Source organism: Pseudoduganella sp. UC29_71 (assembly GCF_042693265.1).
GTDB lineage: Bacteria > Pseudomonadota > Gammaproteobacteria > Burkholderiales > Burkholderiaceae_D > Rugamonas.
In genome coordinates this window covers 4,819,819-5,046,343 of record NZ_CP170549.1, presented here as the reverse complement: position 1 = coordinate 5,046,343, position 226,525 = coordinate 4,819,819, and the positions used below count along the sequence as shown (strand labels likewise).

Here is a 226,525-nt window from a genome sequence, read left to right as displayed (position 1 = left end):
GACCGTCACCTTGCCGGGTTTCTTGATAAACGAATTCTTCGGCCAGCACTCGCCCGAGTTCAGCGCGATCGGCACCACCATGGCGCCGGTCTCGATTGCCAGGCGCGTGCCGCCGCTCTTGTACTTGCCGGCCTGGCCGACCGGGATGCGGGTCCCTTCCGGGAACATGATAATCCACAGGCCCGCTTTCAGGCGGCGCTTGCCGTGCGCCACCACCTGCTTGAAGGCGTTCTTGCCCTGCTTGCGGTCGATCGGGATCATGCGCAGCGCGGCGATGCCCCAGCCGAAGAAGGGAATGTACAAGATCTCCTTCTTGAACACGAACACCAGCGGGCGCGGCAGGCTGCACAGCAGGAAGATGGTTTCCCACGCCGACTGGTGCTTCGACAGCACCACGGCCGGCGCGTCCGGGAAGTTTTCCCAGCCCTTGATTTCGTACTCGATGCCGCAAATGACCTTGGCGCACCAGATGATGAACACATTCCAGCGCGAGACGATGTAGTAGCGCTGGGCGTACGGCAGCGGCGTTGCCAGCATGCAGACGACGCACCAGATAATGGTGGCGATCGCCATGACGACGGCGAATATCAAGGAACGCAGAAACAGTACAGGCTTACCCAATGCGATACTCCAGAATCTAATCAGTTGGTTGCGGCGGCTGCGGCGGCTGCAGCGGAAGCAGCGGCGGCGGGGACGGGAGCCTTCAGCAGGTGGTCCACCATGGCCGCCAGGTTGGCAAAGACCATTGTACCGGGTGGCAGGCCGCCCGTGGCATTGGTTTTTTCACCTTTTCCGGTCAACACCAGGTAGGGCACGCAGCCGCTGATGAAACCGGCCTGCAGGTCGCGCAGCGAATCGCCCACCGTCGGCACGCCCTTCAGGTTGACGTTGTAGCGCTTGGAGATCTCGGCGAACATGCCCGGCTTGGGTTTGCGGCAGTCGCAGTTGTCGGCCGCCGCGTGCGGGCAGAAGAAGATCGCTTCGATCTCCGCGCCGACCTGCTGCGCCAGCGTGTGCATCTTCTGGTGGATGGCGTTCAGCACCGTCATGTCGAAGAATTCGCGCGCAATGCCGGACTGGTTCGACGCCACCACCACGCGGTAGCCCGCCTGGTTCAGGCGGGCGATGGCCTCGAGCGATCCCGGCACCGGAATCCATTCGGCGGGCGACTTGATGAAGTCCGGCGAATCGTGGTTGATCACGCCGTCCCGATCAAGGATGATCAGCTTCATCGCGACGCCCATCTTATGCCGCCAGTTTCGAAATGTCGGCCACGCGGTTCATCATGCCGTGCAGGGACGACAGCAGCGCCAGGCGATTGTTGCGCAGGGCGACATCCTCGGCCATCACCATCACGTCGTTGAAGAAGGCGTCCACGTCGTCGCGCAGCTGGGCCAGCGTCTTCAGCGTGCCGGCGAAGTCGCCCTTGGCGAAGGCCGCGTCCACTTCCGGCTGCACGCGCACGATGGCGGCATGCAGGTTTTTCTCGGCCGTGTCCTGCAGCAGGGCGGGGTTCACCCCTGCGCCGCCGGTCTGGGCCAGCGCTTCCTCGTTCTTCTTCAGGATGTTGGTGATGCGCTTGTTGGCGCCGGCCAGCGAGGCCGATTCGGGCAGTGCGGCGAAGGCTTGCACCGCTTCCAGGCGCTGCACGATATCGTCCAGGCGGTCCGGATTCTGCGCCACCACGGCCTCGATCTCGTTCGGCGTGAAGCCGCGCTCGCGCAGGATGCCGCGCAGGCGGTCCAGCATGAACGCTGCCACGTCGGCGCTCGGGTCCTTGAAGCCGGCCACGGAGGAGAACTGCCTGGCGGCGTCGGCCAGCAGGCCGGAGATGGACAGCGGCAGGCGCTTCTCGATCAGCATGCGCAGCACGCCCAGGGCGTGGCGGCGCAGCGCGAACGGGTCCTTGTCGCCGGTCGGCGCCAGGCCGATGGCCCAGATGCCCACCAGCGTTTCCAGCTTGTCGGCCAGGGCCACGGCGGTGCCGGTGGCGGTGGCTGGCAGGGCGTCGCCCGCGAAGCGCGGCTGGTAGTGCTCGGAGGCGGCCAGCGCCACGTCTTCATGCTCGCCGTCGTGGCGCGCGTAGTAGGTGCCCATGATGCCTTGCAGCTCGGGGAACTCGCCCACCATGTCGGTCAGCAGGTCGGCCTTGGACAGGCGCGCGGCGCGTTCGGTCAGCGCGACGTCGGCCTGCAGGCCAGCCGCGTTCAGCTTGCCCGCGATGGCGCCGGCCAGCGCGGTCACGCGCTCGCTGCGCTCGGCTTGCGTGCCCAGCTTGTTGTGGTAGACCACGTTCTTCAGCAGCGGCAGGCGCGATTCCAGCGTCTTCTTCTTGTCCTGCTCGAAGAAGAACTTGGCGTCGGACAGGCGCGGGCGCACCACGCGCTCGTTGCCGCCGATGATGGCTTGCGGCGTATCGGTCGCGATGTTGGAGACAATCAGGAAGCGCGAACGCAGCTTGCCCGCCGCGTCGGTCAGCGCGAAGTATTTCTGGTTGGTCTGCATGGTCAGGATCAGGCATTCCTGCGGCACGGCCAGGAACTCTTCCTCGAAGCGGCACTCGTACACCACAGGCCATTCCACCAGCGCGGTCACTTCGTCCAGCAGCGCTTCGGGCATCAGCACCTGGTCGGCGCCGGCCTTTTCCAGCAGCGAGGCGCGGATCTTTTCCTTGCGCGCGTCCACGCCGGGGATTACCTTGCCCTGTTCGGCCAGGGTGGCGGCGTAGGCGTCGGCCGTGGCGACGGTCACGCTGCGCCCGCCCGGGGCAGTCAGGAAGCGGTGGCCTTCGGTCACGTTGGACGCGGTCAGGCCCAGCAGGGTCAGCGGCAGCACGGTGCCGCCATGCAGCGCGATCAGGCTGTGCGCGGGACGCACGAACTGCACGGTGCTGCCGTCCGGACGCTGGTAGCTCATCACCTTTGGAATCGGCAGCTTGGCCACGGATTCTTCCAGCGCGGCCTGCGCGCCGGCCAGCAGCTGCGAGCCCGGCGCGGTGTAGGTGTAGAAGAAGCTCTCGGCCTTGCCGTCCTGCGCGCGTTCCAGGTCGGCCACGGTCAGGTCGGGGAAGCCCAGCGCGGCCAGCTTCTTGGCCAGCGGCGCGCTCGGGTTGCCGTCCTTGTCCAGCGCCACCGACACCGGCAGCACTTTTTCGCGGATCGATTTGTCCGGCGAGGTGGCGCGCACCTTGGTGATGGAGACGGCCAGGCGGCGCGGCGTGGCGTGGATGGTGGCGGCGCTGTCTTCTTCCAGGAAGTCGCGCGATTTCAGGCCGTTGACGATGCCCGAGGCGAAAGCGGCGCCCAGCTTGGCCAGCGCTTTCGGCGGCAGTTCTTCGGTCAGCAGTTCAATTAACAGGGTCTGGTTCATATTGTTCTTAGTCTCAAGCGGCGGGCAGCATCGGGAAGCCGAGGCGTTCGCGGGAATCGTAGTAAGCCTGCGCCACGAGGCGCGACAGGGCGCGCACGCGGCCGATGTAGGCGGCGCGTTCGGTCACCGAGATGGCGCCGCGCGCGTCCAGCAGGTTGAAGCTGTGCGAGGCCTTCATGATCTGCTCGTAGGCGGGCAGCGTCAGTTGCAGCTCGATCAGGCGCTTGGCTTCCGATTCGTGGTTGTTGAACTGCGCGAACAGCAGCTCGGTGTTCGAGTGCTCGAAGTTGTAAGCCGACTGCTCCACTTCGTTCTGGTGGAACACGTCGCCGTACTTCAGCGTTTTCGTGACCCCGTTCTCTTCCCACTGCGTCCACACCAGGTCGTACATATTCTCCACGCCCTGCAGATACATGGCGAGGCGTTCGATGCCGTAGGTGATCTCGCCCAGCACCGGCTTGCAATCGAGGCCGCCCACTTGCTGGAAGTAGGTGAACTGGGTCACTTCCATGCCGTTCAGCCAGACTTCCCAGCCCAGGCCCCAGGCGCCCAGGGTCGGGCTTTCCCAGTCGTCTTCCACGAAGCGCACGTCGTTCTGCTTCAGGTCCAGGCCCAGCGCTTCCAGCGAACCGAGGTACAGGTCCAGGATGTTTTCCGGGGCCGGCTTCATCACCACCTGGTACTGGTAGTAGTGCTGGCCGCGGTTCGGGTTCTCGCCATAGCGGCCGTCTTTCGGGCGGCGCGAAGGCTGCACGTAGGCCGCGCGCCATGGCTCCGGGCCGATCGCGCGCAGGAAGGTACCGGTGTGGAAAGTGCCGGCGCCGACTTCCATGTCATAGGGCTGGAGCAGGGCGCAGCCTTGCTTGTCCCAGTAGGATTGCAGCGTCAGGATAATCTGTTGAAATGTGAGCATCGTTGTTCTTCTGGATGGCTAGCCTTAAACGGCTAATTTTAGCCGGATTTGGCTACTTATCGGGGTGCTTATTCGCGTTTTTTCGGGACCACAGCCACGCGCCGGCCACGGCCAGCGCGGCCAGGGCGAGGAACAGGCGGTTGCCCAGCACGATGTAGGGCGTGTTGCCCGCCATGCCGCGCAGCGTGGCCTTGAGCACGCCGGCCTGGTAGTAGGGCAGGGCGGCCGTGACCTTGCCGTGGCTGTCGATCACCACGGTGGCGCCGCTGTTGGTGGCGCCCAGCATGGGGCGTCCGGTTTCCAGCGTGCGCATTTGCGAAATCTGCAGGTGGTGCGGGATGGCGATCGATTCGCCGTACCAGGCCAGTTCGGACACGTTCAGCAGCAGGGTGGCCGGGTTCGGATCGTTGGCCAGGTTGGCCGCGATCTCCTCGCCGAACAGGTTTTCATAGCAGATGTTGGGCAGCACGCGCTGCGACTTGACCTGGAACGGCAGCTGCAGCGCCGGCCCCGGGGTCTGGTCGCCCAACGGGATCTGCATCATATTGGTGAACCAGCGGAAGCCGGTCGGGATGAATTCGCCGAACGGCACCAGGTGGTGCTTGTCGTAACGGTAGGTCGGCAGGCCAGAGTCCGGCGGCACGCCGATCACGCTGTTCGAGTATTTGGTCGGGCTGTCCATCAGCGGAATGCCCAGCACCAGGTGGCTGCCCGAACGCTTGGCGAACTGGCCCAGGCTGGGCAGGTAGTCCGGCGGCAACTGGTGCTGGAACAGCATGATGGCCGTTTCCGGCGTGGCGATCAGGTCGGCCGGCTCGGCCGCGATGGTGTCGCGGTAGCGCACCAGCGTGTCCAGCGTGTGGCGCGCGTCGAATTTCTGCTGCAAGGGCGTGTTGCCCTGCAGGAGGCGCACCGAGATCGGCTGCCCCACGGCGTGGGTCCAGTCCACGTAGCGCAGGCCGATGCCGGCCGCCATCACGGCGGCCAGGCCGCCCAGCGCGAACCAGCGCGTGCGGTGCGCCGCCAGCAGCAGGGCGCCGGCGCACAGCGCGGCCAGCCAGCTCACGCCGTATACGCCGACGATGGCGGCATAGCCGCCCAGCGGGCCGTCGTTATGGGCGTAGCCGGCGGCGGCCCAGGGGAAGCCGGTGAACAGCCAGCCGCGCACCCATTCGAACAGCGCCCACATGGCGGGCAGCATCAGGAGGTTGGCGGCGGGCAGCGGCAGCAGCCAGCGCTTGCGCAGCCACAGCGCCGAATACATGGCCATGGCGGCGTAGATGCCCATGGCAGCGGCCAGCAGCGCGATGGCGGCCACCGCCAGCGGCAGCGGCAGCCCGCCGAAGCGGTTCAGCGCCACCACCAGCCAGTGCGTGTTGGCCAGGCACCAGCCGAAGCCGAAAGCCCAGCCCACCAGCGCGCCGGCTTTCGGCGTGGCCGAACGCAGCGCCTGGTAGAACAGCAGGGCCAGGCAAAGGATTTGCAGCGGCCACCAGCCGAAGGGGGCAAAGGAAAATACGCTGGCGGCGCCCGCCAGCGCGGCGATCATCATGCGGCCACGGGTGCTGCGCTGGGGCGCGGGAGGATCGCCGGGTTTGGCGCGGCGCCAGCGCATCAGTCTTGTTCGTCCACGGCCGGCGGCAGCTTCTCCACCAGCAGCACGTGCAGTTGGCGCGCGTCGGCACGCAGCACCTCGAAGCGCAGGTTGCCGATGTCGAAGGTGTCGCCCTTGTGCGGCATGCGCTCAAGGTGCTTGACCGCGAAGCCGCCGATGGTGTCGGCGTCCTCGTCGGACAGGTCGGTGTCGAGTTCCTCGTTGAACTGGCTGATCTCGGTGAGCGCCTTGATGCGCCAGCGCGGGCCGAACTTGCCTTCCTTGATCGAGAGGATGTTGTCCTCTTCCTCGTCGAAGTCGTATTCATCCTCGATGTCGCCGACGATCTGTTCCAGCACGTCCTCGATGGTGATGAGGCCGGCCACGCCGGAATACTCGTCCACCACGATGGCCATGTGGTTGTGGTTGGCGCGGAAATCGCGCAGCAGCACGTTCAGGCGCTTGGACTCGGGAATGAACACGGCCGGGCGCAGCATGTCGCGCACGTCGAAGCTTTCCTCGGCGTAGTAGCGCAGCAGGTCCTTGGCCAGCAGGATGCCGATCACCTTGTCGCGCTCGCCCTCGATGGCGGGGAAGCGCGAGTGGGCCGTCTCCAGCACACTGGGCATCCATTCCTCGATGGGCTTGGAAATGTCGATCACGTCCATTTGCGAGCGCGGCACCATGATGTCGCGCGCGGACAGGTCCGACACCTGGAACACGCCTTCGATCATGGACAGCGCATCGGCGTCGATCAGGTTGCGTTCGTGGGCATCGTGCAGGACTTCGAGCAGTTCCGCGCGGTTCTCGGGCTCGGGGGAAATCAGTGCGGTGAGTCGCTCAAATAGCGACCGGTGGGGTTTGGCGTCAGTCTTGACGCCACTAGGGTGCTCTTGCATAGGAGGCGTGAGCCAGTTGTTTCGAAGTGCTATAGGATACTACAAATGGCGGGAGGGCCTCGTTTTTGCCGAATTTGAGGCTACAATGGCAAGCCTATCCACCCGCGCGGAGTCCGCCATGATCAGCAGCGTTTCATCCTTGAATCCGGCCAGCGGCCTGGTGCCGCAGCGTAAAATCGCCGAGCCGGACGCGCCGCCGGACGTGGACAGCGTGGCGCCGGACCCGCAGTCCATCAGCGCCGTGCCGCCGGCTGAGGCCAGCCCGGAGGCGCCGCCGCCGGAAGCGCCGGTGCCGATGCGTTTTGACACGGACAAGCTGCCGCCGGATACCACTGCCCGCCTGATCGAGAAGACGCCGCTGGACTTGCACCGGGCGCTGCTGGGGACGAGCGGCACGCAGGGCGGCTGAGCCGGCGGCTTACGCGCTGCGCGCTAAGCCGCCCTACGTGATCCGTAAGCGATACGTCAGGCGTATGGGTCGGCGTAGCCCAGGCCGGCCAGGATCTCGGTTTCCAGGCCTTCCATTTCGCTAGCCTCTTCGTCGTCCATGTGGTCGTAGCCCTGGGCGTGCAGCACGCCGTGCACGATCAGGTGCGCCGTGTGCTCTTCCACCGACTTTTTCTGCTCGGCCGCTTCCTGCTGCAGCACGTCGGTGCACAGGATGATGTCGGCGCGGGTCGGCTCGTCCTCGGCGTAGTCTTCGCCCTCGTTGTAGGCGAAGGTCAGCACATTGGTGGCGTAATCCTTCTCGCGGTAGTCGCGGTTCAGTTCACGGCCTTCCCCGGCATCGACAAAGCGTATCGTCAGCTCGGCCGGCGCGAACAGCGCGGCCTTGATCCATTTGCGCACCATGGGGCGGGTGATGCTGTCCTGCAGGCGCGGGTCGGCGTACTGCACCGACAGGGTCAGTTTATTTTTTTCGGACATGTTTGACGGCGGCAGTCTTGGCGGGAGTGAACAAAGGCGAAATCTCGGCGGAAGCGTTGTGCGCGCTCTCGTAGGCGTCCACGATGCGCGCCACCAGCGGATGGCGCACCACGTCGGCGCTGGTGAACTGGGTGAAGGCAATGCCGCGCACGTCGCGCAGCACGTGGCTGGCGTCCACCAGGCCGCTCTTCTGGCTCTTGGGCAGGTCGATCTGGGTGGTGTCGCCGGTCACCACGGCCTTGCTGCCGAAGCCGATGCGGGTCAGGAACATCTTCATCTGTTCCACCGTGGTGTTCTGCGCTTCATCGAGGATGACAAAGGCATGGTTCAGCGTGCGCCCGCGCATATAGGCCAGCGGCGCGATCTCGATCACGCCCTTCTCGAACATCTTCTGCGTGCGGTCGAAGCCCAGCAGGTCGTACAGCGCGTCGTACAGCGGGCGCAGATACGGGTCCACCTTCTGCGCCAGGTCGCCCGGCAGGAAGCCCAGGCGCTCGCCGGCCTCCACTGCGGGGCGGGTCAGGATGATGCGCTTGACGGCGTCGCGCTCGAGCGCGTCCACCGCGCAGGCCACGGCCAGGTAGGTCTTGCCGGTGCCGGCCGGGCCCAGACCGAAGCTGATGTCGTGGTCGAGGATGTTGCGCAGGTACTTGATCTGGTGCGGCGTGCGCCCGCGCAGGTCGGCGCGGCGCGTCTTGAGCACCGGGCTGGTGATGTCCGGCTCGTTGAACGGCGGCTCTTCCTGGTCCGGCTCCAGCGGCGGCGCCAGGCCGGCGCGCTGCTCCACCAGGGCCAGCTGCACTTCCTCCACCGGCACCACTTTCTGCGCCACGTTGTAGAACTGCTCCAGGATCTGCACCGCGCGCTCGGCGTTGGTGCCGTTGACGATGAATTTCTCGCCGCGGCGGAAGATGGTCACGTCCAGCGCGGCCGAAATCTGGCGCAGGTTTTCATCGAGCGGCCCGCACAGATGCGCCAGGCGCGTGTTGTCGAGCGGTTCCGGGATGAAATAGTGCGGCTGGCTGGGAGTCTTGGTTTTCAAAGGGCGGTGCCTGGTTGGGTGTACTGGATGCCGTTAGTTTACCGTATCGTGGCGGCGCCTGCGATTTTCCGGCGTAGTTAATGATTCGTCATTGCTTTCGGCTCAGCTTGCCCTACAGTCGAAGGAACGGTCTTTCTTTCCAACGGAGCAAGCCATGGCAGTCAGTGCGATTCCCAGCGTCAGCAGCAGCGCCGCCCAGCAGACCACCGCCGTGACCGACCAGCGCGCCGAGCAGGCCCGCCAGGCGCGGCGCGAGGAAGCGGCGCGGCGCGAGCAGGAGGCGGCCAGCGCCGGGCAGCAGACCCAGCAAGCCCAGCAGGCGGCGCGCGCCGAGCAGGAACGCCAGACCCAGCAGGCCGACGCCGTGAGGCGGCAGCAACTCGAATCGCAGCAGAGCAGCCAGAACAGCACGTCGCCTTCCGCACGGGGCCAGAACATCAACACGACTGCGTAAATCATCCTCGGCCCGCGTTCCGCGGGCGTTTTCCACGGCCATTCGCGCCCGTAACTATTTCCTTAAAGTTCTTCCGTGCGCCACGGAATATCCCCGTGTGTTGAAATGGCATTGTTGCTAAGAATTCTAGCGGGTGCTTGACCTAACGCAAGCTTCGCTAGTCGCGGCTTGGCCGGAACGGGCTGGTTTGGTATTAGAATTGTTATTGAAATTGCAATGCCATTCCGGGGATAGACGACACACCAGACGAGGAAAAATCATGGCACACCACGCCCTTGCTTCTCAAGAAAGTTACAACCCTAATCATCTGCTGGACATGCTGCTGGGTAAAATGCAGCTGAAGAACGACGCCGCGCTGTCGCGCATGCTGGAAGTGGCGCCGCCCGTCATCAGCAAGATCCGCCACCACCGCTTGCCGGTCGGCGCCTCGCTGCTGATCCGCATGCACGAAGTGACCGGCATGAGCATCCGCGACCTGCGCGACTTGATGGGCGACCGCCGCACCAAGTACCGCCTCTCCGATGCCCAGGGACGTCCAAAGCCAGAGGATCGCCCGGAAAAGCAGCAGGACGCCGGCAGCTACGCGCACTGATGTGCCGCGCGTGGCCAGCGTCGCCGGGGCCGGGACTGCAATGTTCCGGCCTGAACGGGCTTAGCTCAGCAGTCTAGCTCAGCAGCTTAGCTCAGCAGCACCATCGCAATTTCTTCGTATTGCAGTTCCGTTTCGCGGAACAGTTGCAGGTAAATCGCTTCATCGAGGCCCAGCGCAGTCCAGGCCACGGTGGACACCGGCGGCACCAGGCCGTCCGGCATTTGCGCCAGATCGAGCGCATGGGCTATGGCGTCCGCCACATGGATGATGGCCGCCAGAAAGCCCGCACCCGGCGCGTCCGGGTTATGGTGGTGGGCGATCGCCAGCCGCATCGTGTCCGAAAAATTCCAGTGTTCCGCCAGCGCCATGCCGGCATCGACGTGATCGATGCCCAGCACCGCGCGTTCCGCCTCCAGCGGCATGCAGTCATGCGCGTTGCGGTAGGCGATGGCCTGCTCATATTCATTCGGGAAGCAAGCCACCAGCACCAGGCGGCCGATGTCGTGCAGCAGGCCGGCCGTGAAAGCGTAGTCCTGGTTGAAGCGCATCTGGCGCGCCAGTACCTTGGCGCAGGCCGCGCTGGCGATCGAGTGGCGCCAGAACGCCTTGTGGTCGAAGCCGGCGCAGGCGCGCTCGGCGAAGCAGCCGGTAAGGGCCGCCGCCGTGATCAGGTTGCGCGTGGCCTGGAAGCCGAGGAAGGTGATGGCTTGCTGGATGGTGGTCACTTTCACCTGCAGGCCGTACAGCGAAGAGTTGGCCAGGCGCAGCGTCTTGGCCGTCAGTGCCTGGTCGTGCGACACCTTCTTGGCCAGCACGGAAATGTCCACGTCCTCCTGGTCTATGCTGTTGAGCAGTTCCATCACCACCGCGGGCAGCGAGGGCAGGTCGTCCAGATTTTTTACAACGTCGTCGTATGTCAGCATGGTGCTTATTCTTCTGCGGGGGCCAGGCCCAGGCGGTAATCGGTGACGAAGCGGCGCAGCAGCGCCGTGGCCCAGTCGCTGTCGCTGTCCGCATCGTTCTTGCGGAACAGGCGGGCGATGCGCTCCAGCTGCTGTTCCCGGTCCGCCGCCTGCTCGGCCGCGCTGGGCTGCTCGGCGGCGGCGATGGGCAGCGATTCGATGCCGTGGCGCGGCATCAGCGCCAGCATGGACTCGGTCAGCACCGTGCCCTGCGGCAGCAGCACATGGCCGCGCGCGTCCAGCAGCTCGTCCGACAATATCATCCCGGCTTGCACTTGCCCTAACGGCAAATGCTGATAACTGGCAGTCATGGCGGCCTCCGTCATTCTCGTCGCACGATCTTACCATCGGCGCCGCGGCCGAGTCGAAAATCTTGCCAAGATGCTAGGCATACTTTACATTGGGACGTTGCCGTCATATCCATGCCGCGCAGGACTGGGAGGAGCTTGTCGATGTTTGGTATCCAAGGTCGATTGACCTTGCTGTTCGTGGTGATCGTCACCCTGGTGCTCGGCATTTCCGGCACCTATGCGCAGTACAGCTTGAGCCACGAACTGGAAGTGAACAACCAGCGCCTGCGCCAGGGCGTGCTGACGCGCTTGCAGACCAGTTTGCCGTCCGCGCTGTGGGACCTGGACAAGGCCAAGGTGGACAACATCGTGGCGGCCGAAATGCTGCCGCCCGAGCTGGTGGCGATCCGCGTCTACGACACCTCGGTCGGCCTGTTCTCGGGCAAGGTGCGCAAGGAGAACGGCGCCATCAGCCAGATCGAATCGGACACCGCCGTGGACGGCGCGCCGGTGGTGGCCGACCTGGCCTACCGCGACGCCGGCGCGGCCGGCAACGCGCCCAAGCCGGTCATCGTGGGCCGCGTGGTGGTCAACTTCAGCCGCGCGCAGATGGACGCCACCTTGCGCAGCGAAGTGCAGCGCAAGGTGATCGAAGTGCTGCTGCTCGACTCCATCCTGGTGGCGGCGCTGGCGCTCAGCCTGCGCATCGTGTTCGACCCGCTCAAGCAGCTGCGCGACGGCCTGCACGACCTGGCCACGCGCGGCTCGGACGAAGTGGGCGAGCTGCCGGAAAACCGGCGCGACGAACTGGGCGAGGTGATCCGCGGCTTCAACGCCATCCAGCGCCGCGTGAAAGCCATCATCGGCCGCACCCGCGAAGCCGAGGACGAGGCGCGCCGCGCGGCCCAGGAAACGGCCCAGGCGCTGGCCGACCTGCGCCGCACGCAGGAGTCGCTGCTGCAGGCCGAGCGCCTGGCCTCGCTGGGCGGCCTGGTGGCCGGCGTGGCGCACGAGATCAACACCCCGGTGGGCATCGCGCTCACCAGCGCCTCCATCCTGGCCGAGGCGACCGAGAAGGTGCACCAGTCGGTGGCCGAAGGCGCCATCAAGAAATCGGACATCCTGAAGTACCTGGAGACGGCCGGCGAGAGCACCAAGCTCATCATGAACAACGCCTACCGCGCCGCGCACCTGATCCACAGCTTCAAGCAGATCGCGGTGGACCAGGTGAGCGAAGTGCGGCGCCGCTTCGAGCTGAGCGAATACATCGGCGAAGTGGTGTCCAGCCTGCAGCCCAAGCTGAAGAAGACGCACATCCAGGTGGCCATCGACTGCCCGTCCGACATCGTGCTCGACAGCTACCCGGGGGCGCTGGCCCAGGTCATCACCAACCTCACGCTGAACTGCGTGGAGCACGCCTTCGAGCCGGACGCCGAAGGCTGCATCGCCATCAACGTGCGCCCGGACGGCGACTGGGTGGAGATGCAGGTGGTGGACAACGGCAAGGGCATCGCGCCGGACATGCTGGACAAGGTGTTCGACCCCTTCGTCACCACGCGGCGCGGCCAGGGCGGCACCGGCCTGGGGCTGAACATCGTCTTCAACCTGATCGCCAAGCAGTTCGCCGGCACCATCACGGTGTCCAGCGCGCTGGGGCAGGGCGCCAGCTTCGTGCTGCGCATCCCGCGCGTGACGCCGATCGAAGGCCAGGGCAGCGAACCGCACGCGGACGCGCCGCTGCACGCCTGAAACGCCCGCCAGGGAAACGGCAACTGCCGCATACTATGCTTTTGCTGCAAAGGAGACGATGATGGGGACACGCAGGCAGATTGCCCTGCTGCGCGGCATCAACGTGGGGCGCGCCAAGCGCGTGGCCATGGCCGACCTGCGCAAGCTGGTGGCCGACCTGGGCTACGCCGACGTGCGCACCGTGCTCAACAGCGGCAACGTGGTGTACGACTGCCCGGCCGCCGCCGTCGACCCGTGCGAAGCGGCCACCCGCATCGAGGAGGCGCTGGTGCTCAAGCTGGGCGTGGGCGCGCGCGTGACGGTGCTGGACGCCGAACAGCTGGCCCACGTGGTCGAGGACAACAGTCTGCACCCGCTGGCCGACGACCCCTCGCGCCTGCTGGTGGCGGTGCTGAACAATCCGGCCGACCGCGAACGGCTGCTGCCGCTGGCGCACCAGAGCTGGGAACCGGAAGCGTTCGCGCTGGGGCGCTGGGCGGCCTATCTGTGGTGTGCGGACGGCATCCTGGCCAGCCGCGCGGCGGCCGCCATGGGCAAGGTGCTGGGCGACGCCGTCACCACCCGCAACTGGACGACCATCAGCAAGCTGCACGCGCTGGCGTGCGAACGGCAGGGATAAAGGAGAACATCATGGCAGTGGTGGAAGGCGAATTCGACGTCACAATGAGCCCGGAGCACATGTCGGTCGGCGGGTCCGGCTTCGGCCTGCGCCGCATGGTGCTCGACAAGCGCTACCATGGGGCGCTGGAAGCCAGCGGCAACGGCGAAATGCTCAGCTTCATGGGCGCCGCGCAAGGCTCGGCCGGCTACGTGGCCATGGAGCGCGTGGAAGGCACGCTGGACGGCCTGAGCGGCGGCTTCACCCTGCAGCACAACGGCATCATGGACCGCGGCCAGCCCAGCCTGAGCGTGCTGGTGGTGCCGGACTCCGGCAGCGGCGACCTGACCGGCCTGAGCGGCAAGCTGAATATCCGCAACGAAGGCGGCAAGCATTACTATTCATTTGACTACGTGATTGCCGCGCTGCCGTAGTGCTACAATGGCAGCATTATCTTGCCTTGTAGCAATAAAAATGAATAAAGACCTCTACAAAGGTGCGCTCATCATGGGCGGCCTGGTGCTGGCGCTGGTGGTCGGCGCCTTCGCGCTGTCCGACGACGGCGTACGCAAAGCCGGCTGCGTCGGCCGCGCCATCACCAGCGGCATCTCCCTCGGCAACATCGCCTCGGTCTGCGGCCTCGGCCGCTAACCGCCCCCGTCCGCTAGCCAGCCTGAGCCGCATTCGGGGCCTGACCCCGAATGCGGCTCAGTTCGCCTGGAAGCAGGCGGCGAAGGCGTCGCGCGCGGGGTGGTGCAGCACGTCACTGCGCCATACCAGCATGGTGCGCACCAGCGCTGTCGCGGGCGGCAGGGCGTGGCACTGGATGCTGCCGGCCAGCTGGCGCTGCTTGAGCACTTCTTTCGGCATCAGCGCCACCCCCATGCCGGCCGCCACGCAGCCCAGTATCGCTTCGAAAGTGCCGAATTCCGAAATGCGCGTGGTGGCCACCTCCGCCTCGGCGAACCAGCTCTCCAGCCGCCGCCGGTAGGCGCAGCCGGTGCGGAACACCAGCAGCGCGCGGCGCGCCACGTCGCGCGGGCTGTGCACCGGGCCTTGCGCGGCGTCGGTCAGCAGCACCAGTTCCTCTTCGAATACCGCCAGTTGCGACAGCTCCGGCCGCACCACGGGCGCGGCCACCAGCGCCACGTCCAGCTTGTGGTTGAGCACGGCGTGCACCAGCTGGTCGGTGGGCGCCGTTTCCAGCAGCAGGTCCACGTCCGGATGCTTGTTGTGGAAGGCCGCCAGCACCTGCGGCAGGCGCGCGGCGGCCGCCGTTTCCATGGAGCCGATGCGCAGCTGGCCGGACGGCTGCTGGTCGCCGCGCACGCTGGCCTGCGCCTCGTCGGCCAGGGTCAGCAGGCGGTCGGCGTAGGCCAGCAGGCGCTCGCCCTCGGCCGTGATCAGCAGGCGCCGGCCGGCGCGGTGGAACAGCGCCACGCCCAGCGCTTCCTCCAGCTGGCCCAGCCGGGCGGAGACGTTCGATTGCACGCGGTTCAGCCGCGCGGCGGCCTGCGTGACGCTGCCTTCCTCGGCCACGGCCTTGAAGATGCGGAGTGCGGACAGTTCCATGATGATTCTCTGTAAGCGATTGGTTTGATCATTATTATTCATTTTTATGGATATGCAAATCGTTCTATAGTGGGGACATGAAAACCGCCACCACACCCTCGCGCGCTGTATTGCTGGCCTGCAGCTTCGCCTTCATCATCGTCCAGCTCGACGTCACCATCGTCAACGTCGCCTTGCCCCGCATGGGGCAGGAACTCGGCGCCAGCGTGGGTGACCTGCAATGGGTGGTCGATGCCTACACCCTGGGTTTTGCCGTCTTCCTGCTGTCGGCGGGCGTGCTGGGTGACAAGTTCGGCTCCCGCCGCGTGTTCCTGGCCGGCTTCTGGCTGTTCACGCTGGCCTCGCTGGCCTGCGCTGCCGCCACCGGTGCCATGATGCTCAATGTGGCGCGCGCCGTGCAGGGCATAGGCGCGGCGCTGCTGGTGCCCAGTTCACTCGCCATCTTGAACGCCAGCTACGCGCACGACAAGGTGCAGCTGGCCAAGGCGGTGGGCTGGTGGACGGCGGCCGGCGGCGTGTCGATCGCGCTGGGGCCGGTGCTGGGCGCCGTGCTGCTGGAGATGGCGGGCTGGCGCAGCATCTTCTGGGTCAACATTCCGCTGTGCCTGGCCGGCGCCTGGCTGACCATGCGCGCCGTGCCTGCCGCTGCGGGCAAGGACCCGCAGCGCGCCTTCGACATGCCCGGCCAGCTGCTGGCCGTGGTGGCGCTGACCGCCTTCATCGGCGCCGTCATCGAGGTGCACGCCCTGGGCTGGACCCACGCGATGGTGCAGGGCGGCCTGGCGCTGGCGGCGCTGGCCGGGGCGGTGTTCCTGCTGGTGGAGGCGCGCAGCAAGGCGCCCATGCTGCCGCTGGCGCTGTTCCGCAGCGCGGGTTTCTCGGGCGCGGTGGCGTTCGGCGTGTTGGTGAACTGTGCCTACTACGGCGTGATCTTCGTGCTGAGCTTCTACCTGCAGTCGGTGCGCGGCTACACGGCCCTGGAGGCGGGCATGATCTTCCTGCCGCTGACCGGCACCTTCATCTTCTCCAACATCGCCAGCGGGCGCATGTCGGCGCGCACCGGCTTGCGCGCGCCGATGATCGTCGGCGGGCTGATAGGCGCCAGCGGCTACGCCTTGCTGGGCGTGTTCGGCATCTCGGACCACGCGGGATTCTGGGCCATGCTGCCGGGCTTGGCGCTGATCCCGGCCGGCATGGGACTGGCGGTGCCCGCCATGACGACGTCGATTTTATCCAGCGTGCCCGGCGGGCAGGCCGGCACCGCGTCGGCCGTGCTGAACACCGCGCGCCAGGTGGGCGGCGCGCTGGGCGTGGCGGTCTACGGCGCCATGGTCGCCGCCGGCACGCCCGCGATGGCGATGGCCGGCCTGCGCACCGCGCTCGCCGTCTCCGCCGCGCTGCTGCTCACCGCCGCCGCCATCGCCTGGCAATGCGTGGCGGCACCCGGCACCCGCGCCGCGCCGATGGCCGTAGGGCGGGTCAGGCCCAAGGGGCCGTAAGCCGCCGGCGCCGCGCCGACGCTGGCGGCTTACGCCCCTCCGGGGCTAAGCCGCCCTACGTTGCCGGAAGCTGGCCACCTTGTGGCGATTGCCGCAGATCGCCATGCTGCACCAGCGCCGACGATGCGACTTGGTGCGGTCCGCGAACCACATCGAGCAGTCGGGATTCTCGCAGTGCTTCACCAGCGTGAAGTCGCCTGCGATCAGTTCCGCAGCCGACTCGGCCAGCGGCGCCAGCACCTGCCGCGCCGTCCCGTCCGCATAGACCGGCCGCAGCGCCAGCGCGCCATCGCCGGCGGCGGCAAGCACCGTATGCCGCCGGCCATGCGCCAGTGCCGTATTCAATGCGGCCAGGTCCGCCTGATCCATCGCCAGCCCCGCCTTGCGCCGCGCCACCAGCTTGCGCACCAGTTCCCGAAGTTCGCGCGCCGCGTGCAGCAGGTCCGGCAGTTCCGCAACCGGCGCCGCGCCTTGCTGCGCATATCCCGCCCGCGCCAGCCACTCCGCCACGTCCGCGCCGCTCTGCCAGCTGTCCATCGCCACCCCCTGCACCTGTATCACGGTATTGAGCAAGTCCAGTGCCGGGTGATCGCCCAGAAATTCCATCGTCATTCCATTCTCCGAAAGAGTGAATTCCAGTGTAACCATTAAAAATACGTTTTACAAGTTTCAATTTTACGCTAATCTTGTAACCAGTAAAACGAACTTTAACCAGTTTCCACCCAGGAGGTCAGCATGCCGAACCACGCCACTTTCCGCACCGTTTCCGCCGACGGCGTCAACATCTTCTACCGCGAAGCCGGCGCCGCCGACGCGCCCGTGGTGCTGCTGCTGCACGGCTTCCCCAGCTCTTCGCATATGTACCGCGACCTGATCCCGCTGCTGGCCACCAAATATCGTGTGATCGCTCCCGACCTGCCGGGCTTCGGCTTCACCGCCATCCCCGCCGAACGCCGGTATGCCTACACATTCGACAACCTGGCCGCCACCATGGAAGCCTTCGTGCAGGCGCTGGACCTGAAAAAATATGCGCTCTACATATTCGACTACGGCGCCCCGGTGGGCCTGCGCCTGGCCGCCGCCCATCCCGAGCGCGTCACGGCACTGGTCTCGCAGAACGGCAATGCCTACCTGGAAGGGCTGGGCGACGCGTGGGAGCCGACCAGGCAGTACTGGGCCGATCCCGATGCCCACCGCGAAAACATGCGCAACTTCCTCAGCCTGGACGCGACCAAATGGCAGTACACGCACGGCACGCCCAACCCGGACGCCGTGGCGCCTGAGGCCTACCACCTGGACGCCTTGCTGATGCAACGCCCCGGCAATGCGGATATCCAGCTGGCGCTGTTCCTCGACTACGCCAACAATCTGACCCTGTATCCGGTGTTCCAGCAGTTCTTCCGCGATGCGCAAGTGCCCACGCTGGCCATCTGGGGCCGGCACGACCCCTTCTTCATCCCGCCCGGCGCCGAAGCCTACCGCCGCGACAACCCGAACGCGGTAGTGAAACTGCTGGACACCGGCCACTTCGCGCTCGAAACCCACGTGGAGGAAATCGCCGCCGAGATCCACAAGCTGCTGGCGCGCGCGCTGGCTTAAGCGGGAAGGCCGGCTCCCGGTCCGACGCCGGGGGCCGGCTTGCGCTAGACTGGAGCATTCTTCAACCTAAGCAAGGCAACATGAAACGCTCCCTACCCGCGCTGCTGCTGGTCGCCGCCGCCATCGCCGGCTGTGCAGGCAGCAAGAACAAACCGCCAGCCCCAGGCGAGTCCGTCGCCGCCAACCCGCAAGTGCTACTGCTGGGCGAAGTGCACGACAATCCGGACGGCCACAAGCTGCGCTACCAGCAGCTGTTCCGGCGCGTGGAAGCCGGCTGGCGTCCCGCCATCGCCATGGAGCAGTTCGACCGCGAAAACCAGGCCCTGCTCAACAAGGCGCAGAAGGACTGCCGCGACGCGCAGTGCGTCATCCTCGTCATGGCCGGCCCGCGCTGGGACTGGGACCAGTACCGCCCCATCATCGACCTGGCGCTGCGCTACGACCTGCCGCTGGTCGCCGCCAACCTGTCGCGCGCCGATGCGTCGCGCGTGGTGCGCGACGGCGTGGCCTCCAGCTTCGACGAGAAAACCGTGGCCGAGTACCGCCTGAAGGAAGCGCTGCCGGCCGACATCGTCAAGGCGCAGGAAAAGGAAATCATGGCCGGCCATTGCAATATGCTGTCGGACATGATGGTGCCCGGCATGGTGCACGCCCAGGTCGCGCGCGACATCTGGATGGCCAAGCTGCTGCGCGCCCAGCAGCCGCGCGACGTGGTGCTCATCGCCGGCAACGGCCATGTGCGCAAGGACTACGGCGTGCCGCGCTGGCTCAACGCGGTCGAGCCCAAGCTCACCGTGCGCAGCATCGGCTACGTGGAGGACGCCGCCGCGCCCGGCCTGTACGATGCCAGCTATACCGTGCCGAAGAAGCAGCGCCCGGACCCGTGCGCCAGCCTGAAGCCGAAATCGTAGATCATGGAACGCAAGAGGAGGGCACGATAATGGAAACAACCTACAAGGAAAGCGCGCCCACGCGCGCGGAGATCGATGCGCTGGCCGGTCCGGCGGTGCTGGAGTTCGGCACCAACTGGTGCGGTTACTGCCGCGCCGCGCAGCCGCCGCTGGCCGAAGCCTACGCGGACCACGCCCAGGTGCCGCACTACAAGGTGGAGGACGGCCCGGGGCGCCTGCTGGGACGCTCCTTCCGCGTGAAGCTGTGGCCGACGCTGGTGTTCCTGCGCGACGGCAAAGAGGTGGCGCGCGTGGTGCGGCCGGAGGATGCGGACGAGATCCGCGAAGGCTTCGCGCAAATCACGGGAGAGTAGATGCGTGTGATACTCGCCGCCGCAGCCCTGCTGCTGCAACTCCCGGCCATTGCGGTTACTGCGGCCACTGCGGCCAGCCTGCCGCCCGCGCTGGCGGAAACCGAACGGCGCATCGTCTCTGTCGCCGCCTGGGGCGGCACCCCGGCCGACCCGGCGCAGGCGCGCCGCCACAGCATCACCCACATCACGCTGCACCACCAGGGCGAGCCTTTCCCGGCAGGGAAGGATCCGCAGCTTTATTTGCGCAACCTGCAAACCTGGTCGCGCAACACCAAGCACTGGCTGGACATTCCCTACCACTACATCATCGATCTCGACGGCCGCATCTACGAGGGCCGCAGCATCGACTACGCGGGCGACACCAACACCGAATACGACCCCGCCGGCCACGCGCTGATCGAAGTGGTGGGCAATTTCGAGGAAGTGCAGCCCAACCAGCAGCAGCTGGACGCCACCGCCGACCTGATGGCGCTGCTGGCGATGAAATACAATGTAGCCCCGGCCACCATCCATGGCCACAAGGATTACTCGGCGCAAACCGTCTGCCCCGGTGTCAATCTGTACCGCTACCTGGAAAACGGCTACCTCCGCGACCAGGTGACGCAACGTTTGCAATCGTCCCTTACCAAGTAATCCAGGAGCAGTAATGAGTCAGCCTCACCCCGGCGTACAGCAGGCCAGCCAGGCCAATTCCCCCGCCACCGTGCTGTTCGCCAGCCTGATCGGCACCACCATCGAATTCTTCGACTTCTACATTTACGCGACCGCCGCCGTGCTGGTCTTCCCCAAGCTATTCTTCCCGGCCGGCGACGCCGCCGCCGCCACCTTGCAATCGCTGGCCACCTTCGCCATCGCCTTCTTCGCGCGCCCGGTCGGTTCGGCCGTGTTCGGCCACTTCGGCGACCGCATCGGCCGCAAGGCCACGCTGGTGGCGGCGCTGCTCACCATGGGCCTGTCCACCGTGGCCATCGGCCTGCTGCCTACCTATGCCGCCATCGGCACCGCCGCGCCGCTGCTACTGGCGCTGTGCCGCTTCGGCCAGGGCCTGGGCCTGGGCGGCGAGTGGGGCGGCGCGGTGCTGCTGGCCACCGAAAACGCGCCGCCGGGCAAGCGCGCCTGGTACGGCATGTTCCCGCAGCTGGGGGCGCCGATCGGCTTCTTCCTGTCCGGCTCCATCTTCCTGCTGTTGAGCCAGACGCTGACCGACGCGCAGTTCTTCTCCTACGGCTGGCGCATTCCCTTCCTTTCCAGCGCGCTGCTGGTCATCGTCGGCCTGTACGTGCGCCTGAAGATCACCGAAACGCCGGACTTCCAGAAAGTGCTGGACAAGGGCGAGCGCGTGAAGGTGCCGGTGGTGGCGGTACTGCGCGACCATACCCGCATGCTGGTGCTGGGCACCCTGATGGCCATGGCCACCTTCGTGCTGTTCTACCTGATGACGGTGTTCACCCTGAGCTGGGGCACCTCCGCGCTGGGCTATACCCGCAAGGACTTCCTGATCCTGCAGCTGTTCTCGGTGCTGTTCTTCGGCCTGACCATTCCGGTCACCGCGCTGGTGGCGGACCGCTACGGCCGCCGCCTGACCCTGATCGTCGTGTCGGCCTTGATCATGGCCTTCGGCCTGGTGCTGGCTCCCCTGTTCGGCTCCGGCAGCACGATAGAAGTGACCTTGGCCATGTCGATCGGCCTTGGCCTGATGGGCATGACTTACGGCCCGCTGGGCACCATGCTGTCCGAGCTGTTCCCGGCCGAAGTGCGCTACACCGGCGCCTCGCTGACGTTCAACCTGGCCGGCATCCTCGGCGCCTCGCTGGCACCGTACGCCGCCACCTGGCTGGCCACGCACTACGGCTTGAGCTACGTCGGCTACTACCTCTCCACCGCAGCGGGACTGAGCCTGATCGCACTGCTGCTGTGCCGCTCGCGCAACTGATGGCGTGACGCCGCTGCGGGTTACGCGCTCCGCGCTAACCCGCCCTACGTCCACGGTGCGCGGTCGCGCTGCGTGGCCAATGTTTGATCCGCCGCAAACGCCAATTTCCCCCATCCCCTAGCCTCATCCTATGCGCACTGCAAGGATGAGCCATGCCCGACTATCGTCGACTGTACATCCCCGGCGGCAGCTACTTCTTCACCGTCGTCACCGAGCAACGCCGCCCTATCCTGTGCGACGCGCCGATGCGCGCAGCGTTGAGAAACGCCATCACCTCGGTGCGCCGCAAGCATCCATTCCGCATCGAAGGCATGGTCCTGCTTCCCGATCACCTGCACATGATCTGGACCCTGCCCGAAGGCGACAGCAACTACCCGCTGCGCGTACGCCTGGTCAAGACCCACATGACCAAAGGCCTGCGGCGCGTCATGGCAGCACCGCTACTGGGAGTACGCGCTGCGCTCAGAGGAAGACTTCAAACGCCACCTCGACTACCTGCACTGGAACCCGGTCAAGCACGCGCTGGTGCAGCGCGTACGTGACTGGCCCTGGTCGAGTTTCCATCGCCACGTGGCGACCGGAACCTACCCGATCAACTGGTGCGCGGCAGACGCGTAGGGCGGGTTAGCGAAGCGTAACCCGCCAAAGTCCGATCCGCCGAAAACGCGCAACTACGTCAGTTGACGTATGTCGCAGTGATCCCCCACTGGTTAATCTCATGTCAACAACGAACCACAACATGAGAGAGGCCTGGGATGACTATGAAACAGAAACGAGCACTGTTGGCCGCCATGGCGGCGGCGCCTATGCTGGCGCAGGCGGGAGCCACCATCGCGGTGGGCGAGGACAAGTCGGTCAGCGTGGGCTTCGGCATGCGCGGCTCCTACTCCAGCATCGAGGACGGCGCGCCGAACGGCACGTCGCGCTCGAATGACCTGAACCTGGACAGCGCCCGCCTGTTCTTCGGCGCTTCGCTGAACAAGAACATCAAGGGCATGTTCAACACCGAGTGGGACGGCGACAAGATCCGCGTGCTCGACGCGGCCGGCCAGTTCGCCATCTCGCCCGAACTCAATATCTGGGCTGGCCGCCTGCTCTCGCCGAGCGACCGCGCCAACATGGCCGGGCCATACTACTCGCTGGGCGGCGGCTACTGGGCCGGCGTGGCGTCGCGCTACGGCTACAACGGCGGCATCTTCCGCGGCCGCGACGACGGCGTGGTCGTGTGGGGCAATGCGCTCGACGGCGGAAGGCTGGGCTACTCCTTCGGCGCCTTCGAAGGCCACACCTTCGGCATCGGCTCGCTCACGCAGAACCAGGCCAAGGCCGCCGGCGTGAAAACCTCCGATTCACTGATGTACGCGGGCCGCGTGCAGTATGACTTCTGGGACGCCGAACCGGGCTACTACGGCACCGGCAACTACCTCGGCGGCAAGGACATCCTCGCCATCGGCGTGGCGGGGCGCAGCCAGAAGGACGGCGTGCTGACCATCGCCGGCGTGGGCGACTACACCGCGTGGAACGTGGACTTCCTGCTGGAGAAGCGCATCCCCGGCTCGGGCGCCTTCGCCATCGAAGCCGCCTACTACGACTACGACACCGACAACGTCATCAAGTCCGAACAGGGCGAGGCCTGGTCGGCCGGCGCCTCCTACATCTTCGAGCAGGGCCTGGGCGGGGGCAAGCTGCAGCCCTTCGTGCGCTTCCAGAAGTTCACGCCCGACACCCACATCAACACCCGCCAGAGCGACGTCGGCGTGAACTACATCATCGACGGCTACAACGCGCAGGTGAGCGCCGTGTACTCGCGTACCAAGGTCGCGGCCGCGCCGGACCAGAACAAATTCGTCGTCGCGCTGCAACTCCAATATTGATCCCACACTCTACGAGGACCGCCATGCAAACTCGCCGCACATTCATCGCCACCTTCACCCAGATCGCCGCCGGCGCCGCCATGCTGATGGCAGGCGTCTCCGCGCAAGCGGCCGACACCATCAAGGTCGGCATCCTGCATTCCCTGTCCGGCACCATGGCCATCTCCGAAACGTCGCTCAAGGACGTGGCGCTGATGACCATCGACGAAATCAACGCCAACGGCGGCGTGCTGGGCAAGAAGCTGGAAGCCGTGGTGGTGGACCCGGCCTCCAACTGGCCGCTGTTCGCCGAAAAGGCGCGCCAGCTGATCGCCAACGACAAGGTGGCCGCCGTGTTCGGCTGCTGGACTTCCGTGTCGCGCAAGTCCGTGCTGCCGGTGTTTAAGGAACTGAACAGCATCCTGTACTACCCGGTGCAGTACGAAGGCGAGGAGCTGGAGAAGAACGTGTTCTACACCGGCGCCGCGCCCAACCAGCAAGCCATCCCCGCCGTTGAATACCTGATGAGCAAGGACGGCGGCGCCGCCAAGCGCTTCGTCCTGCTGGGCACCGATTACGTCTATCCGCGCACCACCAACAAGATCCTGCGTGCATTCCTGAAGAGCAAAGGCGTGAAGGACAGCGACATCGACGAGGTGTACACCCCGTTTGGCCATTCGGACTACCAGACCATCGTGGCCAACATCAAGAAGTTCTCGGCGGGCGGCAAGACGGCGGTCATCTCCACCATCAACGGCGACTCCAATGTGCCGTTCTACAAGGAGCTGGGCAACGCCGGCCTGAAGGCGACGGACGTGCCGGTGGTGGCGTTCTCGGTGGGCGAAGAGGAACTGCGCGGCGTGGACACCAAGCCGCTGCTGGGCCACCTGGCGGCGTGGAATTACTTCGAGTCTGTGAAGAACCCCGTCAATACGGACTTCATCAAGAAGTGGAAAGCCTACGCCGTCGCCAAGAAGCTGCCCAACGCGAACACCGTGGTGACCAACGACCCGATGGAAGCAACCTATGTCGGCATCCATATGTGGAAGCAGGCGGTGGAGAAGGTCGGCACCACGGACACCGACAAGGTGATCGCGGCGATGGGCGGCCAGACCTTCAAGGCGCCGTCCGGTTTCACGCTGACCATGGACCCGACCAACCACCACCTGCACAAGCCGGTGATGATAGGCGAGATCAAGGGCGACGGCCAGTTCAGCGTGGTGTGGAAAACCAAGGCCCCGCTGCGCGCGCAGCCATGGAGTCCCTTCATCAAGGGCAATGAAGGCAAACAGAAGATGTGATGATGATGACGACCGCGACTCTTAAAGTGGCGCGGCGCGCGGTCGTCGCCGCTGCGCTCTGCCTGCAAGCCCTGGCGGCGCACGCCGCCATCGACCCCGCGCTGCTCCAGCCGCTGGCCGGCGACGACCCGGACGCCCGCATCGAAGCGGTCGGCAAGATCGCCGCGCTGGCCGACGCGGACGCGCTCAGGGTGCTGCAAGCACTGAACGGCGACACGCTGTACGCCACGCCGGACGGCGCCATCCTTGTCGTTGACGGCGACAAGGCCTGGAACCCCGTCACCGGCGCCTCCGGCCCGGTGCCGGACGGCGTGGACGGCGTGGTCGTCAACAACCGCCTGCGCGGCGCGGTGGAAGGCGCCTTGTCCGGCATGGCGCTGCTGTCGCCGGACCGCGCGCAGCGCCTGGCCGCAGCCTTGCAGCTGCAGGCCAAGCCGGCCGACGCCGCGCAAGCCCCGCTGATCCGCAAGGCCCACGCGCTGGAAAAAGACCCGGACATCAAGGCCATCCTGCAAACCCTGGTGGCCACCGCCGACCTGCATTCGCCGGACGCCGCCGTGCGCAAGGCCGCCGTAGCCAGCCTGGCCGACAGCGGCGGCGCCGCGCTGCGCCCCGTGCTGCAAGCCATGCTGGCCAAGGAGGGCGGCAGCTTCGCCGAGCCGGATGCCGCGGTGCGCGACGCCGCCGTGGACGCGCTGAACCGCATCGACAGCCGCATCGCCCGCACCGAGTTCGTCGGCAACCTGTTCTACGGCGTGTCGCTGGGCAGCGTGCTGCTGCTGGCCGCGCTCGGCCTGGCCATCACCTTCGGCCTGATGGGCATCATCAACATGGCGCACGGCGAACTGCTGATGATAGGCGCCTACACCACCTATCTGTGCCAGTCCCTGTTCCGCCACTACTTCCCCGCTGCGCTGGACTGGTACCTGGCCGCCGCGCTGCCGGCCGCCTTCCTGGTGGCGTTCGCGGTCGGCGTGGCGCTGGAGCGCACGGTGATCCGCTGGCTCTACGGCCGGCCGCTGGAAACGCTGCTGGCCACCTGGGGCATCAGCCTGATGCTGATGCAGCTGGTGCGCACCATCTTCGGCGCGCAGAACGTGGAAGTGGCCAACCCCTCGTGGATGTCCGGCGGCGTGACCGTGCTTGGCTCGCTGGTGCTGTCGTATAACCGCATCGCCATCATCGCCTTCGCCGTCATCGTGGTGGCGGCCGTGTGGCTGATCCTGAACAAGACCCGCCTGGGCCTCTTTGTGCGCGCCGTGATGCAGAACCGCCGCATGGCCGACTGCGTGGGCGTGCCCACCGGCCGCATCGACATGATGACCTTCGGTCTCGGCTCCGGCATCGCCGGCCTGGGCGGCGTGGCGCTGTCCCAGCTCGGCAACGTGGGGCCGGACCTGGGCCAGGCCTATATCGTGGACTCCTTCATGGTGGTGGTGCTGGGCGGCGTCGGCCAGCTGGCCGGCACCGTGATCGCCGCGCTGGGGCTGGGCGAGGTGAACAAGTTCCTGGAACCGCTGGCGGGCGCCGTCATGGCGAAAATCTCCATCCTCGTATTCATCATCATCTTCATCCAGCGCCGGCCGCAAGGGCTGTTCGCGCTGAGAGGCAGGAGCGTAGAATGAGGCCCGTACTGTATTCCCCCCGCGCCTGGACCGCCATCTGCGCCGTGGCGGCGCTGGCGGCGCTGCTGCCGCTGCTGAACCTCGTGTTCCCGTCCGGGCACGCGCTGCACGTGTCCAGCTACGCCATGGGCCTGGTCGGCAAATTCATGTGCTACGCGCTGGCCGCGCTGGCGCTGGACCTGGTGTGGGGCTACACCGGCATCCTGTCGCTTGGCCACGGCGTGTTCTTCGCGCTGGGCGCCTATGCGCACGGCATGTATTTGATGCGCGCCATCGGCCGCGACGGCGTCTACCAGAGCAACCTGCCGGACTTCATGGTCTTCCTCGACTGGAAAACCTATCCCTGGTACTGGTCCATGACGGACAACTTCTGGTACTGCATGGCGCTGGTAGTGCTGGTGCCGGGGGTGCTGGCCTTCGTGTTCGGCTACTTCGCCTTCCGCTCGCGCATCAAGGGCGTGTACTTCTCCATCATCACGCAAGCCATGACGTACGCCTTCATGCTGCTGTTCTTCCGCAACGACACCGGCTTCGGCGGCAACAACGGCTTCACGGACTTCAAGCGCATCCTCGGCTTCAGCGTCACCGCGCCGGGCACCAAGGCCGTGCTGTACCTGGTGACGCTGGGCTTCCTGCTGGGCGCGCTGGTGCTGTGCCGCTGGATCGTCACCTCCAAGCTGGGCCGCGTGCTGCAGGCCGTGCGCGATTCGGAGTCGCGCCTCATGTTCATCGGCTACAACCCGCTGTGGTTCAAGCTGTTCGTGTGGACGCTGTCGGCTGTGCTGTGCGGCATAGCAGGCGCGCTGTACGTGCCGCAGGTGGGCATCATCAACCCGTCCGAAATGTCGCCTGCGAACTCCATCGAAATGGTGATCTGGGCGGCGGTGGGCGGGCGCGGCACGCTGGTCGGCCCCATTATCGGCGCGTTCACCGTGAACGGCCTGAAAAGCTGGTTCACGGCCGCCTTCCCGGACCTGTGGCTGTTCGCACTGGGCCTGCTGTTCATCCTCGTCACGCTGTTCATGCAGAAAGGCATATTGGGCCTGATGGAAAAACTGAAACGCAGCGCGCCGGCGCCCGAACCGGCGCCCGGCGCCGTATCCGCACCCGCCGCCACGCCGGCCAAGGAGGTGGCATGACGGTAAAACGCGAAGGCCTGGACACGGAACACGGCGTCATCCTCTACCTGGACGACATCACCGTGTCCTTCGACGGCTTCAAGGCGCTCAATAAACTGAGCCTGAACATTGCGGTGGGCGAGCTGCGCTGCATCATCGGCCCCAACGGCGCCGGCAAGACCACGATGATGGATGTCATCACCGGCAAGACGCGGCCCACCTCCGGCAGCGCCTTCTTCGGGCAGACCTACGACCTGGCGGGCATGACGGAGTACGACATTGCGCACGCCGGCATCGGCCGCAAGTTCCAGCGTCCCACGGTGTTCGAGCAGCACACCGTGTTCGAGAACCTGGAGCTGGCTGCGAAGATGGACAAGCGCGTGCGGCCCACGCTGTTCGCCCGGCTCACCTCCGAGCAGCGCGACAAGATCGCCGAAATCCTGCGCCTGATCCGCCTGAACGGACAGGAGGACAGGCTGGCCGGCCTGCTGTCGCACGGCCAGAAGCAGTGGCTGGAGATCGGCATGCTGCTGATGCAGGAGCCGCAACTCATACTGCTCGATGAACCCGTGGCCGGCATGTCGGACGCGGAAACCGCGCGCACTGCCGAGCTGCTCAACGAATTGCGTGGCAAGCATTCCATCATGGTGGTGGAGCACGACATGGGCTTTGTCGCCGAGATCGCGCAGCAGGGCGACGTGACGGTGCTGCATGAGGGATCGGTGCTGGCGCAGGGCCGCATGGACCAGGTGCAGGCCGATGAACGCGTGATTGAAGTCTATCTGGGACGCTAGGGAGCCATATGCTGCAAGTCGAACAAGTGAACCAGTACTACGGCTCGTCGCACACCTTGCGCGGCGTGTCGCTGTCGGTGGAGAAGGGGGAATGCCTGACGCTGCTGGGCAGGAACGGCGTGGGCAAGACCACGCTGCTCAAGTGCCTGACCGGCGTGCTGCCGGTGGCGCGCGGCAAGGTGACGTTCAATGGACGCGACATCACGCGCTTCAAGCCGCACCAGCGCGCGGCGGCGGGCATCGCCTACGTGCCGCAGGGACGCGAGATTTTTGCGCGGCTCACGGTGGAGGAGAACCTGCTGATGGGCATGGCCACCCTGTCGCGGCGCGAGGCGGCCACCATCAGCGGCGAGGTGTACGAGCTGTTTCCGGTGCTGAAGGAAATGCTGGGGCGGCGCGGCGGGGATCTGTCGGGCGGGCAGCAGCAGCAACTGGCCATTGCGCGCGCGCTGCTGGCCAGGCCCAAGCTGATTATCCTGGACGAGCCGACCGAGGGCATCCAGCCGTCCATCATCAAGGACATCGAGCGCGTGATACGGCTGCTGCGGCAGCGCGGCGATATCGGCATCCTGCTGTGCGAGCAGTATTTCGATTTCGCGCGCGCGCTGGCGGACAAGTTCGTGGTGCTCTCGCGCGGCGAAGTGGTCGCCGCCGGCGCGCCGGACGAGATGGACGGCGATGACGTGCGGCGGCATTTGGCGGTGTGACGGCGCCGGCGGCGGGTTACGGCGCTGCGCGCCTAACCCGCCCTACGTGGGCCGTGCGCGCCCGTGACTCACGCACTGGCCGCCATCGCCCCCGCCTCCGCCGACCCGCGCAGCTTGTTCATGGCCAGCGACGCGGCCGCCGTGCGCGTCTCCACCCCCAGCTTCTCGAACACATGCTCCAGGTGCTTGTTCACCGTGCGCGGGCTGGTGCCGAGGATGTCGCCGATATCGCGGTTGGTCTTCCCCTTGATCACCCAATGCAGCACCTCGGCCTCGCGCATGGTCAGCTTGAACAGCGCCACCAGCGCCTGCACCTGCGCCGCGTCCGACTCCTCGCGCAGCACCACCATCCACTGCTCCTGGTTGTTCACGTCCGCCGCGCTGAATATCAGGCGCTGCGCGCCCTGGATTACGTTCAGCGGCGGATGATCCTGCCCCGCGCGGCGCGCCTCCACCGTGGCCGCCAGCCACGCCGTCAGCTCGGCCGGGGTGTCGGCCAGCTGCCCCGTGCCCGGCAGCGCGAAATAATTCTGCATCAGCTGCCGCGCGAGCGGCGTCTGCCACACGATGCGCCCCGTGCGCGGCCCGATCGCCAGCGTGGCATTGCCAAACGCATCCAGCGCGCTGCGCGCCTGGTTCATCAGCCGCGCCGTCTGCAAATGCGCCGCGATGCGCGCCAGCACCTCGCTCTGCCGCACCGGCTTGCTCACATAGTCCGTGCCGCCCGCGCTGAAGGCCGCCAGCACATGCTCCGTCTCGGTCAGTCCCGTCATGAAGATGACGGGCACGTGCCGCGTGGCGATCTGCGCGCGCAGCTGGCGGCAGGTTTCAAAACCGTCCATGCCCGGCATCACCGCATCGAGCAGGATAATGTCCGGCACCGCCTGCGCGCAGCGCTCCAGTGCAGCCGCGCCGCTGTTGGCCACCAGCACCGTGAAGCCCGACTCGTCCAGCGCGTCGTGCAGCACCGCCAGGTTTTCCGGCACGTCGTCCACGATCAGCACCAGGTGGCCGGGACGGTGTTCAAACTGCTTCGGTATCATGTTTTTCTCCTTGTTCCTTGATTTGTTCCGCGCGTTGTTCCAGCAGCCGCGCCATCGCGTCCAGCTGGAAGCGTGCCGCGTGGCCGCGCATGGCGGCGATGAATGCCGCGTATTCGGGGCCGAGCATGGCGATTTCATCCAGCTGGTGGACGATGCCGCGCACATAGCCGAGCTTGAGCTGTGCGCGCAGTTCCACCAGATGCTCGGCGGGCGGGAAGATGAGCACCGGCTGCGCCGCCGTCTCCTGCGACACGATCTCGCTGCTGATGCCCCGGGTTCCCGCGTGCGAAATCCACTCCAGCTGGAGGCGGCGGCCGATCCAGTCCAGCAGCTCGGCCACGTTCACCGGCTTGACGAAAAAGTCCTCGGCCGGAATCGCGGCCGGGTTCTCCAGGCCCTTGTCATAGGCATTGGCCGACACGATGGCAATCGGCACCGCCGAGCGGTGCACCTGGCGGATGATGTGGCTGGCCTCCCAGCCGTCCATGCCGGGCATGGCCAGGTCCATCAGGATCAGGTCCGGGCCGAACGCGGCGTAGTTGTCCACGCAGTCCGCGCCCGACACGGCCTGCGCCATCTCGAAGCCCAGCGGCGCCAGGATGTTGACGAGCAGCTCGCGGTCCACCCGCTCGTTGTCCACCACCAGCACCCTGCGGCGCCGGCCCGCATAGCCGGTGCGCACCGGCTCGGGCGCGCCGTCCCCGCGCGCTTCCGTGTGCACGCGCGGCAGCATCAGCTTGATCTGGAAAGTGCTGCCGCTGCCCGGCGTGCTGTTGAGCGTGAGCTCGCCGCCCATCAGCTGCGTCAGCATTTTGCTGATCGGCAGGCCCAGGCCGGTGCCTGCGGCGCCCGCATGCTCGCCGGCGCTGCCGCGCGTGAACGGCTCGAAGATGCATTCGCGTTCCTCGTCCAGGATGCCGGGGCCGCTGTCCTCCACCTCGAAGGCCGCCATGTCGCGCGCGTAGCGCAGCCGGAACACCACGCCGCCGCGCTCCGTGAACTTGACTGCGTTGCCTAAGATGTTGATGAGGATCTGCCCGAGCCGCTTGCGGTCCGCGCGCACCACGCGCGGCAGCTCGCCGGTCAGTTCGTAGCGGAAGGACAGTCCCTTGGCGCTGGCCTGCTGCTCGAACATGCGCACGACCTGGCCGATAAAGTCCGGGAACTTCACCTCCTTGATGTCGAAACTGAGCTTGCCGCCTTCGATACGGGCGATGTCCAGCGTGCCTTCGATCAGCGACAGCAAATGCTCGCCGCTGCCGCGTATCACGCGGATGGCCTGCTGGCGGTGTTCCGGGATCGACGGGTCGTTGTCGAGCAGCTGCGCGTAGCCCAGGATGCTGTTCAGCGGGGTGCGGATCTCGTGGCTGATGCCTGCGATATAGCGGCTCTTGGCCTGGTTGGCCTGGTCGGCCTGCTTCTTGGCCTGCTGCAGCTGGGCGTCGGTCTGGCCGTGCAGTTCGATTTCGCGCGTCAGCAGCCCGGTCTGGCGGTTCGATTCCTCCTGCGCCACGCGCCGGCTCTCGCTGGTGAGCACCAGCCACCACGCCACGATACCGCTGGCCAGCAGCAGCGCGCCGAAGATCTTCATGAAGGCCAGCCGCAGCTGCGGCAGCAGGGGCGACCCGGCCTCGATCAGCAGCCGTTCCTCGTGCACATAGATCAGGCCGAGCAGGCCGCCCAGGAACAGCACGGTCACCATCATCAGCAGCAGGTAGTGCCCCAGGCCGCTGGTAATGTAGGGCCACATGGACTTGGGCAGCAGCGCCTTCATGGCGCTGTCCCACTGTTCCGTGAAGCGCGCGTGCGGCTTGCACACGTCGTTGCAGCGCGCGTCCAGGCAGCAGCACAGGGAGCAGATCGGTCCCTGGTAGGCCGGGCAGTGCGCCATGTCGTCCGATTCGTATTCCTTGGAGCAGATGCAGCACACCTTGGAGCGCGCCGAGGAAGGCGCCGGCTGGCGCGCGATATAGTAGCGCCCCCTGGTGGCGATGGCGATCAGCGGCGAGGCGATGAAGGCCGTGCCCAGCGCGATGAAGGCCGAGAAGGCCTGCGCCTGCGCGCCGAACAGCCCCGCGAACGCCGCCACCGACAGCGCGGACGCCAGCACCATGGCGCCCACGCCCACCGGGTTGATGTCGTACAGGTAGGCGCGGCGGAATTCGATGCCCTTCGGGCTCAGGCCCAGCGGCTTGTTCACCACCAGGTCCGCTACTACGGCGGTGATCCACGAAATGGCGATGTTGGAATACAGCCCCAGCATCTGGTCCAGCGCCTGGAACACGTCCAGCTCCATCAGCAGCACGGCGATCAGCGCGTTGAACACCGCCCACACCACGCGACCCGGATGGCTGTGCGTGAGCCGCGCGAAGAAGTTGGACCACGCCAGCGAGCCGGCGTAGGCGTTGGTCATATTGATCTTCACCTGCGAGATGATGACGAAGCAGGCCGTTACCAGCACGGCGGCGGTGGGGCTGGCGAACACCTGCTGGAAGCCCGCCAGGTACATCTGGTTGGGATTGACGGCCTGCGCCAGCGACACGCCGCTGTTGATGGCCAGGACGGCCAGCAGCGCGCCGCCCAGCATCTTGGCAATGCCGAGCAGTATCCAGCCCGGGCCTGCGATCAGCACGCCCAGGTGCCACTGCACGCGGTTTGTCGCGGTCTTCTCGGGCATGAAGCGCAGGAAGTCCACTTGCTCGCCGATCTGGGTGATGAGCGCCACGCCGACGGCGGTCGCGGCGCCGAACATCAGCATGTTGAACTGGCCGTTGCCGGGCGACTGGCCGGCGAAGTGGCCCAGCTGGGACAGCAGCTCCGGCTTCTTCGCGATGATGGCGATGAAGGGCAGCACCAGCAGCACCAGCCATACCGGCTGCGAAATCATCTGGATGCGGCTGATGAGGGTCACGCCGTGCGTCACCAGCGGGATCACCACCAGCGCGCTGACCATGTAGCCAAGGTAGAGCGGCAGGTGGAAGTACAGCTCCAGCGCGTAGGCCATGATGGCCGCTTCCAGCGCGAACAGGATGAAGGTGAAGGAAGCGTAGACGAAGGATGAGATGGTGGAGCCGATGTAGCCGAAGCCGGCGCCGCGCGTGAGCAGGTCCATGTCCACGCCATATTTGGCGGCGTAGTAGCTGATCGGCAGGCCGGTCATGAAAATGATCAGGCCCACCGCCATGATGGCCCAGAAGGCGTTGATGAAGCCGTAGTTGACGGCGATGGTGCCGCCGATGGCTTCCAGCACCAGGAAGGAGATGGCGCCGAAGGCGGTGTTCGATACGCGAAACACCGACCACTTGCGGAAGGAGCGCGGCGTGTAGCGCAGCGCGTAGTCTTCGATGGTCTCGTTGGCCACCCAGGTGTTGTAGTCGCGGCGGATTTTGACGATGCGCTGCGGCGGTTCCTGATCGGCCACGCCCGTTTTTGGTGCAGACACCGGCATTTTGCAGTCCCAGGTAGCGTAGTCGTGGGGTTACTAGCAAGTTTTACGCCTGGTTTGGCGGGTTACGGCTGCGCCTACCCCGCCCTACGGGCCGTAGGGTGGCTTAGCGCGGAGCGCGTAAGCCGCCGAGCGCGCGCTCCCGCGTCACCTCATCCACCATCTCGCGCAGCGCTGCCAGCAGCGGGTGCCGCGCCGTGTGCATGGTGCCGTAGCCCAGGTTGAAAGCGTAATCGAAGTCGGCCGGGTTCATGCCCTGGTTGTGCTGGATCATGGTCTCCAGCTTGTCCAGGCCCTTGACGATGCGCGCCTCGGGCGAAGCCGCGTTGTCGTACTCGTCCCACAGCGACAGCAATTGCGCGCGCAAGCGCTCCGGCAGCGGCGCGGCCAGCGTCTGCAAGTCCTCCCGCTCGCGCGCCGACTTGTCCGGCGCACCGGGCGTCTGGTGGATGGCCGGGATATCGCCGTGGATCGCCTCGCCCAGGTCGTGGATCACGCACATCTTGAGAATGCGCGCGAAGTCCAGCCCGGGCAGCTCGTCTTCCAGCAGCATGGCGAACAGCGCCAGGCGCCAGCTGTGTTCCGCCGTGCTCTCGCGCCGGCCTTCGGAAGTGTGCGCGCTGCGCAGCACGTTTTTGAGCCGCTCGGCCTCCTGCAGGAAGGCGATGCAGCCGGTCAGTTCGGATTTGTCCATCCCGCTACTGTACCAGCAGCCGCTCCAGGATCTTGTCACGGTTGTTCAGCACGAAATCGATGAAGACTGGCTCTTTCACGGTGAGCCGCACCAATCCGGGGAGCAGGGCGTAGGAATAGATGGCCAGCGTGCGCATGGCGGCGTCGTTGCCCAGCAGTGCGCGCGCGTTGCCGCCGGCCTGTCCTCCCAGCATGGGCAGGATCTGCGCGCGGTGCTGGTTCAGTACATTGGCCAGCCACAGGCGCTCCGCGCTGGCGCAAATTGGTGCAAAAAATGTGGCACGGTAGTTGCATCCCGAAAGGAACCCAGCCTTCAACCTTTGAAAGGAACCACCATGCTGCAATCGACCCATACGCAGGACGCGCACATGGCGCTCAGCGCCCGGATAGTCACCGCCAAGGCAATGAAGGATTTGACGTGGGCGCAGCTGGCCGCTGGCACGGGCCTGAGCGTGCCGTATGTGACGGCGGCCCTGCTGGGGCAGCACGCGCTGCCGAAGGACGCCGCGCTGGCGGTGGCCGAGCGGCTAGGCCTGGACGCGGAAGCGGCGGCGCTGCTGCAGACTATCCCGCTGCGCGGCAGCATCCCGGGCGGCGTGCCGACCGACCCCACCATCTACCGCTTCTACGAAATGGTGCAGGTGTACGGCACCACGCTCAAGGCGCTGGTGCACGAGCAGTTTGGCGACGGCATCATCAGCGCCATCAATTTCAAGATGGATATCCAGAAAGTGGACGACCCCGAAGGCGGCTCGCGCGCCATCATCACGCTGGACGGCAAATTCCTGCCTTACAAACCGTTCTGAGTGAGCGCGCGCAGTTCGGCGCGGAGTTTGGCGGCCCGCCCGGCCCCCACGCCGGCTTCATATTCGGCCTGGGCCTGCACCCAGCAGGCGTGGGCCTCCTTGAATTTAGCGTCGCCGGCGGCGGTCAGCGAGAACACCAGCTTGCGGCTATTGTCCGGGTCCGGTGCCTGCTGCACGTAGCCGTCGCGCGCAAGCGGCTTGATGGCGCGCACCAGGCTGGTCCGGTCCATCACCATGCGCTCGGACAGCTGCTGCATACCGATGCCGGGATAGGCGTGGATTACCGCCAGCAGGCTGTATTGCGATGTGGCCAGGCCGGATGGCGCCAGATGGCGGTCATACAGCATGCTCACGTAGCGCGCCGCCTGGCGCAGCGCGAAGCAGTGGCACTGCGGCGTGTCGAGATCGGCTGGCTGGCTGCTCATGCGTGATCCCTTTCGCGGATGTCTGCCACCAGCTCGGCCAGCGAGCGCGTGGCGAGGCGGGCCTCGAAGCCGGCCTGGGCGTCGTCCAGCACGGCGGCCATGCTGTCCTTGATATGGTCGCTGATGGGGCACAGCGGCTGCACCTGGTAGCCGTGGATGGCAAAGGTGGCGGGGGCTTCGCTGGCGCGGTAGATGTCGAGCAGCGAGATGGTTTCCGGCGGGCGCGCCAGCGTGCATGCGCCGTTCTTGCCGCGCGTGGCGTTGACGATGCCGGCCTTGACCAGCTTGGCGATCGAGCGGCGCACGAAGGTGGGTTCTGCGTTGACGCTGCCGGCCACCTTGGCGGAAGTGACCTCTTCGCCGTACTGGTAGCCCAGCACGGCGGCCACGTGGGCGGCGACGGTAAATTGTACGTTCTTCTGTGACATGGTAGAGCTTTCAGCCTGACTTTCAGCGGCAAGTGTACCTTAGGTGGGGGGCGGCGGTGCGGCGGATTACGCGGCGGCTGCGCCGCTAACCCGCCCTACGTCGCTTCCGACTTTTGACCCGCTGCGCCTGCGTATCACCCCCATCCTCCGCCCAGCGCCCGGATCAGCGCCACGGTGGTAACGGCGCGGTTGCCGCGCAGCTGCACCGCCGTGCGCTCCACCGCCGCCAGGTTGCGCTGCGCGTCCAGCAGTTCCAGGTAGCTGGAACGTCCCGCGTCGTACAGCTTCTGCGCCAGCTCGGCCGAGCGGCGCGCCGACACCACGGCGTCCTCGATCTGTCCCGCCTGGCCGTCCAGGATGCGCAGGCCCGCCAGGTTGTCCTCCACCTCGGCAAACGCCACCAGCACGCTTTGCCGGTACGCCGCCACCGCCTCGTCCAGCACCGCTTCGCTGCGCGCCACGTTGGCCTTGTTGCGGCCGCCGTCGATCAGCGGCGCGGACAGCAAGGCACCCAGCAGCCAGGAGCGGCTGCTGATCTTGAACACGTCCGAGAACGCGCCGCCCACGCCGCCGCCCGAGGCGCCGATGTTCAGCGCCGGGAACATGGCGGCGCGCGCCACGCCGATGCGGGCGTTGGACGCTTCCATGGCGCGCTGCGCGGCGGCGATATCCGGCCGCCGCTCCAGCAGCGCGGACGGCAGCCCCGCCGGGATCACCGGCATCAGCGCCGCCTCCAGCAGCGGACTGGCGCCGGCAGTGAAGTCGGCCGCTGGCTTGCCCAGCAGGACCGCCAGCGCGTGCTCGGTGGCGGCGCGCTGGCGCTGCAGGCCGATGGCCTCGGCGCGCGTGGAGGACAGCTCGGTCTTGGCGCGCGCCAGGTCGAACTCGCCGATGTCGCCCAGGTCGAAGCGGCGCTGGTTCACCTTCACGTTTTCTTCCCGCGTCTGCACGGTGCGCGCCAGGGTGTCCAGCTCGGCGTCGGTGGCGCGCAGGCGGAAATAGGTCTGTGCCACGTCGGCCTGCAGGGCCAGCAGCACCGAGCGGTAGGTGGCTTCCGCCGTGGCCGCGTCGTTGTGCGCCGCTGCCACGTTGGAGGACACGCGGCCGAACAGGTCCACCTCGTAGCTGGCTGTCAGCCTGGCGGTGTAGCTGGTTTGCGGCGACATCGGCGTACCCGCCGGCTGGCCGGCCTGCGTGGGCGAGGGCAGGGCGCGCTGCGCGCCCACGTTCACGCCCACTTGTGGCATGCGGTCCGCCTCGGCGATGCCGGCGATGGCGCGCGCCTGCTTCACGCGCGCCGTGGCGCCGGCCAGGCTGGCGTTGTTGCGCGTGGCCTCGGCGATCAGCGCGTTCAGCGCCGGGTCGTTGAAGGCCCGCCACCATTCGCCGCGCGGCTGCTGCTCGGCCGCGCGGGCGGGCCGCCACTGGCTGCCGTCGGCGGCGGTCAGCACGCCTTCCGCCGTGGCTGCCGAGCCAGCCCGTGCTCCCGCCGCCTGCGCGATCGATGGCGCGCCGCGTGCCGCGCCGGCCGGCGCCTCCTTGAATGCCGCCGGCACGGCGATGTCGGGCTGCTTGAACGCGGGCGCGGCGCAGGCACTCAGCAGCAAGGCGGCCAGCGGCGCCAGCACGGGCGCAAATCGCAGCGTTGCGGGTTTGGCTATCGTTTTCATATCAATGTCCTTCCAGGGTAGGGGCCGCGCTGGCGGGCGCAAGGAGCGCATCTTCCGCGTCGCGTTCGGCGATGGCCGTTGCGCGCTTGCTTTCCAGTTTCTTGGCCAGGGTGCGCAACAGCACGTAGAACAGCGGCGTGAGGAACAGGCCGAACAGGGTCACGCCCAGCATGCCGGCGAAGACGGCCACGCCCATCGCGTGGCGCATCTCCGCGCCGGCGCCGTGCGAGAACACCAGCGGCAGCACGCCCATGATGAAGGCGATGGACGTCATCAGGATGGGGCGCAGGCGCAGGCGGCACGCTTCCAGCGCCGCTTGCAGCACGGTGCGGCCGTGGTGCTCCAGTTCCCTGGCAAACTCCACGATCAGGATGGCGTTCTTGGACGCCAGGCCCACCAGCACGAACAGCGCGATCTGCGTGAAGATATTGTTGTCGCCGGCGGTCAGCTTCACGCCGATCAGCGCGCTCATGATGGACATCGGCACGATCAGGATCACCGCCAGCGGCAGCGTCCAGCTCTCGTACTGCGCGGCCAGCACCAGGAACACCAGCAGCACGCACAGCGGGAACACATAGACCAGGGTATTCCCGGCCAGGATGTTCTGGTAGGTCAGTTCGGTCCATTCATACGCCACGCCTTTCGGCAGCGTCTCCTGCGCAATGCGCTCCAGCGCAGCTTGCGCCTGGCCGGAGGAATAGCCCGGCGCCGGGCCTGCGTTCACGTCCGCCGCCGCATAGGCGTTGAAGCGCTGCACGCGGTCCGGGCCGTAGCTGTCGGTGATGCGCATCAGCGAGGACAGCGGAATCATCTCGCCCTTGTCGCTGCGGACCTTCAGTTGCGCCACGTCCTCCACGTGCGAACGGAACTGCGCATCGGCCTGCACGCGCACCTGGTAGGTGCGGCCGAACTGGTTGAAGTCGTTCACGTACAGCGAACCGAGGTTGATCTGCAAGGTCTGGTAGATGGTCGCCAGCGGCACGCCGAGCTGCTTGGCCTTGTCGCGGTCGATGTCCGCGTACAGCTGCGGCACATTGATCTGGTAGCCGGAGAACACGCCCGCCAGCTCGGGTGCCGCGCGCGCCTTTTCCACCAGCTTTTGCGTGGCTTCGTACAGCGCGTCGTAGCCAAGGTTGCCACGGTCTTCCACCATCATCTTGAAGCCGCCGATGGTGCCCAGGCCGTTCACCGGGGGCGGCGGGAACACGCGCACGAACGCATCCTGGATCACGCCGGCGCGCTTGTTGATTTCAGCCGCGATGCCCGGGCCGCTGGTTTCCTTGGTGTTGCGGGTCTCCGGCGCCAGTTCGCCGACGAACACGATGCCGGAGTTGGGCGCGTTGGTCAGGTCGTTGACCGACAGGCCGGGGAAAGCCACGGTGTTGCGCGCGCCCGGCACGCCCAGCGCGATATCGGCGGTGCGGCGGATGACGGCCTCGGTGCGATTCAGCGATGCCGCGTCCGGCAACTGCGCGAAGCCGACCAGGTAGCCCTTGTCCTGCGACGGCACGAAGCCGGCCGGCACCACCTTGAACATCACGGCGGCCAATGCCACCAGCACCAGGTAGAAGCCCACCGACAGCGATTTACGCGCCAGCACGCCTTTCACGCCACCTTCATACTTGTGCGAAGCGCGGCCGAAGAAGCCGTTGAACCAGTTGAAGAAGCGGCCGAAGACCTTGTCCATGCCGCGCGTCAGCGCGTCTTTCGGCGCGTTGTGCGGGCGCAGCAGCGCAGCCGACAGGGCGGGCGCCAGCGTCAGCGAGCTGAATGCCGAGATCACGGTGGAGATGGCGATGGTCAGCGCGAACTGGCGGTAGAACTGGCCGGTGAGGCCGGGCACGAAGGCGATCGGCACGAACACGGCGCACAGCACCAGGGCGATGGCGATGATGGGGCCGCTCACTTCCTTCATCGCCTGCACGGTGGCCGCGCGCGGCGTCAGTCCGTTGGCGATATTGCGCTCCACGTTTTCCACCACCACGATGGCGTCGTCCACCACGATGCCGATGGCGAGCACCAGCCCGAACAGCGTGAGCGTGTTGATGGAGAAGCCGAAGCCCAGCATCACGGCGAAAGTGCCCACCACCGATACCGGCACGGCCAGCAGCGGAATGATGGACGCGCGCCAGGTTTGCAGGAACACGATCACCACCAGCACCACCAGCGCAATCGCCTCGAACAGCGTGTGGATCACGGCCTTGATGGATTCACGCACGAACTGCGTGGGGTCGTAGGCGACGCTGTATTCCACGCCCTGCGGGAATTCCTTGCTCAGCTCCGCCATCTTGGCGCGCACGTCGGCCGACAGTTGCAGGTCGTTCGCGCCAGGCGACGCGAAGATGGCCAGCGCCACCGCCGGCTTGTTGTCCAGCAGCGCGCGCAGCGCGTAGGAGCCGGAACCCAGTTCGATGCGGGCCACGTCGCGCAGGCGCGTCAGCGCGCCGTTTTCATTGGTGCGCACGATGATGTTGCCGAAGTCCTCTTCGCTCTTCAGGCGGCCCTGCGTGTTGAGCGTCAGCTGGAATTCGCTGTCCTTGCTGGGCGAGGCGCCCACCACGCCGGCGGCCACCTGCACGTTCTGCTCGCGGATGGCGTTGGTGACGTCGGTGGCGGTCATGTTGCGCGCGGCGACCTTTTGCGGGTCGAGCCAGATGCGCATGGCGTAGTCGCCCGAGCCGAGGATGTTCACCTGGCCCATGCCGGGGATGCGCGCCAGCTGGTCCTTCACGTTCAGCACCGCGTAGTTGCGCAGGTAGAGTTCATCGTAGCTCTTGTCCGGCGAGACCAGGTGCACCACCATGGTCAGGTTGGGCGAAGTCTTCACCGTGGTCACGCCGATCTGGCGCACCTCCTCCGGCAGGCGCGGCAGCGCGCGCTGCACGCGGTTCTGCACTTCGGTTTCAGCCTGCTGGATGTTGGTGCCGATCTTGAACGTCACGGTCAGCTTGAGCGCGCCGTCGGACGTGTTCTGCGAGGACATGTAGATCATGTGCTCCACGCCGTTGATCTGCTCTTCCAGCGGCGCGGCCACCGTTTCGGCGATCACCTTGGGGTTGGCGCCGGGGTACTGGGCCGTCACCACCACCGAGGGCGGCACCACGTTGGGGTATTCGGAGATGGGCAGCTTGAAGATCGAAATCAGGCCGGCCACGAACACGATAATGGACAGCACCGCTGCGAAGATCGGCTTGTCCACGAAGAAGCGTGAGAAGTTCATGATCAGTTGCCTTTCGCGGCAGCAGTTGCCGGGGCGGACAGCGCTGCGACCTTGGCGCCGGCCTGGCCGTCCACCATGTCCACCAGCTGCGGCGACAGCGGCGCGCCGGGATGCACGCGCTGCAGGCCGTTGACCACGATCTTCTCGCCCGCCTTCAGGCCGGAACGCACGATGCGCAAGCCGTCCACGGTCTGGCCCAGCGTCACCTGGCGGTACTCGGCCTTGCTGTCGGGGGTGACCACGTAGACGAATTTGCGGCTCTGGTCCGTGCCGATGGCTTCTTCCTTGATCAGCACCGTGGCTGCCTTGGACTGCGCCGCGCTGCTGGTTTCCAGCTGCACCTTGGCGAACAGGCCTGGCACCAGCAGGTTGTCGCTGTTGGCGAGGACGGCGCGCATGCGCACGGCGCCGGTGCGCGTGTCCAGCTGGTTGTCGACGAATTCCAGCTTGCCCTCGTGCGGGAAGCCGGTCTCGCTGGCCAGCCCGATGCGCACTTTCACCGGCTGGCCGCCGTGCGCCCGCGCGCCCACGCTCAGGTAGGTCGATTCGTCGCCGTCGAAGCTGGCGTAGATCTTGTCGTCCGAAACCACGGAAGTGAGCACGGCGGAAGGATCGATCAGGTTGCCCACCGTGATCTCGGCCTTGCTCACGCGGCCGTCGATGGGCGCGGTCACCTGCGTGTAGCCCAGATTCAGCCTGGCATTGTCGGCCTGGGCCAGCGCGGCGCGCGCGTTGGCATCCAGTTCCTTCAGGCTGGAGGCGCGCTCGTCGTACTCGCGCTGGGCGATGGCTTTATCGGCCAGCAGCTTCTCGGCGCGCGACAGTTCCAGCCGCGCCAGTTCCGCCTTGGCCTTGGCCGCATGGGCGGCTGCTTCGGCGCGGTTGGCTTCCGCCTGGAAGGGGCGGGTGTCAATCACGAACAGCACCTGGCCTTTTTTCACCTTGCTGCCGGGCTGGAAGTTCACCGCCGTGATGTAGCCGGCCACGCGCGAGCGGATCTGCACCCGCTCGATGGCTTCCAGGCGGCCCGAAAATTCCTGCGTCTCGGTCACCGGTTTTTCCAGCACGACGGCGGCGGTGATGGGCGCGCCCTTGGCGGCGGCATCGCCGGCCGCGGGCTTGCTGTTGGCGTCGCCGCAGCCGCTCAGGACGGCGGCGGCAAGGCCGGCGCTGGCCAGCATGGCGATGGTAGGTCGGAGCATCATGATGTGTTTTCCTTAATGTTGAGGACTATCTCTCGACAAAATGTGCATATGCACACTTCAATTAAATGTGATTATAATCGTCGCATTTAAGAAGTCAACAAAAAAGCCCTGCGCCGTTTCCGGGGCAGGGCTTTTCTGACGTATCCTGGTGGTGATAGATGGACTTGAACCATCGACCCCAGCATTATGAATGCTGTGCTCTAACCAACTGAGCTATATCACCGAACGGTTGGTGGTGATAGATGGACTTGAACCATCGACCCCAGCATTATGAATGCTGTGCTCTAACCAACTGAGCTATATCACCGCAACGGCCAGCATTATCGCGGTTTGGGCGAGGGGCTGTCAAGGAAAGCGCCTAAATATTTTGCTGTTGAGCCGTTTTTGATGTCGCCTGCATAACTTTTTGGATCGCGGCCAGCATGGTGCCGGCCGCGTCCGGCGCCAGGCAATCGATGGCCACGCGGCCGGGCATGGCGCGCAGCCAGGTCAGCTGGCGCTTGGCGAGCTGGCGCGTGGCGATGATGCCGGTCTCGCGCATGGTCTTGAAGTCGATGCTGCCGTCCAGGTACTCCCACGCCTGGCGGTAGCCCACGCAGCGCATGGACGGCAGGCCGGGATGCAGGTCGCCGCGCCGGCGCAGCTGCTCCACTTCGGTGATCAGGCTGCCGTCTTCGGTTTCCTGCAGCATCAGGTCGAAGCGGCGCGCGATGCGCTCGTGCAGCACGGCGCGGTCGGACGGCTCCAGCGCGAACGACAGCAGCTCGAACGGCAGCTCGGTCTTCTCGCGCAGCGCCAGCAGCTCGGACATGGGCTTGCCGCTCAGCGCGATGATTTCCAGCGCGCGCTGGATGCGCTGCGCGTCGTTGGGCGCCAGGCGGGCGGCGGTGGCCGGGTCCTGCTGCGCCAGGCGCGCGTGCATGGCGGGCCAGCCGTCGCGCGCCGCTTCGTCCTCCAGTGCGGCGCGCAGGGCCGGGTCGGCGCCGGGCAGGTCGTCCAGGCCGTCGGCCAGGCCTTTGAAGTACAGCATGGTGCCGCCCACCAGCAAGGGCAGCTTGCCTCGCGCGACGATCTCGTCTACCAGGCGCAGCGTGTCGTTGCGGAACTGGGCCACCGAGTAGGAGTCGAGCGGGTCGATGATGTCGATCAGGTGGTGCGGCGCGGCGGCGCGCTCTGCGCGCGTGGGCTTGGCGGTGCCGATGTCCATGCCGCGGTACACCAGCGCCGAATCGACGGAGATGATTTCGCACGGGATCTGCTGGGCGATGGCCAGCGCGGCGGCGGTCTTGCCGCTGGCGGTGGGGCCCATGATGGCCACGGCCAGCGGTTTCGCTGTTGCCTCGTTGATTGCTTGCGTCATGATGCGTATCTTGATTACTGGCCGCGCAGGAACAGCTTGTCCAGCGCGTTGATTTCCACCTGCACCCAGGTCGGGCGGCCGTGGTTGCACTGGTCGGCGCGTTCGGTGCTTTCCATCTGGCGCAGCAGGGCGTTCATTTCCTGCACCGAGAGGATGCGGTTGGCGCGCACGGCGGTGTGGCAGGCCAGGGTGCCGAGCAGCTCGTTGCGGCGCTCGATCAGCACGCGCGAGCCGCCGAATTCGCGCACGTCGCGCAGCACGTCGCGCGCCAGGGTCTGGGCGTCGGCGTTCTTCAGCAGCGCGGGCACGGTGCGCACCGCCAGCGTGGTCGGGGACAGGGCGGCGATGTCGAAGCCCAGCTGCTGCAGGGTTTCCTGGTGCTCTTGCGCGGTGCCCACTTCCACCGCGTCGGCGTAGAAGGTGACGGGGATCAGCAGCTGCTGCACCTGCATGTCCTGGCCGGACACTTGCGCGTCCAGCGCGTTCTTCAGCTGCTCGTACAGGATGCGCTCGTGCGCGGCGTGCATGTCCACCAGCACCAGGCCCTTGCTGTTCTGCGCCATGATGTAGATGCCGTGCAGCTGCGCCAGCGCGAAGCCGAGCGGGAACTCTTCGGCGGCCATGGCGGCGGAGGAGGCAATATAGGGCGTGGCCTGCGGCACGGCGTAGCCGCTGCCGGACATGCCGCCGCCGATGCCGCCGAAGCCGGGACCGGCGCCATTGACGCCGATGCCGCCGCCCGAGCCGTCGCCGCTTTCGCCGCCGTCCACGCCGTAGCTGGCGCGCGCGCCGAAGGCGCTGCCACCGCTAAACAGCGCGCCGTAGCGCTCCGTGCTCTGGGCGACGCCGCCGGCATCGCCGAACTGGCGCTGCGGCTGGCCGAACGGCGAGGCCGAGAAGGTCGGCTGGTAGTCGGGGTTGAGGATGGAGCCGAACGAGGTCTGCTCTTGCGGACGCCACGGCGTGGTGGCGGTCAGGCCGTCCGCCGCGGGCAGGGGCGAGGGCACGCTGCCGTGCGAGGTGGCCGAGGTCTGCGCCAGCGCGCGCTGCACCGCGTGGAAGACGAACTGGTGCACCGCGCGGCTGTCGCGGAAGCGCACTTCGATCTTGGACGGATGCACGTTCACGTCCACCAGCGCCGGGTCCAGGTCGAGCGCCAGCACATAGGACGGGAAGCGGTCGCCGTGCAGCACGTCCTCGTAGGCCGCGCGCACGGCGTGCATCAGCACCTTGTCGCGCACGAAGCGGCCGTTCACGTAGAAGAACTGGCCGTCGGCGCGCGCCTTGGAGGCGGTGGGCAGGCCGGCGTAGCCGTGGATGCGCAGCGGGCCGGCGCTTTCGTCGATGGGCAGGCGCGCGGTGGCGAAGTTCTCGCCCAGGATCTGCGCGCTGCGCTTGGCCATCTCGCCCACCATCCAGTGGTCCACGGTCTTGCCGTTGTGCGACAGCGAGAACGACACGTCCGGCCGCGCCAGCGCGATGCGGCGCACCACGTCGGCGCAGTGGCCGAATTCGGTCTGCTCGGATTTCAAGAACTTGCGGCGCGCGGGCGTGTTGAAATACAGGTCGCGCACGTCGATGGTGGTGCCGTGCGCGCCGGAGGACGGCGTGACGGTGCCCAGGTGCGAACCGGTGATTTCCCAAGCGTGGGCCGCGTCGGCCGTGCGCGAGGTGAGCGTGACGGCCGCCACCGAGGCGATGGACGCCAGCGCCTCGCCCCGGAAGCCCAGCGTGTGCACGTTTTCCAGGTCGTCCAGCGAGGCGATCTTGGAGGTGGCGTGGCGCGCCAGCGCGAGCGGCATCTGCTCGGGCGCGATGCCGCGGCCGTTGTCGGTGATGGCGATGCGCTTCACGCCGCCTTCCTCCAGCCGCACGGTGATCTGGGTGGAGCCCGCGTCAAGCGCGTTTTCCAGCAATTCCTTGACCACGGCCGACGGCCTTTCCACCACCTCGCCTGCGGCGATCTGGGAAATCAACTGGTCGGGCAGGGCCTGGATGGGACGGAGCGGGGCGGGAGCGTTCATGGCGTGATTATAAACCGGGGGCAAGCCCCGGGGTCAGTCCGGGCGGCCTGACCCCGGCCTGCCCGCTTACTTGCCGATCTCGCGGACGGGAATGGTGACGTTGCACAGCTCGATGTAGCCGGCCGGGACCTTGGTCCATGGGCCGCCCCGGTTGCGCTGGGCTTCGGCCACGGCCTTGAAGCTGGCCGAGTCGGTGCGCATCACTTCGAGCTTGACGCGCTCCGCTTCGGGCACGTCGGCCGCCAGCCGCACGGACTTGATCGGCATCTGCTGCTCGGGCTTCTCGTAGAAGCCGAGCGCGCCGGTGCCGCGCGGCAGCGAGGACAGCAGCGGCATGCCGGACACGACGCGGCCGACCACGGTGATGTTGCGGTCCAGGTGGCGCGGCGCGTGGCCGGTCACCGCGTACAGCGAACTGCCGTTGCCGCTGTCGCTGTCCACGTCGCGCCCCACGCCCACCATGCCGTAGCAGTGCGCCAGCCAGGCGCGCCCGGTTTTCGGGTCGCGCGCGGACGGGAAGCCGTTCGAGTGGCCCACCTGGGCGGCGTAGCCGTCGCGGTCGGGCAGCAGCGTGAATTGTTTGTCGTTGCTCATCGGCACGGTGAACTCGCCGGGCAGCTTGGCCTTGGCGGTCTTGAAGGGGCGCGGGTTTTTCTCGTCCGGGTCGCCCCACTGGGCCACGTAATTGTCGTGCGAACGCAGCATGGCCAGGCCGTCGAAGTAGTGCTCGCGCGCCAGGGCGCGGATGTTGGCGTCGTGCGCCGGCGCGTAGGCGGGCGCCAGCTCGATCACCACGCGGCCGGTGGGCAAGTCCATGTACAGCGTGTGTTCTGGGTCCAGCGGGCGCCATTCCGTGGGATTGGAGGCTTTGATGACGTCGGCGACGGTGGGCTTGGGCGGGTTGGCCGGCTCGGCGGACGCCTGGCTGAACAGCAATGCCAGCGCCGGGATCGCCAGCGCCTTTTTCGTTACGTTGTACGCATGCATCAATTCATCTCCTGATTATGGGTGCGAGAATTGTAATACCGGCAAGCGGCCCCATACTATCCAGGGGCAAAATTTAACCGTGACTACGATCTTGCACTGCTCCGCGTGGTGTATGATTCCGGCGCTACCTCTCAGGATTTTTATGGATTTCATGCAATTACTGGACATGCTGGTGCATGTCGACAAGACCTTGGATACGCTGATTGCCCAGTACGGTATTTGGGTCTATGCAGTGCTGTTCTTCATTATCTTTAGTGAAACAGGCCTGGTCGTGCTGTTTTTCTTCCCGGGAGACACCCTGCTGTTCATCGCCGGCGCGCTGTGCGCCACCGGGCAGATGAACCTGCCGGTGCTGATAGCGCTGCTGATCACGGCGGCCGTCACCGGCAACACGGTCAATTACTGGATAGGCGAGGCCATCGGGCAACGGGTGTTTACGCACGACTACCGCTGGCTGAACAAGGACGCGCTGCACCGCACGCATGAATTCTTTGAAAAGCATGGCGGCAAGACCATCATCCTGGCCCGCTTCGTTCCCGTGGTGCGCACCTTCGCGCCGTTCGTGGCCGGCGTGTCGGACATGACTTTCAGCCGTTTTCAGATGTACAACGTCACCGGCGCCGTCGCGTGGGTGGTGTCGCTGACGGTGGGTGGTTATCTGTTCGGCAACATGCCGGTGGTGCGCGACCACCTGACCACCATCGTCATGGTGGGCGTGTGCGCGGCCATCGTGCCGCTGGCGCTGGGCGGCGTCTGGAAGCTGGGCCGCCGCGTGCTGGGCCGCTAAGCTTATCGATTGCAATAACAGCCGCTGCGCAAGGCGGCGGCTGATTTCGTCCTGCACAGCTCAAGTTTTCCCCCTGTGCAACCGTTAAACCAGGTATGCATTTCTCATCCCTGGACTCCCATGCGTAACCTGATCGCCTTCAGTGCCAGCTGGCTCGCCATTGCGGCGGCGGGCGCCGCCGATCCGCCGCCCTATGCGCCGCCGTTGACCAAACTGGCGCAGGCCAATATCACCAATATCCGTCCGTCCAATCCGCAGCCTATCGGCAGCGGCGGCGGCGCCGCCGGTTCGGCCAGCGGCAGCGCGGGCGCGGCGGCCAAGCCGGGCGCCAAGGCCCCGGCCGCACCCAAGCTGAGCGAGCGCGAACGCGAAGAACAGGCGGAAGCGGAACTGTCGGCCAAGATCGCCGAGCGCCTGGCGCAGATGCGCGCCAACCAGGCCGCGCGCGCGGCCGCCGCCGCCAAGGCCAAGAAGGAAGCCGCCGCCAAGGCCGCGAAAATCGCCGCCACGCCGCCGCCGCGCGCCAACGGCACCCACTGGGCCTACGAGGGCGAATTCGGCCCGGCCAACTGGAGCAAGATCAACGCGGACTGGGCCAAGTGCAGCACCGGCAACCGCCAGTCGCCGATCGACATCCGCGACGGCATGAAGGTGGACCTGGAGCAGATCGGCTTCGATTACCGTCCGTCCGCCTTCAACGTGCAGGACAACGGCAAGACCGTGCAGGTGACCATGGGCGGGGGCAATTTCCTCAACGTGGGCAACCGCATGTACGAGCTGGTGCAGTTCCACTTCCACCGCCCGTCGGAGGAACGCATCAACGGCAAGGGCTACGAAATGGTGATGCACCTGGTGCACAAGGACGGCGAGGGCCGCCTGGCCGTGCTGGCGCTGCTGCTCGAGCGCGGCAAGCCGCAGCCGGCCATCCAGACCGTGTGGAACAACCTGCCGCTGGAGAAGGGCGACGTGACCTCGCCGTCCATCGTGCTCGACCCGAACGACCTGCTGCCGCAGCGGCGCGACTACTTCACCTATATGGGGTCGATCAGTGAGCCGCCCTGCACCGAGAACGTGCTGTGGCTGGTGATGAAGGAACCGGTGCAGGCCTCGCCGGCGCAGATGGCGCTGTTCAGCCGCCTGTATCCCCTCAACGCGCGCCCCGTGCAGCCGGCCTCCGGCCGCATCATCAAAGAATCCCTGTAGGGCGGCTTAGCGGGCGGCGCCCGCGTAAGCCGCCGCCCGGCGCATCACCGCGCCACCGCGATCGTGTGCAAGCCGGTCCATTCAGCGCCCGCCCGCAACACCTGCTTGTCCACGCGCGCAGGTTCGATGCACAGGAACTCGCGCCACTCATGGTCCGCCATGTCGGTCAGCTTGGCCGCGTTGTCCGCGCCCGGATTCCACACCACCCATTCCGTGAAACCCTGCTGCCGCAGCGCGAGCGTGCTGTCGGCCGTGCGCAGCGCCAGTTCCGGGCCTGCCGCATAGATGTTATCCAGCGGCGGGCCGAATTCGATCGGGCCTTGTTCCAGGCCGTGCAGCGAGGTTTTCAGGAAGTCGCCGGCCGCGTAGTAGGTGTGCAGCGCGCTGGCGAAGGTGAAGTCCTGGTCGCCGGTATTGCGCACGTTGAAGCGCATCTGCAGCGTATTGCCTTGCAGCGTGAAGCGCAGGCGCAGCGCGAAGTCGTGCGGCCAGCCTGTGGCCAGCACCGGCGGCACGTCCTCCTGCGTCAGCTCGAATTCGGCGTACACGCCGCCCGTGTCCGTGTTGGTATCAGTGCCATGCTGGCCCAGGCGCCAGTGCGACAGGCGCGCCACGCCGTGGCGCTGGCCGTCGCCGCGCGTGGAAAATTGCGGGAAGATCACCGGCACGCCGCCGCGGATGGCCGCGCTGCCGTCCAGCGGCGAGCATGCGCTCAGGAACAGGCGCTCCTTGCCGTCGGCGGTCTTCCAGGACAGCAGGTGGGCGCCGTACAGCGCCACGGTGGCCTGGGCGCCGTCCGGCGCGGTGATGCGGATAGCCGGCAGGTCGCCGTGGGTCACGTAGCTGATCATGGATTTCCTTGCTTAAGTCATGCGGCTCTTGGCGAGCGGCGGGTTTTTGGCGAAGTACTGGCGGATGCCCTTGACGACGGCGTCGGCCAGCTTGTCCTGGTAGTCGTTGTCCTTGAGGCGGGCTTCTTCCTCCGGGTTGGAGATGAAGGCGGTCTCGATCAGGATGGAGGGGATGTCGGGCGCTTTCAGCACCGCGAAGCCGGCCTGCTCGACCGAACCCTTGTGCAGGCGGTTGATGCCGCCGATTTCGCTCAGCACGGCCTTGCCCAGCTTCAGGCTGTCGTTGATCTGGGCCGTGGTGGACAGGTCGAACAGCACGCTGGCGAGCTGCTTGTCCTGGCCCTGCACGTTCACGCCGCCGATGTTGTCGGCGTCGTTTTCCTTGTTGGCCAGCCAGCGCGCGGCGCTGGAGCTGGCGCCTTTTTCGGACAGCACGAACACCGACGAGCCGCGCGCGGACGGCTGCACGAAGGCGTCGGCGTGGATGGAGACGAACAGGTCGGCCTGCACCTTGCGCGCCTTGTCCACGCGGGTGCCGAGCGGCACGAAGTAGTCGCCGTCGCGGGTGAGCATGACGCGGATGTTAGGGTGCTGTTCCAGCTTGCCTTTCAGGCGCTTGGCGATGGCCAGCACGATGTCCTTTTCGCGCGAACCGCTGGAGCCGATGGCGCCGGGGTCCTCGCCGCCGTGGCCCGGGTCGAGCGCGATGGTGATCATGCGCGCCACCTTCTGGCCGGGCAGGGGCTTGGCTTGCGGCAGCGGATGCTTGTCCTCCGGCTGCGCGGCGGCGATGTCGGTCTTGGGAGCGGCCGCTTCGGCCCTGGCTTCCGCCTTGATCTCGGCGCGCGCCTCGGCTTTGGCCTGCGCCGCTTGCGTGGCCTGGGTAGCCTGCACCCCGGTGCCGGGCGAGCCGGGCACGCCGGGGGCGGGCGGGCTTGCCGGCGCTGCCTGTGCTGCCGGTGTTGCCGGGGCGGTGGCGATGGCCTCGCCCGGCGGCAGCGCGGGCGCGTCGCTCCAGTCGCCTTTTTCTATCATGGCCGCGATGGGATCGACCGCCTTCACCGGATACAGGTCGAAGATCAGGCGGTGCTTGTACTGGCCGGCCGGGGCCAGCGCGAACACCTGCGGCGTGATTTCCTCCTTCAGGTCGAACACCAGCCGCACCACGTTGGGCCGGTTCTGGCCCACGCGCACCTGGCGGATGTACGGATCGTTGGACTGGATCTTGGCGACCAGCGTTTTCAGCGTGGGATTGAGCTCCAGGCCTTCGATGTCCACCACCAGGCGCTCCGGGTCCTTGACGATGAAGTGGGTGGCCTTCAGGTTGGAATCGTTCTCCAGCGTGACGCGGGTGTAGTCGGCGGCGGGCCAGACGCGCACCGCCAGGATCTGCGCGGCGCGTGCGGACAGCGGCGCCATCACGGACAGCAGCAGCGCGCTGCCGGCCCTCAGTACCGTGCGCCGATGGCGGGACTTTACATGTTCGGTGCGAATTTGAGGCGTTGCAGGCATGACAGACCTAAAGCGGAGGACGCTTGCAATTCTACATCACGTCCCTCGCCAGCCACAGCCAAGAATACATGCAGGTCCGGGGGCGGCAGCACGGGGTCGGCTTTCTCCGGCCATTCGACGATGCAGATGTTCTCGCCGTTGAAGTCCTCGCGGAAGCCGGCGTCGAGGAATTCCTCCGGGCTGCTCATGCGGTACAGGTCGAAGTGGATCACGTTCACCGCGCGGCCCTCCAGCTGCACGCTGTACGGCTCGGACAGCGTGTAGGTCGGGCTTTTCACATTGCCCTGGTGCCCGGCCGCATGCAGCAGCGCGCGGGTGAGGGCGGTCTTGCCCGCGCCCAGGTCGCCGTGCAGATAGATCGCCATGCCCGGCAGGATCGCGCGCGACAGGGCCGCGCCCAGGGCGGCGGTGCCGGCTTCGTCGTGGAGGTGGGATTTAAAGTGCTGCATCGAATAAAATGTGGTGTTGTAGACCGTTGCATTGTAAAGCCGATGTCCCCTGCCGACCTGAATTTAGCTGAACTAGTCCATTCCATCAAGGCGTGGGGCACCGAGCTGGGCTTCGCCGAAGTGCGCGTGGCCGACATCGACCTGTCGGCCCAGGAAGCGGGCCTGCAAGCGTGGCTGGACGCCGGCATGCACGGTGAAATGGATTATATGGCAACGCACGGCATGAAGCGCGCACGCCCGGACGAGCTGGTGCCCGGCACGGTGCGCGTGATCACCGCGCGCATGAACTACCTGCCCGCCTCGCTGGACGAGGACTGGCGCGAACGCGAGGCGGCCCGCATCGCCGACCCGTCGGCGGCCGTGATCTCCGTCTACGCGCGGGGGCGCGACTACCACAAGGTGCTGCGCGCACGGCTGCAGCAGCTGGCCGACCGCATCAAGGGCGCCGTGGGCGAGTTCGGCTACCGCGTGTTCACCGATTCGGCGCCGGTGATGGAACTGCCGCTGGCCGAAAAGTCCGGCCTGGGCTGGCGCGGCAAGCACACCTTGCTGCTCAACCGCAGCGCCGGCTCCATGTTCTTCATGGGCGAAATCCTGGTCGACCTGCCGCTGCCGGTGGACGAGCCGACCGGCGCGCACTGCGGCCAGTGCAGCGCCTGCATCACCGCCTGCCCCACGCAAGCCATCCTCGGCCCCGGGCGGCTGGACGCGCGGCGCTGCATCTCCTACCTGACCATCGAGCTCAAGAACGCCATCCCCGAAGCGATGCGGCCGCTGATCGGCAACCGCGTGTACGGCTGCGACGACTGCCAGACCGCCTGCCCCTGGAACAAATTCGCCCAGCGCGCCACGCTGCCGGACTTCGACGAGCGGCACGGCCTGGGCAGCGCCGGCATGGTGGAACTGTTCGCCTGGAGCGAGGACGAGTTCAACCGCAAGATGGAAGGCAGCCCGATCCGGCGCATCGGCCACGAGCGGTGGCTGCGCAATCTCGCGGTCGGCCTGGGCAACGCAGCCGCCGCCGGCGCGCGCGGCGATGCCGCCATCGTGGCCGCGCTGGAGTCGCGCCGCGAGCACCCCTCGGCGCTGGTACGCGAACACGTCGCCTGGGCGCTCGCCCGCCACCGCGCCGCAAACTAGGCCCGCCTCCCGCATCCACCCAGCGCCCCGCGTTCCCAAGCCGGGGTCAGATCCGGCATCGCGCCACGAGCTCGGCTGTATCGGCCGCCTACGGTTGAGGCCGTGGCGTGATGCCGGATCTGACCCCGGGGGGAGTGGGATCTGACCCCGGGGGGAGTGGCGTGATGCCGGATCTGACCCCGGGTGACGGGCTTATTTGAGCAGGCCGGCCAGTTCGACGGCGGTCTTGACTTGCATCTTGTCGAAGATGTGGGCGCGGTGGACTTCGACTGTGCGCATGCTGATGCCGAGCTGGTCGGCCACTACCTTGTTCATCTTGCCGGCCAGGATCAGGTCCAGCACTTCGCGCTCGCGCGTGGACAGCGTGGCCAGGCGCGCGTGCACGGCCGCCGCGGCGCTGGCCTGGCGCGAGTTGGCCAGGCCTTCCTGCACCCGGTCCATCAGCTGGTTGTCGTTGAAGGGCTTTTCGAAGAAGTCGAAGGCGCCGCGCTTGAGCGTGTCCACCGCCATCGGCACGTCGCCGTGGCCGGTCAGGAAGATCACCGGCAGGCGCTGCGTCAGGCCGCGCGCGGCCAGCTGGTCGAACACGGCCACGCCGCTGATGTCGGGCATGCGCACGTCCAGCAGCACGCAGTCGCCCTGTTCGTCGAAGGCGGCGCGCTCGGTCCAGGCCAGGAAATCGGCCGCGCTGGCGTAGGCCGTGGCGGGGATGGCGCGCGACGAGGCCAGCCAGGATAGCGAGTCGCGCACGACGGCTTCATCGTCGACAATATGCAGCATATAAGTCCCCTGTTGTTTTAGTGCGCGCCGGCGGCCGGCAGCGTGAATACGAAAATGGTGCCTCCGGCCGGATTGGCCTTGTGGATCAGCGTGCCGCCATGGAATTCTATCGCGGTGCGGCAAATGCTCAAACCCATGCCCATGCCTTCGGCCTTGGTGGAGAAGAAGGGCGCGAACAGGCGCTCGGCCACGTCGTCCGGGATGCCGTGGCCCTGGTCGATCACTTCCACCGCCACCTGCGCGGCGGCCGCGTCGTGGCTGGCGCGCACGCGCAGCACGCGCCGCTCGGGCGGCACTTGGGCCATCGCTTCGATGCCGTTGCGCGTCAGGTTCAGCAGCACCTGTTCTATCATCACGCGGTCGGCCAGCACCGGCGGCAGCGCGGCCGGGATGTCGGTGTGCAGCGATACATAGCTTTGCCGCGCCTGCAGTTCGATCAGCGCTTCGATGCCTTCGAGCAGCGACTGCACCGCCACTTCGCGCCGCTCCGGTTCGCGCTTCTTGACGAATTCGTGCACGCTGCGGATGATCTGCCCGGCGCGCTGCGCCTGGGCGCCGGCCTGCTGCAGCGCCGGGCGCAGCAGGCCGCAGTCGAGCGGCTGGCCGGCATCCTCGGCGCGCGCCATCACGTTCAGCGCGCCGGTGGTGTAGCTGGAGATGGCCGCCAGCGGCTGGTTCAGCTCGTGCGCCAGCATCGACGCCAGCTCGCCCATGGTGGCCAGGCGCGCGCTGGTCTGCAGCTTTTGCTCCTGCTGCCGGTTCAGCTCTTCGATGCGCTTGCGGTCCGAGATGTCGAGGATGGAGCCCATCCAGCCGGTCTGCTGGCCCTTGTTGTCCACCAGCGGCGCTTCGAAGATGAGCACCGGCACCCGTTCGCCGGTGGAGCGCTGGAAGATGGTTTCGAACTGCGGCGTGACGTTGCCGGCCAGCACGCCGGCAAAGCGGTGCTGGTATTCGGTCATCGCTTCCGGCGCCCAGTAGGGCATGGGCGGCAGCTTGCCGATCAGCTCTTCGGGCGGATAGCCGACGATCTGGCAGAAGGCCGGGTTGACGTAGGTGACGCGGCCTTCCAGGTCGCGCGCGCGCAGGCCGGTGACCAGCGAGTTTTCCATCGCCGTGCGGAAGGTCATCTGCTGGCGCAGCGCGCCTTCGGCGGCCAGGCGGCGCGAGATGTGGCCCCACAGCGCGAGCAAGCTCCACAGCAAGGCCAGCGACAGCGCGATCACCGAGCCCACCAGCAGGTTGGGCAGCAGGCGCGGCTCGCTTTTCACGCTGTCGGTGAGCAGGGTGACGGTGGTGCCGGGCAGGTCCAGCGCGCGCTTGTGGGTGTAGACGCCGTGGCCGGAGCCGGCCGCCGAGCGCCGCGCCAGCACCTTGTCGTCGCGGTCGAGCAGGGTGATCTGGTTGTCCTGGGCGAACCACCACGGCACCAGCTCGTCGAGCACGGTGGCCAGCGAGTAGTGCGCAACCAGCGAGCCCAGGTATTGCTCGCCCTTGTAGATAGGGTAGTGGTAGTCCAGGCCGGGTTTGGTGCCGCCGGGCAGGATCTCGGGCTGGCTGTAGATGGGCTTGCGGGCGCGCCGCGCGTGCTCGGCGGCGGCCAGCGAGTGCGGCCCCAGGCCGGCCTGGGCCTGCGGCGTGCCGCTCCCGTCGCTGGTGGCGGCCACCGTGCCGTCCGGCGTGACCCAGGTGACGCGGCGGATTTCGTGTCCAGTTTGCAACAGTTGTACCAGCCGCGCGTGCAATTGTGCCGGGCTCAGGTGGCCGGCGGCGATCTCGCCGCTCAGGCCGCGCATGGCTTCTTCGTGGCGCCCGAGCTGGAAACGGATGGTCTGCTCCACCCACAAGGTGTCGGCGATCAGCTGCTCCTGGCGCTCGCTGCTTTCCATCTGGCGCGCCTGCCAGGGCAGCCAGATCAGCACGGCCAGGAAGAACAGCACCAGCACCACCGGCAGCAGCCAGCGCACCGGATTGGCAAAGTGCAGGCGCGGCGGACGGTCGGCGGGTTTGGTCATGGGCGGAGCATCAAACTTTCAGGTGTCGCCAGCTATTGTGGTTTTCCACAGTTGCCGTGTATCTTACGACTGTTACAAACTGCTAACGTAAGCATAATAATGTACTTTAACCCCTCGGGAGACCTCACATGAAATTGAAAGCCACCCTGGCCGCGCTGTGCGCCGTCGCCAGCTTCAGCGCCTTCGCCCAAGCCCCTATCGTTATCAAGTTCAGCCACGTGGTGGCGACCGACACGCCGAAGGGCCAGGCTGCCGAACGCTTCAAGCAACTGGCCGAGAAAGCCACCAATGGCCGCGTGAAGGTCGAGCTGTACCCGAACAGCCAGCTGTACAAAGACAAGGAAGAGCTGGAAGCGCTGCAGCTGGGCGCGGTGCAGATGCTGGCGCCGTCGCTGGCCAAGTTCGGCCCGCTGGGCGTGAAGGAATTCGAAGCCTTCGACCTGCCTTACATCTTCCCCACCAAGACCGCGCTGTACAACGTGACCGAAGGTCCGATCGGCAAGGGCTTGCTGAAGAAGCTGGAAAGCAAGGGCATCACCGGCCTGGCGTACTGGGACAACGGCTTCAAGGTGATGTCGGCCAACAAGCCGCTGCGCACCCCGGCCGACTTCAAGGGCCTGAAAATGCGCATCCAGTCGTCCAAGGTGCTGGACGCGCAGATGCGCACGCTGGGCGCCAACCCGCAGGTGCTGGCCTTCTCCGAGGTGTACCAGGCGCTGCAGACCGGCGTGGTGGACGGCACCGAGAATCCGCCGTCGAATATGTACACCCAGAAGATGCATGAAGTGCAGAAGCACGTGACCGTGTCCGACCACGGCTACCTGGGCTATGCCGTCATCGTCAACAAGAAGTTCTGGGACGGCCTGCCGGCCGACATCCGCACCGCGCTGGAAACGGCGATGCGCGACGCCACCACGTTTGAAAAAGCCATCGCCCAGCGCGACAACGACATGGCCATGGACGCCATCAAGAAGGCCGGCAAGACCGAAATCTACAACCTGAGCGCCAAGGAACAAGCCGAATGGCGCAAGGCGCTGCTGCCGGTCCAGAAGGACATGGAAGGCCGCATCGGCAAGGATCTGATCCAGGCCATCAACAAAGAAGCCGCCAAGTAAGCCGGCTGTAGCGGGGCGGCGTCCTGCCGTCCCGCCTCTCCTATTCCTCTTTCTCTGGAAAGATCTCGACCATGAAATTCCTGGACCACCTGGAAGAATGGCTGATCGCGACCCTGATGGGTCTGGCCACCTTCATCATTTTCGTGGCGGTGGTGCACCGCTACCTGGCGGGCCTGCCCATCCCCGGCCTGCAGGACGCCCTGATCCAAATTAACACCAGCTGGGCGCAAGAGCTGTGCATCTACATGTTCGTGTGGATGGCCAAGTTCGGCGCCGCCTACGGCGTGCGCACCGGCATCCACGTCGGCGTGGACGTCATCATCAACCGCATGAGCACGCCATGGCGCAACAAGTTCGTCGTGTTTGGCCTGCTGGCCGGCGCGCTGTTTACCGGCATCGTCGGCACGCTGGGCGCCAGCTTCGTGTGGGAAATCGGCCACACCGAGCAAACCTCGGCCGACCTGGAAATCCCGATGTGGCTGGTGTACCTGGCCGTGCCGCTGGGTTCCTACCTGATGTGCTTCCGCTTCCTGCAAGTGATGGTGGCCTTCGTGCGCACCGGCGAGCTGCCGAAACACGACCACTCGCACGTCGAGGGCCTGGAAGACGAACTGAAGGCTGAAGAAAAAGGAGCCAAAGCATGAACGCCATGATTATTTTCGTGCTGCTGCTGGCGCTGATGCTGACCGGCATGCCGATCTCCATCTCGCTCGGCCTGACAGTACTGACCTTCCTGTTCACCATGACCGACGTGCCGATCGAATCGGTGGCGCTGAAGCTGTTCACCGGCATCGAGAAGTTCGAGATCATGGCCATCCCGTTCTTCATCCTGGCGGGCAACTTCCTCACCCACGGCGGCGTGGCGCGGCGCATGATCAACTTCGCCAGCTCCATGGTGGGCCACTGGCACGGCGGCCTGGCGCTGGCCGGCGTGCTGGCCTGCGCGCTGTTCGCGGCCGTGTCGGGCTCCTCGCCGGCCACCGTGGTGGCAATCGGTTCCATCATCCTGCCGGCCATGGTGCGCCAGGGCTATCCGAAAGGTTTCGGCGCCGGCGTCATCACCACCTCGGGCGCGCTGGGCATCCTGATCCCGCCGTCCATCGTGATGGTGATGTACTCGGTCACCACCAACACCTCGGTGGGCAAGCTGTTCATGGCCGGCGTCATCCCCGGCATCATGCTGGCCTTCTTCCTGGGCCTGACCACCTGGTTCCTGGCCCGCAAGCACAACTACCCGCGCTTGCCGAAAGCCAGCTGGGGCGAGCGCTGGGCCACCTTCCGCAAAAGCGCCTGGGGCCTGCTGCTGATCGTCATCGTGATGGGCGGTATCTACTCCGGCGCGTTCACGCCGACCGAAGCGGCCGCCATGGCAGCCGTGTACGCCTTCGTGATCGCCGTCTTCGTCTACAAAGACTTGAAGCTCAAGCAGGTGGGCAAGGTGCTGCTGGACTCGGCGGCCATGTCGGCCATGCTGCTGTACATCATCACCAACGCGGTGCTGTTCTCCTTCCTGATGACCAGCGAAAACATCCCGCAGGCGATGGCGGAATGGATCACCGGCCAGGGCCTGGGCGTGATCACCTTCCTGCTGGTGGTGAACATCCTGCTGCTGTTGGCTGGCAACGTGATGGAGCCGTCCTCCATCGTGCTGATCATGGCCCCCATCCTGTTCCCGGTGGCCATGAAGCTGGGCATCGATCCGGTGCACTTCGGCATCCTGATCGTTGTCAATATGGAAGTGGGCATGTGCCACCCGCCGGTCGGCCTGAACCTGTATGTGGCGTCCGGAATCACCAAAATGGGGATTACCGAGCTGACCGTGGCAGTGTGGCCGTGGCTGCTCACCATGCTCTGTTTCCTGGTGCTGGTGACTTACGTACCACAAATTTCCCTGTGGTTGCCGAACTTAATTTACTCCTAAACTAAAAAAACTCCGGGCTCAAAAAAATGAGCAAAAAGCGAAGTGGATCAGTTATGATTGCTTCGCTCCAGAGGCAAACAAAACAAATAACGATATGTGGTCTGGTAGCAAGAACACAGAGTTTAGTGGGGAGAGTAAATAAAAACGGCCTTGGATGCCGCATATACATTGAGGAGACACACGGTTCACAGTATGTCGTTGGAAGATCGCCGAAGGCCGCCACAAGTGTGCTACGTCGACGCCAAACGGCCGGTTCCGTGAGAGCAGGATTGAAAGCGCACTCTTATAGTGCGCTTTTTTTTTGCGCCGCCCTATTTTGGTGGTGTAGTATTGCTGCAACAGCGAACGTAACAACTGTGATGAATAAACAACAGAGTAGCAATATGTTTAACGCCATCGTCGCCACGCCGTTCGGCGCCATGGGCATCCGCACCGGCGGCGCGCTGGTGACGGAACTGGTCTACCTGCCGGCCGATTACGCCGAGAAGGATGCGCGGGACGCGGTGGCCGCGCTGGCGGCCGAGCAGATCCTGCGCTACTGCGCCGACGCCGATTTCCCTTTCAGCCTGCCGCTGGCCCGGGTCGGCAGCGAATTCCAGCGCCGCGTGTGGGCCGCCATCTGCAGCATTCCGCGCGGCCAGGTGCGCACCTACGGCGAACTGGCCAAGTTCCTGCAGTCGGCGCCGCGCGCCATCGGCCAGGCTTGCGGCCAGAACTGGTTCCCGCTGGCCGTGCCCTGCCACCGGGTGACCGGGGCCAACGGCCTGGGCGGCTTCGCCCACCACGACGACGCCAACGGCTTCCACCTGAACGTGAAGCGCTGGCTGCTGGCGCACGAGGGACACAGCGAGTACGCATGGCAGCAGACAACCTTGCTCTGATCGACGAGTTCTGCGACGCGCTGTGGCTGGAGGACGGCCTGGCGAAGAATTCGCTGGACGCCTACCGGCGCGACTTGCGCGCCTTCGCGCGCTGGCTGGAGCTGGCGCGGCCCGGCGTGGCCGGCCTGCACGCGGTGGCCACGCACGACATCGACGCCTATTTCAGCGCGCGCCACGAGGACACCAAGGCCAGCACGTCCAACCGCCGCCTGTCGGTGCTGAAACGCTATTACCAGTATGCGCTGCGGCAGAAGCTGGTGGCGGCCGATCCGTGCCTGAAGCTGGCCTCGGCCAAGCAGGCGCAGCGCTTCGTGCACACGCTGAGCGAGGCCCAGGTGGAGGCGCTGCTGGCCGCGCCGGACGTGCGCACGCCGCTGGGCCTGCGCGAGCGCACCATGCTGGAGCTGATGTATGCCAGCGGCTTGCGCGTGTCCGAGCTGGTGGCGCTGAAGACCTTCGAGCTGAGCCTGAACGACGGCGTGCTGCGCATCACCGGCAAGGGCGCCAAGACGCGGCTGGTGCCCTTCGGCGGCCAGGCGCGCCAGTGGATAGAGCGCTACATGAAGGAGGCGCGCTGGGCCATCCTGGACGGCCAGCAGGACGATGCGCTGTTCATCACCGCGCGCGGCGGGCCGATGACGCGCCAGATGTTCTGGGTCATCATCAAGAAACACGCGCACAAGGCCGGCATTACCTCGCCGCTGTCGCCGCACACCCTGCGCCACGCCTTCGCCACCCATTTGCTCAACCATGGCGCCGACCTGCGCGTGGTGCAGTTGCTGCTGGGCCATTCCGACATCTCCACCACGCAGATTTACACCCATGTAGCGCGCGAGCGGCTGAAGCAATTGCATGCGCAACATCATCCCCGGGGCTGAAAAATTTGCGTCGGCCCCATCTGCGTCATAATGTAGCTGAACGAACACCGTTCGCAACATAGAGAGGTGGCAAATGGCTAAGACAAATTTCCAGTATGAAAAGCGCCAACGAGAGCTGGAGAAGAAGAAAAAAGCCGAGGAAAAGGCCAGGCGCAAGCTGGAAGCCAAGAACAAGCCGGAAGGCGAGCAGGGCGAGCACGATGCGGACGAGGCAGGCAGCGACACGCCGGAGGACGAGGCGCCGGCGCAGGACTAAGCTGGGCAGGCTGTTACGTTTGGTCACACTTTATTGCTAAGATTTACACTGGACCGCGTATGGCCGGTACGCGCGCGGTCCTATACTCTCGCTGACCTCATTCCAGCGAAAGTGTTATGAAAAAGTATATGCTCCAGATGTCGGCCTGTGCCATGGCCATCGCGCTGACCGCCTGCGGCGGCGGCGGCGACAGTACCGAAACCGCCACTGCGGACACCGCGCCTGCCATTACCACCCAGCCTGCGGCCTTGACCGTGGTCGCCGGCCAGGATGCCACCTTCAGCGTGGTCGCCACCGGCGGCAAGCTGAGCTACCAGTGGCGCAAGGACGGCCTGGCCGTGCCCGGCCTGACCGCCAGCAAATTCACTTTCGCGCCGGCCTATGCGACGCACGCCGGCAGCTACGACGTGGTGGTGAGCAATAGCCTGGGCAGCGTCACCAGCACCGCTGCCGTGCTGACCGTGGGCATCGTCCCGGCCGTGACCACGCAGCCGGTGTCGCAGACCATCGCCGCTGGCAAGCCGGTGACCTTTACCGTGGCCGCCACCGGCAGCGATACGCTGACTTACCAGTGGCGCAAGGCGTCCACCAACATCGCCGGCGCGACGGCGGCCAGCTACACCATTCCTGCCGTGGCTGCGGCGGATGCGGCCAGCTATGATGTGGTGATCACCAACACCTACGGCAGCGCCACCAGCGCCGCTGCGGTGCTGACCGTCAATTAATTCGCTGGCGGCTCCCGGCGGGTTACGCGGGCCGCTTGCGCGGCCCGCTAACCCGCCCTACGTATCGAAATCGAAAAACCGCCCGCACCGCCGCGATGCTGTTGCTATGTCGCCGGCTCTTCATAGCGCAGTTCTATCAGCGCGTCGTCCGGGTAGGCCTTGTTGCCCAGCGGCGGCGTATAGGACGTGCGTTCGCTGTTCAATTTCAGCGGCACCCGCAGTTCGCCGTGCGTCAGCGTGGCCGTGGCGATGCGCTGCTCGGCCGCCGTGGACAGCTGTATCTTTTCGTGGCTGCACCAGTCGGTGGTCAGCAGCAGGGTGTTGATCATGCTGGTCAGCCAGAAGCCGATTTCCTCCTTGGCCGTGGCCACCAGCACCTTGCATTCCAGCCGCAGGTCGCCCAGGCGCCGCATGCCTTCGGGTACGCCCACGCTATGGATGTCGGGCTGCCAGCGGTAGCCGCCCTTGGGCTTGTTCAGCAGCAGGTCCGCGTTCTCCCTGGCCGCCTGCTCGTTGCGGGGCAGCGAGAAGGTGTGGTCGGCGGCAATCGGCAGCGGGATGGAAATGGTGTCGCCGGCGATGCGCATGGCGAGGCTGTCCATGTCGGTGGATGGCTTGCCGCTGCGCGCGCGCAGCTTGAAGCGCACTTCCGGCGCCGTGGGCGCCAGCGCATGGTAGTCGTCGAAGGCGTCCAGGCCGGCGGCCATCACGCGGTAGGTCTTCAGCTCGGGATTGCGGATGCCGTTGACGACCACGGCGTTCTTGTCCGCAGCCGGCTCGGCCGGCACCGGCGGCTCCGCTGCGGCGGCGGGCGCGGCGAAGGAACACAGCAGCAGGGCGGCGGCCAGCGCGCCGCCTGCGGTTTTCAGTCCAGTCATGCAGCTCCCCATGGTCAGGCGACATCCGCCATTTTTTTCTGTTCCGCCACGGCCGCCACGGTGGCCGCCTTCTGCTTGCCGCCCAGCCAGCGCGCGCAGCGCTTGCCCAGCGTGTCCAGGTAGGTGTAGGCCACCGGCACCACCACCAGCGTGAGCAGGGTGGAGGTGATCACGCCGCCGATCACCGCGCGGCCCATGGGCGCTTGCGTCTCGCCGCCGTCGCCCAGGCCGATGGCCATCGGCAGCATGCCGAAGATCATGGCCAGCGTGGTCATCATGATGGGGCGCAGGCGCACCTGGCCGGCCTGCATGATGGCTTCGCGCTGGCCCAGGCCTTGCTGCTGGCCGTGGTTGGTGAAGTCCACCAGCAGGATGGCGTTCTTGGTCACCAGCCCCATCAGCATGATGAAGCCGATCACCGAGAAGATGTTCAGCGTGCTCCCGGTAATCAGCAGCGCCAGCAGCACGCCGATCAGCGACAGCGGCAGCGACGTCATGATGGCCACCGGCTGCAGGAAGCTGCCGAACTGCGACGCCAGCACCAGGTAGATGAAGATCACCGCCACGCCCAGCGCCGTCATGGCGCCGCCCATGGTTTCGGCCATCTGCTGCGCGTTGCCGGCCACGTCGAAGCGCACGCCGGCCGGCAGCTCGATCGATTTGATGGCCTTCTGCACGTCGGCGTCCACGTCGCCGCCGGGACGGCCTTCCACGCCGGCGTAGATCGCCACGCGGCGCTGCAGGGCCTGGCGCTTGAGCACTTGCGGGCTGGACGAGGGAATGAAGTCCACCACCTGGCGCAGCGGCACCATGCGCGGCGTGCCGTCCGCGTTCAGCTTGCTCGACGCGATCGACAGGTCTGCCAGGTCCACCACGCGCTGGCGGCCCGATTTCGGCAACTGCACGTTCACTTCGTAGTTCTGGCCGTCCGAGGCCAGCCAGTGGCTCACCTTCTCGCCCGCCACGAAAGGCCGCAGCGCCGCGCCGATCTGCTGCACCGACAGGCCCAGGTCGCTGGCCAGCTCCTGGTTGATCTTGATCATGGTGGACGGGTTGGCCCCTTCCTGGCTGTATTCCAGGTCGGCCACGCCCTTGATCTTGCGCATCTTGTCCATCAGCTGGTGCGCCACGGCGTCCAGCTTGCCTTCGTCGGTGCCCAGGATGGCGATGAAGATGGGCTTCTGGCCCACCGACAGCTGGATGCCGGCAATCGGCGCCAGCCGTTCGCGGATGGCTTTTTCCAGCGCCTTCTGCGAGCGGCGGTGGGTCTTCTTCACGTCCGTCAGCTTCAGGTTCACCTCGGCCGAGTTGCGGCCGTCGCGCGTGCCCACGTTGGACAGGATGCTGTCGATCTCCTTGAACGGCGCCAGCGCCGCTTCGACCTGCTTCACCTTGTCGTTGGTGTATTCCAGGCTGGAGCCGACCGGGGTCTTGAAGCGCATATTGACCCAGCCTTCGTCCGTTTCCGGGAACATCTCGCCGCCTATCATGGGCACCAGCATCAGGCTGCCGGCGAAGATGGCGGCGGTGACGGCCAGCGTGGTCTTGCGCCAGTTCAGCGCCACGGCCAGCACCTTGCCGTACACCACGTGCAGCCAGTCCACGCCGCGCTCGACGAAGTCCATGAAGCGGCCCAGCCACGGCAGGTATTTGAAGCGGTTTTCTTCCGGGTCCGGCCACACCGAGGACAGCATCGGGTCCAGCGTGAAGGAGACGAACAGCGACACCAGCACGGCCACCGCCACGGTGATGCCGAACTGCAGGAAGAAGCGGCCGATGATGCCGTCCATGAAGGCCACCGGGATGAACACGGCCACGATGGCGAAGGTGGTGGCCATCACCGCCAGGCCGATCTCGTTGGTGCCGTCCTCGGCCGCCTGGTGGTGGTCCTTGCCCATGCCGAAGTGGCGCACGATGTTCTCGCGCACCACGATGGCGTCGTCGATCAGCAGGCCGATGCACAGCGACAGCGCCATCAGCGTCAGGAAGTTCAGCGTGAAGCCGAAGGCCTGCATGGCGATGAAGCTGGCCATGACGGAAATCGGCAGCGTCAGGCCGGTGATGATGGTCGAGCGCCAGGACTTGAGGAAGAAGAACACGATCACCATGGTCAGCACGGCGCCTTCGATGATGGTGCGCTTCACGTTGTCGAGCTGGCTTTGCACGCGTTCGGACTGCGAATCGAGGATGTGCAGGCGGATGCCTTCGGGCAGCGTCTTCTGCATGTCCTCGGCGGCCTTGCGGATGCCGTCGCCCACCACCACCACGTTGGCGTCCTGCACCTTGGTCACTTCCAGCGAAATGCCGGGCTTGCCGTCGATGCGCGAATACGATTGCGCTTCCTCTTCGCCGTCGACCACGCTGGCCACCTGGTCCAGGTAGACCGGGCCGTTGGCGCGGCGCGCCACGATGATCTTGTTGAACTCGCGCGCATCCTTGATCTTGCCTTCCACCCGCACCAGCTGCTCGGTGACGGACTGGCTGATGTTACCGGCCGGCAGGTTGGCATTGGTGGTCTGGATCGCGCGGATCACCTCGTCCACGCCGATGCCTTGCGCCGTCATCTCGTTGGGCTTCAGGCTGATCAGCACCTGGCGCTTGGTCGTGCCCAGCACGCGCACCTGGCCCACGCCGGCCACGTTCTGGAAGCGCTTGGTGATGATCTGGTCGGTCATGGTGGACAGCTCGCGCAGGCTGTGCTTGTCCGAGCTGAGCGACAAGGTCACCACCGGGCGCTCGTTGTCGCCTTCCTCGCGCGCGATGAAGGGGTCCTTGGCTTCCTTGGGGAAGCGCGGGCGCACCAGCGCCACCTTGTCGCGCAGCTCCTGCATGGCGCGGTCCATATTGGTGGACAGCTGGAATTCCAGGTACACGCCGGCCCGGCCTTCCCAGGAGTTGGCGCGGATGGTCTTCACGCCGCTGACGGTGTTGACGATGTCCTCCACCGGCCGCGTGATGTCGTTCTCCACCGCTTCCGGCGATGCGCCCGGATATTCGATTTCGATGGCGGCAAAGGGGAACTGCACATTGGGCATGCTTTCCACGCCCAGGCGCTTGTAGGCGAACAGGCCCAGCACCATGAGCGCCACCATCACCATGGTGGCGAACACCGGGTTTTTGATACTGACTTTAGTGATCCACATGGCTTAGCTCCGCTGGCCTGGCACGCTGGCCTTGGCGCTGGCCGTGGCCGCCGCCGGCGCCGCGCCGGCCGGCATGGCCAGCTTGACCCTGGCGCCCGGCTTCACGGCGTCCAGCTTGGCCACGATCACTTGCGCGCCGGCCTGCAGGCCTTCGGTCACTTCGGCGTAGCCGCTGTCCTCGTTGCGCAGGCCCAGTGTCACCGGCTGCGCCACCACCTTGCCATTGTCCACCTTGTACACCACCTGGCGGCCGTTGTCGGTGCGCAGCGCGTCCACCGGCACCAGCGGCATCACGGCCGACCGTTCGGTGACGATATTGCCCTTGGCGAACATGCCGCCCAGCAGGGCGCCGTCCTTGTTCTCCACCGAAATGTAGACCAGCATGGCGCGCGAGCCGGGCTCGGCGGTCGGATTGATGCGCGCCACCTTGCCGTGGAATTCGCGCTGCCGGCCATGGGCCGAGAAGCCATCGACCCGGAAGGCCACGTCCTGGCCCGCTTTCACGCGCGGGATCTCGGCGGTCGGCACTTGCGCCTCCAGCGTCAGCTCGGACAGGTTGACAATGGTGTAGACGGGCATGTCAGGCGCGACTTTTTCGCCCGCCTGCACATGACGTTTGGAGACGACGCCGCTCATCGGCGCGCGGATCACGCTGTCGTTCAGCGCGATGCGGGCCAGCTCCACCATGGCGCTGGCCGATTTCACGTTGGCGCGCGCCAGTTCCACGCCGTTGGCGGTAGTGTCGTAGGAAGTCGAGGAAATGTAGTTCTGCTTGAGCAGGGCCTGGCTGTTGGCGTGGTTGCGGCTGGCCAGGGCCAGCTTGGCCTGGGCCTCGTCCAGCATGGCCTGCTGCTGCGTCAGGCGCGCCTGCAGGTCGGCCTGGTCCAGCCGCGCCAGCACCTGGCCCTGGGTCACGGCCATGCCTTCGCGCACGGCCGCTTCGCGCACTTCGCCGGACACCTTGGACTTGATGGTGGCCTGGCTGATGGGCGCCAGCGAGCCGGACAGCGGCAGGCTGAGCGACAGGGCGCGCGCGTCGATGGCGGCCACGTCGGCGGCGGCCAGCTCGTACACCTCGGGACCCTTGGGTTTCTTGTCGGCGGCCGGCGCTGCGCTGGCGGCAGCAGGCGCCTTGCTTTTGGCTTGCATCACGGTCCAGCCGCCGCCGGCCAGGGCCAGCACGACCAGGATTGCTGCCGGCGCGCGCCACCGTGGGGCCGCCTTGTGGGCGGCTGCGGTGGGCTGGGAGGGCAGGGGCAAAGTCTCTATTTTCATTTTTCTGTCCCTATGGGGGCAAGTCGGGGAATTCGGATGCTGCCACTCTAGGGAATTTCAAGCTCCCGCACCACGCCGGTGCGACAAGATGGCGAAAAAGGCAGCTGAACTGCAGAAAGCCGGGATGAAAGGCGCCGCCGGGCCTCGTCACGGGCCGCACCTTTGACGAATCGCAAGGCGGGCGCCCAAGGCAGGGGCGAAGATGGCCGAATCGCCCCCAGCGGGCACAAGCTCGCAGAGAGGCCTTTGTGGACCCGCAACAACCCAACGACGCCCCGCCCCCGCCCCTGCCCGGCGCCGTCCCCGTGCCGGACGCGCTGGACCTGATTTCCCGCTTGATCGATACCGTGGAGCCATCCCAGCTGGTGGCCGTGCACTGCATGGACGAGGCCGGCGACGTGCTGTTCTGGAACAGCAGTTGCGCCGAACTGTACGGCATAGCCTCCGGCGATGCGCTGGGCCGGCCGCTGTCCAGCCTGCTGGCCTACGAACAGGCGGACGAGCATGCGCGCGCGCTGGCGGATGCCTGGCAAAGCGGGCGCGCCAAGCCGGCCCGCGACTGGCAGGTGAGCACGGCCGGCGGGCGCCGGCTGTGGGTCAGTTCGACGCTGTTCCCGGTGGCGCAGGACGGCGTGGTGCGGCAAATATTCTGCGTGGACGCCGACATCACCGCGCGCCGCATGGAGGAGGCGGCGTTGCGCGCGGCCGGCGCCAACTTCCTGCAACTGTATTTACGCTCGAGCGACGCCATCCTGATGCTGCAGGGCGAGCGCATTACGGACCTGAACCCGGCCGCGCTGGCGCTGTTCAAGTGCGCCAGCCGCGAACACATGGTGGGGCGCCGCCTGCGCGACTTTTCCACGCCGCAGCCGCCGGACGGCACCGGCATGCCGCTGCCGCACGGCGCGGACGAGCACGGCCACGGGGACAGCAGCCTGCGCTACGACTGGCGCTTCCTGGACTGCGCCGGCCAGGCGTTCTGGGCCGAAGTGCTGATGACCTCGATCTCGGCCGACCACGGCTACCTGTTCTACGTGGTGGTGCGCGACATCAGCGCCCGCAAGCAGGCCGAGCGCACGCTGCACCTGGCGGCGCAGGTGTTCGAGAATTGCCGCGACGCCATCGTGCTGACCGACCGCGAGCGCCGCATCATTGCCGTCAACCGCTCCTTCACCTTGATGACCGGCTTCCCGGCCGACGACATGCTGGGCCGCCCGCTGCGGCTGCGGCGCAGCGGCGTCCATACGCACGACTTCGAGCGCCAGGTGTGGCAGGAGATGGACGCCACCGGCCACTGGCAGGGCGAGGTCAGCTGCAGTCGCAAGAGCGGCGAGCTGTTTCCCGGCTGGCTGTCGCTGACCACCATCCGCGACAGCAGCGACCGGGTCAGCAACTACATGGGCATGCTGTCCGACATCACCGACCGCAAGCGCAGCGAGGACCACACGCGCCACCTGGCCGAGCACGATTTCCTCACCGACCTGCCGAACCGCGTGCTGCTGCTGGACCGGCTCAGCCTGGCGCTGGCGGCGGCGCGCCGCAACCACACCATGCTGGCCATCCTGTTTATCGACCTGGACCGCTTCAAGGCAGTGAACGACACGCTGGGCCACCAGGTGGGCGACGAGCTGCTCAAGGAGATCGCCGCGCGGCTGGTGAAATGCGTGCGCGGCGCCGACACCGTGAGCCGCCAGGGCGGCGACGAATTCCTCATCATCCTGGCCGACATCGGCGGCGTGGACCAGGCCGCGCACGTGGCGGGTACCGTGCTGGGCGCCATCGGCCAGCCTTTCCAGCTGGGACCGCACGCGCTGCACGTGTCCGGCTCCATCGGCATCAGCATTTATCCGAACGACGGCGACGGCATCGAGCAGCTGATCCACAACGCGGACGTGGCCATGTACCACGCCAAGGAAAGCGGGCGCAACGGCTTCCAGTTCTTCAACGCCGACATGCACGCGCAGATCGCGGAGCGGGTGCAGCTGGAAAACGGCTTGCGGCAGGCGCTGCGCGCGCAGGAGTTCGAGCTGGTCTTCCACGCCGAGCTGGACATCGCCAGCGGCGCGCCGGTGGGCGCCGAAGCGCTGCTGCGCTGGCGCCATCCCGAGCTGGGCCTGCTGCGCCCGGAGCGCTTCATGGCCGCCGCCGAGGACGCGGGCCTGATGGTGCCGATCGGCAACTGGGTGCTGCAGCAGGCTTGCCGCAGCGCGCAGCGCTGGCACGAGGCCGGCTTTCCGCTGGTGGTGGCGGTCAACCTGTCCGGCGCGCAGTTTGCGCAGAAGGGGCTGCTGGCCGGCGTGAGCGAGGCGCTGGCGCTGTCCGGGCTCAAGCCGTGCTGGCTGGAGCTGGAGCTGACCGAGGCCATCATCATGAAGGGCGGCAGCGCCGCGCACGACACGCTGCAGGCGCTGCACGGCCTGGGGGTGCGGCTCACCATAGACGACTTCGGCACGGGCTATTCGCGCCTGGGCTACCTGAAGGACTACCCGGTGGACAAGCTGAAGATAGACCAGTCCTTTGTGCACACGCTGGACGGCAACACGGCGCTCATCAGCGCCATCGTGGCCATGGCGCGCAGCCTGAACATGGTGGCCATTGCGGAAGGGGTGGAAACGCAGGAGCAGCTCAACTTCCTGCACAGCGTGGGCTGCCACCAGTACCAGGGCTACCTGGCCGACGCGCAGGTGCGCGCCACTGCGCTGGGCACGCTGCTGGCGGGTTACGGCTCCGCCTAACCCGCCCCACGGGACATGATACCGAACCTGATACGGCACGCCGCGACCGCGTAGGGCGGCTTAGCCGCGCAGCGGCGTAAGCCGCCGAGCTCAGCGCAGCCGCAACCTCACCAGCACCTGCCCGTGGTCCGACGTCTCCGGCCGCTGCTGGCTCAGGTGGTCGTTCATATACGCCACGTCATACACGGAGCCGATGGCGCGCGGCGAATCCGGGTGAAACTCCTCCGACACCAGCACATGGTCGATGGTGCTGTAATGCCCCTCGTGCACGGTGGTATAGCCCACCTGCCGCAAATGGTCCTGCCGCAGCTGGATCTGCGCGCAGTCGAACATGCGCCCCCTCAACTCCTCGCCCGGCTCGCAGGCCGTGCTCCAGCCCGGATTGGCCCCCAGCACGATGGTGGTGGTGACGGCATCGGCCGTATCATTGAAATCGCCCATGACGATGCAGGGCCGCTTGCCGTCCTTCATCACCTTGCTCAGCAGCACGCGCAGCGCCACCGCCTCGGTGCCGCGCCACACCAGCGAGCGCAGATTGGCCAGCGCGTAGTGCAGCGGGTCTTCGCCGCAATCGTCGCGCCGGTAGTCCGGGCGGCGCGACTTCAGGTGCACCACCACCACGTCCACGATGATCTCGTTGCGCAGCACCACCTGCGCGTGCAGCGGCGCGCGCGCGAAGCGGTCGGAATCGGGATTGCCGGAGTCGGACACCACGCCCTGCGGAAACTCGGCGTACACCTCGGGCGCCGCCGCCAGCGGCAGGCGCGACACCAGCGCCACATTGGGCGTCAGCCGCGTGGCGTCCGGGTCCGGGTCGAAGCCGGCATGGATCGCGTCCTTGTATTTGCGGGTGCGGGACAGCACGTCGCGCAGCGCAGCCTGGGAAAAGATTTCCTGGAAGCCAACCACATCGGCGTCCAGCTGGTCCAGCTGCTGCGCGGTCCACTCGGCCTTCGCTTCGTATTCCTGTTCAGAAAGAGGCGGCAGGTTATCGTACAATTGAACGCCCGGCGGGGCGAGATTGCAGACGTTGAACGTGGCAAAGCGAATTTCTTCCCGCATAACGAAACTCCTATTGAACGGTTAGCGTATCACGGCATGGCCAAAAAAGAGCATATTTCGGAAACCCCGGCGACCCAGATGCTGCGCAAGCACAAGGTGGCGTTCTCCGAACACCCTTACGAATACGAAGAGCACGGCGGCACCACGGTGTCCGCGCGCGAGCTGGGCGTGGACGAGCACGCCGTCGTGAAAACCCTGGTGATGCAGGACGAGGCGGCCAAGCCGCTGATCGTGCTGATGCACGGCGACTGCAAGGTGTCGACCAAGAACCTGGCGCGCGGCATCGGCTGCAAGTCGGTCGAGCCGTGCAAGCCGGAAGTGGCGCAGCGCCATTCCGGCTACATGGTGGGCGGCACGTCGCCGTTCGGCACCAAGAAGGCCATGCCGGTCTACGTGGAGGAGTCCATCCTGGCGCTGGACAAGATCTACATCAACGGCGGACGGCGCGGCTACCTGGTCGGCATCGCGCCGCAGGTGCTGCTGGACTTGATCCAGGCCAAAGCCGTGCATTGCGCGCTGGCCGATTGACGGCCGCCTGTTGTATAGTCGTCAGCCGCCGCAGTGGCCGGCATTAATAAAACAAGAACAGAACAAGATAGAACAAGAAGGGTACGTATGAATACAGCACTGATCACCGTGGCCATGGCCGTGGGCGCCTACCTGCTGGGCTCGATCTCCTTTGCCGTGGTGGCGAGCAAACTGTTCGGCATCGCCGACCCGCGCACCTACGGCTCCAAGAACCCCGGCGCGACCAACGTGTTGCGAAGCGGCAACAAAAAAGCCGCCATCGCCACCCTGATCGGCGACGCCGCCAAGGGCTGGCTGGCCGTGTGGCTGGCGGTGCATTACCAGGAGCGGCTGGGCGTGGAAGACATCGCCATCGCGCTGGTGGCCATTGCCGTGTTCCTGGGCCACCTGTGGCCGATCTTCTTCCGCTTTGTCGGCGGCAAGGGCGTGGCGACCGCGGCCGGCGTGCTGCTGGGCCTGAACGTCTGGCTGGGCCTGGCAACCCTGGCCACCTGGCTGATCGTGGCCTACGCCTTCCGCTACTCCTCGCTGGCCGCGCTGGCCGCCGCGCTGTTCGCGCCGTTCTACTACGGCCTGCTGTTCGGCATCGATTCCATCCTGATCGCCGTGGTGGCGATGAGCATGCTGCTGCTGTTCCGCCACAGCGCCAATATTTCGAACCTGCTGGCCGGCAAGGAAAGCCGCATCGGCAGCAAGAGCGCGGCCGCAGCGAAGAAGAAGTAAGCGTTGAAATAGTCCGTGGCGGCCCCATCTTGCAGGGATTCACTCTGCGAGGCCGCCATGACTACCCCCATCAAAATCGATTTCGTTTCCGACGTTTCCTGCCCCTGGTGCGCCGTGGGCCTGAACGCGCTGGAAACCGCGCTGAAGAACATCGGCGCCGAGGCGGCCCCCGCGCTGCACTTCCAGCCCTTCGAACTGAACCCCAACATGGGGCCGGAGGGGCAGGACATCACCGAACACATCGCCCAGAAATACGGCGCCACACCGGAGCAGCAGGAACAGTCGCGCGCCATGATACGCCAGCGCGGCGCCGACGTCGGCTTCGACTTCGCAATGGGCAAGCGCAGCCGCATCTACAACACCTTCGACGCGCACCGCCTGCTGCACTGGGCCGGCATGCAAGGCGCGGACCTGCAGCGCGCGCTCAAGCACGCCCTGTTCACCGCCTATTTCACCGAGGGTGAAGACCCCAGCTCGCACGCCGTGCTGCAGGCGGCCGCCGTCAAGGCCGGGCTGGACGCGGAAGGCGCCGCCGCCGTGCTGGCCTCGGACCGCTACGCGGCGGAGGTGCGCGCCGCCGAGCAGTTCTACCAGGGCCAGGGCATCAACTCGGTGCCGGCCGTGATCATCAACGACCGCCACCTGATCTCCGGCGGCCAGCCGGCCGAGCTGTTCGAGCGCGCGCTGCGCCAGATCATGGCCGGGGCCTGAAGCGCGCCGATTTGCTGCCAGCCCGGGCTTGCGCTAAACTTGTCTATGTAGCACCGAAGCTTATAGACTAGACAAGCGCAACGACGCTACGAAGGGAAGGTTCATGCTGGCAGCAGAGAATATACATCCGTTGACTTTCGCAATTCCCCCGGACGACAACCGGCGCCTGGCAGCCCTGCAGCGCTACCACGTGCTCGACACTCCCGCCTGTGAAGAATTCACCTTCCTCACCGAGCTGGCCGCGCAGCTGTGCGGCGTGCCGTACGCCTTCATCACCCTGGTGGACGCCGAGCGCGTCTGGGTCAAGGCCTTCACCGGCCTGGCCATGGACACGCTGCCGCGCGAGCAATGCTACTGCTCGCTGGCCGTGCTGGGCCAGCAAGCGACGGAAATCGAAGACCTGAGCGCCGATCCGCGCACCGCCCACATGCCGATGACGGTGTCGGCGCCGCACATGCGCATGTACAGCAGCGTGGCGCTGACCACGGCGGACGGCTACGCCATCGGCACCCTGAGCGTGATGGACAGCCGGCCGGGCCGCCTGGGCCTGGAGCAGGCGCGCGCGCTGCGCCGCCTGGCCGCGCAAGCCATGGCGCTGCTGGAAGGGCGCGCCAGCCGCTACGCGCTGCAGGCCGCGCAGGCCCAGCTGGCCGAACTGGCCACCACCGACGAACTGACCGGCCTGCACAACCGCCGCGCGCTGCTGGGCAAGCTCAGTTTCGAAGTGGCGCGCACGCGCCGCTTCCGCACGCCGCTGTCGGCGCTGATCATCGACCTGGACGGCTTCAAGGCCGTCAACGAACGCCACGGGCACGACGCGGGCGACCTGGTGCTGGCCAACGTCGGCCGCCTGGTGCGCGAGAACGTGCGCGTAATCGACCTGGCCGGCCGCTACGGCGGCCAGGAAATCTGCGTGCTGCTGCCCAACACGCCGAAAGAGGGCGCGCTCAAGCTCGCCGACAACCTGCGCAGCAAGATCGCCGCGCAGATCCACCGCGAAGCCGGGCGCTTGCTGCCGGTCACGGCCAGCATCGGCGTCGGCTCGTTCAACCACATGGACATCAACGACGGCGACAGCCTGCTGCGCCAGGCCGAACAGGCGCTGGCGCGGGCCAAGGCCAACGGGCGCGACCGGGTCGAAAGCTGACGTTCAGCACCATTCAGGAGGCAGCCATGCCGAAAGCAATCTGGAACGGCGAAGTGATCGCCGAAGCGAATGACGACGAAGTGCAGATCGTGGAGAACAACGTCTACTTCCCGATCGACAAGGTGAGCGAAGAGTACCTGCAGGAAAGCGAGCACACCACCATCTGTCCGTGGAAGGGCAAGGCCAACTATTACCACCTGCTGGTGGACGGCAAGGTAAACGAAAACGCCGCCTGGTTCTACCGTCACCCGTCCGAGAAGGCGCAGCACATCAAGGACCACGTCGCCTTCTGGCACGGCGTCGAGGTGCAGCGCTAGTGCGCCGGCTGCCCGGGCCGGACCTTCCGCGCGGCCCTGAACGGCCGTTCGCGGAAGCTTAATGGACAATATCACCCACACCGTCGTCGGCCTGGGCGTCGGCGAACTGGTGCAGCGCAGCCTGCCCGCCGAACCGGACCTGGCAGGCCAGCACACCCGGCACCGCCTGCTGCTCACCGCCTGCGCCGCCGCCAGCAACTTCCCCGACCTCGACCTGTTCCTGAGCCGCCTGCTGCCCGACCCGCTCGGCTACCTGCTGCAGCACCGCGGCCACACCCACACCTTGCTGTACGAAGTGCCGCAGGCGCTGCTGCTGGTGGCGCTGCTCTGGCTGCTGTGGCCGAACGCGCGCGCGCTGCTGCGGCGCAGCCGGCACGCGCGCGTCGGCCTCGGCGCGGCCGTCGTGCTCGGCTTCCTGCTGCACATCGGCATGGACTTCCTGAACTCCTACGGCGTGCATCCCTTCTATCCCTTCGACGGGCGCTGGTTCTATGGCGACATGATCTTCATCATCGAACCCGTGTTCTGGGTGGCGTTCGGCGTGCCTCTGATCATGGCGGTGGGCGTGCCATGGCTGCGCTGGCTGCTGCTGGCCGGGCTGGCGGCCGCGTTATGCTACTTCGCGTCGCGCGGCTACCTGGGCGCCGTGTCGCTGGCGGCGCTGCTGGCGCTGGGCGCCGGGCTGGCCGCGCTGAAGGCCGCGCGGCGCCGCAGCCGGCGCGCGATGGCGCTGGCACTGCTTGCCAGCGTGGCCTTCGTTGCCGCGCAAGGCCTCGCCAGCGCGCTGGCCCGCCAGCGCGTGCAGGCGGCGCTGCAGGCTGCCGACCCGCAGGCGCGCCTGCACGACGTCGCCATGACGGCCTTCCCGGCGCAGCCCTTGTGCTGGTCCTTCGTGTCGATCGAATCCAAGCCAGCGGCAGACAGCTACCGCCTGCGGCGCGGCCTGATCAGCCTGGCGCCCGGCTGGCTGCCGCCGCTGCAATGTCCATCCGGCCTGCTGGACCCGCCGCCGCACAGCGCCGCCGCCAGCGGCATCGAACTGTACGGCCAGGCCAGCGGCAGCCTGGCCGAGCTGCGTCGCCTGGACGCCGGCAACTGCTGGCTCTCCGCCTGGCTGCGCTTCGCGCGCATGCCCCTCATCGCCGATGGCGCCGCCAGCGACATGCGCTTCGCCACCACCCCGCGCGGCAACTTCACCACGCTCGACCTGGCCGCCACGGCCGGCCGCGCCTGTCCCGCCGGCATCCCCGCCTGGATCCCGCCCCGCGCCGACCTGCTCGCCCCCTGACCGCCCCCCAAACCTCGCCCCAGCACAGCAGCCTGAGCCGCATTCGGGGTCAGACCCCGAATGCGGCTCAGCTCCCTGTAGTGTGCATCCGGCGGGGGAGGGGCGCGGTATGATGGCTGCATGACGCCTACTGAATCGCCTTCCCATGCCACGCCGGCGCCGGCCGGTGTCTCGGCCGATCCGCATCAGCGCTACGGCAAGCCGGCCGGCGGCTGGCGCGCCGGCTTGTATGCGGTGATTTTTGAGTCCGATACGCACGCGGGGCGCGTGTTTGACCTGGCCCTGATCGGCGCCATCCTGCTCAGCGTGCTGGTGGTGGTGTTGTCGAGCATGGCGCCGGTGGCGCGCGAGCACGGCACGATGCTGACGGCGGCGGAGTGGTTCTTTACGCTGCTGTTCACGGTGGAGTATGTCGGCCGCCTGTTGTGCGTGCAGCGCCCGCTGCGCTACGCGCGCAGCTTTTTCGGCGTGATCGATTTGCTGGCCGTGTTGCCCAGCTACCTGTCGCTGCTGGTGCCGGGCGCGCATGTGCTGCTCGATATCCGCATCCTGCGCCTGCTGCGCATGTTCCGCATCCTCAAACTGACGCTGTATATCCAGGAGTACAGCATGCTGGGCCGCGCGCTGATGGCGAGCCGGCGCAAGATCCTGGTGTTCCTGTCGGTGGTGATGATGGTGGTGTTCCTGCTCGGTACGGTGATGTACGTGGTGGAGGGGCCGCGCCATGGCTACACCAGCATTCCCACCGCCGTGTATTGGGCCATCAGCACCGTCACCACGGTGGGCTTCGGCGACCTGGTGCCGAAGACGGATCTGGGCCGCACGGTGGCCTCGCTGATGATGCTGCTGGGCTGGGGCATCCTGGCCGTGCCGACCGGGATCATCAGCTCGGAGATCACCTACCAGCGCAGCGCCGGCTACGCGCCGCTGCGCCGCTGCCCGGCATGCCGCTCGGAGGGACACGAGCTGCTGGCGCGCTTCTGCAAGGATTGCGGCGGCGCGCTGCCGCCGGCGCCCGTCGCACCGGTTGTGCCGGGAACGCCGACCGCGCCCGGCAGCACCGGCGGCGACCGGCCGGGAGCCGGTCCCGCTGCCACGCCGCCGCCGGGCCCGCCCCGGCTTTAGGCGGCCTGCTGCAGCACGTCGTCATGGTCGGTGGACAGCGACAGCGCTACCCACTCGCCCAGTTCCTGCTCAACGAAGCGGTTCTTCTCGCGCACCATGCGCACCGTGTCGCTGCCCAGCATCAGGCGCACCGGCGGCTGGGCTGCGTCGGCCAGCTTCAGGATGGCTTGCGACAGCTTGCGCGGGTCGCCCGGCTGCTTCAGGCTGACGCTGGCGGCAAAGGTGCGCATGGCGCCCACCGTGCCGGCGTAGTCGGCCATCTGTTCCCGGGTGGACACCAGCGAATTCCCTTCCAGGAACTCGGTGCGGAAGTAGCCCGGCTCGACCACGGTGACATGGATGCCCAGCGGCCGCACTTCCTCCGCCATCGCCTCGCTGATGCCTTCCACCGCGAACTTGGTGGAGCCGTACACGCCCCAGCCGGCGTGCGCCGTGTAGCCGCCCACGGACGACATATTCATCACGTGGCCGCTGCCCTGCTTGCGCATATAGGGCAGCACGGCGCGGGTGACGTTGAGCAGGCCGAACACGTTGGTGTCGTACTGCGCGCGCACTTCCGCGTCGCTGGCTTCCTCGACCGCGCCCAGCAGGCCGTAGCCGGCGTTGTTGACCAGCACGTCGATGCGGCCGAAACGGTCCACGGCGGCGCGCGCGGCCAGCACGGCGGCCGCTTCCTGCGTCACGTCCAGGCGCAGCGCCAGCAGATTGGGGTGTTCGCCCAAGGCGTCGGTCACGGACTGCGGGTTGCGGGCGGTGGCGACCACGCTGTCGCCGCGCGCCAGCGCATCCTTGGCCATCAGGACGCCGAAACCGCGGGATGCACCGGTAATAAACCATACTTTGGACATGCTGTTCTCCTTGAAAGGTGGTGGGGTGTTGATGGAAGCAAGTTTAGGCCGCCGACCTCTGCTACACTAGATAGCGTAAAGGCGTTTGATTTTCATCTTCTGGTTGTAAATGGATACGAGCCGCGTCATCACCCTATTCATCGCCGTGGTCCGCGCCGGCAGCTTCAGCCAGGCGGCGGCCGAGCTCGGCCTGTCGCCGCAGGCCGTCAGCAAGGCTGTGCGCCAGCTCGAGGGCAACCTCGGCGTGCGCCTGTTCCACCGCACCACGCGCAGCCTGAGCCTGACGGAAGAGGGCACGCGCCTGTTCGAGTTGGCCAATCCTGGCCTGCGCCTGCTGGACGAAGCGCTGGAGCAGGTGCGCAACAGCCGCAGCGACATGGACGGCATGATCCGCGTGGCCGCGCCCACCTCCTTCGGCCGCCACATGCTGATCCCCCTGGTGCGCGACTTCCAGGCTCTGCACCCCGGCGTGCAGTTCGACCTGCTGCTGGAAGACCATTTCACCGACCTGATCGAAGCCAAGATCGACGTCGGCTTCCGGGGCGGCAATCCGCCCGAGCGCAACCTGGTCTCGCGCCGCATCGGCGAGCTGGCGCTGCTGGTGTGCGCGTCGCCGGCCTACATCGCCCGCCACGGCGCGCCGCAGAGCGTGGACGAGCTGCAGGCGCACCGCTGCACCGGCTTCCGCCAGCCCAACACCGGCCGCCTGGTGCCGTGGGAGCTGCACGCCGAAGGCGGCACCATCTACAAGGACATCCCGGCCGTCACCAGTTTCAACACCGCCGAGGCCGAGGCGGAGGCCGTGCTGGCCGGCATGGCGATCGGCCAGCTGGCCGGCTACATGGCGGCCGAGCACATCGCAGCCGGCACGCTGGTGCACCTGCTGCCATCCACCACCGTGACCAGCGGCGCGATCTATATGTACTACCAGCAGCGCACGCAGATGCCGCAGCGCGTGCGCCAGTTCATCGATTTCGCTTCGGAACGCGCCCCCGGCCTGTTCCCGAAGATCAACAGCGGGGTCAGGTCCGGCATCGCGCCACGAGCTCAAGCGGATGAAGGCTGAGCTCGTGGCGCGATGCCGGATCTGACCCCAAGGGGGGGATATGGATCGTTTGCATTTGATGGGGGTGTTTGTCGCCGTGGGCGAGGAGCAGAGTTTCGCGGGTGGGGCGCGCCGGCTGGGGATGTCGCCGCCGGCGGTCACGCGCGCTATCGCCACGCTGGAGGAGCGCCTCGGGGTGCGCTTGCTGGACCGTAGCACGCGCCACGTGCGTGTCACCGAGGCCGGCCAGCGCTACCTGGACGACGCGCGCCGCATCATCGCCGAGGTGGACGAGGCCGACGAGGCGGCCGCCGGCAGCAACGCCGCGCCGCGCGGCCACTTGTCGGTGACGGCGCCGGTGCTGTTCGGCCGCCAGTACGTCATGCCCGGCATCGTGGACTACCTGGGCCGCTATCCGGGCATGGAGGTGCACGCCATGTTTGTCGACCGCGTGACCAATATGATGGAGGAGGGCATCGACGTGGCCGTGCGCATCGGCGAGCTGCCCGACTCCAGCCTGCGCGCCGTCGCCGTGGGCCAGGTGCGGCGCGTGATCTGCGCGGCGCCGGCCTACCTGGCCGAGCACGGCACGCCGGCCACGCCGGAGCAGCTGGCGCAGCACGTCATCGTGGCCTCGTCCGGTTCCAGCACGCCGCCCGACTGGCGCTTCGCCAACGCGGGCCGCAGCCAGTCGCTGCGCTTCACGCCGCGCCTGGTGGTCAACAGCAACGACGCGGCCATCGAGGCGGTGCGGCGCGGCTTCGGCATCACGCGCCTGCTGTCCTACCAGGCCGAGGCGCTGCTGGCCTCCGGCGAGCTGAGTTTGTTATTGGAAGAGTACGCCACGCCCGGCGTGCCGGTGAGCATCGTGCACCGCGATAGCCGCCAGGGCTCGGCCCGTATCCGCAGTTTTGTCGACCTGATGGCCGGGCGCCTGCGGGCGGAGCCCATTTTGGCGCCCTCCGCTTAGCTTGGTGCGCCTGTTTTTGGTGCGGCGCACAATGTCGGTGCTGAAAATACACTTCTTTCCTTTCCCCAGCCCGTAAAGCCCGGCAATTCGGGCTGGCACAGCTATTGCAAAGCTAGTGGCAGGGCAGGCGTCCGCCTGCCGCAGTTCACAAACTAGCATGGGGATAAGATGGACAGCAAAATCAGCCTGACCCGCCGCAGCCTGTTGAAAGCCGGCGCCGCCACCGCACTCTCCGGCCTTGCCACGCAAGGCGTCTGGGCCGCCGGTTCGGACAAGCCTGAAAAAGAAGAAGTCAAAATCGGTTTCATCCCGCTGACGGACTGCGCCTCGGTGGTGATGGCGTCCGTGCTGGGCTTCGACAAGAAGTACGGCATCAAGATCGTGCCCAGCAAGGAATCGTCCTGGCCCAGCGTGCGCGACAAGCTGGTGAACGGCGAGCTGGACGCGGCGCACGTGCTGTACGGCCTGGTCTACGGCGTGCACCTGGGCGCGGGCGGTCCGAAAAAAGACATGGCCGTGCTGATGAACCTGAACCACAACGGCCAGGCCATCACGCTGTCGAAGAAGGTGTCCGACAAGGGCGCGGTGGACGGCGCCTCGCTGGCCGCGCTGATGAAGAAGGACCCGCGCGAATACTCCTTCGCCCAGACCTTCCCCACCGGCACGCACGCCATGTGGCTGTACTACTGGCTGGCCAGCCACGGCATCAATCCCATGAAGGACGCCAAGATGATCACGGTGCCGCCGCCGCAGATGGTGGCCAATATGCGCATCGGCAATATGGACGGCTTCTGCGTGGGCGAACCGTGGAACCACCGCGCCATCGTGGACGGCATCGGCATCACCGCCGCCACCACGCAGGACATCTGGCGCGACCATCCGGAGAAGGTGCTGGGCACCAGCGCCGAATGGGTGAAGAAGTATCCCAACACGGCGCGCGCGCTGACCGCCGCCATCATCGACGCCGGCCGCTGGATCGACGCCTCGCTGTCGAACAAGCTGAAGATGGCCGAAACCATCGCCGACAAATCCTATGTGAACACCTCGGTGGACGTGATCAACCAGCGCATCCTGGGCCGCTACCAGAACGGCCTGGGCAAGACCTGGGACGACCCGAACGCGATGAAGTTCTACAACGACGGCGCGGTCAACTTCCCCTACCTGTCCGACGGCATGTGGTTCCTCACGCAGCAGAAGCGCTGGGGCTTGCTGAAGGCCGAGCCGGACTACCTGGCGGTGGCCACCCAGATCAACCAGATCGACGTCTACAAGGACGCGGCGGCCATGGCCAAGGTGTCGGTGCCGAAGTCGCCGATGCGCACTACCAAGCTGATCGACGGCAGCGTCTGGGACGGCAAGAACCCCAAAGCCTACGCCGATTCATTCAAGATCAAAGCCTGAGGAGCAGCCATGAGCGCAGTTCTGCACAATATCGCCGCCGTACCCGTGGAAGAAGCGGCGCCGCCCAAGCCCGCGCGCAGCGAGCGCATCGCCGCCAAGGGCGTCAGGCTCGAATCGGGCAGCGCCCGCATGCGGCCCTTCGTGATGAAGTATCTGCCGCCCGTGATCGGCCTGGCGCTGCTGGTGCTGGCCTGGCAGATCCTGGCGTCGAAAAACAGCAGCTTCCCCACGCCCTGGGCCACCTGGGAGGAAGCGGTGAAGCTGTTCTCCGACCCGTTCTACCGCAAGGGGCCGAACGACCAGGGCATAGGCTGGAACGTGCTCGCCTCGCTGCAGCGGGTGGCGGTCGGCTTCGGGCTGGCGGCGCTGGTGGGCATCCCGCTCGGCTTCATCATCGGCCGCTTCAAGTTCATGTACGGCATGTTCAGCCCCATCATCAGCCTGCTCAAGCCGGTCTCGCCGCTGGCCTGGCTGCCGATCGGCCTGCTGGTGTTCAAGGCCGCCGATCCGGCCGCCATCTGGTCCATCTTCATCTGCTCGATCTGGCCGATGATCATCAACACCGCCGTCGGCGTGCAGCGCGTGCCGCAGGACTACATGAACGTGGCGCGCGTGCTCAGCCTGTCCGAATGGAAGATCGTCACCAAGATCCTGCTGCCGTCCGTGCTGCCCTACATGCTTACCGGTGTGCGCCTGGCCATTGGCACCGCCTGGCTGGTGATCGTCGCGGCCGAGATGCTGACCGGCGGCGTGGGCATCGGCTTCTGGGTCTGGGACGAATGGAACAACCTGAACGTGCCGCACATCCTGATCGCCATCGGCGTGATCGGCGTGGTCGGCCTGCTGCTGGAATGGGCGCTGGTCTCGCTGGCCAAAGCCTTCACCTACGAACAAGTGGAGAACTGATATGAGCGCGAAATTCATCGACATCGCCCACGCCGACATGGTGTTCAACACCAAGAAGGGCCAGTTCCACGCGCTGGCCGACGTCAGCCTGACGGTGGAGCAGGGCGAGTTCATCACGCTGATCGGCCACTCCGGCTGCGGCAAGTCCACGCTGCTGAATTTGATCGCCGGGCTGACCACGGCCACCGGCGGCATCCTGATCTGCAACGGCCGCGAGATCGCCGGCCCGTCGCCGGAGCGCGCGGTGGTGTTCCAGAACCACTCGTTGCTGCCCTGGCTCACCTGCTACGAAAACGTCTACCTGGCGGTGGAGCGCGTGTTCGGCGCCAGGGAGAACAACAAGCAGCTGCAGGAGCGCACCTGGGCCGCGCTGGCGCTGGTGGGCTTGACGGCGGCGGCCGGCAAGCGTCCGCATGAAATCTCGGGCGGCATGAAGCAGCGCGTCGGCATCGCCCGCGCGCTGGCGATGGAACCGAAGGTGCTGCTGATGGACGAACCCTTCGGCGCGCTGGACGCCCTCACGCGCGCGCACCTGCAGGACGAGCTGCTGCGCATCGTGGCGGCCACCGGATCGACGGTGGTGATGGTGACGCACGACGTGGATGAAGCGGTGCTGCTGTCCGACCGCATCGTGATGATGACGAACGGCCCGGCGGCCACCATAGGCGGCATCGTGCAAGTGCGCCTGGCGCGCCCGCGCGACCGCCTGGCATTGGCGCAGGACCCGCTCTACATCGACTACCGCACCAGCGTGCTGGAGTTCCTGTACCACCGGCAGGGGCGGCCGGCGCAGAAGGCTGCGTGAGCGCTGCGGCGGGTTACGCGCTGCGCGCTAACCCGCCATGCTTAAACGACCCGCAACTCGTCCAGCGGCCAGCGCGGGCGCACGTTGAAGGAATAATCCTTCTGCGCCGCGTCCGGGTTGATCATCAGCCGCATGGCGCCGGCGAAGGCGATCATGGCGCCGTTGTCGGTGCAGAACTCCAGTTCCGGGTAATACACCTTGAACTTCTTCTTGGCCGCCGCCGCGTTCAGCGACGCGCGCAGCTGCGCGTTCGCGCCCACGCCCCCCGCGATCACCAGCCGCTTCAGCCCCGTGTGCTTGAGCGCTGACACGCACTTGGCCGTCAGCACCTCCACGATGGCATCGACGAAGCCGCGCGCGATATCGGCCTTGTCCTGCTCGCAGATATTGGCGATCACCTTCTCCTCGTGGTTCTTCACCACCGTCAGCACCGCCGTTTTCAGGCCGGAGAAGCTGAAATTGAAATCCTTGGTGTGCATCATCGGGCGCGGCAGCTTGTACGCTGTCGGATCGCCGAACTCGGCCAAACGCGAAATCGCCGGCCCGCCCGGGTAGCCCAGGCCCAGCAGCTTGGCCGACTTGTCGAAGGCCTCGCCGGCCGCATCGTCCAGCGTCTCGCCCAGCAGCGTGTACTGGCCCACGCCGTCCACCCGCATCAGCTGCGTATGCCCGCCCGACACCAGCAGCGCGATGAAGGGAAACTCCGGCGGCTGCGAAGCCAGGAGCGGCGACAGCAGATGCCCCTCCAGGTGGTGCACGCCCAGCACCGGCTTGTCCAGCGCCATGCCCAGGCTGCAGGCGATGGACGAGCCGACCAGCAGCGCGCCGGCCAGGCCGGGACCCTGCGTGTAGGCGATGGCGTCGATATCGGCCAGCTGCCTGCCGGCGCCGGCCAGCGTCTGCTCCAGCAGTGGAATGGCGCGCCGGATATGGTCGCGCGAAGCGAGCTCGGGCACCACGCCGCCGTACTCCTCGTGCATCGCAACCTGGGAATACAGGGCATGGGACAGCAGGCCGCGCTCGGTGTCATACAGAGCCAGGCCGGTTTCGTCACAGGAGGATTCAACGCCGAGAACGATCATTGGAACAGTGCAAAGTGAAAGGGGAATCCGCCATTGTAATGGAAAGCCGGTGCAGCCCGCACCAAAGCCGCCCGCGCCGCACCGCCGCAGGGCGCACAACCATAGCAGCCTGAGCCGCATTCGGGGTCTGACCCCGAATGCGGCTCAGGCTGGCTGGGGTGGCACCGGTCTTGCTTCGGAAGAAATATGCAACCGGAGGAGCCTTGCCATGGCTGAGTATTGGAAATTGATCTGCAAGCTGAAGGACATCCCGCCGCAGGGCGTGCGGGTGGTGCCGCGCGGGCTGGCGTGGCAGGAGCTGCCCGGCGTGGCGGTGATCCGTACGCTGGATGACCAGGTCTTCGCCATCCTGGACGGCGGCGCGCGCCATTACGCCGTCAAGCTGGAAGATGGCAGGATTTACCTGGACCTGAATGAACTGAACGCCCCGGCCAGCCGCGCGGAGGCGGCGTTGGCGGGGGCGTTCGGGGTCGCCCCGCATGTCGGGGCCAATTCCTGGACGTAGGCGGGTTGGGCGCTTGCGCCGTCACCCGCCAGCGCATCACGGACGCTTGAGCAGCTCGGCGTGCGCCTTGCGCAGCATGTCGGCCGTGGTGTCCCAGTCGATGCAGCCGTCGGTCACCGAGCAGCCGTATTTCAGCTCGCTCAAGTCGGCCGGGATCTTCTGGTTGCCGGCCACGATGTTCGATTCGATCATCACGCCCACCAGCGACTGGTTGCCGTGCGTGATCTGGTTGACCACGTCCGTCATCACCAGCGGCTGCAGTTCCGGCTTCTTGTAGCTGTTGGCGTGCGAGCAGTCCACCACCACGTTGGCCGGCAGCTTGGCCTTGGCCAGCGCCTGCTCGGCAATCGCCACCGACACCGAGTCGTAGTTCGGACGGCCGTCGCCGCCGCGCAGCACCACGTGGCCGTAGGCGTTGCCGCGCGTGCGCACGATGGAGACGTTGCCTTCGCTGTTAATGCCCAGGAAGGCGTGCGGGTTGGCCGCCGACAGGATCGCGTTGATGGCGATGCCGATGTCGCCGTCGGTGCCGTTCTTGAAGCCGACCGGGGTCGACAGGCCGGACGACATTTCGCGGTGCGTCTGCGATTCGGTGGTGCGCGCGCCGATCGCGGTCCAGGCGATCAGGTCGCCCAGGTATTGCGGCGAGATCGGGTCCAGCGCCTCGGTGGCGGTGGGCAGGCCCAGCTCGCACACGTCCAGCAGGAACTGGCGCGCCTTTTCCATGCCCACGTCCACGCGGAAGGAGTCGTCCATGTCCGGATCGTTGATATAGCCTTTCCAGCCGGTGGTGGTGCGCGGCTTCTCGAAATACACGCGCATTACCAGCAGCATGGTGTCCGCCACTTCGGCCTGCAGCGCCTTCAGGCGGCGCGCGTAGTCCAGGCCGGCCACCGGGTCGTGGATGGAGCAGGGGCCCACCACCACGAACAGGCGCTTGTCCTTGCGGTCCAGGATGGCGCGCAGGTCGGCGCGGCCCTGCATCACGGTGGCCGACGCGGCATCGGTCAGCGGCAGTTTCGCGTGCAGCGCCGTCGGGGTGGGCATGGACGCGAAGTTGGTAACGTTTACGTTTTCGATATCTGGCGAGATCATGATTCGGTGCCTCAACTCTATATTTTGATCAGGGGGACCTGTAAGTGTAGCCGAAATGCAGGATCGCTGCGGCCGGGCGCTGCATTGCAGCATTGCTTGGTGTAAGCTCCCGCTATGAGCACACATCCCAATCCCTACCCAGCCGCCCGTTTCATCAAGGAAATCGGGCGCGGCAAGAAGGGCGCGCGCAGCATGACGCGCGCCGACGCCAACGAACTGTATCAAGCCATCCTGGACGGGCGCGTGTCCGACCTGGAGCTGGGCGGCATCCTGCTGGCCATGCGCATCAAGGGCGAGTCGGTGGAGGAGATCGCCGGTTTCCTGGACGCGGCCGAGGCGTCGTTTACGCCGCTGCAAGCGCCGCCCGGCGCCTGCGCGCCGGTGCTGATCCCCACTTACAACGGCGCCCGCAAGATGGCCAACCTGACGCCGCTGCTGGCCCTGCTGCTGGCGCGCGAGGGCGTGCCGGTGCTGGTGCACGGCGTGGCGCACGACCTGGGCCGCGTGGCCACGGCCGAGGTGTTCGCCGAGCTGGGCATCCACGCCGCGCGCGACCATGCGGAGGCCGAGGCGGCGCTGGCGGCCGGCAAGCTGGCCTTCATCACCATCGACGCGCTGGCGCCCAGGCTGGCGCACATGCTGTCGCTGCGCCGCGTGCTCGGCGTGCGCAATTCGACGCACACGCTGGTGAAGATGATGCAGCCTTTCGCCGGGCCGGCGCTGCGGCTGGTGTCTTATACCCACCCGGAGTACCTGGAGATGCTGGGCGAGTATTTCGAGAAGGAAGCTGTGCCCGCGCGCGGCGACGCCTTCCTGATGCGCGGCACCGAGGGCGAGACCGTGGCCAACGCCAACAAGGGCCAGCGCATAGACTGGTTCCATGCGGGCCAGCGCACCGTGCTGGTGGAAAAGCAGCTGACGGCGGAGCAGGAGGTGGTGCTGCCGGAGGATAAGAGCGCCGCCGCCACGGCGGCGTGGATCGCGGCCGTGCTGCGCGGCGACATCGCCGTGCCGGCCTCGATTGCCGAGCAGGTGGCCCAAGTCGCCAGGGTGGCGCGCAGCCTGTGATGGCATGCGCCGGGGGCGCAGTCCGGCGGGTTACGCGGTACCCGCTAACCCGCCCTACGGAGCAAGCCATTGACGGCCCGTTGTCGGCGGAACCATTGGCGGAACCATGGGTGGACCATGGGTGGGCGGTAGGGCGGATTAGGCGCGCAGCGCCGTAATCCGCCGGGCCGCCGCCCCCGGCAAGGTACAATGCCCGGTTTTGAAGCAGAATCGGAGCAGTGATGGCGAAATTTGATGTGGCAGTAATCGGCGCGGGCGCGGCGGGAATGATGTGCGCGGCCGAAGCCGCCAAGCGCGGGCGCCGCGTGGTGCTGATCGACCATGCCGCCAAGCTGGCCGAGAAAATCCGCATCTCCGGCGGCGGGCGCTGCAATTTCACCAACATCAACGCCGGCCCGGCCAACTTCCTGTCCGAGAACCCGCACTTCTGCAAGAGCGCGCTGTCGCGCTACACGCCGTCGGACTTCCTGGCGCTGGTGAAGAAATACCGCATCGCCTACCACGAGAAGCACCGCGGCCAGCTGTTCTGCGACGACTCGGCCGAGCGCATCATCGACATGCTGAAGGCCGAATGCGCGGCCGGCGACGTGCACTGGCGCATGCCGTCCAAGGTCTCCAGCGTGGAGCAGCTGGACGACGGCAGCTACTTCCTTGTCACCGACACCGGCGACATCGAGTGCGAAAGCGTGGTCGTCGCCTGCGGCGGCCTGTCGATCCCGAAAATCGGTGCCTCCGGCTTCGCCTACCAGATTGCCGAGCAGTTCGGCCTGCGCATGGTGGCGCCGCGCCCGGCCCTGGTGCCGCTCACTTTCGACGCCGAGACCTGGGCGCCGTTCGCGCCGCTGTCCGGCATTTCGCTGGAAGTGGACGTGGAAACCGGCACCCTGAAGGGCCGCAACCCGGACGGCGCGCGCTTCCGCGAAGACTTGCTGTTCACCCACCGCGGCCTGTCCGGCCCGGCCATCCTGCAAATTTCCAGTTTCTGGCAGCCGGGCGCGCCCATCGTGATCAACCTGCTGCCGGAAATGGACGTGGCCAAGGAACTGATCGAGGGCAAGCAGACCGTCAAGAAGCAGCTCGGCAATGTGCTGGCGCAATGGCTGCCGGCGCGCCTGGCCGAAGGCCTGCTGCAGGCGCACGGCTTTGCCGCCGACACCCGCCTGGCCGACATGCAGGACGCCGCGCTGCGCAAGCTCGGCTCGGCCATCAACCAGTGGACCATCACCCCCAACGGTTCCGAGGGCTACCGCAAGGCCGAGGTGACCCGGGGCGGGGTGGACACGCGCGAGCTGTCGCAGCAGACCATGATGGTCAACAAGGTGCCCGGCCTGTACTTCATCGGCGAAGCGGTGGACGTGACCGGGTGGCTGGGAGGCTACAATTTCCAGTGGGCCTGGGCGTCGGGTGTGGCGGCGGGCCAAGCAGTCTGATATCATTGCATTCCCGGCGTGTACTTTCCGCCCGGAGTCAGATGTTGGCAGGACGAAAAGGTTGCTCAAAAACAGACAGTTTCCACGCGAAGCAGTGCTGTCGAGCCGGTTTTACGTCCAAAGGTCTTCCCATTTTGGCCGAATACTGCTAATATCTTTATCTTCCTAAAATCTAACGGTTTGAATTTTTACATGACCACCATCCGCCTTAAAGAAAACGAGCCGTTCGAAGTCGCAATGCGTCGCTTCAAACGCACCATCGAAAAAACCGGCCTGCTGACCGAACTGCGCGCACGCGAGTTCTACGAGAAGCCAACTGCAGAGCGCAAGCGCAAGCTGGCAGCTGCCGTGAAGCGTCACTACAAGCGCATCCGCAGCCAGCAACTGCCTAAGAAACTGTTCTAAGACTGACACTTCAGGATAGCCCGGCAGTACGGCGTCGCGCCGCGGGGTATCCTGTTCAGTCGTATACCCGCTCCGGTTCGCCGCAGCGGGTTTTCGCATTTTTGCGCCACAATATTCCAACAAAGGAACGAGCATGAGCTTGAAACAACAGATTTCCGATGACATGAAAGCCGCCATGCGCGCCAAGGGAGCGGGCAAGCTGGCCACCATCCGCCTGATGCTGGCCGAAATCAAGCGCAAGGAAGTGGACGAGCAGATCGAAGTGACGGACGAGCAGGTGGTGGCCATCGTCGACAAGATGATCAAGCAGCGCAAGGATTCCATCACCCAGTTCGAAGCCGGCAACCGCCAGGACCTGGCCGACATCGAAAAAGCCGAGCTGGAAGTGCTGCTGGCCTACAAGCCGGCCGGCCTGTCGGACGAGGTGGTGGCCGCCGAAGTGGCTGCCGCCGTGGCCGCCTCGGGCGCCGCCGGTCCGCAGGACATGGGCAAGGTCATGGCCATCGTCAAGCCCAAGCTAGCTGGCAAGGCCGACATGGCCATGGTGTCCGCGCTGATCAAGAAGGCGCTGACCCCGGCATAACGCACGGGCCGCTGGCGGCTCCGGCGGGTTACGCGCTTGGCGCTAACCCGCCCTACGTTGCATCGCCGCACCGGTCGGGCTGGGCCGTAGGGCGGATTAGCGCACAGCGCGTAATCCGCCGGGCGCCGCCCGCGCCGCCCCTTTCGCGCCGCCGCTTGATCCGTCTCAAGCCGGACAGCAGCGCGGCAGTATAGCCTCTGATGTAGAACAAGACTGATCGCCGTGATACCTCAATCCTTTATCTCCGATCTATTGAACCGCGTCGACATCGTGGACGTGGTAGGCCGCTATGTGCAGCTCAAGAAGGGCGGCGCCAACTACATGGGCCTGTGCCCATTCCACAACGAAAAATCTCCCAGCTTCACGGTCAGCCCGACCAAGCAGTTCTACCACTGCTTCGGTTGCGGCGCGCACGGCACCTCGATCGGCTTCATGATCGAATACTCCGGCATGGGCTTTGTCGATGCCGTCAAGGAGCTGGCGCAGAACTGCGGCATGGTGGTGCCCGAGCAGGACGACAAGATCCCGCCCGCCCAGCGCGCCCAGATGCAGGCGCAATCGATGGCGCTGTCCGAAGCGATGAGCCGCGCCGCCGACTACTACAAGTCCCAGCTGCGCTCGGCGCCCAACGCCATCGGCTACCTGAAAAGCCGCGGCCTGACCGGCGAGATCGCGGCCCGCTTCGCGCTCGGCTTCGCCCCCAGCGGCTGGGACAACCTGCGCTCCGTGTTCCCCGACTACGAGGCGCTGGCCCTGGTCGAGGCCGGCCTGGTGATCGACCGCGTCGATGAGGAAGGCAACCACCGCAAGCGCTACGACCGTTTCCGCGAGCGCGTGATGTTCCCCATCCGCAATACCAAGGGCCAGGTCATCGCCTTTGGCGGCCGCATCATGGAACAGGGCGAGCCGAAGTACTTGAATTCTCCCGAAACGCCTTTATTTTCAAAGGGTCACGAGCTGTACGGCCTGTTCGAAGCACGCCAGGCCATCCGCGACGCGGGCTATGTGCTGGTGACGGAAGGCTATATGGACGTGGTGGCGCTGGCGCAAATGGGTTTCCCGCAGTCGGTGGCGACCTTGGGCACGGCCTGCACCAGCACCCACGTGCAGAAATTGTTGCGTCAAACAGACACTGTGATCTTCAGTTTCGACGGCGACAAGGCCGGCCGCCGCGCCGCCCAGCGCGCGCTGGAAGCCTGCCTGCCGCACGTGTCGGACAACAAGACCATCAAGTTCCTGTTCCTGCCGGCCGAGCACGACCCGGACAGCTATATCCGCGAATATGGCGCCCCGGCCTTCGAGCAGCAGGTGCACGAGGCGATGCCGCTGTCGCAGTTCCTGCTGCGCGTGGTGTCGGCCGAACATGACTTGAGCGAGCCGGAAGGGCGCGCGCGCGTGCAGTTCGAGGCCAAGCCGCTGTTGCAGGCGATGACGCCCTCGGCGCTGCGCCTGCAGATCGTGCGCGGTCTGGCCACCATGACGCAGAGCAGCCCGGGCGAGATCGAGCAGCTGTATGAATTGAGCAAGCCGGTGGCCGAAGTGCGCAAGGCGCCGCAGCGCAGCAGCCGCCCGCAGCCGGTGGGGCTGGAGCTGCAGATCGTGCGGCACCTGGTGGCGCACCCGCCGCTGGCCTTTACGATAGACGAGGCCGGCCTGGCCGCCTTCGCCAACTTCGGCGAGGAATCGGCCGAGCGGCTGTATCAGCTGATCGCGGCCGCCATCGCGCTGGGGCCGCAGGGCAGCTTCGCCGCGCTGGCGCAGCATTTGAAGGAGCAGGGCAGCGAGTACGATGGCATCATCAGCGAGATCGCCGCCGAGCCGGAGTCGGATTTCGACGCGATCAAGACGTATTTGAGCAGCGCTATCCGCCAGATCAAGACGGATGCGCTGAAGGCGGAGCTGGCACAGTTGTTTGCGTCCGGTTTGTCTTCCAGCGAAATTGGTGTACGCTACCGCGAAATTACGGCTATGCAAGATCAATTGTTAAGGGAGGCCGAAGCGGAGCTTTCAGTTCGCTAGCCAGTGCCGGCTGCGCCCCTCTGGGGCGGGCTGGGCGGCCTCTGGAAATTGTAAAGTGGCGTGCTATAATAAAACGCTAAGTATTGAGTGCTTAGCTTTGGTGTTTCAGTTCGGAATTCTGTTTGTTTTCAGTAAGTTAGGCTCTTGATCGGTGCGCGGATGAGGCACCGGCGGCCGGGGCCGGATTATGGCCGGATGGCGCAACCAGCAACCGCCCAGGCGCGGCGCCTGCCACCGGACATTCGTGGATCTAGCCCCCATGCGCTGTCTACAGTAGAATTTCTGCCGAGTACGGTCCCGGGTTTGGACCGGCGGCGGAGGTTCCCTGTTTGCGCAGGAGCCTGCAGGTATAAGTATTCGTAGCATTGTTGCAAGAACTTTATCCTAACCCGTAAAGCAAGTCGTTGTGTAATCGAAAGCGCCTGTGCCAACAAAGAAACCTGAATCCAAAGCGGCTGTAAAGCCGAGCAAAGTGACCGCCCAGGCCGCCAAAACGGCCGACAAACCGGAGACGCGTGTTACCAACACGCCGCCGGCGGTCAGCCAGACCACGGATGCCGCCGCCTTGGCCGCCATCGATACTTCCGGCTACGTGCTGCCTTCGGTGAAGGTGCCGGGCCGCCGTGGCCGCAAGCCGAAAGAATTCCAGCCCGAGAACGACGAAGTCGCGGCGCTGAATGCGGTGGAGCGCGCCGAGCTGAAGGCGGTGGACAAGGCCAAGGCCAAGGACCGCAAGGCCAAGGAAAAGGCCCTGCTGAAGGACGCTTTCTCGTCCGACACGGAAGCCACCGAGGAAGAGCTCGAGCGCCGCCGCCAGAAACTCAAGACCCTGATCAAGTTCGGCAAGGAACGCGGCTTCCTCACGTACGCCGAGATCAATGACCACCTGCCCGAGAACATCGTCGATCCGGAAGCGATCGAAGGCATCATCGGCACCTTCAACGACATGGGCATCGCCGTCTACGAGCACGCGCCGGACGCCGAGACCCTGCTGCTGTCGGACAACGTGGCCACCATCGCCAGCGACGACGAAGCCGAGGCCGCCGCCGAGGCGGCGCTGTCCACCGTCGATTCCGACTTCGGCCGCACCACCGACCCGGTGCGCATGTATATGCGCGAAATGGGCTCGGTCGAGCTGCTCACGCGCGAAGGCGAAATCGAGATCGCCAAGCGCATCGAAGACGGCCTGAAGGACATGATCCAGGCCATTTCCGCCTGCCCGGTGACGATCGCCGAGATCATCGCCGCCTCCGAGCGCATCCGTAACGACGAGATCAAGATCGACGAGATCGTCGATGGCCTGGTCGACGAGAGCGAAGGCGAGCCGGCCCCGGCCGCCGCTGCCGCCGACGAAGAGGAAGAAGACGAGGAAGCGGAAGAAGAGGAAGAAGAGGAAGAGGAAGAAGCGGCCAGCCCGTCGGGCGCGGCAGGCTACTCGGCCGAACAGCTCGAGCAGATGAAAGTGGCCGCGCTGGAAAAATTCGACATGATCTCGCAGCAGTTCGACAAGATGCGCCGCGCCTTCGAGAAGGACGGCTACAACTCGAAAGCCTACGTCAAGGCGCAGGAAGCGATTTCGTTCGAGCTGCTGGGCATCCGCTTCACCGCCAAGGTGGTGGAAAAACTGTGCGACACCTTGCGCGGCCAGGTGGACGAAGTGCGCCACATCGAGAAGCAGATCCTGGACGTGGCGGTGAACAAGTGCGGCATGCCGCGCGCCCACTTCATCAAGGTGTTCCCGGGCAATGAAACCAATCTGGACTGGGTGGACGGCGAAGTGTCGGCCGGCCATGCCTACAGCGCCATCCTGGGCCGCAACATTCCGACCATCAAGGAATTGCAGCAGCGCCTGATCGACCTGCAGGCGCGCGTGGTGCTGCCGCTGCCGGACCTGCGCAACATCAACCGCCAGATGGCGGCCGGTGAAATGAAGGCGCGCAAGGCCAAGCGCGAAATGACCGAGGCCAACCTGCGCCTGGTGATTTCCATCGCCAAGAAATACACGAATCGCGGCCTGCAGTTCCTGGACCTGATCCAGGAAGGCAACATCGGCCTGATGAAGGCGGTCGACAAGTTCGAATACCGCCGCGGCTACAAGTTCTCGACCTACGCCACGTGGTGGATCAGGCAGGCCATCACGCGCTCGATCGCCGACCAGGCGCGCACCATCCGCATCCCGGTGCACATGATCGAGACCATCAACAAGATGAACCGCATCTCGCGCCAGATCTTGCAGGAAACGGGCGCCGAGCCCGATCCGGCGACCCTGGCGATCAAGATGGAAATGCCGGAAGACAAGATCCGCAAGATCATGAAGATCGCGAAAGAACCGATCTCCATGGAAACGCCGATCGGCGACGACGACGATTCCCATCTGGGCGACTTCATCGAGGACAACAACACCCTGGCCCCGTCCGACGCGGCGCTGCACGCGTCCATGCGCGGCGTGGTCAAGGACGTGCTGGACTCGCTGACCCCGCGCGAAGCGAAGGTGCTGCGCATGCGTTTCGGCATCGAAATGTCCACCGACCACACGCTGGAAGAGGTCGGCAAGCAGTTCGACGTGACGCGCGAGCGCATCCGCCAGATCGAAGCGAAAGCGCTGCGCAAGCTGCGCCACCCGTCGCGCTCCGACAAGCTGAAAAGCTTCCTGGAAGGTAACTAAGACTTGACGACAACCCGCGCAGCACCTATGCTGCCGGGTCGTTGTCCACAAGTTTCGGGCCCTTAGCTCATGCTTGGTTAGAGCAGAGGACTCATAATCCTTTGGTGCGCGGTTCGACTCCGCGAGGGCCTACCAGATAAAAAAAGCCAACCCTGCGGGGTTGGCTTTTTTGTTTTCCGGCCTGGTATGCGCTGGTTGACATCCTAGCAGCATGGGATAGCCTACAAAGGCTAACCAAGAGGAGTGACAACATGCCGAAATACGTGATTGAGCGTGATATTCCCGGCGCGGGCAAGCTCACCAGCGCGGAACTGCAGGGGATTTCAGCCAAGTCCTGCAGCGTCCTGAACGAATTGGGGCCGTCCATCCAGTGGGTCCACAGCTATGTGACCGACGACAAAGTCTATTGCATCTACAACGCCCCCAGCGAAGAGCTGGTGCGCGAGCATGCGCAACGCGGGGGCTTTCCGGCCAACCGGATTTCGCAGGTGCGGGAAATCATCGACCCTGTCACTGCGGAGTAAAACGGCTGCCGCTTAGCGGGCGTTCAGCCTGGCCATGAAGGCGCCGGTGAGCCTGGCGACTTCGTCCAGCCGGGTGTCCATCACGAAGTGGCCGCCGTCCAGGATGTGCACTTCGGCCGCCGGATTGTCGCGGCGGAAGGCGTGCGCGCCGGGGACGGTGAAGGCCAGGTCGTGCTTGCCCCACACCACCAGCGTCGGCAGCTGGCGCTGCTTCAGCCAGGCTTGCCAGGCCGGATAGGCGGCCAGGTTGGTCTGGTAGTCGTAGATCAAATCCGCCTGGATCTTGGCCTGGCCGGGACGGTTCAGGTAGGCGTACTCATCCATCCACAAGTCCGGGTCGTAGGCTTCCACCGCGGGATCGTCGCCGATGTGGCGCGCCCGCGTGGCGGCGAGCGACTGGTGCACCGCGATCACGTCCTTTTCATGGGCGGCGCGGTCGGCCCAGAAGGGCTTGCGCTTGGCCCACGTGGCGCCCAGGCCGTCTTCATACACATTCCCGTTCTGGAAGATCAGCCCCTGGATCGCGGCGGGGCGGGCCATGGCCATGCGCATGCCGACCGGCGCGCCGTAGTCCTGCATCAGCAGCACGTAGCGGGTGGCGCCGACCGCGTCGGTGAATTTCTGCATCACCGCCGCCAGATGGTCGAAGGTGTAGGCGAAGCTGGCCGGGTCGGGCGCCTCGCTGTTGCCGAAGCCGGGGTAGTCGGGCGCGATCAGGTGGTACCGGTCGCCCAGCTGGCGCAGCAGCCCGTCGTACATGCGGGACGAACTGGGCACGCCGTGCAGCAGCACGATGGTCGGCTTGCTGGCATCGCCCGCTTCGCGGTAGGCGATCTGCACGCCTTCCACGGCAACGGTGCGGTAAACCACCGGCGCGGCCTGCGCGGCAGTCATGGTCGAAGCAAGGGCGAGTGCTGCGGCTGCCAGGGCGTTTGCGGCGGTGGGCTTGGTGTGCATGACGGGCTCCAGTCGTAATTGAATGGTGCCAATGTAGCTGCCGCGCCGCGCGGCAAAAAGGAGGCTGGGATCAATAGATTGTTTCGCGCGGCGAAATTGCGGCAAGCAGGCGGTGCTAGTCCGGCTTGTCCAGGTTCTGTTTCACTTGCAGCAGCAGCGCCAGCAGCGCTTGCTGCTGCTCGCCGCTGATGCCGCGCACGGCTTGCGCGTTCAGGATTTCCGCTTCGCGCTGCGCCGCCGCCTGGATGGCGCGGCCGGCGTCGGTGAGGGACAAGCGGGTGTTGCGGCGGTCGGCGGCGTCGGCTTCGCCTTGCAGCAGGCCGCGCTCGCGCAGCGCCGTGATCAGGCGCGCCAGCTGGGCCTTGTCGCGGCCGCTGTGCCGCGACAGGTCGCTCTGGGTGGCGCCCGGATAGTGGCCGAAGTAGCCCAGCACTTTCGCTTCCATATGGGTCAGCTCGTGCTGGCCGTCGCGCAGGGCCTGGAATTGCTGGGGTCTTGTACTGGTGCATGATGGTGTGGATCAGCTCCAATACGGCGTCCTGCCGCTGCTCGCGGCAATGGTTGACATTGTCATTCGATTCGGGGATGATGGGTGACATTGTCAATCAATTGAAAAGTAAAGATATGAGTATAGACTCTCCCGTCAGCCGTGTGCAGCGTGTGCGCCACGAGCTCAAGATCCGCCAGGTGGAGGTGGTGCGCGTGCGCGCCGTCGGCAGCCATTTCCGCGCCATCACCTTCGGCGGCCCGGCGCTGCAGGACTTCCATAGCGCGTCCTTCGACGACCACGTCAAGTTCATCCTCGGCGACGGCCCGGACGCCGCCAGGCGCGACTACACGCCGCGCAGCTTCGATCCGGCGGCCGGCGAACTGGTGATCGAGTTCGCGCTGCATGGCGACGGCCCGTGCGCGGCCTGGGCGGCGCAGGCGGCGCCGGGCCAGCGGGTCGTTATCGGCGGGCCGCGCGGCTCGCTGATCATCCCCGTCGACTACGAATGGCATTTGCTGGTGGGCGACGAAACCGGCTTGCCGGCCATCTCGCGCCGGCTGGAAGAGTTGCCGCGTGGCGCGCGCGCCAGCGTCATCGTGAAAGTGGACGACATGGCGGACCGCCGCGACTTCGCCGGCCAAGCGGAGGCCGACGTGCACTGGGTGGACAGCGATGCCGAACTGCTGGCCGCCGTGCAAGCCTGGCCGCTGCCGGCTGGCGACGGCTACGCGTGGTGCGCAGGCGAAGCGGCCACCATGGTTGCCGTGCGCAACGAACTGGTCAACGTGAAGGGCCTGGGCAAGCACGCCATCCGCGCTGCCGCCTACTGGAAGCGCGGCGGCAGCGCTTATCACGAGAACCTGGAGTAAGCGGTGCAGGCCGGCGCGCTGCGCGGCACGGTGACGGCCCAGAACAGCAGCGCCGCCAGGCTGACCCCGGCGCCCAGCGCGCACACGCCCAGCCAGCCGGCCGCCGCGTACATGCGGGTAGACGCCATTGCGCCCAGGCCGCTGCCCGCCGCGTAGAACATCATATAGCAGCCCACCACGCGGCTGTGCGCGTCGGGATGGCGGCTGAAGATCATGCTCTGGTTGGTGACGTGGATGGCTTGTCCCGCCAGGTCGAGCACGATGATGCCGGCCGCCAGCGCCCACAGCGATTGCCCGGTGAACGCCAGCGGCAGCCAGGCCGCCACCAGCAGGGTCAGCGCCACGCCGCTGGTGCGCTGGCCGAGGCCGCGATCGGCCAGCTGCCCGGTGCGCGCGGCCGCCAGCGCGCCGATCACGCCGATCAGGCCGAACGCGCCGATGGCGCTGTGCGGCAGCGACCAGGGCGGGCTGCTCAGCGGCAGCACCAGCGCGGTCCAGAAGATGCTGAGCGCGCCGAACATCAGCATGGCAATGACGCCGCGCACCTGCAGCGTTCGGTCAGTGAGCAGCATCGTCAGCATGGAGCGCAGCAGCTGCGGATAGCGCAGCGGCGTGGCATGGGGCGTGCCGCCGGGCGCGCCCGCGGCCGCCCCGGTCCCGGCATCCCGGGCAATGCTGGCTGCGCCGGTAGCGCCGGCGCCGCCTTGCAGCGCACGGCGCCCGGGCGCCGGCAGCGCGCGCGACAGGATGGCGCCCAGCACCAGTACCAGCGCGGCGGAAGTCCAGTAGACGGCGCGCCAGCCCGCCAGGTCCGCCAGCAAGCCGGCCACGGTGCGCGCGCTGAGCAGGCCGATCAGCACGCCCGCCTGCGCGGTGCCGACGATGCGTCCGCGCTCGGCGGGCGGCGCGGTGGCGGCGGCATAGGCGATCAAGCCCTGCGTCATCGCCGTGCCCAGCAGGCCCACGGCCAGCATGCCGCATAGCAGCAGCGGCGCAGTCGGCGCAAAGCCGACCGCAAGCAGCGCCGCGCTGAGCAAGCTCAATTGCACCAGCGTCAGCCGGCGACGGTCCAGCAAATCCCCCAGCGGCACCACGAACAGCAATGCCAGTGCGCAGCCCAGCTGCGTGGCGGCAATGACCATGCCGACCGCCGCGTGCGTGATGCCGAAATCGCCCGCCAACGCGTCCAGCAGCGGCTGCGCGTAGTAGACATTGGCGACGCTGATGCCGCAGGAAATAGAAAACAGCAGCGTCATCAGCCGCGAATTTGTGGGTGTCATGGAGTCCTCAATCTGGTTTCAAATTAAAACTAGTTTCGAGTGTAGGCAATCCAGTATTAAAATGCAACTACTTTGGGAGGCGAGCGATGGCGAAACGAAAAACACTGAAGGACGACCTGTGTCCGGTGGCGCGCGGGCTGGACGTGGTAGGCGACCTGTGGTCGCTGCTGATCGTGCGCGACGCGTTCGACGGCGTGCGCCGTTTCAGCGCGTTCCAGAAGAACCTGGGCGTGGCGCGCAACATCCTGTCGGACCGGCTGCACAAGCTCGTCGAGAACGGCATCCTGGCCGTCTCGCCCGCGTCCGACGGCACCGCCTATGGCGAATACGTGCTGACCGCGAAGGGCCAGGCCCTGTTCCCCTTGCTGGTGAGCTTGCGCCAGTGGAGCGAGCAGTTCCTGTACCGCGAGGGCGAGCCGCATTCCACCCTGGTGCTGCAGGATACGGGCGAACCGGTGCCGCCGTTGCGGCTGGTCGATGAAAAGGGGCGCGCGCTGGCGGCGGCCGATACCGTGGTGCGCAAATTGCCGTTGGAGGAGCTGGCATGAAAGTGGTTTCCGTTCTGTGCTGCGCGCTGCTGGCGCAGCCCGCCCTGGCGCTATCGTTCGACTACCGCATCGGCGCCACCGGCTTTACCGAAGACGAACACGGCATCGTGATCCATGCGCACGAACCGCTGAAGCTGGAAGTGCGGCCGGGCGGCCGGGTCTGGCCGCCGCTGGTGGTGGACGATGGCGGCCGCATCTACGCGGGCGGCACCGTGATCGATGCGCTCAGCGGCCGCGTGCTGCAGGCCGGCGGCGGCGGGGCGATTGCCATGCCCTACGGCATCCAGGTGGTGCCCGAGGCGGGCGGCTACCGCTTCCGCAACCGCGCCACGCCGGGCCGCGACTGCCTGCTGCCGCTGAGCAAGCTGAACGCGGGCGGCGGCAAGCCGGCCTTGCAGGCGATGAAGGACGCCAATGTGATGTTCGCCTCGTCGCCGCGCGGCGTGGTGGGGCTGGCGACGCATTTCGGCGCGGACGGCAAGGTGTCCGGCTATACGGCCAGCCTGATCGATACCGTGACGTGCAAGCTGGCGCACAGCACGCCGCTGGGCAACCGGGACTTGCTGGTGGAGCTGGCGGCGTCCAAGGCGGGCGGCTGGTGGATTACCGGCTCGGTGGAGCAGACTTTGCTGCGCTCGGCGGACGGTCGGCGCTGGCGCAAGGTGGCGCTGCCGGCGCAGGTGTCGTCGCTGGTGAGCAGCTATGCGGTCAACGACAAGGAAATCTGGCTGGCCGCCGCGCAGGGCGGGGATGCGGACGACAAGCCCTACATGCTGTCGTACTCGGGCGATGGCGGCGCCAGCTGGGCCAGCTTGCGGCGCGACGACCCCTTGCTGGGCCGGCTGCCGCCCGCGTGGCTGGAAGGCCAGCGGCGCAGGGCTGGCGACGGCGACTAGCAAGCGCCGGTTTTTTTGCCGTTTGAGTAATCTGCTGTTGGGGCGGTTATTTTTCGGGCGGAAAATGGATGATCGGCAGACAGGGCGGGAAGGCGGTGCAGCGGCGCCGGCGGCGAACGCAGAGGCGGATGGCGCGCAGACGGGCCAGCCCGGCATGGAGGCCATGCCGGGCATGGTCGGTCTGGCCGGCGGCGCGGCTGCTGCGCAGCCAGGCAAGCTGCGCGCGCTGGGCACGTGGTGCATGCTGGCTTTGGTGCTTGCCGCGCTGGCCGGCGCTGGCGTGTTGATGTGGCGCAGCCTCCAGGCTGACAAGGCGATAGCGCTGGTGGCCAGGTCGGCCATGCCGGCGCAGGACGCCGCGGCATTGGCGCCAGCCCTGCATGACGTGGCGGGCGCGCCAGCCGCGCAGGAAGCCGCAGCATTAGCGTCGGTCCCGCGCGGCGCGCAGGACGTGCCAGCCGCGTCGGATGTCGCAGGCGTCGCCGCTGCTAGGTCTCCATCGGCAGCGGTGCCGGCCAGCGCTGCACGCGCATCGCCGGATGCCGCAACCGTTGCTGCCACGCCGGCGCCGCATGCCAAGTCGCCGCCGGTGGCATCGGCAGGCCGAGCGGACGCAGTCGCGCCGCAGGCCCGCGCGAAACCGCTTGCGCAAGCGCGCGTCGCCATGGCCAAGCCGGGCCAGCGGGTACTGGCCGCCAAGCGTGCGGCGGCGCGGGCAAAAGGGAGTGTGGCGGGCAAGGCTGCGCCGGTGCGCCGCGTGAAAGCGGCGCCGGCCACGCGCAAGCCGCTGGTGGCCAGCGTGCAGCGCCGGCTGGATGTGTGCAGGGAAAAGGCGGGCGAGGCTGCCGCCGCGTGCTTTGCGCGCGCTTGCCGCAGCTATGCGCGCAACGCGCCCATCTGCGTCAACGACGAGCGCATGCGGCGCCGCTGAGCTGAGGGCGGCGAGCTTAGCGCGCTGCTTCGGCGGCGGTGACGTCGTGCATAGAAACCACGAGGTCGGCTACGGTCAGCATCGGCTTGAGCGGGAAGCCGTCTTCGAGCGCCACCAGCAGGCGGTCCGACGGCTGTTCCGGGCGCGCGGGCAGAAAGGCGAACTGGGGGAAGCGCGTTTCGCCATGGCGGGCGATCTCGTGCAGCGTGCGCGGGGCGGCGCGCAGCAGGCCGTTGCGCACGTGGCGCTGGCGTTCTTCGGTGCGCTCCTTGAGCAGCGTGCTCAAGCGCGTGACTTCCTTGCGCAGGCGCTCCGCTTCGGCCTGCTGGCGCTGCAGTTCTTCGTCGCTGAGCGCTTCTTCCCATTGCGTCAGCTTCAGCAGGCCGCGCTTGTGCAGCGCCTGGCGCTGCAGGTCGATGTCCAGCGAACTCAGATGCTGCTGGTGGCTTTCCAGGTCTTGCGCTTCGCGGGTGTCGCCGTTGGCGCGCAACCACTTGTCGCCGAAGTCGAACACCAGTCCGTCATAGTAGAAGTACATCGGCAGCGGATGCGGCGCGTCGAGCAGCAGCACCTGCTGCGCCGTCATGTTCCAGCGGGCGGCCAGCTCGGCCAGCGTGAGGGTAAGTTGTGGGGCATATGAGGTCATGCGCGCAGTATACGGGCATTTGCGGCGATTCGCCCGGATGCGGGCGCGCAGGTGTGGTAGAGTCCTGTTCGCTTTTTTCGTGCTTATCCCGGAATTCCAAACATATGAAGATGCAGACTACGCCGCGCGTCGAACCGACTTTCGGCGACGCTCCGCCAGCGGCTGCGGCGCCCGACGCCGCCGGCACCGCCTGGCCCGAGGTCGGCGAATTCCATACTGAACCCCATATGGCGCCGCCGTCCTGCGCCGCCGCCACTGCACCCGCCGAGGCGGACGCGTTCAGCATTGATCCGGCCGCAGCGTCGGCTACGCCGGCAGCCGCCCCGGCTTCTGCCGCATCGGCGCCCGCTGGTACCGCTGCTGGCGCTGCTGGTGCCGCCGCATGGCGCGCATTGCCCGTCAAGACGATGGCCCTCGGTGGCGCTGCTGCAGCCGGCCTGATTGCGGCCATTGTGTGGATTGGCAATACGGCGCAGGAGCAGCGCCACCGTCCGCCCGAGCCCAAGGCGCTGGTTGCCCCGGCGGGCATGAGCGCCAAGGCGCTGCCGGCGCCGGAAGTGCAGACTATCGCGCCGCCGCCGGTGGTGCAGTCGGCCCTCGTCGCGCCGTCCGAGCCGCAACACCCCGTTCCCGCGCCACCAGTGCCGCCCGGCGCCACCGCCGCGCCTGTCGCCGCCACAGAGCCCGTCGCCGCGTCCGCCGCGCCCGGTGCCGCCACCGTGCGCGTCGGCAGCGCGCCGGTCGCCGCCACCAGCGCGCAGGCTGCCCCTTCCGGCACCACGGCCAGCGGCACGATTACCGCCGCCGGCATTGCTGCCGCCGGCGCCACCGTTGCCACCGCTGCGCCGTTCCCTGCATCGCCCGCGCGGTTGGCGCCGGGTAGCGCCTCGGCCGCCCGCACGATCGCCCCGGTACAAACGCCGTTGCCCGTGGCGGCCCGCAGCGTCGCTCCCGTTAAGCTGGGCGCGGCTGCGCCCGTTCCTGCCAAACTGAAAACGGCTGCACGCCCGGCGGCAACCAAGGCCGCGACCGCCAAGAAGGCGAAGAAGCCCGTGAAGGCGACCAAGGCCGCCGCCGTACGCGAGCCGCGCAAGCAAGCTGCCGCGCAACCGGCGCGCAAGGTGGCCGCAGCGGCCAAGCCGCGCTGCGAGGCGGCAAACCGCAACACGGCGCGCTGCCGCGCCATCAGCAAGGCCGCGAAGAAGTAACTACCCGCCGCGCCGGGCGAGGCGGCGGCTCTCCAGCCAGTCCGTCCCGCCATTGTCGAGCGCGGCGGCGATCACCTCGGGCGGCAGGCTGTACACCGTGGCCCACGTCGCGCGGCCGTCGGCCGTGTTTGCCGGGAAACTGCTGGACTCGATCGGCCAGTGGTATTTGCGCTTGAGCGCCTTGACGATGGCGGCCAGCGACACGCGGCCCTGCAACGGCTCGGCGCCGGTCTGGTCGCTATTCGACAACAGCACCGCCAGCACGGCTGCCCGCGCACTCAGCGGGCCGGGGAATTTGGGAGTTTTACTTGCCATCGAGGCATTGTAGCCGGAAGTTTACGTCCCACGAAGATCGGGCAAAAAAAGCGGTTTGGCGATATCATGGCGGATTGTGTACGCTGGAGGCGCCATGAAGTTGGCACTGGTTTCGTTCTATCTGTTGGCAATCTTTCACATCCACTTCCGTGGCAAGGTGAGGCTGCCGTTCATGCGTCAACTGTTCGACCACTCGTCGTTCATGGCGCCGATCAACCTGTTCATGCACGTGTTCTCGAAAGTGCCGTCCAAGCCCTACCTGGCGCTGGACCAGTTCAAGGAACTCGAGCCGCTGCAGCAGAACTGGCAAATCATCCGCGCCGAGGCGGAGAACCTGCTGGCGCTGAAAAAGATCAAGGCTGCCGAACAGAACAACGACGCCGGCTTCAATTCCTTCTTCAAGAACGGCTGGAAGCGCTTTTACCTGAAGTGGTACGACGCCAGCCACCCGTCGGCCGAGCAGCTGTGCCCGCAAACCTACGCGCTGCTGAAAGCCATCCCCACCGTGAAAGCGGCCATGTTCGCCGAGCTGCCGCCGGGCGGCAAGCTGAACCCGCACCGCGACCCGTTCGCCGGCTCGCTGCGCTACCACCTGGGCCTGGCCACGCCGAACGACGACCGCTGCTTCATCGACGTGGACGGCGAGCGCCACAGCTGGCGCGACGGCCAGGGTGTGATGTTCGACGAAACCTATATCCACTGGGCCATCAACGGCAGCGAGAGCGACCGCATCATCCTGTTCTGCGACGTGGAGCGTCCGATGCGCTACCGCTGGGCGCAGGCAGTGAACCGCTGGCTGGGCCGCACCATGATGACGGCCGCCGCCTCGCCCAACGAGCAGGGCGACCAGACCGGCCTGGTGAGCAAGCTGTTCAAGGCGTCCTACGTGGCCGGCCAGTACCGCCGCCGCTACAAGGCCTGGAACAAGCACGCCTACAAGGCCACCAAGTTCGGCCTGATCATCGCGCTGGCCGCGGCCATCATCTTCCTGTAGTCAACGCATGCGCTACTTGCCAGCCGGCAATCGCTGGCTGGCCTCCTCCCTGGTCAGTATCCACACGTTCAGGATCTGGCCTTCGCCATCCTCCTGGTAGTTCACCACGAAATTCTCGCCGCGCAGGCTGGCGGGCATTTCTATCATGTTCTCAGCGTTGAAAATGCGCGCCGCCGGCGACAGGGTGCGCGTCTTGCCGTCGATGATGATGGACGGATGCCACGCCGGCGTCATCTTGCCGCGCTTGGCGTTGGGCGGGAAGGGGCGGCCGTCGGCCTGGGCCGGCAGGGGCGCGATGAATGGCAGCAGCAGGAGCAGGGCAAGGTTGCGTCGTTTCCACATGATGCGCGTCGGATTGAGCGAAAGCACTAGCTTACCGCATCGGCGCTGCGCCGGGGACTATACTGGCCGAGAGGACCACGCCAACGGGGAGACGCCATGAGATGGTTTTACAACCTCAGGATTGCAACCAAGCTGATAGTTTCCTTTGGCGCCGTGATGCTGCTGACGCTGATCCTTGGACTCAGCGCCATCACCGCCATGGGCGGGATCAACAAGGCCACGGAAGACCTGGCCCAGGAACGCATGCCCAGTGTGCAGGCCGTGATGGCGATTCGCATCGACATCGGCGACTTCCGCCGCTGGCAGCTGCTGCACATCCTGAGCAGCGAAGACAAGTGGTACGACACCTACGACAAGCGGCTGGGCGAGGCGCAAGCGGCATTCCAGGCCGACAGCGAACGCTATCAGAAACTGATTTCCAGCCCCGAGGAAAAAGCCCGGTACGACGCCTTCCTCGCGCAATGGCAACAATTCGTCGCTGACAATCCCAAGCTGCTGGAGATGTCGCGCAAGGGCCTCAAGGACGAGGCGCGCACCCTCGCCACCGGACCCATGGCGCAGACCGTGACGGCCCTGAACGAGCAACTGAACAAGCTGGTCAAGCTTAACGTGGAAGGCGGCGCGGCCTCCAGTGCAGCCGCGGCGGCCACCTACCACAGCGCGCGCACCACCATCGTGGCGCTGCTGGCGGCCACGGTGGTGCTGGGCATGCTGCTGGCAACGTGGGTGGCGCGCATCGTGGCGCGCCCGCTGCAGGACGCGGTGTCGGTGGCCAGGCAGGTGGCCGGCGGCGACCTGACGCGGCAGATCGAGGTCACGTCGACCTGCGAAACGGGACAGCTGATGGGCGCGCTCAAGGACATGACGGGCAGCCTGCAGGCGCTGGTGGCGCAGGTGCGCAGCGGCACCGACACCATCGCCACCGCGTCCGGCCAGATCGCCTCCGGCAACCAGGACCTGTCGTCGCGCACCGAGCAGCAGGCCAGCTCGCTGGAGGAGACCGCCTCGTCGATGGAGGAACTGACCTCGACCGTGAAGCAGAACGCGGACAATGCGCGCCAGGCCAACCAGCTGGCGCAGTCGGCGTCCGGCATCGCGGTCCGGGGCGGCGACGTGGTGGGGCAGGTGGTGGGCACCATGGCCTCCATCAATGAATCCTCGCGCAAGATCGTGGACATTATTGCGGTGATTGACGGCATCGCGTTCCAGACCAATATCCTGGCGCTCAATGCGGCCGTGGAAGCGGCGCGCGCGGGCGAGCAGGGACGTGGATTCGCGGTGGTGGCCTCGGAGGTGCGCAACCTGGCGCAGCGCTCGGCGGCGGCGGCCAAGGACATCAAGACGCTGATCGGCGACTCGGTGGAGAAGGTGGACGCGGGCTCGCGGCTGGTGGACCAGGCCGGGGCGACGATGGAGGAAATCGTGGCCAGCATCGCGCGCGTGACGGACATCATGTCCGAGATCACTGCGGCCAGCCAGGAGCAGAGCAGCGGCATCGAACAGGTGAACACGGCCATCGTGCAGATGGACCAGGTGACGCAGCAAAACGCGGCGCTGGTGGAGGAGGCCGCGGCGGCGGCGGAGGCGATGATGGATCAGGCGGCGCACTTGAGCCAGGTGGTCAGCGCGTTCAAGCTGAGCGCCACGGCCATGGCCGGCATGGGAGCGCCGCCGGCACGGGCGCGCAAGGCGGCGCCTGCCGCGCCGGCGGCGCCGGCCAAGGCGCTGCCGCAGGCGCGCGCGGCAGCAAAGCCGGCGGCGGACGAGTGGGAGGAGTTCTAGGCGGCGCTGGCGGGTTACGGCGGCTCGCGCCGCCTAACCCGCCCTACGTGCCGTTGTTGCCATTGATGGCGTTGATGCCGCGATGCCGTGATGCCGCGTGCCGTAGGGCGGGTTAGGCGGCACGCCGTAACCCGCCGGCGCCGTCACGGATGCCGCGCCTGCCAGGCTTGCAGGTCGGCGCGGTACTGGTCCAGCGCGTCCTGGTAGATGTCGTCCACGCAGTAGGCGCAGCCGCTGTGGCAGCAGTCGCCCGGCTCGGGGGGCACCGGCGGTTCCGGGCGCGGGTCCGGATCGGGGCTGGCCGCTGCGGCCGGGACTGCTTCGTTGGTCTTGCTGTCGTTCATGATCTGACTTCCTTACTCCGCGCCCAGCGCCAGCAGCGCCTGGTTGCGGCCTTTTTCCTTGGCGCGGTACATGGCCTGGTCGGCCATCCGCACCAGCGTTTCCGCCTCATTGTGCTCGTTCGGCGCCAGCACCGCCACGCCGATGCTGATGGTCACCACGCCGAACGGCGAATCCTCGTGCGGTATGGCCAGCCTGGCCAGCTCGGTGCAGATGTCCTGCGCCACGCCGAACGCGTCGGCCGCATTGGTGGCGGCTGCCAGCAGCGCGAATTCCTCGCCGCCGTAGCGCGCCACCAGGTCGGTGCTGCGCCGCCCGTGCTTGGTGATCAGCTCGGCCACGGTGCGCAAGCAGGTGTCGCCCGCCAGGTGGCCGTAGCGGTCATTGTATTTCTTGAAGTGGTCCACATCCAGCAGCGACAGCGCCACCGTCTGCCCGGTGCGCCCGGCGCGCCGCCATTCGGCCGCCAGCGCCTCGTCGAAGCCGCGCCGGTTGCTCACGCCGGTCAGGCCGTCGGTGGTGCTCAGCGCGGCCAGCTTGCGGTTCGATTCCTCCAGCGCGGCGGTGCGCGCCGTGACCAGCGCGGCCAGCTCGGCCTGGCGCCGTGTCAGGCGCCGGATGCGCCAGCGGTGCGTGGCCAGCAGCCCGGCCAGCACCAGCAGCCCCAGTCCCGCGCGGAACCACCAGCGCTGCCAGAACGGCGGCGTGATGATGATGGTCATTTCAGCCGGCTCCGCGCCCCACAGGCCGCGGTGGTTGGCCGCGCGCACGCGGAAGGTGTAGGTGCCGGGATTGAGGTTGGTGTAGCTGGCGTTGCGGTGGCTGGCGTCCGTCATCACCCAGTCGCGGTCGAAGCCGGCCAGCTGGTAGGCGTAGCGGTTCTGCCCGGGGTCGGTGTAGTGCAGCGCCGCGAATTCAATCGAGAACACCGAGGCTTGCGCCGACAGGGTCAGCACGCGCGGCGCCGTCACCGCGCCCTGCAGCTCGGCGCCTTCGCTGCGCTGGCCGTCGCCCAGCGAGCGGTTGAATACCGTGATGTCGGTCACCGCCACCTGCGGCGCCACCGTGTCGGCCCGCACCGCGCGCGGCGACACCGCCGTCATGCCGTGCACGCCGCCGAAGTACAGCGTGCCGTCGCTGCCGGCGGCCGACGAGTTGGTGGTGTAGCCGTCGGTGAGGCCATCGGCCGGGCTGTAGCGCTCCACCTTGCCGCTGGCCGGGTCCAGCCGGTACAGGCCGGCGATGGTGCTGGCCCAGATCTTTCCGTCCTGGTCGCTGCGGATGGCCAGCACCTTGCCCGAGCCGACCGCGTCCGCGTAGGGCTGCACGCCCAGCGCGCCGTCCGCGCCCACGGTCACCAGGTCCAGGCCCTTGGCCGTGCCGACCCAGATGCGGCCCGCCGCGTCCTCGTGCAGGCTGGAGACGTTGTCGTCCGACAGGCTGGCGACACTGCTGGCGGCGCCGTCGCCGGCATGGCGCAGATGGCGGAACTTGCCGCTGGCCGGGTCCAGCATGTCCAGCCCGCCGCCATTCCATTCCGAGCCGGCCCACACGCGCCCGGCGCGGTCCTCCAGCACTGCCGAGGTGCCGTTCACGCTGCGGCTGGCCGGGTCGGCCGGATCGTTGTAGTAGATGTGAAAGCGGTCCCGCACGCTGTCGTAGCGCACCAGGCTGTTGCCGGTGGCCAGCCACAGCACGCCGCCCTTGCCGGGCGCGATGGCGTTGATGTAGTCGCTGGCCGTGTTGCCGAAGCTGATCACCTTGAAGCGGCCATCCGCGCCCAGGCGGTTCAGGCCGTTGGCGGTGCCGGCCCACAGCGGCCCGGGCTTGCCGCCGGCCGCGACGTCCTGGTACAGGCTGTAGACGATGTCGTGGCTCAGCGTACCCGGCTTGCCGTCCTCGCTGCGGTAGCTTTGCAGCACCGCGCCGCTGGCCGGGTCGTACAGGCTCAGGCCGAGATTGGCCGCCAGCCAGACCTTGCCGTCCGGCGCCGCCGCCAGCGCCAGCAGCGCGTTGGTGGACAGCTTGCCCTGGTCCAGGCGGTGCGGCACGTGACGCCGGAAGCCGCTGCTGTTCAGGTTGGCCAGGCTGATGCCGTCGGTGAAGGAGGCCACCCACAGCATGCCGCCCCGGTCCTGCAGCATGGCGCGCAGGTTGTTGCCGGGCAGCGAATAGGGATCGCTGGACTGGTGCTGGTACTGGTCGAAGCTGGCCGTGTCCGCGTTCCAGCGCAGCAGGCCGGCCGACAAGGTGGTGGCCCACAGGGTCTGCGCGCGGTCCACATAGAAGCTGGTGATGCGGCTGGACGGGCTGGCGGCCGGACGGCGCGGCGCCCACGGCTGGCCGGCCGGCTGGCTCAGCACGCCCGCCTCCGTGCCCAGCCACAAGGTGCCGTCGCGGTCGAACTGCATGGCGCGCACGATGTTGCTGCGGCTGTCCGGATGGGCGGCGCTGTCCACCCGGTAGTGGCGGAATTCGGTGGCGCCCGGCGCCAGATAGTCCACGCCGCCGGGCCAGGTGCCGGCCCACAGGCCGCCGTCCTTGTCCAGCGCCAGCGCGTTCAGGTCGTTGCTGCCCAGGCTGCCCGGCTTGGCCGGGTCGTGCGCATAGACGGTGAACTGGCCGCTGTCCGGGTTGAAGTGCTGCAGGCCGCCCCAGGTGCCCACCCACATGCCGTCCTTGCCGTCGGAAATGATGTTCTTGACGATCAGCCGGTTCGCCGGGCCGGCCGGCGGCGCGAACACGGTGAAATCGTTGCTCTCCGGGTTGTAGCGCGCCAGGCCGTAGGTGGTGCCGGCCCACAGGCGCCCGCGCTGGTCCTCGAAGATGGCGGCCACGCGGTCGTGCGGCAGGCTGCGCGGCTTGTTGCGCGCGTGCGCGAACTTCACCGCGCGGTAGCCGTCGTAGCGGTACAGGCCGTTGCTGTGGGTGCCGATCCAGACGAAGCCCTGCCGGTCCTGCAGCAGCGACAGCATGGACGGCTCGTCATTGTCGAGCGGGCCCAGCTTTTTGAAGCGCAGCGAGGGCGGCGCGGCCAGCGCCGCGCTGCAGAGCAAAGTCAGCAGTAGAGTCAGCAGCCAGTGCGGCAGGAGGGAAGGAGGAGAGGTGGGGGTTGCCATCCTTGCCATTATACATTTCATTGATGTAACAGAATTACCGGAAAGCGACTGTTTCCGTGTACAGTGGCGGAAATTTAGGGTATCGTGTAGGCCGCTGAATTTGTATCCTGTATCCGCTGTATCCGCGCAAGCTGGCCCCGCCTTGCTGTCCTCCCGCCTCGCCGCTTCACGCGGATTTTGTTGTTTATTGAAAAATTTATGTCCGACATCGAGAACATTTCCACGCCAGAAGCCGTCCCGGCTCCCGCTCCTGCCCCTTCCGCTGCCGCCGCTGCCGCCGCGGCACCCGAGGCGCCAGTCGAGCAGGTCCGCTTTGCCGACTTCGGCCTGTCGCCCGACATTCTGCGCGCGCTGACCGCGCAAGGCTACGTCCACCCGACCCCGATCCAGGCCCAGGCCATCCCGGTAGTACTGCAGGGGCGCGACGTGATGGGCGCAGCCCAGACCGGCACCGGCAAGACCGCCGGTTTTTCGCTGCCCATCATCCAGCTGCTGATGGCTACCGCCAACAGCTCCATGTCGCCGGCGCGCCACCCGGTGCGCGCGCTGATCCTGACGCCGACGCGCGAGCTGGCGGTGCAGGTGGCCGAGAACGTGGCCGCCTACTGCAAGTTCACCCCGCTGCGCTCCTGCGTGGTGTTCGGCGGCATGGACATGAAGGGCCAGACCGTGGCCCTGAAGGCCGGCGTCGAGATCGTCATCGCCACCCCGGGCCGCCTGCTGGACCACATCGAGCAGAAGAACATTTCGCTGAGCCAGGTGCAGATGCTGGTGATGGACGAGGCCGACCGCATGCTGGACATGGGCTTCCTGCCGGACCTGCAGCGCATCATCAACCTGCTGCCCAAGCAGCGCCAGAACCTGATGTTCTCGGCCACCTTCTCGGGCGAGATCAAGAAGCTGGCCAACAGCTTCCTGAAAGAGCCGGTGCTGATCGAAGTGGCGCGCAGCAACGCCACCGCCGAGCGTGTCACGCAGGTGGTGTACAAGGTGAGCGAAGAGCACAAGCGCGACGTGGTGGCCCACATCCTGCGCCAGCGCGAGCTCAAGCAGGTGATCGTGTTCTCCAACACCAAGATCGGCGCCTCGCGCCTGGCGCGCGGCCTGGAGCAGGAGGGCATGAAAGCGACCGCCATCCACGGCGACAAGACGCAGCAGGAACGCATGGCCGCGCTGGAGTCGTTCAAGAAGGGCGAGATCGACGTGCTGGTGGCCACCGACGTGGCCGCGCGCGGCCTGGACATCTCGGACCTGCCGTGCGTCATCAACTACGACCTGCCGTACAACGCGGAAGACTATGTGCACCGCATCGGCCGCACCGGCCGCGCCGGCGCCTCGGGCGACGCCATCTCCATCTTCACCGACAAGGACGAGCGCCTTCTGGCCGACATCGAAAAGCTGATCAAGCAGACCATCAAGCGCGGCGAGCTGGAAGGCTTCGCGCCGTCGTCCTCGCGCGCCGAGCGCGACGACCGGCATGGCGAGCGCCGCCACGGCAGCCGCCGTCCGGAAGGCGAAGGCCGTTCCGCCGCGCCGGGCGCCGCCCCGGCCTACGGCGCCGGCAACGGCGGCCGTCCCGAGCGCAGCCGCTCCGGCCCGTCCGCTTCCTCCGGCTACGGCGGCGCGCCGCGCCGCGAGAAGATCGATCCGTGGTTCCTCAAGCCTTACGAGCCGGCCAAGAGCAGCGCCCCGGCCCCGGCCCCGCTGGCGCAGCCGGCCAAGCCCAAGCAGAAAGTGGCGGCGCTGCTGGGCGGCCTGCGCAAGCCCTAAGCGGCCGCACCGCCATGAAAAAAGCAGCCCTCGGGCTAATGCCGTTCAGTTAAGGGCTTTTCTTTAGTACCCTGGCGGCATATTTCCTTGGTCTGCCCTTGACGGCCCGGTCGAATTTCCGACCGGGCCGTTCCTCATTGAGGAGGGTAACCAACCTTTCCCGCAAATGCTTCATCGATGCCGGCAGCTTGCCGTAAGAGCGCGTGGCGCCGGCCCAGTGCAATTCGAACTGGATGAGGTGGAATGCCCTGATGAAGCTCACCTCCGATGGCTCGCACTTGGCGACTAGTGCCGCCTTGGCGATTTCCAGTCGAATCAGATTGTATGCAGTCAGCGTGCCCCATATTTCCTGATACACGCCTTCGACCGTCTTTGATCGCAAGGTGAACGCCGTGCCCAGCATGGTCTGTTTGAGCTCGCGGTAACTGGTTTCGATGCCCCAGCGTCGTTCATAGCAGCCCGCCATGTCGGCAGCGCGATAGCGCCGACGGTCGCGTAGCGAAGTAAGCAGGATCCTCTTGCGCGCCTGTTGGTCAACCACTGTGATGGCGCGCGCTTCCCAGAACTCCGGCAATGCCGGACACTTGACGCGCGCTTGTGGTGATACCCGCATGCGCACGATGGCGTCGTGCTCATCGCCCTCGATCACCTCCCACTTGGTGTTGGATTTGGCGGGGATGAGGAAATGGCGGTTCTCGGCCCCGGTCGTCACAGCGCACAGAATTTCGGCCGCCAGAAAGCCCTTGTCAAATATGGTGAGCGAATCAGCCGGAATATGGGGTATCAGCTCTTTAGCATAGACCATCTCGTTGCTTGCGTAAGGCCCAAACGCGGCGTTGCGAATCAAGTGGGTGGGGAGCGCGGTCAGCGTTACGCCGCGTACTTGCGGATAGCCGGCCACAGTGTCGCCGACATAATTTTGCGCACCGAAATGGACCCTGTTATCCGCTGTGTCGTGGGTGCGCAAGGTCGTGCCGTCCATAGCGAACAACTGGAGCCCCTTGAATACATAGGCCCGGCGATCTTGCTCGCACCCAACCACACCACTTGCTCGGCTGGCAACCGACGCCGGCGGATGCTCACCGCGTGTGTGCAGACAACCGCTTCTTCGATCCAATCATAGGGTAAGTGCTGCCCAAGCCGCCGCCAATCGGGGCACTCTAAACCATCGGCGAGGAAATGAACGGCGTCATCTAGCATTGCGACGCAGGTTAACAGCGATTTGCAATGTTTACAACCACAAAATAAAAATGCCGCTCAGTCTTAACTGAACGGCATTAGCCCTCGGGCTGCTTTTTTTCGTTCCGGGGCGGAAACGCTTACAGCGCTTCCTTCAGCGCCCGCACCACGCGCTCCTGCTCGTCCTCCAGGCCCACCCACAGCGGCAGGCGCAGCAGGCGCTCGGACAGGCCGTCGGTGTGGCCCATGTCGCCGTGCGCGCGGCTGAACTTGCGGCCGGCCGGCGCGCTGTGCAGCGGCACGTAATGGAACACGGAATTGACGCCCTGGCGCTTCAGGTTGGCGATCACCTCGCTGCGCTGCTCCAGCGAGTCGAGCAGGATGTAGTACATGTGCGCATTGTGCACGCAGCCGTCCGGCACCATGGGGCGGCGTAGCTTGCCGGCCGCTTCCAGCGGCGCCAGCGCCGCGTGGTAGTGGTCCCACAGCGCTAGGCGGCGCGCCGTGATGCTGTCGGCCTCTTCCATCTGCGCCCACAGGAAGGCGGCGATCACTTCGCCCGGCAGGTAGGACGAGCCGATGTCGACCCAGGTGTACTTGTCCACCTGGCCGCGGAAGAACTGGCTGCGGTTGGTGCCTTTTTCGCGGATGATTTCGGCGCGTTCGGCAAACACGGGATCGTTCACCAGCAGCGCGCCGCCTTCGCCGGCGATGATGTTCTTGGTTTCGTGGAAGGAGTAGGCGCCCATGTGGCCGATGCTGCCCAGCGCGCGGCCCTTGTAGGTCGACATGATGCCCTGCGCCGCGTCCTCGATGACGATCAGCTTGTGGCGCTTGGCGATGTCCATGATGGTGTCCATCTCGCAGGCCACGCCGGCGTAGTGCACCGGCAGGATGACCTTGGTGCGCGCGGTGATGGCCGCCTCGATCTTGGTCTCGTCAATGTTGAGCGTGTCCGGGCGGATGTCGACGAACACCGGCACCGCGCCGCGCATGACGAAGGCGTTGGCGGTCGACACGAAGGTATAGGACGGCATGATGACTTCGTCCCCTTCCTGCACCTCGGCCAGCAGCGCCGCCATTTCCAGCGCCGCCGTGCACGAGTGGGTCAGCAGCGCGCGCGCCGCGCCAGTGTTCTGTTCCAGCCAGCGGTGGCAGCGCTTGGTGAAGCTGCCGTCGCCGGACAGGTGGCCGTTGGTGTGCGCCTGCGCGATGTACCACAGCTCGCGGCCGGTCATGAAGGGTTTGTTGAATGGAATCGGGTTCATGGTTTTCCTTTTTTATCCTTGCGAGGCAACAACGGTGCCGAGGCAGATCAGGGCCACGCCGATGACGCGGGTCATCGACAGCGGTTCATTGAACAGCCACGCGCCCAGCAGCAGCACGATGACGAAGTTCAGGCTCATGAAGGGGTAGGCGTGGCTCAGCTGGAATTTGGTCATGGCGCCCATCCACGAAATCGAGGCCATGAAGGCCGCCGCGAACGCGCTGATGATCCACGGGTTGAGCAGCAGCTTGATCAGGAACAGCAGCTTGTCGCCGCCGGCGGCCGGCATGGCGCCGGCCTGCGCGACCTGCATCTTGATGGCGATCTGGCCGTAAACGGTGAGCGCGATGGTCAGCGCGATGTACAGGTAATTGCTCAAAGAACTCATGGCACGATCCGGTGGTAAATGTCTTGCGGGTGGTCGAAGGAAAAGCCGAGCGAGGCGTACAGGTTCAGCACGGCCAGGTTGGCGGCCGAAATGGAACTGCGCACCTCGGGCTGGCCGGCCGCGAACAAGGCGCTGGCGGCCTGGTGCCACCAGTGCTTGGCCAGGCCCTGGCCACGGCATTCTGCGGCCACCGCGTGCAGCACCAGCGTGGCGCCATGATAGCCGATGAAGCCCGACAGCGCGCCGTCGCGGTACAAACCGTACACGGTGCCGGCCGCCAGCAGCTGGCGCAGCCAGTTGTCGTAGCGCAGGTCGGCGCCGGCGCGCGGCAGCGCGTAGTCGCGGTGGAAGCGGCCGTGCTCGAAGGCGCCGTGGCAGATGGCCAGCGTGCGCTCGGGGTCCGGCGCCGGCGCAATGTGCAGCGCCGGCAGGCCGGGCCGGGCGGCCGGCGCGCGCAGCTGGGCCGGCGCGGCGCGCGTGCCCAGCAGCGTGTCGCAGTAGTGGAAGCCGTGCTGCGCCAGCAGCGCCTTGTTGGCCAGCGGGTCCAGCTTGATGGTTTGCAGGCCGGGCGTGGCGTCGGCCTGGCGCAGCGCCTCGGGCGTATACGCGGCCAGCTCCCAGGCCGGCAGGCCGAAGGCCGCCGTGTCATAGGGGACCGGCTTGAGCAACTCAGTCATGCAGCGGCCCCGCGTTCGGCGTGGCGCGCCGCACGATGTACAGCGGACGCTTCTTGGCCTCGTCGAAGGACTTGCCGACGTAGATGCCGATGATGCCCAGGATGCCGATGATCAGGCCGCCGATAAAGTACAGCGACACCATCAGGCTGGCCCAGCCGGGAATGGCGGTGCCGTGGAACAGCGCGCGGCCCAGTATCCAGCCGCCGAAGCCGAACGACACGGCGGCCATCGACAGGCCCAGGCCGGCGGCCATGCGCAGCGGCTTGTCGGAGTAGGCGATGATGGTTTCCGAGGCCAGCTTCCACAGCTTGCGGAAGGTGTAGCTGGACGTGCCGTCCAGGCGCTCGGCGTGCTGCACTTGGATGCCGGTGGTGGGGAAGCCCATCCACTGCACATGGCCGCCGAAGAAGCGCAGCTGCTCGCGCATGCGCGAGAAGTTCTTCACCACCTGGCGCGACATGATGCGGAAGTTGCCGCTGTCGCCGTCGAACTTGATGTCGGCCAGGTAGCTGAACAGGCGGTAGAACAGCCACGAGGTGGCGCGCTTGAGCCATGGGTCCTGGCGCGGGCCGCGCAGGGCCAGCACCACGTCGTAGCCTTCCTGGGCCTTGGCGTACAGGCGCGGGATTTCTTCCGGCGCGTCCTGCAGGTCGCAGTCCATCACCACTACCCAGTCGCCCTGGCAGTGGTCCATGCCGGCCGTGATGCCGTAGTGCTGGCCGAAGTTGCGGCTGAACTGCATGCCCACCACGCGCGGGTCGGCCGCAGCTAGGCGCTCGATCACGGACCAGGACTGGTCCGGGCCGCAGTCTTCCACCAGCACGATCTCGAAGTGCGGGGTCACCGTCTCGAGCGCGGCGCGCAGGCGGCGGTACAGTTCGTCGAGCATGGTCTCGGCGCGGTACACCGGGATCACCACTGAAATTAAGGGGTTTGCTGCTTGCATGCGATTCTTCTTTCTTTACCTGGAACTTAACTGTTTGCTGCTATCCATGCCGGGATCACGCCTGAGCTCGACTGCATTGACTTTCAGCAGCCCGCCCTGGTTCTTGATGACGCGCAGTTCCAGCAGCTTAAGGTCATCGCGGGAAGCAAAGCGCAGCGTAATGTTCTGGCGTCCTGCCTGGCTGATGGTTTGCCGCGCCAGGACCTTGTTGCAGCCCTGGATGCATACGTCCACCGCACCGAATTCAGCTTGCTCGCCCAGCGCTTCGATATCGAAGCTGGCCACATAGGCGCCGCTGGTCACGCCCAGCTGCTCGCCGTACAGGAGCGCGCCCGCTTCGGCCGGCTCACCCACCAGCACCGGCGGCCTGTCCTTCTCTTCCACCAGCCTGCCGATGATGTGCGGGCTGGTGGCGTCGATCGGATAGACGCGCGGCCGGCGCAGTTCCAGGTCCCAGGCTGGCAGCTGGGCCAGGTTGTCGCGGAACACATAAATGAACCAGCTGTTCTCAAAGCGCAGCACGTGCATGGGCTCGCCCATCAGCTTGATCAGCTTGGGCAGGTCGAGCTGCCGGGTGTCCTGCACGGCCAGGAAGGTCGGGCCGCCCCACGCTTCGGCGCGGTACCATCGGTTGGACGACAGGATGCGCATCGGCACCGGCATGCCGCTTTCGAAATTCACCTGGCGCACCTTGACGCGCTGCTCTGTCAACACGGTGATCTTGCCCGCGCTCCAGAACTGGGCGTAGCCATATTGCAGCTTGTTGTCCTCCAGGAATTTGCCAAGGCGGAAGTGTTCGTCTTCGCGCCGCATGTCCTCCAGCGAGGCGTGGTATTTCTCGTCGAACGGCTTGATATAGGCCATGGGCGCACTGGTGCCCAGCACGGCAATGGCAAACAGGCCGATGGCGCGCGTGCCGGGCTTGACGAAGCGGCGGTCGATGATGGTGCTGGGCAGCAGCAGCAGCATGCCCAGCATGGTGGGCACCAGGTAGCGCACCGAGGCTTCCGGCGAGCCCATGTTGGCCAGCGATGTCGTCAGGACCACCAGCAGGTTGCCGGACAGGGCGGCCAGCGTGAACACCGCAAAAAACATGCGGCCGCGCGGCTGGGGGCGCAGGGCCTTGAACAGGCACCAGGGCAGCAGCACCAGGGCGGCCAGCGCGGCCAGCAGGCGCAGGACCGAATACGCGCCCCACAGCGAGACCACCTTGATTTCAGGGCGCGGCAAGCCTTCGAACATGTTCAGGAAACCGCGCACCAGGGCCAGGATGTTGGCCACCATGCTCTCGTACGGCAGCCAGTTCATGGTCAGCGCTTCGCTGTTGTTGACGCGGCGCATGACATACAGGTGCAGGACAGTGCCGGCCACCAGGCCCAGCACCAGCACCAGCGTCCAGCGCCACGGGCGCTCGGCAGGCGCAGGCAGGGACGCCGAAGGCGAGGAAGTGGGGGAGGGCGCGGCTTGGCGCGCGCGCAGCCAGTCCAGGCCGTGCAATGCGAAGCTGGCGGCCAGCAGCGGCAGGCCGTAGTACAACAGCGCGCGCTGCGGATTGGCCCAGAACACCAGCGCGGCCAGCACGAACGTGGCGGCGCCCCACTGCCAGGCAGCGCGCCCGCGCGCGTGCGCCAGCTTCCAGTAGCTGTAAACCAGGAAGCAGCCCATATAATACATGGACCCATAGGCGGCCTGGCCATACACGTGCTCGGCGAAAATCAGCGACATGCCGCTGGTGAGCAGTATCATGCTCACCAGGCGCGCGGCGCGGCTTTGCTCCAGCATGCCGGTGATTAGCCAGCTGGCCAGCAGGATCAGCGCAGCCGACACCAGGTCGGAGAACGCGTGCAGCGCGAAGCCGTTGCGGAACCAGCCCAGCAACGGGACGATGAAGGTCTGCGTGTAGAAGACCCATAGATCGTTGTTGACGTAGTTCCAGTCACGGGGGAAATATTGTCGGGTATCCCAGATTTCCTGTGCCAGCAGGTTCTTGACAGCGGAGTCCGAATGGAAGATCAGCTGGTAGTTCAAGGTCAGGAACACCACCAGCAGCAGCAGGTTCACGCACAGCAATGCCGGCAGGACGCGTCTGGTCAGGACGCCATGGGAAGGGAATAGTTCGCGTTGCGGCATGGGAGTGAGGCTAATGGGAAGTCGGACAGTATGACCTGTTGCAAGAAAGAACACGCCGCCGCCGCCGCCGGCTGGGCGGCGGCGCTGCGGGCAGCGCGGCTGCAGGCCTTATGGCAGCAGGGTCGTTGCGGTTTTATACCAATGTTGCTGCATTACAATTCGTAACAAATCAGCGGCGCTGGCGGCCCAGCTCAGGTAGGGCATGCCGGCCGAGGCGGGCGCCCGCCCGGCCGCGCGCAGCGCCAGCCAGTCCTGCAGCGCGGCCGCCAGTTCGGCGCTGCCGCCGCTGAAGTAGGCCGCATGGCTGCCGCACACTTCGCGAAACACGGGAATGTCGCGCACGATCAGCGGCAGGCCGTGGCGGGCCGCTTCCACCAGTGGCAGGCCGAAGCCTTCGCCGCTGGAGGCGGCCAGCAGCGCGCTGCTGTGGCGGTACAGCGCCAGCAGCATGGCGTCGCTGGCGTGGCGCAGCCAGAACAGGCGCTTGCCCTGCTCGTGGTGCTGCGCCAGGCGCTCGGCCAGCTGTTCGGTCATCCAGCCTTGCTTGCCGACGATGACCAGCACCGGAGCCGCAGCGTCCGCTTCGCCGGCGCCGTGCCACAGCAGCTCGAAGGCGTCGAGCGCCTCGGCGTGCATCTTGCGCGGTTCCAGGGTGCCCACCATCAGCAGCGCGGGGCTGCCCTGCAGCTTGTCGAGCAGGGCTTGTTCCTCGCCGGACAGCGGGGCGGTGGCGCCGGGCGCCTCGTCCAGGTCGGCGCCCGGATGGAAATGGCCGATGCGCAGCGGGCCGCGGTTGGTGGCCGGGTGCTGTTCCAGCCAGTCCAGCAGCTGGTCGGCCACGGCGCGCGAAATGCACAGCAGGCCGTCGGCACTGCCGGCCACGGTGTCGAGCCAGCGCGCGAACCACGGGCTGGCGCCTGCGCTGAACATGGTCGGCATGGTCACCGGCAGCAGGTCGTAGACCACGAAATACACCGCCACGCCATGGCGGCGCAGGTCGTCGAATACGGCGCGCTTGCCGGGCACGTGGTCGGGGCACAGGTCAAGGCCGAGGAAGATGTCGCCGGCGCGCACCTGCAGCGGCTGCAATGCGTCCGCGCCAGCGGCGGGGCGCGGCACGCCGCCGTCCTCGCCGCCGCTGGCATAGGCGTAGCAGCTGCCGGCGTCGTACACCGGCACGACGCGGAATCCGGGTGGCGGCGCGGCGCGCAGCGCCTGCAGGATGCGGCGCACCAGGCGCTGCACGCCGGTCTGGTCGTCCTGGTGCACCAGCACCGACAGGTCGACCAGCAGCTGGCGCGGCTGCGCGGCGCGGGCCGCGGCGTCAGGCTGCATGGCCTTGCGCGCCGGCGGCGGCGTTGTCCGGGGCGGTGCCGGTGCCGGCCGCGGCGGAATCGGCCGCGCAATCGGCGGCCGCTGCGGCGCCGGCCACGGCGACCAGCCCGGCGCGGCGGCGCGCCATGGCCGCCAGCAGCGCCGCTTCGGCGTCGGCGGCGGTGGTGGCGGCGCCGAACGGCAGGCGCAGCGCCAGCACGCCGCGGTTGGCCAGAGCGGTGGCGTCGCCGGCTTCTTGCGCCTCAAGGCGCAGCAGGCAGTCGCCTGCCTTGAACTCGAGCGGCGTCTCTTCCAGTACCAGCTCGGGGCGGCCGATCAGCGCCAGCGTGTAGCGCCGCGCGTAGCGGTAGCGTTCCTCCTCGAGCAGTACCGGCTCCACCCGGTAGCCGGGCGGAGCGCTGTCGATCAGGCGGCGCAGCAGCGCCTCCTGGACGGCGGCCGTGTCCGGGCGCTGGGAGCCGGCCAGCGCTGTCACGTCCACCAGCAGCTGCGGCGGGCCGGGGCGGGGCCGGTTGGCGGCGATGCAGGCGGCCGTGGCCAGCAGATCGGCCTCGCCCGGCTCGACAGTGGAACCGATGGCGGCCAGTGTGTCCATCAGCTCGCGGTGGGCGCTGTGCGCGCTGTCGCGCGCGAACGCCTCGATCGCGTCGTGGTAGGCGCCGCCGATGCGGGCCGGATGGTGCAGCGCCTGCATGTAGGCGCCAGCGCGCTGCGACAGATCGCTGCGCAGCCCGGGCTCGCGGCGCAGGCGCAGCAGCGCGGCGGCCAGTTCGGCTTCGGTGAACTGGTCGGGCAGCATGATGGCGGCCTGCGGATCGACCTCGGCGGCCGAACCGTGCGCGTTGATGACGGTGGGCAGGCGGTAGGCCAGGCAGTCCAGCACGGTGGCCGAGGTTTCGCCGCGCGAGCGGGTGCGCAGCTGCACGGCGGCGTCGGCCGCCGCCAGGTACAGGCGGTACATCTCGTGGCTGGCGAAGCCGGTGATGTGCACATTGGCCTTGCCGGCCAGGCGCGCGTCCAGTTCGCGCCCGAAGCCCAGCGTGTCGTTCTCTCCGACGAACACCAGGCGCGCCTGCTGGTCGTGCACCAGCTCGCTGTTCAGCCAGGCGTCGGCGATCTTGTCGTTGCACTTGGTCAGCGCCAGCATGCCGAAGGAGCACACCAGGAACACGTCGTCGGCGATGCCCAGCGCGCGCCGCGCGGCGGCCTTGTCGATCGGACCGGGCAGCACGCGCAGCAGTGGAATCATGCGCCAATCGGCGGCGCTGCCGGCGCCGTACCACTGCTCGGCCAGGGCGCGCGCATGCTGCGAGTGGACGATCACGCCGCTGGCGTGGTCCAGCACGGCGCGGTTGGTCGGGTACTGGTAGATCGACGCCTCGCGGCCTTTGTCGCGCTCGTCGAGCAGCGCGCGGTAGCCGTGCGACAGGTACAGCGCGCGGCAGTAGGCGTTCGGCCACGGGCTGGCGCCGGCGGCGTAGTTGGTGATGCCGCTCATGTAGAAGTCGTGCAGCACCACCACCCCGGGGCGGCGCTCGAGCAGGCCGAACATGTGCTGGTGGTAGGACGAATTGCCGAAGTGGTACAGGATGCGGTCGTACTGGCCGGCGTGCGCGTCGAACCAGGCCACCGAGCGCTGCGGGAAGTTGGCGGCGGCCCACGGGTCGGCCAGCTGCTCCTGCTCCAGCACCAGCTCGACGTCGTAGTAGCGTGCCAGTTCCGGCAGCAGTTCGGCGCTGTAGTCGGCAATGCCGGAGCGTTCCGGCGGCAGCGGCGAGACGAAGGCCAGGCGCGGGCGGCGGCCCGGCAGCGCGGACTGCAGCGCCACGGCGCCGGCGCGGGCCTGCGCCGTGCGTTCGTGCAGCTGTTCGAAGGCGGCCAGCGTCTTTTGCGCGCTGGCGTCCCACGAGAATTGCTTGGCGTGCTGCAGGCCGTGCGCGGCCAGGCTGGCGGCGAAAGCGCGGTCTTCCAGCACCTGCTGCATCTTGGCGCGGATGGCGTCCGGCCGGGTCGGGTCGAACAGCGCGTCGGCGCGCCCGATCACCTCGGGGATGCTGCTCGAATCGGAACCGATCACCGGCACGCCGCACTGCATGGCTTCCAGCGCCGGCAGGCCGAAGCCTTCCTGCAGCGACGGGAACACGAACAGCGCGGTGCCGTTGTAGAGCGACACCAGCTCGTCGTCGGACACGAAGCCGGTCAGCACCAGGTCGCCGGCCGGCAGCTTGAAGCCGGCGGCCAGCTGCTGCAGGCGGTGCCGGTCCACGTCCTGGATGCTGCACACGACGGCCAGCTGGTACTGGCGCCGCAGCGCCTCGGGCAGCATCGCGTAGGCCTCAATCAGGCCTTCGATGTTCTTGCGGTAGTCGACCCCGCCGGTGTACATGATGTAGCCGCGCGTGATGCCGAACTTGGCGTACAGCGCGGCCCTGGCGTCGGCGCTGAGCGTGCGCGGCTGGAAGATGCTGTCGACTGCCGACGAGATATTGACGATGCGCTCGTCGGCCAGCTGCAGCGCGTCCAGGCCTTCGCGCCGCGAGTGGCCGGAAATGGCCAGCAGCAGTTGCGCATTCTTCAGGCTTTGCAGCTTGCGGTAGTACCAGTTGGCCACGTGCGGCTCGGTCAGGTAGACGTTTTTGCGCAGCAGCGGAATCAGGTCGTACAGCGTGACGGCGCTGTCGAAGCGGCCGCTGCCGGGCGGGCAGGACACCACGGCGTCGTCGCTCAGGCCTTCGAACAGGCTGGCCACGTGCACCACGTCCGGCTGCAGGCTGGCCAGGTAGTGCTGGCGCAGTTGCTCGGCCGCGCGCACGCGCCAGGCGTTGCGGTGGTCATACTCGGCCACCGGGCTGGGCAGGTCGTATAGCTTGATGTGCTCGGGCGCGACCAGGCCGTCGAAGGCAGCGCGCACGGCGGCCGCGCCGGCCTCGAAGCGGCTGTTGAGGACGATTTGCAGCTCGTGGCCGTGGGCACGGCGCGCCATTGCCAGCGCCAGCGCCAGCGAATAGCGGCCGATGCCGCGGTGCATGCTGGAGGCTTGGCAGGCTTGCAGGTCGAGAATTATGCGCATGGGGTTCTATCGGTTGCGGGAGTGCTGCAGCGCGCGCTGCAGGTCGTCGTAGATCTGGCGCGCGGCCGGGGCCAGCTGCTCGCGTTCGGCGCAGGCGGGCGCGTCCGGGGTGGCGGGAGCCGGCTGGGCCTGGCTGCGCATGGCCAGCGCGCGCAGCATGCCCACCAGGCGCGGGCTGCGGCCGGCCTGGCGCCGCAGCCAGAACGCCAGCGCCGGGCGCGCCGTGATGTAGCGCAGCGCCGCCTTGACGCCGCGCCGCGCCAGGCCGGCCGGCGCGCGGCGCACGGCGCGCAGCACGCGCGCGCCGCTGTGGCGCGCCTGCCAGGACCAGTGGCGCAGGCGCTGGCGCACGTAGCGCACCGCCTTGACCGCGCCGCGGATCGGGCGCGACAGGCGCCAGGCCCGGCTGGCATAGATGCCGTGCAGTTCGGCGCGCGTGGCCGCCAGCGTTTGCTCGGCCTGCTGCAGCTTGGCGAAGGTGTCGGCCGCCAGCCATTCGTTGTGTTCGGCGCGCCGGGTGGCGCCGTCCAGCGCGGCCAGCGTGGCCGCCTCGGCCTGCTGCGCGCGCTCGGCGTTGGCCAGCTGCTCGGCCAGCACGTTTTCCGTGTGGCGCAGGTCGGCCTGCGCCTGGGCCAGGCGCGCGTCGGCATGCTCGGCCCGCTCGTTCCAGCCGCGCTCGCTGGCCGCCACCCAGTCATTGGCGGCGCGCACGGCGCTCTCGGCTGCCTCGGTGCGGCGCCGCCATTCGTCCAGCGGCCAGGCGTACGGATGGTCCTCGCACAGCGTGTAGCCGTCTGCCGGATGCGGCGGCAGTGCCAGCGCGGCGGCTAGCGCCTGCTGCTGCGGCGCCACGTAATAGCGCTTGTGGCCGTCCTGGTAGGCCAGCGTGTAGCCGGCCCCGGCCAGCCGCTGCCAGGCTTCGGCGCCGGCGCCGGCGTGCACCAGCACGATCCACGGTTGCCAGCGCGCCAGGTCGAAGCCGGCCAGCGCGCCGGCCTCGGCGCCGTTGACGGCCAGGTTGACGAAGTGGATGGGGCCGTCCACGTGCGCAGCGCATACCGCGTCCAGCGTGGTCTGCTGCACTTCGCGGTGCAGCACCGCCACACCGGCGGCGCGGCAGCGCTCGGCCAGCGCCGGCGCAAAGCCGGACTCGCCGCTGGCACCAGCGTCGTAGAAGGACGCGCTGCCGGCGGCGGCCGCCGCCGCGTGCGGCAAGTTGACGTCGGCCGGGCGCGCCGCGGCCAGGCGCGCGTGCAGCGCCGCCGACGGCTCCAGGTTGACGCCGCGCCAGCCGCGCGCGTAGAAGGCCTGCGTGACCGAGCCGATCGCCGGGTCGGCCGCGCCTGCGTCGATGTAAAAGCCGGCCGCCACGTGGCCCAGTGCGCGCTGCAGCAGCACGTCCTCGAAGTTCGGCGCGTAGGATATGAAGGTCATGCTGCTCCCGGGTCAGGTGCGCCGCGCGCGATGGCCAGCGCCGGCGCGAGCCAGTTGCAGCCTTCGAAGTACGGCAGATGCAGGTTCATCACGTTGAACACCAGCGCCAGGTCGCGCCATTCGTAGTTGTCGACCAGGTGGGTGTCGGCGCTGTGCAGGGCGGTGGCCACCGAGTAGCTGCCGGTGCCCAGGTCCAGCGGGAAGGCGAAGTCCACGGTCAGACGGTCGCCGGCCGCCACCGCGCCGATCGGCTGGCCCATGTGGTGGGTGTTGGTGCCGAAGATGTTCTGGCCCAGCCTGTCCTTGATGCGGATGCCCAGTGTCAGGTTGGCGATGGGCGCGTGCACGGCCACCGTGACGCGCAGCACGGCCGGGCTGCCGGCGGCCAGCATTTCGGCACGCTCGCCCTGCTCGTTGAGCATGGCGATGTCGGCCACGGTGGCCTCGCCGGTGCCGGAGATCGTCTGCACCTTGCCGCCGGCCGTGCTTTCCTGGCGCACGGTCTGGTTTTCCTTCTCGGCGATCATGGCGTTGTAGTAGTCCATGATCTCTTCCGGCGGCCCTTCCTTGCTGACGCGGCCGCGGTCGAGCAGGATGGCGCGGTCGCACACGGACTGGATCGCGCTCTTGTCGTGCGACACGATCAGCAAGGTGGTGCCCTGGGCGCGGAAGGCGCGGATGCGCTCGAAGCTCTTGTGCTGGAAATAGGCGTCGCCCACCGACAGCGCTTCGTCGACGATGAGCACGTCGGGTCGCTTGGCGGTGGCCACGGCAAAGGCCAGGCGCATCTGCATGCCGCTTGAATAGACGCGCACCGGCTGGTCGATGTAGTCGCCGATCTCGGCGAAGGCCTCGATCTCCGGCATCAGCGCCGCCAGTTCCTCCACCGTCAGGCCGATCAGCTGGCCGGCCATGAACACGTTCTGGCGGCCGGAGAAGTCGGGGTGGAAGCCCATGCCCAGCTCTAGCATGGCGGCCACGCGGCCGTGCATGGCCACGCTGCCGCTGGAGGGCGCGGCGGTGCCGGTGATCAGCTTGAGCAGGGTGCTCTTGCCGGCGCCGTTGACGCCGATGATGCCCAGCGCCTGGCCCGGTTCGACGGCGAAGCTGATGTCCTGCAGCACGTGCACCAGTTCATGGCGCGGCTTGCTGAACGGCAGCAGCCATTCCAGCAGGCGCGCGCGGTGGCTGCCGTAGCGTTTGTAGGCCTTGCCCAGATTAGAGACGCGGATGCTGCCGTTCACAATTCATCTACCATTTCTCCCGCGCGTTTGCGGAACAGTTGCAAGCCCAGCAGGCACAGCGCCAGCGCCAGCAGCGTCACCGGCAGCAGGCTGCCCCACTGCGGCCACTGGCCGTTGACCAGGATATTCTGGTACGACATGATCAGCGGCGCCATCGGGTTCCACGCCAGCCAGCCGGCCACTTCCTTGGGCAGCGCGGCCACCGGGTACACCACCGGGGTGAACCAGAACCAGAACTGCAGCACGATGGCGAAGAACTGCGCCACGTCGCGGAAGAACACGTTGAGCACGCCGAGGATCAGGCCGAGGCCGACGGCGAACAGGATCTGCACCAGCAGCACCGGGAACATGGCCAGGTAGCTCCAGCCGGGGAAGTTGCCCGAGATGATGAGAAAGCCGGTAAACAGGCCGAAGATGATGCCGAAATTGACCAGCGCGTTGAGCACCACGATGACCGGCAGGCAGATGCGCGGGAAGCTGATTTTCTTGATCAGGCCGGCATGCTCGAGGAACATGGTCTGGGCGCGGCCGGTGATCTCGGCGAACAGGCCCCAGGTCAGCACCCCGGCGCACAGGTAGATGCTGTAGGCGAAGGTGGAGGCCGTGCCGGGCAGGCGCGAGTGCATCACTTGGGCGAACACCACGGTGTAGACCACGATCATGGCCAGCGGGCTGAGCACGGTCCAGGCCGCGCCCAGCAGCGAGTTGCGGTATTTGATCTGGAATTCGCGCTTGACGCTGCCGCCGATGAAGCCGCGGTAGTTGGCGATGTTGTGGAGCAGGGCCAGGGCGCTCATTGGCGTGCCCCCGTGGCGCGCACTGGAAGGTTCATGGTGTCGTCATTCATATCAGGTGATGCGTGGATGGCGTTCCGGGTCCGGGCCGGGAACGGCGCGCATTATACGCTATTGCCAGGGTGGTAAGCCGCGCTCAGGCGCGCGGCGCCTCGCTGCTGCCGTCGACCAGTTTCTGCAGCGCCTCCGAATCGACGATGATGAGGCGGTGGCTGTCTTTCTGGATTATGCCCTGCTGGGTCAGCGTCAGCAGGGCGCGCGTCACCGTTTCGCGGCTGGTATTGATCATATTGGCAATATCCTGGTGGGTCGGCAGGTTCTCCACCACGTCCGGCGCGCCCGGCTGGCTCTTTTTCAGCAGCGCCAGGAAGGCGTAGATGCGGCGCGCCGTGTTGTTAATGCTGAGCAGGCTGCGGAACTCGGAGTCGCGCTGGATCTTCTCGGCCAGGTGGCGCAGCATCATATTGGCCACCGACGGCGAATGCGAGAACATGTGCAGCGCGGTCGGCGCCGGCAGGAAGGCCACCAGCACTTCGCTCATGGCCACCACCGAGGCGGTGCGGGTGGAACTGGTGATGACGGCGATTTCGCCGAAGAAGTCGCCAGGCTTGAGCATGCGCAGGCCGATGGCGCGGCCATCCTCGGTCACGTCGATCACCTGCAGCTGGCCGGTCAGCAGGAACAGCAGGCCGTCGCCGCTGCCGCCCTTTTGCAGCACCACGGCCCGCTTCGGGTATTTGCGGATGCGGAAATCCGGCTTGATGCGCAGGATCTCCTCGTCGCTCAGGTTGGCGAGCAGCGGAATCTGGCGCAGGTGCACCTGCTGCAAGGTTACCGTGTGGGGAGTGTCGTCCGGCGTGGCCGGCGCAGTGGCTTGGTTCTTGGTCACCATGAAATAGTCGGCCGGCTTACCTGCCGTCGCGCCAGCGCCAGCTCAGTTGCAGTACCTGGTTGTCGTATTGGAATATCGAAATATTTTCGTTGTTGTTAATCTTGCGCCACTCCAGCTGCAGCGCGGTGGTGGCCGTCAGCGGGTAACTCAGCGTGGCGCGCGTGGTGCTGCTGTTCTGGCGCCGCACCTGGTCCACCACGCCGGGCGAATAGGCGGTCTGGCCCTGCCACTGCGTGCCGGTCCATTCCAGTTCCCCTTCCAGGCGATAGGGTAGCATGCTGCGCCCCGACAGGCTGGCGCTCCAGCCGCTGCGGTTGCCCCCCGGGCGGTCGGCGATGGCGTGGTCGTTCAGGCGGCCCACACTGGCATACGCCGCGCTGCCCTGGCCGCGGTAGGCCAGCTGCGCCTTCAGTTCCAGCGTGTTGGAGTCGAAATTGGTCAGCGAGCGGTATTTTACATGGCTCATGCCGCTCATGATGCTCAGTTCGGTGTTCTTCGGCAGCGGCAGCGGCGGCGTTACGCGCAGCTGCACCTGGCTCTGCGTCTGGTACAGCTGGCCGCCCAGGCTGAGCATGCCGGCCAGGCCGCTGGCGCGGAACTGCCAGCGCTGCCAGCGCCACGGATGATCCACGCCGGCGAACACCGATGCCGTGTCGTAGCCGGTATGGACGTCGTTGCGGCGCGTATGCAGCTGCACGAAGCCGACGTCGCCGTTTTCGCTCAGGTCGGTGATGTAGTCTGCCGACAGCAGCGAGTAGTGGTCGGCCTTGGGCAGGTAGTCCGGGTCGAGCTGCTGCGGGCCGCCGCTGCCGTCGCCGATCACGTAGTACGCGTTGCTGGCGCCCTGGTTGACGTTGCGGTCGTAGCCGCGCCCCAGGTTCAAGGCCCACTGGTGCTGGCGGCGCCAGCTGGCGCAGCCCTGCGCGCGCTGCTCGGTGATGATTTTCAGGATGCCGGGTGGCGGCGCGTAGCGCGTTTCGATGGCCTGGAACAATTGCTCGGCCTCGTCGGCATGGCCAAGCGCGCATTGCAGCATGGCCAGGTCCAGCCACTCGCCGGCGTGGCGCGGCCCCTTGGCTGCCATGCGCGCCAGCGTGCTGCTGGCGTCGTTCTTGCGGCCTTCCGAGATGGCCTGCATGGCCTCCAGGTAGAGGTCGGGCTCGAGCTGCAGCGGCGTTTCCGGCAGGCCGGGCGGGGTCCGGCTGGGTTGCTCGTCCGGTTCTCCGGATGCGGCGGCGGCGCCGGGCGCCGCCTGCGCGCAGGCGGTCCCGGCCGCGCCGAGCAGCAGGGCCAGCAGGGCGGGGCGCAGCCAGCGCAGGGCGCTGCAGCGCGTCACGCCGCCGCCTCCGCCGCCAGCGCGGCCAGGGTGTACAGCGTGGTGTGGTGTTCTTTTCCGCGCAAGGTGATGTCGCCCAATCTGGTCAAATGATGCCGTTTGCTCTGCGCCGCCGTGCCGGGGCCGACGATCACGTCGTGCGGCAGGTCGCGCGCGGCCGTCTCCAGCCGCGAGGCGACGTTGACGCTGTCGCCGACCGCAGTATAAATGCTGCGCGACGAAGAACCAAAATCGCCCGCCACGGCGATGCCGCTTTCGATGCCGATGCGTACCCGAATCCGCTCCAGGCCGGCGGCGGCGCGCTGGCGGTTGAAATCCTTGACGGCGGCCGCAATGGCCAGCGCGGCGTCCAGCGCCTGGTCGGCGTGGTCGGCCACCGGCAGCGGCGCGCCCCAGAACGCCACCAGGCCGTCGCCCGTGTATTTGTCCAGCGTGCCGCGCTGGGCCAGCACCGGGCCGGTCAGGCAGTTGAGGAAGTCGCGCGTGAGCTGCGCCGCCTGCTCCACCGGCATGCCGGCCACGTGCCGGGTGTAGCCCTCCATGTCCGCGATCAGCGTGGTGACTTCGCCACGGCGGGGCGCCAGCGGGTCTTCCAGGTTGCTTCTCAGTAATTCATCGACCACCGCGTCGGCCACGTACTGGCGCAGGGTGCCAAGCAGCTGGCGTGACTGGCGCTGGCTGCCCTGCCAGGCCAGCGGCACCGCCACCGCCAGCAGGAACAGGTGCACCAGCAACGGGCCGGTGCTGTTGAACAGCGCGTCGTGCGGCACCATCAGCCACGCCAGGCCCAGCCAGGCGGCCGAGGCGGCCGCCAGCAGCGCCATATTGGTCCAGGCCGGCAGGCGGGGGAAGCTGTAGCTGGCCGCGGCGATGGCCAGCACGCTGAAGACGACGGCCAGCGCGCGCCCGGGCCACGGAGCGGGGGCCAGGCCGCCGCGCATGTCGAGCTGGGCGGTCAAGGCGGCCGCGTGCACCAGCAGCCCGCTGGTATTGGGCGAGAGCGGGGTGGCAACGCGGTCGGCCAGGCCGAGCGAGGACGAGCCGACCAGCACCAGCTTGCCGGCGATCAGTTCGGCCGGCCAGCGCTGCTCGAGGATGTGGCCGGCCGGCACCACCGTGTACGCTTCCCAGGCGCGGCTGTAGGGCAGGCGGCGCAGGCCGGGGCCATCCATGCCGCCGGTCGGGCCGCGCGCGCCGGCCGGCGCGGGGGCGCCGCAGCAGTCGAGCAGGGCCAGCGACAGCGTCGGATAGCGCCGCCCTTCAAACCAGGTCTGCATGGGCAGGCGGCGTATCATGCCGTCCTGGTCCGGAATGAAGCCGATGTTGCCGATATGGGCCGCCTGCGCCAGCCCGGCATGGTTGGCGATGTAGCCGCTGGCGCGTACCGCGCCGTCCGCCGCGGCCGCCGGCACGCCGCCGGTAAGCGCGCCCACCCGCAGCGCCAGGCCGCCGTTGAAGTCAAACGCCTGCGGCAGCACCAGCGGGCCGTAGCGCGCCAGCATGCCCAGCCGCACGTCGCCGTCGGCGCCGGCCGCTTCCGGCAGCACCAGGTCCAGTGCCACGCCGCGCGCCTGGTAAAACCCGATCAGCTCCTCCAGCAGGCTGGCGATGCGCTCGCGCGGCCACGGCCACGGGCCGTGCGCCGCCAGGCTGCCTTCGTCGATGTCGATCACCACCATGCGGTGCTCCTTGGTGGTGCTGGCCCGGGCGCGCGTGTAGTGGTCGCGCAGCCATTCGTCGCCCAGGTAGGGGCGCAGCACTGCCGGGCTCCATTGCGCCGCCACCGCCAGCAGCAGCGCGGCCAGCGCCACCAGCGCCCGGGTCAGGGCGGGGCGCGACTTGGCAGGGGGGGAAGCCGGGAAGGTCATGAATCTGGGCGGGGGCCGCCCGAGGGCAGACGGAGCTGTGGATAAAAGGGCATGCCGTGTTGGCTAAAGGCAAAGTCTATATTTATTGCTAACAATAAAGCAAGTGCTGATTTGCCGCTGCTGTCTCCCGGGCGGGCAAATTTAGGTAAGCAAATGTTGCAGATAGGATTTGCCGTGTGGGGCGATGCTATAGTTTACTGGTCCAATCCGCGTTTTGTGATCACCGTCACAGCATTATGAGCCATATCGCGGACAATGGGAACCAGAGGAGTCTTACTATGCCGTTGTCCATAATTTCGCGCCGCGTTGCGCAGCTGTTCCTGATGCTGGGGCTTGCCGCCGCTGGCGGCGCCTACGCAGCCGAAGCGGCGCGCATCGTCTTTGTGTCGGGTGCGGTGCACACCGGCAGCCGCGCACTGGCCGTCAATGACGCGGTGCAGGAAGGCGACGAAATCCAGACCGGCGCGCAAGGCTATGTATATCTGCGCACGGTGGACAACGGTTTGCTGATCCTGCGCCCGGGCAGCCGCGCGCGCATCGTCACTTACCACGTCGACAAGCTCAATCCGGCCAATACGCAAATCAAGTTCGAGCTGCTGTCCGGCGTGGCCCGCAGCGTCTCCGGCGACGCCGTCAAGCTGGCGCGCCAGAATTTCCGTTTCAATACGCCGGTGGCCGCCATCGGCGTGCGCGGCACCGACTTTACCGTGTCCACCGACCAGGAAACCTCGCGCGTGACGGTCATTTCCGGCGCCATCGTGGTCAGCGCCTTTACCGGCAACTGCATGCCGGGCGGCAGCGGCCCATGCGAACACACGGCCAGCCGCGAACTGTCGGCCAGCCAAGTTGGCCAGATGCTGCAGGTCAAGCGCGGTCAGGCCGTGCCGCAGCTGATGTCCAATTCCCAGCAATCGCCGGATGTGGTGGCGCCGCCACGCAACGACGAGCCGATCGGCAAGCCTGGCACGGCATCCGCACCGGCTGCGCCCGACGTGAGCCTGGACCCGAAGAAGGTGGACAATCTGCTGCACCAGGCTGAACTGGTAAAAAATGCCAATGTGGCGCCCGTGGCGCCGCCGCCCATCATGCCGCCGGTGGACCCGGTGGTGACCAATCCGCCTGTAACAACCCAGCCGGAAGTGCCGCCGGTGGTGCCGGAAGCCCAGCTGAGCCAGTTGGTGTGGGGCCGCTGGCAAGCCGTGCTGGACCAGGCGCCGCAGCAAAACAACGTGGCGCTGGCCGCCGCCGGCCATGTCAAAGTGGCGCAGAACAGCTATTACTCGATCTTCCGCACCAAGGGCGATGTGTTCCAGGCGCCACAGCAGGGTTCAGTGGGCTTCTCGCTGCGCCAGAGCGAAGCGTTCGTGCGGGATTCGTCCACCCAGCAGGCTACTGCCGCCACGCTGGAGAATGGCAGCTTGACGGTGGACTTCGGCAAGTCGCGCTTCGCAACCGCGTTTGACCTGGTTAACCAGGGCCAGGTGTCGAAGCTGCACGCCGAAGGTGCGGTCGGCAGTGACGGCCTGTTGTCGGGCGATACGCAGTTCTACAGCAAGATCACTAATATGAACGTCAATGGCGCGCTCAGCAAGTCGAATGGCGGCAGCGCCGCTTATGTATTCGACACGCGGCTCGACGCCAACCGCACCGTCAATGGTGTGACGTACTGGACCAAATAGTAATATATTCATCTTCATGTTAAAAAAGGCGGTCTTGATAGACTGCCTTTTTTTCGTCGGTGGTGGTTTCTGCGGCATGTGCAAGGGGGCTTGTTATTCGGTTGGTAACAGTGTATTGATTTCCCGGAAATCTTCTCCCATAATGCAGCGCGGACAAATTTCTGTGTTTTTTTGTGAAATAAGGTGGGTTTTTATAGCTTCGTGTGACGCACGTCACACAAAACCGTAAATGCCTTCTGCCATGATGGCAACCGTAGCACTGCAAGCATGAACTTCAAACTTTGCAGTTTGAACTTTACTTTTTGAATTAATCTCTTAGGAGTTTTAAATGGCCGTTTCCGCAAACGATATCCAGGGTCTGTACATTGCCTACTTCAACCGTCCGGCTGACTTCCTGGGCCTGCAATTCTGGACCGACGCAGCCAACAAGGCTGGCGGCGACATCAATGCAGTTGCCAACGCATTCGCAGCATCCCCAGAGTACAAACTGAACTTCACCGATCCAGCAACCGGCGCAATGAAGAGCACCGCTGCTATCATCGACACCATCTACATGAACCTGTTCGGCCGTCACGCTGAACTGGACGGCATCAAGTTCTGGGGCTCGGCTCTGGACAACAAAGTCCTGGGCATTGGTAACATCGCTTACCAGATCATGAAAGGTGCTCAAGACACCGAAGGCGGCTTCCAGGACAAGACCGCTGTTGCATCGAAAATCGCTGCAGCCACCGCTTTCTACAACTCGCTGGACACGACCGCTGAAGTCGTTGCATACGACGGCGAAGTCGCCAACGGCCTGGTCAAGACCTGGCTGAGCACCGTTGTTGACCAGGCTACCCTGGACGCAGCAACCTCCGAAGAAGCCCTGACCGCCATCACCAACGCCGTCGTGCAAACCGACGTGCCAGTGATCCCGGCTAAAGACCTGGTTCTGACCACCGGCGTAGACAGCGGCGCAGCCTTCACCGGCGGTGCAGGCAACGACACCTTCAAAGCCATCATCGACGACACCACCAACGCCATCAAGACCACCCTGACCGCGCTGGACACCCTGGTTGGCGGCGACGGCGCTGACACCCTGAGCCTGGACGTTCTGAACGGCGCCGGCGCTGCTGGTACCGCTGTAGCCACCCTGCCTTCGATCACCCTGACCGGCATCGAAACCGTAGCCGTGCGTTCCGCAGTGGACCTGACCGCTAACCTGTCCGCATACAGCGACGTTACCGCAATCAACCTGACCCAAGGCAAGGCAGTCACCCTGACCGCCGGCGCCAACGCTGCTGTTTCCGTTTCCGGCGCAACCGGCGCGGTTGACGTGAACGGCGGTAAATCGCAGACCATCGTTGCTGAAGGCAATGCCGGCGTTACCTCCGGCACCAGCGGCACCGCTGCGGACGACACCAAGGGCGATGTGACCATCACCCTGTCGAAAGCAACTACCGGCGACGTGGAAGTAAACGGCGGCGCCAACGTTACCGTAACCACCACCGGCGGCACCACCACCAACAACATCAACATTGGCCAGACCGGCACGCAGCAAGCTACCGGCGCGATCAAAGTATCGGCTACCGGCGCTGACTACGACAAGGCTGGCGCTGCTACCCAGGCAGGCACCATCAATGTCAAAGGCGGCACCTCGATCGAAGTGAACCAGGTTGCTTACTCGGCTACCACCGACGCAGCTACCGACACCACCGGCGTAACCGTGCACACCCAAGGCAACGTGAACGTTGACGGCGCCGGCACCGCTACTTCGGTAGTCGTGAACCAGTCCAAAGCTGTTGACGCTAAGAACGCTGTGACCGCTGTTGCCGGCGTACACCAAGCCGCTACCTACACCTTCGGCGTGCTGCTGGCCGGCCAGACCCTGACCGTGGGCGGCCTGACCTTCACCGCAATCAAAGACCTGACCGGCGCAGAAGTTGCTACCGCTTTCGCCAGCCTGGCTGACGGCGCTGTGCAAGGCGCAGGCAAAGTGGCCAACGGTTCCTACTCGGGCACCTTCGCTGCTGACTGGACCTCGGGTGCTGCTTCCGGCGCAACCGTCACCTTCACCGCTCTGGACCCACTGACCGCTGCTGGCTCCGCACTGAACCCAACCGTTGCCCAAGGTACCGGCTCGGCTACCCTGGTACAGCCAACCGCTGGCGCAACCGTTGCTGGCGTAACCGCTATTGACGCAGTAACCGGCGTTGCTGGTATCGCTTACGGCGCTGTTGCCATCACCGATTCGGGCACCACCGACAAGATCGCTTCCGTAACCCTGAACGGCTACGCTGCATCGTCGATCGCTTCCGAAGCGCTGACCACCCTGAACATCTCGAACAGCAAGTCGGCCCTGACGATCACCCAGACCACCCAGAAGACCCTGGACCTGACCGTGAACGGCCTGGCTGCAGGCGCAACGGTCAGCAACGGCACCTACGAGACCGTGAACCTGCACGTTGCAGGCGCATCAACCTTCGCCGTGACCGCTGCTGGCGCGAAATCGCTGGTAGTTGACGGCTCGGCTGTTGCAAACGTATCCACCGGCTCGACCCTGTCGGCTCTGGAAACCGTGAAAGTGAACGGCACCGCCGGCCTGAACCTGGGCACCGCTGGTTCGACCACCATCAAGTCGATCGACACCACCGGCACCACCGGCACCGTGACCGCCGCTCTGGACGGCACCGTTGGCACCTACACCGGCGGCGCTGGCGTGGACAACGTCACCCTGATCGCTTCGGCAGCCATCACCAAAGCCATCAACCTGGGCGCTGGCGATGACTCCCTGACCTTCACCGGCACCAACGTTCCAACCGCTACCGGCACCATCGACGGCGGCGCTGGCACCAACACCCTGGTACTGTCGGCTGCTGACGCGAACACCCTGTCGAGCAACGGCAACTTCGAAGCTGCCATCAACAACTTCCAGAAGCTGAGCCTGGGCGCAGTTGCTGCTGGCGCGACCAGCACCGTTGACCTGTCCAACCTGGACGACATCAACTACGTCGTCAGCGCTAACGCCGCTACCACGGCTGCAGTGAATGAGTCCGCAGTTGTTACCTTCCAGGCGCTGACCGCTGGCCAAAGCATCACGATCGCCGGCCGTACCCTGACCGTGACCGCTGGCGCTTCCGCTACCGCTGCTGAAGTGGCTGCTGCCTTCCTGGCTGGCACCACTGCCACCAACGCTACCAACACCCTGACCATCTCCGGTGCCCTGGCTGCCTGGACCGTGGCTGCCAACGCCGCTGGCGTGCTGACCTTCACCAGCACCACCGCAGCGACCAACGTGGCTGACCTGGCAACCGTCTACAGCGACACCGCCCTGGCTGCTGCCACCGCAGTTGCCGCTGGTACGCCAACCGACGGTACCGCCGGTACTGCTGAATCGACCGCGTTCACGATGCAAGCGCTGTCCGATGGCCAGTCCTACACCATCGCCGGCCTGACCGTAACGGCTCAGAAAGCGCTGACCGCTACCGAAGTGGCAGCAGCCTTCCAGGCAGGCGTGACCTCGGCCGGTAACTTCACCGTGTCCGGCGCCTACGCTGCTCCAGCTACCTGGACTGGTGGCTCCTTCGGCGCTGCCGGTGCAGTTCTGACGCTGACCAACGGCGCCAACGGCGACGTGACCAACTTCACCACCGCGACCGGCAACGGCGCTGGCGGTTCCCCAACCGACGCTGGTATCGTTGAAACCCAAGGTGCAGCAGCAGGTGCTGGCGCTGCCGGTAGCCTGACCATCAACAAGATGGCCAACGCTGGTACCCTGGAAATCACCGCTGCAGGCGCTGGCATCACCGTGGGTATGACCGACGCAACCGGCACCGCCGACAGCCTGAACCTGAAGATCGCTAACGCCGCCGGCATCAACGTTGGCACGATCTCGACGGCTGGTGTTGAGTCGATCGCTCTGGCACTGGATGACACCAGCACCAAGGCAGTTGACATCACCGCGGTCCACACCGTGTCGATCGCTGACACCTCGCTGACCTCGATCGTTCTGACCGGTGACGCAGGTGCCATCCTGACCACCAACTCGAACAAAGTGGCCACCATCGACGGTTCCGCACTGACCCTGTCGCTGACCGCTGGCAGCCTGACCACCGCAACCGTGGCAGCTACCATCACCGGCGGCGCGGGCGACGACGTGCTGACCGCTAACCACACCGGCGACAAGCTGATTGGTGGCGCAGGCGACGACGTTCTGAAAGTTGGCGGCGCTGGCGCAGTATTCGCCAACGGCGTAACCCTGACCGGCGGCGCAGGTGCTGACACCTTCGACATCTCGGGCGCACAAGCTGTTGCAACCGTCAACGACTACGCAACCATCACCGACTTCGGCGCTGGCGACCTGCTGAAACTGGCCGCTGCCAACGTCAAGTTCGTTGCAGCCAACGTGACCACCGGCGGTACCGCGGTGTTCCAGGATCTGGTCAACAAGGTAGTTGCGGAATCGGCGCAGAACGAAGCTGGTTGGTTCCAGTTCCAGGGCGATACCTACGTCGTTGAACACCGTTCGGCCAGCACCACGGCCTTCGTGAACGGCTCCGACAACATCGTTAAGATCGTTGGCGCAGTTGATCTGAGCAACGTCGCTTCGTACAGCACCTCCGCTGACACCCTGCTGATCATCGGCTAATAACCGTCAAGTGCATGGCCGCTCCGGTGGCCATGTGCGGCCCCGCAAGGGGCAGCAGACTGAAAACCCGCCTCCCTCACAGGAGGCGGGTTTTTTATTTGGCTGTGCGGAATCGCAGCCGAATTTGTAAAAAATGTGATCCACATCACATTTCCGTGCGGATTTAGGCGATAATGTGTGTGCCCGGCGTACCACGCCGATTTTGCTGTTCATGCGTTCCTACCGCACCGCTAATGCATCCATGAAAAATTTCCTCAAGCCGAAGAATGAAATCGAGCAGGTGCTCGCCAAGTTCAAAAGTACCTTCCTCACCGTGGGCGCGTTCAGCGCCATCAGCAATATGCTGATGCTGGTGCCCTCCATTTACATGCTGCAGGTCTACGACCGCGTGCTGCCTAGCCGCAACGAGACCACGCTGCTGATGCTGACCCTGATGATGCTGGGCGCTTACCTGTTCATGAGCCTGCTCGAACTGGTGCGCAGCTTCGTGCTGGTGCGCGTCGGCGCGCGCTTCGACATGGAAATGAACAAGCGCGTGTACACCGCCGCGTTTGAGCAGAACCTGAAGAGCGCCGGCGGCAATGCGGGCCAGTCGCTGATGGACCTGACCAATATCCGCCAGTTCCTGACCGGTAACGCGCTGTTCGCCTTCTTCGACGCGCCCTGGTTCCCGGTCTACCTGGTGGTGATCTTCCTGTTCGAGCCGTCGCTGGGCGTGTTTGCGCTGTGCGGCACGGCAGTGCTGGTGGTGCTGGCCTACGTCAACGAGCGCGTGTCCCACAAGCCGCTCGGTGAAGCCAATTCCATGTCCATTGCCTCCACCAACCTGGCCACGAACAATCTGCGCAACGCCGAGGTCATCGAATCGATGGGCATGCTGCCCAACTTGATGGGCCGCTGGCTGAAGCTGCATGGCCGCTTCCTGCAGCTGCAGGCCGAAGCCAGCGAAAAGGTGGGCCGAGTTGCCGCCGCCACCAAATTCGTCCAGGTATCCCTGCAGTCGCTGGTGCTGGGTTACGGCGCGCTGCTGGCCGTGGAAGGCAAGATTACCTCCGGCATGATGATTGCCGCGTCCATCCTGGTGGGCCGCGCGCTGCAGCCGGTGCAGCAAGTGATCGGCGTGTGGAAAAGCTACAGCAGCACCCGCAGCGCCTACGAGCGCCTGACCAAGCTGCTGGCCGAGAATCCGGCCCGTTCGGCCGGCATGCCGCTGCCCAAGCCGCTTGGCGCGCTGGCGGTGGAAGCCGTTACAGCAGGCCCTCCGGGTGCCAAGGCGCCGGTGCTGCAGGGCGTGTCGTTCACGCTCGATGCCGGTGAAGTGCTGGGCGTGATCGGGCCGAGCGGCTCGGGCAAATCGACCCTGGCGCGCCTGCTGGTCGGCATTTGGCCTGCCGTGGTGGGCAAGGTACGCCTGGACGGCGCCGATATTTACCAATGGAACAAGGCTGAACTCGGTCCCCATATCGGTTACCTGCCGCAGGATATTGAACTGTTTGGCGGTTCAGTCAGCGAGAACATCGCGCGCTTCGGCAATATCGATCCGGAACAGGTGGTGCTGGCCGCGAAACGGGCGGGCGTGCACGACATGGTGCTGCATCTGCCTAAGGGTTACGACACCCTGCTGGGCGACGGCGGCGTCGGCCTGTCCGGCGGCCAGCGCCAGCGCCTGGGCCTGGCGCGCGCCCTGTACGGCGATCCGGCCGTGATCGTGCTCGACGAGCCGAACTCGAACCTGGACGACATCGGCGAGCAGGCCCTGGTGCAGGCCGTGGTGGAATTGCGCCAGCGCGGCAAAACCATCGTGCTGGTAACGCACCGCACCAACATCATCGGCGCGACGACCAAGCTGCTCATGCTGCGCGAAGGCCAAGTGGCGATGTTCGGCCCGACCCGCGACGTGCTGAACAAACTGAACGAAGCCAACCAGAAGGCATTGCAGGCACAGCAGCAAGCTCAGGCGCAAGCCCAGCAGGCTCAAGCCCAGCATCAGGCACAGGCCCAAGCACAGGCCCAGCAACAAGCACAGCAGCAAGCCGCCGCGGCGCAGCAGCACAGCGCTGCCGTCAAGGCGACTACGGAAGGGGAATAACAGATGGCTAATATGCTTACCAAACACAGCGCGCCGACCGACGTGGTCACGCACGACGTCACGCCGCTGGAAGTCGATACCGATGCGCGTTCCTATTCGCGCTTCGGCTGGCTGGTGATACTGCTGGGTGTAGGCGGTTTCATGTTGTGGGCCATGCTGGCGCCGCTGGACAAGGGCGTGCCGATGCCCGGCACCGTGGCCAAGGAGAGCAACCGCAAGCTGATCCAGCATCAAACCGGCGGCACCATCCAGGAAATCCTGGTCAAGGACGGCGATGTCGTCAAGAAGAATCAGGTGCTGGTGCGCATGAATAACGTCCAGGCCATCAGCCAGGCGGAAACCACGCGCGCCCAGTACATTACCAGCCGCCTGACCGAGGCGCGCCTGCTGGCCGAACGCGACGGCCTGAAGTCCGTGCCGTTCCCGCCTGCGCTGGAGTCGATGAAGAACGATCCGCGCGTGTCGGCCGGTTTCAGCCTGCAAAACCAGCTGTTCACCTCGCGCCGCATGTCGCTGGAAAATGAACTGGCTGCGTACGATGAAAACATCGCCGGCCTGAAAGTGCAGATCACCGGCCTGGAAGAGTCGCGCGAAAGCAAGAAGCAGCAGCAAACCTTCCTGAAGGAACAGCTGGACAATCTGCGCGACCTGGCGAAAGAAGGCTATGTGGCCCGCACCCGCCTGCTGGACGCGGAGCGCACTTACGCGCAGACCAACGGCCAGATTTCCGAGGACATCGGCAATATCGGCCGCGCCCGCCGCCAGGTGACCGAGATTACGCTGCGCCGCAGCCAGCGCACGCAGGACTTCCAGAAGGAAGTGCGCGGGTCGCTGGCCGACACGCAGCGTGAAGCGGAAGCGCTGAGCAGCCGTATCGCCGGACTCGAGTACGAGCTGAACAATACTGAAGTGCGCGCGCCGGTGGACGGCACCGTAGTTGCGTTGGCGGTGTTCACGCCGGGTGGCGTGGTGGGACCCGGCGCCAAGATGATGGAACTGGTGCCGACCGACGACGCGATGATCGTCGAAGGCCAGCTGCCGGTGAACCTGATCGACCGCGTGCATGTGGGCCTGCCGGTTGAACTGGTGTTCTCGGCCTTTAACGTCAACAAGACGCCGCACATTCCGGGTGTTGTGATACAAGTATCGGCCGACCGTACTGTGGAAGAGCGTACCGGCATGCCCTACTACAAAGTCCGCGCCCGCGTATCGCCTGAAGGCGCCAAGCTGATCGCCCAGAAGCAGTTGGCCATCCAGCCCGGCATGCCGGTGGAAATGTTCGTGAAGACGGGCGAGCGCACCCTGATGAGCTACCTGCTCAAGCCGGTCTTCGACCGCGCCAAAACCTCGCTGTCGGAGGAATAAGATGAGTGGTACCAACACACGGCTGGCCGCAGTGCTGAAGGCTGCCTTTTCCGGCGTGCTGCTGTATGCAGGCAGTGCGTCGGCCATGACGCTGTTGCAGGCGTACGAGGCGGCGGTGGTCAACGATCCCACCTACCAGCAGGCGGTACAGGACGCCGAAGCGGGCAAGGAGTACCGCATCCTGGGCCGCTCCGCGCTGCTGCCCAACGTGTCGGCCAGCTATTCCGCCAGCAAGGTCAATGCCGAGCAGGTGGTGCACACGATCGCTGGCGATTCGCCGTCCTCGCCCAAATACATCAGTCGCTCCAGCAGCGTGAGCTTCCGCCAGACGCTGTTCAACCTGGACGCGCTGGCTCGCTACAAGCAGGGCAACGCACAGTCCGCCTATGCGCTGGAGAACTTCGCCGGCCGCACGCAGGAAATGGTGATCCGCGTGCTCAGCGCCTACATGGACGCCTTGTATGCGAACGAGCAGGTGCGCATCGCCACCGCGCAGCGCAACGTTTACATCGAGCAGAAAGCCGTCAACGACCTGCTGTTCAAGAAGGGCGAAGGCACCAAGACCGACATGCTGGAAACCCAGGCCCGCCTGGAAGTGGCCGAGGCGCAGCTGCTGGAGGCGAAAGACAACCAGCAAACGCAGCTGGCCACCTTGTCCGGCCTGGTCGGCCAGGAGGTGACGGTGCTGGATGAATTGAATCCGGACTTCCGCCTGCCACCGCTGGTGGAAGGCGACTTTGAAACCTGGCGCAAGAAGGCGCTGGAGCAGAATCCGGATTTGCGCGCGCAAGTGTATGCGATCGAAGCGTCGCGCCAGGAAGTGAACAAGAACCGGGCCGGCCACGCGCCGCGCCTGGATTTCGTTGCCAGCTATTCGAAGGCCGATGCTGAAACGCTGAACACCTACAATCAGGATTCCACCAACCGGGCTGTCGGCATCCAGCTGACCGTGCCGCTGTACGCAGGCGGTTCGGTCAGCGCGTCGACGCGCCAGGCGTCGGCGGGTCTGGAGCGCGCCAAGGCGGAGTTGCAGGTGCGGACCGACAAGGTAATGGTCGAACTGCGCAAGCAGTATGCGGCCGTGCTGAGCAGCGTGGCCAAGATCCAGGCACTCGACAAGGCGGTCAGTTCAGGCGAACTGCTGATCACCGCCACTGAGCAAAGCATCAAAGGCGGCGTGCGCATCAACCTGGACTTGCTGAACGCCCGCCAGCAGCTGTACACCACCCAGCGCGATCTGGCGCAGGCGCGCTACACCTACCTGCTGTCTGTGCTGAAGCTGCGCGCGGTGGCCGGCGAACTGGGGCCGGATGATGTGCGCCAGGTAGCAGCTTATTTCAAATAAAAGCGGCACCGGAGTGAAAAAAGCCTGCAGTTTGAACTGCAGGCTTTTTTATGCCGCCGCCGGTGCTGCGGCAGGGCGCCGCAGTTTGCCGGCGAGGCGCTTGCCGTATTCGCTGGAGGTGGTCTCTATGGTTTTATGCAGCAGCCAGGCCAGCGCAATGACCATCGCCAGCACCACGCACACGGCGTAGCCGTAGGCCAGGCCCTGGTGCATGATGACTTTCAGCAGCACGTAGCCGGTCAGCGCATGCACCACGTACAGGGGATAGCTAATGTCGGCGAAGAAGTCCAGCACGCGGACCGGGCGGAAGCGGTTGCGTACGCCATAGCACAGCGCGAACACCAGGAGCGCGTACACATAGTATTCGGCCAGCACCGGCACCTGGTCGCGCTGGGTGCCGAAATGCCAGGCCGCGATAAAGGCGGCCAGCAGCAGCACGGCGCCGGTGGCCAGCTTTGACAGCGTCAGCAGGCCACGGTAGTGCTGATAGAACAAGGTGCCGATCAGCATGAACAGCACGTAATTCAGGTCCGTGCCCAGACCGGCCAACACGCGGTACACGAAGGGAATGCCTTCCAGCGACGGCAGGGCCAGGTCCAGGGCGATGACGGCGGCCGCGATGGCGGCGAACACCAGCGGTTTGCTGCCCAGCATGGCGCGCCAGCATAGCGCGGCGACCACATAGAATTTCAGCTCGATGGCCAGCGTCCAGTTGACGGTGTCGAGCGAGGCCAGACCGGCCAGGTTGTGCATCAGGAGCGCGTTCATCAGCAGGCGCTGCAGGTCCAGCAGGAAAGGCAGTTGCCAGTAGCGCGCAGACAGGTAGGTGGCCAGCAGCCCGATACCCAGGCAGGCCAGGTAGGTGGGGAAGATGCGCCAGGTGCGCGCCAGCAGGAAGCCGGCGCCGCTGTTTTTCTGCAGGCTGAAGGGAATCACGAAACCGCTGATCAGGAAAAACAGCGCCACGCCGAACGGCCCCTTGAAGTAGGGGAAGTCCATATGCCGCACCCAGTTTGGCGCTACCAGCTGCAGCTCGGGCGAGAACGTTACGCCGGCCACCACCGCCTGGGCGCCGAAGTACACGCCGAAGTAATGGGTGATGACGATGAGGAGGGCGGCGATGCCCCTGAGCTGGTGTGCGAACAGAAGTTTGGGCATCTGCGCCGGGCTCCGGATTTATTGTTTAGCGTAGCAGTGCGGGCAGGACACGCCGTACACGTATTGTTCCGACAGCTGCTCGCGCGGGGTGACCACGGCGCGGCAGGCGAAGCACTGGGTGGTTTCCACCGCTTCCAGCTGCGGATTGAGCGCGGTGCGGTAGTCGAACACGAAGCAGTCGCCCGTGTAGTGCGCGCCGCCCACTTCCTCGAAGTACTTCAGGATGCCGCCTTCGAGCTGGTAGACGTTGTTGTAGCCGATGTTCTGCATGTGGATGGCGGCTTTTTCGCAGCGGATGCCGCCGGTGCAGAAGGTGACCACGGTCTTGCCTTCGAAGTCGGCCTTGTGCGCCGCGATCACTTCCGGGAACTCGGTGAACTTCTTGATGCGGTAGTCCACCGTGTTGTCGAATGTGCCCACGTCCACTTCGAAGTCGTTGCGGGTGTCGACCATGACGACCGGCTTGCCGGCGTCGTCGTGGCCCTGGTCCAGCCAGCGCTTGAGGGTGTGCGCTTCCACGAAGGGCGCGCGGCCTTCCTCGGGCTTGATCAGCGGCATGCGCATGGTGATGATCTCTTTCTTGATCTTCACCAGCATGCGCTTGTGCGATTGTTCGGTCGACAGGCTTTCCTTCACTTCCAGGTCCGCCAGGCGGGCGTCGCTGCGCACCCAGGCCAGGTACTGGTCGATGTCGGCGCGCAGGCCGGACAGGAACATATTGATGCCTTCGGGCGTCAGCAGGATGGTGCCTTTCAGGCTCAGCTGGGCGCAGATCGCCTGGTATTGCGGGCGCAGGTCTTCCAGGTTGTCGAGCGTGATGAATTTATAGGCAGCGATGTTGACATACGGGGTCGCCGTTGCTGCGCCGGCTGCTGCGGGCGCGCTGGAGGTGTGAGCTTGCATGGTGCGTTTTTCAGGAAAATGCGGAACAGCCGCTATTATAAGCCGAGCGCGGGAACTCACTCGAAAATGGCGCTCTACTAAAATGATGTCGCCCGTCCGCCAGACGCGGCGCTTCATGAGGCAATATAAGAAACTGCAAAAGCATACACCTGATCAGCCTGCAGACCGCGGGCCGCACGAGAATTTCTATCGTGATCTGAACGCTGGCCGGATCTGTGAAGCCGTTTCAGGGATTCCGCCAGCGCGCCATCATGGCGTCATAGCGCGGATCGTCGCGCAGCGCCTGCAGCGGGGATGCGTCGAGCTGCGCCCAGTTGCGATAGCCTTGCCGCAATGCCTGCTCCAATTCCCGCAATGCGCCATCCGCGTCGTGCTCTTGCGCCAGCGTTGCCGCGCGCGCAAAGCTCGCGTTGGCGGGCGTGGCCGGGAGCGGCGGGGCTGCCGGCCCGGGGAAGGGCGCTGGCTGCGCTACTGTTGCAGGCTCCGGTGCCGGTGCCGGTGCTGGGGCAGGGACTGGCGCGGCGGCCGCCGGGGCGGCGGGGCGGCGCTGGTAGTACACGGCGCCCAGCAGGGGCAGGTCGATGTGCATACGGTCGCGGCTGTCGAAGCGGAAGGTCAGGTCGACGCCGCCCGGCACCACTAGCCGGACTTCGTCGCGCTGCCCTTCCACGCGGCTGATGGGCAAACTCATGGCCGTGCCGCCTACGCGCAGCGTGCGGGCATCGATGTCGAGCTGGGGGCCGATCGGCAGGCCGATGCCATCCAGCTTGAAGTTCTCCGCCTCCCAGTGGCCGACAATGCGTTCCGGTTCGCTGGAGTTGCACGCCGCCAGCAGCGCCAGGCCCAGCCCGCACAAGACGCGCCGCATCGCTTATTTCGCCGGTTGGTAGCGCTTGAGCAGGGCCGCAAAGCGGGCGTCCTTGCGCAGCGGCGCCAGGTCGCTGTCCTGGGCCAGCTGGTCGAAGTAGGGGAAGCCTTTCATGAAGCTCGCTTCCAGTTCCTTCAGCGCGTCGTCGGTTCGGTTCTGGCGCACGCGCAGTACGCCTAGGTTATAGTTGACGAGGGACTGGCGCTGGTCTTTCTCCTTGGCGGCCAGCAAGTCCTTTTCCGCGTCCTCCAGCTTGCCCTGTGCCAGCTTGGCCACTGCCAGCTTGATCAGCTCGTTGGCGGCCGCCTTGCTGCTGGCCAGTTCAGCATCGCCGGCGGCGCCGCTGACCAGCTGGGTTTCGCCCTGGCGCTTGAGCGCTGCCGTTTCGGCTGCGTCAGGCACGATGCCGTGGCTGGCGGCGGCCGGTTCGGCAGGCGGGGTGGCGGCGGGCGCCGCAGCGGCCGGCGCCGCAGCGGTTGCGCTGGCCGGCGCGGCCGCCGGGCGATGGCTCAGGTACCAGGCGCCGGCAGCGGCGAGCGCCAGGACCACCGCGCCGCCGCCGGCAAGCAGTGTCTTCTTGCTGCTGCCGCCTGCTGGCGCCGCAGTGCCGGGCTGGACCGCGGGTACCAGCGGGCTCTGGCAGGTTGGACACTTGTTGTCGCTGGCGGTCGGCAAGTCGAACAGTTCGCGCGCGTCGGCCCGCGGGCAGTCCACCAGGGCCGGGCAATGATATTGGGTCATAGTATCGTCGTTGAAGGAGTGTAAGGGTCAGGCTGGCAGGCCGATCAGTTGTTTCATGGTGTCGCCCATGGCGTCGAGCGTCATGTACTCGGGGTCCCGCTCGTTGTACTGGGCTGCTTCCAGGCGCGCGTTGACCATGTCGTTGTACTGCTTGTGCAGTTCGTTTTTCTTTTCGATGTGGCGGTACTGCTCGGCGATCGCAGCCGTCACGGCCTCGTCTATGGCCTGCTGCAGCGTGGGCGTCTGGGGCGCTTCCAGCACCTGGGTCCAGGAAGCGCCGCCGGCCAGCACGTGGATGCGCATGCGGCCGTCCACCATCTGCTTCAGTATCCATTCCTGCAGCCCGGTTTCCGGGTTGCTGCGCTCGCTCACCATGGTCAGCAGGCGCGCCAGCAGCAGTTGCGGCTTACGGTTGCGTAGCGTCTGCACCTGGGCGCCGGTGCGGGCGAACAGCGGCGGCAGGGCGTCGCCACGGCCTTCGCTGTGCAGCAGCACGGCTTCCTTCGCGTCGCGCAGCAGGCCGTCGTAGTGGCCTTTCAGGAATTTCAGGCTGTCCAGGAAGCGCGCCGGCATCAGCGAAGACACTTTCATGACCACGATTTCGTTGGGTAGCGCGCCGCTGAGGATGGCCGTCTCGGATGTCCCGGGGTCTTTTTCGTCGCGGAACGATTGTTGCAGCGTCTGCTGGAACGCGCGGTTTTCCTCGCACTCGGGCAGCATCACGCAAATGGTCTGCTGGCGCCCGCGCGCGGCACCGTCGTTGCCCGGGACCACGCGGTTCACTTCGGCCTCGTCGAAGATCGCCATGCTGCCCGCTTCGCGGTACAGCTTGGTGACAAAGCTGCGCGTGGCGGCCGCGTTGCCCTCGTACTGGCGCGCCAGGCGCTCGACGATATTGACGTGCAGGACAGGCGTGGCGTTCTTCGCCAGTTCGGTGTGCGCCGCTTCGGTGATGGCGGCGGCCTGCTGCGACAGGGTGTTGAGCAAGGCGCCATCGCTGACGCGCTGGGCCAGCTTGTCGAAGCCGTCGACTTCGCTGCCGCCAAGCGCGATGATGGCCTTGCGCACCTGCTGGGTACGCGCCAGCTGGTCGCGTTCGTTTAGCGTCATGTCCTTCATCAGTGCCTTGACGGCGCTGGCGTCGAAAATGCGTTGCTGGTAGACCGGGTCGTCGCCCTCGCGCAGGCGGTTGGCCTTATCGGCGCCGAAGCTGGCGGTGGCGCGTTCAAGCTGCTGGTGCAGGTGGTCGATGCGGCCGCGCAAGGTGGTCAGCAGGTCCATCGCCAGCGGCAGCAGGCGGGCGCCGAAGCCGTGGCCCTTTTGCAGCGTGCGCAGGGCATACAGCGCCTGATGCTTGTCGCGGATCTCGGAGAACAGCGTGTCGCGCTTGTCGCTCACCATGCGCTTGAGGAAGCCGACGTCGTTGAAGGCGCGCGCCAATTCGGCGATCTCGCTCTTCAGGCGCTCTTGCGCCTCGCCGGCACGCTGCACGCGCTCTTCGAACTCCTTCTTGCGCTCGGCCAGGTTGGCGAGCAGGGCGTCGCTGAACTGGCGCAGCTGCATCAGCGACAGCTCGCCGCTGCTCCAGCGCTGGAAGAAGTCTTTTTCCACGGTGGAGGCGATGTGGCGGGCCATTTCCAGGCGGGCCTGGTCCTTCACCTCGTAGAACTTGTGCACGCCGCCCAGGCGGCGGAAAGTGTCGTCATAGACTTCGCTCATCCGGTTGTCCAGGCGCGCGATCCAGTCTGCCTCCTTGAGCGTTTTGTCGGCCTTGATCTGGGCATCGAGCTGGCTGCCGATTTGCTGCCAGTATTCGCGCACCGGCTTCCAGCCGGCCTTCAGATCGTCCTCCAGGATGCCGGTGTCGAGCGTCAGGTGGGCATCGCTGAGCAGCAGTCGCTGCAGCACGTCCGGCTTGCGCGCCTCGGAGCCCCAGTCTTTTTGCACCGCTTCGTTGGCATAGCCTTCGCCCTGGCGGAAGTTGTTGAACATGAGCTGGCGGGTGGCCTGCTCGGCAAAGCTGTAGGCCATGAACTCGCGGATTTCCTGCTCCGGCACCACCACGCGCTTGATGCCGAAGGTCATGAACAATTTGGCACGGGCCGGCTGGCCGTCGTCCATCTCGATGAAGTTGGTGTCGTTCTCGCCCCGCTCGGCGCGCTCCAGCGCGGTCCAGCGCTGGTTCAGCGTCTTCTGGTACAGGAACTCGGCCATGATGCGCGGCACTTCGTCCTTGACGCCGAAGCGCACCTTGTTCTCGTTGATGTGGTTGACCAGGTAGCAGCCGTTGAAGTACTTGCTGGCGGCCATGCGCCGGCCGTCGGCAACGTTGATCGGATGGTAGCTGCGCGCGCCCAGCGCGTTCAGCTCGGCCAGCGCGGCGTAGCCGTTGGCGTAGTAGGTGCTGTGGCCGGCCACCGCCTCGCCCCAGCTCGAGCCTTCGTCGGGCAGCAGCGCGTACACCATGATGCGGTGGTCGCTGTCGTTCGGGCGCAGCGCGCGCAGCTGGGCGACGGTGTCGACAATGAAACCGCTGCCGGTGCCGCCGGCCAGGCCGCAGACCACGTGGATGGTCGCTTGGGCCGATTTGGAAGCGGTCTCCAATTCTTTCAGGCGGTCCTCCAGCAGCTTGCGGATCTCCGTGGCGTTTTGCGCGAACACCAGGCGTCCGAGCTTACGGCGCTGGGAGGCGCCGGCGGTGCCGGTGTCGACGAAGTCGAACACATTGCGCGGCTCGATCCAGTCGCGCATGCCGGGGAAGGACTGCGGGTCGGCCAGGATGGGCAGCACGCCGCGGGCCGGGAACGTGCCGCGCTGGGCGCGCGCCAGCGAAACGTCCTTGCCCAGCACGTCCCACTCATGGCTCTCGTTGGCCACGTCTTCGGACGTGTCCAGGTAGGCAAATTCGAAATGGGCTTCGGACGGGCTGTTGCCCTTGGTGTCGCGGTTGCGTTCTATGGTCTTGCGCAGTTCGCGGATGACTTTGCCGCCGGTGCCGCCGAGACCGACGATCAGATGGTTGTTGGACATGGGTAGTAAGCTGTGAAGGAGAGCGGAATTTACTGGTGGACCAGCTTGAGTTTCAGGTGCAGCGAGTCGTCCGGCTTGGCCTTGGGCTTGACCACGTAGGAGGCCACCTGGCCGCCGGCGGCCGGCTTGGGATCGTCGCTGAAGATGATGGCCTTGGAGGCATACGCCGGCGCGCAGGCGGCCGGGGCGCTGTCTTCGGAGTAGTGCACGCCTTTGGCGGCAAACGAAGGCGCGCTGCTGTTCATGGCCAGCTGCGCGCCGCCGCAGGCAGGGGCACCGGCCAGGCGCGGCGACGGGTCGGACACCAGGTCCGGCTTGGCGCCGCGCAGGGTCTCGCCGGGATGCTCCAGCGGTTTAGGCGACATCACCACGCTCAATTGTTCGATGCCCGGCTCGCCGTCGAACTCGAATGCGCCGTGAGCAGGCAGGAATACCACGCCCATGGCGTCCAGCATGGCGCTCTGGCCGGCGTTTGGATACAGCTGCGTGAGCTTGCCGTCCGGGCCTTCGTTCATGATGTAGACATAGGTCGGGCGGCTGACCTTCACGCCCAGCTGGAAACGCTCGCCGCTTTTGAACGTGCGGCTGGCCAGCACGTCCTGGGTGGCGCCGTCGGCTTGCTTGAGACGGATAAAATAGCTCGCGCCCAATGCGGGAGCGGCCTTGCGCGCGGCGGTCTTGGCCGTGGCCTTGGGGGCGGTGGCCACGACCTTGGCCGCTGCCGGCTGGGCGGCGGTGCCGACCGCCACGGCCTGGTTGTCGGCGCCGAAGAAGATGGCTTTGGCGCTATAGCCGTCCTGGGCGGCGGCGCTGCCGGCCAGCAGCACGGCCAGCAGGCCGGCGACGGTAACGGTGTTGCGAGTATTCATGGGCGCTCCGGTAAGGGTTACTGGTACAGGTTGTTCAAGGCGGGCGGCACGGTCGACAGCTGGCGCGGCACTTGCTGCTGGCGGCCGCCGGTGACCGTGCGCGCCTTTTGTTCGGTGAAGCTGCGCGCCTGATCGAAAGCGGGCTGGATCTGGCCCTGATGCTGGTCCAGGTAGTCGAAAAAGGCTTGCGTGAAGAAGGAGCCGCGCAGCTGCTTGCCCGGCGTGGCGGGGCTGTCGAACAGCCCGACGTCGGCCGGTGGGCCGAGCGATTCCTGGCCTTCGCTGGTAGCGGTGATTAGCGTGTAGCCGGCCCGCTCGCGCTCGGCCGGGGCGCGCGCCGGCTGGCTGGACGGGGCCGCCGCCTGCGACACGAAGATGCCCTTGGAAGTGTATTGCGGACCGCTCCACGCCGCCAGCGACAGCCCTTCGCGCTCGCTCTGGCCGCCGTTGGCCTTGACCGCGTAGCCCTGGCCGCTGTCCGGTATGCCGCGCAGCATTTCGCCGCTGTAGCAAGTGTCGATAAACACGCGCGTAGTGCGGCTGGGCTTGCGCGCCACGTCCTGCAACAGCGTGTCGCGTACCGAGCTGTCCTGCAGGTGCAGCAGGAAATCCGTTTGATCGCGGCTCTTGCGCCCGCCGCTGTCGCCCGAATCGTAGGCCGCGATGGACATGCGGCGCTGGTCCTTGCCGGCGGCGTCGGGCACGGGCTGGGTGCCGTGGCTGGAAACGTAGATAAAGACGGTGTCGTCCGGTCCGATGCTGCGCTCGAACTGCTGCAGCGCCTGTTCGATGCGGGCCTTGGTGGCTTGCTTGCCGAGCAGCGCGGTCACGCTGTAGCCGGCGCGCTGCAGCGTGTCGCGCACCACGGAGGCATCGTCTTCGCCCTGGATATCCTTCAAGTGGGCGCGGTCGCTGAACTGGTTGATGCCGACCACGAAAGCCCGCTTGGCGGCAGGCGCTGCACGGACTGCGCGCGCGCGCGCGTGCTCCGCCATGGCGCGTCCCGCCTCCAGCTCCCAGCGCTTTTGCTGCACGTTCTCGGGATAGAATGGCGAGGTTGATTTGAGGCCGACTACCGACTGCACGATAATAAAGGCCTTGTCCACCTCGTCTTCGTTGCGGTAGCTGCCGCCCAGGCGCACCCGGCCGACGCTGTCGCGGCTCACGGTGGCTTGCGCGAGGCCGTATTCGCGCAGCTTGGCGCCGATCAGTTCCAGCAGCGGCTGCGGTACCTGATAACCCTGGAACGCGTTCTGGTAGCCCGGCATGGACTGGTTGGCACAGCCGGCCAGGGCCAGCAGTATCAGGGGCAGGGCCAGCCGGCGGTGCAGGGCGCGCATCAGATGACTGTCACCAGTGCCGAGCGGACGGCTGGTGCTTGCTTGTTGGCGGATACGCTGTATTCGATGCGGAAGGTGGTGCCGGCCCCGTCGGCCGGGATAGGCAGCGAGCCATGGTCGGTGTGCTCGCCCGCTTCCATCACGCGCTCTTCGCTGCCTTTGCCCATGAATGGCAGCTGCACTTCCTTGCCGTCCGGCTCCACCGCGAACAACTTGCGTTCAATGGTGACCGGCGTTTCCGCGCCGGTCGGGGTCAGCGCTGCAAAGCTCATGGCAATGTCGAGCTTCTGGCCAGCTTGAACCTTGTTTGCCACGCGCAGTTCGCGGATGGCAGTGACCGTGCCTTGCTTGGGCTGATAGCCATAGTCCTTCACTGCCTGCTCATAGCCCTTGCTGCGCTCAAGCTGCGATTCCGGCACCCAGGAAGGATTCTTGCGGAAGCACTTGCCGGCAGCCTGGTAGTGAGCCGTCACCAGGCCGATCGCGCCGCCGGCGACCGCACCGATGGCCACGTTCTTGGCCACGTCCTTGTTGGACTTGTCCTTGTCGATCAGCAGAGATTTGCCGAAACCGGCCAAGGCGCCAAGGGCGGACCCTTTCAGCGCGCTTTTCATCTTTTCCTTCTGAATGCACTGGTCCAGCTGGTCGTTGGCGGACTCCTGGGCCTGGACGGCTGCGCTGGCCAGCAGGGCGGTCAGCAGCAGGGCGACGGTGTTGCGGGTGCGGTGCAAGTGCATGCGTAGGCCTTTCCATACGGAAAATTGTTCTTAAAAACATAATAGCGTAATTTAAAAGTATTTTCTATATGGAAATAATTGTGTCACAACAACATTTATTTTTAACAATGCTTGTGGCGCCTTGCAGCGGGAAGGCGTTCAGTTGGCGGCAGCGCGCTGCGGCGCGGTAGAATAGCGGCTCATTGGAACACGGGCGAGCAGCAGCATGAATATGATGGCAATCGAACAAGAAGGCGGCGCCGTAGCCGCGCATCAGCCGCAGGGACCGGCTTTCGTCCACCTGCGGGTGCACTCCGAATATTCCATCGTCGACGGCCTGGTGCGCATCGATGACCTGATCGCCACCGCCGCCAAGGACAAGCAGGCCGCGCTGGCCGTCACCGACCTGGGCAACCTGTTCGGCATGGTCAAGTTCTACAAGGCCGCGCGCGGCAAGGGCATCAAGCCGCTGGTCGGCTGCGAAGTGTGGATCACCAATGACGACAACCGCGACAAGCCTTCGCGCCTGCTGCTGCTGGCGAAAAACCGCATGGGCTATTTGCAGCTGTGCGAACTGCTGTCGTCGGCCTGGCTCACCAACCAGTACAAGGGCCGCGCCGAGATCCGCACCGAGTGGCTGGCCGAGCGCGCCAACAAGACGTACGAGCTGCTGCCCAATGAGCGCACCGACAATGGCCTGATCGCGCTGTCCGGCGCGCAGTTCGGCGACATCGGCGCGGCCATCGACAACGGCAACCTGGAGCTGGCTGAGCGCCACGCGCAGAAGTGGTCCGCCATCTTCCCCGGCCACTTCTACATCGAGATCCAGCGCGCCGGCCAGGCCAACCAGGAGGCGCAGGTGCGCCACTCGGTGGCGCTGGCGGCCAAGCTGGGCCTGCCCGTGGTGGCCACCCATCCGGTGCAGTTCATGTCGCCGGACGAATTCATCGCCCACGAGGCGCGCATCTGTATCGCCGAGGGCGAGATGCTGGCCAACGCCAAGCGCGTCAAGCGCTTCAACGAGCAGATGCGCTTCCTGTCGCAGGCCGAGATGGCCGAGCTGTTCCACGACTTGCCGGCCGCGCTGCAAAACTCGGTGGAAATCGCCAAGCGCTGCAACCTCACGCTCACGCTGGGCAAGCCGCAGCTGCCGAACTTCCCCACGCCGGGCATGACCATCGACGACTTCCTGCGCGCCGAAACCAAGAAGGGCCTGGAGGAGCGCCTGGAGCAGCTGTTCCCCGATCCGGTCAAGCGCGAGGCCGAGCGCCCGCGCTACGAGGCGCGCCTGGAGTTCGAGAACGAGACCATCATCAAGATGAAGTTCCCGGGCTACTTCCTGATCGTGGCGGAGTTTATCCAGTGGGGCAAGAACAACGGCGTGCCGATCGGCCCGGGCCGCGGCTCGGGCGCGGGTTCGCTGGTGGCGTATGCGCTCAAGATCACCGACCTCGATCCGCTGAAGTACAACCTGCTGTTCGAACGTTTCCTGAACCCCGAACGCGTTTCGATGCCCGACTTCGACATCGACTTCTGCCAGGAAAAGCGAGAGCTGGTGATCCAGCACGTAAAGGACCTGTACGGGCGCGATGCGGTGTCGCAGATCGCCACCTTCGGCACCATGGCTGCCAAGGGCGCGATCCGCGACGTGGGCCGCGTGATGGACTTTGGCTATAACTTCTGCGACGGCGTATCGAAGCTGATTCCGTTCAAGCCGGGCAAGCCGGTCTCGATCGCCGAGGCCATCGAGGAAGAGCCGATGCTCAAGGAGCGCCAGCAGAACGAGGAGGAGGTGCGCCAGCTGCTGGACCTGGCGCAGCAGGTCGAAGGCATCACCCGCAACATCGGCATGCACGCCGGCGGCGTGCTGATCGCCCCCGGCAAGCTGACCGACTTCTGCCCGCTGTACACGCAGTCCGGCGACACCGGCGTGGTGTCGCAGTACGACAAGGACGACGTGGAGGCCGTGGGCCTGGTGAAGTTCGACTTCCTGGGCCTGACCACGCTGACCATCCTGGACCGCGCGGTGAACTACATCAAGGACCTCGATCCGGCCATGGCCGATTTCGACCTGGCCAAGCTGCCGCTGAACGACCGCGCCTCCTACGAGCTGCTGACCAAGGCCAAGACCGTGGCCGTGTTCCAGCTGGAGTCGCGCGGCATGCAGGGCATGCTGAAGGACGCGCGTCCCGACCGCTTCGAGGACATTATCGCGCTGGTGGCGTTGTACCGTCCCGGCCCGATGGACCTGATTCCCGACTTCTGCAAGCGCAAGCACGGCGAACGCTTCGACTATCCCGATCCGCGCACCGAGTCCATTTTGTCCGAAACCTACGGCATCATGGTGTACCAGGAGCAGGTGATGCAGATGGCGCAGATCGTCGGCGGCTACTCGCTGGGCGGCGCCGACATGCTGCGCCGCGCGATGGGTAAAAAGAAGGCCGAAGAGATGGCCGAGCACCGCGAGATCTTCCGCGCCGGCGCCGCCAAGGACGGCCTGTCGGCCGAGAAGGCCGACGAGATCTTCGACTTGATGGAGAAGTTCGCCGGCTACGGCTTCAACAAGTCGCACGCCGCCGCCTACGCGCTGCTGTCCTATCACACGGCCTACCTGAAGGCGCACCACCCGGCCGCGTTCATGGCAGCCAACATGTCGCTGGCCATGGACGACACCGAGAAGGTCAAGATCCTGGTCGAGGACTCGATCGACATCTGCGGCCTGACCGTGCTGCCGCCGGACATCAACAAGTCGGCCTACCGCTTCCGTCCGGACGGCGAGGCGCCGTCGGTCACCGGCAAGAAAGTCACGCAGATCCGCTACGGCCTGGGCGGCGTGAAGGGCGCCGGCCAGAACGCCATCGAAGCCATCATCGCCGCGCGCGAAGCGGGCGGGCCGTTCGTCAGCCTGTTCGACTTCTGCAAGCGGGTGGACAAGAAGCAGATCAACCGCCGCACCATCGAGGCGCTGATCCGCTCGGGCGCCTTCGACTGCCTGGGCGAGGACCGCGCGGTGCTGCTGGCTTCTGTCGGCTTCGCCATGGAGTGCGCCGACCAGGAAGCCAAGGCAGCCAACCAGGTGTCGCTGTTCGGCGGCGACGATTCGGACCTGGTGGCCCCGCCCGAATACGTGAAGGCCGCGCCGTTCACCGACCGCCAGAAGCTGGCCGAGGAAAAGATCGCGCTGGGCTTCTACCTGTCCGGCCACATGTATGACTCCTATGCGCAGGAGGCGCGCCGCTTCTCGCGCACCAAGCTGGCGGACCTGGAGCCGTCGCGCGAGCCGCGCATGATGAGCGGCGTGATCACCGGCATGCGCCCGCAGATGACGCAGCGCGGCAAGCTGTGGATCATCACGCTGGACGACAAGACCGCCGTGGTGGAGGTGACCGTGTACAGCGAGGTGTTTGACGAGAACAAGCGCATGTTCAAGGACGACGAATTCCTGGCCGTGGTGGGCAAGGTGTCGGAAGACCGCTTCTCGGGCGGCCTGCGCATTTCGGCCGAGAAGGTGTACGACATCATCGCCGCGCGCAGCCAGTTCGGCCAGCAGTTCGGCTGGACCATGCCGACCACGGTGGCGCCGGCCAAGCTGCAGGAAGTGCTGGCGCCTTACCGCGACGCCAACGGCTTGCCGGTGGCCATGCGCGTCAAGCCGCAGGGCGTCGATTGCGTGGTGCAGCTGGGCGAGGAGTGGCGCGTGGCGCCGTCGGACGCGCTCAAGCTGTCGCTCGAGCAGGTGCTGGGCGCGCGCGAAGTGGCAGTGGAATACTGATACAACGAGATTATTAGGACGAGCACATGGCAACCGTTACCGACGTCACCACCCCTTTGCTGTCCGGCCTGAACCACATCGATGCGCTGCTCGATGACGGCCCGGGCTGGAATTACCTGGCGCCGTCCACCGCCAACACCCTCACCTATACGTTCTCCACCGCCAGCGGCACGCAGACCGGCAACACCAGCCTGCAAGGCGCGCCCAGCGCCTTCAGCGCCGCGCAGCAGGCCGCCACGCGCGAGGCCATGGCCTATGTGAGCCGGCTGACCGGCATCACTTTCGTGGAAACGAGCAACGGCGCCGGCGCGCAAGTCCATTTTGCCAATGCCGACATCGCCGGCGCGCAGACTTCCGGCCTGTGCAGCTGGTCCTCCAGCTATTCCTATAGCGGCACCCAGGTCAGCGCCTACAGCGCCAAGGCCTATATTTACCTCGACAACGTGCAGTGGGGCGGCCAGAACGCCGTGCTCAACGGCGGCGAGGGCGCGGAAACGCTGCTGCACGAGATCGGCCACATGCTGGGCCTGAAGCATCCGTTCGAGGGCAGCATCCAGCTGCCGGATGCGACCGACAACACCTCGTACACGCTGCTGTCCTATACCAGCTCGGGCGGACCGTACAACAGCTACAGCCCGTATGACATCGCCGCGCTGAACTGGCTGTACGGCGGCGACGGCCTGGGCGGCGCGCTGGGCGTGAATTCGACCGGCGGCGGGCGCTACTACACCGGCACCGGCGCGGCCGACACGCTGACCGGCGGCAGCGGCGCCGACGCGCTGCAGGGCGGCGCCGGCAACGACGTGCTGAACGGCGGCGCCGGCAGCGACACCGCCATCTACACCGGCGCGCGCAGCGCCTACACCCTGCAGCAGCTGAGCGCCACCAGCTGGAAGCTGAGCGGCGCGGAAGGCACGGACACGCTCAACAACGTGGAGTTGCTGCGCTTTAGCGACCAGACGCTGGCGCTGGCCAGCCTGGACAACCTGGCGCCGCCGGCGCCGGTGCTGCAGTTCACCAAGGACGGCAGCGCTGCCGCGAGCGGCAACCGGCCCACCTTCAGTGGCACGGCCGAGGTCGGCGCAACGGTGGAAATTTTCAACGGCGGCGCGAGCCTGGGCACGGCCACGGCGGGTTCGACCGGCAAGTGGAGCTTGCAGCCGGTGGCGCTGGCCAACGGTGACTACAGCGTCACCGCCCGCGCCACCGACGCGGCGGGCTTGGTCTCGACGGCCTCGGCGGCGCAGAACTTCACGGTCTCCAGCAGCCTCAACTTGAACGGCACGGCGGGCGCCGATGTGCTGGCCGCCACAGCCGGCAACAACTACATCGGCGGCGGCGACGGCATCGACACCGCACTGTACAGCGGTGCGCGCAGCGGCTACACGGTGCAGCGCACTGCCGCCGGCTACACCGTCAGCGACCAGCTGGGCCAGGGCGGCACCGACGTGCTGGCCGGCGTCGAACGCCTCCAATTTGGCGACAAGAGCGTGGCCATCGATATCGACGGCATCGGCGGCCAGGCTTACCGCATCTACCAGGCCGCGTTCGACCGGGCGCCCGACCTGGGCGGCCTGGGCTTCTGGATCTACCACATGGAGCATGGCCTGAGCTTGCGCCAGGTGGCGGCCGGATTCATGGCCAGTCCCGAATTTGCCAAGCTGTACGGCAGTTCCGCGCCCAGCAACGACGTGCTGGTCACCAAGCTGTACGCCAACGTGCTGCACCGCGCGCCCGATGCCGAGGGCTACAAGTTCTGGATGGATTTCCTGACGTCCGGCCGGGAAAACCAGGCCGGCGTGCTGTACTGGTTCAGTGAGAGCCCGGAAAACCAGGCGCAGTTAATCGGCACCATCCAGAATGGCGTCGACTACGTGCCGTACAGCTAAGCAGACTACATGGGCTACATGGGCTGCAGGGCTACATGTCTTTCACGCTGGTGATGGCATAGCCTTTGGCGCCGATCTGCTGGTAGGGCCGCTCGATGTGGAAATCGGGCAGGGCGTCGGCGCCGTCGTCCACTTCCAGTGCCAGGCTTGCAGCTTGCCAGTCGGTGCTGATGGCCTCTTGCGGGATGGGTTTTCCTTCCGGAACGGCCAAGTAGGAATACAGGCCATCGTGTTCCGCTCGTCGGTAGATATCCAGTCGCATCGCATCCTCCCATCGTGGTGAAAAGCAATCGTTCCGCGATTCTACCCCGCCCGCGCGGCCAGCGCGCGCCGCGCTGGATCGCGGCGGCGCCGGGGGCGGTTCAGGCGGCGGCCAGCTCGGCGTCCATTTCCGTGCCCGCGCCGGGCATCGCGGCCGGGGCGGCCCCGGCCGCGTGCACGGCGCCCGGCTGATTGGCGCCGCCGGGGCGCGGACGGACGAAGCCGTCCACCACCTGGGCCGCCACGCCGGCCAGCAGTTCGTGGCGCTTGCGCGCTTCCGAGCGCTTCCTGGACGCAATCTCTTCCATCACCGGCGCCTGTAGCGGGCCGCAGGCCAGCGCGTAGTCGCCGTCGCTGCGCGGCTGCGCGCCCATCTCCAGCCAGAATGCGTTGTAGTCGGCGTGCACGCGGCCCTTGCGGATCTGCTTGAGCACGGCGCGGTTGTCGTTGCCCACCAGCAGCACCTGGCTGCAGCCGTAGGCGTAGCCGAGTTGCTGCACCAGGCGCAGCAGCAGGTTTTTCGGGCGCAGGCCGTGCAGGTCGCGGGTCGCTTCGCGCCCCAGTTCCAGGCCGGCGCCGCATTGCGGCCCTTGCAGGCAGCCCACGCCCACGCTGGCCGCGTGGGTCTGCGCGCCGTCGGCCAGGAAGGAGAACGCCACCGAATACACCAGCGCGCCGGCGCAGCGCAGTTGCAGCACCAGTTCGCCCTCGCGCTCCATCGGCACGATGGCGCGCAGGTCCACCTGGTAGACCGCGCCCGACTTGCCCTCGAAGCGCGCCAGCACCAGCGGGCCGCGCACGGCCTGCGCCACGGTGGCGCCCAGGTCGTGCTGCACCACGAAGCGGTAGTGCGCCGCCAATGCCGCCAGCCGCTGCGGGCGGTCCAGGCGGCTGCTCAGGTAGGGGCGGTAGATCTTGTGCAGCAGGCGCGGCTGCAGACGCGCCAGCTCGCGCAGCGCGCCGTGCGAATTGAGCACCTTCAGCCAGCCGCGCGTGAGTAGCGGGTAGGCCAGCGCGCGCGCCTGCAGTTTGATGGCCGCGCAAGCCATCGAAGGGAGCGATTTCCGTTCCAGCCCGGCGCGGAGGGTGATAGCCTGCATGTTGTTCGGTGCTCCAATGAAAAATGTGGGCGGCGAGGGCTGGGCCGTAGGAAACAGTAAGTTACAATCAGAAATATTAGCGATGGCCGGGCGCGCCCACAATTCGCGGATCAGTTAGGGGGAACACTTACATGACGCAGTGCTGGAGCGTATGCGCCACTTATTAGCAAGGTGGCACGGGCTGTTATTTTTGTTGCTATACCTGCTGCTCGACTGGCTGACCTATGTCGATCCCCTGTATGGCGTCAACATCACGCCCTGGAATCCGGACCCGGCGCTGGGCCTGGTGTACTGGCTGCGCTACGGAAAAAAAGCCGCGCTGCCATGGTTCGCGGCGTTGTTGCTGGGCGACATCTGGCTGCGCGGCATGGCGGCCGGCCCGGTCTACACCTTGCTGGGCGCGCTCAGCCTGACCGTGGGCTACGGCCTGATCGGCGAGGGCCTGCGCCGCAATTTCAGCACCAGCGCCATGTTCGACAACCGCGACCGCCTGCTGACCTGGCTGGTGGCGGTGGCGGCCGGCACCTTGCTCAACGCGGTGGCCTATGTGGCGCTGCTGTCGTCGGCCGGGCTGATCCCGGCCGGGCAGGGCGCGCTGGCCGTGTGGCGCTTCGCCATCGGCGACGTGGTGGGAGTGATGGTGTCCATGCCGCTGATCTGGATGCTGGCCGGCGAGGACAGCCGCGCCCGCCTGCGCGCCGCCGCCTGGCGCTGGGAAACCTTGGGCTACCTGGTGCTGGCCATCTGCATGCTCAGCGCCGTGTTCGGCCACATCGCGCGCGCCGAGTTCAAGCATTTCTATTTCCTGTTCCTGCCGGTGATCTGGGCCGCCACCCGCCAGGGCGTGTACGGCGCGGCGCTGATCGTGTTTTCGCTGCAGCTGGCCATCGTCACGCTGGTGCGCTGGACCAATGCGGTGGACATCGAAGTGGCCGAGCTGCAGCTGCTGGACGCGGTGCTGGCGCTGGTGGCCTTCTTCATCGGCATCGTGGTCGACGAGCGGCGCCAGGTGGCGGACGAACTGAAACACACGCTGCGGCTGGCGGCGGCCGGCGAAATGGCGGCCGCGCTGGCGCACGAGCTGAACCAGCCGATGACGGCGCTGTCGGCCTACGGCAAGGCGTGCGAGCACCTGCTGGAGCGGGGCGAGACGGGCGAGCTGCTGAAGGGCGCCATCCAGCGCATGGTGAGCGAATCGGGACGTGCGGCCGAGGTGGTGCGGCGCCTGCGCGACTTCTTCCGCACCGGCGCGCTGCGCCTGGAGCCGGTGCCGGCCAGCGCGCTGCTGTCGGCCATCACGCAGCAGTTCTTCAGCCAGTGCCGCGAGCAGGGCGTGGAGCTGGCGGTGGCGCAGGCGCCGCCGGTGTCGGTGCTGGCCGACCGCATCCAGGTGGAACTGGTGCTGCGCAACCTGCTGGCCAATGCGCTCGATTCGGTGGCCGCCTGCGCGCCGGGCCAGCGCCGCATCACGCTGTCGGCGCAGGCACTGGGCGGGGCGCGGCTGCGCATCACGGTGGAGGACAGCGGCGCCGGCGTGTCGGAGGCGCTGGCCAAGCGCCTGTTCGAGCCCTTCGTGTCGACCAAGTCCAGCGGGCTGGGACTGGGACTGGTGCTGAGCCGCGCCATCATCGAGGCGCACGGCGGCAAATTGTGGGCCGAAGTGGCCGGCCACGGCATATTCCGATTTATACTGCCGGCGCTGGAAGCCGAACCTGGAGAATAGTGGCATGGACCTGACCGTATTTATCGTCGACGACGACCCCGCCGTGCGCGACGCGCTCGGCCTGCTGCTGGGCGTGCGCGGCTACCGCACCGCGGTGTTTGCCAGCGGCGAGGCCTTGCTGCAGGCCTGGAAGCCGGAGTGGGCCGGCTGCCTGGTGATCGACATCCGCATGAGCGGCATGGACGGGCTGGAGCTGCAGCAGCGCCTGGCGCAGCTGGGCAACCGCATCCCCATCGTCATCGTCACCGGCCATGGCGACGTGGCGCTGGCGCGCGCGGCCTTCAAGGCGCACGCGCTGGACTTCCTGGAAAAGCCCTTCGACGACGCCAAGCTGGTGGCCGCCATCGACGAGGCCTTCTCGTCCGAGGCGCGGCAGCGCCGCCAGAACATCGCGCGCGAAGACCACCGCGCGCTGCTGCGCGAGCTCACGCCGCGCGAGCGGGAAGTGATGGAGCTGGTGGTGCTGGGGCGGCACAACCGGGAGATCGCGCCGGCGCTGGGCATCAGCGTGCGCACGGTGGAGGTGCACAAGGCGCGCCTGATGGGCAAGCTGGGCGTCGGCAACGTGGCCGACCTGGTGCGGATCGCGATGCAGGGCGGCGAGTAGCGGACAGCAAGGGCCGGCAAGCCGGGCAGCCAGGGCAGCCGGTCAGGAGCCGCCGGCGGCCAGGTTGATGTGTGGTGCGGCTGGCAGGCTGTCGTTGGCGGGCGCGCCGGGACGCGGCACGCCGCCCGGCGCGGCGGGTTGCACGGGCTGCACCGGTTGCTGCGCCGGCGTGGCGGGCAGGCGCTGCAGGCCTTGCACGGCCTGCACGGTCTTGTCGGCCGCGCGCTGCAGCACGATGTGGCGGTTGCGGTCTTCCAGGCTGCGCTCGTTTTCCTTGTGCCACAGGTGGTAGACCTCGGTGGCGAAGGCGCCTTCCTTGCGCATCACGCCCGCGTTGAACAGGCGCACCACCAGGTCCGAGTCCTCGTGGCCCCAGCCCTGGAAGCTTTCGTCGAAACCGTTCACCGTATCCAGGTCCTTGCGCCACACGCCCAGGTTGCAGCTCTTGATGCGGCGCCAGCTGAAGCGGCGGCTTTCACGGCCGAAGTCAGGCAGGGTCAGCACGGTCTGCAGGAATTTGTTCAGGTCGCCGGTCAGGCGTAGTTTCAGCTTGTCCCAGCAGGTCAGGCCGCGCAGGTTGATGTGCTCGGCCAGCAGGCGCAGCGTATAGCCCGGGCTGAGCAGCACGCGGCTGCCGGTCACCAGGTAGCCCGGCTTGGCCAGCTTGCGGTGCCGGCTGATGAAGGTCGGCTGCGGCATGCAGTCGCCGTCCAGGAACACGATGTAGTCGCCGCTGGCGGCCAGGATGCCCTGGTTGCGCGCGCGCGCGGCGCGGAAACCCTCGTCCGGCTGCCAGACGTGCAGCAGCGGCACCGGCGAGCGGGGCCGCAGCTTCTCTACGCACTGGCGCGTGTTGTGGGTCGAGCCGTCATCAGCGATAATGATTTCGAATTGATTATCGTCCTGGCAGAAGCAGGCCTCCAGCACTGCCGCCAGGGCGTCGGGCCGGTTGTAGGTCGTGATGATGACAGAAATTTTTGACGCTTGTTGCATGAAGTGGATGCTGCCTGTGCTGATTTTGCAAGAATAAGCTCACAAAACATTAATGAATAAATCTTTTACAAAAAAAAACATTCTGCAAGACAACGCGCTATCTTATCTCATCCACAGTCTGATTTTCCTGCTGCCAGCCTTGGCGCTGATCACCCGGTTCGGTGTCAGCACGGTCGGTTTTGCCTTCCTGGTGGCCGGCATCGCCTGCTGGCGGGCCGCGAAACCCGGCTTTTTGCGTCATCTTACTGAGGTTCGGCTGGTTTTAACAGCGTTCGCTGTCAGTTTCGGCTTTGCCCTGATGGGACTATTGTTGCATCCCGACATACAAATGCGCGCACTGGAGAAACCTGCGCGCATATTCTTCTGCGTCACCGTGCTGCTGGCGGTGCTGGCGCTGCGCCCCAGCCGCAAGGCGCTGTGGTGGGGCCTGATCGCGGGCACCGTCGGCGGCGCCGTGTTCATTTGCTACCAGCGCTGGGGCCTCGGCATCTACCGTCCCGGCGGGCTTATTAATTCTATAACATTTGGCGACATTGAGCTGTGCATGGGCATGATGTGCCTGGCGGCCGTGCTCGATTTCAAGGGCAAGCACGCCTTGTGGCCGGCGCTGGGCGCGCTGGCCGGCCTGGCCGGCTCGGTGGCCACGGGCACGCGCGGCGGCTGGATCGCGGTGCTGTTCGCCATCATCCTGTTCATCAAATACGGCCACTTCCTGCGCAACCGCATTTCCAAGGCGGTAGCCGGGCTGGTGCTGCTGCTGCTGGTGGGGACCTACTTCATCGACCAGGCCGGCACCCGCGAGCGCCTGCAGCAAGGCGTGCACGACGTGACTTCCTATTTCGACGGCGGCGGCGCCTACAGCAACGTGGGCATCCGCCTGGAACTGTGGAAGGGCGGCCTGGCGCTGGCGGCGCAGCACCCGTGGCGCATTTCCACCAGCCGGGAAATCCATGCCGAACTGGAGCAAGAAGTGGCGGCCGGCCGCCTGCAGCCCTTCGTGCTGGAGGCCGAGCACTTCCACAACGACATGATGCACGTGCTGGTGTACGGCGGCATTCCCGGCCTGCTGGTCTACCTGTTTACCATGCTGGCGCCGTTCCTGTTTTTCCTGCGCATCCTGCGCACCCACGAGTCGGCCAGTCCGGCGGTCATCGCCCCCGCGCTGGCCGGCCTGCTGCTGGTGATCGGCTACTTCAGCTTCGGCCTGACGGAGGTGATCTTCTGGTCCATCCTGAGCACCATGTTCTACGTGCAGATGCTGTTCCTGCTGATGGGCTTTTGCCTGAACGCGCAGGACGAGGGGCGCGCGCCATGACGCCCGCGCCGCGCATCCTGGTCATTTCGCCCAACTGGATCGGCGACGCGGTGATGGCGCAGCCGCTGCTGGCGCTGCTGCGCGCGGCCCATCCGGAGCAGCCCATCGACGTGCTGGCGCCGCCCCAGGTGGCGCCCGTGTGGCGCCAGATGGCCGAGGTGGGCGAGGTGCTGGAAACCCCGTTCCGCCACGGCCCGCTGCAGCTGCGCGAACGCTGGCGCTACGCGCGCCGGCTGCGCCGGCGCGGCTATGCGGCCGCCTACGTGCTGCCCAATACACTCAAGTACGCGCTGATCCCGTGGCTGGCGGGGATACCGAAACGGGTCGGCTACAAGGGCGAGAGCCGATACGGCCTGATCAACGTAATGCACTTCGACGACGTGCCGCCGCGCCCCATGGTGCCGTTCTACGCGGCGCTGGCGCGGCCGCCCGAGGCGGCGCTGCAGCCTGTGCCGCGCCCGGTGCTGCAGGCCAGCGCGGACCAGGTCGCCGCCGCCTGCGCGCGCGCCGGGCTCGACCCGCAGCGCCCGCTGGTGGCGTTCGCGCCCGGCGCCGAATTCGGCTCGGCCAAGCGCTGGCCCGCCACCCATTTTGCCGGCCTGGCCCAGGCCATCGCCGCGGCGCACCCGCAGGCGCAGATTGCGCTGCTCGGTTCGCCCAAGGACAAGGACGTGTGTACCCAGGTGGTGCAGGCGGCCGAGGCCGGCGCCGCCGCAGCGGGCGTGCCGGCGCCGGCGCTGTTCAACCTGGCCGGCGCCACCAGCCTGGCCGAGGCGGTGGCGCTGATCGCCCATGCCGGCGCGGTGGTCAGCAACGATTCCGGCCTGCTGCACATCGCCTCGGCGCTGAACCGCCCGGTGATCGCCATCTACGGCCCCACCGATCCCGGCCACGCGCCGCCGTTTTCCGACGTGGCCGCGTCCATCTCGCTGCACCTGGCGTGCGCGCCGTGCAAGCAGCGCGAATGCCCGCTGGGCCACCACGACTGCATGGAGAAGATCGCGCCGCAGCAGGTCTGGCAGACCCTGCATCCCATGCTGGCCCCGCAGCACCTGGGCACGGTGTAGCGCCATGCGCACCGGCCGGCCAGAACGGAGCGGGCTGCCATGCTGAAACGGCTGCCCATCACGTTCTGGGCCACGGTGTTCGTCGCCGTGGTCTGCCTGTCGCTGGTGGCGATCGATGGCTGGCGCAGCCTGAACGCGCGCGACGAACTGCTGGCCGCCTCCGAGCGCATCACCTCCAACCTGGCGCGCTCGATGGCGCAGCACGCCGAGGACACCATCGCCGCCGCCGACACCAGCCTGGCCGACATTGTCGAGCGCATTGAAACCGACGGCGCCGGCCCGCCGGCGATCGCCCGCCTGCACCGGCTGATGGAGGCGCAGGTGGCGCGCCTGCCGCAGCTGAACGGCCTGTTCGTGTACGACGAGAGCGGGCGCTGGGTGGTCAATTCGCGCCCGGTGATGAACCTGGCCTACAACAACGCCGACCGCGAATACTTCGAATACCACCGCACCCACCCGGACCGTAGCCCGCACATCGGCGTGCCGGTGGTGAGCCGCTCCACCGGCAAATGGGTGCTGCCGGTGTCGCGCCGCCTGCAGCGGCCGGACGGCGCCTTCGCCGGCGTGGCGCTGGCCACCATCGACCTGGACTACTTCACCCGTTTCTACCAGAGCCTGGACATCGGCCGGCGCGGCGCGGTGGCGCTGCTGCACAAGCAGGGCACCATGCTGGTGCGCCGGCCGTTCGACGAGACCCGGGTCGGCATCAGCATCGTCAACACGCCCATCTACCGCCAGTTCAGCGCCGGCGGCCAGACCGGCACCGGCTTCTTCCGCTCCACCCAGGACGGCGAGCTGCGCATGAACAGCTACCGCGCGCTGGCGCGCTACCCGCTGTTCGTGACGGCGGCCCTGTCGCGCGACGAAGTGCTGGAAGGCTGGCGGCGCGACACCTTGCTGCATTCCTTCGGCGTGATGCTGCTGGCGCTGCTGCTGGCGCTGTTCGGCAAGCGCCTGATCCAGCAGATCGAACGGCGCCTGCAAGCCGAGAGAGAACTGCTGCAGGCGCGCGACGCGCTGGAGAGCCTGAACCGCACGCTGGAAAAGCTGGCCTTGCAGGACGGCCTGACCGGGCTGGCCAACCGGCGCCAGTTCGACGTCACCCTGGGCAAGGAATTCAGCCGCGCCGCGCGTGCCGGCAGCGAGCTGGCCTTCATCATGATGGACGTGGACTACTTCAAGCAGTACAACGACCTGTACGGCCACAGCGCCGGCGACGACTGCCTGCGCGCCATCAGCAAGACCATCCGCACGCTGACGCCGAAGCGGCCGGGCGACCTGGCTGCGCGCTACGGCGGCGAGGAAATCGGCATCCTGCTGCCGCAGACCGGGGTGGCGGGGGCGCAGGCGGTGGCCGAGCGCATCCGCAAGGCCATCGAAGCGCTGCGCATCACGCACGCTGGCAGCCCGAACGGCGTGGTCACCATCAGCGCCGGCGTGGCCGCGCTGGTCCCGCAGCTGCCCGACAGCCTGCCCGCCGAGCTGCTGGAAGCGGCCGACCAGGCCCTGTACGCCGCCAAATCCGCCGGCCGCAACCGCGTGCACTGCGCGCCGCCCGCCGCCTGACCCCTGACGGCGCGCGTCCATGCGGGTCAAGCCGCCCCCCGGCTGGCAGTTGTCCAGCCGGCAATCTTGGCGCAGAATGCATGGCAACCCTCACACCGCGAAGGATGACCATGGTAAGCACGCTGCGCCGCACTGTCGGCAATACTTCCTGCTTCTTGCTGATGCTCGTTGCCGCCATGCCGGCGCGGTCGGACGATCCCTACAACGATCCGGGCCGCGCCGCGCGCGTGGCGGCGCTGCTGCCGGGCGTGGACAAGCTCTATGCCGAGCTGGCCGAGGAAAAGCACCTGCCCGGCCTGGTGTACGGCGTGGTGCTGGACGGGAAGCTGATCCACGCCCGTGCGCTGGGCTATGCGGACGTGGAGCGCAAGATTGCCGCCACCAGCGCCACGCCGTTCCGCATCGCCTCCATGACCAAGAGCTTCGTCGCCCTGGCCGCCCTGCGCCTGCGCGACGAGGGCAAGCTGGACCTGGACGCGCCGCTGTCGCGCTACTTGCCGGAAGTGCAGAAGCTGCGCCTGCCCACGGCCGATTCGTCCGCGCTGACCGTGCGCAGCCTGATGACGATGAGCACCGGCCTGCCCGAGGACAATCCCTGGGGCGACCGCCAGATGGCCATCAGCAACGCGCAGCTGGAGCGCTTCGTCGCCGGCGGCCTGTCGTTTTCCACTGCGCCTGGCACGGCGTTCGAATACAGCAACCTCGGCTACGTGCTGCTGGGCAAAGTGGTGTCGAAGGCGGCCGGCATGCGCTTCCAGGATTACATCACGCAGCGCATCCTGCTGCCGCTGGGCATGAAAGACACGGTGTGGGAATACGGCAAGGTGCCGGCCGGCAAGCTGGCGCTGGGCTACCGCTGGGACGGCAAGGCCTGGCAGCTCGAACCCATGCTGCACGACGGCGACGGCGCCGCCATGGGCGGGCTGATCACCACGCTGGACGACTTCGCGCGTTACGTCGCCTTCCAGCTGGACGCCTGGCCGGCGCGCGACGGCGCCGACACCGGGCCGGTGCGGCGCGCCTCGGTGCGCGAGCTGCAGCAGCCGCGCATGTTCACCGGCCTGGCCGCCAAGGCCATGCTGGCGGACGGCAGCGCGCCCAATCCCCGCGTGAACTTCTACGCATACGGCCTGAACTGGAGCCGCGACAGCCGCGACGTGGTCAGCATCGCCCACGCCGGCGGCCTGCCGGGCTTCGGCAGCCAGTACCGCTTCGGGCCGGACCACGGGCTGGGCGTGATCGCCTTTTCCAACCTGCGCTACGGCCCCGTGTACGCGGCCACGGGCAAGGTCTTCAACATGCTGGTCGAAAGCGGCAAGCTGCCGGCGCGGCCGGTGGCGCCGTCGGCCATCCTGCTGGCGCGCCAGCAGCAGGTGGCGCAGCTGGTGCAGACCTGGGAACCGGCGCTGGGCGCCGCCATCGCGGCCGACAACTTCTTCCTCGACCGCTCGCGCGAAGACTGGATAGCGGAAGCGCGCGGCAAGCTTGCCGGCGTCGGCACGGTCACCAGCGTCGGCCCGATCAAAGCGCAGAACCAGCTGCGCGGCAGCTTCACCCTGGTCGGCGACCAGGGCAGCGCCGACATCACCTTCACCCTCACGCCCGAGCGCGAACCCAGGCTGCAGGAGCTGGACATCAAGCCCGCCGCGCCCGCCAAGCCCTGACGTGCCTACATCAGGATCACGTCGTACTGCTCCTGGTGGTAGGAGTTCTCCACCTGCAGCGAGATTTTCTTGCCGATGAAGTCGCCCAGCATGGCCAGGTGCTGGGATTCTTCTTCCAGGAACAGGTCCACCACTTCCTGCGAGGCCAGGATGCGGAATTCGCGCGGGTTGAACTGCTTGGCTTCGCGCAGCAGCTCGCGCAGGATTTCGTAGCAGATGGTGCGCGAGGTCTTGACCTGGCCCTTGCCGGCGCAGGCCGGGCACGGTTCGCACAGGATGTGGGCCAGCGATTCGCGGGTGCGCTTGCGCGTCATCTCCACCAGCCCCAGCGCCGAGAAGCCGCTCACCGACACCTTGGTGCGGTCGCGCGCCAGCGTCTTTTTCAGCTCCAGCAGCACCGCCGCGCGGTGCTCGGCGTTTTCCATGTCGATGAAGTCGAGGATGATGATGCCGCCCAGGTTGCGCAGCCGCAGCTGGCGCGCGATGGCGTGCGCCGCTTCCAGGTTGGTCTTGAAGATGGTGTCGGCGAAGTTGCGACCGCCCACGAAGCCGCCGGTGTTGACGTCGATGGTGGTCATGGCCTCGGTCTGGTCGACGATCAGGTAGCCGCCGGACTTCAGGTCCACGCGCCGGCCCAGCGCGCGCAGGATCTCTTCCTCCACGCCGTACAGGTCGAACAGCGGCCGCTCGCCGGTGTAGTGCTGCAGGCGCGGCAGCACGCTGGGGGTGTAGGTCTTGCCGAATTCGGTGAGCGCGATGTAGTTCTCGCGCGAGTCCACCTGGATGGTGGCCGTCTCGTCGTGCACGAAGTCGCGCAGCACGCGCTGGGCCAGGTTCAAGTCCTGGTGCAGCAGGCTGGTGGCCGGCAGGGTGCGCGCGCCGTGCGTGATGGCGCCCCAGGTCTTGCGCAGGTAGTCCACGTCGGCCGCCAGGTCGGAGTCCGAGGCGTCCTCGGCCTGGGTGCGCACGATGTAGCCGCCTTTTTCCTCGGCCGGCAGCAGCGCCTGCAGGCGGGTGCGCAGCGATTCGCGCTCGGATTCCTTCTCGATCTTCTGCGACACGCCGATGTGGTTGTCCTGCGGCAGATACACCAGCATGCGGCCGGCGATCGAAATCTGCGTCGACAGGCGCGCGCCCTTGGTGCCGATCGGGTCCTTGATCACCTGCACCGTCAGCACCTGGCCGTCGAACAGGATCTTCTCGATCGGCGTGGGGGCGGCGTTCTGGCCGTCGTGCGGACGGGCTTCCCAGATGTCGGCCACGTGCAGGAAGGCGGCCCGTTCCAGGCCGATGTCGATGAAGGCCGACTGCATGCCCGGCAGCACCCGCACCACCTTGCCCGAATAGACGTTGCCCGCCAGGCCGCGCGTCAAGGTGCGCTCGATGTGCAGTTCCTGCACGGCGCCCTGGAGGATCAGGGCGACCCGGGTTTCCTGCGGGGTGATGTTGATGAGGATGTCTTCGTTCATGGAGTGTTGCCTAATTGTTCTGAACGAAGATCATACACGGCCTTAGGGCAACGGCAAACCTGCCTGGCGCAGCAATTGGGCGGTTTCGTACAGCGGCAGCCCCATGATGCCCGAATGGCTGCCCTCGATATGCTCGACAAACAGCGAGGCCAGGCCCTGGATGCCATAGCCGCCGGCCTTGTCGTAGGGTTCCTGGGTGGCGCAATAGGCCTTGATGGATTGCTCGGAGAGCTTGCCGAAGCGCACTTCGGACACCTGCGTGACCTGCAGCGCGAGCTGGTGGTGGTGCACGGCGATGGCCGTCATCACCTGGTGGGTGCGGCCGGACAGCTGCTCCAGCATGGCCACCGCCTCGGCGTTGTTGGCCGGCTTGCCGAGGATGGCGCCGTCCACCGTGACGGTGGTGTCGGCCGCCAGCACGGGGCGCAGCACCAGGTGGCGGCGCTGCACCAGGTTCCACGCAAAGGCCGCTTTTTCGGCCGCCACGCGGCCCACGTAGTCGTAGGCCTTCTCGCCGGGCAGCACGTCCTCGGTGACGTCGGCGCCGCGCGGGCCGTCGCTGCGCAGCAGCAGCAACTCGAAATCGACGCCGATCTGGCGCAGCAGCTCGCGCCGGCGCGGGCTCTTGGAGGCAAGGTAGATCTTCTTGTCGACCGGTCTCATGTTTATGCTTTCATCGTCTAGATGCGATGATAAGGGTGGTTCTGCGTAATTGTCCATGCACGGTACAGCTGCTCGGCCAGCATCACGCGCACCATCCCATGGGGCAGCGTCATGCTGGAGATGCGGATCAGGCCTTCGGCCTTCGCCTTCAGCGCCGGGTCCAGCCCGTCGGCGCCGCCGATCAGGAAGGCCGTGTCGCGCCCGTCCTGCTGCCACAGCTCCAGCTGCTGGGACAAGCCCACGCTGGTCAAGTCCTTGCCGCGTTCGTCAAGCGCGATGATGCGCACCGACTTCGGCAGCGCCGCCTCGATGCGCTCGCGCTCCAGCGCCATCGCGGTGGCGGCGGTCTTGCTGCCGGAGCGCTCCACCGGCTTGATTTCCTTGAGCACGATGCGCAGCTCGGGCGGCATGCGCTTGGTGTACTCGGAAAAGCCGGACTCGATCCAGGCCGGCATCTTGTGCCCGACTGCGGCAATAATCAGCTGCACTGAACGACCTTACTCGGCTGCGGCTTTTTTCAGGCGCTTGATCACGGTCTTGGCCGGGGCTTCGGCCGCTGCCTTCAGCTTGGAGGCGACCTTGGCCTTCTCTTCGCGGTTGGCCTTGGTGGACGCGACCAGCGACTTGCTCACGCCGACCTTGATCTTCTTGCCTTCCGGGATGGACGGATCGATGGCCGGCGCGGCAGCCTTCTTGCGCGCGGCCGGCTTCTTGGCCACCACGGTGTCGTCGGCCGGCGCCGCTTTCGGCTTGGCCCTGGTCACACCAGGCTTGCGGGCCGGCGCGGCCTTCTTCTCGATGACAGGCTCGGCGGCCTTTTCCTTCTTGCCCGCAGCCAGGTGGCCGGACACTTTCTTCGGCGCGTCGGCGTCGGCGCCTTCCTTGGTGGACTTGCGCTTGGCCGCGCCCAGCTTCACCGGCTTGTCGCCCCAGATTTCTTCCAAGCGGTAGTAAGCGCGGATCGGCGCCTGCATGATGTGGACGATCATGTCGCCCAGGTCAACCAGCACCCACTCACCGGTGTCCTCGCCTTCCATGCCGATCACGTCGCCGCCGGCTTCCTTCACCTTGTCGCGCACCGAGGCGGCCAGCGCCTTGGTCTGGCGGTTGGAGGTGCCGGACACGATGGCGATGCGGTCGAACAGGCTGGTCAGGTGGGTGGTGTCGAACAGCGCGATTTCCTGGCCCTTGACGTCTTCCAGGGCATCCACGACAACGGTTTGCAGTTTTTTAATATCCATTATTCTTTGTAAAGATTATGTTGTTCAATATAGTCTAGCACTACCGGCGGAATAAGTAAGGCTGGCGAAGCCGGCCCATTTCCGCGTTGTAATGCCGCACGAATGCCGGTGGCTGAGATGTCCAGCGCCAGGTCGGGCGCCATGCACGTCAGTCCAGACGGCGATTTTCCTATCTGCTCCGGCGCAGCCGCGCGCCGGGCGAATTCTTGTGCCACTGCCGGGGGCAGGGCGTCCAGCCGGAAGCCGGGACGGGCCGCCACGCACAGGTGGGCCAGCCCGAACAGCGCCTGCCAGTCATGCCAGGTGTCCAGCCGCTGCAGCTGGTCGGCGCCCATCAGGAAAGCGATGGACGCCTGCGGACCCAGTTCGGCGCGCAGCCCGCGCAGCGTGTCCACCGTGTAGGTCGGCTGGCCGCGTTCCAGCTCGCGCCGGTCCACCGTCACCGGGAAAGGCTGGCCGGCAAAAGCCAGCGCCACCATTTCGGCGCGCTGGGCCGGCGTGGCCTTCAGCGCCGCCTTCTGCCAGGGCAGGGCGGGCAAGACCACCAGCTCGTCGGCCTGCAGCAGGCGCATGAAATGCGCGCCGAGGGCAACGTGGCCGTTATGGACCGGATCGAATGTGCCTCCCAGCAGGGCGATGCGGCGGACCGGGGCGGGCTGCATGGCATCGGGCACCGTGTGCACTACGCCAGCCAGTCGCGGTGCGGCAGGAAGTCGGTGTACAGCGCCGCTTCCGGCGAACCGGGCTCCGGGTGCCAGTCGTAGCGCCATTTCACGATGGGCGGCATCGACATCAGGATGGCCTCGGTGCGCCCGCCGGACTGCAGGCCGAACAGCGTGCCGCGGTCGAAGACAAGATTGAATTCGACGTAGCGGCCGCGCCGGTAAGCCTGGAAGTCGCGCTCGCGTTCACCGTATGGGGTGTCCTTGCGGCGCTCCAGCAGCGGCAGGTAGGCGGCCAGGAAAGCGTCGCCCACGCTGCGCACCATGGCGAAGCTTTGCTCGAAACCGGCGGCGTTGAAGTCATCGAAGAAGATGCCGCCCACGCCGCGCGCTTCCTTGCGGTGTTTCAGGTAAAAATACTCGTCGCACCAGCGCTTGAAGCGCGGATGCAGGTCGTCGCCGTACGGCGCCAGGGCGTCGGCGCAAGTCTGGTGGAAATGGCGCGCGTCTTCCTCGAAGCCGTAGTACGGCGTCAGGTCCATGCCGCCGCCGAACCACCATACCGGCGTGCCGTCGGCCGCCGTGGTGCTGAAAAAGCGCACATTCATGTGCACCGTGGGCGCGTACGGATTGCGCGGATGCAGCACCAGCGACACCCCGGTCGCCTCCCACGCGCGCCCGCCCAGTTCAGGGCGGGCCGCAGCGGCGGACGGCGGCAGCGCCGCGCCCATCACGTGCGAAAAATTGCAGCCCCCGCGCTCCAGCACATTGCCTTCCTCCACCAGGCGCGAAATGCCGCCGCCGCCCTCCGGGCGGTCCCACGCGTCGCGCAAAAACGGCACGCCATCCAGCTGTTCCAGCGCCTGCACGATGCGGTTCTGCAGGTCGAGCAGGTAATCCTTGACGGCGGCAGGGGAAGGCGTGGACGACATCGTGCGGTGGGAAAAAAAGTGGAAGGACGGGATTGTAGCACGCGGCGCGCAGCACGCTTGGGGTCAGGTCCGGCATCGCGCCATGCCTTGCGGCATGGCGCGATGCCGGACCTGACCCCGTGGTGTTAATGTTTGAGGCCGCGCCAGCCGATGTCGCTGCGGTACTGCATGCCGTCGAAGTGGATCTTGTCCACCGCTTCGTAGGCTTGCTTCTGCGCCATCTTGATGCTGTCGCCCAGGCCGACCACGCACAGCACGCGGCCGCCGTTGGTGACCAGCTTGCCGTCCACCTGCGCCGTGCCGGCGTGGAAGGTGACCGATTCCGGCGTCTCGGCCGGAATGCCGTCGATGATGTCGCCCTTGACCGGGGTCTCCGGGTAGCCGGCGGCAGCCAGCACCACGCCCACGGCCGTGCGGCGGTCCCATTCCAGTTCCACCGCGTCCAGCGTGCCGTTGACGGCGTGCTCCATCACCGTCAGCAGGTCCGTCTTCAGGCGCGACATGATGGGCTGGGTTTCAGGGTCGCCCATGCGGCAGTTGAATTCCAGCGTCTTCGGATTGCCGGCCGCGTCGATCATCAGGCCGGCGTACAGGAAGCCGGTGAACGGGATGCCGTCCTTGTGCATGCCGGCGATGGTGGGATTGATGATCTCGCGCATCACGCGCGCATGCATGGCCGGGGTCACGATGGGGGCGGGCGAGTAGGCGCCCATGCCGCCGGTGTTGGGACCCTGGTCGGCGTCCTGCAGGCGCTTGTGGTCCTGCGAGGTGGCCAGCGGCAGGATGTTCTTGCCGTCGCACATGACGATGAAGGAGGCTTCCTCGCCGGCCAGGAATTCCTCGATGACGATGCGCGCGCCGGCGTCGCCGAAGCGGTTATCGGCCAGCATGTGGTCCACCGCCTGGTGCGCTTCTTCCAGCGACATGGCCACCACCACGCCCTTGCCGGCCGCCAGGCCGTCGGCCTTGATGACGATGGGCGCGCCCTTGGCGTCGATGTAGGCGTGGGCCTGCTTCACGTCCGAGAAGGTCTGGTATTCGGCGGTGGGGATGCCGTGGCGCTGCATGAAGGCCTTGGCGAAGTCCTTCGACGATTCGAGCTGCGCCGCTTCCCTGGTCGGGCCGAACACCTTCAGGCCGCGCGCGCGGAAGAGGTTGACGATGCCGCCGGCCAGCGGGGTTTCCGGGCCGACCACGGTCAGCGCAATGTGCTCGTTCTCGCAGAACGCGGCCAGCTCGTGCAGGTCGGTGATGTTGATGTTCTGCAGGCGCGCATCGAGCGCGGTGCCGCCATTGCCGGGGGCCACGTACACCATCTGCACGCGTTCCGATTGGGCCAGTTTCCAGGCCAGGGCGTGTTCGCGGCCGCCTGAGCCGACTACCAAAATTTTCATAGGACCGTTTCCGAATGTAGAACTGGGAAAGCGGCCCTGCGGCCGCTTGAAATGCTGGTGACGCTGGTGGCCGCGATCAGTCTTCGATCAGGGCGTTGGAATAGACTTCCTGCACGTCGTCCAGGTTCTCCAGCGCGTCGAGCAGCTTTTGCATCTTGGCCGCGTCGTCGCCGGTGAACACGGTTTCGGTGGCGGGCTTCATGATGATCTCGGCCACTTCGGCCTTGAAGCCGGCCGCTTCCAGCGCGTCCTTGACGGCCGAGAAGTCGTGCGGGCCGCAGATGACTTCGAAGCCGCCTTCCTCGTCGGCGATCACGTCTTCGGCGCCCGCTTCCAGCGCCGCTTCCATCAGCTTGTCCTCGTTCACGCCGGGCGCGAACAGGAACTGGCCGCAATGCTTGAACATGAAGGCCACCGAGCCTTCGGTGCCCATATTGCCGCCGTATTTGTTGAAGGCGTGGCGTACTTCGGCCACGGTGCGCACGCGGTTGTCGGTCATGCAGTCGACGATGATGGCCGCGCCGCCGATGCCGTAGCCTTCGTAGCGTACTTCCTCGTAGCTGGCGCCGTCCTCGCCGCCGGTGCCGCGCGTGATCGCGCGTTGCACGTTATCCTTGGGCATATTGGCGTCGGCCGCCTTGTCCACCGCCAGGCGCAGGCGCGGATTGGTGTTGATGTCGCCGCCGCCCATGCGCGCCGCCACGGTGATCTCCTTGATCAGGCGCGTCCAGATTTTGCCGCGTTTCGCGTCCGTTGCAGCCTTTTTATGCTTGATATTGGCCCATTTGCTGTGTCCAGCCATGTTCAATCTTCCTTCGACGGTATGCCAGTGAGGCCGGTATTTTAGCATAAGGCCCCTCTGAAAAACCGTCCCGGCGCCACGGCTGGCTTCGCCGGTCATGCAATATAGTCATCACCTGTCACCGCGATGAAATAAGTTTTTGCTAAGCTTTCCGTCCATACTTTATTTTGTAGGCGGGAGCAAAATGGATAGACGGCAGTTTTTGAAATTCGGCGGATTCATCACCGTATCGGCCGCCACCGGCGGGCTGGCAGGCTGCGGCAGCGGCGACTACGTGGAGCCCGGCCTGCCGCCGGCCACCGGCAGCAGCTGGACATTCCCGCAAAGCGTGGCCTCCGGCGACCCGCGCGCCGACAGCATCCTGCTCTGGACGCGCGTGGTGGCCGCATCGCTCGATCCGGTGGCCGCCGTCGCCGCCGGCGACGACGTGGTGCTGCGCCTCTTGGTCAGCACCGAAGACAACAGCAAGGCCATCGGCACCCCGGCCGCGCTGGCGGGCAGCCTGCTGGTCAACATCAAGGTGGCCGCGCAAGCGCAGTACGACAACACCATCCGCCACAAGCTCACCGGCCTGCAGCCCAACACCACCTATTACTACCAGTTCGCCGCCGGCGACGTGCGCTCCAACGTGGCGCGCTTCAAGACCGCCCCGGCGGCCGGCGCCAGCGTGGCCCAGCTGCAGTTCGCCTACCTGACCTGCCAGGACTGGAGCATCAACCACTGGGGCGCGCTGGGCCACATCGCCGCCAATGAAAACCTCGATTTCATCATCCACCTGGGCGACTACATTTACGAGACCGTGGGCGAAAGCTTCCAGGCCGGCGCCGTGGAAACCCGGCACGACGCGCTCAAGCTGCCTGACGGCGCCTTCAAGAGCGGCAGCAGCGGCGCCAAGTACGCCACCTCGCTGGCCGACTACCGCTACCTGTACAAGAAATACCGCACCGACACGCGCTTGCAGGCGGTGCACGAGCGCTTTGCCTTCATCGCCATCTGGGACGACCACGAATTCTCGGACGACGCCTGGCAGGACACGCAGACCTACGAAACCCAGGCCGGCGCGCTGGACGTGCACGCCCCGCAGCGGCGCCGCAACGCCAACCAGGCCTGGTTCGAATACATGCCGGCCGACGTCACGCTCGACACCAGCGGCACCGGCTTCCAGAACATCCAGATCTACCGCGACTTCCAGTTCGGCACCCTGATGCAGCTGGTGATGACCGACCAGCGCCTGTACCGCGCCGACCACGCCGTGCCCGAGTCCAGCCCCAACCCCGCCACCGGCCAGCCGCTGGGCAGCGTGGGCACGCGCTACATGGTGGCGCAGGACATCTACAACGGCGCCGAAGCGGCCAGGATCGCCGCCGCCACCAAGGCCGGCAGCGATCCGCTGACCCTGGTGAGCATGCTGGGCAACACCCAGCGCGCGTGGTGGATGGACAAGATGAAGACCGCCACCGCCACCTGGAAACTGTGGGGCAATGAAGTGTCGCTGCTGCGCATGGGACTGAGCGGCACGGACGCCATCGCCACCTTGCTGGCGCTGGCCTCGGTGACACCGCTGGCCGGCTCCATCGCCAGCACCGCGCCGCTGGCCGGCGGCAGCCTGCCGGTGGCCTCCGCCATCGTCGCCGCCTCCACGGCCGGCGCCACGCCCGCGCAAGCGCAGGCCGGCGCCACCGCCATCGCCACCGCTGCTGCGGGCGGCAAGGATACCAGCGCCCAGATCGGCGCCGCAGCCGCAGCCGGCCTGGGCGCTGGCGCCGCCAGCGTGGCCGTGGCCGCGTTCGGCGCCGCCGCCAACGCGCTGGCCGCCGGCAGCGCGCCCGCCGCCGTGGCCGCCGCCGCCGCGCAGTTCATCGCCTTCGGCTGGATCAAGCCCGACATCCTCGCCAAAAAAGTCGAATCGCCCTTCGTCACCGCCTCCGGCAATCAGGCCGCGCTGGCGCCATACTTCCGCCGCTTCCTGCTCAACTGCGACCAGTGGGACGGCTACAACGGCGAACGCAAGGCGCTGATGGCGCACCTGAAAGCCAACAGCGTGGCCAACGTGGTCGCGCTCACCGGCGACATCCACTCCTTCTTCGCCGGCGCCGTGCACGACGACTACGACGCGGCAGGCGGCGGCACGCCGGTCATGGTCGACCTGGTCTCGGCCGGCATCAGCTCCGACTCCTTCTTCACCTACCTGAAGGACGCCGCCGCCAGCCTGGGCGACCTGGCCACCTTGGTGTCGTATCCCCTGAGCCTGCCGGTGCCCGGCCTGGGCAGCGTGAGCATCAGCGTCAACCTGCTCGACTACACCATGGGCAAAGCCGCGCCGACGGCCGACAGCCTGCTCGAACAAGTGCGCGTGCAACTGCGCGGCGCCCTCGCGCGCAGCCTGCCCGAAGCGCAAGCGGACGCCACGGTGGCGGCGCTGCTGGCCGGCCTCAAAGCCGACACCGGCTTCAACGGCCAACTGCTCCCGCTGGCGCAGCAACTGGCCGGGCTGGGCAACAACCCCTGGCTCAAGCACCTCAACACCGACGCGCAAGGCTACACGGTGGTCACGCTCACGCCCGGCAAGCTGGTGGCCCAGTTCAAGCAAGTGAACAAGCTGGCCGGCGGCACCGCGCCGGCTACCGTCATCGCCCGCACGACCACCGCCACCGTCACCGCCGGCACCCCCGCCGTCACGATAGCCTGACCCTATCGTCAGCCGCGTTTTCAACCAGCCTGAGCCGCATTCGGGGACTCGGCGTCCCCGTCAGGCCCCGAATGCGGCGCAGCTCGGTTGGGGACGGGGGCGTGGCGGCCGTCAGCGGGCTGGGGCGTTTCGCTTTACAATCGCTGGATGAATAAAAGCGCAACTGCTACGGCCCAGTCTTCTTTGCATCGTTCCGCCTATCTCGGCGGCCTGGCCATCGCCGTTGGCGGCGCGGTGCTGTTCTCGACCAAGGCGGTGGTGGCAAAGCTGCTGTACCGTTATCACATCGATGCCGTGACGCTGATCGCGTTCCGCATGATTTTCTCGCTGCCGGTGTTCGCCGCCGTGGCGCTGTGGAAGATGCGCACCGAGGCGCCGCTCTCCAGCGCGGACCGCTGGCGTCTGGTCGGCCTGGGGCTGATCGGCTACTACCTGTCGAGCTTTCTCGATTTCCTCGGCCTGCAGTACATCTCGGTGGGCCTGGAGCGCCTGATCCTGTTCCTGACGCCGACTTTCGTCCTCATCATTTCCACGCTGTTCCTCAAGCAGCACATCAGCCGCCGGCAGTGGCTGGCGCTGGCGCTGTCGTATGCGGGCATCGTGCTGGTGTTCCTGCATGACCTGAAGGGTGGCGGGCCGAATATCGCGCTGGGCTCCATGCTGGTGCTGGGCTCGGCCAGCTCCTATGCGCTGTACCTGCTGTTCTCGGGCGAGATGGTCAAGCGCCTCGGTTCGCTGCGCCTGGTGGCGTACGCGATGTGCGTGTCCAGCGTGGCCTGCATCGCGCAGTTCTTCATCCTGCGCCCGGCCTCGCTGCTGGTCCAGCCCATGCCGGTGTACTGGCTGTCGCTGGTGAACGGCATCTTCTGCACGGTGATGCCGGTGTTTATGACCATGATCGCCGTGCAGCGCATCGGCGCCGGCACGGCGTCGCAGGCCGGCATGATAGGCCCGGTCTCCACCTTGTTCCTGGGCGCGATGATACTCGGCGAGCCGGTCACCGACTGGCAGCTGGGCGGCACCGCGCTGGTGCTCGCAGGAATTTATATGTTGTCGAAAAAGTAGCCTTCTCAACTTTCTGATGGATGCCCTTATGAAACCCCGCATTGCCCTGATCGCCCACGATAAGAAAAAAGACGACATGATTACGCTGGCCGGCGAGTATGTCGATTTCCTCAAGACCTGCACCTTGACCGCCACCGGCACCACCGGCGGCCGCCTGGTCAACGAGCTGGGCCTGGTGGTGGACCGCAAGCACTCCGGCCCCTTCGGCGGCGACTTGCAGATCGGCTCCATGCTGGTGGAGGGCGGCATCGACGCGGTGATCTTCCTGCGCGACCCGATGACCCCGCAGCCGCACGAACCGGACATCAATGCGCTGGTGCGCGCCTGCGACGTGCACAATGTGGCTTGCGCCACCAATATGTCGACGGCGCACCTGGTTCTGTCCCAACTGCAACTGCAAGCGAAGGAGGCCCCATGAGCAAAGCGATACGCATGACCCGCACCGGCGGGCCGGAAGTGATGGAGTATGTGGACGTGGACGTGGGCGCGCCCGGTCCCGGCGAGGCGACCGTGCGCCACGAGGCCATCGGCGTCAATTTCATCGACGTGTATTTCCGCACCGGCCTGTATCCGCAGCCGCTGCCGGCCGGCCTGGGCATGGAAGGCGCGGGCGTGGTGGAGGCGGTAGGCGAGGGCGTGACGGAAGTGAAGCCGGGCGACCGCGTGGTGTATGCGGGCCGCCCGAACGGCGCCTATGCGCAGGTGCGCAATATGCCGTCGGCGCAGCTGGTGGTGCTGCCGGAGAAGATCGACTTTGACACCGGCGCGGCCATGATGCTGCAGGGCTTGACGGTACAGTACCTGCTGCACCGCACGGTGGCGCTGAAGGCGGGCGACACGGTGCTGTTCCACGCGGCGGCCGGCGGCGTGGGCCTGATTGCGTGCCAGTGGGCCAAGGTGCTGGGCGTGAATTTGATCGGCACCGTGGGCTCGGAGGAGAAGGCGGCGCTGGCCATCGAGAACGGCGCGGCGCACGTCATCAATTACAACAAGGAGAACTTCACCGAGCGCGTGCGCGAGATCACGGGCGGCAAGGGCGTGTCGGTGGTCTACGATTCGATCGGCAAGGATACCTTCTTCGGTTCGCTCGACTGCCTGTCGCCGCTGGGCACCATGGTCAGCTTCGGCAACGCGTCCGGCCCGGTGCCGCCGTTCAGCCTGAACGAACTGCAGTCGCGCGGCTCGCTGTACGTGACGCGGCCGACGCTGATGTCCTACGCGGCCAGGCGCGAGGACCTGGAGGCGATGGCGAAGTCGCTGTTCGGCGTGGTGAGCAGCGGGGAAGTGAAGATCGCCGTCAAGCAGCGCTATAATCTGGCCGATGTGGCACAGGCCCACATCGACCTGGAGTCGCGCAAGACGACCGGCTCCTCCATCCTGCTTCCTTGAGACTTATGAGCACAGAAGACCAGACCAGCGACGACGACGGCAACCCAAAATTCGGGCGCCTGCTCGCCGTGCTGGTGACGGCGGTGCTGCTGGTGGTGGCGATTACATTCGCGTCCGAGGCATATTTCAGCTGATTCGGCGGCTTAGGCGCTGGCGCGCTAACCCGCCGTACGGGCCGCCGGTATGGCCGTAGGGCGGGTTAGCGCAGCGTAACCCGCCGCCTCCGCGCGCCTACTTGAGCTCCAGCTCCACCTGCCGTACCTGGCCGTTCTGCGCCGGGAAGCCGGTGAAGGCGCTTTGCACCAGCGCCGGCATGATTTGCGGCGTGGATTGCTTGCGGCTGGTGTTTTGTACCGTCACGTCATACAGCTTTTGGCCGCTCATGGTGTTGATGGCCACGCGCAGCTGGCGCTCGTAGTTGTGGCGGATGGTTTCGCGCAGCTCCATCGGACCGTAGAAGAACGGATCGTAGAACGGGCTGTAGCGTGCATAGCCCCAGTACGGACGGTAGAAGCCGCGGCCGTAGAAACCCCGGCCATAGTAAGGACCGGTCCAGAACGGGTCGTAGGCTTCCAGCACGCGGGTCGGGCGGTCGATGGTGCTGACGAAGACGCCCACTTTCAGCTTGGCGCTGTTGCCGTCGGCGGCCTGGGTGAAGCCCAGCTTGCTCAGCTCATTGCCCACCATGGCCTGGTAGGTGCGCAGTTCCAGCGTGTCGTCCGGGCTGCGCGGCTGGTCGAACACATAGGATTTGTCAGCCAGGTCCGATGGCCAGGCCTGGAAGGTGGTGACGTCGCTGCGGACAGTAGTGGCGCAACCGCTCAGCAGCAAACTGGCCGCCGCCACCAGAATGGCTAAAGATTTCATGGCATTGCTCCCCAGCAATTTAAAAGACTATCATAAAACACAATGGTCGATTCATATAGTGTAAGACGGCAGTGAAAGTTGCGCTTAACTATTACAGAATGTTACGGCGGGTGGGAAAGCGGAAAAGAAAGGAGGCAATTAGCGCGTCCTCCAGCCCGGTGTTGGTAAAATACCCTTTTCCCTTAGTCCGATCGAATTCCCCCATGCGCACTGACAGCCCACAGACGATCTTCCGTAAAGACTATACCCCTCCCAGCTATCTGGTGCACACCGTGGAACTGGGCTTCGACCTGGACCCGGCCCGCACCATCGTGGCCAACCGGGTCACGCTGAGCCGCAACCCGGCCAGCAAGAGCAAGGAGATCGTGCTGCACGGCGAGGAAATCGAGCTGGTGGCGCTGCGCATGAACGGCAAGACGCTGCAGCCGGGCCAGTACCTGCTGGGCAGCCACTCGCTGACCATCCCCAAGGCGCCGGCCGAGGTGACGCTGGAAATCGAAACCCTGTGCGCGCCCGAGCTGAACACCACGCTGTCCGGCCTGTACGTGTCGAACGGCAGCTTCTACACCCAGTGCGAAGCCGAGGGTTTCCGCCGCATCACCTACTTCCCGGACCGCCCGGACGTGATGGCCAAGTACACCGTCATGCTGCGCGCCGACAAGCAGCGCTATCCGGTGCTGCTCTCGAACGGCAACCTGCTCGAGCAGGGCGACCTGCCGGACGGCCGCCACTACGCCAAGTGGGAAGACCCGTTCAAGAAGCCGTCCTACCTGTTCGCGCTGGTGGCCGCGCGCCTGGTGTGCCAGGAAGAGACCTACACGCTGAAGTCCGGCCGCGAGGTGCTGCTGCAGGTGTGGGTGGAAGAGGGCAACCTGGACAAGACCGACTACGCCATGCAGTCGCTGAAGAATTCCATCCACTGGGACGAGGAGCGCTTCGGCCTGGAGCTGGACCTGGACCGCTTCATGATCGTCGCCGTGGGCGACTTCAACATGGGCGCCATGGAGAACAAGGGCCTGAACATCTTCAACACCAAGTTCGTGCTGGCCAATTCGCGCGTGGCCACCGACATCGACTACGCCGGCATCGAGGCCGTGGTGGGGCACGAGTACTTCCACAACTGGACCGGCAACCGCGTCACCTGCCGCGACTGGTTCCAGCTGTCGCTGAAGGAAGGCCTGACCGTGTTCCGCGACCAGGAATTCAGCGCCGACATGATAGGCACGGCCAGCGGCCGCGCCGTCACCCGCATCGACCAGGTGCGCACCTTGCGCCAAGCCCAGTTCCCGGAAGACGCCGGCCCGATGGCGCACCCGGTGCGCCCGGACTCCTTCGTCGAGATCAACAACTTCTACACCGTCACCGTGTACGAAAAAGGCGCGGAAGTGGTGCGCATGTACCAGACCCTGCTGGGCCGCGAAGGCTTCCGCAAAGGCATGGACCTGTACTTTGAACGCCACGACGGCCAGGCCGTGCAGTGCGACGACTTCCGCGCCGCCATGGCCGACGCCAACGGCCGCGACCTGGACCAGTTCGAGCGCTGGTACAGCCAGGCCGGCACGCCCATCGTCACCGCCAGCACGCGCTATGACGCGGCCGCGCAAACCTACGACATCACGCTGAGCCAGCGCTGCCCGGACACGCCCGGCCAGACCAACAAGCTGCCCTTCCACATTCCGGTGGCGGTGGGCCTGCTGGACGCGGAAGGCAAGGACATGGCGCTGGCGCTGGACGGCGAAGTGGTGGGCGCCACCACGGCCGTGCTCGAGCTCAAGGAAGCCGAGCAAACCTTCCGCTTCACCAATGTGCGCGAAGAGCCGGTGCCGTCCATCCTGCGCGATTTTTCCGCGCCCATCGTGCTGGAGTATCCGTACACGGACGCCGAACTGCTGCACCTGTTCCGCTACGACAGCGACGCCGTGAACCGCTGGGAAGCGGGCCAGCGCCTGGCCATGGAGCGCCTGCAGAAACTGACCGCCGCCGTGGCCTCCGGCGCCGCGCTGGAACTGGACGACACCTTCATCGCCGCGCAGCGCGCCGTGCTGGTGGACGACAAGCTGGACGCGGCCTTCCGTGAACTGGCGCTGGTGCTGCCGTCCGAAACCATCATCGCCGAGCAGATGGACGTGGTGGACCCGCACGCCATCCACGCTGCGCGCCAGTTCATGCGCCGCACCATTGCGCGCGAGCTCGCGCCCGAGCTGCTGGCCCAATACCAGGCCAACCAGACGCCCGGCCCCTACAGCCCGGACGCGCAATCGGCCGGCAAGCGCGGCCTGAAAAACCTGGCGCTGGCCTATCTGCTGATCGATCCGGGCACGGCCGAACTGAAGCTCGCGCAGCAGCAGTTCGAGCAGGCCACCAACATGACCGACCGCGCCGCCGCGCTGGTAGCGCTGATCCACAGCGGCGAAGACGCGCGCGCCTACCTGCAGAACTTCTACGACGACTTCTGCAACGAAGCGCTGGTGGTGGACAAGTGGTTCGCCATGCAGGCTGCCGCCCCCAACACCGACGTGGCGGCCGTGCGCAAGCTGATGCAGCATCCGGCCTTCACCCTGAAGAACCCGAACCGCGCGCGCAGCCTGATCTTCAGCTTCTGCAACGCCAACCCATCGCAGTTCCACGCCAGGGACGGCAGCGCCTATGAGTTCTGGGCCGAGCACGTGATCGCGCTGGACGCGCTGAACCCGCAAGTGGCCGCGCGCCTGGCGCGCAGCATGGACCGCTGGCGCCGTTACGCGCCCGAGCTGCAGGAGCAGATGCGCCGCGCGCTGGAACAAGTGGCGCGCGCCGCGCCGCTGTCGAACGACGTGATGGAAGTGGTCAGCAAAGCGCTCTCCAACTAATTTTTTGCAATAATCGAAAAAGGGAAACAATGAAACGCATCAGCCTGACCCAGTACCTGGTCGAAGAACAGCGCCTCCACAACACCATCCCGGCCGAACTGCGCCTGCTGATCGAAGTGGTGGCCCGCTCCTGCAAAACCATCTCGCACAGCGTAGGCAAGGGCGCGCTGGGCGACGTGCTGGGCGCGCTGGAAACCGAGAACGTGCAGGGCGAAGTGCAGAAGAAGCTGGACGTGATCTCCAACGAGATCCTGCTCGAAGCGAACGAATGGGGCGGCCACCTGGCGGCCATGGCGTCCGAAGAAATGGAAACCATCCACCCGATCCCTAACCGCTACCCGATGGGCGAATACCTGCTGGTGTTCGACCCGCTGGACGGCTCCTCGAACATCGACGTGAACGTCTCCATCGGCACCATCTTCTCCGTGCTGAAGGCGCCGGACGGCATGGTCACGCCGTCCGAGCAGGACTTCCTGCAGCCGGGCGCGCAGCAGGTGGCGGCCGGCTACGCCGTGTACGGCCCGCAAACCCAGCTGGTGCTCACCACCGGCCAGGGCGTGAACTGCTTCACGCTGGACCGCGAGATGGGCTCCTGGGTGCTGACCCAGCGCGACATGCAGATTCCCGCCACCACCAAGGAATTCGCCATCAACATGTCCAACGCGCGCCACTGGCACGCGCCGGTGCAGCGTTACGTAAACGAGCTGCTGGCAGGCGAGACCGGCCCGCGCGGCAAGAATTTCAATATGCGCTGGATCGCCTCCATGGTGGCCGACGTGCACCGCATCCTGAACCGCGGCGGCGTCTTCATGTACCCGGCCGACACCCGCGACACCTCCATGCCGGGCAAGCTGCGCCTGATGTACGAAGCGAACCCGATGGCCTTCATCGTGGAGCAGGCAGGCGGCGCGGCCACCGACGGCAAGCAGCGCATCATGGACATCCAGCCGCATAAGCTGCACCAGCGCGTGCCGGTGTTCCTGGGTTCGCGCGACGAGGTGGCGGTGGTGACCGGCTACCACGGCGAGTAATTTTTAAAAAAGCACTAGCGCATTCGAACTGTTTATTGTTAGAATGCGAGCCTCTTTCGCCGTAGCCGGTACTCACCGCTACAGGCGCCAGGCAAGGTTTCGCCGCTGTAGCTCAGTCGGTAGAGCAGCGCATTCGTAATGCGAAGGTCACCAGTTCGATTCCGGTCAGCGGCACCAGTAGGAAGAAAAAGGGTTGTATGCGCGAGCATGCGGCCCTTTTTTCATTTTGCAGCCGGGAAATGCGGTATAAGATTGGTGCTTCGTACGGAGGGCGCCGATATGGACTTTGCAGCTACCGCGATTGCAGTTCTGATATTCCTGGCCATCGTCATCGCCGGACTGGCTGTCGAGCGCCTGGCGCCGGCCGAGGCGCAGCCCTTGGCAGCGAGCGGGTTTAACCTCTGCTACACCACGTTTTACATCTTTGCGCAGGCGCTTATCGCCCCTGCCTTGTCGATATTGACCGTCGCCGCCGTCAACGCGGCCGGCGGAGGCTGGGTAGAGCTGCCCGCCGCCGGGGCTGGGTTCTGGCTGGGCTTCGCGGCTTACGCCTTGACCGCCGATCTGATGGAATACCTGTTCCACCGCGCCCAGCACGGCGTGCCCGCGCTGTGGGCGATGCATTCCTTCCACCACAGCGACGCGGCCTTGAACGCGTCCACGACCAGCCGCCACTACTGGGCCGAGCACGGGATCAAGATGCTGTCGATCTACCTGGTCACGGGGATGGTGTTCAAGGCGCCGCCGGAGGTGCTGGGGGCATACGCGCTGCTGGCCTACTACAACGTGTTTTTGCACATGAATATCCGCCTGGGCTTCGGCCGCTGGTCCTTCCTGCTCAATTCCCCGCAATACCACCGGCTGCACCATTCGGCGCTGCGGGAGCATTTCGACAGGAATTTCTCCGCGCTGTTTCCCGTCTTCGACGTGGTCTTCGGGACCTATTGCCCGCCCCGGCGCGGCGAGTATCCGCCTACGGGGCTGGATACCGGGGCCAAGCCGAAAGGCTTGATGGATGTGCTGCTGTGGCCGCGGCGGATGTCCCGCTAGCCTATTCCTCGGCGCCGCGCTCCTCGCCCAGCGTGGTGGCGACATGGCGGGCGATGGCGCCGTTCGATTTCATCTTCGATAGCACATCGGCCAGGCGCGGCGCCAGCGCGGCGTGCCGCTTGTGCAGGTAGATGTAGACGGGCGTGTCCTGCACCAGGCCGGCGTTGTAGACGTCGCGGTAGCGCTTGTGCAGCTTGGCCAGTTGGCGCTGCCCGAACTCTTCCAGGTCGACGAAGATGTCGGTCTGGCCCAGGGCCACGTTCTGCAGGCCGGTCTGGCTGTCGACCACGGAGGAAATTTGCTGCAGTGGCAGCACCTGCTCCAGCTGCGCCTTGAAGGTGATGTAGCCGCTGCGGTATGTCACCTTGTAGGGTGTGCCTTTCAGGCTGTCCCAGTTGGCGATCTTCAGGCCCGGCAGGCGGGTAAAGGCGGCCACGCGGAACGACAGCAGGGGTTCGTCCACCCGCACCAGCTCGGGGTGGGCGGCGGCGTAGGCGTGGGCGCGACCCACTTCGCCGTCTATCCGGCCGGCGTCGGCTTCGATGGAGCCGCGCAGGGGCGGAAACATGCGAACTTCCACGTCCAGCCCCAGCTGCCGGAAGGCGTCCTCGCAGATCAGCGACAGCACGCCGGGAGCAAAGCTGGCTTCCTTGGGGAAGGGATGGGCCAGCACCAGCCTGTCGCCCGCGCTGGCGCCGTTCCCGAGCAGCAGGCCCATGCAAAACAGCCAGGTGGCGGCGGATTTCACGATTGTTCCTGCGAGAAGATTGAAGGTGACGCTTGCTTTTATTCTACTCCGTTGCGGATTGATAGTCAGGCAGCTGAGAGCGCAGCCAGTCCAGCGCGGGATCGCCGTCGCTGCGGGTATGCCAGATGGCCTGCATGCGGCGGCTGCGCGCCGCGTAAGGCAGCGGCGACGCCACCAGGCCCTCACGCTCGACGAACAAGCGGCTGACGGAGGAGGGCAGCAAGGCCAGCATGTCGCTTGAACGCAGCAGGGAGGGCACGGCCAGCGAATGCGGCACCAGCATGCGCAGGCGGGCCGTGTCGGGCAGGGCGGCGCGGTCGAACATGTCGGATTCGCGCGCCAGGCCGCGCTCGGACAGGAAGCCGTCCACCGCGCCTTCTTCGGCGCCGCCCAGCGAGACGGCGATCAGCGGATAGGCCGCCATGTCGTCGGCCGTGACGGGGCGGCCGGCCAGCGGATGGCCGGGGCGCATGGCCAGCGTGTCGGTTTGCGTCCACAGCGGCATGGCGTTGAAGCGGGGCGGGATGTCGGCGAACACGCCGATGGCGAGGTCGATGCGGCCCAGGTCCAGCTGGCCGGCCAGGTCGATGCGGGTGGACGGACGTATCACGAGGTTCACTCGCGGCGCCAGTTGCTGCAGCTGCGCGCTAAGGCGGTCCAGCAGCAGCAGGGTGACGTAGTCGGTGGCGGCGATGACGAAGTCGCGCTCGGCGGTGGCGGGCGCGAACGGCTCGTTGCCGAGCGCGCCGCCGATCTGCTGCAGCGCGTTGCGCAGCGGCGCCGCCATCGCCTGGGCGCGGGCGGTGGGCTGCATGCCGCTGGCGGTGCGCACGAACAGTTCGTCGCCCAAGGCGTCGCGCAAGCGTCCCAGCGCGTGGCTGACGGCGGAGTGGCTCAGGTTCAGGCGCCGCGCCGCGCGCTGCAGGTTGCGTTCTTCGTAGACGATGTTGAAAACGCGCAGCAGGTTCAGATCGATGCGGTCGACATTCATGTGGGCACGGTGCGTTGGCGTAGCGGCCATAATACCGCACAGATTGCGGTCTGCACGAACACCGACGTGGCCAGGCCGGCGGCGTCGTGCAGGTAGTGGTTGCCGCCCGCTCCGCCCACCAGGCTGCCGCCCGGGTAGCCCAGCATGCACAGCGTGATGCTGTAGCCCAGGCCACGGCCCAGCGAGTCGGGCCGGCCTGTCATCCAGGCGCCGAACAGCAGCGCGCTGGCGTGCAGCAGGTAGGGAACGGCAGGCAGCGACGCGGGCAGCAGCGGGTAGCATAGCTGCAGCGCGATGCCTGCGGCGATGGCGAGCAGGGTGCCCAGGGTCATCTGTACGGCCATGCGCACCGGCTGTGCGGCCAGCGCCACCAGGGCGCAATTGACGGTGGCGTTCAGTGTCGCCATCGGGCCGCCTGGCCAGGAGGTGGCCAGCCACAGCGAGGCCATGGCGGCGATCGCGATGGCCGGATGCAGGCCGGCCAGCGAGGCGCTGGCCGCGCCGGGAGCGGTGGGCGAGGCGGTAGCGGCAGGAACGGCGGCCGGATGCGCATTCTGCTCCGCGCGGCCGCCGTTGATGAATGCGGCCACGCTGGCGCACGCGATGCCCAGCCCGACCTCGGCCAGCCGCGCGGCGGCGCCGGCGCCGATGTGGCCTGCCTGGAAGGCCATCGGTATGCCGATCAGCACCGGCGTATAGCCGGTCAGCACGATGGAATAGGCCTGCGGCTGGCTGTAGAAGGCGGCGATGCCGGTGAACAGCGTGACCCAGATGCCAACCGCCGCCAGCAAGTGCGCCGGCGACTGTGAAAACAGCGTGGCGATGGCCCATGCGCCGAGCGCTCCGGCGATGGTGCCCAGCATCCGGTAATAGCCCTTGGTGAACACCTGCCTGGCCTGCGGCTGCATGACGATGAATACGCACACCATCGAAATCTGCGGCGCGGGCAGCTCGAGCCACGTGGCGATGGCCATGGCCAGCATGGCGGTCGTGACGGTGTTGAAGATATGGCGCAGCAGCATGGCGTTTTCTCCGGCAGTACAACAATGCGGCAGCATGCCACGCTGCCGGCCGGCGCAGAAGCGATCAATATTCAAGATGATAGTGAACAGAATTCAGCTAGGCCGTCCTGGCGGCCGGCGCTCCCTGGAAAACTCCGCAGCCGCTCTTGCCGTTGCGCTTGACGTAATACATGGCCTGGTCCGCGCACTGCATCAACTCGGGCAGCGTGCTGCCGTGCCGGGGATGCAGGCCGATGCCGATGCTGGCGCCCAGCGCGTGGCTCCGGCCGTTCACGAGCACCGGCATGGTCAGCTGGGCGAGCAGCTTCCTGGCGATTCCTTCCGCCTGCTCCTCGCTGTCCAGCTGTGTGCCGATGACCACGAATTCGTCGCCGCCCACGCGCGCGCAGATGTCGGTGCTGCGGGTGCTGCCCTTGAGGCGGGCCGCCACCGTTTTCAGCACTTCGTCGCCGGCCGCGTGGCCCGCCGTATCGTTGATGGGCTTGAAGTTGTCCAGGTCGATGTAGAACACGGCCACCACCTGGTGCGGGCGGGTGGCCAGCACCAGGGCCTGGTCGAACAGCGTGTGCACGTGGCGCTTGTTATTCAAGCCAGTGAGCGGATCGAGGAAAGCCAGGTCCAGCGCCTTGCTTTCAGCTTCCAGCAGGCGCGACTGGAACTGCGCCAGCACGGCGGCCAGCAGCGATAGGTACTGCACCAGCACCAGGACCGTGCCGAGCACAAAGCCGTTGCGGAACCAGCTGGGGAACAGATACAGCACCAGCGGCGCGGCCAGCCAGTGCACCGCCAGCGCGGCGCAGGCGGCCGCGGCGACGGTCAGCGGCAGGCGGGGAACTCGGCGCGGCGTTTCAGCAGGAAGCCGGCCATGCAGAGCATGAAGCCGGCATTGACCAGCGCGTAACCCAGGGTGCGCGCCCATGACGGGAAATCGGCAGCCAGCGCCAGGCACAGCCACGCCTCGGCGGCCAGCGCGGCTGTCCAGAACCAGCGCATCCTCACGCTCAGGTTCAGGAAGCGCACCAGTCCCGTCATCAGGAAAGGCTTTTCCAGCACATTGAACATGATGTAGACGGCAATGGCCAGGCGCTGGTTCGCCGCCGCCAGCAGCACGAACAGGCCCAGGCGCGCCAGCAGCGCGCAGGAGATGGAGACGGCCCACCAGCCGGCCCCGGAGTTGGTCCTCGGGACGCGGCTTGCCCACAGGAACAGCAGAACGAAGATGAAGTAGGTGGTGCTGCCGAACGTATGCACGATCTCGTATGACATCGCCGATCTCCGCAATGACTTGCATAAGTGAATCTTACTCCTTTGAATCTGCTTGACCTTGTATCACGTGTAAGATATTGTTGACATGTGAGCGCAAAGAAACCATCCCTCGAAGGCGACCAACTGCTGGCGGTACTGGCAGCGCTGGCCAATCCGCACCGGCTGCGCATTATTGCGGCGCTGGTGGCGGGCGGGCGCAACTACGTGAGCCAGCTGGCGCGCGAGCTCGGCATCAGCCGGCCCTTGCTGCATCTGCATTTGCAGAAGCTGGAGGAGGCGGGCCTGGTGGTGAGCCAGATGGAACTGTCGAACGACGGCAAGGCCCTCAATTATTTCGAACCCAGCAGCTTTAGCATCGAGCTCACGCCGGCTTCCATCGCGGAGATGGCGAAGACACTCAAAGTCCACAACGAACAGTAGAGGTTTGCCATGTCTGAAAGCATATACCTGTTGACGATCTGCCTGCCGCTGGGAGCGGCGGTGGTCATCTTCGGCATGAAGTATTTCTCGGCGGCGGTTGCCGCGCGCGCCCGCGCCCACAGCGACGCGGCCTACAGTGCGCTGGCCGAGAAAGCCGTGCAGGCGCAGGCGGCGCAGCAAGCCACCCTGGCCGCCATGCAGGCCGAGGTGGCCAAGCTGTCGGCCAGCGTCGCGTCGGTTGAAAAAATTCTCAAGCAAGTCGAATAATCGCAGTCCCTCACCGGGAGAACGTATGGACGGCAGCAGCATCATGCATCCGCCGCGCGCAGCGCTGCAAACCTACGCGCGGCTGGGCGGCGTGCTCTACCTGATCATCATCGTGATCGGCCTGCTGGGCGAGGCCTACGTGCGCGGCACGCTGGTGGTGGGCGGCGATCCCGAAGCCACCGTGCGCCGCATCCAGGCTGCCGAATGGCTGTGGCGCCTGGGCGTGGCCGGCCAGATGTTCCTGCTGCTGTGCGCGGTGGCGCTGACGTGGATTTTCTACGTGCTGCTGCGGCCCGTGAGCAAAAACCTGAGCCTGCTGGTGGTGCTGTTTGCCATTACCTCGCTGGCGGTGGAAAGCGTCAGCGCGCTGCAGCTGCAAGCCATGCTCGACACGCTGGCGATGGCCAAATACCTGCCGCCGGCAGCGCTGCCGCAGCTGCACACCATGGCCTATCTCACGGTGGTGTCGCACGCGCAGGCCTTCGGCCTGGCGCTGATCTTCTTCGGCGTGGAGATCCTGATTGTCGGCTACCTGATCTGGAAGTCCGGCTACATCCCCAAGGCCATCGGCGTGCTGATGCAGCTGGCCGGCGCCTGCTACCTGGTCAACAGCTTCGCCATGGTGCTCAGCCCGCCGCTGGCCAGCATGCTGTTCCCCGCCATCCTGCTGCCGGCGCTGGTCGGCGAAAGCGCGTTCTGCCTGTGGCTGCTGTTCAAAGGCCCTGCACGCTAGCTCAGCCGCGCGGCACGTTTTTCTTGAATCGCGTAAATTATGTAGAATTAAACAACTACGCGAGCGGGACGAAACTAGCATGATGAGAGTGAGAGCGGGCTGATGGCGAGCGTGCCTGAGGATAAAGAGCGCAGCCAGATCGGCATACCGGATGCCAGGGGCATGCCGACGTTCGCGTGGCAGACGACCAGCTCCATGCTGGCGGACGCGGTCAAGCTCACCATGCCGCCGTCGCACATCCTGCCCATCGTGTTCGTGCCGGGCATCATGGGCTCCGACCTGGCCAGCACCGAAGGCGACGAAGTCTGGGTGCTGAACAAGACCGCCGGCGCGCCGCTCGGCCTGGCCATGATGTGGGCCAAGCGCGGCTCGGGAACGCGCCAGAAGGTGCTGCATCCCAAACGCACCCAGGTCTACCGCGAAGGCGCCGTGCCGAAAAAGGGCGTGGGCACCATCCGCGACAAGGCGCATTTCCTCCAGCGCGGTTGGGGCGAGGTGTCCGAGGCCAGCTATCACAAATTCCTGCTGTGGCTGGAGCAGAAGATGAACGGCGAAGGGTACGACCCGGCCTACTGGGGCGACTTCTCCTATACCTCCGTCAGCGCCGCGCCCAAGCCGGGCGAGAAGCCGCCGCCGCGCAAGCTGTATCCCGGCATCTCGATGGACATGAGCGGCCTGCCGCGCGTGGCCGAGGACAACCACGTCACCGCGCCCATCCTGTCGGACGAGCTGCTCAAGCGCGCCAAGTGCCGCTTCCCGGTGTACGCCTGCGGCTACAACTGGCTAGCCTCCAACACGCAGGCGGCCGAGGCGCTCAAGGAGCGCATCGCCGAAGTCATCGCCGAGAACAACAAGGGCGCCTACAAGTGCGAACAGGTGATCCTGGTGACGCACTCGATGGGCGGCCTGGTGGCGCGCAGCTGCGCGCAACTGGACGGCATGGCCGACAAGATCGCCGGCATCGTGCACGGCGTGATGCCGGCCGTGGGCGCGGCGGTGGCCTACCGGCGCTGCAAAGTCGGCATGCGCGAGGAGAGCTTCACGGCGGGGCTGGTGATCGGCTCCAACGGGCGCGAGGTGACGGCGGTGTTCGCGCAGGCGCCGGGCGCGCTGCAGCTGCTGCCGTCGGCCGAATACGGCCCGCACTGGCTCAACATCAAGGACGACAAGGGCCACCCCGCGCCGCCGCTGCCCAATGCCGATCCGTACACGGAAATCTACCTGGAGCGCTCCGCGTGGTGGGGGCTGGTACGCGAAGAATGGCTGTCGCCCAAGGACGGCCTGGCCATCAAGTGGAACGAATTCGCCAAGAACGTCAAGCTGGCCAAGGCCTTCCACGACGAGCTGGCCGGCCAGTACCACGCGCAGACCTATGTGTTCTACGGCGGCAAAGTGGGCGACGGCGACGGCTACGACAGCTTCGAGAAGATACACTGGCAGATGAAGCGCGGCATGTCGCCCGGCGGGAAGGCGCCGGACCTGGCGGGCGCGCTCGCCTACGGCAACGACCAGGTGCGCACCGACGGCAGCAACAAGCTGTACATGGGCGGCAAGACCGAATTCATGCCTGATTACTCCGGCTACGGCGGTGGCCATGTGTACGAAACCAGTTACTATGAAATCTCCTGCGGCATGCAGGACGGGAATGGTGACGGCACGGTGCCTGCCAGTTCGGGCCGCGCGCCGCGCAAGGCGGGCGGCGGCAACATCAAGCAGCAGTTCAAGCTAAGCGGATTCGAACACGAACCGGCCTACGGCGACGCCATCGCGCAAAAGGTCACGCACTACGCGATCACCAAGATCGCGGCTATCGCAAGGCTGGTATGAAGAAAATACTTTTATCGGGCATGGCCGTTCTGCTGACGGCCTGCTCTTTGGTGGAGGCTAAACCTGTGGCGCCTATCAGCAAGGAAGTCCGTGCCGTGTGCATGGGACGGCATCAAATGGAACTACCCAAGGATTTCGAGCAGGCGATGGGATCGTCCTCGATCTTCACGCCGGCCGGCCTGACCGACGCCGGCGCGCCCATCGACGTGGTGGTGAAAGCCGCCGGCGTGGACGCGGCCGAATTCCAGCGCCAGGTGGAACTGCGCCGGGGCGCGCTGCTGGCGGCGGGCCGCAAGGCGAGCAATGTGCTCAAGGAGGTGATCCGCGTCAGCAAGGAAGCCGTGATCTTCCGCGTGATGGAGATCGACGACGCCTACAACGACGAGCTGCATCTGCTGCGCGACGGCGTCTACATCGTCGCCTCCACCGATTCGTACGAGAACAGCTACGTGAAGGCGGAGGCGCGGTTGGTGGAATTCGCCGGGCACGTCGAGAAGGCGGGCGAGGCGCCCAGGGGCTTCTGCCTCGGACCGGTAGTGGTGAACGGGCGCTACGCCGGCGAATACGGCAAGCTCAGTTTCCGCAGCAAGGCCGCGCCGGAGGTGCAGGTGTCGGTGGTGGTGGACACATATGCGCCGGACGAGAGCAAGTCGCTGCTGCAGCGCGTGAGCGGCGGCGATTCGCTGCTGACCCGCATGGGCGCGCATCCCAAAGTGCTGCGCAAGGGCGAGTTGCAGGTGGCCGGCATGCACGCGCAGGAATGGCTGGCGTGGATACAGCCGGAAGACGACAGCCCGCGCAAGCAATACAGCTTCGCGCTGGAGACGCGCCGTCCGGCGCCCGGGCCGCTGCAGCCGTCGCTGCACCTGGAGTTCGACGCGGGCCGGCGCGGCGAGAGCGGCTTGAGCCAGGAGCAGGCGGTGGCGTTGTGGGACAGTGTCAGCCGCAGCATCCGCCCGCGCGCCGGGAACTAGGTAGCCCCTGACCCTAGCCGTAGCCTTACCCTTAAGCCGCGCGCTTGCGGTCGAAGTGCGCTTCGATCGCTTCCAGCGTTTTCCCTTTGGTTTCCGGCAGCAGGAAGGCGGCGGTGAGGAAGTACAGCACCGCGCAGCCGGCGCCGTAGAAGAACATCGTTGCGTAGCCGTGCTGGCCCACGGTCGGCAGGAACACGGCCGCAATCACCGTCGACACAAACTGGTTGATCAGCAGGGCGATGCTCATGCCGTTCGAGCGTATGCGCGTGGGCATCAGCTCCGACAGCGCCAGCCACACGCACACGCCCGGACCAACCGCGAAGCTGGCCACGAACAAGAAGATGGCCAGCGCCACCTGCCAGCCGTGCGTAGCGGGCGGCACCTGGGCCAGATAAGCCTTCTCGATGCGCAGCGGCGCGCTCGCGCCCTCGGCCGGGTCCGCGAACGGATTCAAGTGCAGGCGTCGGAAGAACGCGCCGATCACGCTATCCGGCTGCACCGTATCCTCGCGCGTCATGCGCAATTCCGGCAGCGCCGCATCATCGCTGCGGCGCGTCTGCACATTCGGTAAACGGCCCGTACGCATACGCCACCACCAGCTGCTCCGGCGGACACTGGCGCTGGCGGCCTGAGCCGCATCCGGGGTCTGACCCCGAATGCGGCTCAGCCTGGCTGGAGGTGGCGGTGGAGGTGGAGGTGGCGGTGGAGAGGGATTGCAGGGTGGAATTGTCGAGGCGCAGGGCGAGGCTGTTTTGGTGGATGCGGGACTCGAGGGCGGGGCGCACGTCGCGCTGGCCGGATTCGGCGCTGCGGAACAGCAGGCCGGCGGCCAGCAGGGCGATGACGATGCCGCCGCTGCCTAGCATCAGCAGGAATTTGCGGCCTTTGCGGTCGACCAGCACCACGGCTACCACGGTCATGACGGCGTTGACCACCTTCAGGCCGACGTCGGCCATGTTGGCGGTGGCGCCCGGCAGCCCGGCCTGGTTCAGGATGTTGACCACGTAGGCCAGGATGGAGTTGATGCCGGTCGCTTGCGTCAGTGCGAGCACCAGGCAGGCCAGCAGGAAGGGCAGCAGGTAGCGGCGGCTGAGCAGCGGGTCGCTGGCGGCGGCGCTACCCGCACCGGTGGCAGCTGCCGCCATCGGGGCGGCCGGGGAGGCGGGGATGGCCGCTGTGGCATGCGCGGCAGTCGGGCGCGCGGGAACTGCGGAGGCGGCAGGCGCAGCGGCGACGGGGGCGGCTTGGGCTTGCAGGATGGCTTGCAGCTCGGCTTGCGCTTCGGCGGCGGGGCGGGTGCGCAGCAGGCACGCGAGGGCGGCCTCCGTGCGGCCGCGGCGGGCCAGCCAGCGCGGCGATTCGGCCAGCAGCAGCGCGCCGGCGGTGAACACGAGGCCTGGCGTGAGGCACATCCAGAAGATGCTGCGCCAGGCGTGGTCCTTGGCGGCGAAGACGGTGGCGGCGCGCTCGGTTTCGGGCAGGGCCTGCGCGGCGGCCGTGACGGCGTCCACCGAGTGCGCCTGCGCCAGGCCGATCGCGGCGGCGGCCACCAGGCCTATCGTGAGCAGCAGCTGGAACAGGGCGGCGCCGCGGCCGCGCTGCGAGGCGTGCAGGCATTCGGCCAGGTAGAGCGGCACCACCACGCCGATCAGGCCGCCGCTGATGCCTTGCAGCAGGCGCCCCAGCAGCAGCGGCGTGTAGCCGTCCGCCAGCGCGATCAGGGGGATGCTGAGCGTGAACAGCAGGCCCGATAGGGCCATGGCCCAGCGCCGCCCGATCAGGTCCGCCAGCGCGCCGGCAAACAGCGAGGACAGCACGGAACCCAGCAGCACCGCCGCCACGATGAAGCTGAGCTGCTGCGCGCTGAGCTTCCACGCCAGCGAGGCGGTCGATTCAAGATAGGGCAGCGCGCCGGCGATGATGCCGACGTCTATCCCGTACAGCAGGCCCCCCATGCCGGCGATGAACAGCATGAAGCGCTTGGCGCGCGTTGGCGTTGCGGGTGCGGCTGGCTGGGCGATGGACATCGTGGCTCCGTGCGGACTAGGTTGGGGAAAGGTCGATGGCTTCGCCTTCGACATAGACGGCGACCGGCTGCAGCTCGGCGTTGAGCACCACCATGTCGGCCCAGGCGCCGGGCGCCAGGCGTCCGCGCTCCGTTTCGCCGAGGTAGTCGGCCGGGTAGAGCGACAGGCGGTGGGAGGCGTCGGCCAGGTCCAGCCCCAGGCCGACGAAGTTGCGCAGCGCCTGGTCCATGGTGAGCACGCTGCCGGCCAGCGAGCCGCTGGCCAGGCGCACGCAGCCCAGGCACTTGAACACGCGCTGGGTGCCGAGCGCGTATTCGCCGTCCGGCATGCCGGTGGCGCTGGTGGCGTCGGTGATGCCGTACAGACGCGGGATGGTGCGCAGCGCGCTGCGCAATGCGCCCGGACTCACGTGCATCAGGTCCGGGATCACTTCGGCGTATTCGGCATGCGCCAGCGCGGCGCCCACCATGCCGGGGTGGTAGTGGTCCATGCCGCTCATGCCGTTGAACAGGTGCGTGAAGCCGGCCACGCCCGCGTTCAGCGCGGCCACGCCATCCTCGTACGTGCCGGCGCTGTGGCCGATCTGCACGCGGATGCCCATGGCTTTGAGCCGCGGGATCAGCGCCAGGTGGCCGTCCACTTCGGGCGCCATCGTCAGCACGCGGATCGGGGCGACGCCGTTCAGGCTGCGCACCAGTTCCATGCTGGCCACCATCACGTCCGGCGGCTGCGCGCCGAGGCGGTGCAGGTTGAGGAAGGGGCCTTCGAGGTGCACGCCCAGCATGCGCGCGCCGCCGGCGGGGCGCTCGGCGATCACGCCGGCCAGGCCGGCCAGCGCGCGCCGGATCGACGCTTCCTTGGCGGTGAGCGTGGTGCCCAGCAGGGAGGTGGTGCCGTGGCGCGCGTGGGTGCGGGCCACCGTGGCGCCGGCGTCGCCGCCCTGCATGATGTCGACGCCGGCGGCGCCGTGCACGTGCAGGTCCACGAAGCCGGGCAGTATTGTCAGCCCGCTTGCTGCGGCAGGGTCTTCCTGTATTTGCTGGATGCGTTGGCCGAAGCCGATGCTGCCTGTGATCCAACCTGTGGGGGTAAGTATTCTGCCGCTTAGCACGCTCTATTCCGCTATGAGTAATTCGACGCCTGCGTCGCGCAGCCCCTGGCTGTACTCGGGGCTGATGCTGGCGTCGGTGATGACGGTGTGGACGCGGTTCAGCTGCACGATGCGGTGCAGGCTGACGCGCCCAAACTTGGAGGCGTCCGTGAGGACGATGACTTTTTTCGCGCGCTCCACCATTTTCTGGTTCAGGCTCGCTTCCGCTTCGTGGTGCGTGGTGACGCCGAACTGCAGGTCGAAGCCGTCCACGCCGAGGAACAGCTTGTCGAAGCTGTAGGCTTGCAGCGTGGCTTCGGCCTGCGCGCCCTGGATCGACAGCGACTGCTTGCGCAGCAGGCCGCCGGTCATGATCAGGTCCACGCCCGGCGCGCTGGCCAGTTCCCAGGCGATGTTCAGGCCATTGGTCAGCACCGTCACGTCCTGCGCGTCGTGCAGGTGGCGCGCCAGCGAGATGGTGGTGGTGCCGGAATCGATGATGATGTTTTCGCCCGGCTGCACCAGCGTGGCCGCCAGTGCGCCGATGCGGTCCTTCTGCTGCTGGTTCAACGCGTCCTTCTGGTGGATGCTTTGCTCAGTGACGGCCGTGCGGGTGAGGGTGGCGCCGCCGTGGCTGCGCGTGGCCACGCCCTGGCTTTCCAGTGCGGTCAGATCGCTGCGGATGGTCACCGCCGATACGCCGAACTGCTCCACCAGCGGCGTCACCTGGACGGAGCCGTATTGGGTCAGCATTTGCAGGATGGATGCGCGGCGTTGGCTGGTATTTCGCATGGTGGCGTCTCGGTCGACTTTAAAAAACGTCGAGCTTAACAGATCGATGCGCTGCTGGTGGAGGCCTCGGCGCATGCGCCGGCCGCCATCGTTGCGCCTGCCCCGCCCGCCGCATTGCGGTTGCAGGCGCGCGCGTACTGCGCCAGCAGGCGGCCGATCCTGTGCTGCACCAGCGCGCTGGCGCTGGCGGGCAGCTGGCCTTGCAGCACTTCCAGGTACTGCTCGGGCAGGTGCTGGCTGAGCAGCGACAGTGGGATCTGCAGCGCGTCCAGGTTGGCGAACAGCGTATCGACCGCGGCCACCACTGGCGCTTCGCCCCAGTAGTAGCGGCAGCGGTCGCTCAGGCCGTAGCGGCGCAGCAGGCGCTGTTCGGCGCTGCTGCCCGGATAGTGCTTGCTCCAGTGGCGCGGCTGCGCCAGCATCACTTCGTCCAGCACTTGCATCAGGCGCGAGCATTGGCCGGCCGGCACCAGTTCTTCTTCGATGCGGCACAGCGACAGCATGGCTTCGCGCAGCGCGAAGGTGGCGGCGGGGCCGACCTTGAGGATGGCGAAGTGGTCGCGCACCATCTCGTGCAGCGCGCTTTCGCGCTGGTAGTCGGTGGAGTGGGCTTCGAACACGAGGCCTGGCTGGCTGGCCACGAAGGCGGACAGCGCGGCCGCTTGCGCGGCGTCGTAGTGCTGGATGTGGCTGTGGTCGAAGTCCACGCCGGGCTGCACCACCATGGCCACCACGCGGCGCCAGGCGGCGTGCAGGCCGGCGTCGAGGAAGGCCTTGCGGTGCACGTCCAGCGTGCGCGCCGCCGCTGCGGGCAAAGTCACGGCGCCGGCCTTGGCCAGTTCCGCTTCGCCGCCGGGAACCGGCACTTCCGTGCCGATCACGTACACCGGCGGCGGCAGGCCGGCCTGTTCGGCGGCCGCTTCGGCCACGATGGCCAGGCGCACCGAGCGCGCGGCGATGGTTTCGTCGCTGAGGATGGCCGGGTCGTCGGCGCAGCGCATGCTGCAGTCGAGGTGGATCTTGTGGAAGCCCGCTGCCGCGTAGGCGGCGATCAGCGTGTCGGCATTCCGCATGGCGCTGGCGGCGTCCAGGTGCTGCCAGGCGTTGGGGCCGAGATGGTCGCCGCCCAGCACCAGCATCTCCCGCGGGAAGCCTTCTTCGCGCGCCATGTCCTGCACGTAGCCGTGGAAGACGGCCGGCGTCATGCCGGTGTAGCCGCCGAACTGGTCCACCTGGTTGGAGGTGGCTTCCACCAGCAGCAGCGTGCCGTAGGAGGCCGCCACTTTCATGGCCGCGCGCAGCACCAGCGGGTGGCTGCAGCAAACGCTGTACAAGCCGGCCGCCGCGCCGCGCCGGTGTGCGGCGACCACTTGCTGGATGGGGGACGAGGGTGCAGGTAGGGTCATGGTGCTCACGCAGTCGTTGGTTGGTCGAACAGTTGTTTTGCCAGCAGGGCGGCGCCGCGCGCGCCGCCGGCGTCGCCGAAGCGGGGCGGCAGGATGGGCGGTACCTGCACGCCGGCGAACAGGTGGCGGCGCACGGCGGCAGGCAGGCGCTCGTACAGGTGCGCCAGCTGGGACAGGCCGCCGCCCAGCACGATGGCGTGCGGGTCGAGCGAGATCACCAGCGTGGCCAGCGCGTGGGCCAGCAGGTCCAGGTGCACGGCCAGCGTCTGCTCGGCGATCCTGTCGCCGCCCTGGGCGCGCGCCACGATGGCCAGCGGCGTGTCGCCCGCGCCGTCCTTGCCGCCGCCGAAATGGGCGTGCAGCTTGCTCATGCCGGGGCCGGACACGTAGCGCTCCATGCAGCCGCTGCGGCCGCAAGGGCAATCGAGTATCGGTACGGCGTGCTGGATCAGCAGCGGCGCGGGCACGGGCCAGTGGCCCCATTCGCCGGCGATGCCGTTCATGCCGCGCAGCAGGCGGCCTTCCACGCAATAGCCGCCGCCCGCGCCGGTGCCGATGATGGCGCCGAACATGCTGGCCAGGCCGTGCGCCGCGCCGCCGTGGGCTTCGGACAGGGCGAAGCACTGGCAGTCGTTGCCGATGGCGATGGGGCGCTGCAGGGCGTCCTGCAGGGCAGAGGCGACCAGGCGGCCGTTCAGCGCAGGCACGTTGGAGCTGAGCTGGCGGCCGGTGGCGCTGTCCAGGATGCCGGGCAGGCCGATGCCGGCAGGCGCGCGCATGCCGAGCGCCGCGTCGCCGCGTTGCACCAGCGCCGCCAGCTCCTGCACGAAGGCGTCGAAGTCGGTGCCGGGCGTGGCGATGCGCTCGCGGTGGACTTCGGCCAAGCCGCCGGCGCTGTCAGCAAAGGCCACCAGCTCGATCTTGCTGCCGCCGATATCGATGCCGTGGTAGCCGCGTGGTTCAGAATTGGTCATGGCGGTAAATGGTGACGCCCTGGACGACGCGGTTGACCGTGCCGCCGGTGAATGGATTGTCGGGACGCAGTTGCAGCAGCGCGGACTGGTGCAGCGCGTACTGCTGCGCCATCAGCAGCCACAATGGCGCCAGCCAGGCGTCCGGCCACGCCGGCGCGTCGATGCCGATGTGCGCGCCGCAGCCCACTGTGAGGCAACGGCCCGCCACTTTTTCGCGTTGCAGCTCCTGCAGCAGGTCCTGTTCGTACTGGCGCGCCAGCGGCTTGGAGCTGCGGAACATCAGCACCAGGGTTTCCGCGTCCAGCATGGCTTTCGGGCCGTGCCGGAAGCCGAGCGGGCTGTTGGCCACCGCCAGCACGCGGCCGCCGGTCAGTTCCAGGATTTTCAGCGCGGCTTCCTTTGCCAGCGCTTCCAGCGGCCCGCTGCCGAGGTAGACCACGCGCGACACCGGTTGCGCGCCCAGCGTGGCCAGCGGAGCCGCCCATTCGCGCAGCGCCTGCTCGCCCAGCGCGGCCAGCTGTGCCAGGCGTTCCAGCTGCGGCTCGCGGCCCAGCATGCACAGCGCGGCCAGCAGCATGCAGGTGAAGCTGCTGGTCATGGCGAAGCCGCGGTCGCAGCTGGCGGCCGGCATCAGCAGATTGCAGACGGCGGCGTCGCTGGCGCCTTGCTGCGCCAGCTGGCCGTCGGCGTTGCAGGTGATGTTCAGGAAGCGCGCGCCGGGCACCAGGTCGCGCAGCAGGCTCACGGCCGCCGTGCTCTCAGGGCTGTTGCCGCTGCGCGCGAAGGACACCAGCAAGGTCGGCGCGTCCGCCTCCAGGTACAGCTCCGGATGCGTGAGCAGGCTGGTGGTGGCCACGGCACGCACTTGCGCCGGCCAGGCGGCATTCAGTTCGTCGGCGATGATTTCGCCCGCATAGGCCGAGCTGCCCGCGCCGGTGAGGATCACGCGCTGGCGCGGATCGCCCAGGCAGCCGCCGAGGAAGGCCGCCACGCGGGCCTGTTCCGCGGCCAGGCTGGCGGCCAGTTCGCGCCACACGGCCGGCTGGTGGACGATTTCTTCGGCGGTATCGAGGCCGCCGATATCACGCCAGTCTTGGGGAGCACGCTGCAGTAGGGTAGTCATCGAAAGAAATAATGGGTTGGAGTCGTAGAAATCATAAGTGGTAAATTTCGAACTGTCAAATACGAAAGATAAAAGAAAGTTTTAAGAGGCCAAATCTAACGCAGCCGGCCCGTTCCTGTGGCCGTTTCGCGACGAAATCGAAAGTATGCAGCGCAATAAAATTACAAAACGAAAGAAATAGAGCGGAATGTTCTGCCGATTTAGCCATTTTTTGGAGTTTTCGCTTTCTTTTTGTTGACCTTGCTTGCTTTTGTTTCTAGAGTGATCGTATCAGACACATAAAAACTTTCGATATGAAACGTCTTTCAACTGTTCTTGGCGTGGCTTGCATCCTGTCCAGCGCACCGCTGCTGGCGGCGCCCATCGGCAATTTGCGCAGCATTGCCGCCAGCGGCCAGCAATGGGACCTGGTCACCGATACCGGCGCCGTAATACAGCTTAGCTTGCCGCGCGCCGATGTGGTGCGTATCTGGGCCGGTCCCAAAGGGGCGGGACTGACGGGCGCGGGCGACAAGGCTGCCGCCATCGTGGTGGCTGCGCCGGCCGCGCAGGTCAGGCACAGCGTGAGCGAGCAGCCGGGGCATATCCTGATCAGCACCGACGCGCTGTCCCTGCGCATCGACCGCAAGCCGCTGCGTTTCACCTTGTACCGCGCCGGCGACAGCGTGCCGCTGTGGAGCGAGGTGCAGCCGCTGGAACTGGGCGCGAAGCAGACCGTACAAACCCTGTCGAGCGACAAGTCGGAGCGCTTCTTCGGCGGCGGCCAGCAGAACGGGCGTTTTGAATTCAAGGGCAAGCAGCTGCAGGTGTCGTATTCGGGCGGCTGGGAGGAGGGCGACCGTCCGAGTCCCGCGCCTTTTCTCATGAGTTCACGCGGCTGGGGCATGCTGCGCAATACCTGGTCGGACGGCAGCTACGACCTGCGCCAGAATGAGCAGATCTCGCTGGAGCACGCGGAGGCGCGGTTCGATGCTTACTACTTCGTCGGCAAAACCATGCGCGACGTGCTGGCGCGCTACACCGAATGGACCGGCCGCGCGCGCATGCTGCCGCGCTGGGCGCTGGAATACGGCGACGCCGATTGCTACAACGACGGCGACAATGTGAAGAAGCCGGGCACTGTGCCGAAGGACTGGTCGGATGGCCCTACCGGCAAAACGCCGGACGTGGTGGAGTCGGTGGCGCGCCGCTACCGCGAGCACGACATGCCGGGTGGCTGGATACTGCCGAACGACGGCTACGGCTGCGGCTACACGAACCTGCCGGAGACGGTGCAGGGACTGGCCAAGTACGGCTTCCGTACCGGCTTGTGGACCGAGAACGGCGTGGAGAAAATGGCGTGGGAAGTGGGTACCGCAGGCACCCGCGCGCAGAAGCTGGACGTGGCATGGACCGGCAAGGGCTACCAGTTCTCGCTGGACGCGAACAAGTCGGCCTATGACGGCATCCTGAACAATTCCGATGGCCGCCCCTTCATCTTGACGGTGATGGGCTGGGCGGGCACGCAGCGCTACGCGGTCACGTGGACCGGCGACCAGAGCGCAAGCTGGGACTATATCCGCTGGCATATCCCGACGCTGATCGGCTCGGGCCTGTCCGGCCAGGCTTATGCCACCGGCGACGTGGACGCCATCTTCGGCGGCAGCCCGGAAACCTATACGCGCGACTTGCAGTGGAAGGCGTTCACGCCGGTGCTGATGGGGATGTCCGGCTGGGCGGCGGCGGAACGCAAGCATCCGTGGTGGTTCGGCGAGCCGTACCGCAGCATCAACCGCCGCTACCTGAAGCTCAAGCTGCGCCTCACGCCGTATATGTACACGCTGATGCGCGAGGCGGAGCAGAGCGGCGCGCCGCTGGTGCGGGGGCTGATGTGGGATAACCCCGGCGATCCTGCGGCCTACACCGAGGCCTACAAGTACCAGTACCTGCTGGGGCGCGATCTGCTGGTGGCGCCGGTGTACCGCAGCCAGGCGGTGAGCGCGGGCTGGCGCAAGGCTATCCATCTGCCGCAGGGACAGTGGTTCGATTACTGGGACGGGCGCCAGGCTACCGCCGGGGCGGGCGGGCGCGATATCGATTTGCAGGTCACGCTGGACAAGCTGCCGGTGTTCGTCCGCGCAGGCGCCATCCTGCCGATGTATCCGGAGGTGCTGTTCGACGGCGAGAAGCCGAAGGACCAGCTGACGCTGGACTTGTACCCGCCCGGCGATTCGGAGTTCACGCTGTATGAGGATGACGGCAATAGCCGCCAGTATCAGGAGGGGGCGTTCAGCGAGCAGCTTATCCGCATGCAAGCCGCAACGGACGGCGTGCGCGTGGAAGTCGGCGCGGTGAAGGGCAGCTACGCGGGACAGGAAGCGCACCGCAGCTATGCGCTGCGCTTGCTGGCACGGCGGAAGCCGGCGGGCGTGCAGGTCGCTGCCGGCGGCGCGGACACGGCGCCGGCGCGGGCATTGCCAGCGCTGGCCGGCCGCGCCGCGTTCGATGCTGCCGCCGAGGGCTGGTACTTCGACCCGGCGGACCGCCTTGGCACGCTGCACGTGAAGACGGTGAAGCAGGACATCCGCCAGCCGCTGCTCGTCAGCGTGCAGGCCGTGCCTGCGGCGCTGGCGCAAGCTGACGACGCTTTCCCCGCCGCGCCAGCCGCCGGCCGCGCGCTCACGGCGGACGCGATGATGGTGCTGAACCGCCCGGCCGAGGAAACCGGCCATCCCCTGGAGAACGCCTTCGACGGCAAGCCCGAGACCTGGTTCCGCACGCCGCGCAGCCCGGCCATGCAGGGCGGGCCGCACGAGTGGGTGATCGGCTTCACCGAGCGCCGCCTGATCGACGGCATCGAAGTGGCGCCGCGCACCGGCGAGCACTGGAAGCACGGCCAGATCCGCGAATACGAAATCTATCTCGGCGATAACAACGGCGACTGGGGCGCGCCCATCAAGCGCGGCCAGCTGAAACTCCAGCAGGGCGCGCAAGCTATCAGCTTCCCGCCTGCAGCCGGCCGTCTGTTGCGCTTCCGCGTCCTGAGCACGCAGAACCCCGAGGGCGACGCGGCAGCCAGCACCGACCCGATGGTGACCGCCGTGCAGCCGGGCGGTGCACCGGCGCGCGCCTTCAACGCCGCCGTGCCAAGCGAAGTGTCGCCCATTACGCTGTCCGAATTCCGCGTGATGGAGCACCAGCTGCCGGATGGTCCGGAACTGCAACGCTACCTGTCCGACCTGGCGCTGCCGAAGACGGTCACCCGCGACAAGCCCGCAACGCAGCCCGCAACGCAGCCTGCAAACAAGGCCGCCGAAATGCGCATGAACGGCCTGCGGTTCCGCAAGGGCCTCGGCATGGGACCGGCCGGCCGCGTCGACCTGGAGTTGAAAGGCAACTGGAAACTGCTGCGCGCCGACCTGGGCGTGGACGACAGCTGCCGCAGCGCGGGCGGCCTGCAGTTCCAGGTCTGGAGCGGCGAACGCCTGCTGTACGACAGTGGCCTGATCAGCGCGCCGGCCGTGGTCAAGCCGGAGATCGACGTGCGCGGACTAAGCCAGGTCAGCCTGCGCACCCTGGGCGCGCGCGGCAGCAAGCCCGCGCAGGTGTGCGGCAACTGGGCCAATGCCGTGCTGATAGGCACAGAGGGCGCCACCGTCCAGCCACGCTGACCGTAACCCGTCTTTACCAGCAACGAACCCCTCTGCGGACCGGGGAGGGGCGCTTGCAGCCTCACGATAACAAACCACTTATAAAAGGGAGATAACCATGCAATTGAAAAAACTGATGGCCGCGATGGTGGCGGTGGGACTGGCTTCGTCCGCGCTGGCCGCCGACGAAGTGGACGACAAGGGCGAGAAGATCACGCGGGTCGAAGTGACCGGCTCCAGCCTGAAGCGCATCAACGCCGAAACCGCCTCGCCTGTACAGGTGATCGACGCGAAGCAGATCGAAAACATGGGCGCCCGCACCTTGCTGCAAGTGCTGGACAACCTGCCCGCCGCGCGCCCCGCGCAGCAGGACTTCCGCTCCATGTTCACCGGCTCCGACGGCGGCTCGCAGGCCAACCTGCGCGGCCTCGGCGCGCAAGGCACGCTGGTGCTGCTGAACGGCCGCCGCCTGTCCTTCTATGGTGCGCCGGCCGGCTTCCAGACCATGTTCGTCAATATCGACGCCATCCCGGCCGCCGCCATCGAGCGCATGGAAGTGCTGACGGACGGCGCCTCGGCGGTCTACGGTTCGGACGCGGTGGCCGGCGTGATCAACGTTATCACCAAGAAGAACTACCAGGGCCTGGAGGCGCGCGCCAACGCCGACTTCTCGCCGGACGTGAAATCCTACGGCGAGCGCCAGGCCAGCCTGATCTACGGCAAGGGCGATCTGAACACCGACGGCTACAACGTCTACGGCTCCGTCAACGTCTACCAGCGCGACCGCATCTCCCTGGCCGACACCTACTTGAAGCGCCCCGACTACTTCTACGTCAACAACCCGACCTTCGTGCCCAACTTCCGCATCGGCACCGGCAGCGAGCCGGGCGTGCTGAACCCCGGCACCTTCTTCGTGTTCGACAAGGCCAACAACAACGCCCGCACCCAGCGCGCCGTCCCCGGCTGCACCAACACGCTGACGGAAGCTTCCGGCACGCGCTGCATCTGGAACAACCTGCCCTACTCGCTGGACACCGGCCCCACCTCGGACCGCGCCACCGCCTACGTGAGCGGCCGCATGAAGCTGGGCGGCGACCTGGAAGGCTTTGCGGAAGCGGCCTACACCCACATCAAGCTGCGCGGCGAGAACGGCCCGCGCAGCTTCAACAGCGGCAGCACCAACAACTGGTTCGCGCGCAATACCGGCACCAGGCTCAATACCTTCGCCTATCCCTATCTGAGCCCGAACAACGTCTACCTGCAAGGCAAACTGGGCGCCGACATGGCGGCCACGATGGGCGGCGCCGCAGGCCTGAACTATCTGATGCTGGACGCGCCCGGCCACTTCGGCCAGAAGAACGAGGATGACAACTATCGCGCGCTGGCCGGCCTGCGCGGCAGCATCGGTGGCGGCTGGGACTTCGAAACCGCGCTGAGCGTGGCGGGCAGCCACTCCACGCTGTTCCAGACCATCAATGTCAACACCAAGGGCTTTGAAAAGGCCTTCGGGCCGTTCACGAAAGACCCTGTCACCGGCCGCACCTACATCGCCGACAACCCGGCCTACAAGTTCGGCCAGATCAGCGAGGCCAATGCCGCACTGCTGCGCGAGGCCTATCCCACTTTCGACATCCAGTCCTGGACCAAGCTCATTACCTGGGACGCAAAAGTGGAAGGCACGCTGTTCAAGCTGGGCGAGCGTGAAGTGCGCGCCGCCGTGGGCACCAGCCTGATGCGCGAGAGCTTCCTCACGCCCGGCAACGCGGATGCGGCCAACGGCCTGATCACGCAGCAGGGCGGTTCCTGGTTCGACGGCAAGCGCACCATCGGCGCGGTGTTCGGCGAAGTGATCGTGCCGGTGACGGACAAGCTGGAACTGAACGCCGCCGCGCGCCTGGACAAGTACCCCAACTTCCCGGCGAACCTGGCGCCCAAGCTGGGCGTGCAATGGCGCGCGCGGCCCGAGCTGCTGTTGCGCGGGACCTACTCGGAAGGCTTCCGCGCGCCCAACCTGGCCGAATCGGGCACCGGCGGCGTGTTCGCCCAGGTGGGCGGCATCCGCGACACCGTGCGCTGCGACGAGACCAACGCCATCGCGCGCATGCTGTTGAAGTCCGTCACGCCAACTGATGTGGACCTGGGCAAGACGCTGCTGAACTCCAACTGCTCCACCACCGTGGGCGGCCTCACGCCGCCGAATCCTGAACTGCGCCCGGAAAAGGCCAAGATCTCCACGCTGGGCCTGGTGCTGCAGCCGGCCAAGGACGTCAGCGTGTCGGTGGACTACTGGTTCGTCTACCGCCGCAACGAGATCGTGCGCCAGGACTTCAACGAGCTGTTCACCCAGCTGGTGGATACCTACGGCCCCACGCTGGCCGGCACCACCCAGGCCATCCGCAGCGAGCTGACCGACGCCGACCGCGGCAATATGGCGGCGGTGGCCGCCATGTGCGCCAACCCGGCCAACGCGGCGTCCTGCTCGGGCGGCGTGCCGCGCTACTCGGTGGGCAACCTGGGCGGCCTGATCAACTCCTATTCCAACCGCGGCCGCACGCTGATCGACGGCGTGGACATCGACGCGCGCACCCGCTTCTCGCTGGGCGACATGGGCAAGCTGGGCACCGGCATTTCGGCCACCATCCGCAAGCGCGAAACCATCAGCAGCGACAACGGCCAGGGCTTCAACGGCAACACCGTGGGCTACTACGATTCGCCGCGCTTCCGCGCCACCGTGAATGCCGACTGGAGCTACCGCAACTTCGTCACCAGCGTGTTCGTCAACTACACCGGCCGCACCAAGTGGGCCTACGGTCCGTGGGACGAGGACAACGCGCCGGGCAAGTGCACCGCCGCTTCCGTGGCGCTGCCCGAAACGCTGTGCGACGGCGCGCCGTCGTACACCACGGTGAACCTGGCGCTGAGCTGGAAGCCGGTGAAGAACCTGGACCTGGGCCTGACCATCAAGAACGTGCTGGACAAGCAGCCCTACTACGACCCGAACGGCTGGGAAGGCTACAACCACAGCCAGAACCTGTTCGGCCGCCAGTTCGCCGTCTCGGCCAGCTACAAGTTCTGGTGACCCGCTACAATCAACACATCATTTTCGAGGCTGAACAGATGGACAAGAAACTAGACCGACGACACTTCCTCACCGCCGGCGCCGCGCTGGCGGGCAGCCTGCTGCTGCCGCGCGCGTTCGCGGCGGGCGGCGGCGAGCGGCAGCGCATCGCCATGATAGGCACCGGCATGCGCGGCCAGGTGCTGCTGAAGGAACTGCTGCGCCGCGACGACGTGGAGGTCGTGGCCCTGTGCGACATCGACCCGGTGATGCTGGGCCGCGCGCTCAAGCAGGTGGAGAAGGAAGGCAAGGCCAAGCCGGCCACCTTCGGCGAGGACGGCGATGCGCAGGCCTACCGCCGCCTCCTTGACGGCGGCAAGGCCGGCAAGCTCGATGGCGTCATCATCGCCACGCCATGGGAGTGGCACGCGGAGATGGCCATCGCCGCCATGCAGGCCAAGGTGGCGGTGGGCTGCGAAGTGGTGGCCGGCGTGACCCTGCAGGACCATTGGGACGTGCTGAACACCCAGCTCAAGACCGGCACGCCGTACATGCTGCTGGAGAACGTGTGCTTCCGGCGCGACGTGATGGCGGTGCTGCAGATGGTGCGCGCCGGCCTGTTCGGCGAACTGGTGCACCTGCAAGGGGGCTACCAGCACGACCTGCGCGCCGTGAAGTTCAACAATGGCGACCCGGCCAAGCCCTATGGCAGCGGCCTGGAATACGGTGCCAAGGGCTTCTCGGAGGCGCGCTGGCGCACCGAGCACTCGGTCAGGCGCAACGGCGAGCTGTATCCGAGCCACGGCATCGGCCCGTGCGCGATGTACACCAACATCAACCGCGGCAACCGCTTCACGCGCATCAACGCCTTTGCCACGAAAGCGCGCGGGCTGCACGACTACATCGTCAAGCAGCCGGGCGGCGCGCAGCATCCGAGCGCGAAGACGCAGTTCAAGCTGGGCGACATCGTCACCACCACGCTGGCCTGCGAGAACGGTGAAACGATATTGCTGCAGCACGATACGTCGCTGCCGCGCCCGTATTCGCTGGGCTTCCGCGTGCAGGGCACGGACGGGCTGTGGATGGATGTCAACCGCTCCATCCATATCGAGGGCAAGAGCAAGCCGCACCAGTGGGAAGAATTCCAGTCCTACCAGGACAAGTACGACCATCCGCTGTGGCGCAAGTACGCGTCGCGCGCGGAAGGGGCGGGCCACGGCGGCATGGACTTCTTCGTTATCCACGCCTTCATCGAAGCGCTGAAGGCCAAGGCGCCGATGCCGATCGATATCTACGACGCGGTGGCGTGGAGCGCCATCACGCCGCTGTCCGAGATGTCCATTGCGCAGAATTTCCAGACGCTGGATTTCCCGGACTTCACCAACGGCTTGTGGAAAGGCCGCAAGCCTATCTTCGCGCTGTAACGGCTCAGGGCCGCAGCACGATCTTGCGGCAGTTGTCTTCCTTCTTGTCGAACATGCGGTAGCCGTCCGCCGCCTGCTCCAGCTGCAGGCGGTGCGAGATGATCACGTCCGGGTGCAGCTTGCCTTCGTCGATGAAGCGCAGCAGTTCCGGCATGTGCTTCTGCACATGGGTCTGGCCGGCGCGCACGCCGATGCCTTTCTCGAAGATGTCGCCGAACAGGAAGCCGTGGATGAAGCCGGAGTACACGCCCGGCACGCTGACCGTGCCGCCGCGCCGCACCGCCGCGATGCACTGGCGCAGCGCGCTGCCGCTGCTGCCTTCCAGCTTCAGGCTGGTGAGCGCCGTCTCCAGCGCGCTGCCTTTCGCCTCGAAGCCCACCGCGTCGATCACGGCGTCCACGCCGCGGAAGCTGGTCGCTTCGATGATGGCTTCGGCCGCGTCCACTTCGTCGAAATTGAGCGGGATGACGCCATAGGTGGCGCGCGCGAATTCCAGCCGGTAGGGATGGTGGTCCACCATGAAGATGCGTTCGGCGCCCAGCATGCGGGCGCAGGCGGCCGCCATCTGGCCGACCGGGCCGGCGCCGAAGATGGCCACCGTGGAGCCGCTGGTCACGCCGGCGTTCAGCACCGCCTGGTAGCCGGTGGGCAGGATATCGCTGAGGAACAGCACTTTCTCGTCCACCAGCGTGTCCGGGATCTTGATCGGACCGACGTTGGCCTTGGGCACGCGCACGTACTCGGCCTGGCCGCCCGGCACGCCGCCGTACAAGTGGCTGAAGCCGAACAGCGCGGCGCCCGGCCGCAAGTCCTTCTTGTTCATGATGGCGCCGCGGTCGGGGTTGGTGGTTTCGCAGGCGGAGTACAAGTGGCGGTCGCAGAAGAAGCAGCTGCCGCAGGCGATCACGAACGGCACCACCACGCGGTCGCCTTTGCGCAGGGCGGTGACGCCGGGGCCGGCGTCCACCACGATGCCCATGAATTCATGGCCCATGATGTCGCCTTCCTTCATGCCGGGCACCTTGCCGCGGTACAGGTGCAGGTCCGAACCGCAGATGGCGGTGGCGGTAATTTTAAGAATGATGTCGTCGGGTTCCTGGATGATGGGATCGGGAACGGTGTCGACTTTGACGTCGTGGGCGGAGTGGTAGACAAGCGCGCGCATGGGATTCTCCTGTGCAGTTCAAGCTACAGGTTAGTGCGGGCGGAACGAAGCCGTCAGCGGTGTTTCGCTCAATAGAAAGTAGGAACAGTCCTACTTGCCTCTTGCTCGCGCGCCTATGCGAGCGCAGCGGCAGCGGGTCTACCATGGCTCCACCTTGCCGCAGTGCCTGGCGAGGCATCCATAACATCAAGGAGATGAACATGGCTAGCAAGCAGAGTGATATCGACAAAGACCGCGATATGAACCAGGGCAGCCGCCAGGGTGGGCAGCAAGGCGGGCAGCAGAGCGACCAACTGAACCAGCAAAGCGGCAGCCGTCCCGGCCAGAGCCAGCAGAGCGGCCAAAAGGGTACGACGCAGGGCGGGAGCGTGGACGATCAGGAAATGAACCGGGAGACCGGTAGCGGCGGCGGCAGCAAAAGCCGCTAACTAATCGTAGGGCTAATCGTAGGGCGGGTTAGCGCGCGTGAGCGCGCGTAACCCGCCATGCATCAATAGCTGCTAATCGGCGCCGGCTGCCCGTTCTTGAACGTAAAGATGGTCACCGGCGATTCCTTCATATCGCCCTTGGCGTCAAACGCGTAGGTGCCGGCCACGCCCTTGTAGGCGGTGGACGAGATCACCGCGCCCACCTTGGCCGGATCGATCGAATTGGCCTTCTGCATGGCCTGCGCGTACATCATGGTGGCGTCGTAATAGGACGCGGCGTACACGTCCGCATCGCGGTTGTAGCGCTTCTTGAACGCCGCCTTGAACTGCGGGCCGCTGGCCGCCTTGTCCAGGATGGCGCCGCCCTGCGAGCACAGCACGTTGTCGGCCACGGCGTCGCCGCCCAGCTTGCCCATTTCGGCGGTGCAGATGGTGTCTCCGCCCAGCAGCTTGGCATTGATGCCCAGCTGTTTCATCTGGCGCGCCATCGGTGCGCCCTGCGGCGCGTAGCCGCCGAAGAAGATCGCCTCCACCTTCTTGGCCTTGAGCTTGGTGAGGATGGAGGTGAAGTCGAAGGCCTTGTCGGTGGTGAACTCGTGGCCCGCCACGGTCATGCCGGAAGCCTTGGCCTGCTTCTTGAATTCCTCGGCCACGCCCTGGCCGAAGGCGGTGCGGTCGTCGATCACGGCCACGGTCTTCAATTTCAATTCCTGCGCCGCGTACAAGGCCATCTTCGAGCCGAGCTGGGTGTCGCTGGCGTTCACGCGGTACAGGCCCTTGTAGCCCTGCTGCGTGATCTTTGGATTGGTGGCCACGGTGGCGAAAATCACGCCGGCGTCGTTGTAGGCGCGCGAGGCGGGGATGGCCACGCCGGAGTTGTAGGGGCCGACCACGTATTTGATGCCGGCGTCGATGAACTTCTGCGCCACCTGCACGCCCGCTTTCGGGTCGCCCTGGTCGTCCTCGGACTGCAGTTCGAATTTGATCTTTTTGCCGGCCACGGTGATCGGCTTGGCGTTCAGTTCCTCCACCGCCAGGCGGGCGCCGTTTTCATTGTCCTTGCCGGAAAATGCCTGCGGGCCGGACAGCGGTCCGCTGTGGCCGATCTTGACGACGGTGTCCTGTGCCGCTGCGTTGCCCATGGCGCTGATGGCGCCCAGCAGGGCCAGTAAGCCCGTGCTCAGTTTCAAATTCATCGCGTCTCCTTGTGGTCGATGTGCGCGTGCATTATCGCCAAGTGCACCGGGCAGGGCAACCGAAAACTTGTGGGAGCGCTCCCTCGCGCAGGCTAGCGCTGCGCCAGCCTGCGCTGGCGCGCCAGGGCGGCGTTGATGCGGTCTATCATGCCGTCGTCGTGCTTGCGGGAGACGGCGAAGTGCATGCCGTTTTCCACTTGCAGCGGCTTGGGCAGCACGGCCAGGTGCACGCCGGGCGGCAGGGTCAGGTCTTTCAGGTGGGGCTGGATGAACTGGTCCAGCGCGGCCTCGATTTCGGCCGGGCTTTCGGTGGCAGGCTGGTACAGCAGCAGCGCGTCCACCCGCTTGAGCAGCAGGCGCTGGAGGCGCGTGGCGCGCGAGGCGATGTCCTCGTCGACGCGGAACAGCCTGTTGCGGCCGCGCTCGAATTCGTCGCCGTAGCTGTAGCCGCGCACCGCGCCTATGGTCTTGCCGCGCAGGTCGTCCAGGGTACGGAAGGGGAAGGTGGCGTCGCTGCGCGTGACCAGCCAGAGCGTATTGCTGGAGGCCGGCTCGGAGTAGCGCAGCTCGCGCAGGCGGTCGGCCGTTTTCGGCAGGCCGAAGATCAGGCCGGCGCCGTCGCGCGCGTGGCGCTCGGCGCGCGGCCAGGGGTAGGCCTTGATGTCGAAGCTGACGTTCAGTTCCAGTTCCAGGTAGTCGAACAGCTTGCGGCGCCAGGGCTTGGGCGGCTGCTGCCTGCCGTTCAGGTCCAGCGTGTCGCCCAGCAGCAGCGTGACCTTTTGCGGCGCGGCGGGGCGCGCGTCGGGACCGGCCATGGCGCTGGTGGCTGGCATGGCGCAAGCAAGTGAACAGCTTAGCAGGAAGGTACGCTTGCTGAGGTTCGGCATGCGGGGGGCGCTCGTGTGGTCCGTCTAGGCTGATTATTGCAGAAATCGGCTGCCGTGTGCGGGTTTGGCGGGGGGCGGGGCGGCTCAGCGTTGCGTCCTGGTCGTGTCGCCGCCGCTGCTGTCCACCGGCTGGGCGGGCGTGACGGCGGTGACCGGGGCTACCGGGCGGATGCGGTCGGCGGCGGGCGGTGCGCCGGCGGGGCGGGCGCCGGAAGCGGCGGCGATGTTGGCGGAATTGTAAGCGGCGATGGCGGCGGCCAGGGCGGGGTCGGCGGCGTTGGGGGGCCGGCTGGCGGCTGGCGTCGCGGGCGGCTTCGGCGCGTTGGGCTTCGGCGGCCTGGACGGCGGCCAGGGCGGCGGCGTCGGCTGCATCGGCTGCCGCGGCGGCATCCGCGGCGGCGGCGGCTTGGGCGGCGGCGATGCCGGATAGGGTGTCGGCGGAGGCGACGGCGGCGTCGCGCGCCGCTTGCTGGTCGGCGGCGACGCGCTGTTCGGCAGCCAGGCGCTGCTCGGCCACGAGGCGCTGGTCGGCGATACGCTGGTCTGCAAAGCGTTGGTCTGCAAACCGTTGATCTGCAAAGCGCTGGTCTGCAATGCGCTGGTCGTCGGCCACGCGCCGCCCGGTCTCCTGCTCGGCGGTGCGCTGGGCCTCGGCGCGCTGCAGGTCAGCGCGTTGCGTGTCGGCTTGCTGCGCTTCGCGTGCCGTCTCGCGTAGCTCGGCCGCGCGCTGGTCGGCGACGCGCTGCTGGGTGGTCTGGTGTTCGGTAGCGCGCAGCTCGGTAGATTGCTGGTCGGCGACGCGTTGCTCGGCCACGCGCCGCTCGTCCGCCTGCTCGGCCACTCGCTGCTGGGCGGTTTGCTGCTGAGCGGTTTGCTGCTCGGCGGTGCGCTTGGTGGTGGCACGTTGCTCGGCGGTTTGCTGGGCTGTGAGCGCGTCCTGGGTCTGGCGGGCGGCGGCGGTGTCGGCGGTTTGCTGGCGCTGGGTGGCTGCGGTGCGTTCGTTGTCGAGGCGGTCGGCGAGGATGGCTTGTGCGGTGGCGTCCTGGCGCTGGGCGGCGAGACGTTCGTTTTCGAGCCGGTCGGCCAGCGCGGTGGCGGCCAGGTCTTGCTGGCGGGTGCTGGCGAGCTGGCGTTCTTCTGCCGCGCGCGTGGCGGCGAGGCGGTCGGCCTGCGTTTCGGCCAGCACGTTGCCGGCCTGCTCGGCGATCGCCTGGCGTGCCACGTCGAGCTGCTGCTGGCGCAGCAGTTCGGCCTGCGTCAGCGCGGGCGTGCTGTCGGCGATGGCGTCGCGCAGCGCCTGGTCGGACAGCTGCAGCTGCGAGGCCGCAGTTTCGGCTTCCAGCGCGGCCGGCGCTGAACTGGGCAGCGCTGAACTGGGCAGCACCGAACTGGGCAGCGCCGCGCCGGCGCTGACCTGGCGCGCAAGCGCGTTGCCCAAGGCGCTGAATTCGTCGCTGGTCTGCGTCAGCACGTTCAAGGTGCCTGCGCGGTCGATCTGGAACGCCGCTTCCAGCACGCGCGTGTTCAGGTTCAGGATGTCGCCGCTGGATTCGGGTGCCAGCGGGTCCAGCGTCAGGCCGATGTCGGCCAGCGTGGCGGCAGTGAGCTGCGCACTGGGCAGCTGCGTGGCGCCGCGCTGGCGCAGCGTTTCCGCCAGCCGCTCGACCAGCGTGCTGCTGCCATTATCGTCGGCCAGCAGCGGCGTGATATCGGCGCTTGCGGGTGGCAGCTGGTTGAAGGACTGGCTGAGCGCGTCGGCCGCGTCGTTCAGCAGCCGCAGCTGCGTTTCACTGGGTTCCGGCGTCTCGGGCGTGCCTTGCAGCTCCAGCAGCTGCCTGCGCGTGAGCGCCACGGTGGACAGGAATTGCGCCAGGTCGGAGAACTCCACCGTCGCAGCCGCCGTCAGCACCGCAGGCGCGGGTGCGGCAACTTCGCCGGCGGCGGGCGCACCAACTGGCTGGACGGGAAGAATGGCAGCGGCATCGGCCGCATTGGAGATCGGAGGCAGCATGGCATCACCTTGCGGGCTGGTATGTCCCGCGAGAATGCGCCCTTGCGCCGCCCCCGTCTGTGGGCTGGCGAACACAAGGGCGGCTTGCCTTAGCTCACCATCAGTTTCACGGACTTCAACTCCACGCTGTTCGGGCCAGCATGGATGGTGAACGAACCCGGCTCCACCACGCGCTTCATGTCCATATTGTAGAACCACAGGTCGGACGGCTTGATGTCGAACGTCAGCGTGCGCGACTCCCCCGGCGCCAGCGTCACGCGCTGGAAAGCCTTCAGTTCCAGCACGGGGCGCGTGACCGAACTCACGTCGTCGCGGATGTAGATCTGCACCACTTCATCGCCCAGCAGCGCGCCCGTGTTGCGCACCTCCACCGACACCTGCGTGGACTCGCCCACACGGATGGTGGACTTGGCCAGGCGCGGCTCGGAAATGGCAAACGTCGTATAGCTGAGGCCAAAGCCGAACGGATACAGCGGCTTGGTGGAGCCGTCGATATAGCCGCGCCGCGCGGACGGCTTGTGATTGTAGAAGATGGGCAGCTGGCCCACGCTGCGCGCAATCGACACCGGCAGCTTGCCGCCCGGGTTGGCGCGGCCGAACAGCAGGTCCGCCGCCGCGTGGCCGGTCTCCTGGCCCAGGTACCAGCCCTCGATCAGCGCCGGCGCGCGCTCGGCCAGCAGGTTCACCGACAGCGGGCGGCCGTTCAGCAGGAACACCACGGTCGGCTTGCCCAGGTCGAAAATCGCCTTGGCCAGCTCGTTCTGCTGGCCCAGCATGTCCAGCGTCTCGCGGTCGCCCAGGTGGGTGTCGGCCCAGGCCTCGCGGCTGGTCTGCTCGTTGTCGCCCAGGACCATGATGATGGTGTCGGCCGTCTTCGCCGCCTCCAGCGCATCGGCAATCAGCTTCGCATTCTTTTCCTTGGGCGTGAACACGATTTCGTCCGCGCCCCACACGCGGCTCTCGGTGATGCGCACGCCTTCGGACCAGGCCAGCTCGAAGCCGTGCTTCTCGCTCATGGCCTTCAGGCCGTCATAGACCGACACCACGTGGCGCGGCACGTCCGAGTAGCCGCCGATCGGCGTGTCCTTGGCGTGGGTACCCAGCAGCAGCACCTTGCCCACCTTTTTCGGGTCCAGCGGCAGGATGCCCTTGTCGTTCTTCAGCAGCACGGCCGAGCGGCACGCGGCCTCGCGCGCCAGCGCCACCGCGTCCGGCGTGGCGGTCAGGCTGTCCGCGATACTCGCGTCCACATAAGGGTTCTCGAACAGGCCCGCGTTGAACTTCAGCTCCAGGATGCGCGCCACCATGGCGTCGATTTCCGCCACCGACACGCGCTTCTCCTTCACCAGCGCGGCCAGCTCCTTGTAGCCGAAGCCGTCCGGCGTCTCGATATCCACGCCGGCCTTGATGGCGCGCAGCGCCGCTTCCTTGGGCGTGGCCGCCAGCTTGTGGCGCGTGATCAGTTCCTTGATGCCGAAGTAGTCCGACACCATCACGCCCTTAAAGCCCCATTCCTCGCGCGTGACCTTGTGCAGCAGCCAGCGGTTGGCGTGCGAGGGCACGCCGCCGATCTCGTTATACGAAGGCATGATGGCGGCCACATTGGTCTCCTTCACGATCTTCTCGAACGGCGGGAAGAACTCCTCGCGCAAGGTGCGCTCGGTGACTTCGGCCGGGCCGATATTGGTGCCGCTTTCCGGCTGGCCGTGGCCGGTCATGTGCTTGAGGGTGGTGTAGACCTTGTCCCTGGCCAGCTGCTTGCTCTCGCCCTGGAAGCCCAGCACGGCCGCCTTGCCGATTTCGCCCGCCAGGTGCGGGTCTTCGCCATAGGTTTCCTCGATGCGGCCCCAGCGCGGTTCGCGCGCCACGTCCACCACGGGGGCCAGCGCGAAGTTCGAACCGCGCACGCGCATCTCGCGCGCCGCCACGGCGTACACCTTGCGCACCATGTCCGGATCGAAGGACGACGCCAGCGCGATCGACTGCGGGAAGCTGGTCGCGTCGCGCGCGGCGTAGCCGTGCAGCGCTTCCTCGTGCGTGAGCATGGGGATGCCGAGGCGGGTCTGCTCCATGGCCCACTTCTGCGCCGCGTTCACATAGGTCGCCGTCTCCAGCGCATTGCGGTTCACGCGGCGGCCGCTATCGCCGGCCGCGCCGCCGGGAGCCGCCTGGCCCTGGCGGTCCGACGGCCGGCCCAGCATGCCGACGCCGTGCGGGTGCAGCTGGCTCGCCTTCTCCGGCGAGAAGTTGCCGCTGGCGTCCTCGATCTTCTTCTTGTCCTGCCACACGCACTGCATCTGCTCGATTTTTTCTTCCAGCGTCATGCGGCCCAGCAGATCCTGCACGCGCCTGGCAACCGGCGCGGACGGGTTCTTGTACAGCGGCGTGGCTGCGGCGGCGAAGGCCATGGGCGCCGGAAGGGCGGCCAGACCCGCCAGGCTTCCTGCGGTGGACAGGAATTGCCTGCGGTTTTTGCTCATTGCGTTGTCTCCGTTGTGTTTGTTCTTAACGCTTGGCCGAGCGCGTGCTGACGTCGATCCACACGGCCAGCGTGAGGATGAAGCCCTTGACGATCATCTGCCAGTAGGTGTCCACGTCCAGCATGGACATGCCGTTATCCAGGCTGGCCATCACCAGCGCGCCGATCAGCGCGCCGTACACCGTGCCCGAGCCGCCGCGCATGGAGGTGCCGCCGATGAAGCAGGCCGCGATCGCATCCAGCTCGCCGGAGGTGCCGGCCGACGGCGAACCTGCCGCCAGGCGCGCCGTGTTGATCACGCCGGCCAAGGCGCACATCAGGCCCATGATGCCGAAGATCCACAGCTTGATCGACTTCACGTTGATGCCGGACAGGCGCGTCGCCTCCATATTGCTGCCCACCGCGTAGACGCGGCGGCCGAACACGGTCTGCGTGGTCATGTAGGTGAAGATGCCCAGCAGCGCGAGCAGCAGCAGCACCGGCAGCGGAATGCCCTCGTAGGAATTGAGCGTGACCACGAAGGCCGCCACGATGGCGCCGATGGCGATGACCTTGAGCGCGTCGCGCCACATCGGGGCCGCTTCCAGGCCGTGCTCGGCGCGGCTGCGGCGCTGCTGCCAGGTCAGGGCCACGGCGATGGCGAACAGCGCCACGCCCAGCAGGATGCCCAGCTGCGGCGGCAGGTAGCCCTGGCCGAGGTAGACCAGGTCGTCCGACACCGGCGCCACGGTGGTGCCGCCGGTAATGCCCAGCACAATGCCGCGATAGGCCAGCATGCCGCCCAGGCCGACGATGAAGGACGGGATGCTGAGGTAGGCGGTGAGGTAGCCGTTGAACAGGCCGACCAGCAGGCCGAAGCCCAGCACCAGCAGCAGGTTGACCGGCAGCGCCAGGTGGTGCGTCACGTCCAGCACGGCCGCCACGCCGCCGAGCAGGCCGAGCAGCGAGCCGACCGACAGGTCGATTTCACCGGCGATAATCACCAGCGACATGCCGCAGGCGACGATGCCGGTGATGGCCATCTGGCGCATCAGGTTGGACAGGTTGCGCGGCGAAATGAAGCCGCCGTCGGTCTTCATGCTGAAGAAGCCCCAGATCAGCGCGATGGCGATCAGCAAGGCCAGCATCTTATATTGCGTAAATAGTTTCTTGATGTTCATGGTTGTCTCTTGTTATTCGTGTCCCCGCGTAAGCGGCCCGAGCCGCATTCGGGGTCTGACCCCGAATGCGGCTCAGCCTGCTACGGGGCATGGTCGAGGGCGGCGGCGAGGACGGTTTCCTGGCTGAGGTTGTCGTTGTCGAAGTTGCCGCGCAGCTGGCCTTCGCCTATCACCAGCACGCGGTCGGAGATGCCCAGCACTTCGGCCAGCTCGGAGGAGACCATGATGATGGACATGCCTTGCGCGGCGAGGTCGAACATCAGCTGGTAGATCTCGAACTTGGCGCCGACGTCCACGCCGCGCGTGGGTTCGTCCAGGATCAGTATCTTCGGCTTGGTGAGCAGCATCTTGGACAGCACGGCCTTTTGCTGGTTGCCGCCCGAGAGCCCGGTGATCGGCAGGAAGGGGCTGGCGGTCTTGAGCTTGACGCTGGCGATTTCGCTGCGGATGGTCTTCAGCTCCGCATCCTGGTCGATGCGCGTGCCGCGCGCGTACTGGCCCAGCACGGACAGCGTGATGTTCTGCCCCACGCTCAGGTCGGGCACGATGCCGTGCTGCTTGCGGTCTTCCGGCACCATGGCCAGGCCGGCCCTGATGGCTTTTTGCGGCGTGCCGGTGTCGAGCTTTTGGCCGTCGAGCCAGACTTCGCCTTCGTGCGCGCCGGGGTAGGCGCCGAAGATCGACGACACCAGCTCCGTGCGGCCCGCGCCGACCAGCCCCGCGATGCCGAGGATTTCGCCCCTGCGCAGCGTGAAGGAGATGTTGTCCACCCGCTTGCGCGCCGGGTTGTCGGCGTCGTAGCAGGTGATGTTGCGCGCTTCGAATACCACCTCGCCCGGCGCGTGCTTGCGCTGCGGGTAAAGCTGGTTCATTTCGCGCCCCACCATCTGGGCGATGATGCGGTCCACATTCATCTCGCTCATCGGCGTGGTGGCGATGTGCTGGCCGTCGCGGATCACCACGATGGTGTCGCAGATCGCTTCCACTTCGTCCAGCTTGTGCGAGATGTAGACGCAGGTGACGCCCTCCGACTTGAGCCGGCGGATGATGTTGAGCAGCACCTGGATTTCGGACGCCGTCAGCGACGACGACGGTTCGTCCAGGATCAGCAGCTGTGCGCGCTTGTTGAGCGCCTTGGCGATCTCGATCAGCTGCTGGTGGCCGCCGCCGTAGTTCTTTACCGGCTCCACCACGTTCACGTCGTGGATGTTGAGCCAGGTGAGGATCTCGGCGGCGCGGCGGTTCATGGCCGCATAGTCCATGCGCCCGCCGGGCAGGGTGATCTCGTTGCCGAGGAAGATATTCTCGGCCACCGACAGTTCGGGCACCAGCATCAGCTCCTGGTGGATGATGACGATGCCGGCGTCCTCCGTGTCGCGGATCGATTGCGCGCGCAGCGGCTCGCCTTTCCACAGGATTTCGCCGTCCCAGGTGCCGTGCGGGTAGACCCCGGACAGCACTTTCATCAGCGTGGATTTGCCGGCGCCGTTTTCGCCGCACAGGCCGATGCATTCACCGGCCTTCATCTTGATGTCTATTCCGTTTAACGCCTTCACACCGTCGAACTGCTTGACGATGCCCCTCATCTCCAAAAGATAATCGGCCATGCTCGTCGTCTGCTTCGTCAGTTGGCCAGTTGGGCTTTGGTGTAGAAGCCGTCGTCGACCAGCACGTTGACGTTGGCCTTGGTCAGCGGAATGGGCTTGAGCAGCAGGGTGTCGACCTTCTTCATGCCGTTCTCGTAGACCGAGTTGTAGGCCGGCTTCTCGTTGCGCACCAGCTGCACGGCCAGCTTGGCCGCTTCGGAGGCGATCAGCTTGAGCGGCTTGTAGACCGTCATGGCCTGGGTGCCTGAGATGACGCGCTTGACGGCGGCCAGGTCGGCGTCCTGGCCGGACACGGGCACTTTGCCGCCCAGCTTCTGCGCGGTGAGCGCCTGGATGGCGCCGCCGGCGGTGCCGTCGTTGGAGGCGACGATGGCGTCGATCTTGTTGCCGTTGGCGGTGAGGGCGTTTTCCACGATGGTCATCGCTTCGGCCGCGCTCCAGTCCTTCACCCACTGCTTGCCGACGATTTTGATGTCGCCCTTGTCCACCAGCGGCTGCAGCACTTTCATCTGGCCTTCGCGCAGCATCTTGGCATTGTTGTCGGTGGGCGCGCCGCCCAGCAGGTAGTAGTTGCCCTTCGGTTTGAGCTTGGTGACGGCGTCGGCCTGCAGCTCGCCGACCTTCACGTTGTCGAAGGAGATGTAGGCGTCGATGTCGGAGTTCAGGATGAGGCGGTCATAGGAGACGACCTTGATCTTGGCTTTCTTCGCCTCGCGGATGGCGTTGTTGAGCACCGTGGCGTTGTAGGGGACGATGACCAGCACGTCCACGCCGCGCGAGATCAGGTTTTCGATCTGGGCGATCTGGCGCTGCTCGCTGGCGTCGGCCGACTGCACGAACACCTTGGCGCCGAGCTTTTCGGCTGCGGCGTTGAAGTAGTCGCGGTCGCGGGTCCAGCGCTCCACGCGCAGGTCGTCGATGGAGAAGCCGATTTTCGGGTTCTTGGCGTCGGCATGGGCGAAGCCGCTGGACAGCGCCATGACGGCGCCGGCGATTGCTGCTACTGCTTTCAGTTTGGTGTTCATGGTCGTCTCCTAAGGTAGGTTTTTGTACGCTTGGCGGGTTACGCGGGCATAGCCCGCTAACCCGCCCTACGTTTTAATTTTTACATCGAAACATCGATACATCGGTACATCGTAGGGCGGGTTAGCGCCGCCAGGCGCGTAACCCGCCAGAGCCGCCTAGTGGTTATGCCTCGGCATGGTGTCCGCCACGCCGCGGTATTTGACCGCCAGCTCCATGCATGCGCCATCCTGCATCTGGCCCACGGTGGAGCGGTACAGCTCCTGCCAAGGCGTCTGGCTGGCCGGCACCGCCGGAATGCCTTCGGCCTTGCGCGCGGCCAGCACTTCTTCGCTCACCAGCATATCGCAGGCGCCGGTGTTCAGGTCGATGCGGATGGTGTCGCCGGTGCGCACGTACGCCAGCCCGCCGCCCACGGCGCTTTCAGGCGACGCGTTCAGGATCGAAGGACTGTCCGAAGTACCGGACTGCCGGCCGTCGCCCAGCGTCGGCAGGTTCAGGATGCCGCGCTTGATCAGCGCATCGGGCGGTTGCATGTTCACCACCTCGGCCGAACCTGGCCAGCCCACCGGGCCGGCGCCGCGTATCACGAGGATGCAGTTCTCGTCGATGTTGAGCGACGGGTCGTTGATGCGGTTGTGATAGTCGGTGGAGCCGTCGAACACCACGGCGCGGCACTCGAACACGTTCTCGGAGCCCGCGCGTTCCAGGTAGCGGGCGCGGAAGTCGGGCGAGATCACGCAGGTCTTCATGATGGCGAAGTCGAACAGGTTGCCCTTCAGGACGAAGAAGCCGGCCTTGGTCTTCAGCGGCTGGTCATACGGGGTGATCATCTCGCGGTCGTTGGATTCGCGGCCCTGCAGGTTTTCCGCCATGGTCTTGCCGGTGACGGTGGCGCGCTTGGAGCGCAGCTTGCCCTTCTGTTCCAGCTCCCACATGATGGCCGGTACGCCGCCGGCGCGGTGGAAGCGCTCGCCGAGGTATTTGCCGGACGGCTGCATGTTCAGCAGCAGCGGCACGTCGTGGCCGTATTCCATCCAGTCGGACTCGCGCAGTTCCACGCCGGCGTGGCGCGCCATGGCCACGATGTGCTGCTGCGCATTGGTGGAGCCGCCGATGGCGGCGTTGACCACGATGGCGTCCAGGAAGGCGTCGCGCGACAGGATGCTCGACGGGCGGATGTCCAGCCTGGCCATCTCCACGATGCGGCGGCCGGTTTCATAGGCCATCTGGCCGCGCTCGCGGTACGGCGCCGGAATGGCGGAGCAGCCGGTGAGCGACATGCCCAGCGCTTCGGCCATGGCGTTCATGGTGGAGGCGGTGCCCATGGTGTTGCAGTGGCCGGCCGATGGCGCGGAGGCGGCGCCGATCTGCAGGAACTTCTCGTTGTCGATTTCGCCCGCGGCCAGGCGGCGGCGCGCCTTCCAGATGGCCGAGCCGGAGCCTACCAGCTCGCCGTCCAGCCAGCCGTCCAGCATCGGGCCGCCGGACAGCACGATGGCGGGAATGTCCACCGTGGCGGCAGCCATGATCTGGGCCGGGGTGGTCTTGTCGCAGCCGGTGGTCAGCACCACGGCGTCGATCGGGTAGCCGTGCAGGATCTCCACCAGGCCCATATAGGCCAGGTTGCGGTCGATGGCGGCGGTGGGGCGGCGGCAGTTTTCAAAGATGGGGTGCAGCGGGAATTCCATGGCGATGCCGCCCGCGTCGCGGATGCCGTCGCGCACGCGCTTGGCCAGTTCCAGGTGGATGCGGTTGCACGGGCTGATGTCGCTGCCCGACTGCGCGATGCCGATGATGGGACGGCCGCTGCGCAGTTCTTCGGGCGTAATGCCGTAGTTCATAAAGCGCTCCAGGTAGAGCGCGGTCATGTCGATATGGTCCGGATTGTCGAACCAGTCCTGCGAGCGGTAGCGCCGCTGTTGCTGAGTGTCCTTGGTCATGTTACATGCTTCCTTTGTATTTATATTGCTGCTGTCCCGGGGTCTCCACGCGGAACGAGAATACACCGCCGGCGAGCGGATGGGCGGCGCGCGCCTCGTCCGACATACCTTTCCAGGCGGTGGTGGCAAACACGGTGCGCAGGTCCGCGCCGCCGAATGCCACCTTGGTGATGTTGGGGCAGGGGAAGGCGACGGTGCCGATCACTTTGCCTTCCGGGGAGTAGCGGTCCACGCGCGCGCCGCCGAACATGGCGATCCACACGCAGCCTTCGGCGTCCACCACGGAACCGTCCGGGTGGCCGGGAGCGGCCGTGCGCACGAATTCGCGCTTGTTGGACAGGGTGCCGTCCGGCGCCGCGTCGTAGGCATACACCACCTTGGCCAGCGTGTCGGTGTGGTAGAAGGTGCGGCCGTCCGGGCTGTGGCACGGGCCGTTGGTGATGATGATGCCGCTGTCCTTCTGCTGCAGCGCGCCGTCCGCGCCCAGGCGGTATAGCGCGCCGGTGGGGGCGCTTTCGCCGTTGTCCATGGAGCCGAACCACAGGGCGCCCTGGCTGTCCACGTAGCCGTCGTTCAGGCGGTTGCCGGGGATGTCCGCTTCAAGTTCCAGCAGGGGCGCGAACTGGCCGGTGCCGGGCGAGAAGCGCAGCAGCTTGCCGGGCAGGCCGCAGACCAGGCCGCCGCCTTCCATCGGCAGGGCGAAGCCGGTTTCGGCCGGCATGTCCCAGCTTTGCTGCGCGCTGCCGTCTTCGGCGCAGCGGTGCAGGCGCTGGCCCTTGATGTCCACCAGGTACAGCGCCGCTTCGGCGGCGTGCCAGAACGGACCTTCGCCGAGCTTGGCGCCCAGCTCCCAGATGCAGCGCGGCTGCGTGGTGGCCATCGCGGCGTTCATGCGCCGTACCAGCCCGCGTCGACGAAGTAGTCGCGGCCGGAGCAGCGGGCGGCGTTGTCGGAGGCCAGGAACAGGGCCAGCGCGGCCACGTCCTCGGTTTCCACGCGCTCGTGCAGGCATTGCGCCGCCAGGATGGCCGCTTCATCTTCGGCCGAGTGCCACAGCGCCATCTGGCGCGGGGTTTTCACCGAGCCGGGGATGACGGTGTTGACGCGGATGCCGTCCGGGCCGAGGTCGCGGGCCAGGCCGCGCGTCAGGCCTTCGATGGCGGCTTTGGCCGTCATGTACAGCGACAGCTGCGGCAGCGCCAGGTGCCAGGAGATGGAACCGAAGTTCAGGATCACGCCGCCGCCCTTGGCCTTCATGCCGGCCGCCACCGCCTGCGCGCAGAAGAACTGGTGGCGCAGGTTCACGTTCAGGCTGTCGTCCCAGTACTTGGCGGTGACGTCCTTGACGTGGTGGCGGTTGTCGTTGGCCGCGTTATTGAGCAGCACGTCCACTTTGCCGAAGTCGATCTGGATGGCGGCGAAGGCATTGCCCAGCGCATCCAGGTCGGTCAGGTCGCAGCGGATGAAGCGCGGCGGGCGCTTGCAGCCGGCCAGCGACTTTTCCAGCTCGCGCGAGGCTTCCTCGGCGATGTCCAGGAACACCACTTGCGCGCCCTGTTTGGCGAAGGCATCCACCATGGCGGCGCCGATGCCGGTGCCGCCGCCGGTGATGACCACCACTTTTTCGGCCAGGTCGTGATAGGTGGCGTACACCATGGGTTTGCGTTCAGTTGTTACAGGCGCCACCATTTTATTTCGCTCCATTCGAGTTGTTCAGCAGGCCGCGTGCGGCCAGGTTGTTGTAAAGGGCGCGTACGCCGAAAGTCCAGGGGGTGATCTGATCGCTGCGGTGCACGTGGTTGATCAGCGAGCCCAGTGCCGGGCTGGTGATGGTGACGCGGTCGCCCATGTGGTGGGTGAAGCCGGCGCCGGCCTGGCCGCGGTCCTTGATCGGCGAGAACATGGTGCCGAGGAAGAGCATGAAGCCGTCCGGGTACTGGTGGTGCGCGCCGCTGGTCTGCGATACCAGGTCCAGCGGGTCGCGACTGATCTCGCGCATGAAGCTGGCGCCGTCCAAGCGGAAGTCGTCTTCCGCGCCTTCGATCACCATGCGCACTTCGGCGTTGCGCACCGTGTCCATCGTGAAGTCGCCGTCGAACAGGCGGATGAAGGGGCCGATGGCGCAGGAGGCGTTGTTGTCCTTGGCTTTACCCAGCAGCAGCGCGCTGCGGCCTTCGATGTCGCGCAGGTTCACGTCGTTGCCCAGCGTGGCGCCCACCACTTCGCGGCGGCTGTTCACGGCCAGCACGATCTCCGGTTCCGGGTTGTTCCACTTCGATTCCGGGTGCAGGCCGACGTCGGCGCCGAAGCCGACGGCGGACATGGGCTGCGACTTGGAGAACACCTCGGCGTAGGGGCCGATGCCCACTTCCATGTATTGCGACCAGGCGCCGCGCTGGATGAACTGCTGCTTGAGTTGTTCCGCTTCCGGCGAGCCGGGCTTGATGCTGGACAGGTCGGCGCCGATCGATTCGAGCAGCGAGGCACGCAGCGCGTCGGCGCGGCTCTTGTCGCCGCCGGCCTGTTCTTCGATCACGCGTTCCAGCAGGCTCACGGCGAAGGTTACGCCGCAGGCTTTCAGCGCTTGCAGGTCGCATGGGGCCAGCAGCTGCGGCACGTCGGCGTCGGGCTGTGCTTCCAGCGCGCTGTCGAGCAGGCGCTGCACGGGGCCGAGCGATTCGCCCTGCGCGCTGCGCACGAAGGCCGTCAGGTCGCTGCGTTCGAACAGTTCGGACACGGTGGGCGCTTGCGCCGTGATGTCGATTACCTCGCCGTTGCGCACCACCACCACGCTCGGGCCGTTGATGGCGCCGCCGCGCCATACGCGGCCGATCAGCAGGGCGCCGGCCAGGTCGGCGGGCAGCAACTGGGTAACTTGGGCAAATGTCATGTCTCTATCCTTGATTGTTTTAGTTGCGGCCCAGGCTGGGGAGCTTGGGCGAATAGGTCCAGCCGGGAACCAGGTAGCGCATGGCCATGGCGTCGTCGCGCGCGCCGGTGGCCACCTTGTTGTACAGCGCGTTGGCGGCCATGATGCGGCCCATGTCCGGCTCGATGCCCAGGCCCGGCGCTTGCGGCACCTGCACTTCGCCGCCCACGATCTGCAGCGGGTTGCGCGTCAGGCGCTCCTGGCCTTCCTGCCAGATCCAGTGCGTGTCGATGGCGGTGATGCGGCCCGGCGCGGCGGCGGCGGCATGCGTGAACATGGCCAGCGACACGTCGAAGTGGTTGTTCGAGTGCGAACCCCAGGTCAGGCCCCAGTCGTGGCACAGCTGCGCCAGGCGCACGGAACCCTGCATGGTCCAGAAGTGCGGGTCGGCCAGCGGAATGTCCACCGCGCCCAGCAGGTGCGAGTGGCCATCTGGCGCCAGTCGGTGGCCACCATGTTGGTGGCGGTCTGGATGCCGGTGGCGCGGCGGAATTCGGCCATGATCTCGCGGCCGGAGTAGCCGTTCTCGGGACCGCACGGATCTTCCGCGTAGGCCAGGATGTGGCCCTGGCCCTTGCACAGGGCGATGGATTCGTCCAGCGACCAGGCGCCGTTCGGGTCCAGCGTCACGCGCGCATCGGGGAAGCGCTTCTTGATGGCGCGGATCGCTTCCATCTCTTCGGCGCCGTGCATCACGCCGCCTTTCAGCTTGAAGTCGCGGAAGCCGTATTTCTCCACCGTGGCCGCGGCCTGGTCGGCGATGGCTTCGGGCGTGAGGGCTTCCTGGTGGCGCATGTGGTACCAGCTGCCTTCCGAGCCAGTGCTCTCCAGGTAAGGCAGGTCGGTGCGGCGGCGGTCGCCGATGTAGAACAGATAGGCCAGCATGGGCACGCTGTCGCGCTGCTGGCCGGAACCCAGCAGTTCGCACACCGGCACGCCGAGGTGCTGGCCCATCAGGTCCAGCAGCGCCGCTTCAATCGCGGTGACCACGTTTTCCAGGCGCAGGTTGATTTCGTGCGGCTGCTTCAGCACCGCCGCCTCAGCTGCCGACGTGACCTGGTGCTGGTGGCCGCCGCCCTTGCCGGCGATGGACACGCGCACCGCGTTCAGCGTGCGGTTGTAGCGGCCGATCTCGGTGCCCACCACCAGCGGAACGGCTTTCTCCAGCGCCTGCAGGATGCCGGCGCCGCCCGGGACTTCGCCCATGCCGGTGTTGCCGGCGCTGTCCTTCAGCAGCACCAGCGTGCGGATGAAGAAGGGCGCGTGAGCCCCGCACAGGTTGAGCAGCATGCTGTCGTAGCCTGCCACCGGGATCACCTGCATCTCAGTGATCCTTGGACTTCCCGAAATTTGATTTGTTGCGTGTACCATCGCTTTGTCCTAAAATGAATAGCGCTAACATAACACAAGTGTGAGGGATTTATGCGGTCAAGTCAACACAAGTTGTGCGCCTGGTTTTCGGGCGTGTTGTTTGCAGCCGGTGCATGCGCAGCGGTTGCCGCGGACAAGCCAGGGGAGCCGCATTGGGTGGCTTCCTGGGGCACCGCAGTGATGGTCCCGGAGGGCCAGAACGAATTGGCCGCTGAACACTGGCGCGAGTCCAGCCTGCGCCAGATCGTTCATCTCTCGCTGGGAGGCAGCAAGCTTCGTGTACGAATCAGCAATACTTTCGGCACCACGCCGCTGGTGCTGGAAGGGGCGGGCGTGGCGCTGGCCAAGGCGCCCGGCAAGGCCGATATCGACGGCGCCAGCGCGCGTGCCCTCACGTTCAATGGCCGCAGCAGCGTGCTGATACCGGCCGGCGCCGAGTATTACAGCGATCCGGTGGCGCTGGACCTCAAGCCGGGCGCCGACCTGGCCATTTCCATGTACTTCAAGGGCGAACCGGCGCGCCAGACCGGCCACCCTGGCTCGCGCGCCAACAGCTTCGTCATCAAGGGCAACCGCGTGATGGACGCCGAATGGCCGGCCGCCACCAAGGTGGAACGCTGGTACGCGCTGGCGGACGTGGAAGTGCAGGCGCCGCGCAGCGTGGGCGCGGTGGTTGCCATCGGCGACTCGATCACCGACGGCCACGGCGCCACCACCGACGGCAATGACCGCTGGCCGGACCTGCTGGCGGCGCGCTTCGCGCGGGAAGGCCAGACCATGGGCGTGGTCAACGCCGGCATCGGCGGCGGGCGCATGCTGCGCGACGGGCTGGGGCCGAATATGGCGTCCCGCTTCGACCGCGACGTGATCGCGCGCAGCGGCGTCACCCACGCCATCGTGATGATAGGCGTGAACGACCTGGGCGGGCAGCACCGCAATGGCGACGATACGCCTGAGGCGCGCAAGAAGCTGCTGGACGACCTGATGACGGCGCACCGCCAGCTGGTGGAACGCGCGCATGCACAGGGCATTTGCGTCATTGGCGGCACTATTTCGCCATATATGGGGTCGGACTACTACCGGCCCAACGTGGATAATGAGGCCGACCGCGTGGCGCTGAATAACTGGATACGCACCTCCGGCGTGTTCGATGGTGTGGCAGACTTCGATGCCGCGCTGCGCGATCCGGCCCAGCCTTCGCGCCTGCTGAAGGAGCGCGACAAGGGCGACGGCCTGCATCCGTCGCCGGCGGGATTCCGCGCCATGGCCGACGCGGTGCCGCTGAATGCGCTGCGCCAGTGCCCGGTGAAGCGCTGAGGTGCGCTTGGCGGGTTACGCGCTGGCGCGCTAACCCGCCCTACGAAGCGAGAGAAATGCAACGAGCGCGGGAAACGTAGGGCGGGTTAGCACGCAGTGCGTAACCCGCCGCTGCCGAAACGACCAAATAAATAAAAAGGCTCGTGCACGAGCCTACGGAGACACGGAATGAAATTCATCACCAGGGCGGCTTGCGCTGCCCTCATGCTGGCCTGCGCCTTGCCCGCGCTGGCGCTGGGACAGAAATCCTTCATCGCTTTTGAGCGCACGGACGCCAACGCCGTGGCGCTGGTGCAGTCCGGCAGCGCCGCCAAGCTGTTCGTCGACAGCAGCGACCATGCCGGCGTGCTGCGCGCCGCCGGCGACCTGTTGGGCGACATCCAGCGCGTCAGCGGCGCCCGCCCCGTGCTGCAAAAGAACGGCAGCGTTGCGGGCGCGGACGTGGTCATCATCGGCACCGTCGGCAAGAGCGCGCTGATCGACAAGCTGGTGCAGTCCGGCGCGCTCGATGTCTCCGCCATCAAGGGCAAGTGGGAAGCCTGGCAGGTGCAGACGCTGAAGAACCCCATGCCCGGCGTGGAGCGCGCCCTGGTCATCGCCGGCAGCGACAAGCGCGGCACCATCTACGGCATCTACGAAGTCT

At 66.6% G+C, this 226,525-nt stretch carries 195 protein-coding genes, 4 tRNA genes and 2 pseudogenes (2 of these 201 running past the window's edge); 96 read left to right on the top strand and 105 right to left on the bottom strand.

What is annotated here, in order from left to right; all coding sequences use genetic code 11:
• The 6 genes from ACFJI2_RS22350 to ACFJI2_RS22325 all read right to left on the bottom strand — a co-directional run.
• Positions 1-573, bottom strand: the 5' portion of a protein-coding gene (locus ACFJI2_RS22350; protein ID WP_107876661.1) for a lysophospholipid acyltransferase family protein. Its footprint begins 120 nt before the window's first position; only the first 573 of its 693 coding nucleotides appear in the window; it begins with the start codon at positions 571-573; its stop codon lies off the left edge, out of view.
• Positions 574-641: 68 nt separating this feature from the next.
• A complete protein-coding gene (gmhB, locus tag ACFJI2_RS22345) occupies positions 642-1,232 on the bottom strand; it encodes a D-glycero-beta-D-manno-heptose 1,7-bisphosphate 7-phosphatase (RefSeq protein ID WP_377701962.1) in 591 nt (196 codons plus the stop codon).
• Positions 1,233-1,245: 13 nt separating this feature from the next.
• Positions 1,246-3,369: a glycine--tRNA ligase subunit beta gene (gene glyS / locus ACFJI2_RS22340; RefSeq protein ID WP_377701961.1), complete on the bottom strand. Its 2,124-nt coding sequence runs from the start codon at positions 3,367-3,369 to the stop codon at positions 1,246-1,248.
• Positions 3,370-3,382: 13 nt separating this feature from the next.
• Complete coding sequence (gene glyQ / locus ACFJI2_RS22335; protein WP_377701960.1) at positions 3,383-4,282, bottom strand: glycine--tRNA ligase subunit alpha; 900 nt, start codon at positions 4,280-4,282, stop codon at positions 3,383-3,385.
• Between the two features lie 52 nt (positions 4,283-4,334).
• Positions 4,335-5,897 carry an apolipoprotein N-acyltransferase gene (gene lnt / locus ACFJI2_RS22330; RefSeq protein WP_377701959.1) on the bottom strand — a complete coding sequence of 521 codons (1,563 nt, stop codon included), beginning with the start codon at positions 5,895-5,897 and terminating at the stop codon, positions 4,335-4,337.
• Positions 5,897-6,775, bottom strand: coding sequence for an HlyC/CorC family transporter (locus tag ACFJI2_RS22325; protein WP_377701958.1), 879 nt, complete (start codon positions 6,773-6,775; stop codon positions 5,897-5,899). Before ACFJI2_RS22325 ends, lnt begins: the two co-directional genes overlap by 1 nt.
• 118 nt (positions 6,776-6,893) lie before the next feature.
• On the opposite strand from ACFJI2_RS22325, the gene ACFJI2_RS22320 reads away from it, so the two are divergent.
• Positions 6,894-7,184, top strand: coding sequence for a hypothetical protein (locus ACFJI2_RS22320; RefSeq protein WP_107876651.1), 291 nt, complete (start codon positions 6,894-6,896; stop codon positions 7,182-7,184).
• A 56-nt stretch (positions 7,185-7,240) separates the two neighbouring features.
• Here ACFJI2_RS22320 and ybeY read toward each other — a convergent pair whose 3' ends face one another.
• Positions 7,241-7,702 (bottom strand): rRNA maturation RNase YbeY, encoded by a 462-nt coding sequence (ybeY, locus tag ACFJI2_RS22315; protein WP_377701957.1) that lies wholly within the window; start codon positions 7,700-7,702, stop codon positions 7,241-7,243.
• The gene (locus ACFJI2_RS22310) at positions 7,686-8,744 is read right to left on the bottom strand and encodes a PhoH family protein (protein WP_107876647.1); all 1,059 of its coding nucleotides are present in this window, start codon (positions 8,742-8,744) and stop codon (positions 7,686-7,688) included. The genes ybeY and ACFJI2_RS22310 overlap by 17 nt, the downstream gene beginning before the upstream one ends.
• A 154-nt stretch (positions 8,745-8,898) precedes the next feature.
• Here ACFJI2_RS22310 and ACFJI2_RS22305 point away from each other — a divergent pair, with 154 nt between their 5' ends.
• Both ACFJI2_RS22305 and ACFJI2_RS22300 read left to right on the top strand, forming a co-directional pair.
• Positions 8,899-9,198: a hypothetical protein gene (locus tag ACFJI2_RS22305; RefSeq protein WP_107876645.1), complete on the top strand. Its 300-nt coding sequence runs from the start codon at positions 8,899-8,901 to the stop codon at positions 9,196-9,198.
• 259 nt (positions 9,199-9,457) lie between these two features.
• Positions 9,458-9,790, top strand: coding sequence for a hypothetical protein (locus ACFJI2_RS22300; RefSeq protein WP_107876643.1), 333 nt, complete (start codon positions 9,458-9,460; stop codon positions 9,788-9,790).
• A gap of 86 nt (positions 9,791-9,876) precedes the next feature.
• On the opposite strand, the gene ACFJI2_RS22295 is transcribed toward ACFJI2_RS22300, so the two are convergent.
• Positions 9,877-10,713, bottom strand: coding sequence for an HDOD domain-containing protein (locus ACFJI2_RS22295; protein WP_377701956.1), 837 nt, complete (start codon positions 10,711-10,713; stop codon positions 9,877-9,879).
• Between the two features lie 5 nt (positions 10,714-10,718).
• Entirely contained in the window at positions 10,719-11,063 is a 345-nt protein-coding gene (locus ACFJI2_RS22290) for a hypothetical protein (RefSeq protein WP_377701954.1), read from the bottom strand.
• Positions 11,064-11,204: 141 nt separating this feature from the next.
• Between ACFJI2_RS22290 and ACFJI2_RS22285 the strand changes: the two genes are divergently transcribed.
• From ACFJI2_RS22285 to ACFJI2_RS22270, 4 genes are all read left to right on the top strand, one after another.
• The gene (locus tag ACFJI2_RS22285; protein WP_377701953.1) at positions 11,205-12,791 is read left to right on the top strand and encodes a sensor histidine kinase; all 1,587 of its coding nucleotides are present in this window, start codon (positions 11,205-11,207) and stop codon (positions 12,789-12,791) included.
• A 61-nt stretch (positions 12,792-12,852) separates the two neighbouring features.
• Positions 12,853-13,410: a DUF1697 domain-containing protein gene (locus ACFJI2_RS22280; protein ID WP_377701952.1), complete on the top strand. Its 558-nt coding sequence runs from the start codon at positions 12,853-12,855 to the stop codon at positions 13,408-13,410.
• An 11-nt stretch (positions 13,411-13,421) separates the two neighbouring features.
• Positions 13,422-13,823, top strand: a complete 402-nt coding sequence (locus tag ACFJI2_RS22275; protein WP_377701951.1) for a DUF3224 domain-containing protein — start codon at positions 13,422-13,424, stop codon at positions 13,821-13,823.
• A 40-nt stretch (positions 13,824-13,863) separates the two neighbouring features.
• Positions 13,864-14,040, top strand: a complete 177-nt coding sequence (locus tag ACFJI2_RS22270) for a hypothetical protein (protein ID WP_165930441.1) — start codon at positions 13,864-13,866, stop codon at positions 14,038-14,040.
• Positions 14,041-14,097: 57 nt separating this feature from the next.
• On the opposite strand, the gene ACFJI2_RS22265 is transcribed toward ACFJI2_RS22270, so the two are convergent.
• On the bottom strand, positions 14,098-14,961 hold the full coding sequence (locus ACFJI2_RS22265; RefSeq protein ID WP_377701950.1) for a LysR family transcriptional regulator: 864 nt from the start codon (positions 14,959-14,961) through the stop codon (positions 14,098-14,100).
• Positions 14,962-15,038: 77 nt separating this feature from the next.
• Here ACFJI2_RS22265 and ACFJI2_RS22260 point away from each other — a divergent pair, with 77 nt between their 5' ends.
• Positions 15,039-16,460: an MFS transporter gene (locus ACFJI2_RS22260; protein ID WP_377701949.1), complete on the top strand. Its 1,422-nt coding sequence runs from the start codon at positions 15,039-15,041 to the stop codon at positions 16,458-16,460.
• Positions 16,461-16,505: 45 nt separating this feature from the next.
• Here the strand turns inward: ACFJI2_RS22260 and ACFJI2_RS22255 are convergent, their stop codons facing one another.
• Positions 16,506-17,072, bottom strand: a complete 567-nt coding sequence (locus ACFJI2_RS22255; protein ID WP_377701948.1) for a CGNR zinc finger domain-containing protein — start codon at positions 17,070-17,072, stop codon at positions 16,506-16,508.
• 123 nt (positions 17,073-17,195) lie between these two features.
• Between ACFJI2_RS22255 and ACFJI2_RS22250 the strand changes: the two genes are divergently transcribed.
• The 12 genes from ACFJI2_RS22250 to urtE all read left to right on the top strand — a co-directional run bounded on the left by ACFJI2_RS22250 (position 17,196) and on the right by urtE (position 28,654).
• The gene (locus ACFJI2_RS22250) at positions 17,196-18,059 is read left to right on the top strand and encodes an alpha/beta fold hydrolase (protein WP_377701947.1); all 864 of its coding nucleotides are present in this window, start codon (positions 17,196-17,198) and stop codon (positions 18,057-18,059) included.
• Positions 18,060-18,139: 80 nt separating this feature from the next.
• Complete coding sequence (locus ACFJI2_RS22245; protein WP_132135588.1) at positions 18,140-18,970, top strand: ChaN family lipoprotein; 831 nt, start codon at positions 18,140-18,142, stop codon at positions 18,968-18,970.
• Positions 18,971-18,999: 29 nt separating this feature from the next.
• Positions 19,000-19,323 (top strand): thioredoxin family protein, encoded by a 324-nt coding sequence (locus ACFJI2_RS22240; RefSeq protein ID WP_107876623.1) that lies wholly within the window; start codon positions 19,000-19,002, stop codon positions 19,321-19,323.
• On the top strand, positions 19,324-19,956 hold the full coding sequence (locus ACFJI2_RS22235; RefSeq protein WP_377701946.1) for a peptidoglycan recognition family protein: 633 nt from the start codon (positions 19,324-19,326) through the stop codon (positions 19,954-19,956).
• 13 nt (positions 19,957-19,969) lie between these two features.
• The gene (locus tag ACFJI2_RS22230; protein WP_107876619.1) at positions 19,970-21,256 is read left to right on the top strand and encodes an MFS transporter; all 1,287 of its coding nucleotides are present in this window, start codon (positions 19,970-19,972) and stop codon (positions 21,254-21,256) included.
• Between the two features lie 152 nt (positions 21,257-21,408).
• Positions 21,409-21,798: a transposase gene (locus tag ACFJI2_RS22225; RefSeq protein ID WP_377701945.1), complete on the top strand. Its 390-nt coding sequence runs from the start codon at positions 21,409-21,411 to the stop codon at positions 21,796-21,798.
• Positions 21,799-22,017: 219 nt separating this feature from the next.
• A complete protein-coding gene (locus tag ACFJI2_RS22220; protein WP_377701944.1) occupies positions 22,018-23,130 on the top strand; it encodes a porin in 1,113 nt (370 codons plus the stop codon).
• Between the two features lie 23 nt (positions 23,131-23,153).
• A complete protein-coding gene (gene urtA / locus ACFJI2_RS22215) occupies positions 23,154-24,410 on the top strand; it encodes an urea ABC transporter substrate-binding protein (protein WP_377701943.1) in 1,257 nt (418 codons plus the stop codon).
• 2 nt (positions 24,411-24,412) lie between these two features.
• Entirely contained in the window at positions 24,413-26,035 is a 1,623-nt protein-coding gene (gene urtB / locus ACFJI2_RS22210; protein WP_377705883.1) for an urea ABC transporter permease subunit UrtB, read from the top strand.
• Entirely contained in the window at positions 26,032-27,174 is a 1,143-nt protein-coding gene (gene urtC / locus ACFJI2_RS22205) for an urea ABC transporter permease subunit UrtC (RefSeq protein WP_377701942.1), read from the top strand. The genes urtB and urtC overlap by 4 nt, the downstream gene beginning before the upstream one ends.
• Positions 27,171-27,947 carry an urea ABC transporter ATP-binding protein UrtD gene (urtD, locus tag ACFJI2_RS22200; protein ID WP_132135573.1) on the top strand — a complete coding sequence of 259 codons (777 nt, stop codon included), beginning with the start codon at positions 27,171-27,173 and terminating at the stop codon, positions 27,945-27,947. Before urtC ends, urtD begins: the two co-directional genes overlap by 4 nt.
• Before the next feature lie 8 nt (positions 27,948-27,955).
• Positions 27,956-28,654 (top strand): urea ABC transporter ATP-binding subunit UrtE, encoded by a 699-nt coding sequence (urtE, locus tag ACFJI2_RS22195; protein ID WP_132135570.1) that lies wholly within the window; start codon positions 27,956-27,958, stop codon positions 28,652-28,654.
• A 68-nt stretch (positions 28,655-28,722) separates the two neighbouring features.
• Here urtE and ACFJI2_RS22190 read toward each other — a convergent pair whose 3' ends face one another.
• The 4 genes from ACFJI2_RS22190 to ACFJI2_RS22175 form a co-directional block, all read right to left on the bottom strand.
• Positions 28,723-29,697, bottom strand: a complete 975-nt coding sequence (locus ACFJI2_RS22190) for a response regulator (RefSeq protein WP_377701941.1) — start codon at positions 29,695-29,697, stop codon at positions 28,723-28,725.
• Positions 29,678-33,145, bottom strand: a complete 3,468-nt coding sequence (locus ACFJI2_RS22185) for an ATP-binding protein (protein ID WP_377701940.1) — start codon at positions 33,143-33,145, stop codon at positions 29,678-29,680. Before ACFJI2_RS22185 ends, ACFJI2_RS22190 begins: the two co-directional genes overlap by 20 nt.
• Positions 33,146-33,248: 103 nt before the next feature.
• Entirely contained in the window at positions 33,249-33,836 is a 588-nt protein-coding gene (locus tag ACFJI2_RS22180; RefSeq protein ID WP_377701939.1) for an HD family hydrolase, read from the bottom strand.
• A 4-nt stretch (positions 33,837-33,840) separates the two neighbouring features.
• Positions 33,841-34,029, bottom strand: a complete 189-nt coding sequence (locus ACFJI2_RS22175; protein ID WP_377701938.1) for a hypothetical protein — start codon at positions 34,027-34,029, stop codon at positions 33,841-33,843.
• Between the two features lie 141 nt (positions 34,030-34,170).
• Here ACFJI2_RS22175 and cynS point away from each other — a divergent pair, with 141 nt between their 5' ends.
• Positions 34,171-34,641 (top strand): cyanase, encoded by a 471-nt coding sequence (cynS, locus tag ACFJI2_RS22170; protein WP_377701937.1) that lies wholly within the window; start codon positions 34,171-34,173, stop codon positions 34,639-34,641.
• Here the strand turns inward: cynS and ACFJI2_RS22165 are convergent.
• The 10 genes from ACFJI2_RS22165 to ACFJI2_RS22120 form a co-directional block, all read right to left on the bottom strand.
• Positions 34,626-35,066: a MarR family winged helix-turn-helix transcriptional regulator gene (locus ACFJI2_RS22165; RefSeq protein WP_377701936.1), complete on the bottom strand. Its 441-nt coding sequence runs from the start codon at positions 35,064-35,066 to the stop codon at positions 34,626-34,628. The two genes, cynS and ACFJI2_RS22165, sit on opposite strands and share 16 nt — an antisense overlap.
• Positions 35,063-35,494, bottom strand: a complete 432-nt coding sequence (locus tag ACFJI2_RS22160; RefSeq protein ID WP_377701935.1) for an Rrf2 family transcriptional regulator — start codon at positions 35,492-35,494, stop codon at positions 35,063-35,065. The genes ACFJI2_RS22165 and ACFJI2_RS22160 overlap by 4 nt, the downstream gene beginning before the upstream one ends.
• Before the next feature lie 134 nt (positions 35,495-35,628).
• Entirely contained in the window at positions 35,629-37,164 is a 1,536-nt protein-coding gene (locus ACFJI2_RS22155) for an efflux transporter outer membrane subunit (protein ID WP_377701934.1), read from the bottom strand.
• A gap of 1 nt (position 37,165) precedes the next feature.
• Entirely contained in the window at positions 37,166-40,384 is a 3,219-nt protein-coding gene (locus ACFJI2_RS22150) for an efflux RND transporter permease subunit (RefSeq protein WP_377701933.1), read from the bottom strand.
• A gap of 2 nt (positions 40,385-40,386) precedes the next feature.
• Positions 40,387-41,589 (bottom strand): efflux RND transporter periplasmic adaptor subunit, encoded by a 1,203-nt coding sequence (locus ACFJI2_RS22145; RefSeq protein ID WP_377701932.1) that lies wholly within the window; start codon positions 41,587-41,589, stop codon positions 40,387-40,389.
• Between the two features lie 146 nt (positions 41,590-41,735).
• Positions 41,736-41,812, bottom strand: a tRNA-Met gene (locus ACFJI2_RS22140).
• A 7-nt stretch (positions 41,813-41,819) separates the two neighbouring features.
• Positions 41,820-41,896: transfer RNA gene (locus ACFJI2_RS22135), tRNA-Met, on the bottom strand.
• A 51-nt stretch (positions 41,897-41,947) separates the two neighbouring features.
• The gene (gene miaA / locus ACFJI2_RS22130) at positions 41,948-42,949 is read right to left on the bottom strand and encodes a tRNA (adenosine(37)-N6)-dimethylallyltransferase MiaA (protein WP_377701931.1); all 1,002 of its coding nucleotides are present in this window, start codon (positions 42,947-42,949) and stop codon (positions 41,948-41,950) included.
• Positions 42,950-42,963: 14 nt separating this feature from the next.
• Positions 42,964-44,973 carry a DNA mismatch repair endonuclease MutL gene (mutL, locus tag ACFJI2_RS22125; protein WP_377701930.1) on the bottom strand — a complete coding sequence of 670 codons (2,010 nt, stop codon included), beginning with the start codon at positions 44,971-44,973 and terminating at the stop codon, positions 42,964-42,966.
• Between the two features lie 66 nt (positions 44,974-45,039).
• Entirely contained in the window at positions 45,040-45,960 is a 921-nt protein-coding gene (locus ACFJI2_RS22120) for a peptidylprolyl isomerase (protein ID WP_377701928.1), read from the bottom strand.
• 142 nt (positions 45,961-46,102) lie between these two features.
• Between ACFJI2_RS22120 and ACFJI2_RS22115 the strand changes: the two genes are divergently transcribed.
• Both ACFJI2_RS22115 and ACFJI2_RS22110 read left to right on the top strand, forming a co-directional pair.
• Positions 46,103-46,747, top strand: a complete 645-nt coding sequence (locus ACFJI2_RS22115) for a VTT domain-containing protein (RefSeq protein WP_377701927.1) — start codon at positions 46,103-46,105, stop codon at positions 46,745-46,747.
• Positions 46,748-46,867: 120 nt separating this feature from the next.
• On the top strand, positions 46,868-47,950 hold the full coding sequence (locus tag ACFJI2_RS22110) for a carbonic anhydrase (RefSeq protein ID WP_377701926.1): 1,083 nt from the start codon (positions 46,868-46,870) through the stop codon (positions 47,948-47,950).
• A 44-nt stretch (positions 47,951-47,994) separates the two neighbouring features.
• On the opposite strand, the gene ACFJI2_RS22105 is transcribed toward ACFJI2_RS22110, so the two are convergent.
• Genes ACFJI2_RS22105 through tsaE form a run of 3 tightly spaced genes read right to left on the bottom strand, consistent with a single transcriptional unit; the run spans position 47,995 to position 50,762 of the window.
• Positions 47,995-48,801 carry a D-hexose-6-phosphate mutarotase gene (locus ACFJI2_RS22105; protein WP_377701925.1) on the bottom strand — a complete coding sequence of 269 codons (807 nt, stop codon included), beginning with the start codon at positions 48,799-48,801 and terminating at the stop codon, positions 47,995-47,997.
• A gap of 12 nt (positions 48,802-48,813) precedes the next feature.
• Positions 48,814-50,313, bottom strand: a complete 1,500-nt coding sequence (locus ACFJI2_RS22100) for an N-acetylmuramoyl-L-alanine amidase (RefSeq protein ID WP_377701924.1) — start codon at positions 50,311-50,313, stop codon at positions 48,814-48,816.
• A complete protein-coding gene (gene tsaE, locus ACFJI2_RS22095) occupies positions 50,277-50,762 on the bottom strand; it encodes a tRNA (adenosine(37)-N6)-threonylcarbamoyltransferase complex ATPase subunit type 1 TsaE (RefSeq protein WP_107876582.1) in 486 nt (161 codons plus the stop codon). Before tsaE ends, ACFJI2_RS22100 begins: the two co-directional genes overlap by 37 nt.
• Before the next feature lie 42 nt (positions 50,763-50,804).
• Between tsaE and queG the strand changes: the two genes are divergently transcribed.
• Positions 50,805-51,902: a tRNA epoxyqueuosine(34) reductase QueG gene (gene queG / locus ACFJI2_RS22090; protein WP_377701923.1), complete on the top strand. Its 1,098-nt coding sequence runs from the start codon at positions 50,805-50,807 to the stop codon at positions 51,900-51,902.
• Between the two features lie 192 nt (positions 51,903-52,094).
• On the opposite strand, the gene ACFJI2_RS22085 is transcribed toward queG, so the two are convergent.
• Positions 52,095-52,682, bottom strand: a complete 588-nt coding sequence (locus ACFJI2_RS22085) for a response regulator (RefSeq protein WP_107876578.1) — start codon at positions 52,680-52,682, stop codon at positions 52,095-52,097.
• Between the two features lie 17 nt (positions 52,683-52,699).
• Positions 52,700-54,697 (bottom strand): PAS domain S-box protein, encoded by a 1,998-nt coding sequence (locus ACFJI2_RS22080; RefSeq protein ID WP_377701922.1) that lies wholly within the window; start codon positions 54,695-54,697, stop codon positions 52,700-52,702.
• A gap of 128 nt (positions 54,698-54,825) precedes the next feature.
• On the opposite strand from ACFJI2_RS22080, the gene ACFJI2_RS22075 reads away from it, so the two are divergent.
• The 7 genes from ACFJI2_RS22075 (at position 54,826) to ACFJI2_RS22045 (ending at position 60,473) form a co-directional block, all read left to right on the top strand.
• On the top strand, positions 54,826-55,812 hold the full coding sequence (locus ACFJI2_RS22075) for a TRAP transporter substrate-binding protein (protein WP_377701920.1): 987 nt from the start codon (positions 54,826-54,828) through the stop codon (positions 55,810-55,812).
• Positions 55,813-55,883: 71 nt separating this feature from the next.
• Entirely contained in the window at positions 55,884-56,456 is a 573-nt protein-coding gene (locus ACFJI2_RS22070; RefSeq protein ID WP_377701919.1) for a TRAP transporter small permease, read from the top strand.
• Positions 56,453-57,733, top strand: coding sequence for a TRAP transporter large permease (locus tag ACFJI2_RS22065; protein ID WP_377701918.1), 1,281 nt, complete (start codon positions 56,453-56,455; stop codon positions 57,731-57,733). Before ACFJI2_RS22070 ends, ACFJI2_RS22065 begins: the two co-directional genes overlap by 4 nt.
• Before the next feature lie 383 nt (positions 57,734-58,116).
• Positions 58,117-58,614, top strand: a complete 498-nt coding sequence (locus ACFJI2_RS22060) for a methylated-DNA--[protein]-cysteine S-methyltransferase (protein ID WP_377701917.1) — start codon at positions 58,117-58,119, stop codon at positions 58,612-58,614.
• On the top strand, positions 58,590-59,492 hold the full coding sequence (gene xerD / locus ACFJI2_RS22055) for a site-specific tyrosine recombinase XerD (RefSeq protein ID WP_377701916.1): 903 nt from the start codon (positions 58,590-58,592) through the stop codon (positions 59,490-59,492). The genes ACFJI2_RS22060 and xerD overlap by 25 nt, the downstream gene beginning before the upstream one ends.
• A gap of 73 nt (positions 59,493-59,565) precedes the next feature.
• A complete protein-coding gene (locus tag ACFJI2_RS22050) occupies positions 59,566-59,748 on the top strand; it encodes a hypothetical protein (protein WP_377701915.1) in 183 nt (60 codons plus the stop codon).
• A 116-nt stretch (positions 59,749-59,864) separates the two neighbouring features.
• Positions 59,865-60,473 (top strand): immunoglobulin domain-containing protein, encoded by a 609-nt coding sequence (locus ACFJI2_RS22045; protein WP_377701914.1) that lies wholly within the window; start codon positions 59,865-59,867, stop codon positions 60,471-60,473.
• A 104-nt stretch (positions 60,474-60,577) separates the two neighbouring features.
• On the opposite strand, the gene ACFJI2_RS22040 is transcribed toward ACFJI2_RS22045, so the two are convergent.
• Genes ACFJI2_RS22040 through ACFJI2_RS22030 form a run of 3 tightly spaced genes read right to left on the bottom strand, consistent with a single transcriptional unit; the run spans position 60,578 to position 65,769 of the window.
• Positions 60,578-61,351 (bottom strand): hypothetical protein, encoded by a 774-nt coding sequence (locus ACFJI2_RS22040; protein WP_377701913.1) that lies wholly within the window; start codon positions 61,349-61,351, stop codon positions 60,578-60,580.
• A 14-nt stretch (positions 61,352-61,365) separates the two neighbouring features.
• Positions 61,366-64,494, bottom strand: a complete 3,129-nt coding sequence (locus tag ACFJI2_RS22035; protein WP_377701912.1) for an efflux RND transporter permease subunit — start codon at positions 64,492-64,494, stop codon at positions 61,366-61,368.
• A 3-nt stretch (positions 64,495-64,497) separates the two neighbouring features.
• The gene (locus tag ACFJI2_RS22030; RefSeq protein ID WP_377701910.1) at positions 64,498-65,769 is read right to left on the bottom strand and encodes an efflux RND transporter periplasmic adaptor subunit; all 1,272 of its coding nucleotides are present in this window, start codon (positions 65,767-65,769) and stop codon (positions 64,498-64,500) included.
• A gap of 248 nt (positions 65,770-66,017) precedes the next feature.
• On the opposite strand from ACFJI2_RS22030, the gene ACFJI2_RS22025 reads away from it, so the two are divergent.
• Positions 66,018-68,504, top strand: coding sequence for an EAL domain-containing protein (locus tag ACFJI2_RS22025; RefSeq protein WP_377701909.1), 2,487 nt, complete (start codon positions 66,018-66,020; stop codon positions 68,502-68,504).
• Positions 68,505-68,594: 90 nt separating this feature from the next.
• Here the strand turns inward: ACFJI2_RS22025 and ACFJI2_RS22020 are convergent, their stop codons facing one another.
• On the bottom strand, positions 68,595-69,566 hold the full coding sequence (locus ACFJI2_RS22020) for an endonuclease/exonuclease/phosphatase family protein (protein ID WP_377701908.1): 972 nt from the start codon (positions 69,564-69,566) through the stop codon (positions 68,595-68,597).
• A 36-nt stretch (positions 69,567-69,602) separates the two neighbouring features.
• Between ACFJI2_RS22020 and ybaK the strand changes: the two genes are divergently transcribed.
• The 7 genes from ybaK to ACFJI2_RS21985 all read left to right on the top strand — a co-directional run bounded on the left by ybaK (position 69,603) and on the right by ACFJI2_RS21985 (position 75,405).
• Complete coding sequence (gene ybaK, locus ACFJI2_RS22015) at positions 69,603-70,094, top strand: Cys-tRNA(Pro) deacylase (protein ID WP_377701907.1); 492 nt, start codon at positions 69,603-69,605, stop codon at positions 70,092-70,094.
• A gap of 87 nt (positions 70,095-70,181) precedes the next feature.
• Complete coding sequence (plsY, locus tag ACFJI2_RS22010; protein WP_377701906.1) at positions 70,182-70,817, top strand: glycerol-3-phosphate 1-O-acyltransferase PlsY; 636 nt, start codon at positions 70,182-70,184, stop codon at positions 70,815-70,817.
• Between the two features lie 57 nt (positions 70,818-70,874).
• On the top strand, positions 70,875-71,528 hold the full coding sequence (locus ACFJI2_RS22005) for a DsbA family oxidoreductase (RefSeq protein WP_377701905.1): 654 nt from the start codon (positions 70,875-70,877) through the stop codon (positions 71,526-71,528).
• A gap of 130 nt (positions 71,529-71,658) precedes the next feature.
• The gene (locus tag ACFJI2_RS22000; protein ID WP_377701904.1) at positions 71,659-72,675 is read left to right on the top strand and encodes a sensor domain-containing diguanylate cyclase; all 1,017 of its coding nucleotides are present in this window, start codon (positions 71,659-71,661) and stop codon (positions 72,673-72,675) included.
• Positions 72,676-72,701: 26 nt separating this feature from the next.
• Entirely contained in the window at positions 72,702-72,992 is a 291-nt protein-coding gene (locus ACFJI2_RS21995) for a DUF427 domain-containing protein (RefSeq protein ID WP_132135469.1), read from the top strand.
• A 61-nt stretch (positions 72,993-73,053) separates the two neighbouring features.
• Positions 73,054-74,280, top strand: a complete 1,227-nt coding sequence (locus tag ACFJI2_RS21990; protein ID WP_377701902.1) for a metal-dependent hydrolase — start codon at positions 73,054-73,056, stop codon at positions 74,278-74,280.
• 120 nt (positions 74,281-74,400) lie between these two features.
• Positions 74,401-75,405 (top strand): ion transporter, encoded by a 1,005-nt coding sequence (locus ACFJI2_RS21985; RefSeq protein WP_377701901.1) that lies wholly within the window; start codon positions 74,401-74,403, stop codon positions 75,403-75,405.
• Here ACFJI2_RS21985 and ACFJI2_RS21980 read toward each other — a convergent pair.
• Positions 75,402-76,253 carry an oxidoreductase gene (locus ACFJI2_RS21980; RefSeq protein WP_377701900.1) on the bottom strand — a complete coding sequence of 284 codons (852 nt, stop codon included), beginning with the start codon at positions 76,251-76,253 and terminating at the stop codon, positions 75,402-75,404. The genes ACFJI2_RS21985 and ACFJI2_RS21980 overlap by 4 nt on opposite strands.
• A 109-nt stretch (positions 76,254-76,362) precedes the next feature.
• Here ACFJI2_RS21980 and ACFJI2_RS21975 point away from each other — a divergent pair, with 109 nt between their 5' ends.
• The 5 genes from ACFJI2_RS21975 (at position 76,363) to ACFJI2_RS21955 (ending at position 81,380) form a co-directional block, all read left to right on the top strand.
• A complete protein-coding gene (locus ACFJI2_RS21975) occupies positions 76,363-77,319 on the top strand; it encodes a LysR family transcriptional regulator (protein ID WP_377701899.1) in 957 nt (318 codons plus the stop codon).
• A gap of 40 nt (positions 77,320-77,359) precedes the next feature.
• On the top strand, positions 77,360-78,268 hold the full coding sequence (locus ACFJI2_RS21970) for a LysR family transcriptional regulator (RefSeq protein WP_377701898.1): 909 nt from the start codon (positions 77,360-77,362) through the stop codon (positions 78,266-78,268).
• Between the two features lie 168 nt (positions 78,269-78,436).
• Complete coding sequence (locus ACFJI2_RS21965) at positions 78,437-79,669, top strand: CmpA/NrtA family ABC transporter substrate-binding protein (protein WP_377701897.1); 1,233 nt, start codon at positions 78,437-78,439, stop codon at positions 79,667-79,669.
• Positions 79,670-79,813: 144 nt separating this feature from the next.
• The gene (gene ntrB, locus ACFJI2_RS21960; RefSeq protein ID WP_132135949.1) at positions 79,814-80,575 is read left to right on the top strand and encodes a nitrate ABC transporter permease; all 762 of its coding nucleotides are present in this window, start codon (positions 79,814-79,816) and stop codon (positions 80,573-80,575) included.
• A gap of 1 nt (position 80,576) precedes the next feature.
• Positions 80,577-81,380 carry an ABC transporter ATP-binding protein gene (locus tag ACFJI2_RS21955; RefSeq protein ID WP_377701896.1) on the top strand — a complete coding sequence of 268 codons (804 nt, stop codon included), beginning with the start codon at positions 80,577-80,579 and terminating at the stop codon, positions 81,378-81,380.
• A 41-nt stretch (positions 81,381-81,421) separates the two neighbouring features.
• Here ACFJI2_RS21955 and tsaD read toward each other — a convergent pair whose 3' ends face one another.
• Entirely contained in the window at positions 81,422-82,462 is a 1,041-nt protein-coding gene (gene tsaD / locus ACFJI2_RS21950; RefSeq protein ID WP_377701895.1) for a tRNA (adenosine(37)-N6)-threonylcarbamoyltransferase complex transferase subunit TsaD, read from the bottom strand.
• A gap of 208 nt (positions 82,463-82,670) precedes the next feature.
• Here tsaD and ACFJI2_RS21945 point away from each other — a divergent pair, with 208 nt between their 5' ends.
• The gene (locus ACFJI2_RS21945; protein WP_107876524.1) at positions 82,671-82,967 is read left to right on the top strand and encodes a hypothetical protein; all 297 of its coding nucleotides are present in this window, start codon (positions 82,671-82,673) and stop codon (positions 82,965-82,967) included.
• A gap of 36 nt (positions 82,968-83,003) precedes the next feature.
• Here ACFJI2_RS21945 and ACFJI2_RS21940 read toward each other — a convergent pair whose 3' ends face one another.
• Positions 83,004-84,062: a 3-deoxy-7-phosphoheptulonate synthase gene (locus ACFJI2_RS21940; RefSeq protein WP_107876522.1), complete on the bottom strand. Its 1,059-nt coding sequence runs from the start codon at positions 84,060-84,062 to the stop codon at positions 83,004-83,006.
• Between the two features lie 114 nt (positions 84,063-84,176).
• Here ACFJI2_RS21940 and ybiB point away from each other — a divergent pair, with 114 nt between their 5' ends.
• The 8 genes from ybiB to ACFJI2_RS21900 all read left to right on the top strand — a co-directional run bounded on the left by ybiB (position 84,177) and on the right by ACFJI2_RS21900 (position 92,756).
• Positions 84,177-85,130: a DNA-binding protein YbiB gene (gene ybiB / locus ACFJI2_RS21935; RefSeq protein ID WP_377701894.1), complete on the top strand. Its 954-nt coding sequence runs from the start codon at positions 84,177-84,179 to the stop codon at positions 85,128-85,130.
• A gap of 221 nt (positions 85,131-85,351) precedes the next feature.
• Positions 85,352-86,560: an NAD(P)/FAD-dependent oxidoreductase gene (locus ACFJI2_RS21930; RefSeq protein WP_377701893.1), complete on the top strand. Its 1,209-nt coding sequence runs from the start codon at positions 85,352-85,354 to the stop codon at positions 86,558-86,560.
• A gap of 192 nt (positions 86,561-86,752) precedes the next feature.
• The gene (rpsU, locus tag ACFJI2_RS21925) at positions 86,753-86,965 is read left to right on the top strand and encodes a 30S ribosomal protein S21 (protein ID WP_008451879.1); all 213 of its coding nucleotides are present in this window, start codon (positions 86,753-86,755) and stop codon (positions 86,963-86,965) included.
• 133 nt (positions 86,966-87,098) lie between these two features.
• A complete protein-coding gene (locus ACFJI2_RS21920) occupies positions 87,099-87,548 on the top strand; it encodes a GatB/YqeY domain-containing protein (RefSeq protein WP_377701892.1) in 450 nt (149 codons plus the stop codon).
• 222 nt (positions 87,549-87,770) lie between these two features.
• Positions 87,771-89,567 carry a DNA primase gene (gene dnaG, locus ACFJI2_RS21915; protein ID WP_377701891.1) on the top strand — a complete coding sequence of 599 codons (1,797 nt, stop codon included), beginning with the start codon at positions 87,771-87,773 and terminating at the stop codon, positions 89,565-89,567.
• Positions 89,568-89,991: 424 nt separating this feature from the next.
• The gene (rpoD, locus tag ACFJI2_RS21910) at positions 89,992-92,232 is read left to right on the top strand and encodes an RNA polymerase sigma factor RpoD (RefSeq protein ID WP_377701890.1); all 2,241 of its coding nucleotides are present in this window, start codon (positions 89,992-89,994) and stop codon (positions 92,230-92,232) included.
• Between the two features lie 56 nt (positions 92,233-92,288).
• A tRNA-Ile gene (locus tag ACFJI2_RS21905) sits at positions 92,289-92,367 on the top strand.
• Positions 92,368-92,483: 116 nt separating this feature from the next.
• Positions 92,484-92,756, top strand: coding sequence for a DUF4242 domain-containing protein (locus tag ACFJI2_RS21900; RefSeq protein WP_107980412.1), 273 nt, complete (start codon positions 92,484-92,486; stop codon positions 92,754-92,756).
• Between the two features lie 12 nt (positions 92,757-92,768).
• Here the strand turns inward: ACFJI2_RS21900 and ACFJI2_RS21895 are convergent, their stop codons facing one another.
• Positions 92,769-93,713, bottom strand: a complete 945-nt coding sequence (locus ACFJI2_RS21895) for an alpha/beta fold hydrolase (protein WP_377701889.1) — start codon at positions 93,711-93,713, stop codon at positions 92,769-92,771.
• Positions 93,714-93,828: 115 nt separating this feature from the next.
• Positions 93,829-94,158: a MarR family winged helix-turn-helix transcriptional regulator gene (locus ACFJI2_RS21890; protein ID WP_377701888.1), complete on the bottom strand. Its 330-nt coding sequence runs from the start codon at positions 94,156-94,158 to the stop codon at positions 93,829-93,831.
• Positions 94,159-94,337: 179 nt separating this feature from the next.
• On the opposite strand from ACFJI2_RS21890, the gene ACFJI2_RS21885 reads away from it, so the two are divergent.
• Complete coding sequence (locus ACFJI2_RS21885) at positions 94,338-95,072, top strand: siderophore-interacting protein (RefSeq protein WP_377701887.1); 735 nt, start codon at positions 94,338-94,340, stop codon at positions 95,070-95,072.
• Here ACFJI2_RS21885 and ACFJI2_RS21880 read toward each other — a convergent pair.
• On the bottom strand, positions 95,054-96,352 hold the full coding sequence (locus ACFJI2_RS21880) for an MFS transporter (protein WP_377701886.1): 1,299 nt from the start codon (positions 96,350-96,352) through the stop codon (positions 95,054-95,056). The two genes, ACFJI2_RS21885 and ACFJI2_RS21880, sit on opposite strands and share 19 nt — an antisense overlap.
• Positions 96,353-96,438: 86 nt before the next feature.
• Between ACFJI2_RS21880 and ACFJI2_RS21875 the strand changes: the two genes are divergently transcribed.
• From ACFJI2_RS21875 to ACFJI2_RS21865, 3 genes are all read left to right on the top strand, one after another.
• The gene (locus tag ACFJI2_RS21875) at positions 96,439-96,900 is read left to right on the top strand and encodes a winged helix-turn-helix transcriptional regulator (RefSeq protein WP_377701885.1); all 462 of its coding nucleotides are present in this window, start codon (positions 96,439-96,441) and stop codon (positions 96,898-96,900) included.
• Positions 96,897-97,796 (top strand): hypothetical protein, encoded by a 900-nt coding sequence (locus ACFJI2_RS21870; RefSeq protein ID WP_377701884.1) that lies wholly within the window; start codon positions 96,897-96,899, stop codon positions 97,794-97,796. Before ACFJI2_RS21875 ends, ACFJI2_RS21870 begins: the two co-directional genes overlap by 4 nt.
• 64 nt (positions 97,797-97,860) lie before the next feature.
• Positions 97,861-98,727 (top strand): hypothetical protein, encoded by an 867-nt coding sequence (locus ACFJI2_RS21865; RefSeq protein ID WP_377701883.1) that lies wholly within the window; start codon positions 97,861-97,863, stop codon positions 98,725-98,727.
• A 16-nt stretch (positions 98,728-98,743) separates the two neighbouring features.
• Here the strand turns inward: ACFJI2_RS21865 and ACFJI2_RS21860 are convergent, their stop codons facing one another.
• Entirely contained in the window at positions 98,744-99,373 is a 630-nt protein-coding gene (locus ACFJI2_RS21860; protein WP_377701882.1) for a hypothetical protein, read from the bottom strand.
• Between the two features lie 104 nt (positions 99,374-99,477).
• Here ACFJI2_RS21860 and ACFJI2_RS21855 point away from each other — a divergent pair, with 104 nt between their 5' ends.
• A complete protein-coding gene (locus tag ACFJI2_RS21855) occupies positions 99,478-100,581 on the top strand; it encodes a hypothetical protein (protein WP_377701881.1) in 1,104 nt (367 codons plus the stop codon).
• Here ACFJI2_RS21855 and ACFJI2_RS21850 read toward each other — a convergent pair whose 3' ends face one another.
• Positions 100,582-100,896 (bottom strand): hypothetical protein, encoded by a 315-nt coding sequence (locus ACFJI2_RS21850; protein ID WP_377701880.1) that lies wholly within the window; start codon positions 100,894-100,896, stop codon positions 100,582-100,584.
• Positions 100,897-100,990: 94 nt separating this feature from the next.
• Between ACFJI2_RS21850 and lpxO the strand changes: the two genes are divergently transcribed.
• Positions 100,991-101,890, top strand: a complete 900-nt coding sequence (gene lpxO, locus ACFJI2_RS21845; protein WP_377701879.1) for a lipid A hydroxylase LpxO — start codon at positions 100,991-100,993, stop codon at positions 101,888-101,890.
• 12 nt (positions 101,891-101,902) lie between these two features.
• Here the strand turns inward: lpxO and ACFJI2_RS21840 are convergent, their stop codons facing one another.
• Complete coding sequence (locus ACFJI2_RS21840; RefSeq protein ID WP_377701878.1) at positions 101,903-102,232, bottom strand: hypothetical protein; 330 nt, start codon at positions 102,230-102,232, stop codon at positions 101,903-101,905.
• Positions 102,233-102,328: 96 nt separating this feature from the next.
• Between ACFJI2_RS21840 and ACFJI2_RS21835 the strand changes: the two genes are divergently transcribed.
• On the top strand, positions 102,329-104,014 hold the full coding sequence (locus tag ACFJI2_RS21835) for a methyl-accepting chemotaxis protein (RefSeq protein ID WP_377701877.1): 1,686 nt from the start codon (positions 102,329-102,331) through the stop codon (positions 104,012-104,014).
• A gap of 143 nt (positions 104,015-104,157) precedes the next feature.
• Here the strand turns inward: ACFJI2_RS21835 and ACFJI2_RS21830 are convergent, their stop codons facing one another.
• Positions 104,158-104,358: an oxidoreductase-like domain-containing protein gene (locus ACFJI2_RS21830; RefSeq protein ID WP_377701876.1), complete on the bottom strand. Its 201-nt coding sequence runs from the start codon at positions 104,356-104,358 to the stop codon at positions 104,158-104,160.
• 12 nt (positions 104,359-104,370) lie between these two features.
• Positions 104,371-107,475, bottom strand: a complete 3,105-nt coding sequence (locus ACFJI2_RS21825) for a diguanylate cyclase (RefSeq protein WP_377701875.1) — start codon at positions 107,473-107,475, stop codon at positions 104,371-104,373.
• A 198-nt stretch (positions 107,476-107,673) separates the two neighbouring features.
• On the opposite strand from ACFJI2_RS21825, the gene ACFJI2_RS21820 reads away from it, so the two are divergent.
• A complete protein-coding gene (locus tag ACFJI2_RS21820; RefSeq protein ID WP_377701874.1) occupies positions 107,674-109,245 on the top strand; it encodes a DEAD/DEAH box helicase in 1,572 nt (523 codons plus the stop codon).
• 49 nt (positions 109,246-109,294) lie between these two features.
• Here the strand turns inward: ACFJI2_RS21820 and ACFJI2_RS21815 are convergent.
• From ACFJI2_RS21815 to ACFJI2_RS21750, 14 genes and pseudogenes are all read right to left on the bottom strand, one after another.
• Positions 109,295-110,445, bottom strand: a pseudogene (locus tag ACFJI2_RS21815) (IS4 family transposase).
• A 119-nt stretch (positions 110,446-110,564) separates the two neighbouring features.
• Complete coding sequence (gene rffA / locus ACFJI2_RS21810) at positions 110,565-111,692, bottom strand: dTDP-4-amino-4,6-dideoxygalactose transaminase (RefSeq protein WP_377701872.1); 1,128 nt, start codon at positions 111,690-111,692, stop codon at positions 110,565-110,567.
• 12 nt (positions 111,693-111,704) lie between these two features.
• A complete protein-coding gene (locus ACFJI2_RS21805; protein ID WP_377701871.1) occupies positions 111,705-112,079 on the bottom strand; it encodes an EamA family transporter in 375 nt (124 codons plus the stop codon).
• Positions 112,076-112,756: a GNAT family N-acetyltransferase gene (locus ACFJI2_RS21800; protein WP_377701870.1), complete on the bottom strand. Its 681-nt coding sequence runs from the start codon at positions 112,754-112,756 to the stop codon at positions 112,076-112,078. Before ACFJI2_RS21800 ends, ACFJI2_RS21805 begins: the two co-directional genes overlap by 4 nt.
• A complete protein-coding gene (locus ACFJI2_RS21795) occupies positions 112,749-113,702 on the bottom strand; it encodes a glycosyltransferase family 2 protein (protein WP_377701869.1) in 954 nt (317 codons plus the stop codon). Before ACFJI2_RS21795 ends, ACFJI2_RS21800 begins: the two co-directional genes overlap by 8 nt.
• Before the next feature lie 15 nt (positions 113,703-113,717).
• Entirely contained in the window at positions 113,718-115,763 is a 2,046-nt protein-coding gene (locus tag ACFJI2_RS21790; protein WP_377701867.1) for a hypothetical protein, read from the bottom strand.
• Positions 115,764-115,940: 177 nt separating this feature from the next.
• Positions 115,941-117,167: a glycosyltransferase family 4 protein gene (locus ACFJI2_RS21785; protein ID WP_377701866.1), complete on the bottom strand. Its 1,227-nt coding sequence runs from the start codon at positions 117,165-117,167 to the stop codon at positions 115,941-115,943.
• Entirely contained in the window at positions 117,157-120,237 is a 3,081-nt protein-coding gene (locus ACFJI2_RS21780) for a glycosyltransferase (protein WP_377701865.1), read from the bottom strand. The genes ACFJI2_RS21785 and ACFJI2_RS21780 overlap by 11 nt, the downstream gene beginning before the upstream one ends.
• Before the next feature lie 6 nt (positions 120,238-120,243).
• Positions 120,244-121,671, bottom strand: a complete 1,428-nt coding sequence (locus ACFJI2_RS21775; RefSeq protein WP_377701864.1) for an FkbM family methyltransferase — start codon at positions 121,669-121,671, stop codon at positions 120,244-120,246.
• Positions 121,668-122,915 carry an ABC transporter ATP-binding protein gene (locus ACFJI2_RS21770; RefSeq protein ID WP_377701863.1) on the bottom strand — a complete coding sequence of 416 codons (1,248 nt, stop codon included), beginning with the start codon at positions 122,913-122,915 and terminating at the stop codon, positions 121,668-121,670. The genes ACFJI2_RS21775 and ACFJI2_RS21770 overlap by 4 nt, the downstream gene beginning before the upstream one ends.
• The gene (locus ACFJI2_RS21765; RefSeq protein ID WP_377701862.1) at positions 122,912-123,712 is read right to left on the bottom strand and encodes an ABC transporter permease; all 801 of its coding nucleotides are present in this window, start codon (positions 123,710-123,712) and stop codon (positions 122,912-122,914) included. Before ACFJI2_RS21765 ends, ACFJI2_RS21770 begins: the two co-directional genes overlap by 4 nt.
• Positions 123,713-123,845: 133 nt before the next feature.
• Complete coding sequence (locus tag ACFJI2_RS21760) at positions 123,846-124,601, bottom strand: Crp/Fnr family transcriptional regulator (RefSeq protein WP_377701861.1); 756 nt, start codon at positions 124,599-124,601, stop codon at positions 123,846-123,848.
• 16 nt (positions 124,602-124,617) lie between these two features.
• Positions 124,618-125,937, bottom strand: a complete 1,320-nt coding sequence (locus ACFJI2_RS21755; RefSeq protein WP_377701860.1) for a tetratricopeptide repeat protein — start codon at positions 125,935-125,937, stop codon at positions 124,618-124,620.
• Positions 125,934-127,805: a CHASE2 domain-containing protein gene (locus tag ACFJI2_RS21750; RefSeq protein ID WP_377701859.1), complete on the bottom strand. Its 1,872-nt coding sequence runs from the start codon at positions 127,803-127,805 to the stop codon at positions 125,934-125,936. Before ACFJI2_RS21750 ends, ACFJI2_RS21755 begins: the two co-directional genes overlap by 4 nt.
• A 278-nt stretch (positions 127,806-128,083) precedes the next feature.
• Here ACFJI2_RS21750 and ACFJI2_RS21745 point away from each other — a divergent pair, with 278 nt between their 5' ends.
• From ACFJI2_RS21745 to ACFJI2_RS21725, 5 genes are all read left to right on the top strand, one after another.
• Positions 128,084-129,484, top strand: a complete 1,401-nt coding sequence (locus ACFJI2_RS21745; RefSeq protein WP_377701858.1) for a FecR domain-containing protein — start codon at positions 128,084-128,086, stop codon at positions 129,482-129,484.
• Positions 129,485-129,812: 328 nt separating this feature from the next.
• Positions 129,813-134,111: a beta strand repeat-containing protein gene (locus ACFJI2_RS21740; protein WP_377701857.1), complete on the top strand. Its 4,299-nt coding sequence runs from the start codon at positions 129,813-129,815 to the stop codon at positions 134,109-134,111.
• Positions 134,112-134,352: 241 nt separating this feature from the next.
• Positions 134,353-136,200 (top strand): type I secretion system permease/ATPase, encoded by a 1,848-nt coding sequence (locus tag ACFJI2_RS21735; RefSeq protein WP_377701856.1) that lies wholly within the window; start codon positions 134,353-134,355, stop codon positions 136,198-136,200.
• 12 nt (positions 136,201-136,212) lie between these two features.
• On the top strand, positions 136,213-137,565 hold the full coding sequence (locus ACFJI2_RS21730) for an HlyD family type I secretion periplasmic adaptor subunit (RefSeq protein ID WP_377701855.1): 1,353 nt from the start codon (positions 136,213-136,215) through the stop codon (positions 137,563-137,565).
• 1 nt (position 137,566) lies between these two features.
• Positions 137,567-138,910, top strand: coding sequence for a TolC family outer membrane protein (locus tag ACFJI2_RS21725; protein ID WP_377701854.1), 1,344 nt, complete (start codon positions 137,567-137,569; stop codon positions 138,908-138,910).
• Positions 138,911-138,958: 48 nt separating this feature from the next.
• Here the strand turns inward: ACFJI2_RS21725 and ACFJI2_RS21720 are convergent, their stop codons facing one another.
• The 8 genes from ACFJI2_RS21720 to ACFJI2_RS21685 all read right to left on the bottom strand — a co-directional run bounded on the left by ACFJI2_RS21720 (position 138,959) and on the right by ACFJI2_RS21685 (position 148,556).
• On the bottom strand, positions 138,959-140,068 hold the full coding sequence (locus tag ACFJI2_RS21720; RefSeq protein WP_377701853.1) for an acyltransferase family protein: 1,110 nt from the start codon (positions 140,066-140,068) through the stop codon (positions 138,959-138,961).
• Between the two features lie 18 nt (positions 140,069-140,086).
• A complete protein-coding gene (locus ACFJI2_RS21715; RefSeq protein WP_377701852.1) occupies positions 140,087-140,971 on the bottom strand; it encodes a sulfurtransferase in 885 nt (294 codons plus the stop codon).
• Positions 140,972-141,197: 226 nt separating this feature from the next.
• The gene (locus tag ACFJI2_RS21710) at positions 141,198-141,839 is read right to left on the bottom strand and encodes a hypothetical protein (RefSeq protein WP_377701851.1); all 642 of its coding nucleotides are present in this window, start codon (positions 141,837-141,839) and stop codon (positions 141,198-141,200) included.
• Between the two features lie 3 nt (positions 141,840-141,842).
• The gene (locus tag ACFJI2_RS21705; protein ID WP_377701850.1) at positions 141,843-142,580 is read right to left on the bottom strand and encodes a TPR end-of-group domain-containing protein; all 738 of its coding nucleotides are present in this window, start codon (positions 142,578-142,580) and stop codon (positions 141,843-141,845) included.
• Between the two features lie 27 nt (positions 142,581-142,607).
• Entirely contained in the window at positions 142,608-145,610 is a 3,003-nt protein-coding gene (locus ACFJI2_RS21700) for a tubulin-like doman-containing protein (RefSeq protein ID WP_377701849.1), read from the bottom strand.
• A gap of 29 nt (positions 145,611-145,639) precedes the next feature.
• Positions 145,640-146,479: a DUF4384 domain-containing protein gene (locus tag ACFJI2_RS21695; RefSeq protein ID WP_377701848.1), complete on the bottom strand. Its 840-nt coding sequence runs from the start codon at positions 146,477-146,479 to the stop codon at positions 145,640-145,642.
• A 17-nt stretch (positions 146,480-146,496) separates the two neighbouring features.
• On the bottom strand, positions 146,497-147,819 hold the full coding sequence (locus tag ACFJI2_RS21690) for a caspase family protein (protein WP_377701847.1): 1,323 nt from the start codon (positions 147,817-147,819) through the stop codon (positions 146,497-146,499).
• Positions 147,819-148,556, bottom strand: a complete 738-nt coding sequence (locus ACFJI2_RS21685; RefSeq protein WP_377701846.1) for a hypothetical protein — start codon at positions 148,554-148,556, stop codon at positions 147,819-147,821. The genes ACFJI2_RS21690 and ACFJI2_RS21685 overlap by 1 nt, the downstream gene beginning before the upstream one ends.
• Positions 148,557-148,761: 205 nt before the next feature.
• Between ACFJI2_RS21685 and dnaE the strand changes: the two genes are divergently transcribed.
• Positions 148,762-152,307 carry a DNA polymerase III subunit alpha gene (gene dnaE, locus ACFJI2_RS21680; RefSeq protein ID WP_377701845.1) on the top strand — a complete coding sequence of 1,182 codons (3,546 nt, stop codon included), beginning with the start codon at positions 148,762-148,764 and terminating at the stop codon, positions 152,305-152,307.
• A 26-nt stretch (positions 152,308-152,333) separates the two neighbouring features.
• A complete protein-coding gene (locus ACFJI2_RS21675; protein WP_377701844.1) occupies positions 152,334-154,196 on the top strand; it encodes a DUF4214 domain-containing protein in 1,863 nt (620 codons plus the stop codon).
• 31 nt (positions 154,197-154,227) lie between these two features.
• Here ACFJI2_RS21675 and ACFJI2_RS21670 read toward each other — a convergent pair whose 3' ends face one another.
• Both ACFJI2_RS21670 and ACFJI2_RS21665 read right to left on the bottom strand, forming a co-directional pair.
• A complete protein-coding gene (locus tag ACFJI2_RS21670; protein ID WP_107981021.1) occupies positions 154,228-154,458 on the bottom strand; it encodes a DUF6139 family protein in 231 nt (76 codons plus the stop codon).
• 100 nt (positions 154,459-154,558) lie between these two features.
• Positions 154,559-155,557 carry a DUF535 family protein gene (locus tag ACFJI2_RS21665; protein ID WP_377701843.1) on the bottom strand — a complete coding sequence of 333 codons (999 nt, stop codon included), beginning with the start codon at positions 155,555-155,557 and terminating at the stop codon, positions 154,559-154,561.
• A 190-nt stretch (positions 155,558-155,747) separates the two neighbouring features.
• Between ACFJI2_RS21665 and ACFJI2_RS21660 the strand changes: the two genes are divergently transcribed.
• Together ACFJI2_RS21660 and ACFJI2_RS21655 are read left to right on the top strand one after the other, a co-directional pair.
• Positions 155,748-157,280: an ATP-binding protein gene (locus tag ACFJI2_RS21660; RefSeq protein ID WP_377701842.1), complete on the top strand. Its 1,533-nt coding sequence runs from the start codon at positions 155,748-155,750 to the stop codon at positions 157,278-157,280.
• Between the two features lie 4 nt (positions 157,281-157,284).
• Positions 157,285-157,887 (top strand): response regulator transcription factor, encoded by a 603-nt coding sequence (locus ACFJI2_RS21655; RefSeq protein WP_377701841.1) that lies wholly within the window; start codon positions 157,285-157,287, stop codon positions 157,885-157,887.
• Positions 157,888-157,929: 42 nt separating this feature from the next.
• Here the strand turns inward: ACFJI2_RS21655 and ACFJI2_RS21650 are convergent, their stop codons facing one another.
• On the bottom strand, positions 157,930-158,880 hold the full coding sequence (locus ACFJI2_RS21650) for a glycosyltransferase (RefSeq protein ID WP_377701840.1): 951 nt from the start codon (positions 158,878-158,880) through the stop codon (positions 157,930-157,932).
• Positions 158,881-159,208: 328 nt separating this feature from the next.
• Here ACFJI2_RS21650 and ACFJI2_RS21645 point away from each other — a divergent pair, with 328 nt between their 5' ends.
• The 4 genes from ACFJI2_RS21645 (at position 159,209) to ACFJI2_RS21630 (ending at position 164,492) form a co-directional block, all read left to right on the top strand.
• Entirely contained in the window at positions 159,209-160,195 is a 987-nt protein-coding gene (locus tag ACFJI2_RS21645) for an O-antigen ligase family protein (RefSeq protein ID WP_377701838.1), read from the top strand.
• A complete protein-coding gene (gene waaF, locus ACFJI2_RS21640; RefSeq protein WP_377701837.1) occupies positions 160,192-161,262 on the top strand; it encodes a lipopolysaccharide heptosyltransferase II in 1,071 nt (356 codons plus the stop codon). The genes ACFJI2_RS21645 and waaF overlap by 4 nt, the downstream gene beginning before the upstream one ends.
• 39 nt (positions 161,263-161,301) lie before the next feature.
• A complete protein-coding gene (locus tag ACFJI2_RS21635) occupies positions 161,302-162,828 on the top strand; it encodes a diguanylate cyclase domain-containing protein (RefSeq protein ID WP_377701836.1) in 1,527 nt (508 codons plus the stop codon).
• Between the two features lie 80 nt (positions 162,829-162,908).
• Complete coding sequence (locus ACFJI2_RS21630) at positions 162,909-164,492, top strand: serine hydrolase domain-containing protein (protein WP_377701835.1); 1,584 nt, start codon at positions 162,909-162,911, stop codon at positions 164,490-164,492.
• Between the two features lie 5 nt (positions 164,493-164,497).
• On the opposite strand, the gene rng is transcribed toward ACFJI2_RS21630, so the two are convergent.
• The 8 genes from rng to ACFJI2_RS21590 form a co-directional block, all read right to left on the bottom strand.
• On the bottom strand, positions 164,498-165,961 hold the full coding sequence (gene rng, locus ACFJI2_RS21625; protein WP_107873220.1) for a ribonuclease G: 1,464 nt from the start codon (positions 165,959-165,961) through the stop codon (positions 164,498-164,500).
• 42 nt (positions 165,962-166,003) lie between these two features.
• The gene (locus tag ACFJI2_RS21620) at positions 166,004-166,624 is read right to left on the bottom strand and encodes a Maf family protein (protein WP_377701834.1); all 621 of its coding nucleotides are present in this window, start codon (positions 166,622-166,624) and stop codon (positions 166,004-166,006) included.
• A 17-nt stretch (positions 166,625-166,641) separates the two neighbouring features.
• Positions 166,642-167,112, bottom strand: coding sequence for a 23S rRNA (pseudouridine(1915)-N(3))-methyltransferase RlmH (rlmH, locus tag ACFJI2_RS21615; RefSeq protein WP_377701833.1), 471 nt, complete (start codon positions 167,110-167,112; stop codon positions 166,642-166,644).
• A gap of 9 nt (positions 167,113-167,121) precedes the next feature.
• Entirely contained in the window at positions 167,122-167,865 is a 744-nt protein-coding gene (rsfS, locus tag ACFJI2_RS21610) for a ribosome silencing factor (protein ID WP_107981015.1), read from the bottom strand.
• Positions 167,865-168,527: a nicotinate-nucleotide adenylyltransferase gene (locus ACFJI2_RS21605; RefSeq protein WP_377705882.1), complete on the bottom strand. Its 663-nt coding sequence runs from the start codon at positions 168,525-168,527 to the stop codon at positions 167,865-167,867. Before ACFJI2_RS21605 ends, rsfS begins: the two co-directional genes overlap by 1 nt.
• A gap of 20 nt (positions 168,528-168,547) precedes the next feature.
• Positions 168,548-169,459: an oxygen-dependent coproporphyrinogen oxidase gene (hemF, locus tag ACFJI2_RS21600; RefSeq protein WP_377701831.1), complete on the bottom strand. Its 912-nt coding sequence runs from the start codon at positions 169,457-169,459 to the stop codon at positions 168,548-168,550.
• A gap of 125 nt (positions 169,460-169,584) precedes the next feature.
• Positions 169,585-170,853 carry a phosphoribosylamine--glycine ligase gene (gene purD / locus ACFJI2_RS21595; RefSeq protein WP_107873211.1) on the bottom strand — a complete coding sequence of 423 codons (1,269 nt, stop codon included), beginning with the start codon at positions 170,851-170,853 and terminating at the stop codon, positions 169,585-169,587.
• 76 nt (positions 170,854-170,929) lie between these two features.
• A complete protein-coding gene (locus ACFJI2_RS21590; protein WP_107873209.1) occupies positions 170,930-171,655 on the bottom strand; it encodes a YebC/PmpR family DNA-binding transcriptional regulator in 726 nt (241 codons plus the stop codon).
• Positions 171,656-171,839: 184 nt separating this feature from the next.
• On the opposite strand from ACFJI2_RS21590, the gene ACFJI2_RS21585 reads away from it, so the two are divergent.
• The 5 genes from ACFJI2_RS21585 to ACFJI2_RS21565 all read left to right on the top strand — a co-directional run bounded on the left by ACFJI2_RS21585 (position 171,840) and on the right by ACFJI2_RS21565 (position 176,932).
• Complete coding sequence (locus ACFJI2_RS21585) at positions 171,840-174,344, top strand: alkaline phosphatase D family protein (RefSeq protein ID WP_377701830.1); 2,505 nt, start codon at positions 171,840-171,842, stop codon at positions 174,342-174,344.
• A gap of 147 nt (positions 174,345-174,491) precedes the next feature.
• Positions 174,492-175,409: a DMT family transporter gene (locus ACFJI2_RS21580; RefSeq protein WP_377701829.1), complete on the top strand. Its 918-nt coding sequence runs from the start codon at positions 174,492-174,494 to the stop codon at positions 175,407-175,409.
• Between the two features lie 28 nt (positions 175,410-175,437).
• Positions 175,438-175,827 (top strand): methylglyoxal synthase, encoded by a 390-nt coding sequence (locus ACFJI2_RS21575; RefSeq protein WP_377701828.1) that lies wholly within the window; start codon positions 175,438-175,440, stop codon positions 175,825-175,827.
• Positions 175,824-176,798, top strand: a complete 975-nt coding sequence (locus tag ACFJI2_RS21570; protein WP_377701827.1) for a quinone oxidoreductase family protein — start codon at positions 175,824-175,826, stop codon at positions 176,796-176,798. Before ACFJI2_RS21575 ends, ACFJI2_RS21570 begins: the two co-directional genes overlap by 4 nt.
• A gap of 5 nt (positions 176,799-176,803) precedes the next feature.
• On the top strand, positions 176,804-176,932 hold the full coding sequence (locus ACFJI2_RS21565) for a hypothetical protein (protein ID WP_377701826.1): 129 nt from the start codon (positions 176,804-176,806) through the stop codon (positions 176,930-176,932).
• Positions 176,933-177,029: 97 nt separating this feature from the next.
• Here ACFJI2_RS21565 and ACFJI2_RS21560 read toward each other — a convergent pair whose 3' ends face one another.
• Positions 177,030-177,665 (bottom strand): DUF4136 domain-containing protein, encoded by a 636-nt coding sequence (locus tag ACFJI2_RS21560; protein ID WP_028833886.1) that lies wholly within the window; start codon positions 177,663-177,665, stop codon positions 177,030-177,032.
• Positions 177,666-177,868: 203 nt separating this feature from the next.
• On the opposite strand from ACFJI2_RS21560, the gene pepN reads away from it, so the two are divergent.
• From pepN to ACFJI2_RS21540, 4 genes are all read left to right on the top strand, one after another.
• On the top strand, positions 177,869-180,514 hold the full coding sequence (pepN, locus tag ACFJI2_RS21555) for an aminopeptidase N (protein WP_377701825.1): 2,646 nt from the start codon (positions 177,869-177,871) through the stop codon (positions 180,512-180,514).
• A 29-nt stretch (positions 180,515-180,543) separates the two neighbouring features.
• The gene (locus tag ACFJI2_RS21550; RefSeq protein ID WP_377701824.1) at positions 180,544-181,545 is read left to right on the top strand and encodes a class 1 fructose-bisphosphatase; all 1,002 of its coding nucleotides are present in this window, start codon (positions 180,544-180,546) and stop codon (positions 181,543-181,545) included.
• Positions 181,546-181,646: 101 nt separating this feature from the next.
• Positions 181,647-181,722, top strand: a tRNA-Thr gene (locus ACFJI2_RS21545).
• A gap of 102 nt (positions 181,723-181,824) precedes the next feature.
• Positions 181,825-182,595, top strand: coding sequence for a sterol desaturase family protein (locus ACFJI2_RS21540; RefSeq protein ID WP_377701823.1), 771 nt, complete (start codon positions 181,825-181,827; stop codon positions 182,593-182,595).
• Position 182,596: 1 nt separating this feature from the next.
• On the opposite strand, the gene ACFJI2_RS21535 is transcribed toward ACFJI2_RS21540, so the two are convergent.
• The 5 genes from ACFJI2_RS21535 to ACFJI2_RS21515 all read right to left on the bottom strand — a co-directional run bounded on the left by ACFJI2_RS21535 (position 182,597) and on the right by ACFJI2_RS21515 (position 186,622).
• Positions 182,597-183,343 (bottom strand): substrate-binding periplasmic protein, encoded by a 747-nt coding sequence (locus ACFJI2_RS21535; RefSeq protein WP_377701822.1) that lies wholly within the window; start codon positions 183,341-183,343, stop codon positions 182,597-182,599.
• Positions 183,344-183,386: 43 nt separating this feature from the next.
• Positions 183,387-184,334, bottom strand: a complete 948-nt coding sequence (locus ACFJI2_RS21530) for a LysR family transcriptional regulator (RefSeq protein ID WP_377701821.1) — start codon at positions 184,332-184,334, stop codon at positions 183,387-183,389.
• Complete coding sequence (locus ACFJI2_RS21525) at positions 184,331-185,356, bottom strand: FUSC family protein (RefSeq protein ID WP_377701820.1); 1,026 nt, start codon at positions 185,354-185,356, stop codon at positions 184,331-184,333. The genes ACFJI2_RS21530 and ACFJI2_RS21525 overlap by 4 nt, the downstream gene beginning before the upstream one ends.
• Before the next feature lie 97 nt (positions 185,357-185,453).
• Positions 185,454-186,140, bottom strand: coding sequence for a diguanylate cyclase domain-containing protein (locus tag ACFJI2_RS21520; protein WP_377701819.1), 687 nt, complete (start codon positions 186,138-186,140; stop codon positions 185,454-185,456).
• Positions 186,141-186,172: 32 nt separating this feature from the next.
• A complete protein-coding gene (locus tag ACFJI2_RS21515) occupies positions 186,173-186,622 on the bottom strand; it encodes a hypothetical protein (RefSeq protein ID WP_377701818.1) in 450 nt (149 codons plus the stop codon).
• Between the two features lie 87 nt (positions 186,623-186,709).
• On the opposite strand from ACFJI2_RS21515, the gene ACFJI2_RS21510 reads away from it, so the two are divergent.
• The 5 genes from ACFJI2_RS21510 (at position 186,710) to ACFJI2_RS21490 (ending at position 190,843) form a co-directional block, all read left to right on the top strand.
• Entirely contained in the window at positions 186,710-187,042 is a 333-nt protein-coding gene (locus ACFJI2_RS21510) for an ArsR/SmtB family transcription factor (RefSeq protein WP_377701816.1), read from the top strand.
• A 9-nt stretch (positions 187,043-187,051) separates the two neighbouring features.
• Positions 187,052-187,309 (top strand): hypothetical protein, encoded by a 258-nt coding sequence (locus ACFJI2_RS21505; RefSeq protein ID WP_377701815.1) that lies wholly within the window; start codon positions 187,052-187,054, stop codon positions 187,307-187,309.
• Positions 187,310-187,334: 25 nt separating this feature from the next.
• The gene (locus ACFJI2_RS21500) at positions 187,335-188,042 is read left to right on the top strand and encodes a DUF4386 domain-containing protein (RefSeq protein ID WP_377701814.1); all 708 of its coding nucleotides are present in this window, start codon (positions 187,335-187,337) and stop codon (positions 188,040-188,042) included.
• 102 nt (positions 188,043-188,144) lie between these two features.
• A complete protein-coding gene (locus ACFJI2_RS21495) occupies positions 188,145-189,869 on the top strand; it encodes an esterase/lipase family protein (RefSeq protein WP_377701813.1) in 1,725 nt (574 codons plus the stop codon).
• Between the two features lie 116 nt (positions 189,870-189,985).
• On the top strand, positions 189,986-190,843 hold the full coding sequence (locus ACFJI2_RS21490) for a T6SS immunity protein Tli4 family protein (RefSeq protein WP_377701812.1): 858 nt from the start codon (positions 189,986-189,988) through the stop codon (positions 190,841-190,843).
• A 31-nt stretch (positions 190,844-190,874) separates the two neighbouring features.
• Here ACFJI2_RS21490 and ACFJI2_RS21485 read toward each other — a convergent pair whose 3' ends face one another.
• The 7 genes from ACFJI2_RS21485 to ACFJI2_RS21455 are packed head-to-tail and all read right to left on the bottom strand — an operon-like array spanning position 190,875 to position 198,255.
• Positions 190,875-191,360 carry an MFS transporter gene (locus tag ACFJI2_RS21485; protein ID WP_377701811.1) on the bottom strand — a complete coding sequence of 162 codons (486 nt, stop codon included), beginning with the start codon at positions 191,358-191,360 and terminating at the stop codon, positions 190,875-190,877.
• A 22-nt stretch (positions 191,361-191,382) separates the two neighbouring features.
• Complete coding sequence (locus ACFJI2_RS21480; RefSeq protein WP_377701810.1) at positions 191,383-192,870, bottom strand: MFS transporter; 1,488 nt, start codon at positions 192,868-192,870, stop codon at positions 191,383-191,385.
• A gap of 16 nt (positions 192,871-192,886) precedes the next feature.
• The gene (locus tag ACFJI2_RS21475) at positions 192,887-193,981 is read right to left on the bottom strand and encodes an N-acetylglucosamine-6-phosphate deacetylase (RefSeq protein ID WP_377701809.1); all 1,095 of its coding nucleotides are present in this window, start codon (positions 193,979-193,981) and stop codon (positions 192,887-192,889) included.
• A 3-nt stretch (positions 193,982-193,984) separates the two neighbouring features.
• The gene (locus tag ACFJI2_RS21470) at positions 193,985-194,752 is read right to left on the bottom strand and encodes a DeoR family transcriptional regulator (protein ID WP_107873166.1); all 768 of its coding nucleotides are present in this window, start codon (positions 194,750-194,752) and stop codon (positions 193,985-193,987) included.
• 35 nt (positions 194,753-194,787) lie between these two features.
• A complete protein-coding gene (locus ACFJI2_RS21465; protein WP_377701808.1) occupies positions 194,788-196,158 on the bottom strand; it encodes a D-tagatose-bisphosphate aldolase, class II, non-catalytic subunit in 1,371 nt (456 codons plus the stop codon).
• 5 nt (positions 196,159-196,163) lie between these two features.
• On the bottom strand, positions 196,164-197,132 hold the full coding sequence (locus tag ACFJI2_RS21460) for an ROK family protein (protein WP_377701807.1): 969 nt from the start codon (positions 197,130-197,132) through the stop codon (positions 196,164-196,166).
• Positions 197,119-198,255, bottom strand: a complete 1,137-nt coding sequence (locus tag ACFJI2_RS21455; RefSeq protein WP_377701806.1) for an SIS domain-containing protein — start codon at positions 198,253-198,255, stop codon at positions 197,119-197,121. The genes ACFJI2_RS21460 and ACFJI2_RS21455 overlap by 14 nt, the downstream gene beginning before the upstream one ends.
• Positions 198,256-198,548: 293 nt before the next feature.
• Between ACFJI2_RS21455 and ACFJI2_RS21450 the strand changes: the two genes are divergently transcribed.
• The 3 genes from ACFJI2_RS21450 (at position 198,549) to ACFJI2_RS21440 (ending at position 206,366) form a co-directional block, all read left to right on the top strand.
• Entirely contained in the window at positions 198,549-201,905 is a 3,357-nt protein-coding gene (locus ACFJI2_RS21450; RefSeq protein WP_377701805.1) for a TIM-barrel domain-containing protein, read from the top strand.
• A 97-nt stretch (positions 201,906-202,002) separates the two neighbouring features.
• The gene (locus ACFJI2_RS21445; RefSeq protein ID WP_377701804.1) at positions 202,003-204,963 is read left to right on the top strand and encodes a TonB-dependent receptor domain-containing protein; all 2,961 of its coding nucleotides are present in this window, start codon (positions 202,003-202,005) and stop codon (positions 204,961-204,963) included.
• Between the two features lie 38 nt (positions 204,964-205,001).
• Entirely contained in the window at positions 205,002-206,366 is a 1,365-nt protein-coding gene (locus ACFJI2_RS21440) for a Gfo/Idh/MocA family protein (RefSeq protein ID WP_377701803.1), read from the top strand.
• Between the two features lie 4 nt (positions 206,367-206,370).
• On the opposite strand, the gene ACFJI2_RS21435 is transcribed toward ACFJI2_RS21440, so the two are convergent.
• On the bottom strand, positions 206,371-207,531 hold the full coding sequence (locus ACFJI2_RS21435) for a zinc-dependent alcohol dehydrogenase (protein ID WP_377701802.1): 1,161 nt from the start codon (positions 207,529-207,531) through the stop codon (positions 206,371-206,373).
• Between the two features lie 200 nt (positions 207,532-207,731).
• Between ACFJI2_RS21435 and ACFJI2_RS21430 the strand changes: the two genes are divergently transcribed.
• Positions 207,732-207,959 (top strand): hypothetical protein, encoded by a 228-nt coding sequence (locus tag ACFJI2_RS21430; protein ID WP_377701800.1) that lies wholly within the window; start codon positions 207,732-207,734, stop codon positions 207,957-207,959.
• A 62-nt stretch (positions 207,960-208,021) separates the two neighbouring features.
• On the opposite strand, the gene ACFJI2_RS21425 is transcribed toward ACFJI2_RS21430, so the two are convergent.
• The 3 genes from ACFJI2_RS21425 to ACFJI2_RS21415 all read right to left on the bottom strand — a co-directional run bounded on the left by ACFJI2_RS21425 (position 208,022) and on the right by ACFJI2_RS21415 (position 210,432).
• The gene (locus tag ACFJI2_RS21425; RefSeq protein WP_377701799.1) at positions 208,022-209,155 is read right to left on the bottom strand and encodes a branched-chain amino acid ABC transporter substrate-binding protein; all 1,134 of its coding nucleotides are present in this window, start codon (positions 209,153-209,155) and stop codon (positions 208,022-208,024) included.
• A 92-nt stretch (positions 209,156-209,247) separates the two neighbouring features.
• The gene (locus ACFJI2_RS21420) at positions 209,248-209,988 is read right to left on the bottom strand and encodes a substrate-binding periplasmic protein (protein WP_377701798.1); all 741 of its coding nucleotides are present in this window, start codon (positions 209,986-209,988) and stop codon (positions 209,248-209,250) included.
• 138 nt (positions 209,989-210,126) lie between these two features.
• The gene (locus ACFJI2_RS21415) at positions 210,127-210,432 is read right to left on the bottom strand and encodes a hypothetical protein (RefSeq protein ID WP_377701797.1); all 306 of its coding nucleotides are present in this window, start codon (positions 210,430-210,432) and stop codon (positions 210,127-210,129) included.
• A 76-nt stretch (positions 210,433-210,508) separates the two neighbouring features.
• On the opposite strand from ACFJI2_RS21415, the gene ACFJI2_RS21410 reads away from it, so the two are divergent.
• Positions 210,509-210,757: a hypothetical protein gene (locus ACFJI2_RS21410; RefSeq protein ID WP_377701796.1), complete on the top strand. Its 249-nt coding sequence runs from the start codon at positions 210,509-210,511 to the stop codon at positions 210,755-210,757.
• Between the two features lie 69 nt (positions 210,758-210,826).
• The gene (locus ACFJI2_RS21405) at positions 210,827-211,399 is read left to right on the top strand and encodes a hypothetical protein (protein ID WP_377701795.1); all 573 of its coding nucleotides are present in this window, start codon (positions 210,827-210,829) and stop codon (positions 211,397-211,399) included.
• A 743-nt stretch (positions 211,400-212,142) separates the two neighbouring features.
• Here the strand turns inward: ACFJI2_RS21405 and ACFJI2_RS21400 are convergent.
• From ACFJI2_RS21400 to ACFJI2_RS21360, 9 genes and pseudogenes are all read right to left on the bottom strand, one after another.
• The gene (locus ACFJI2_RS21400; RefSeq protein ID WP_377701794.1) at positions 212,143-214,533 is read right to left on the bottom strand and encodes a glycoside hydrolase family 3 N-terminal domain-containing protein; all 2,391 of its coding nucleotides are present in this window, start codon (positions 214,531-214,533) and stop codon (positions 212,143-212,145) included.
• Positions 214,534-214,558: 25 nt separating this feature from the next.
• Positions 214,559-215,692: a sugar ABC transporter permease gene (locus ACFJI2_RS21395; protein ID WP_377701793.1), complete on the bottom strand. Its 1,134-nt coding sequence runs from the start codon at positions 215,690-215,692 to the stop codon at positions 214,559-214,561.
• Positions 215,693-215,772: 80 nt separating this feature from the next.
• Positions 215,773-217,299, bottom strand: a complete 1,527-nt coding sequence (gene xylG, locus ACFJI2_RS21390) for a D-xylose ABC transporter ATP-binding protein (RefSeq protein WP_377701792.1) — start codon at positions 217,297-217,299, stop codon at positions 215,773-215,775.
• A 17-nt stretch (positions 217,300-217,316) separates the two neighbouring features.
• Entirely contained in the window at positions 217,317-218,324 is a 1,008-nt protein-coding gene (gene xylF / locus ACFJI2_RS21385) for a D-xylose ABC transporter substrate-binding protein (protein WP_132135145.1), read from the bottom strand.
• A gap of 156 nt (positions 218,325-218,480) precedes the next feature.
• On the bottom strand, positions 218,481-220,265 hold the full coding sequence (locus tag ACFJI2_RS21380; protein ID WP_377701791.1) for an IlvD/Edd family dehydratase: 1,785 nt from the start codon (positions 220,263-220,265) through the stop codon (positions 218,481-218,483).
• 1 nt (position 220,266) lies between these two features.
• Positions 220,267-221,157 (bottom strand): SMP-30/gluconolactonase/LRE family protein, encoded by an 891-nt coding sequence (locus ACFJI2_RS21375; RefSeq protein WP_377701790.1) that lies wholly within the window; start codon positions 221,155-221,157, stop codon positions 220,267-220,269.
• Complete coding sequence (locus ACFJI2_RS21370; protein WP_377705881.1) at positions 221,154-221,921, bottom strand: SDR family NAD(P)-dependent oxidoreductase; 768 nt, start codon at positions 221,919-221,921, stop codon at positions 221,154-221,156. The genes ACFJI2_RS21375 and ACFJI2_RS21370 overlap by 4 nt, the downstream gene beginning before the upstream one ends.
• Before the next feature lie 34 nt (positions 221,922-221,955).
• Positions 221,956-223,155: a fumarylacetoacetate hydrolase family protein gene (locus ACFJI2_RS21365; protein ID WP_107873126.1), complete on the bottom strand. Its 1,200-nt coding sequence runs from the start codon at positions 223,153-223,155 to the stop codon at positions 221,956-221,958.
• 19 nt (positions 223,156-223,174) lie between these two features.
• Positions 223,175-224,565 (bottom strand): annotated as a pseudogene (locus ACFJI2_RS21360) (enolase C-terminal domain-like protein).
• 180 nt (positions 224,566-224,745) lie between these two features.
• On the opposite strand from ACFJI2_RS21360, the gene ACFJI2_RS21355 reads away from it, so the two are divergent.
• Together ACFJI2_RS21355 and ACFJI2_RS21350 are read left to right on the top strand one after the other, a co-directional pair.
• Positions 224,746-225,882: an SGNH/GDSL hydrolase family protein gene (locus tag ACFJI2_RS21355; RefSeq protein WP_377705880.1), complete on the top strand. Its 1,137-nt coding sequence runs from the start codon at positions 224,746-224,748 to the stop codon at positions 225,880-225,882.
• Between the two features lie 168 nt (positions 225,883-226,050).
• Positions 226,051-226,525, top strand: partial view of a glycosyl hydrolase 115 family protein gene (locus ACFJI2_RS21350; protein ID WP_377701789.1) — the start only. The gene runs 2,408 nt beyond the window's last position; 475 of the gene's 2,883 nt are visible here — the first part of the coding sequence; the start codon lies at positions 226,051-226,053; the stop codon falls past the right edge of the window.

Coding starts and splice junctions, on each gene's coding strand:
- gmhB (WP_377701962.1), bottom strand. CDS start 1,232: ATGAAGCTGATCATCCTTGATCGGGACGGCGTGATCAACCACGATTCG.
- glyS (WP_377701961.1), bottom strand. CDS start 3,369: ATGAACCAGACCCTGTTAATTGAACTGCTGACCGAAGAACTGCCGCCG.
- glyQ (WP_377701960.1), bottom strand. CDS start 4,282: ATGCTCACATTTCAACAGATTATCCTGACGCTGCAATCCTACTGGGAC.
- lnt (WP_377701959.1), bottom strand. CDS start 5,897: ATGCGCTGGCGCCGCGCCAAACCCGGCGATCCTCCCGCGCCCCAGCGC.
- ACFJI2_RS22325 (WP_377701958.1), bottom strand. CDS start 6,775: ATGCAAGAGCACCCTAGTGGCGTCAAGACTGACGCCAAACCCCACCGG.
- ACFJI2_RS22320 (WP_107876651.1), top strand. CDS start 6,894: ATGATCAGCAGCGTTTCATCCTTGAATCCGGCCAGCGGCCTGGTGCCG.
- ybeY (WP_377701957.1), bottom strand. CDS start 7,702: ATGTCCGAAAAAAATAAACTGACCCTGTCGGTGCAGTACGCCGACCCG.
- ACFJI2_RS22305 (WP_107876645.1), top strand. CDS start 8,899: ATGGCAGTCAGTGCGATTCCCAGCGTCAGCAGCAGCGCCGCCCAGCAG.
- ACFJI2_RS22300 (WP_107876643.1), top strand. CDS start 9,458: ATGGCACACCACGCCCTTGCTTCTCAAGAAAGTTACAACCCTAATCAT.
- ACFJI2_RS22295 (WP_377701956.1), bottom strand. CDS start 10,713: ATGCTGACATACGACGACGTTGTAAAAAATCTGGACGACCTGCCCTCG.
- ACFJI2_RS22290 (WP_377701954.1), bottom strand. CDS start 11,063: ATGACTGCCAGTTATCAGCATTTGCCGTTAGGGCAAGTGCAAGCCGGG.
- ACFJI2_RS22285 (WP_377701953.1), top strand. CDS start 11,205: ATGTTTGGTATCCAAGGTCGATTGACCTTGCTGTTCGTGGTGATCGTC.
- ACFJI2_RS22280 (WP_377701952.1), top strand. CDS start 12,853: ATGGGGACACGCAGGCAGATTGCCCTGCTGCGCGGCATCAACGTGGGG.
- ACFJI2_RS22275 (WP_377701951.1), top strand. CDS start 13,422: ATGGCAGTGGTGGAAGGCGAATTCGACGTCACAATGAGCCCGGAGCAC.
- ACFJI2_RS22270 (WP_165930441.1), top strand. CDS start 13,864: ATGAATAAAGACCTCTACAAAGGTGCGCTCATCATGGGCGGCCTGGTG.
- ACFJI2_RS22265 (WP_377701950.1), bottom strand. CDS start 14,961: ATGGAACTGTCCGCACTCCGCATCTTCAAGGCCGTGGCCGAGGAAGGC.
- ACFJI2_RS22260 (WP_377701949.1), top strand. CDS start 15,039: ATGAAAACCGCCACCACACCCTCGCGCGCTGTATTGCTGGCCTGCAGC.
- ACFJI2_RS22255 (WP_377701948.1), bottom strand. CDS start 17,072: ATGACGATGGAATTTCTGGGCGATCACCCGGCACTGGACTTGCTCAAT.
- ACFJI2_RS22250 (WP_377701947.1), top strand. CDS start 17,196: ATGCCGAACCACGCCACTTTCCGCACCGTTTCCGCCGACGGCGTCAAC.
- ACFJI2_RS22245 (WP_132135588.1), top strand. CDS start 18,140: ATGAAACGCTCCCTACCCGCGCTGCTGCTGGTCGCCGCCGCCATCGCC.
- ACFJI2_RS22240 (WP_107876623.1), top strand. CDS start 19,000: ATGGAAACAACCTACAAGGAAAGCGCGCCCACGCGCGCGGAGATCGAT.
- ACFJI2_RS22235 (WP_377701946.1), top strand. CDS start 19,324: ATGCGTGTGATACTCGCCGCCGCAGCCCTGCTGCTGCAACTCCCGGCC.
- ACFJI2_RS22230 (WP_107876619.1), top strand. CDS start 19,970: ATGAGTCAGCCTCACCCCGGCGTACAGCAGGCCAGCCAGGCCAATTCC.
- ACFJI2_RS22225 (WP_377701945.1), top strand. CDS start 21,409: ATGCCCGACTATCGTCGACTGTACATCCCCGGCGGCAGCTACTTCTTC.
- ACFJI2_RS22220 (WP_377701944.1), top strand. CDS start 22,018: ATGAAACAGAAACGAGCACTGTTGGCCGCCATGGCGGCGGCGCCTATG.
- urtA (WP_377701943.1), top strand. CDS start 23,154: ATGCAAACTCGCCGCACATTCATCGCCACCTTCACCCAGATCGCCGCC.
- urtB (WP_377705883.1), top strand. CDS start 24,413: ATGATGACGACCGCGACTCTTAAAGTGGCGCGGCGCGCGGTCGTCGCC.
- urtC (WP_377701942.1), top strand. CDS start 26,032: ATGAGGCCCGTACTGTATTCCCCCCGCGCCTGGACCGCCATCTGCGCC.
- urtD (WP_132135573.1), top strand. CDS start 27,171: ATGACGGTAAAACGCGAAGGCCTGGACACGGAACACGGCGTCATCCTC.
- urtE (WP_132135570.1), top strand. CDS start 27,956: ATGCTGCAAGTCGAACAAGTGAACCAGTACTACGGCTCGTCGCACACC.
- ACFJI2_RS22190 (WP_377701941.1), bottom strand. CDS start 29,697: ATGATACCGAAGCAGTTTGAACACCGTCCCGGCCACCTGGTGCTGATC.
- ACFJI2_RS22185 (WP_377701940.1), bottom strand. CDS start 33,145: ATGCCGGTGTCTGCACCAAAAACGGGCGTGGCCGATCAGGAACCGCCG.
- ACFJI2_RS22180 (WP_377701939.1), bottom strand. CDS start 33,836: ATGGACAAATCCGAACTGACCGGCTGCATCGCCTTCCTGCAGGAGGCC.
- ACFJI2_RS22175 (WP_377701938.1), bottom strand. CDS start 34,029: ATGCTGGGAGGACAGGCCGGCGGCAACGCGCGCGCACTGCTGGGCAAC.
- cynS (WP_377701937.1), top strand. CDS start 34,171: ATGCTGCAATCGACCCATACGCAGGACGCGCACATGGCGCTCAGCGCC.
- ACFJI2_RS22165 (WP_377701936.1), bottom strand. CDS start 35,066: ATGAGCAGCCAGCCAGCCGATCTCGACACGCCGCAGTGCCACTGCTTC.
- ACFJI2_RS22160 (WP_377701935.1), bottom strand. CDS start 35,494: ATGTCACAGAAGAACGTACAATTTACCGTCGCCGCCCACGTGGCCGCC.
- ACFJI2_RS22155 (WP_377701934.1), bottom strand. CDS start 37,164: ATGAAAACGATAGCCAAACCCGCAACGCTGCGATTTGCGCCCGTGCTG.
- ACFJI2_RS22150 (WP_377701933.1), bottom strand. CDS start 40,384: ATGAACTTCTCACGCTTCTTCGTGGACAAGCCGATCTTCGCAGCGGTG.
- ACFJI2_RS22145 (WP_377701932.1), bottom strand. CDS start 41,589: ATGATGCTCCGACCTACCATCGCCATGCTGGCCAGCGCCGGCCTTGCC.
- miaA (WP_377701931.1), bottom strand. CDS start 42,949: ATGACGCAAGCAATCAACGAGGCAACAGCGAAACCGCTGGCCGTGGCC.
- mutL (WP_377701930.1), bottom strand. CDS start 44,973: ATGAACGCTCCCGCCCCGCTCCGTCCCATCCAGGCCCTGCCCGACCAG.
- ACFJI2_RS22120 (WP_377701928.1), bottom strand. CDS start 45,960: ATGCATGCGTACAACGTAACGAAAAAGGCGCTGGCGATCCCGGCGCTG.
- ACFJI2_RS22115 (WP_377701927.1), top strand. CDS start 46,103: ATGGATTTCATGCAATTACTGGACATGCTGGTGCATGTCGACAAGACC.
- ACFJI2_RS22110 (WP_377701926.1), top strand. CDS start 46,868: ATGCGTAACCTGATCGCCTTCAGTGCCAGCTGGCTCGCCATTGCGGCG.
- ACFJI2_RS22105 (WP_377701925.1), bottom strand. CDS start 48,801: ATGATCAGCTACGTGACCCACGGCGACCTGCCGGCTATCCGCATCACC.
- ACFJI2_RS22100 (WP_377701924.1), bottom strand. CDS start 50,313: ATGCCTGCAACGCCTCAAATTCGCACCGAACATGTAAAGTCCCGCCAT.
- tsaE (WP_107876582.1), bottom strand. CDS start 50,762: ATGCAGCACTTTAAATCCCACCTCCACGACGAAGCCGGCACCGCCGCC.
- queG (WP_377701923.1), top strand. CDS start 50,805: ATGTCCCCTGCCGACCTGAATTTAGCTGAACTAGTCCATTCCATCAAG.
- ACFJI2_RS22085 (WP_107876578.1), bottom strand. CDS start 52,682: ATGCTGCATATTGTCGACGATGAAGCCGTCGTGCGCGACTCGCTATCC.
- ACFJI2_RS22080 (WP_377701922.1), bottom strand. CDS start 54,697: ATGACCAAACCCGCCGACCGTCCGCCGCGCCTGCACTTTGCCAATCCG.
- ACFJI2_RS22075 (WP_377701920.1), top strand. CDS start 54,826: ATGAAATTGAAAGCCACCCTGGCCGCGCTGTGCGCCGTCGCCAGCTTC.
- ACFJI2_RS22070 (WP_377701919.1), top strand. CDS start 55,884: ATGAAATTCCTGGACCACCTGGAAGAATGGCTGATCGCGACCCTGATG.
- ACFJI2_RS22065 (WP_377701918.1), top strand. CDS start 56,453: ATGAACGCCATGATTATTTTCGTGCTGCTGCTGGCGCTGATGCTGACC.
- ACFJI2_RS22060 (WP_377701917.1), top strand. CDS start 58,117: ATGTTTAACGCCATCGTCGCCACGCCGTTCGGCGCCATGGGCATCCGC.
- xerD (WP_377701916.1), top strand. CDS start 58,590: ATGGCAGCAGACAACCTTGCTCTGATCGACGAGTTCTGCGACGCGCTG.
- ACFJI2_RS22050 (WP_377701915.1), top strand. CDS start 59,566: ATGGCTAAGACAAATTTCCAGTATGAAAAGCGCCAACGAGAGCTGGAG.
- ACFJI2_RS22045 (WP_377701914.1), top strand. CDS start 59,865: ATGAAAAAGTATATGCTCCAGATGTCGGCCTGTGCCATGGCCATCGCG.
- ACFJI2_RS22040 (WP_377701913.1), bottom strand. CDS start 61,351: ATGACTGGACTGAAAACCGCAGGCGGCGCGCTGGCCGCCGCCCTGCTG.
- ACFJI2_RS22035 (WP_377701912.1), bottom strand. CDS start 64,494: ATGTGGATCACTAAAGTCAGTATCAAAAACCCGGTGTTCGCCACCATG.
- ACFJI2_RS22030 (WP_377701910.1), bottom strand. CDS start 65,769: ATGAAAATAGAGACTTTGCCCCTGCCCTCCCAGCCCACCGCAGCCGCC.
- ACFJI2_RS22020 (WP_377701908.1), bottom strand. CDS start 69,566: ATGCGGGAAGAAATTCGCTTTGCCACGTTCAACGTCTGCAATCTCGCC.
- ybaK (WP_377701907.1), top strand. CDS start 69,603: ATGGCCAAAAAAGAGCATATTTCGGAAACCCCGGCGACCCAGATGCTG.
- plsY (WP_377701906.1), top strand. CDS start 70,182: ATGAATACAGCACTGATCACCGTGGCCATGGCCGTGGGCGCCTACCTG.
- ACFJI2_RS22005 (WP_377701905.1), top strand. CDS start 70,875: ATGACTACCCCCATCAAAATCGATTTCGTTTCCGACGTTTCCTGCCCC.
- ACFJI2_RS21995 (WP_132135469.1), top strand. CDS start 72,702: ATGCCGAAAGCAATCTGGAACGGCGAAGTGATCGCCGAAGCGAATGAC.
- ACFJI2_RS21990 (WP_377701902.1), top strand. CDS start 73,054: ATGGACAATATCACCCACACCGTCGTCGGCCTGGGCGTCGGCGAACTG.
- ACFJI2_RS21985 (WP_377701901.1), top strand. CDS start 74,401: ATGACGCCTACTGAATCGCCTTCCCATGCCACGCCGGCGCCGGCCGGT.
- ACFJI2_RS21980 (WP_377701900.1), bottom strand. CDS start 76,253: ATGTCCAAAGTATGGTTTATTACCGGTGCATCCCGCGGTTTCGGCGTC.
- ACFJI2_RS21975 (WP_377701899.1), top strand. CDS start 76,363: ATGGATACGAGCCGCGTCATCACCCTATTCATCGCCGTGGTCCGCGCC.
- ACFJI2_RS21970 (WP_377701898.1), top strand. CDS start 77,360: ATGGATCGTTTGCATTTGATGGGGGTGTTTGTCGCCGTGGGCGAGGAG.
- ACFJI2_RS21965 (WP_377701897.1), top strand. CDS start 78,437: ATGGACAGCAAAATCAGCCTGACCCGCCGCAGCCTGTTGAAAGCCGGC.
- ntrB (WP_132135949.1), top strand. CDS start 79,814: ATGAAGTATCTGCCGCCCGTGATCGGCCTGGCGCTGCTGGTGCTGGCC.
- ACFJI2_RS21955 (WP_377701896.1), top strand. CDS start 80,577: ATGAGCGCGAAATTCATCGACATCGCCCACGCCGACATGGTGTTCAAC.
- tsaD (WP_377701895.1), bottom strand. CDS start 82,462: ATGATCGTTCTCGGCGTTGAATCCTCCTGTGACGAAACCGGCCTGGCT.
- ACFJI2_RS21945 (WP_107876524.1), top strand. CDS start 82,671: ATGGCTGAGTATTGGAAATTGATCTGCAAGCTGAAGGACATCCCGCCG.
- ACFJI2_RS21940 (WP_107876522.1), bottom strand. CDS start 84,062: ATGATCTCGCCAGATATCGAAAACGTAAACGTTACCAACTTCGCGTCC.
- ybiB (WP_377701894.1), top strand. CDS start 84,177: ATGAGCACACATCCCAATCCCTACCCAGCCGCCCGTTTCATCAAGGAA.
- ACFJI2_RS21930 (WP_377701893.1), top strand. CDS start 85,352: ATGGCGAAATTTGATGTGGCAGTAATCGGCGCGGGCGCGGCGGGAATG.
- rpsU (WP_008451879.1), top strand. CDS start 86,753: ATGACCACCATCCGCCTTAAAGAAAACGAGCCGTTCGAAGTCGCAATG.
- ACFJI2_RS21920 (WP_377701892.1), top strand. CDS start 87,099: ATGAGCTTGAAACAACAGATTTCCGATGACATGAAAGCCGCCATGCGC.
- ACFJI2_RS21900 (WP_107980412.1), top strand. CDS start 92,484: ATGCCGAAATACGTGATTGAGCGTGATATTCCCGGCGCGGGCAAGCTC.
- ACFJI2_RS21895 (WP_377701889.1), bottom strand. CDS start 93,713: ATGCACACCAAGCCCACCGCCGCAAACGCCCTGGCAGCCGCAGCACTC.
- ACFJI2_RS21890 (WP_377701888.1), bottom strand. CDS start 94,158: ATGGAAGCGAAAGTGCTGGGCTACTTCGGCCACTATCCGGGCGCCACC.
- ACFJI2_RS21885 (WP_377701887.1), top strand. CDS start 94,338: ATGAGTATAGACTCTCCCGTCAGCCGTGTGCAGCGTGTGCGCCACGAG.
- ACFJI2_RS21880 (WP_377701886.1), bottom strand. CDS start 96,352: ATGACACCCACAAATTCGCGGCTGATGACGCTGCTGTTTTCTATTTCC.
- ACFJI2_RS21875 (WP_377701885.1), top strand. CDS start 96,439: ATGGCGAAACGAAAAACACTGAAGGACGACCTGTGTCCGGTGGCGCGC.
- ACFJI2_RS21870 (WP_377701884.1), top strand. CDS start 96,897: ATGAAAGTGGTTTCCGTTCTGTGCTGCGCGCTGCTGGCGCAGCCCGCC.
- ACFJI2_RS21865 (WP_377701883.1), top strand. CDS start 97,861: ATGGATGATCGGCAGACAGGGCGGGAAGGCGGTGCAGCGGCGCCGGCG.
- ACFJI2_RS21860 (WP_377701882.1), bottom strand. CDS start 99,373: ATGACCTCATATGCCCCACAACTTACCCTCACGCTGGCCGAGCTGGCC.
- ACFJI2_RS21855 (WP_377701881.1), top strand. CDS start 99,478: ATGAAGATGCAGACTACGCCGCGCGTCGAACCGACTTTCGGCGACGCT.
- ACFJI2_RS21850 (WP_377701880.1), bottom strand. CDS start 100,896: ATGGCAAGTAAAACTCCCAAATTCCCCGGCCCGCTGAGTGCGCGGGCA.
- lpxO (WP_377701879.1), top strand. CDS start 100,991: ATGAAGTTGGCACTGGTTTCGTTCTATCTGTTGGCAATCTTTCACATC.
- ACFJI2_RS21840 (WP_377701878.1), bottom strand. CDS start 102,232: ATGTGGAAACGACGCAACCTTGCCCTGCTCCTGCTGCTGCCATTCATC.
- ACFJI2_RS21835 (WP_377701877.1), top strand. CDS start 102,329: ATGAGATGGTTTTACAACCTCAGGATTGCAACCAAGCTGATAGTTTCC.
- ACFJI2_RS21830 (WP_377701876.1), bottom strand. CDS start 104,358: ATGAACGACAGCAAGACCAACGAAGCAGTCCCGGCCGCAGCGGCCAGC.
- ACFJI2_RS21825 (WP_377701875.1), bottom strand. CDS start 107,475: ATGGCAACCCCCACCTCTCCTCCTTCCCTCCTGCCGCACTGGCTGCTG.
- ACFJI2_RS21820 (WP_377701874.1), top strand. CDS start 107,674: ATGTCCGACATCGAGAACATTTCCACGCCAGAAGCCGTCCCGGCTCCC.
- rffA (WP_377701872.1), bottom strand. CDS start 111,692: ATGAACCCGATTCCATTCAACAAACCCTTCATGACCGGCCGCGAGCTG.
- ACFJI2_RS21805 (WP_377701871.1), bottom strand. CDS start 112,079: ATGAGTTCTTTGAGCAATTACCTGTACATCGCGCTGACCATCGCGCTC.
- ACFJI2_RS21800 (WP_377701870.1), bottom strand. CDS start 112,756: ATGACTGAGTTGCTCAAGCCGGTCCCCTATGACACGGCGGCCTTCGGC.
- ACFJI2_RS21795 (WP_377701869.1), bottom strand. CDS start 113,702: ATGCAAGCAGCAAACCCCTTAATTTCAGTGGTGATCCCGGTGTACCGC.
- ACFJI2_RS21785 (WP_377701866.1), bottom strand. CDS start 117,167: ATGCAGCCTGACGCCGCGGCCCGCGCCGCGCAGCCGCGCCAGCTGCTG.
- ACFJI2_RS21780 (WP_377701865.1), bottom strand. CDS start 120,237: ATGCGCATAATTCTCGACCTGCAAGCCTGCCAAGCCTCCAGCATGCAC.
- ACFJI2_RS21775 (WP_377701864.1), bottom strand. CDS start 121,671: ATGACCTTCATATCCTACGCGCCGAACTTCGAGGACGTGCTGCTGCAG.
- ACFJI2_RS21765 (WP_377701862.1), bottom strand. CDS start 123,712: ATGAGCGCCCTGGCCCTGCTCCACAACATCGCCAACTACCGCGGCTTC.
- ACFJI2_RS21760 (WP_377701861.1), bottom strand. CDS start 124,601: ATGGTGACCAAGAACCAAGCCACTGCGCCGGCCACGCCGGACGACACT.
- ACFJI2_RS21750 (WP_377701859.1), bottom strand. CDS start 127,805: ATGACCTTCCCGGCTTCCCCCCCTGCCAAGTCGCGCCCCGCCCTGACC.
- ACFJI2_RS21745 (WP_377701858.1), top strand. CDS start 128,084: ATGCCGTTGTCCATAATTTCGCGCCGCGTTGCGCAGCTGTTCCTGATG.
- ACFJI2_RS21740 (WP_377701857.1), top strand. CDS start 129,813: ATGGCCGTTTCCGCAAACGATATCCAGGGTCTGTACATTGCCTACTTC.
- ACFJI2_RS21735 (WP_377701856.1), top strand. CDS start 134,353: ATGAAAAATTTCCTCAAGCCGAAGAATGAAATCGAGCAGGTGCTCGCC.
- ACFJI2_RS21730 (WP_377701855.1), top strand. CDS start 136,213: ATGCTTACCAAACACAGCGCGCCGACCGACGTGGTCACGCACGACGTC.
- ACFJI2_RS21725 (WP_377701854.1), top strand. CDS start 137,567: ATGAGTGGTACCAACACACGGCTGGCCGCAGTGCTGAAGGCTGCCTTT.
- ACFJI2_RS21720 (WP_377701853.1), bottom strand. CDS start 140,068: ATGCCCAAACTTCTGTTCGCACACCAGCTCAGGGGCATCGCCGCCCTC.
- ACFJI2_RS21715 (WP_377701852.1), bottom strand. CDS start 140,971: ATGCAAGCTCACACCTCCAGCGCGCCCGCAGCAGCCGGCGCAGCAACG.
- ACFJI2_RS21710 (WP_377701851.1), bottom strand. CDS start 141,839: ATGCGGCGCGTCTTGTGCGGGCTGGGCCTGGCGCTGCTGGCGGCGTGC.
- ACFJI2_RS21705 (WP_377701850.1), bottom strand. CDS start 142,580: ATGACCCAATATCATTGCCCGGCCCTGGTGGACTGCCCGCGGGCCGAC.
- ACFJI2_RS21700 (WP_377701849.1), bottom strand. CDS start 145,610: ATGTCCAACAACCATCTGATCGTCGGTCTCGGCGGCACCGGCGGCAAA.
- ACFJI2_RS21695 (WP_377701848.1), bottom strand. CDS start 146,479: ATGAATACTCGCAACACCGTTACCGTCGCCGGCCTGCTGGCCGTGCTG.
- ACFJI2_RS21690 (WP_377701847.1), bottom strand. CDS start 147,819: ATGCGCGCCCTGCACCGCCGGCTGGCCCTGCCCCTGATACTGCTGGCC.
- ACFJI2_RS21685 (WP_377701846.1), bottom strand. CDS start 148,556: ATGCACTTGCACCGCACCCGCAACACCGTCGCCCTGCTGCTGACCGCC.
- dnaE (WP_377701845.1), top strand. CDS start 148,762: ATGAATATGATGGCAATCGAACAAGAAGGCGGCGCCGTAGCCGCGCAT.
- ACFJI2_RS21675 (WP_377701844.1), top strand. CDS start 152,334: ATGGCAACCGTTACCGACGTCACCACCCCTTTGCTGTCCGGCCTGAAC.
- ACFJI2_RS21670 (WP_107981021.1), bottom strand. CDS start 154,458: ATGCGACTGGATATCTACCGACGAGCGGAACACGATGGCCTGTATTCC.
- ACFJI2_RS21665 (WP_377701843.1), bottom strand. CDS start 155,557: ATGCAGGCTATCACCCTCCGCGCCGGGCTGGAACGGAAATCGCTCCCT.
- ACFJI2_RS21655 (WP_377701841.1), top strand. CDS start 157,285: ATGGACCTGACCGTATTTATCGTCGACGACGACCCCGCCGTGCGCGAC.
- ACFJI2_RS21650 (WP_377701840.1), bottom strand. CDS start 158,880: ATGCAACAAGCGTCAAAAATTTCTGTCATCATCACGACCTACAACCGG.
- ACFJI2_RS21645 (WP_377701838.1), top strand. CDS start 159,209: ATGCGCGCACTGGAGAAACCTGCGCGCATATTCTTCTGCGTCACCGTG.
- waaF (WP_377701837.1), top strand. CDS start 160,192: ATGACGCCCGCGCCGCGCATCCTGGTCATTTCGCCCAACTGGATCGGC.
- ACFJI2_RS21635 (WP_377701836.1), top strand. CDS start 161,302: ATGCTGAAACGGCTGCCCATCACGTTCTGGGCCACGGTGTTCGTCGCC.
- ACFJI2_RS21630 (WP_377701835.1), top strand. CDS start 162,909: ATGGCAACCCTCACACCGCGAAGGATGACCATGGTAAGCACGCTGCGC.
- rng (WP_107873220.1), bottom strand. CDS start 165,961: ATGAACGAAGACATCCTCATCAACATCACCCCGCAGGAAACCCGGGTC.
- ACFJI2_RS21620 (WP_377701834.1), bottom strand. CDS start 166,624: ATGAGACCGGTCGACAAGAAGATCTACCTTGCCTCCAAGAGCCCGCGC.
- rsfS (WP_107981015.1), bottom strand. CDS start 167,865: ATGGATATTAAAAAACTGCAAACCGTTGTCGTGGATGCCCTGGAAGAC.
- ACFJI2_RS21605 (WP_377705882.1), bottom strand. CDS start 168,527: ATGCAGCCCGCCCCGGTCCGCCGCATCGCCCTGCTGGGAGGCACATTC.
- hemF (WP_377701831.1), bottom strand. CDS start 169,459: ATGTCGTCCACGCCTTCCCCTGCCGCCGTCAAGGATTACCTGCTCGAC.
- purD (WP_107873211.1), bottom strand. CDS start 170,853: ATGAAAATTTTGGTAGTCGGCTCAGGCGGCCGCGAACACGCCCTGGCC.
- ACFJI2_RS21590 (WP_107873209.1), bottom strand. CDS start 171,655: ATGGCTGGACACAGCAAATGGGCCAATATCAAGCATAAAAAGGCTGCA.
- ACFJI2_RS21585 (WP_377701830.1), top strand. CDS start 171,840: ATGGATAGACGGCAGTTTTTGAAATTCGGCGGATTCATCACCGTATCG.
- ACFJI2_RS21580 (WP_377701829.1), top strand. CDS start 174,492: ATGAATAAAAGCGCAACTGCTACGGCCCAGTCTTCTTTGCATCGTTCC.
- ACFJI2_RS21575 (WP_377701828.1), top strand. CDS start 175,438: ATGAAACCCCGCATTGCCCTGATCGCCCACGATAAGAAAAAAGACGAC.
- ACFJI2_RS21570 (WP_377701827.1), top strand. CDS start 175,824: ATGAGCAAAGCGATACGCATGACCCGCACCGGCGGGCCGGAAGTGATG.
- ACFJI2_RS21565 (WP_377701826.1), top strand. CDS start 176,804: ATGAGCACAGAAGACCAGACCAGCGACGACGACGGCAACCCAAAATTC.
- ACFJI2_RS21560 (WP_028833886.1), bottom strand. CDS start 177,665: ATGAAATCTTTAGCCATTCTGGTGGCGGCGGCCAGTTTGCTGCTGAGC.
- pepN (WP_377701825.1), top strand. CDS start 177,869: ATGCGCACTGACAGCCCACAGACGATCTTCCGTAAAGACTATACCCCT.
- ACFJI2_RS21550 (WP_377701824.1), top strand. CDS start 180,544: ATGAAACGCATCAGCCTGACCCAGTACCTGGTCGAAGAACAGCGCCTC.
- ACFJI2_RS21540 (WP_377701823.1), top strand. CDS start 181,825: ATGGACTTTGCAGCTACCGCGATTGCAGTTCTGATATTCCTGGCCATC.
- ACFJI2_RS21530 (WP_377701821.1), bottom strand. CDS start 184,334: ATGAATGTCGACCGCATCGATCTGAACCTGCTGCGCGTTTTCAACATC.
- ACFJI2_RS21525 (WP_377701820.1), bottom strand. CDS start 185,356: ATGCTGCTGCGCCATATCTTCAACACCGTCACGACCGCCATGCTGGCC.
- ACFJI2_RS21515 (WP_377701818.1), bottom strand. CDS start 186,622: ATGTCATACGAGATCGTGCATACGTTCGGCAGCACCACCTACTTCATC.
- ACFJI2_RS21505 (WP_377701815.1), top strand. CDS start 187,052: ATGTCTGAAAGCATATACCTGTTGACGATCTGCCTGCCGCTGGGAGCG.
- ACFJI2_RS21500 (WP_377701814.1), top strand. CDS start 187,335: ATGGACGGCAGCAGCATCATGCATCCGCCGCGCGCAGCGCTGCAAACC.
- ACFJI2_RS21495 (WP_377701813.1), top strand. CDS start 188,145: ATGGCGAGCGTGCCTGAGGATAAAGAGCGCAGCCAGATCGGCATACCG.
- ACFJI2_RS21490 (WP_377701812.1), top strand. CDS start 189,986: ATGGAACTACCCAAGGATTTCGAGCAGGCGATGGGATCGTCCTCGATC.
- ACFJI2_RS21485 (WP_377701811.1), bottom strand. CDS start 191,360: ATGACGCGCGAGGATACGGTGCAGCCGGATAGCGTGATCGGCGCGTTC.
- ACFJI2_RS21480 (WP_377701810.1), bottom strand. CDS start 192,870: ATGTCCATCGCCCAGCCAGCCGCACCCGCAACGCCAACGCGCGCCAAG.
- ACFJI2_RS21470 (WP_107873166.1), bottom strand. CDS start 194,752: ATGCGAAATACCAGCCAACGCCGCGCATCCATCCTGCAAATGCTGACC.
- ACFJI2_RS21465 (WP_377701808.1), bottom strand. CDS start 196,158: ATGACCCTACCTGCACCCTCGTCCCCCATCCAGCAAGTGGTCGCCGCA.
- ACFJI2_RS21460 (WP_377701807.1), bottom strand. CDS start 197,132: ATGACCAATTCTGAACCACGCGGCTACCACGGCATCGATATCGGCGGC.
- ACFJI2_RS21455 (WP_377701806.1), bottom strand. CDS start 198,255: ATGACTACCCTACTGCAGCGTGCTCCCCAAGACTGGCGTGATATCGGC.
- ACFJI2_RS21450 (WP_377701805.1), top strand. CDS start 198,549: ATGAAACGTCTTTCAACTGTTCTTGGCGTGGCTTGCATCCTGTCCAGC.
- ACFJI2_RS21445 (WP_377701804.1), top strand. CDS start 202,003: ATGCAATTGAAAAAACTGATGGCCGCGATGGTGGCGGTGGGACTGGCT.
- ACFJI2_RS21440 (WP_377701803.1), top strand. CDS start 205,002: ATGGACAAGAAACTAGACCGACGACACTTCCTCACCGCCGGCGCCGCG.
- ACFJI2_RS21435 (WP_377701802.1), bottom strand. CDS start 207,531: ATGCGCGCGCTTGTCTACCACTCCGCCCACGACGTCAAAGTCGACACC.
- ACFJI2_RS21430 (WP_377701800.1), top strand. CDS start 207,732: ATGGCTAGCAAGCAGAGTGATATCGACAAAGACCGCGATATGAACCAG.
- ACFJI2_RS21425 (WP_377701799.1), bottom strand. CDS start 209,155: ATGAATTTGAAACTGAGCACGGGCTTACTGGCCCTGCTGGGCGCCATC.
- ACFJI2_RS21420 (WP_377701798.1), bottom strand. CDS start 209,988: ATGCCAGCCACCAGCGCCATGGCCGGTCCCGACGCGCGCCCCGCCGCG.
- ACFJI2_RS21415 (WP_377701797.1), bottom strand. CDS start 210,432: ATGCCGCCGCGGCAGCCGATGCAGCCGACGCCGCCGCCCTGGCCGCCG.
- ACFJI2_RS21400 (WP_377701794.1), bottom strand. CDS start 214,533: ATGAGCAAAAACCGCAGGCAATTCCTGTCCACCGCAGGAAGCCTGGCG.
- ACFJI2_RS21395 (WP_377701793.1), bottom strand. CDS start 215,692: ATGAACATCAAGAAACTATTTACGCAATATAAGATGCTGGCCTTGCTG.
- xylG (WP_377701792.1), bottom strand. CDS start 217,299: ATGGCCGATTATCTTTTGGAGATGAGGGGCATCGTCAAGCAGTTCGAC.
- xylF (WP_132135145.1), bottom strand. CDS start 218,324: ATGAACACCAAACTGAAAGCAGTAGCAGCAATCGCCGGCGCCGTCATG.
- ACFJI2_RS21380 (WP_377701791.1), bottom strand. CDS start 220,265: ATGACCAAGGACACTCAGCAACAGCGGCGCTACCGCTCGCAGGACTGG.
- ACFJI2_RS21375 (WP_377701790.1), bottom strand. CDS start 221,157: ATGAACGCCGCGATGGCCACCACGCAGCCGCGCTGCATCTGGGAGCTG.
- ACFJI2_RS21370 (WP_377705881.1), bottom strand. CDS start 221,921: ATGGTGTACGCCACCTATCACGACCTGGCCGAAAAAGTGGTGGTCATC.
- ACFJI2_RS21365 (WP_107873126.1), bottom strand. CDS start 223,155: ATGACATTTGCCCAAGTTACCCAGTTGCTGCCCGCCGACCTGGCCGGC.
- ACFJI2_RS21355 (WP_377705880.1), top strand. CDS start 224,746: ATGGTCCCGGAGGGCCAGAACGAATTGGCCGCTGAACACTGGCGCGAG.